The 226,816-nt window shown below is 66.9% G+C and carries 218 protein-coding genes, 1 tRNA gene and 4 pseudogenes (3 of these 223 cut by a window edge); 121 read left to right on the top strand and 102 right to left on the bottom strand.

Annotated elements, in window-relative coordinates; translation table 11 throughout:
• Positions 1-2, bottom strand: a 2-nt sliver of a protein-coding gene (pgl, locus tag ACIBH2_RS05235) for a 6-phosphogluconolactonase (protein ID WP_397113665.1). The gene continues 733 nt to the left of window position 1, outside the view; only 2 of the gene's 735 nt are visible here; its start codon straddles the left edge of the window (only 2 of its three bases are visible, at positions 1-2); the stop codon falls past the left edge of the window.
• Positions 1-903: the 5' portion of a glucose-6-phosphate dehydrogenase assembly protein OpcA gene (gene opcA / locus ACIBH2_RS05230; protein ID WP_397116820.1), read on the bottom strand. It extends 6 nt beyond the left edge of the window; the window shows 903 of its 909 coding nt (coding positions 1-903); it begins with the start codon at positions 901-903; its stop codon lies off the left edge, out of view. The genes pgl and opcA overlap by 8 nt, the downstream gene beginning before the upstream one ends.
• Complete coding sequence (gene zwf, locus ACIBH2_RS05225; RefSeq protein ID WP_397113663.1) at positions 900-2,459, bottom strand: glucose-6-phosphate dehydrogenase; 1,560 nt, start codon at positions 2,457-2,459, stop codon at positions 900-902. Before zwf ends, opcA begins: the two co-directional genes overlap by 4 nt.
• Positions 2,460-2,461: 2 nt before the next feature.
• Positions 2,462-3,592: a transaldolase gene (gene tal, locus ACIBH2_RS05220; protein WP_397113661.1), complete on the bottom strand. Its 1,131-nt coding sequence runs from the start codon at positions 3,590-3,592 to the stop codon at positions 2,462-2,464.
• Positions 3,593-3,597: 5 nt separating this feature from the next.
• Positions 3,598-5,742, bottom strand: a complete 2,145-nt coding sequence (gene tkt / locus ACIBH2_RS05215) for a transketolase (protein ID WP_397113659.1) — start codon at positions 5,740-5,742, stop codon at positions 3,598-3,600.
• A gap of 357 nt (positions 5,743-6,099) precedes the next feature.
• Between tkt and ACIBH2_RS05210 the strand changes: the two genes are divergently transcribed.
• Positions 6,100-7,107: a heme o synthase gene (locus ACIBH2_RS05210; RefSeq protein WP_397113657.1), complete on the top strand. Its 1,008-nt coding sequence runs from the start codon at positions 6,100-6,102 to the stop codon at positions 7,105-7,107.
• Positions 7,108-7,291: 184 nt separating this feature from the next.
• Positions 7,292-7,552: a DUF2798 domain-containing protein gene (locus ACIBH2_RS05205; RefSeq protein WP_397113655.1), complete on the top strand. Its 261-nt coding sequence runs from the start codon at positions 7,292-7,294 to the stop codon at positions 7,550-7,552.
• A gap of 1 nt (position 7,553) precedes the next feature.
• Here ACIBH2_RS05205 and ACIBH2_RS05200 read toward each other — a convergent pair whose 3' ends face one another.
• Positions 7,554-7,934 (bottom strand): hypothetical protein, encoded by a 381-nt coding sequence (locus ACIBH2_RS05200; protein ID WP_397113653.1) that lies wholly within the window; start codon positions 7,932-7,934, stop codon positions 7,554-7,556.
• A 2,675-nt stretch (positions 7,935-10,609) separates the two neighbouring features.
• A complete protein-coding gene (locus tag ACIBH2_RS05195; RefSeq protein ID WP_397113651.1) occupies positions 10,610-12,061 on the bottom strand; it encodes an FAD-dependent monooxygenase in 1,452 nt (483 codons plus the stop codon).
• Between the two features lie 84 nt (positions 12,062-12,145).
• Here ACIBH2_RS05195 and ACIBH2_RS05190 point away from each other — a divergent pair, with 84 nt between their 5' ends.
• Both ACIBH2_RS05190 and ACIBH2_RS05185 read left to right on the top strand, forming a co-directional pair.
• Positions 12,146-12,751 (top strand): TetR/AcrR family transcriptional regulator, encoded by a 606-nt coding sequence (locus ACIBH2_RS05190; RefSeq protein ID WP_397113649.1) that lies wholly within the window; start codon positions 12,146-12,148, stop codon positions 12,749-12,751.
• Positions 12,752-12,773: 22 nt separating this feature from the next.
• A complete protein-coding gene (locus ACIBH2_RS05185) occupies positions 12,774-13,154 on the top strand; it encodes a nuclear transport factor 2 family protein (RefSeq protein WP_397113647.1) in 381 nt (126 codons plus the stop codon).
• Here ACIBH2_RS05185 and ACIBH2_RS05180 read toward each other — a convergent pair.
• On the bottom strand, positions 13,151-14,119 hold the full coding sequence (locus tag ACIBH2_RS05180) for a quinone oxidoreductase family protein (protein WP_397113645.1): 969 nt from the start codon (positions 14,117-14,119) through the stop codon (positions 13,151-13,153). The two genes, ACIBH2_RS05185 and ACIBH2_RS05180, sit on opposite strands and share 4 nt — an antisense overlap.
• Before the next feature lie 80 nt (positions 14,120-14,199).
• On the opposite strand from ACIBH2_RS05180, the gene ACIBH2_RS05175 reads away from it, so the two are divergent.
• Complete coding sequence (locus ACIBH2_RS05175) at positions 14,200-14,550, top strand: hypothetical protein (protein WP_397113643.1); 351 nt, start codon at positions 14,200-14,202, stop codon at positions 14,548-14,550.
• A gap of 40 nt (positions 14,551-14,590) precedes the next feature.
• Positions 14,591-15,313 carry a GntR family transcriptional regulator gene (locus ACIBH2_RS05170; RefSeq protein WP_397113641.1) on the top strand — a complete coding sequence of 241 codons (723 nt, stop codon included), beginning with the start codon at positions 14,591-14,593 and terminating at the stop codon, positions 15,311-15,313.
• Positions 15,314-15,361: 48 nt separating this feature from the next.
• On the opposite strand, the gene ACIBH2_RS05165 is transcribed toward ACIBH2_RS05170, so the two are convergent.
• Together ACIBH2_RS05165 and ACIBH2_RS05160 are read right to left on the bottom strand one after the other, a co-directional pair.
• Complete coding sequence (locus ACIBH2_RS05165) at positions 15,362-15,811, bottom strand: PTS glucose transporter subunit IIA (RefSeq protein WP_397113639.1); 450 nt, start codon at positions 15,809-15,811, stop codon at positions 15,362-15,364.
• A gap of 9 nt (positions 15,812-15,820) precedes the next feature.
• On the bottom strand, positions 15,821-16,102 hold the full coding sequence (locus ACIBH2_RS05160; protein WP_397113637.1) for a glucose PTS transporter subunit EIIB: 282 nt from the start codon (positions 16,100-16,102) through the stop codon (positions 15,821-15,823).
• Positions 16,103-16,191: 89 nt separating this feature from the next.
• On the opposite strand from ACIBH2_RS05160, the gene ACIBH2_RS05155 reads away from it, so the two are divergent.
• From ACIBH2_RS05155 to nagB, 5 genes are read left to right on the top strand one after another with little or no spacing between them, the layout of a single operon-like run.
• Positions 16,192-17,415, top strand: a complete 1,224-nt coding sequence (locus ACIBH2_RS05155; protein WP_397113635.1) for a PTS transporter subunit EIIC — start codon at positions 16,192-16,194, stop codon at positions 17,413-17,415.
• Positions 17,412-17,675 carry an HPr family phosphocarrier protein gene (locus ACIBH2_RS05150; RefSeq protein ID WP_397113633.1) on the top strand — a complete coding sequence of 88 codons (264 nt, stop codon included), beginning with the start codon at positions 17,412-17,414 and terminating at the stop codon, positions 17,673-17,675. The genes ACIBH2_RS05155 and ACIBH2_RS05150 overlap by 4 nt, the downstream gene beginning before the upstream one ends.
• Entirely contained in the window at positions 17,665-19,323 is a 1,659-nt protein-coding gene (gene ptsP / locus ACIBH2_RS05145) for a phosphoenolpyruvate--protein phosphotransferase (RefSeq protein WP_397113631.1), read from the top strand. The genes ACIBH2_RS05150 and ptsP overlap by 11 nt, the downstream gene beginning before the upstream one ends.
• 16 nt (positions 19,324-19,339) lie before the next feature.
• Complete coding sequence (locus ACIBH2_RS05140; protein ID WP_397113629.1) at positions 19,340-20,506, top strand: N-acetylglucosamine-6-phosphate deacetylase; 1,167 nt, start codon at positions 19,340-19,342, stop codon at positions 20,504-20,506.
• A complete protein-coding gene (nagB, locus tag ACIBH2_RS05135; protein WP_397113627.1) occupies positions 20,494-21,276 on the top strand; it encodes a glucosamine-6-phosphate deaminase in 783 nt (260 codons plus the stop codon). The genes ACIBH2_RS05140 and nagB overlap by 13 nt, the downstream gene beginning before the upstream one ends.
• A 1-nt stretch (position 21,277) precedes the next feature.
• Here the strand turns inward: nagB and mraY are convergent, their stop codons facing one another.
• Both mraY and ACIBH2_RS05125 read right to left on the bottom strand, forming a co-directional pair.
• The gene (mraY, locus tag ACIBH2_RS05130) at positions 21,278-22,354 is read right to left on the bottom strand and encodes a phospho-N-acetylmuramoyl-pentapeptide-transferase (protein ID WP_397113625.1); all 1,077 of its coding nucleotides are present in this window, start codon (positions 22,352-22,354) and stop codon (positions 21,278-21,280) included.
• 101 nt (positions 22,355-22,455) lie between these two features.
• The gene (locus tag ACIBH2_RS05125) at positions 22,456-23,235 is read right to left on the bottom strand and encodes a helix-turn-helix domain-containing protein (RefSeq protein ID WP_397113623.1); all 780 of its coding nucleotides are present in this window, start codon (positions 23,233-23,235) and stop codon (positions 22,456-22,458) included.
• 157 nt (positions 23,236-23,392) lie between these two features.
• Here ACIBH2_RS05125 and ACIBH2_RS05120 point away from each other — a divergent pair, with 157 nt between their 5' ends.
• Together ACIBH2_RS05120 and ACIBH2_RS05115 are read left to right on the top strand one after the other, a co-directional pair.
• Entirely contained in the window at positions 23,393-25,228 is a 1,836-nt protein-coding gene (locus tag ACIBH2_RS05120) for an ABC transporter ATP-binding protein (protein ID WP_397113620.1), read from the top strand.
• Positions 25,225-26,934 carry an ABC transporter ATP-binding protein gene (locus tag ACIBH2_RS05115; RefSeq protein ID WP_397113618.1) on the top strand — a complete coding sequence of 570 codons (1,710 nt, stop codon included), beginning with the start codon at positions 25,225-25,227 and terminating at the stop codon, positions 26,932-26,934. Before ACIBH2_RS05120 ends, ACIBH2_RS05115 begins: the two co-directional genes overlap by 4 nt.
• Here ACIBH2_RS05115 and ACIBH2_RS05110 read toward each other — a convergent pair whose 3' ends face one another.
• From ACIBH2_RS05110 to ACIBH2_RS05095, 4 genes are all read right to left on the bottom strand, one after another.
• Positions 26,935-27,666 (bottom strand): HD domain-containing protein, encoded by a 732-nt coding sequence (locus ACIBH2_RS05110; RefSeq protein ID WP_397113615.1) that lies wholly within the window; start codon positions 27,664-27,666, stop codon positions 26,935-26,937.
• A gap of 93 nt (positions 27,667-27,759) precedes the next feature.
• Positions 27,760-28,917, bottom strand: a complete 1,158-nt coding sequence (locus tag ACIBH2_RS05105; RefSeq protein WP_397113613.1) for a nitrate/nitrite transporter — start codon at positions 28,915-28,917, stop codon at positions 27,760-27,762.
• 96 nt (positions 28,918-29,013) lie between these two features.
• Complete coding sequence (locus ACIBH2_RS05100) at positions 29,014-29,988, bottom strand: heme A synthase (RefSeq protein ID WP_397113611.1); 975 nt, start codon at positions 29,986-29,988, stop codon at positions 29,014-29,016.
• Between the two features lie 45 nt (positions 29,989-30,033).
• Positions 30,034-30,999: a helix-turn-helix transcriptional regulator gene (locus ACIBH2_RS05095; RefSeq protein ID WP_397113609.1), complete on the bottom strand. Its 966-nt coding sequence runs from the start codon at positions 30,997-30,999 to the stop codon at positions 30,034-30,036.
• 89 nt (positions 31,000-31,088) lie between these two features.
• Between ACIBH2_RS05095 and ACIBH2_RS05090 the strand changes: the two genes are divergently transcribed.
• Positions 31,089-31,502, top strand: a complete 414-nt coding sequence (locus tag ACIBH2_RS05090; RefSeq protein ID WP_397113607.1) for a VOC family protein — start codon at positions 31,089-31,091, stop codon at positions 31,500-31,502.
• 52 nt (positions 31,503-31,554) lie between these two features.
• Here the strand turns inward: ACIBH2_RS05090 and ACIBH2_RS05085 are convergent, their stop codons facing one another.
• Positions 31,555-32,337 (bottom strand): ABC transporter permease, encoded by a 783-nt coding sequence (locus ACIBH2_RS05085; protein WP_397113605.1) that lies wholly within the window; start codon positions 32,335-32,337, stop codon positions 31,555-31,557.
• 98 nt (positions 32,338-32,435) lie between these two features.
• Here ACIBH2_RS05085 and ACIBH2_RS05080 point away from each other — a divergent pair, with 98 nt between their 5' ends.
• A complete protein-coding gene (locus ACIBH2_RS05080) occupies positions 32,436-33,635 on the top strand; it encodes an RNA-guided endonuclease InsQ/TnpB family protein (protein WP_397113603.1) in 1,200 nt (399 codons plus the stop codon).
• A 29-nt stretch (positions 33,636-33,664) separates the two neighbouring features.
• Here the strand turns inward: ACIBH2_RS05080 and ACIBH2_RS05075 are convergent, their stop codons facing one another.
• Both ACIBH2_RS05075 and mptB read right to left on the bottom strand, forming a co-directional pair.
• Positions 33,665-34,597, bottom strand: coding sequence for an ABC transporter ATP-binding protein (locus ACIBH2_RS05075; protein ID WP_397116818.1), 933 nt, complete (start codon positions 34,595-34,597; stop codon positions 33,665-33,667).
• Positions 34,591-36,273: a polyprenol phosphomannose-dependent alpha 1,6 mannosyltransferase MptB gene (gene mptB, locus ACIBH2_RS05070; RefSeq protein ID WP_397113601.1), complete on the bottom strand. Its 1,683-nt coding sequence runs from the start codon at positions 36,271-36,273 to the stop codon at positions 34,591-34,593. The genes ACIBH2_RS05075 and mptB overlap by 7 nt, the downstream gene beginning before the upstream one ends.
• A gap of 211 nt (positions 36,274-36,484) precedes the next feature.
• On the opposite strand from mptB, the gene ACIBH2_RS05065 reads away from it, so the two are divergent.
• A complete protein-coding gene (locus ACIBH2_RS05065) occupies positions 36,485-37,315 on the top strand; it encodes an SDR family NAD(P)-dependent oxidoreductase (protein ID WP_397113599.1) in 831 nt (276 codons plus the stop codon).
• Here the strand turns inward: ACIBH2_RS05065 and ACIBH2_RS05060 are convergent.
• The gene (locus ACIBH2_RS05060) at positions 37,312-38,691 is read right to left on the bottom strand and encodes an MFS transporter (protein WP_397113597.1); all 1,380 of its coding nucleotides are present in this window, start codon (positions 38,689-38,691) and stop codon (positions 37,312-37,314) included. The two genes, ACIBH2_RS05065 and ACIBH2_RS05060, sit on opposite strands and share 4 nt — an antisense overlap.
• Positions 38,692-39,143: 452 nt before the next feature.
• Between ACIBH2_RS05060 and ACIBH2_RS05055 the strand changes: the two genes are divergently transcribed.
• The 5 genes from ACIBH2_RS05055 (at position 39,144) to ACIBH2_RS05035 (ending at position 43,220) form a co-directional block, all read left to right on the top strand.
• Complete coding sequence (locus ACIBH2_RS05055; protein ID WP_397113595.1) at positions 39,144-39,548, top strand: hypothetical protein; 405 nt, start codon at positions 39,144-39,146, stop codon at positions 39,546-39,548.
• 192 nt (positions 39,549-39,740) lie between these two features.
• Positions 39,741-39,947, top strand: coding sequence for a hypothetical protein (locus ACIBH2_RS05050; protein WP_397113593.1), 207 nt, complete (start codon positions 39,741-39,743; stop codon positions 39,945-39,947).
• Positions 39,948-40,043: 96 nt separating this feature from the next.
• Positions 40,044-40,949 (top strand): ADP-ribosylglycohydrolase family protein, encoded by a 906-nt coding sequence (locus tag ACIBH2_RS05045; protein ID WP_397113591.1) that lies wholly within the window; start codon positions 40,044-40,046, stop codon positions 40,947-40,949.
• A 305-nt stretch (positions 40,950-41,254) separates the two neighbouring features.
• Positions 41,255-42,247, top strand: coding sequence for a TRM11 family SAM-dependent methyltransferase (locus ACIBH2_RS05040; RefSeq protein ID WP_397113589.1), 993 nt, complete (start codon positions 41,255-41,257; stop codon positions 42,245-42,247).
• Between the two features lie 61 nt (positions 42,248-42,308).
• Positions 42,309-43,220, top strand: coding sequence for an LLM class flavin-dependent oxidoreductase (locus ACIBH2_RS05035; protein WP_397113587.1), 912 nt, complete (start codon positions 42,309-42,311; stop codon positions 43,218-43,220).
• A 66-nt stretch (positions 43,221-43,286) separates the two neighbouring features.
• Here the strand turns inward: ACIBH2_RS05035 and ACIBH2_RS05030 are convergent, their stop codons facing one another.
• Positions 43,287-44,039, bottom strand: coding sequence for a pentapeptide repeat-containing protein (locus tag ACIBH2_RS05030; protein WP_397113585.1), 753 nt, complete (start codon positions 44,037-44,039; stop codon positions 43,287-43,289).
• Positions 44,040-44,277: 238 nt separating this feature from the next.
• Here ACIBH2_RS05030 and ACIBH2_RS05025 point away from each other — a divergent pair, with 238 nt between their 5' ends.
• From ACIBH2_RS05025 to ACIBH2_RS05015, 3 genes are all read left to right on the top strand, one after another.
• Positions 44,278-44,862, top strand: a complete 585-nt coding sequence (locus tag ACIBH2_RS05025) for a short chain dehydrogenase (protein ID WP_397113583.1) — start codon at positions 44,278-44,280, stop codon at positions 44,860-44,862.
• A gap of 256 nt (positions 44,863-45,118) precedes the next feature.
• Positions 45,119-46,150, top strand: coding sequence for a hypothetical protein (locus ACIBH2_RS05020; RefSeq protein ID WP_397113581.1), 1,032 nt, complete (start codon positions 45,119-45,121; stop codon positions 46,148-46,150).
• A gap of 200 nt (positions 46,151-46,350) precedes the next feature.
• Positions 46,351-46,746, top strand: a complete 396-nt coding sequence (locus tag ACIBH2_RS05015) for a hypothetical protein (protein WP_397113579.1) — start codon at positions 46,351-46,353, stop codon at positions 46,744-46,746.
• A 100-nt stretch (positions 46,747-46,846) separates the two neighbouring features.
• Here the strand turns inward: ACIBH2_RS05015 and ACIBH2_RS05010 are convergent, their stop codons facing one another.
• The gene (locus ACIBH2_RS05010) at positions 46,847-47,476 is read right to left on the bottom strand and encodes an SMI1/KNR4 family protein (protein ID WP_397113577.1); all 630 of its coding nucleotides are present in this window, start codon (positions 47,474-47,476) and stop codon (positions 46,847-46,849) included.
• A gap of 185 nt (positions 47,477-47,661) precedes the next feature.
• Between ACIBH2_RS05010 and ACIBH2_RS05005 the strand changes: the two genes are divergently transcribed.
• On the top strand, positions 47,662-48,300 hold the full coding sequence (locus ACIBH2_RS05005; RefSeq protein WP_397113575.1) for a hypothetical protein: 639 nt from the start codon (positions 47,662-47,664) through the stop codon (positions 48,298-48,300).
• Positions 48,301-48,564: 264 nt separating this feature from the next.
• Here the strand turns inward: ACIBH2_RS05005 and ACIBH2_RS05000 are convergent, their stop codons facing one another.
• From ACIBH2_RS05000 to ACIBH2_RS04990, 3 genes are all read right to left on the bottom strand, one after another.
• Positions 48,565-49,005, bottom strand: a complete 441-nt coding sequence (locus tag ACIBH2_RS05000) for a VOC family protein (protein ID WP_397113573.1) — start codon at positions 49,003-49,005, stop codon at positions 48,565-48,567.
• Between the two features lie 145 nt (positions 49,006-49,150).
• Complete coding sequence (locus ACIBH2_RS04995) at positions 49,151-49,822, bottom strand: hypothetical protein (RefSeq protein ID WP_397113571.1); 672 nt, start codon at positions 49,820-49,822, stop codon at positions 49,151-49,153.
• Positions 49,823-49,843: 21 nt separating this feature from the next.
• Positions 49,844-50,623, bottom strand: coding sequence for an alpha/beta fold hydrolase (locus ACIBH2_RS04990; RefSeq protein ID WP_397113569.1), 780 nt, complete (start codon positions 50,621-50,623; stop codon positions 49,844-49,846).
• A gap of 78 nt (positions 50,624-50,701) precedes the next feature.
• Here ACIBH2_RS04990 and ACIBH2_RS04985 point away from each other — a divergent pair, with 78 nt between their 5' ends.
• The 3 genes from ACIBH2_RS04985 (at position 50,702) to ACIBH2_RS04975 (ending at position 52,363) form a co-directional block, all read left to right on the top strand.
• Positions 50,702-51,124 carry a winged helix-turn-helix transcriptional regulator gene (locus ACIBH2_RS04985; RefSeq protein WP_397113567.1) on the top strand — a complete coding sequence of 141 codons (423 nt, stop codon included), beginning with the start codon at positions 50,702-50,704 and terminating at the stop codon, positions 51,122-51,124.
• Positions 51,125-51,212: 88 nt separating this feature from the next.
• Positions 51,213-51,728, top strand: coding sequence for a DUF6301 family protein (locus ACIBH2_RS04980; protein WP_397113565.1), 516 nt, complete (start codon positions 51,213-51,215; stop codon positions 51,726-51,728).
• Positions 51,729-51,883: 155 nt separating this feature from the next.
• Positions 51,884-52,363, top strand: a complete 480-nt coding sequence (locus ACIBH2_RS04975) for a hypothetical protein (RefSeq protein ID WP_397113563.1) — start codon at positions 51,884-51,886, stop codon at positions 52,361-52,363.
• A gap of 46 nt (positions 52,364-52,409) precedes the next feature.
• Here ACIBH2_RS04975 and ACIBH2_RS04970 read toward each other — a convergent pair whose 3' ends face one another.
• Positions 52,410-52,724, bottom strand: coding sequence for a hypothetical protein (locus tag ACIBH2_RS04970; RefSeq protein WP_397113561.1), 315 nt, complete (start codon positions 52,722-52,724; stop codon positions 52,410-52,412).
• A 442-nt stretch (positions 52,725-53,166) separates the two neighbouring features.
• Here ACIBH2_RS04970 and ACIBH2_RS04965 point away from each other — a divergent pair, with 442 nt between their 5' ends.
• Positions 53,167-53,763: a hypothetical protein gene (locus ACIBH2_RS04965; protein ID WP_397113559.1), complete on the top strand. Its 597-nt coding sequence runs from the start codon at positions 53,167-53,169 to the stop codon at positions 53,761-53,763.
• A 140-nt stretch (positions 53,764-53,903) separates the two neighbouring features.
• On the opposite strand, the gene ACIBH2_RS04960 is transcribed toward ACIBH2_RS04965, so the two are convergent.
• The 3 genes from ACIBH2_RS04960 to ACIBH2_RS04950 form a co-directional block, all read right to left on the bottom strand.
• Positions 53,904-54,101 (bottom strand): hypothetical protein, encoded by a 198-nt coding sequence (locus tag ACIBH2_RS04960; RefSeq protein WP_397113557.1) that lies wholly within the window; start codon positions 54,099-54,101, stop codon positions 53,904-53,906.
• A 286-nt stretch (positions 54,102-54,387) separates the two neighbouring features.
• Positions 54,388-54,765, bottom strand: a complete 378-nt coding sequence (locus ACIBH2_RS04955; RefSeq protein WP_397113555.1) for a hypothetical protein — start codon at positions 54,763-54,765, stop codon at positions 54,388-54,390.
• 88 nt (positions 54,766-54,853) lie between these two features.
• On the bottom strand, positions 54,854-55,264 hold the full coding sequence (locus ACIBH2_RS04950; RefSeq protein ID WP_397113553.1) for a hypothetical protein: 411 nt from the start codon (positions 55,262-55,264) through the stop codon (positions 54,854-54,856).
• A gap of 656 nt (positions 55,265-55,920) precedes the next feature.
• On the opposite strand from ACIBH2_RS04950, the gene ACIBH2_RS04945 reads away from it, so the two are divergent.
• Complete coding sequence (locus ACIBH2_RS04945) at positions 55,921-56,364, top strand: hypothetical protein (RefSeq protein WP_397113551.1); 444 nt, start codon at positions 55,921-55,923, stop codon at positions 56,362-56,364.
• Between the two features lie 125 nt (positions 56,365-56,489).
• A complete protein-coding gene (locus ACIBH2_RS04940) occupies positions 56,490-57,137 on the top strand; it encodes a hypothetical protein (protein WP_397113549.1) in 648 nt (215 codons plus the stop codon).
• Between the two features lie 191 nt (positions 57,138-57,328).
• Here ACIBH2_RS04940 and ACIBH2_RS04935 read toward each other — a convergent pair whose 3' ends face one another.
• Positions 57,329-57,688, bottom strand: a complete 360-nt coding sequence (locus tag ACIBH2_RS04935) for a hypothetical protein (protein WP_397113546.1) — start codon at positions 57,686-57,688, stop codon at positions 57,329-57,331.
• A 293-nt stretch (positions 57,689-57,981) separates the two neighbouring features.
• Here ACIBH2_RS04935 and ACIBH2_RS04930 point away from each other — a divergent pair, with 293 nt between their 5' ends.
• Positions 57,982-58,752 carry an oxidoreductase gene (locus ACIBH2_RS04930; RefSeq protein ID WP_397113544.1) on the top strand — a complete coding sequence of 257 codons (771 nt, stop codon included), beginning with the start codon at positions 57,982-57,984 and terminating at the stop codon, positions 58,750-58,752.
• A 33-nt stretch (positions 58,753-58,785) separates the two neighbouring features.
• Entirely contained in the window at positions 58,786-59,529 is a 744-nt protein-coding gene (locus ACIBH2_RS04925) for an SDR family oxidoreductase (RefSeq protein ID WP_397113542.1), read from the top strand.
• Here the strand turns inward: ACIBH2_RS04925 and ACIBH2_RS04920 are convergent.
• The gene (locus ACIBH2_RS04920; RefSeq protein WP_397113540.1) at positions 59,478-60,404 is read right to left on the bottom strand and encodes a LysR family transcriptional regulator; all 927 of its coding nucleotides are present in this window, start codon (positions 60,402-60,404) and stop codon (positions 59,478-59,480) included. The two genes, ACIBH2_RS04925 and ACIBH2_RS04920, sit on opposite strands and share 52 nt — an antisense overlap.
• 168 nt (positions 60,405-60,572) lie before the next feature.
• Between ACIBH2_RS04920 and ACIBH2_RS04915 the strand changes: the two are divergent.
• A pseudogene (locus ACIBH2_RS04915) lies at positions 60,573-61,385 on the top strand (alpha/beta fold hydrolase); the annotation flags it as partial.
• 66 nt (positions 61,386-61,451) lie between these two features.
• On the opposite strand, the gene yidC reads toward ACIBH2_RS04915, so the two are convergent.
• Together yidC and ACIBH2_RS04905 are read right to left on the bottom strand one after the other, a co-directional pair.
• Positions 61,452-62,207: a membrane protein insertase YidC gene (gene yidC / locus ACIBH2_RS04910; protein WP_397113538.1), complete on the bottom strand. Its 756-nt coding sequence runs from the start codon at positions 62,205-62,207 to the stop codon at positions 61,452-61,454.
• Between the two features lie 86 nt (positions 62,208-62,293).
• Entirely contained in the window at positions 62,294-62,587 is a 294-nt protein-coding gene (locus tag ACIBH2_RS04905) for a DUF6412 domain-containing protein (protein ID WP_397113536.1), read from the bottom strand.
• 75 nt (positions 62,588-62,662) lie between these two features.
• Between ACIBH2_RS04905 and prcB the strand changes: the two genes are divergently transcribed.
• Complete coding sequence (prcB, locus tag ACIBH2_RS04900; RefSeq protein ID WP_397113534.1) at positions 62,663-63,496, top strand: proteasome subunit beta; 834 nt, start codon at positions 62,663-62,665, stop codon at positions 63,494-63,496.
• Between the two features lie 3 nt (positions 63,497-63,499).
• On the opposite strand, the gene ACIBH2_RS04895 is transcribed toward prcB, so the two are convergent.
• Both ACIBH2_RS04895 and ACIBH2_RS04890 read right to left on the bottom strand, forming a co-directional pair.
• A complete protein-coding gene (locus ACIBH2_RS04895; protein WP_397113532.1) occupies positions 63,500-64,711 on the bottom strand; it encodes a cytochrome P450 in 1,212 nt (403 codons plus the stop codon).
• Positions 64,712-64,732: 21 nt separating this feature from the next.
• A complete protein-coding gene (locus ACIBH2_RS04890; protein WP_397113530.1) occupies positions 64,733-64,927 on the bottom strand; it encodes a ferredoxin in 195 nt (64 codons plus the stop codon).
• Positions 64,928-65,145: 218 nt separating this feature from the next.
• Between ACIBH2_RS04890 and ACIBH2_RS04885 the strand changes: the two genes are divergently transcribed.
• Complete coding sequence (locus ACIBH2_RS04885; protein WP_397113528.1) at positions 65,146-68,319, top strand: BTAD domain-containing putative transcriptional regulator; 3,174 nt, start codon at positions 65,146-65,148, stop codon at positions 68,317-68,319.
• A gap of 13 nt (positions 68,320-68,332) precedes the next feature.
• On the opposite strand, the gene ACIBH2_RS04880 is transcribed toward ACIBH2_RS04885, so the two are convergent.
• The 5 genes from ACIBH2_RS04880 to ACIBH2_RS04860 form a co-directional block, all read right to left on the bottom strand.
• Positions 68,333-69,106, bottom strand: coding sequence for an ABC transporter permease (locus tag ACIBH2_RS04880; protein WP_397113526.1), 774 nt, complete (start codon positions 69,104-69,106; stop codon positions 68,333-68,335).
• Positions 69,103-70,053 carry an ATP-binding cassette domain-containing protein gene (locus ACIBH2_RS04875; RefSeq protein WP_397113524.1) on the bottom strand — a complete coding sequence of 317 codons (951 nt, stop codon included), beginning with the start codon at positions 70,051-70,053 and terminating at the stop codon, positions 69,103-69,105. Before ACIBH2_RS04875 ends, ACIBH2_RS04880 begins: the two co-directional genes overlap by 4 nt.
• Before the next feature lie 15 nt (positions 70,054-70,068).
• The gene (locus ACIBH2_RS04870; protein WP_397113522.1) at positions 70,069-70,707 is read right to left on the bottom strand and encodes a DUF4097 family beta strand repeat-containing protein; all 639 of its coding nucleotides are present in this window, start codon (positions 70,705-70,707) and stop codon (positions 70,069-70,071) included.
• 101 nt (positions 70,708-70,808) lie between these two features.
• Positions 70,809-71,171 (bottom strand): hypothetical protein, encoded by a 363-nt coding sequence (locus ACIBH2_RS04865; RefSeq protein ID WP_397113520.1) that lies wholly within the window; start codon positions 71,169-71,171, stop codon positions 70,809-70,811.
• 77 nt (positions 71,172-71,248) lie between these two features.
• Positions 71,249-71,614, bottom strand: coding sequence for a hypothetical protein (locus ACIBH2_RS04860; protein ID WP_397113518.1), 366 nt, complete (start codon positions 71,612-71,614; stop codon positions 71,249-71,251).
• Between the two features lie 118 nt (positions 71,615-71,732).
• Between ACIBH2_RS04860 and ACIBH2_RS04855 the strand changes: the two genes are divergently transcribed.
• Positions 71,733-72,419, top strand: coding sequence for a response regulator transcription factor (locus ACIBH2_RS04855; RefSeq protein WP_397113516.1), 687 nt, complete (start codon positions 71,733-71,735; stop codon positions 72,417-72,419).
• A complete protein-coding gene (locus ACIBH2_RS04850; RefSeq protein WP_397116816.1) occupies positions 72,412-73,776 on the top strand; it encodes a sensor histidine kinase in 1,365 nt (454 codons plus the stop codon). The genes ACIBH2_RS04855 and ACIBH2_RS04850 overlap by 8 nt, the downstream gene beginning before the upstream one ends.
• Here the strand turns inward: ACIBH2_RS04850 and ACIBH2_RS04845 are convergent.
• A tRNA-Val gene (locus ACIBH2_RS04845) sits at positions 73,736-73,808 on the bottom strand. The two genes, ACIBH2_RS04850 and ACIBH2_RS04845, sit on opposite strands and share 41 nt — an antisense overlap.
• A gap of 142 nt (positions 73,809-73,950) precedes the next feature.
• Here ACIBH2_RS04845 and ACIBH2_RS04840 point away from each other — a divergent pair.
• The 12 genes from ACIBH2_RS04840 to ACIBH2_RS04785 all read left to right on the top strand — a co-directional run bounded on the left by ACIBH2_RS04840 (position 73,951) and on the right by ACIBH2_RS04785 (position 83,942).
• Positions 73,951-74,823 (top strand): alpha/beta fold hydrolase, encoded by an 873-nt coding sequence (locus ACIBH2_RS04840; RefSeq protein WP_397113514.1) that lies wholly within the window; start codon positions 73,951-73,953, stop codon positions 74,821-74,823.
• 147 nt (positions 74,824-74,970) lie between these two features.
• Complete coding sequence (locus tag ACIBH2_RS04835) at positions 74,971-75,726, top strand: PRC and DUF2382 domain-containing protein (RefSeq protein WP_397113512.1); 756 nt, start codon at positions 74,971-74,973, stop codon at positions 75,724-75,726.
• A 43-nt stretch (positions 75,727-75,769) separates the two neighbouring features.
• Entirely contained in the window at positions 75,770-76,030 is a 261-nt protein-coding gene (locus ACIBH2_RS04830) for a hypothetical protein (protein ID WP_397113510.1), read from the top strand.
• A gap of 28 nt (positions 76,031-76,058) precedes the next feature.
• Positions 76,059-77,033, top strand: coding sequence for an LGFP repeat-containing protein (locus ACIBH2_RS04825; protein WP_397113508.1), 975 nt, complete (start codon positions 76,059-76,061; stop codon positions 77,031-77,033).
• A 218-nt stretch (positions 77,034-77,251) separates the two neighbouring features.
• On the top strand, positions 77,252-78,007 hold the full coding sequence (locus tag ACIBH2_RS04820) for a helix-turn-helix transcriptional regulator (protein WP_397113506.1): 756 nt from the start codon (positions 77,252-77,254) through the stop codon (positions 78,005-78,007).
• Positions 78,004-79,440 carry a Fe-S cluster assembly protein SufB gene (gene sufB / locus ACIBH2_RS04815; RefSeq protein WP_397113504.1) on the top strand — a complete coding sequence of 479 codons (1,437 nt, stop codon included), beginning with the start codon at positions 78,004-78,006 and terminating at the stop codon, positions 79,438-79,440. Before ACIBH2_RS04820 ends, sufB begins: the two co-directional genes overlap by 4 nt.
• Positions 79,440-80,618, top strand: coding sequence for a Fe-S cluster assembly protein SufD (gene sufD / locus ACIBH2_RS04810; protein WP_397113502.1), 1,179 nt, complete (start codon positions 79,440-79,442; stop codon positions 80,616-80,618). The genes sufB and sufD overlap by 1 nt, the downstream gene beginning before the upstream one ends.
• 35 nt (positions 80,619-80,653) lie before the next feature.
• Positions 80,654-81,427 (top strand): Fe-S cluster assembly ATPase SufC, encoded by a 774-nt coding sequence (gene sufC, locus ACIBH2_RS04805; protein WP_397113500.1) that lies wholly within the window; start codon positions 80,654-80,656, stop codon positions 81,425-81,427.
• A 2-nt stretch (positions 81,428-81,429) separates the two neighbouring features.
• The gene (locus tag ACIBH2_RS04800; RefSeq protein WP_397113498.1) at positions 81,430-82,683 is read left to right on the top strand and encodes a cysteine desulfurase; all 1,254 of its coding nucleotides are present in this window, start codon (positions 81,430-81,432) and stop codon (positions 82,681-82,683) included.
• Between the two features lie 3 nt (positions 82,684-82,686).
• A complete protein-coding gene (sufU, locus tag ACIBH2_RS04795) occupies positions 82,687-83,160 on the top strand; it encodes a Fe-S cluster assembly sulfur transfer protein SufU (protein WP_397113496.1) in 474 nt (157 codons plus the stop codon).
• Between the two features lie 2 nt (positions 83,161-83,162).
• Positions 83,163-83,552, top strand: a complete 390-nt coding sequence (locus ACIBH2_RS04790) for a metal-sulfur cluster assembly factor (protein ID WP_397113494.1) — start codon at positions 83,163-83,165, stop codon at positions 83,550-83,552.
• A 63-nt stretch (positions 83,553-83,615) separates the two neighbouring features.
• A complete protein-coding gene (locus ACIBH2_RS04785; protein ID WP_397113492.1) occupies positions 83,616-83,942 on the top strand; it encodes a hypothetical protein in 327 nt (108 codons plus the stop codon).
• A 167-nt stretch (positions 83,943-84,109) separates the two neighbouring features.
• Here the strand turns inward: ACIBH2_RS04785 and ACIBH2_RS04780 are convergent, their stop codons facing one another.
• Positions 84,110-86,971, bottom strand: a complete 2,862-nt coding sequence (locus ACIBH2_RS04780; protein ID WP_397113490.1) for a BTAD domain-containing putative transcriptional regulator — start codon at positions 86,969-86,971, stop codon at positions 84,110-84,112.
• A gap of 161 nt (positions 86,972-87,132) precedes the next feature.
• On the opposite strand from ACIBH2_RS04780, the gene lexA reads away from it, so the two are divergent.
• Together lexA and ACIBH2_RS04770 are read left to right on the top strand one after the other, a co-directional pair.
• Positions 87,133-87,798 carry a transcriptional repressor LexA gene (gene lexA, locus ACIBH2_RS04775; protein ID WP_397113488.1) on the top strand — a complete coding sequence of 222 codons (666 nt, stop codon included), beginning with the start codon at positions 87,133-87,135 and terminating at the stop codon, positions 87,796-87,798.
• Between the two features lie 93 nt (positions 87,799-87,891).
• A complete protein-coding gene (locus ACIBH2_RS04770; RefSeq protein WP_397113486.1) occupies positions 87,892-88,341 on the top strand; it encodes a DUF4189 domain-containing protein in 450 nt (149 codons plus the stop codon).
• Positions 88,342-88,401: 60 nt separating this feature from the next.
• Here the strand turns inward: ACIBH2_RS04770 and ACIBH2_RS04765 are convergent, their stop codons facing one another.
• From ACIBH2_RS04765 to ACIBH2_RS04750, 4 genes are read right to left on the bottom strand one after another with little or no spacing between them, the layout of a single operon-like run.
• Complete coding sequence (locus tag ACIBH2_RS04765; protein WP_397113484.1) at positions 88,402-88,884, bottom strand: hypothetical protein; 483 nt, start codon at positions 88,882-88,884, stop codon at positions 88,402-88,404.
• A gap of 44 nt (positions 88,885-88,928) precedes the next feature.
• Positions 88,929-89,489 (bottom strand): GNAT family N-acetyltransferase, encoded by a 561-nt coding sequence (locus tag ACIBH2_RS04760; RefSeq protein ID WP_397113482.1) that lies wholly within the window; start codon positions 89,487-89,489, stop codon positions 88,929-88,931.
• Positions 89,490-89,525: 36 nt separating this feature from the next.
• Positions 89,526-90,431, bottom strand: a complete 906-nt coding sequence (locus ACIBH2_RS04755) for a Ku protein (protein WP_397113480.1) — start codon at positions 90,429-90,431, stop codon at positions 89,526-89,528.
• Positions 90,432-90,481: 50 nt separating this feature from the next.
• Positions 90,482-91,561, bottom strand: a complete 1,080-nt coding sequence (locus tag ACIBH2_RS04750) for a lycopene cyclase family protein (RefSeq protein ID WP_397113478.1) — start codon at positions 91,559-91,561, stop codon at positions 90,482-90,484.
• Positions 91,562-91,659: 98 nt separating this feature from the next.
• Here ACIBH2_RS04750 and ACIBH2_RS04745 point away from each other — a divergent pair, with 98 nt between their 5' ends.
• The 3 genes from ACIBH2_RS04745 to ACIBH2_RS04735 all read left to right on the top strand — a co-directional run bounded on the left by ACIBH2_RS04745 (position 91,660) and on the right by ACIBH2_RS04735 (position 94,396).
• Entirely contained in the window at positions 91,660-92,586 is a 927-nt protein-coding gene (locus ACIBH2_RS04745; protein WP_397113476.1) for a hypothetical protein, read from the top strand.
• Positions 92,587-92,648: 62 nt separating this feature from the next.
• Complete coding sequence (locus ACIBH2_RS04740) at positions 92,649-93,203, top strand: TetR/AcrR family transcriptional regulator (protein ID WP_397113474.1); 555 nt, start codon at positions 92,649-92,651, stop codon at positions 93,201-93,203.
• Positions 93,204-93,205: 2 nt separating this feature from the next.
• On the top strand, positions 93,206-94,396 hold the full coding sequence (locus tag ACIBH2_RS04735) for an NADH:flavin oxidoreductase (RefSeq protein WP_397113472.1): 1,191 nt from the start codon (positions 93,206-93,208) through the stop codon (positions 94,394-94,396).
• Between the two features lie 48 nt (positions 94,397-94,444).
• Here ACIBH2_RS04735 and ACIBH2_RS04730 read toward each other — a convergent pair whose 3' ends face one another.
• Positions 94,445-95,209, bottom strand: a complete 765-nt coding sequence (locus ACIBH2_RS04730; protein ID WP_397113470.1) for an SDR family oxidoreductase — start codon at positions 95,207-95,209, stop codon at positions 94,445-94,447.
• A gap of 921 nt (positions 95,210-96,130) precedes the next feature.
• Here ACIBH2_RS04730 and ACIBH2_RS04725 point away from each other — a divergent pair.
• From ACIBH2_RS04725 to ACIBH2_RS04715, 3 genes are all read left to right on the top strand, one after another.
• Positions 96,131-96,550 (top strand): Hsp20/alpha crystallin family protein, encoded by a 420-nt coding sequence (locus ACIBH2_RS04725; protein ID WP_397113468.1) that lies wholly within the window; start codon positions 96,131-96,133, stop codon positions 96,548-96,550.
• 377 nt (positions 96,551-96,927) lie between these two features.
• Positions 96,928-97,155 (top strand): hypothetical protein, encoded by a 228-nt coding sequence (locus tag ACIBH2_RS04720; protein WP_397113466.1) that lies wholly within the window; start codon positions 96,928-96,930, stop codon positions 97,153-97,155.
• Positions 97,130-97,483 carry a cold-shock protein gene (locus tag ACIBH2_RS04715; protein ID WP_397113464.1) on the top strand — a complete coding sequence of 118 codons (354 nt, stop codon included), beginning with the start codon at positions 97,130-97,132 and terminating at the stop codon, positions 97,481-97,483. Before ACIBH2_RS04720 ends, ACIBH2_RS04715 begins: the two co-directional genes overlap by 26 nt.
• 99 nt (positions 97,484-97,582) lie before the next feature.
• On the opposite strand, the gene ACIBH2_RS04710 is transcribed toward ACIBH2_RS04715, so the two are convergent.
• The 3 genes and pseudogenes from ACIBH2_RS04710 to ACIBH2_RS04700 all read right to left on the bottom strand — a co-directional run.
• Positions 97,583-98,020 carry a nitroreductase family deazaflavin-dependent oxidoreductase gene (locus ACIBH2_RS04710; protein ID WP_397113462.1) on the bottom strand — a complete coding sequence of 146 codons (438 nt, stop codon included), beginning with the start codon at positions 98,018-98,020 and terminating at the stop codon, positions 97,583-97,585.
• 539 nt (positions 98,021-98,559) lie between these two features.
• The gene (locus ACIBH2_RS04705; protein ID WP_397116814.1) at positions 98,560-99,132 is read right to left on the bottom strand and encodes an IclR family transcriptional regulator; all 573 of its coding nucleotides are present in this window, start codon (positions 99,130-99,132) and stop codon (positions 98,560-98,562) included.
• A gap of 42 nt (positions 99,133-99,174) precedes the next feature.
• Positions 99,175-99,342, bottom strand: a pseudogene (locus ACIBH2_RS04700) (helix-turn-helix domain-containing protein); the annotation flags it as partial.
• A 230-nt stretch (positions 99,343-99,572) separates the two neighbouring features.
• Between ACIBH2_RS04700 and bphC the strand changes: the two are divergent.
• From bphC to ACIBH2_RS04665, 7 genes are all read left to right on the top strand, one after another.
• Positions 99,573-100,478, top strand: coding sequence for a biphenyl-2,3-diol 1,2-dioxygenase (bphC, locus tag ACIBH2_RS04695; protein ID WP_397113460.1), 906 nt, complete (start codon positions 99,573-99,575; stop codon positions 100,476-100,478).
• Between the two features lie 53 nt (positions 100,479-100,531).
• Positions 100,532-101,713: an acyl-CoA dehydrogenase family protein gene (locus ACIBH2_RS04690; RefSeq protein WP_397113458.1), complete on the top strand. Its 1,182-nt coding sequence runs from the start codon at positions 100,532-100,534 to the stop codon at positions 101,711-101,713.
• A gap of 277 nt (positions 101,714-101,990) precedes the next feature.
• A complete protein-coding gene (locus ACIBH2_RS04685; protein ID WP_397113456.1) occupies positions 101,991-102,962 on the top strand; it encodes a ParB/RepB/Spo0J family partition protein in 972 nt (323 codons plus the stop codon).
• 42 nt (positions 102,963-103,004) lie between these two features.
• Positions 103,005-103,997, top strand: a complete 993-nt coding sequence (locus tag ACIBH2_RS04680) for a methyltransferase (protein ID WP_397113454.1) — start codon at positions 103,005-103,007, stop codon at positions 103,995-103,997.
• A gap of 13 nt (positions 103,998-104,010) precedes the next feature.
• Positions 104,011-105,351: a cytochrome P450 gene (locus ACIBH2_RS04675; RefSeq protein ID WP_397113452.1), complete on the top strand. Its 1,341-nt coding sequence runs from the start codon at positions 104,011-104,013 to the stop codon at positions 105,349-105,351.
• Between the two features lie 290 nt (positions 105,352-105,641).
• Complete coding sequence (locus ACIBH2_RS04670; protein WP_397113450.1) at positions 105,642-106,451, top strand: cytochrome P450; 810 nt, start codon at positions 105,642-105,644, stop codon at positions 106,449-106,451.
• Positions 106,452-106,511: 60 nt separating this feature from the next.
• Positions 106,512-107,624 (top strand): hypothetical protein, encoded by a 1,113-nt coding sequence (locus tag ACIBH2_RS04665; protein ID WP_397113448.1) that lies wholly within the window; start codon positions 106,512-106,514, stop codon positions 107,622-107,624.
• Here ACIBH2_RS04665 and ACIBH2_RS04660 read toward each other — a convergent pair.
• Positions 107,621-109,201, bottom strand: coding sequence for a B12-binding domain-containing radical SAM protein (locus ACIBH2_RS04660; RefSeq protein ID WP_397113446.1), 1,581 nt, complete (start codon positions 109,199-109,201; stop codon positions 107,621-107,623). The two genes, ACIBH2_RS04665 and ACIBH2_RS04660, sit on opposite strands and share 4 nt — an antisense overlap.
• A gap of 123 nt (positions 109,202-109,324) precedes the next feature.
• On the opposite strand from ACIBH2_RS04660, the gene ACIBH2_RS04655 reads away from it, so the two are divergent.
• From ACIBH2_RS04655 to ACIBH2_RS04645, 3 genes are read left to right on the top strand one after another with little or no spacing between them, the layout of a single operon-like run.
• Positions 109,325-110,515: a cytochrome P450 gene (locus ACIBH2_RS04655; protein ID WP_397113444.1), complete on the top strand. Its 1,191-nt coding sequence runs from the start codon at positions 109,325-109,327 to the stop codon at positions 110,513-110,515.
• A 2-nt stretch (positions 110,516-110,517) separates the two neighbouring features.
• Positions 110,518-111,573, top strand: a complete 1,056-nt coding sequence (locus ACIBH2_RS04650) for a ketoacyl-ACP synthase III family protein (protein ID WP_397113442.1) — start codon at positions 110,518-110,520, stop codon at positions 111,571-111,573.
• The gene (locus tag ACIBH2_RS04645) at positions 111,570-112,607 is read left to right on the top strand and encodes a 3-oxoacyl-ACP synthase III family protein (protein ID WP_397113440.1); all 1,038 of its coding nucleotides are present in this window, start codon (positions 111,570-111,572) and stop codon (positions 112,605-112,607) included. Before ACIBH2_RS04650 ends, ACIBH2_RS04645 begins: the two co-directional genes overlap by 4 nt.
• Here ACIBH2_RS04645 and ACIBH2_RS04640 read toward each other — a convergent pair.
• Entirely contained in the window at positions 112,589-113,458 is an 870-nt protein-coding gene (locus ACIBH2_RS04640; protein ID WP_397113438.1) for an SDR family NAD(P)-dependent oxidoreductase, read from the bottom strand. The two genes, ACIBH2_RS04645 and ACIBH2_RS04640, sit on opposite strands and share 19 nt — an antisense overlap.
• A 196-nt stretch (positions 113,459-113,654) precedes the next feature.
• On the opposite strand from ACIBH2_RS04640, the gene ACIBH2_RS04635 reads away from it, so the two are divergent.
• From ACIBH2_RS04635 to ACIBH2_RS04585, 11 genes are all read left to right on the top strand, one after another.
• Positions 113,655-114,515: an SDR family oxidoreductase gene (locus ACIBH2_RS04635; protein WP_397113436.1), complete on the top strand. Its 861-nt coding sequence runs from the start codon at positions 113,655-113,657 to the stop codon at positions 114,513-114,515.
• Between the two features lie 5 nt (positions 114,516-114,520).
• Positions 114,521-115,786 carry a glycosyltransferase gene (locus tag ACIBH2_RS04630; RefSeq protein ID WP_397113434.1) on the top strand — a complete coding sequence of 422 codons (1,266 nt, stop codon included), beginning with the start codon at positions 114,521-114,523 and terminating at the stop codon, positions 115,784-115,786.
• Positions 115,787-115,794: 8 nt separating this feature from the next.
• The gene (locus ACIBH2_RS04625) at positions 115,795-116,913 is read left to right on the top strand and encodes a cytochrome P450 (RefSeq protein ID WP_397113432.1); all 1,119 of its coding nucleotides are present in this window, start codon (positions 115,795-115,797) and stop codon (positions 116,911-116,913) included.
• A gap of 103 nt (positions 116,914-117,016) precedes the next feature.
• Positions 117,017-118,186, top strand: coding sequence for a 3-hydroxy-9,10-secoandrosta-1,3,5(10)-triene-9,17-dione monooxygenase oxygenase subunit (hsaA, locus tag ACIBH2_RS04620; RefSeq protein WP_397113429.1), 1,170 nt, complete (start codon positions 117,017-117,019; stop codon positions 118,184-118,186).
• Positions 118,187-118,432: 246 nt separating this feature from the next.
• Positions 118,433-118,825, top strand: coding sequence for a hypothetical protein (locus ACIBH2_RS04615; RefSeq protein WP_397113427.1), 393 nt, complete (start codon positions 118,433-118,435; stop codon positions 118,823-118,825).
• A 44-nt stretch (positions 118,826-118,869) separates the two neighbouring features.
• Positions 118,870-119,256 carry a DUF5655 domain-containing protein gene (locus tag ACIBH2_RS04610; RefSeq protein ID WP_397113425.1) on the top strand — a complete coding sequence of 129 codons (387 nt, stop codon included), beginning with the start codon at positions 118,870-118,872 and terminating at the stop codon, positions 119,254-119,256.
• Between the two features lie 147 nt (positions 119,257-119,403).
• Entirely contained in the window at positions 119,404-120,357 is a 954-nt protein-coding gene (locus tag ACIBH2_RS04605) for a tetratricopeptide repeat protein (RefSeq protein ID WP_397113423.1), read from the top strand.
• Positions 120,358-120,458: 101 nt separating this feature from the next.
• Positions 120,459-120,878 (top strand): hypothetical protein, encoded by a 420-nt coding sequence (locus tag ACIBH2_RS04600; RefSeq protein WP_397113421.1) that lies wholly within the window; start codon positions 120,459-120,461, stop codon positions 120,876-120,878.
• A gap of 71 nt (positions 120,879-120,949) precedes the next feature.
• Positions 120,950-121,609 carry a GAP family protein gene (locus tag ACIBH2_RS04595; protein WP_397113419.1) on the top strand — a complete coding sequence of 220 codons (660 nt, stop codon included), beginning with the start codon at positions 120,950-120,952 and terminating at the stop codon, positions 121,607-121,609.
• 29 nt (positions 121,610-121,638) lie between these two features.
• Positions 121,639-123,324: a SulP family inorganic anion transporter gene (locus tag ACIBH2_RS04590; RefSeq protein ID WP_397113417.1), complete on the top strand. Its 1,686-nt coding sequence runs from the start codon at positions 121,639-121,641 to the stop codon at positions 123,322-123,324.
• 35 nt (positions 123,325-123,359) lie between these two features.
• Positions 123,360-124,016 (top strand): GAP family protein, encoded by a 657-nt coding sequence (locus ACIBH2_RS04585; protein ID WP_397113415.1) that lies wholly within the window; start codon positions 123,360-123,362, stop codon positions 124,014-124,016.
• Positions 124,017-124,022: 6 nt separating this feature from the next.
• On the opposite strand, the gene ACIBH2_RS04580 is transcribed toward ACIBH2_RS04585, so the two are convergent.
• The gene (locus ACIBH2_RS04580; RefSeq protein ID WP_397113414.1) at positions 124,023-125,918 is read right to left on the bottom strand and encodes an alkyl/aryl-sulfatase; all 1,896 of its coding nucleotides are present in this window, start codon (positions 125,916-125,918) and stop codon (positions 124,023-124,025) included.
• A 134-nt stretch (positions 125,919-126,052) separates the two neighbouring features.
• On the bottom strand, positions 126,053-126,427 hold the full coding sequence (locus ACIBH2_RS04575; protein WP_397113413.1) for an SHOCT domain-containing protein: 375 nt from the start codon (positions 126,425-126,427) through the stop codon (positions 126,053-126,055).
• A gap of 387 nt (positions 126,428-126,814) precedes the next feature.
• On the opposite strand from ACIBH2_RS04575, the gene ACIBH2_RS04570 reads away from it, so the two are divergent.
• The 3 genes from ACIBH2_RS04570 (at position 126,815) to ACIBH2_RS04560 (ending at position 130,760) form a co-directional block, all read left to right on the top strand.
• The gene (locus ACIBH2_RS04570; protein ID WP_397113412.1) at positions 126,815-129,451 is read left to right on the top strand and encodes a LuxR C-terminal-related transcriptional regulator; all 2,637 of its coding nucleotides are present in this window, start codon (positions 126,815-126,817) and stop codon (positions 129,449-129,451) included.
• Between the two features lie 129 nt (positions 129,452-129,580).
• Positions 129,581-129,787, top strand: coding sequence for a hypothetical protein (locus ACIBH2_RS04565; RefSeq protein ID WP_397113411.1), 207 nt, complete (start codon positions 129,581-129,583; stop codon positions 129,785-129,787).
• A gap of 10 nt (positions 129,788-129,797) precedes the next feature.
• Positions 129,798-130,760, top strand: a complete 963-nt coding sequence (locus tag ACIBH2_RS04560; RefSeq protein WP_397113410.1) for a TIGR00341 family protein — start codon at positions 129,798-129,800, stop codon at positions 130,758-130,760.
• Between the two features lie 115 nt (positions 130,761-130,875).
• Here the strand turns inward: ACIBH2_RS04560 and ACIBH2_RS04555 are convergent, their stop codons facing one another.
• Positions 130,876-131,274 carry a hypothetical protein gene (locus ACIBH2_RS04555; protein ID WP_397113409.1) on the bottom strand — a complete coding sequence of 133 codons (399 nt, stop codon included), beginning with the start codon at positions 131,272-131,274 and terminating at the stop codon, positions 130,876-130,878.
• A 212-nt stretch (positions 131,275-131,486) separates the two neighbouring features.
• Here ACIBH2_RS04555 and ACIBH2_RS04550 point away from each other — a divergent pair, with 212 nt between their 5' ends.
• Positions 131,487-131,687, top strand: coding sequence for a hypothetical protein (locus ACIBH2_RS04550; protein ID WP_397113408.1), 201 nt, complete (start codon positions 131,487-131,489; stop codon positions 131,685-131,687).
• Between the two features lie 33 nt (positions 131,688-131,720).
• Here ACIBH2_RS04550 and ACIBH2_RS04545 read toward each other — a convergent pair whose 3' ends face one another.
• Both ACIBH2_RS04545 and ACIBH2_RS04540 read right to left on the bottom strand, forming a co-directional pair.
• Entirely contained in the window at positions 131,721-132,209 is a 489-nt protein-coding gene (locus ACIBH2_RS04545; protein ID WP_397113406.1) for a hypothetical protein, read from the bottom strand.
• A gap of 324 nt (positions 132,210-132,533) precedes the next feature.
• Positions 132,534-133,754 (bottom strand): cytochrome P450, encoded by a 1,221-nt coding sequence (locus tag ACIBH2_RS04540; protein WP_397113403.1) that lies wholly within the window; start codon positions 133,752-133,754, stop codon positions 132,534-132,536.
• Between the two features lie 182 nt (positions 133,755-133,936).
• On the opposite strand from ACIBH2_RS04540, the gene ACIBH2_RS04535 reads away from it, so the two are divergent.
• A complete protein-coding gene (locus ACIBH2_RS04535; protein ID WP_397113400.1) occupies positions 133,937-134,779 on the top strand; it encodes a class I SAM-dependent methyltransferase in 843 nt (280 codons plus the stop codon).
• A gap of 16 nt (positions 134,780-134,795) precedes the next feature.
• Here ACIBH2_RS04535 and ACIBH2_RS04530 read toward each other — a convergent pair whose 3' ends face one another.
• Positions 134,796-135,350 carry a TetR/AcrR family transcriptional regulator gene (locus tag ACIBH2_RS04530; protein WP_397113398.1) on the bottom strand — a complete coding sequence of 185 codons (555 nt, stop codon included), beginning with the start codon at positions 135,348-135,350 and terminating at the stop codon, positions 134,796-134,798.
• Positions 135,351-135,355: 5 nt separating this feature from the next.
• The gene (locus ACIBH2_RS04525; RefSeq protein WP_397113395.1) at positions 135,356-136,048 is read right to left on the bottom strand and encodes a type 1 glutamine amidotransferase domain-containing protein; all 693 of its coding nucleotides are present in this window, start codon (positions 136,046-136,048) and stop codon (positions 135,356-135,358) included.
• Positions 136,049-136,172: 124 nt separating this feature from the next.
• On the opposite strand from ACIBH2_RS04525, the gene ACIBH2_RS04520 reads away from it, so the two are divergent.
• A complete protein-coding gene (locus ACIBH2_RS04520; protein ID WP_397113392.1) occupies positions 136,173-137,099 on the top strand; it encodes a LysR family transcriptional regulator in 927 nt (308 codons plus the stop codon).
• 32 nt (positions 137,100-137,131) lie between these two features.
• Here the strand turns inward: ACIBH2_RS04520 and ACIBH2_RS04515 are convergent, their stop codons facing one another.
• The 3 genes and pseudogenes from ACIBH2_RS04515 to ACIBH2_RS04505 all read right to left on the bottom strand — a co-directional run.
• A complete protein-coding gene (locus tag ACIBH2_RS04515) occupies positions 137,132-138,352 on the bottom strand; it encodes an FAD-dependent oxidoreductase (protein WP_397113390.1) in 1,221 nt (406 codons plus the stop codon).
• 161 nt (positions 138,353-138,513) lie between these two features.
• The gene (locus tag ACIBH2_RS04510) at positions 138,514-139,104 is read right to left on the bottom strand and encodes a hypothetical protein (RefSeq protein ID WP_397113388.1); all 591 of its coding nucleotides are present in this window, start codon (positions 139,102-139,104) and stop codon (positions 138,514-138,516) included.
• A gap of 82 nt (positions 139,105-139,186) precedes the next feature.
• Positions 139,187-140,695, bottom strand: a pseudogene (locus ACIBH2_RS04505) (SulP family inorganic anion transporter); the annotation flags it as partial.
• A 463-nt stretch (positions 140,696-141,158) separates the two neighbouring features.
• Between ACIBH2_RS04505 and ACIBH2_RS04500 the strand changes: the two are divergent.
• Positions 141,159-143,621, top strand: a complete 2,463-nt coding sequence (locus ACIBH2_RS04500; protein ID WP_397113386.1) for a WD40 repeat domain-containing protein — start codon at positions 141,159-141,161, stop codon at positions 143,619-143,621.
• Positions 143,622-143,652: 31 nt separating this feature from the next.
• Here the strand turns inward: ACIBH2_RS04500 and ACIBH2_RS04495 are convergent, their stop codons facing one another.
• The 4 genes from ACIBH2_RS04495 to ACIBH2_RS04480 form a co-directional block, all read right to left on the bottom strand.
• The gene (locus ACIBH2_RS04495; RefSeq protein WP_397113383.1) at positions 143,653-145,080 is read right to left on the bottom strand and encodes a serine/threonine-protein kinase; all 1,428 of its coding nucleotides are present in this window, start codon (positions 145,078-145,080) and stop codon (positions 143,653-143,655) included.
• Positions 145,080-146,126: a hypothetical protein gene (locus tag ACIBH2_RS04490; protein ID WP_397113381.1), complete on the bottom strand. Its 1,047-nt coding sequence runs from the start codon at positions 146,124-146,126 to the stop codon at positions 145,080-145,082. Before ACIBH2_RS04490 ends, ACIBH2_RS04495 begins: the two co-directional genes overlap by 1 nt.
• A 205-nt stretch (positions 146,127-146,331) precedes the next feature.
• Positions 146,332-147,801: a serine/threonine-protein kinase gene (locus ACIBH2_RS04485; RefSeq protein WP_397113379.1), complete on the bottom strand. Its 1,470-nt coding sequence runs from the start codon at positions 147,799-147,801 to the stop codon at positions 146,332-146,334.
• An 89-nt stretch (positions 147,802-147,890) separates the two neighbouring features.
• Positions 147,891-148,691, bottom strand: a complete 801-nt coding sequence (locus ACIBH2_RS04480) for an NAD(P)H-binding protein (RefSeq protein ID WP_397113377.1) — start codon at positions 148,689-148,691, stop codon at positions 147,891-147,893.
• Between the two features lie 270 nt (positions 148,692-148,961).
• Between ACIBH2_RS04480 and ACIBH2_RS04475 the strand changes: the two genes are divergently transcribed.
• The 3 genes from ACIBH2_RS04475 to ACIBH2_RS04465 all read left to right on the top strand — a co-directional run bounded on the left by ACIBH2_RS04475 (position 148,962) and on the right by ACIBH2_RS04465 (position 152,247).
• Positions 148,962-149,972 carry a diiron oxygenase gene (locus tag ACIBH2_RS04475; protein WP_397113374.1) on the top strand — a complete coding sequence of 337 codons (1,011 nt, stop codon included), beginning with the start codon at positions 148,962-148,964 and terminating at the stop codon, positions 149,970-149,972.
• A gap of 173 nt (positions 149,973-150,145) precedes the next feature.
• Complete coding sequence (locus ACIBH2_RS04470) at positions 150,146-150,784, top strand: TetR/AcrR family transcriptional regulator (RefSeq protein ID WP_397113372.1); 639 nt, start codon at positions 150,146-150,148, stop codon at positions 150,782-150,784.
• 119 nt (positions 150,785-150,903) lie between these two features.
• Complete coding sequence (locus ACIBH2_RS04465) at positions 150,904-152,247, top strand: flavin monoamine oxidase family protein (protein ID WP_397113370.1); 1,344 nt, start codon at positions 150,904-150,906, stop codon at positions 152,245-152,247.
• Here ACIBH2_RS04465 and ACIBH2_RS04460 read toward each other — a convergent pair.
• The 4 genes from ACIBH2_RS04460 to ACIBH2_RS04445 are packed head-to-tail and all read right to left on the bottom strand — an operon-like array spanning position 152,227 to position 155,728.
• A complete protein-coding gene (locus ACIBH2_RS04460) occupies positions 152,227-152,703 on the bottom strand; it encodes a nitroreductase family deazaflavin-dependent oxidoreductase (RefSeq protein WP_397113368.1) in 477 nt (158 codons plus the stop codon). The two genes, ACIBH2_RS04465 and ACIBH2_RS04460, sit on opposite strands and share 21 nt — an antisense overlap.
• Complete coding sequence (locus tag ACIBH2_RS04455; RefSeq protein ID WP_397113366.1) at positions 152,700-154,628, bottom strand: M3 family metallopeptidase; 1,929 nt, start codon at positions 154,626-154,628, stop codon at positions 152,700-152,702. The genes ACIBH2_RS04460 and ACIBH2_RS04455 overlap by 4 nt, the downstream gene beginning before the upstream one ends.
• A gap of 9 nt (positions 154,629-154,637) precedes the next feature.
• The gene (locus tag ACIBH2_RS04450; protein WP_397113364.1) at positions 154,638-154,856 is read right to left on the bottom strand and encodes a DUF397 domain-containing protein; all 219 of its coding nucleotides are present in this window, start codon (positions 154,854-154,856) and stop codon (positions 154,638-154,640) included.
• A complete protein-coding gene (locus tag ACIBH2_RS04445; RefSeq protein ID WP_397113362.1) occupies positions 154,853-155,728 on the bottom strand; it encodes a helix-turn-helix domain-containing protein in 876 nt (291 codons plus the stop codon). The genes ACIBH2_RS04450 and ACIBH2_RS04445 overlap by 4 nt, the downstream gene beginning before the upstream one ends.
• Positions 155,729-156,067: 339 nt before the next feature.
• Between ACIBH2_RS04445 and ACIBH2_RS04440 the strand changes: the two genes are divergently transcribed.
• From ACIBH2_RS04440 to zomB, 4 genes are all read left to right on the top strand, one after another.
• Positions 156,068-156,481: a hypothetical protein gene (locus ACIBH2_RS04440; RefSeq protein WP_397113360.1), complete on the top strand. Its 414-nt coding sequence runs from the start codon at positions 156,068-156,070 to the stop codon at positions 156,479-156,481.
• 478 nt (positions 156,482-156,959) lie between these two features.
• Positions 156,960-158,171: an FAD-dependent monooxygenase gene (locus tag ACIBH2_RS04435; protein WP_397113358.1), complete on the top strand. Its 1,212-nt coding sequence runs from the start codon at positions 156,960-156,962 to the stop codon at positions 158,169-158,171.
• 112 nt (positions 158,172-158,283) lie between these two features.
• Positions 158,284-158,847, top strand: a complete 564-nt coding sequence (gene mug, locus ACIBH2_RS04430; protein WP_397113356.1) for a G/U mismatch-specific DNA glycosylase — start codon at positions 158,284-158,286, stop codon at positions 158,845-158,847.
• Positions 158,848-158,993: 146 nt separating this feature from the next.
• On the top strand, positions 158,994-160,820 hold the full coding sequence (gene zomB / locus ACIBH2_RS04425; RefSeq protein WP_397113354.1) for a flagellar motor control protein ZomB: 1,827 nt from the start codon (positions 158,994-158,996) through the stop codon (positions 160,818-160,820).
• A gap of 67 nt (positions 160,821-160,887) precedes the next feature.
• On the opposite strand, the gene ACIBH2_RS04420 is transcribed toward zomB, so the two are convergent.
• Together ACIBH2_RS04420 and ACIBH2_RS04415 are read right to left on the bottom strand one after the other, a co-directional pair.
• Complete coding sequence (locus ACIBH2_RS04420) at positions 160,888-161,037, bottom strand: excalibur calcium-binding domain-containing protein (RefSeq protein WP_397116812.1); 150 nt, start codon at positions 161,035-161,037, stop codon at positions 160,888-160,890.
• A 398-nt stretch (positions 161,038-161,435) separates the two neighbouring features.
• A complete protein-coding gene (locus tag ACIBH2_RS04415; RefSeq protein ID WP_397113352.1) occupies positions 161,436-161,777 on the bottom strand; it encodes a putative quinol monooxygenase in 342 nt (113 codons plus the stop codon).
• 58 nt (positions 161,778-161,835) lie between these two features.
• Between ACIBH2_RS04415 and ACIBH2_RS04410 the strand changes: the two genes are divergently transcribed.
• Entirely contained in the window at positions 161,836-162,159 is a 324-nt protein-coding gene (locus tag ACIBH2_RS04410; RefSeq protein ID WP_397113350.1) for an ArsR/SmtB family transcription factor, read from the top strand.
• A 12-nt stretch (positions 162,160-162,171) separates the two neighbouring features.
• Here ACIBH2_RS04410 and ACIBH2_RS04405 read toward each other — a convergent pair whose 3' ends face one another.
• The 3 genes from ACIBH2_RS04405 to ACIBH2_RS04395 all read right to left on the bottom strand — a co-directional run bounded on the left by ACIBH2_RS04405 (position 162,172) and on the right by ACIBH2_RS04395 (position 164,717).
• Positions 162,172-162,723 carry a dihydrofolate reductase family protein gene (locus ACIBH2_RS04405; protein WP_397113348.1) on the bottom strand — a complete coding sequence of 184 codons (552 nt, stop codon included), beginning with the start codon at positions 162,721-162,723 and terminating at the stop codon, positions 162,172-162,174.
• A gap of 39 nt (positions 162,724-162,762) precedes the next feature.
• Entirely contained in the window at positions 162,763-163,794 is a 1,032-nt protein-coding gene (locus ACIBH2_RS04400; RefSeq protein ID WP_397113346.1) for a helix-turn-helix domain-containing protein, read from the bottom strand.
• A 62-nt stretch (positions 163,795-163,856) separates the two neighbouring features.
• Positions 163,857-164,717, bottom strand: coding sequence for an oxygenase MpaB family protein (locus tag ACIBH2_RS04395; RefSeq protein WP_397113344.1), 861 nt, complete (start codon positions 164,715-164,717; stop codon positions 163,857-163,859).
• A 213-nt stretch (positions 164,718-164,930) separates the two neighbouring features.
• On the opposite strand from ACIBH2_RS04395, the gene ACIBH2_RS04390 reads away from it, so the two are divergent.
• Positions 164,931-165,347, top strand: a complete 417-nt coding sequence (locus ACIBH2_RS04390) for a low affinity iron permease family protein (protein ID WP_397113342.1) — start codon at positions 164,931-164,933, stop codon at positions 165,345-165,347.
• A gap of 73 nt (positions 165,348-165,420) precedes the next feature.
• Here ACIBH2_RS04390 and ACIBH2_RS04385 read toward each other — a convergent pair whose 3' ends face one another.
• Together ACIBH2_RS04385 and ACIBH2_RS04380 are read right to left on the bottom strand one after the other, a co-directional pair.
• Complete coding sequence (locus ACIBH2_RS04385; protein WP_397113340.1) at positions 165,421-165,810, bottom strand: peptidase inhibitor family I36 protein; 390 nt, start codon at positions 165,808-165,810, stop codon at positions 165,421-165,423.
• 116 nt (positions 165,811-165,926) lie between these two features.
• Positions 165,927-166,808 carry an NAD(P)-dependent oxidoreductase gene (locus ACIBH2_RS04380; protein WP_397113338.1) on the bottom strand — a complete coding sequence of 294 codons (882 nt, stop codon included), beginning with the start codon at positions 166,806-166,808 and terminating at the stop codon, positions 165,927-165,929.
• A gap of 258 nt (positions 166,809-167,066) precedes the next feature.
• Here ACIBH2_RS04380 and ACIBH2_RS04375 point away from each other — a divergent pair, with 258 nt between their 5' ends.
• The 3 genes from ACIBH2_RS04375 to ACIBH2_RS04365 are packed head-to-tail and all read left to right on the top strand — an operon-like array spanning position 167,067 to position 170,321.
• Positions 167,067-167,576, top strand: coding sequence for a DinB family protein (locus tag ACIBH2_RS04375; RefSeq protein ID WP_397113336.1), 510 nt, complete (start codon positions 167,067-167,069; stop codon positions 167,574-167,576).
• A gap of 10 nt (positions 167,577-167,586) precedes the next feature.
• Positions 167,587-169,578, top strand: a complete 1,992-nt coding sequence (gene ligA / locus ACIBH2_RS04370; protein WP_397113334.1) for an NAD-dependent DNA ligase LigA — start codon at positions 167,587-167,589, stop codon at positions 169,576-169,578.
• 23 nt (positions 169,579-169,601) lie between these two features.
• Positions 169,602-170,321 (top strand): ATP-binding cassette domain-containing protein, encoded by a 720-nt coding sequence (locus ACIBH2_RS04365; protein ID WP_397113332.1) that lies wholly within the window; start codon positions 169,602-169,604, stop codon positions 170,319-170,321.
• A gap of 6 nt (positions 170,322-170,327) precedes the next feature.
• Here ACIBH2_RS04365 and ACIBH2_RS04360 read toward each other — a convergent pair whose 3' ends face one another.
• Both ACIBH2_RS04360 and ACIBH2_RS04355 read right to left on the bottom strand, forming a co-directional pair.
• Positions 170,328-171,791 carry a DUF222 domain-containing protein gene (locus tag ACIBH2_RS04360; protein ID WP_397113330.1) on the bottom strand — a complete coding sequence of 488 codons (1,464 nt, stop codon included), beginning with the start codon at positions 171,789-171,791 and terminating at the stop codon, positions 170,328-170,330.
• A 217-nt stretch (positions 171,792-172,008) separates the two neighbouring features.
• Complete coding sequence (locus ACIBH2_RS04355; RefSeq protein WP_397113328.1) at positions 172,009-172,551, bottom strand: MarR family winged helix-turn-helix transcriptional regulator; 543 nt, start codon at positions 172,549-172,551, stop codon at positions 172,009-172,011.
• A 54-nt stretch (positions 172,552-172,605) separates the two neighbouring features.
• Here ACIBH2_RS04355 and ACIBH2_RS04350 point away from each other — a divergent pair, with 54 nt between their 5' ends.
• Positions 172,606-173,331, top strand: a complete 726-nt coding sequence (locus ACIBH2_RS04350; RefSeq protein ID WP_397113326.1) for an SDR family NAD(P)-dependent oxidoreductase — start codon at positions 172,606-172,608, stop codon at positions 173,329-173,331.
• Between the two features lie 12 nt (positions 173,332-173,343).
• Here the strand turns inward: ACIBH2_RS04350 and ACIBH2_RS04345 are convergent, their stop codons facing one another.
• The 5 genes from ACIBH2_RS04345 to ACIBH2_RS04325 form a co-directional block, all read right to left on the bottom strand.
• Positions 173,344-174,981, bottom strand: coding sequence for a 2-oxo acid dehydrogenase subunit E2 (locus ACIBH2_RS04345; protein WP_397113324.1), 1,638 nt, complete (start codon positions 174,979-174,981; stop codon positions 173,344-173,346).
• Positions 174,982-175,006: 25 nt separating this feature from the next.
• Entirely contained in the window at positions 175,007-175,990 is a 984-nt protein-coding gene (locus ACIBH2_RS04340) for an alpha-ketoacid dehydrogenase subunit beta (RefSeq protein WP_397113322.1), read from the bottom strand.
• An 18-nt stretch (positions 175,991-176,008) separates the two neighbouring features.
• Positions 176,009-177,085 (bottom strand): pyruvate dehydrogenase (acetyl-transferring) E1 component subunit alpha, encoded by a 1,077-nt coding sequence (gene pdhA, locus ACIBH2_RS04335; protein WP_397113320.1) that lies wholly within the window; start codon positions 177,083-177,085, stop codon positions 176,009-176,011.
• Positions 177,086-177,096: 11 nt separating this feature from the next.
• A complete protein-coding gene (gene lpdA, locus ACIBH2_RS04330) occupies positions 177,097-178,545 on the bottom strand; it encodes a dihydrolipoyl dehydrogenase (RefSeq protein WP_397113318.1) in 1,449 nt (482 codons plus the stop codon).
• A gap of 171 nt (positions 178,546-178,716) precedes the next feature.
• Positions 178,717-179,913, bottom strand: coding sequence for a PucR family transcriptional regulator (locus ACIBH2_RS04325; RefSeq protein ID WP_397113316.1), 1,197 nt, complete (start codon positions 179,911-179,913; stop codon positions 178,717-178,719).
• Positions 179,914-180,036: 123 nt separating this feature from the next.
• Between ACIBH2_RS04325 and ACIBH2_RS04320 the strand changes: the two genes are divergently transcribed.
• On the top strand, positions 180,037-181,347 hold the full coding sequence (locus tag ACIBH2_RS04320; RefSeq protein WP_397113314.1) for an MFS transporter: 1,311 nt from the start codon (positions 180,037-180,039) through the stop codon (positions 181,345-181,347).
• 41 nt (positions 181,348-181,388) lie between these two features.
• On the opposite strand, the gene ACIBH2_RS04315 is transcribed toward ACIBH2_RS04320, so the two are convergent.
• On the bottom strand, positions 181,389-181,676 hold the full coding sequence (locus ACIBH2_RS04315) for a hypothetical protein (RefSeq protein ID WP_397113312.1): 288 nt from the start codon (positions 181,674-181,676) through the stop codon (positions 181,389-181,391).
• Between the two features lie 60 nt (positions 181,677-181,736).
• Positions 181,737-182,633 (bottom strand): LysR family transcriptional regulator, encoded by an 897-nt coding sequence (locus ACIBH2_RS04310; protein WP_397113310.1) that lies wholly within the window; start codon positions 182,631-182,633, stop codon positions 181,737-181,739.
• Between the two features lie 93 nt (positions 182,634-182,726).
• Between ACIBH2_RS04310 and ACIBH2_RS04305 the strand changes: the two genes are divergently transcribed.
• From ACIBH2_RS04305 to ACIBH2_RS04295, 3 genes are read left to right on the top strand one after another with little or no spacing between them, the layout of a single operon-like run.
• Positions 182,727-183,788 (top strand): alcohol dehydrogenase catalytic domain-containing protein, encoded by a 1,062-nt coding sequence (locus tag ACIBH2_RS04305; RefSeq protein WP_397113308.1) that lies wholly within the window; start codon positions 182,727-182,729, stop codon positions 183,786-183,788.
• 58 nt (positions 183,789-183,846) lie between these two features.
• Positions 183,847-184,503 carry a HemK2/MTQ2 family protein methyltransferase gene (locus ACIBH2_RS04300; RefSeq protein WP_397113306.1) on the top strand — a complete coding sequence of 219 codons (657 nt, stop codon included), beginning with the start codon at positions 183,847-183,849 and terminating at the stop codon, positions 184,501-184,503.
• A gap of 43 nt (positions 184,504-184,546) precedes the next feature.
• Positions 184,547-185,533 carry an iron-containing redox enzyme family protein gene (locus ACIBH2_RS04295; RefSeq protein WP_397116810.1) on the top strand — a complete coding sequence of 329 codons (987 nt, stop codon included), beginning with the start codon at positions 184,547-184,549 and terminating at the stop codon, positions 185,531-185,533.
• A gap of 7 nt (positions 185,534-185,540) precedes the next feature.
• On the opposite strand, the gene ACIBH2_RS04290 is transcribed toward ACIBH2_RS04295, so the two are convergent.
• From ACIBH2_RS04290 to ACIBH2_RS04280, 3 genes are all read right to left on the bottom strand, one after another.
• Complete coding sequence (locus ACIBH2_RS04290; protein ID WP_397113304.1) at positions 185,541-186,284, bottom strand: DUF899 domain-containing protein; 744 nt, start codon at positions 186,282-186,284, stop codon at positions 185,541-185,543.
• A 93-nt stretch (positions 186,285-186,377) separates the two neighbouring features.
• Entirely contained in the window at positions 186,378-187,259 is an 882-nt protein-coding gene (locus ACIBH2_RS04285) for an MHYT domain-containing protein (RefSeq protein ID WP_397113302.1), read from the bottom strand.
• A gap of 68 nt (positions 187,260-187,327) precedes the next feature.
• Positions 187,328-189,022, bottom strand: coding sequence for a hydrogenase maturation protein (locus ACIBH2_RS04280; RefSeq protein WP_397113300.1), 1,695 nt, complete (start codon positions 189,020-189,022; stop codon positions 187,328-187,330).
• 345 nt (positions 189,023-189,367) lie between these two features.
• Here ACIBH2_RS04280 and ACIBH2_RS04275 point away from each other — a divergent pair, with 345 nt between their 5' ends.
• The gene (locus tag ACIBH2_RS04275) at positions 189,368-190,360 is read left to right on the top strand and encodes a helix-turn-helix domain-containing protein (RefSeq protein WP_397113297.1); all 993 of its coding nucleotides are present in this window, start codon (positions 189,368-189,370) and stop codon (positions 190,358-190,360) included.
• Complete coding sequence (locus tag ACIBH2_RS04270; protein WP_397113295.1) at positions 190,350-191,147, top strand: aldose 1-epimerase; 798 nt, start codon at positions 190,350-190,352, stop codon at positions 191,145-191,147. The genes ACIBH2_RS04275 and ACIBH2_RS04270 overlap by 11 nt, the downstream gene beginning before the upstream one ends.
• Before the next feature lie 6 nt (positions 191,148-191,153).
• Here ACIBH2_RS04270 and galK read toward each other — a convergent pair whose 3' ends face one another.
• From galK to ACIBH2_RS04250, 4 genes are all read right to left on the bottom strand, one after another.
• The gene (galK, locus tag ACIBH2_RS04265; RefSeq protein ID WP_397113292.1) at positions 191,154-192,251 is read right to left on the bottom strand and encodes a galactokinase; all 1,098 of its coding nucleotides are present in this window, start codon (positions 192,249-192,251) and stop codon (positions 191,154-191,156) included.
• Positions 192,248-193,315, bottom strand: a complete 1,068-nt coding sequence (gene galT, locus ACIBH2_RS04260; RefSeq protein WP_397116808.1) for a galactose-1-phosphate uridylyltransferase — start codon at positions 193,313-193,315, stop codon at positions 192,248-192,250. The genes galK and galT overlap by 4 nt, the downstream gene beginning before the upstream one ends.
• A gap of 223 nt (positions 193,316-193,538) precedes the next feature.
• A complete protein-coding gene (locus ACIBH2_RS04255; RefSeq protein WP_397113290.1) occupies positions 193,539-194,339 on the bottom strand; it encodes an SDR family oxidoreductase in 801 nt (266 codons plus the stop codon).
• 172 nt (positions 194,340-194,511) lie between these two features.
• On the bottom strand, positions 194,512-195,222 hold the full coding sequence (locus ACIBH2_RS04250) for a hypothetical protein (protein WP_397113288.1): 711 nt from the start codon (positions 195,220-195,222) through the stop codon (positions 194,512-194,514).
• Between the two features lie 236 nt (positions 195,223-195,458).
• On the opposite strand from ACIBH2_RS04250, the gene ACIBH2_RS04245 reads away from it, so the two are divergent.
• The 8 genes from ACIBH2_RS04245 (at position 195,459) to ACIBH2_RS04210 (ending at position 208,892) form a co-directional block, all read left to right on the top strand.
• The gene (locus ACIBH2_RS04245; protein ID WP_397113286.1) at positions 195,459-196,469 is read left to right on the top strand and encodes an iron chelate uptake ABC transporter family permease subunit; all 1,011 of its coding nucleotides are present in this window, start codon (positions 195,459-195,461) and stop codon (positions 196,467-196,469) included.
• Positions 196,466-197,515, top strand: coding sequence for a FecCD family ABC transporter permease (locus tag ACIBH2_RS04240; RefSeq protein WP_397113284.1), 1,050 nt, complete (start codon positions 196,466-196,468; stop codon positions 197,513-197,515). Before ACIBH2_RS04245 ends, ACIBH2_RS04240 begins: the two co-directional genes overlap by 4 nt.
• 12 nt (positions 197,516-197,527) lie before the next feature.
• Positions 197,528-198,433 carry an ABC transporter ATP-binding protein gene (locus ACIBH2_RS04235; protein ID WP_397113281.1) on the top strand — a complete coding sequence of 302 codons (906 nt, stop codon included), beginning with the start codon at positions 197,528-197,530 and terminating at the stop codon, positions 198,431-198,433.
• Between the two features lie 74 nt (positions 198,434-198,507).
• Positions 198,508-205,548 (top strand): amino acid adenylation domain-containing protein, encoded by a 7,041-nt coding sequence (locus ACIBH2_RS04230; RefSeq protein WP_397113279.1) that lies wholly within the window; start codon positions 198,508-198,510, stop codon positions 205,546-205,548.
• A gap of 38 nt (positions 205,549-205,586) precedes the next feature.
• A complete protein-coding gene (locus ACIBH2_RS04225; RefSeq protein WP_397113276.1) occupies positions 205,587-206,582 on the top strand; it encodes an ABC transporter substrate-binding protein in 996 nt (331 codons plus the stop codon).
• Positions 206,579-207,808, top strand: coding sequence for an enterobactin transporter EntS (entS, locus tag ACIBH2_RS04220; protein WP_397113274.1), 1,230 nt, complete (start codon positions 206,579-206,581; stop codon positions 207,806-207,808). The genes ACIBH2_RS04225 and entS overlap by 4 nt, the downstream gene beginning before the upstream one ends.
• Positions 207,808-208,644, top strand: a complete 837-nt coding sequence (locus tag ACIBH2_RS04215) for a siderophore-interacting protein (protein ID WP_397113272.1) — start codon at positions 207,808-207,810, stop codon at positions 208,642-208,644. The genes entS and ACIBH2_RS04215 overlap by 1 nt, the downstream gene beginning before the upstream one ends.
• 8 nt (positions 208,645-208,652) lie before the next feature.
• Positions 208,653-208,892, top strand: coding sequence for a phosphopantetheine-binding protein (locus ACIBH2_RS04210; protein ID WP_397113270.1), 240 nt, complete (start codon positions 208,653-208,655; stop codon positions 208,890-208,892).
• Between the two features lie 38 nt (positions 208,893-208,930).
• Here the strand turns inward: ACIBH2_RS04210 and ACIBH2_RS04205 are convergent, their stop codons facing one another.
• On the bottom strand, positions 208,931-210,577 hold the full coding sequence (locus ACIBH2_RS04205; protein ID WP_397113268.1) for a (2,3-dihydroxybenzoyl)adenylate synthase: 1,647 nt from the start codon (positions 210,575-210,577) through the stop codon (positions 208,931-208,933).
• A gap of 100 nt (positions 210,578-210,677) precedes the next feature.
• On the opposite strand from ACIBH2_RS04205, the gene ACIBH2_RS04200 reads away from it, so the two are divergent.
• From ACIBH2_RS04200 to ACIBH2_RS04190, 3 genes are all read left to right on the top strand, one after another.
• Entirely contained in the window at positions 210,678-211,475 is a 798-nt protein-coding gene (locus ACIBH2_RS04200; RefSeq protein ID WP_397113266.1) for an SDR family oxidoreductase, read from the top strand.
• Between the two features lie 17 nt (positions 211,476-211,492).
• Entirely contained in the window at positions 211,493-212,641 is a 1,149-nt protein-coding gene (locus tag ACIBH2_RS04195) for an isochorismate synthase MenF (RefSeq protein WP_397116806.1), read from the top strand.
• Between the two features lie 74 nt (positions 212,642-212,715).
• Entirely contained in the window at positions 212,716-213,390 is a 675-nt protein-coding gene (locus tag ACIBH2_RS04190) for an isochorismatase family protein (RefSeq protein ID WP_397113264.1), read from the top strand.
• Between the two features lie 5 nt (positions 213,391-213,395).
• On the opposite strand, the gene ACIBH2_RS04185 is transcribed toward ACIBH2_RS04190, so the two are convergent.
• From ACIBH2_RS04185 to ACIBH2_RS04170, 4 genes and pseudogenes are all read right to left on the bottom strand, one after another.
• The gene (locus ACIBH2_RS04185; protein WP_397113262.1) at positions 213,396-213,641 is read right to left on the bottom strand and encodes a hypothetical protein; all 246 of its coding nucleotides are present in this window, start codon (positions 213,639-213,641) and stop codon (positions 213,396-213,398) included.
• An 880-nt stretch (positions 213,642-214,521) separates the two neighbouring features.
• Positions 214,522-214,593: pseudogene (locus ACIBH2_RS04180) on the bottom strand (hypothetical protein); the annotation flags it as partial.
• Between the two features lie 321 nt (positions 214,594-214,914).
• The gene (locus tag ACIBH2_RS04175) at positions 214,915-216,261 is read right to left on the bottom strand and encodes a DUF222 domain-containing protein (RefSeq protein ID WP_397113260.1); all 1,347 of its coding nucleotides are present in this window, start codon (positions 216,259-216,261) and stop codon (positions 214,915-214,917) included.
• Between the two features lie 311 nt (positions 216,262-216,572).
• Positions 216,573-218,417: a hypothetical protein gene (locus ACIBH2_RS04170; protein WP_397113258.1), complete on the bottom strand. Its 1,845-nt coding sequence runs from the start codon at positions 218,415-218,417 to the stop codon at positions 216,573-216,575.
• A 133-nt stretch (positions 218,418-218,550) separates the two neighbouring features.
• On the opposite strand from ACIBH2_RS04170, the gene ACIBH2_RS04165 reads away from it, so the two are divergent.
• On the top strand, positions 218,551-219,195 hold the full coding sequence (locus tag ACIBH2_RS04165) for a response regulator (RefSeq protein ID WP_397113256.1): 645 nt from the start codon (positions 218,551-218,553) through the stop codon (positions 219,193-219,195).
• Here ACIBH2_RS04165 and ACIBH2_RS04160 read toward each other — a convergent pair.
• Together ACIBH2_RS04160 and ACIBH2_RS04155 are read right to left on the bottom strand one after the other, a co-directional pair.
• Positions 219,192-220,160, bottom strand: coding sequence for an Acg family FMN-binding oxidoreductase (locus ACIBH2_RS04160; protein WP_397113254.1), 969 nt, complete (start codon positions 220,158-220,160; stop codon positions 219,192-219,194). The two genes, ACIBH2_RS04165 and ACIBH2_RS04160, sit on opposite strands and share 4 nt — an antisense overlap.
• 172 nt (positions 220,161-220,332) lie before the next feature.
• Positions 220,333-221,496, bottom strand: a complete 1,164-nt coding sequence (locus ACIBH2_RS04155) for a lactate 2-monooxygenase (RefSeq protein WP_397113252.1) — start codon at positions 221,494-221,496, stop codon at positions 220,333-220,335.
• 101 nt (positions 221,497-221,597) lie between these two features.
• On the opposite strand from ACIBH2_RS04155, the gene ACIBH2_RS04150 reads away from it, so the two are divergent.
• Together ACIBH2_RS04150 and ACIBH2_RS04145 are read left to right on the top strand one after the other, a co-directional pair.
• The gene (locus ACIBH2_RS04150; protein WP_397113250.1) at positions 221,598-222,635 is read left to right on the top strand and encodes an Lrp/AsnC family transcriptional regulator; all 1,038 of its coding nucleotides are present in this window, start codon (positions 221,598-221,600) and stop codon (positions 222,633-222,635) included.
• A gap of 98 nt (positions 222,636-222,733) precedes the next feature.
• Positions 222,734-223,660 carry a bile acid:sodium symporter family protein gene (locus ACIBH2_RS04145; RefSeq protein ID WP_397113248.1) on the top strand — a complete coding sequence of 309 codons (927 nt, stop codon included), beginning with the start codon at positions 222,734-222,736 and terminating at the stop codon, positions 223,658-223,660.
• On the opposite strand, the gene ACIBH2_RS04140 is transcribed toward ACIBH2_RS04145, so the two are convergent.
• A complete protein-coding gene (locus tag ACIBH2_RS04140) occupies positions 223,608-224,519 on the bottom strand; it encodes a MerR family transcriptional regulator (protein ID WP_397113246.1) in 912 nt (303 codons plus the stop codon). The two genes, ACIBH2_RS04145 and ACIBH2_RS04140, sit on opposite strands and share 53 nt — an antisense overlap.
• A 66-nt stretch (positions 224,520-224,585) precedes the next feature.
• On the opposite strand from ACIBH2_RS04140, the gene ACIBH2_RS04135 reads away from it, so the two are divergent.
• Positions 224,586-225,221 carry a maleylpyruvate isomerase family mycothiol-dependent enzyme gene (locus tag ACIBH2_RS04135; protein WP_397113244.1) on the top strand — a complete coding sequence of 212 codons (636 nt, stop codon included), beginning with the start codon at positions 224,586-224,588 and terminating at the stop codon, positions 225,219-225,221.
• Position 225,222: 1 nt separating this feature from the next.
• Here ACIBH2_RS04135 and ACIBH2_RS04130 read toward each other — a convergent pair whose 3' ends face one another.
• Positions 225,223-226,185 (bottom strand): alpha/beta hydrolase, encoded by a 963-nt coding sequence (locus ACIBH2_RS04130; protein ID WP_397113242.1) that lies wholly within the window; start codon positions 226,183-226,185, stop codon positions 225,223-225,225.
• 189 nt (positions 226,186-226,374) lie between these two features.
• Here ACIBH2_RS04130 and ACIBH2_RS04125 point away from each other — a divergent pair, with 189 nt between their 5' ends.
• Positions 226,375-226,816, top strand: the 5' portion of a protein-coding gene (locus ACIBH2_RS04125) for an HpcH/HpaI aldolase/citrate lyase family protein (protein ID WP_397113240.1). Its footprint extends 374 nt past the window's final position; the window shows 442 of its 816 coding nt (coding positions 1-442); the start codon lies at positions 226,375-226,377; its stop codon lies beyond the right edge, outside the window.

Below are 226,816 nucleotides of genomic sequence, written 5' to 3'. Positions count from 1 at the left end.
ATAGCTGACCCTTTCGATTCCGGTGAGCGCCTCGGCGTAGATATCGTCGGCGTCGAGGTGGCGCAGCTCTTCGGCGAGGCAGTCGCGAGTTTCGCGGCGGGCCAGGGCGAAACGCTGCGCGGGCTCGCCCGTGCGGGTCAGCGTCGCCGTCCGGCCCTCCTGGGGGCGGGAGATGGCGATGGAGACCGTGGGGCGGTGGATCTCCACCTTGAGGTCACCAGCTAGGCGCACCACCGGGCACGACAGCCGGGCGGCCAGCCATCCGGCGAGCATATCCAGGGCCGGTTCGTCGCGCAGACCCGAAACCGTCACGGACTCAACGGCTTCGAACGGCTGCTCATCCAGCGCCGCTGCGAGCAGCGCACGCCAATAGGTCACCCGGCTCCAAGCCAGATCCGTATCACCGGGAGCGTACGAATTGCGCCGCTTCTTGATGGTCGCCTGCGGATCGGGCGCGAAGGTGGCATCGGTGATGCGCCGAGTCGCCAAGCGCCCCACCGAATCCTTGGACGGGAACTCCGGGGCCCCGCGCGGCCACCACGCCACCACGGGGGTGTCGGGCAGCAGGAAGGGGATCACCACACTGCTCTCGTGGCTCACCAGCTCGCCCTGCAACCGAAGCACTATCACCTCGGCCGCGCCCGCGTCACCGCCCACTCGGATCTGGGCGTCGAGCCGCGTCGCGCTGTTGCGGTCGCCGCGGGCGAGAACTATTACCCGACAAGGATGTTCGCGGCTGGCGTCATTGGCCGCGTCGATGGCGTCCTCGGCCTCGGAGCTGTCCAGGGTGCACACCACGAGCGTCAGCACGCGGCCCACGGTCACCACGCCATTGGCCTCGCGCAGCTGCACCAGGCGCTTGGACACCTCGCGGGTATCCGTATCCGGCATATCGATGATCACGGTCGCCGCCATTCCCGCCCGCTGCGTGCGAGCATCTCGTCGGCGGACTGCGGACCCCAGGTGCCCGCCTCGTACGGCTCCGGGCGGCCGTTGGCGGCCCAGTGGTCGAGTGCGGGATCGAGGATGCGCCAGGACAATTCGACCTCCTCGTTGACCGGGAACAGCGACGGCACACCGAGCAGCACATCGAGGATGAGCCGCTCGTATGCCTCGGGGGAGTCCTCGGTGAAGGCCTCGCCGTAGCTGAAATCCATATTGACGTCGCGCACTTCCATGCTGGACCCGGGCACCTTGGAGCCGAATCGCATGGTGATGCCCTCGTCCGGCTGTACCCGAATGACCAGGGCGTTCTGGCCGAGCTCCTCGGTCATGGTCTGGTCGAAGGGCAGATGCGGGGCGCGTTTGAACACCACCGCGATCTCGGTCACCCTGCGGCCCAACCGCTTTCCGGTGCGCAGATAGAACGGCACCCCGGCCCAGCGCCGCGTCTCCACGGCGAGGGTGATTGCGGCGTAGGTCTCGGTCTTGGAGTTGGGGTCGAAACCCTCCTCCTCGAGCAGACCGACGACGGGCTCACTGCCCTGCCATCCCGCGGTGTACTGCCCGCGTGCGGTCGTTTCATCAAGGGGCTCCACGATTTTCGTCGCCGAGAGCACCTTGATCTTCTCGATCTGCAGCTGCTTGGGCTGGAAGCTCACGGGCTCTTCCATGGCCGTCAGCGCCAGCAGCTGGAGCAGATGGTTCTGGATCACGTCCCGGGCCGCGCCGATGCCGTCGTAGTACCCCGCGCGACCGCCGAGGCCGATGTCCTCGGCCATGGTGATCTGCACGTGGTCGACGTAATTCGCGTTCCAGATCGGATCGAACAACTGGTTCGCGAAACGCAGCGCCAGAATGTTCTGCACCGTCTCCTTGCCGAGATAGTGGTCGATGCGGAACACCGTCTGCTCCGGGAACACCCGGTTCACCAGGGCATTGAGCTCCTGGGCGCTGCGCAGATCGTGTCCGAACGGCTTCTCGATGACCACCCGCCGCCACGAGGTGCCGTCGGGGCTGTCCTCGGAGCGCGCCAAACCGTTCTTGGAGAGCTGGTCCAGCACCACCGGGAACTCGGTGGGCGGAATCGCGAGATAGAAGGCGTGATTGCCGCCCGTCCCGCGATCGCGGTCCAGACCCTTCAAGGTGGTGGCCAGCCGATGGAAGGCCGCGTCGTCCTCGAAAGTGCCTTGGACGAACCGCAATCCCTCGCGCAGCTGCTGCCACACCTCCTCGCGGAAGGGTGTGCGCGCGGAGCTCGTCACCGATTCGTGGACGAGATCGGCGAACTCGTCGTCGCTCATATCCCGTCGGGCGAACCCGACCAGGGCGAAACCGGGCGGCAGCAGCCCCCGGTTCGCGAGGTCGTAGATGGCCGGAAGCAACTTGCGCCGCGACAGGTCACCGGTCACCCCGAAGATCACCATGCTGCACGGTCCAGCGATACGGGGAACCCGGCTGTCGCGCCCATCGCGCAGCGGATTCCCCGTCGTGACCGTCGTCGCCGCGCCGGTCGCCACCGTCAGTTGCCTCCGGCCGCCGCGAGCTGTTCGGTTGTGGCCGTGAGCAATTCGCCCCACGACCCCACGAACTTGTCCACACCCTCGGTCTCCAGGACCCGGAAGACGTCGTCGAGGTCGATGCCGACCGCGGTCAGCTGCTCGAAGACCTTCGCGGCCTCGTCGGCGGTGCCCGAGACGGTGTCGCCCCGGATCTCGGCGTGATCGGCCACGGCCTCGAGGGTCTTCTCCGGCAGCGTGTTCACCGTGTTCGGGGCCACCAGTTCGGTGACGTACATGGTGTCGGAGTACTCCGGGTTCTTCACACCGGTCGACGCCCACAGCGGACGCTGCTTGGTCGCGCCGGAGGAGGCCAAGTGGTTGTAGGTGGAGCCGTGCCTGCCACCCTCGAACACATCCTGGTACGCGGCATAGGCCAAGCGCGCGTTGGCGATTCCGGCCTTGCCGCGCAGCGCGAGGGCCTCCTCGGAGCCGATGGCCTCGAGCCGCTTGTCGATCTCGGTGTCCACGCGGGAGACGAAGAACGAGGCGACGGACTCGATGCGCGCCGGATCGTGGCCGTTGATCTTGGCGTTGCGCGCGCCGTCCAGGTACGCGCCCATGACGGACTTGTACCGCGCGACCGAGAAGATCAGGGTCACGTTCACGCTGATGCCCTCGGCGATCACCCGGGTGATGGCGGGCAGACCCTCCTCGGTGGCCGGAATCTTGATGAACAGGTTGGGCCGGTCCACGATCTTCCACAGCTCGATGGCCTGGGCCACGGTGCCGTCGGTGTCGAAGGCCAGCCGCGGGTCGACCTCGATGGAGACGCGGCCGTCGACGCCGTTGGACTGCTCGAAGACGTCGGCGAGCACGTCGCAGGCGGCGCGCACATCGTCGGTGGTGATGGTGCGCACGGCCTGATCGGCGTCGGCGCCCTGGGCGGCGAGCTCGCGGACCTGCGCGTCGTAGGAGTGGCCCTTGCTGAGCGCGCCCTGGAAGATGGTCGGGTTGGTGGTGACGCCGACGACGTTCCACGTGGCGATCAAGTCGGCGAGATTGCCGGACTGGATGCGGTCACGGGAGAGATCGTCGAGCCATACCGAAACCCCGGCGGCGGACAGTGCCGCGGTATTCGGGTTCTGGGTCATGATGGCTATCCCTTCACCTTGTCGAGAGAACGCTGCGCGGCCGCGACGACGGCGTCGGTGGTGATGCCGAACTCGCGGAACAATGTCTTGTAGTCGGCCGACGCGCCGAAATGCTCGATGGACACGATCTCACCGGCCTCGCCGACGAAGCGGTACCACGGCATCGCGATCCCGGCCTCCACGGTCACCCGCGCGCGCACCGACGGTGGCAGCACGGAGTCGCGGTAGTCCTGATCCTGCGCGTCGAACCACTCCACACACGGCATGGACACCACGCGGGTGCCGATGCCCTGCGCCTCCAGCGTAGTGCGCGCCTCGGTCGCGAGGTGGAGTTCCGAACCGGTGGCGATCAGGATCACCTGCGGTGTGGCGGTGGAGGATTCGGCCAGAACGTAGCCGCCCTTGCGCACGCCCTCGTAGGAGGTGCCCTCCAGAATCGGCAGGTCCTGACGGGTCAGGGCCAGCGCGGACGGGCCGTCCTGGTGCGCGGGCTCGGAGACCAGGAAGTGCGAATGCCGTTCGGAGGAATCGCGTTCCAGGATGGTGCGCCACGCGTAGGTGGTCTCGTTCGCGTCACCCGGGCGCACCACGTTCAGGCCCGGAATGGCGCGCAGCGCGGCCAGGTGCTCGATCGGCTGGTGGGTCGGGCCGTCCTCGCCGAGGCCGATGGAGTCGTGGGTCCACACGTAGGTGACCGGGGTGCGCATGAGCGCGCCCAGGCGCACGGCGGGGCGCATGTAGTCGGAGAACACCAGGAAGGTGCCACCGTACGGACGGGTCGGTCCGTGCAGCGCGATGCCGTTGAGGATGGAGCCCATGGCGTGCTCGCGCACACCGAAGTGCAAGGTGCGGCCGTACGGGTTGGCCTTCCACATACCGGTGGAGATGTCCTCCGGGCCGAAGGACGGCACGTTCGGCATGGTGGTGTTGTTGGATTCCGCGAGGTCGGCCGAGCCGCCCCACAGCTCCGGCAGCACCGGCGCGAGCGCGGCGAGGACCTTGCCCGACGCCTTGCGGGTGGCCATGCCCTTCGGGTCCGGCTCGTGCACGGGCAGCGCGTCGGCCCAACCCTCGGGGAGGCGGCGCTCCTGGAGGCGGTCGAACAGCGCCTTGTTCTCCGGGTTGGCGGCGGCCCACGCGTCGAACTGGGTCTGCCAGGCGTCCTTGGCGGCCTTGGCGCGCGCGGCGGCATTGCCCCGGGTGTGCGCGATGACGGCGGCGTCCACGTCGAAGCTCTTCTCGGGGTCGAAACCGAGGGCCTTCTTGGTGGCGGCGACCTCGTCGGCGCCCAGAGCGGCACCGTGCGAGGCTCCGGTGTTCATCTTGTTGGGGGCCGGGTAGCCGATGATGGTGCGCAGCAGGATGATCGACGGCTTGTCGGTCACCGCCTGGGCGTGCGCGATGGCCTCCTCGATGGCGACCACGTTCTCGCCGCCCTCGACCACCTGGACGTCCCAGCCGTAGGCGCGGTAGCGCGCGGCGGTGTCCTCGGTGAAGGCGATGCGGGTGTCGTCCTCGATGGAGATCTTGTTGTCGTCGTAGAACAGGATCAGGTTGCCCAGCTGCTGGGTGCCCGCCAGCGAGGACGCCTCGGAGGTGACGCCCTCCTCCATGTCACCGTCGGAGGCGATGACGTAGACGAAGTGGTCGAACGCGCTTTTGCCCTGTGCCGCTTCGGGATCGAACAGACCGCGCTCGCGGCGCGCCGCCATGGCCATGCCGACCGCGGAGGCCAGGCCCTGGCCCAGCGGGCCGGTGGTGATCTCGACGCCGTCGGTGTGGCGGTACTCCGGGTGGCCCGGGGTGAGCGAACCCCACTTGCGCAGGTTCACCAGATCGTCCAGCTCCAGGCCGAAACCGGCCAGGTAGAGCTGCACGTACAGGGTCAGGCTGGAGTGGCCGCAGGACAGCACGAATCGGTCGCGGCCCACCCACTCCGGATCGCTCGGATCGTGCCGCATCACACGCTGGAACAGCGTGTACGCCAGCGGCGCGAGGCTCATCGCGGTGCCGGGATGACCGTTGCCCGCGTTCTGCACGGCGTCGGCGGCGAGGACGCGGGCCGTGTCGACGGCCCTGGTGTCGACGTCGGTCCAGTCGGCGGGGTGGTGGGGCTGGGTGAGGGCGCGGATGTCGTCTGTGACTGACACGACCGAGGTTCTCCTGACCTTTTCGTCAACGATGCGATTGTCGGCGGGCTTGTTCGCTGCGGGGTGTGCCGGTGCGCTCACCGCACCGATATACCCACCACCCTAAAGGTGACCGTTTCGCGGCCATACGGGAACCCGCGTTCACCGGCCGTCGTGTCGTGCGTTCGTGTCCGCGCGCGGACCAGTTCGTGACCACGCACCGCGCGCACCGCGCGGCGGTATCGCACGACCCACGGCCGGACCGTGGCGAGAGCGCCATTCGGCACGGTCTACCATGCTCTGTAGTAGTGGCCGCGCCGCACTGAACTGTTTTCTCTGGACGTGAGAGCGCGCTGCTGGTTCCACGACCGGATCAACATGCACGTTGTGCGAGGAGAAACAGTGCGGATTGGGCAACAACCCGGCGGGGGTCACGGCTCCTCCGGAACGGTGCTGGCCGACCGCGTGACGGGCTCCGGCCCGCTGTCGGCGGCCACGCGGCGCGTGCTCGCCTACATCGCGCTCACCAAACCCCGCGTGATCGAGCTGCTGCTCGTCGCCACGATTCCCACCATGCTGCTGGCCGACCGCGGCCACGCCGACCTGGGCCTGATTCTGGCCACGCTGTTCGGCGGCTGGATGGGCGCGGCCTCGGCGAACACCCTCAACTGTGTCGCCGACGCCGATATCGACAAGGTGATGAAGCGGACCTCCAAGCGGCCGTTGGCGCGCGAGGCGGTGCCCACCCGCAATGCCGCGATCTTCGGTATCGCGTTGGGGTTGGCGTCGTTCGCGTGGCTGTGGTGGCAGGCGAATCTGCTCGCCGGTGCGCTGGTGGTGGCGACGATTCTGTTCTACGTGTTCGTCTACACGCTGGGGTTGAAGCGGCGGACCTCGCAGAACGTGGTGTGGGGCGGTGCGGCCGGATGTATGCCCGCACTGGTCGGTTGGTCCGCGGTGACCGGCACCATCGGGTGGCCCGCCATCGTGTTGTTCCTGGTGATCTTCTTCTGGACGCCGCCGCACACCTGGGCGCTGGCCATGCGCTACAAGGAGGACTACCGCGCGGCGGGCGTCCCCATGCTGCCCGTGGTTGCGACCGAACAGGCCGTCACCAAGCAGATCGTCATCTACACCTGGTTGACCGTGCTGGCGACGCTGGCGCTCGTCCCGGCCGCCGGAGTGATCTACGCCGCAACGGCTTTGGCGGCGGGAGCCTGGTTCCTGCTCATGGCGCACCAGCTGTACTCCGGTGTGCGCCGCGGGGAATCGGTGAAGCCGCTGCGACTGTTCCTGCAGTCCAACAACTATCTGGCCGTGGTGTTCTGCGGTCTGGCGGTGGACTCGGTGCTGGGGTGGAACACCATCGGCGGGTTCCTGTCCTGAGGTTTGCGGACAGCGCGGTGCACGGATCGTTCGTGCACCGCGTTTTTCGTCGGTGGACAGTCCGGCGGTAGTCGTCCTACGATGGCTGCGCGATCTTGTCGCCGTAAGCGTTAACGCCAATCAACGCATGCCCCGCCGGTGCGGGGTGATTGTTGTTGGCCTGTCCACGCTTTCGGAGGAATCGATGAACAATTCCGTCTCGCGCACGAGTTTTCGCAAACTTCCCACCCGGTACGCGGCCTTCGTGCTGCCGCTGTTGCTGTCGGTGCTGATGACCTTCGTGGTGTCGTTCATCAGCACCGTGAACAGCCAAGGGTTCGACAGCGGGTTTCTCGGCGTCTGGTTGCGGGCCTGGGGTGTGTCCTGGGTGATCGCCTTTCCCACCCTGCTGCTCGTACTGCCGCTGGTGCGGCGGGTGACGGCAGCAGTGGTGGATATGCGGTAGGTCAGCAGTCCGGCTGGAACGGGAAACAGGCCGGGGCGAAGGTGGTCGACGGCAGTGTCGGATCCGTGGACACGCTCGTGGTCGTCGGGCGCACCGTCGTGGTGATCCCGGGGGAGCGCTCGCTGTCGCCGCCGCCACGGCCCGTGCACATGGCCGCTATCGCGAGAATCACGAACACCAGCAGCAAGGCGGCCACCACGGGAAGGTCGCGGCGGCGACGCCGCGGCACCGCCTGCTGCGAGTTGTCCCACAGCGGGAATCCGGGCCCAGCCGTCGGGGGAGCACCGGCATCGCCACCCGGCCCGGAACCGGCACCCCGGTCCCGACCGCCCGCGCCCCCGCTCGGCCGCCCCGGGTCGTACTGCCCAGGACGCTGCAACACCGACCCGGCCCCCGCTCCCGCGGCAGCCCCCGCCGCGGCATAGGGCGCGCCGGACGCCGAACCCTGTTGCCCCGCAGCCGGACCACCCGGCCCCTGTTGGCCACGACCGAACCCAGCCGCACCACCGATGGCACTCTGCCCCGAACCACCGCGGCCAGGCCCACTTTGGCCGAAGCCGCCAGGCCCGGGACGCCCCTGTCCAGGATCAGCCTGGCCAACACCGCCTTGTCCAGGACCGCCGTGCCCGGGAGCGCCTTGCCCGAAACCGGCTTGGCCAGCACGCCCTTGGCCAGGATCAGCCTGTCCAGACACACCTTGCCCGGCGCTGCCCTGCCCGGAACCGACCGGCCAAAGGCCGCCGCCCCCGCTGCCCTGACCAGGGCCGCTTTGCGCAGGGCCACTTTGCACAGGACCGCTTTGCCCCCGGCCGCCCTGCTCGGCGCTCCCTTGCTGTGATCGTCCTAGCCAAAGGCCGCCGCTCTGCGCGGAGTCCCCTTGGCCGCGCCCGGATTGTCCGGAACCGCTGTGCCCGGCATCATCTGGCCGCGGGCGACCTTGTCCGAGTCCGCCCGGCCAAAGACCGCCGCCCCCACCGCTCTCCGAACCCGCACGGCCCCTCTCGTCCCCCTGCGCGCCCTTCCCTTCGTCCCCCGCCTCGGTCCGCTTCGACTTGCGCCGGAAAAGCGCACCTACCGCCGCAGCGGCAGCAGCCCCCGCCGCTGCGGCCCCAGCGATCTTGCCCTTCCCGGAAGATTCCCCCTCGCCCCGCCCCGGAACCTGTTCTCCAGCACCACGACCGGACTCGACCCCCGCACCGCTCCGCGCAGCCCCGTCGCCCTGGCCGCCAGCCGTTCCGGATGCGCCGCCCTGGGAACCGGCTACTCCGCCCGCCCCATAGGCAGCACCCTGCCGCGCCGTGCCACTTTGCTCGCCTCGCGGTCCAGCCGAACCGCCTTGCCCCATCGGGGCATTCGGCCCGGAACCACCTGGGTAGCCGCCCTGGCCTGTCCCAGAGCCTTGACCGGGGCCGCCAGACGGATAGGCGGCACCTTGTCCAGACTGCCCGGCTGCCGCTCTCTGTTCGCCCGGCCCTCCTCGGAGGTCGCCCGGCCCCGTATCGCCGGTCGAACCACCGTGCCCGGCCGCGCCGCTCTGTTCGTGCGGGCCGCCTCGACTGCTGCCCGGTCCCGCCGAACCACCTTGGACCATCGGAGGATTCGTCTCGGCCGAACCGCTCGGGTGGCCGCCCTGGCTTTGCGGGGCTGCCTGAGTGCCTGACCCGCTTTGGCCCATCGGCGCGTTCGCCTGGGCCGTACCACCCGGGTAGCCGCCCTGGGCTGCCGCCGCACCTTGCCTCGGGTCACCTGGCCCGTAGGCCGGACCTTGCCCTGGGTCACCTTGTCCGCCGCCTGTTCCCGGCGCGTCAGCTTGGCCTGGCGAAACCGGTTGTCCGCCACCGGGACCGTGTTCCTCGCCGGACGGCTGGCGTCCACGGAAGGCCGCTCCGGCCGCGGCTCCTGCTGCGGCCGCACCGGCCGCTGCGCCTGCTGTGCTCGATCGGCCGCGTTCGCCGTGTGGCGGAAGCGGTTGTGCCGCACCGCTCGGTCCGGGCGTGGGGTTGGGCACTGGGACAGCGGCTGGGCCGGGGACGACTCCGCCGGGCGTGCCGGAGGGTTCCGGTGCGGGGGGAGGGGCTACGGGGACGGAGGGGACTTTGCGGGTGGGGGGTGTCGAGGGGGGTGGCGGTGTGCGGTTGGGGGCGGGGGGTTCGAAGCCTTCGAGGACGAGATCGGAATGGGTTGCGGCGGCGGCGAATCCGAGGGCGCCGAGGGCTTGGCCGACCTGGGCGGCGTCCCAAGCGGGGGCCGCGCCTTCGGCGAGTTTGGTGAAGTAGGCGCGCAGGGAGGAGGGGCCGTCGCCGAGGAGGACGTCGATCCCGGGCGGCATCGCGCCCTTGGCGAGTTTCAGGCGACTGCCCAGTTGGGGGACAACGAGGACGAGACCGCTGACCGGGACGTGTTCGCGTCCCGGCGCGGCCCGCAATTGCCGCGCCATCTCGGTGGTCTGCCGCCGCACCCTTTCCAGGGGATTCGCGTCGCCGTCGATGGGCGCGGGCGCGTCATCCACCGTCCAGGGTTCGTCTTCGGCGCAGTGCAGTGTCCCGTTCACCCGCTCGGTGAATCCGTGCACCGCGATCACCACGCAGGTCTGCGGCGTCCACACCACCACATCGGCGTCCTGACACTGCACGATCGCGATTCCGGGCACCGCGTGCGGCCCGCTCCACGATTTGAGCCAGTTCACGACGGTCCGTTCGGTGCTCGACAGCCGCGACGGGTCGTCGTTCCGGACCTTCACCAGCATGTAGACCCACCTCTGACCGAATGCCTCATCCACTGTCGGCCGCCCGAACGGTCGCCGCGACCCACCTTACGGGTTATCCCGAACGGGTCGCGGCGAATCGTCTTGTGCGGCAGCAAGATCATCCAGCATGGTCATGGGCTCGCGACGCCCGGGCGGCACGTCATGGGCGAAGCGGGACAATTGCCCGATTCCATGCTGACCAGTCGGGCCAGCGACAAGCACTCGAACCGGATTCTTCGGGCGCGGGATGCAGGACGGTCACCACGGTGGCGGCATGGGAGTGGTCACCGCACGGCCGTCGCCGTGCACGGTCAGCCGACGCGTTCGGCGATGTAACCGTCGGGGCGAATCAGCACTCGCGTGCCCTCGACAGCGTCATACGCACGGAAGGCGTCGCCGGTCGAGTCGACCAACGCCTGATCGGATTGCCCCTCGCGCGCGATCGTGACGACGCGTGGGCCTGGCGACACGGGTGCGTCGGAGCCGAAGACGACGAGCGTCTCGTGCGGCCCCCGCAGCAGATCGAAGAGCCGCACCGTCCGATCGACGCCATCCCGCAGCGTTGCGTCCGGCGCGCGGTCGCCGGATCGCAACGCCGGTTCGGATTCCCCGGACATCTTCTGCGGCATCAGATTTCGATACGTGATATCGAGCTGATGGGTGTTCTCGCCGCGCTCCATGGCATCCGGCGCGCCCGCGACGGTCTTCGCCAAGATCTCGGTGCTCAATCCGAGCACCGAGGCGGCGACCGCACGTCGCTCGGTCTCGTAGGTGTCGAGCAGCGCATCGCTCTCGACGCCCGGATCACGCAGCGCCGCACCGAGTTTCCAGCCGAGGTTGTACGCGTCCTGGATCCCGGTGTTCATGCCCTGGCCGCCGGTGGGCGGGTGGACGTGTGCGGCATCGCCCGCGAGGAACACGCGGCCTTCGCGAAAGCGTTGCGCCAGGCGAATGTTCGGCCGCCACACGGTGGACCACGTCAGATCGGTGAGTACGACCTCGGGGCGGTGGGCGAGGCGATCGATGTAGCCCTGCAAGAGTTCCAGGGAGGGTTCGACGTCCGCGTCCAGGGGCGCGGCGAATTGGAATGCACGCCCACCAGGCAAGGGGGACAGCGCGATTCCGTTCATCGGGGCGTCCGCCTCGGCGAACCAGTAGCCGTACTCGTGGTCCAGCGCGTCGGCGCGCACATCGCCGAGCAGCATGCGGATGGCGTCGTCGGTGCTGCCCTCGAAGGCGATGCCGAGGCGTTTGCGCACGGTACTGCGGCCGCCGTCGGCCCCGACCAGATAGTCCACGCGCACGGTCTCGTCCCCGGCGGGACCGGACAGTCGCACGCTCACTCCGTCGTCGGATTGGGCGAAATCCACCAGCGCCGTGGACAATTCGACCCGCACCCCGAATTCCGCCAATCGCTCCCGCAGGATCTCCTCTGTCCGTGACTGCCCCAGCACCCACGGATTCGGGTACGGCACCGCCGAGCTCGGCTCCCGCCATTCGCTCATCCGCCGCTCGCCGACCAGTGTCCCGCCGATACAGGCGCGCATGAGCGGCTGCGGCGACCCGGCCGCCAGGACCGCGTCGAGGACGCCGAGGTCGTCGAAGACCTCGAGGGTGCGCGGCTGAATCCCGTCACCGCGCGAGCCGACGAAGAACTCCGCGGCCTGTTCCACCACCCGCACGGCGACGCCGCGCCGCGCCAGATCGATGGCGAGAGTGAGGCCGGTGGGACCGGCTCCGGCGACGAGGACCTGCGCAGACATACTGCCTCCATATACTGAATACTGATTCACTGAATACAAATTCAGTATCGAGACTGGTACGTTCCGCTGTCAAGGAGGTGGTGTGTGGTGGCAGGTAAACGCCAGGAACAAGCGGCCGAGACCGAGCAGGCGCTCAAGTCCGCGGCGCGGCGGCTCTTCGCCGAGCGCGGCTACCTGAATACGAAGATCACCGATATCACCGCGGCCGCCGGACGCGCGGCGGGCTCGTTCTACAACCACTTCGCCAGCAAAGAGGAGCTGCTCCAGGCGCTGCTGCAGGACCTCTCCGACGCCGGGGACGCGCGCGCCGAGGACCCGGAGCACAATCCGGACTTCACCGATCCCGAGGCGGTGCGCTACCACCTCGCCGCGTACTGGCAGGCCGCCCGCGAGCACTGGCCGGTCTTCCGTGCCATGGGTCAAGCCGCCCTGGTGAACGACGAATTCGCCCGCATCATGGGCGATTTCACCGCCGCGCAGCGCGCCGACGTCGCCGACCACCTCGACGGATTCGAGGCCGCGGGCCTCACCCTGCCCAGCACCCCCGACGCCAGCCTCGCCATGATGTTCCTGATGGCCAGCGCACTGCTCCAAGCCGTCGAGGAGGGCTCGGTCGAGCTCACCGACGAACAGGCCGTCGACGGCCTCACCCGTTTCGTCTATCGGGGTCTAACCGGCCGCGATCTGTGACGCTCGGTCCTACACTCGGCGCATGACCGCCGATTCGGCGCACACCGAACTCACCGCGACAGCCCGCGATTGGGCACGCGCCATCGTGTCCAACGATCCCGCCCGCATCGCGCACTTCATGGCCGAGGACTGGGTGATCGTCTCCGACTCCGGCATCGGCACGCGCGCGGACTTCCTCGCCCACATCGCCGCGGGGCGACTCACCCACTCGGCGATGGACATGGTGAGCGAACCCCGTATCCGCGTCTACGGCGACGCGGCCGTGATCACGGTGCGCGCCACCAATACCGCCCACTTCGAAGACGAACGCTTCGACGCCGACGAGTGGACCACGGATGTGTTCCACCGCCGCGACGGCGAGTGGCGATGCGTCCTCAGCCACATCACCACCGCCACCCGCTAATGCGGCAACAGCACGATGGAGCCGGTTGTCTTGCGCCCCTCCAGATCTCGGTGCGCCTGCTCCGCCTCGGCGAGCGGATAGGTCGCGCCGACGCGCAGACGCAGACTGCCGTCGGCGATCGCGTTCATGACATCGCGTGAGCGCCACAGCAATTCGGCCCGGTCGCGGGTGTAGTGCGCGAGCGTCGGCCGGGTGACGAACAGCGAGCCCAGACCATTGAGCCGCTGTAGGTCGAACGGCGGCACCGGCCCGCTGGCGGCGCCGAAGAGCGCGCAGGTGCCGCGAATCCGCAGGGCCGCGAGACTGGACTCGAAGGTCGCCGCGCCGACCCCGTCGTATACGGCCGCCACACCGACCCCGCCGGTGAGGTCCCGGACCTGCGTGGCGAGTTCGTCGCCGTAGCGCAGCACCTCGGCCGCCCCGGCCTCGCGCGAGAGCTTCTCCTTCTCGTCGGAGGAGACCGTGGTGAACACCCGAACCCCGCGCGCCGCGAGCAACTGGGTGAGAATCAGCCCCACGCCGCCCGCGCCCGCGTGCACCAGCACCGCTTCGCCCGGTTCGGGCCGGTAGACGGACTCGATGAGATAGTGCGCGGTCATTCCCTGCAACAGCGCCGACGCCGCCACGGGCGAATCGATACCCGTCGGCACCGGCACGGCCACGGCCTCGTCCACCGCGACCCGCTCGGCGTAACTGCCCGGCGCGGCGGCCCACGCCACCCGGTCGCCGACCTGGAACTCGGTCACCTCGACACCCACCGCGGCTATGCGCCCGGTCCCTTCCGCGCCCGGAACATACGGCACGGTCTGCGGATAGCGCCCGGTGCGGATATAGGTGTCGATGAAATTCACGCCGATGGCATCGGTATCGACCAATACCTGCTTCGGCCCGATCGTCGGGTCGGGCACCTCCGTGTACCGCAGGACCTCGGGACCACCGTGTTCGGAAACCTGGATCGCACGCATCTACAAGTTGTACACCCGTCCCGGTGTCTTGTGGGCGGCGGCACATGGACTCGGTTCTACCCGTGGGTAAACTCCTCCGCATGAGCGCTACCACCGCCCCGGCTCCCGTCGAACTGTCGCCGTCCATCGTCGATTCGGTGAAGGGTTTCGTCGCCGATCACGGTGGGTCCGCCACCGCGGTACCGCAGCCCGTGGGCCGTCTCGGCGTGCGCGTCACCCTGGTGGCCGCGGACGGCACCCTCGGTGACCGCATGGTGCCCGATATGGAGTCCGCCAAGGCGTTGGTCGCCGCGGTGAACGGCCTCTCGGAGAGCGAGGAGTGGGACCGCGAGCTGGTCTCGAAGGTGAACCCGGCCAAGGGCCACTGGGCGAAGATGGCCGGGTGGGTGGCCAAGCAGAAGCGATTCCCCAAGGCCCGCAACGAGAACTGAGTGAGCGAGCGATGAGCCCGCTGGGCTGCCCGAGGTCCGTGTGGCCGGGCGCGTAACCAAACAGGCGCAACTGCGGTCGGCGCTGACCACCCTGTGCGCCACGCTGCGCCCGGGTGAGATGCTGCCCAGCGAGCGCCAGCTGTGCGACGACTACCGCGTGAGCCGTATGACGGTGCGCGAGGTCTTGAGCCAGCTCGAATCCGAGGGCGTCATCACCCGGGTGCCGGGTAAGGGCACCTTCGTCGCGGAACGGGTGGCGCGGTCGCGACTGCACATGGCGTCGTTCAGTGACGATATGCGCCGCCTCGGGCGCACCCCGAGCACCGTTGTGCTGCACAGTGATTACGCGGTGCCGCCGCCCGCCTCCCAGGCGGCGCTGGGGGTCGGCCCGACGGTGAAGGCGTTCCATCTGGTGCGGCTGCGCTTGGCCGACGGGCTGCCGATGTCCATCGATGACGGGTGGTACCGGGCGGATCTCCTGCCGGGGCTGCTCGAGCACGATCTCACCCAATCGCTGTACGCGTTGTTCGCGGGGGAGTACGACTGCCCGATCGACCGGGCCGAGCAGAGCGTGCGCGCGGTGGCGGCCGATGAGCGCCACGCGGGCTGGCTCGGCACCGAAACCGGTTCTCCGCTACTGGCTTTCGATCGCATGTCCTTCTCGCGCGATCGCTGTATCGAACACGCCGAATCCTGGTACCGCGCCGACCGATACCAGGTCTACATGACGGTCTCCGCCGACGACGGCAACCAGAACTCTTGACGCCGAGGGGCTTTCGGCGATCTCCACCGAAAACCCCTCGGCGAGTGCTCAGATCGAGAAGAGAACCGCGCCCGCGGTGACCGACCCGGAGGCTACATCGTGCGCCGCTCCCGGCGCGGTGTCCATCACGACGACCGGCACCGCGGCGCTCAGGCCGAGTGCTCGAATGGCGTTGGGGGAGAAGGTGATCAGCGGATCGCCCGCCCGCACCTCGTCACCCTCTTCGACCTTCACCGTGAACAGGTCGGGTTTGCCGACGGTGTCGATGCCGACGTGCAGCAGCACGCCCACACCGGTGTCGGAGACGATCACCGCGGCGTGCGGGTGCAGCTTCACCAGCGTGCCGGAGATCGGCGCGATCACGGTGGTCGGCTCAGCGGTGTCGAGGGGCTCCACCGCGGCACCGGCGCCCACCATCTCGGCGGAGAAGACCGGATCGGGGACCTCGGAGATGGGCAGGGCGCGGCCGTCGAGCGGCGCGAGAATCTGGGTGCTCATCGCCGCCGCTCAGAGCAGATCGTTGATGTCTTCGGCCAGGGCGTCGGCGGTCGGTCCGACCACGACCTGCACCGCGTCACCCATCTTCACCACACCGTGCGCACCGGCGGACTTGAGGGCCTTCTCGTCGACCTTGCCGGAATCCTTGACCTCGACGCGCAGTCGAGTGATGCAGCCTTCGACCTCGACGATATTGTCGGTGCCGCCTAGTCCGGCGACGATCTGGTCGACCTTGGACATTCTTTCCTCCGTGCGTGTCGTGTGGACGAATCCTGCGTGTCGAGTAGACAAAGCTGGTTATAACCAGTATATGTCTGGTTATAACCAGTCGCTGTCACCCTACACCGGTGTGACCCGATTCACGGACTGAGGACCTCGCTATGGCCGATGCCACGCAGAGCGTGCGCAAGAAGCTGGATCTATCCGGCCTGCAAAAGCTCGGACGCAGCCTGATGCTGCCGATCGCCACCCTTCCCGCCGCTGGCCTGCTGCTACGACTAGGTCAGGACGATATGCTCGGCCGCTGGTCGGCGACGAGTGGCGTGGCCGACGTCCTCGCCGGTGCGGGCGGCGCACTGCTCGACAATCTGCCGCTGCTGTTCGCGGTCGGCGTGGCCATCGGCTGGGCCAAGAAGTCCGACGGGTCCACCGCGCTCGCGGCGGTGGTCGGCTACCTGACCTTCAACGGCGTCGCCAAGGCCATGTCACCGGTGGTCCTCGAGGGCAAGGTCGACACCAAGGGCGCACAGGAGTTGGTGAACTTCGGTGTGCTCGGCGGTCTCGTCATGGGTCTGACCGCGGCCATTCTCTGGCAGCGCTACCACCGCACCACGCTGCCGGACTATCTCGGCTTCTTCTCCGGTCGCCGCCTGGTGCCGATTCTCGCCGCCATCGCGGCCGTGGTCATCGGTGTCATCGCCTCGTTCGTCTACCCGGTCTTCGATGCCGGACTGACCTGGCTCGGAAACGCGGTGGCGGACAACGCCGTCGCCGGTGGCGGCATCTTCGGTTTCGTGAACCGGCTGCTGCTGCCGCTGGGCCTGCACCACATTCTCAACTCGGTGGTGTGGTTCGTGATCGGCGACTACAACGGCGCGCACGGCGACATTCCGCGCTTCCTGGCCGGTGACCCTTCCGCCGGAACCTTCATGACCGGCTTCTTCCCGATCATGATGTTCGGTCTGCCCGCCGCGGCGCTGGCCATCTGGCGCACCGCCAAGCCGGAGAACAAGAAGATGGTGGGCGGCATCATGCTGTCGGCCGGTCTGACCGCCTTCGTCACCGGTATCACCGAGCCCCTCGAATTCGCCTTCATCTTCGTGGCATGGCCGCTGCTGCTCATCCACGCGCTGTTCACCGGTTCGGCGCTGGCACTGACCAATCTGCTCGGCATCCACGACGGCTTCATGTTCTCCGCGGGCGCCATCGACTTCCTGCTGAACTTCGGCAAGGCGCAGCATCCGCTCTTGTTGATCCCCATCGGGCTCGGTTACGCCGCCCTGTACTACTTCACTTTCAGCTTCGTGATCCGACGCTGGAACCTCCCCACCCCAGGCCGCGAACCCGAAGCGGACGAGCTCGAGAAGGAGAACACCGCCCAATGATCACTCGCACCGCCGTCGTCGCGTCCAAGACCGGCCTGCATGCCCGGCCCGCCGCGCTTTTCGCCAAGGCCGCCGCGGAATCGCCGGTGCCGGTGATGATCTCGGTGGACGACAAGGCTCCGGTCGCCGCGGGCAGCCTCCTGCAGGTGATGACCCTCGGCGTGAAACAGGGCGATACCGTCACGCTGAGCGCCGAGGACGGGGCCGAGGCGGCCCTGGACAAGCTGGTCGGACTGCTGGAGACCGATCTTGACGCGTGAGGTGCGCGGTATCGCGGCCGCGCCGGGCATTGCCGTCGGGGTGGTGAAGTGGCTGGCGTCCGCGCCGGTCACCAGCCCCACCGACGCGCCCGGCGCGAACGTCGATGCCGAAATCGCGCGCGTCGAAACGGCTTTCGAGGTCGTCTCCGGGCGCTATCTGGCTCAGGCGCAGACCGCCGCGGGTCCGGCGGCCGACATCCTCACCATGACGGCCGCGCTCGCGGGTGATCCCGCCCTGCTGGATCAGGTGCGGGCCGGTATTCGCGGCGGCGGCCCGACCGCGCATTCGGTGACCGAGGCGGTGAACCACTTCGCGGAGCAGTTGGCCGCGCTCGGCGGCATGATGGCCGAGCGGGCCTCGGATCTGCGCGATGTGGGGCAGCGCGTCGTCGCCGAGCTGCTGGGTGTCGATCCGCCCGGAATCCCGGACAGCGCGGAGCCTTTCGTGCTCGCGGCCCAGGATCTCGCACCCGCCGATACGGCGACGCTGGACCCGGCGAAGGTGGTCGGACTCCTCACCGTCGCGGGCGGGCCGACCTCGCATACCGCGATTCTGGCCAAGGCCCTGGGCATTCCGGCCGTGGTCGCCTGCCCCGACGCGGTGGAGATCGCCGAGGGCAGCGCGGTCGTCCTCGACGGCACCGCCGGTGTGGTCGAGATCGAACCGGACGCCCAGCGGCGTGCGGCGGTGGCCATCGAGAACTCGCGCCACCAGGCGGTTCCAATGGGACCCGGGCGCACCGCCGACGGCCACGCGGTGCCGCTCCTGGCGAATGTGGGCAGCGCGGCCGACGCCACCCTGGCCGTGCAGCTCGGGGCCGAGGGCGTCGGGTTGCTGCGGACCGAATTCCTGTTCCTCGGACGGCAATCCGCGCCGACCATCGACGAGCAGACGGCGCACTACACCGAGATCTTCCAGATCATGGGGGAGCGGCCGGTCACGGTGCGCACCCTGGACGCGGGCTCGGACAAGCCGCTGCCGTTCCTGAACCTGCCCGTGGAGGAGAATCCGGCGCTCGGTGTGCGCGGTATTCGATTGGCCAATGTCGATGAGGGGACATTGGACGATCAGCTCACCGCCATCGAGGCGGCGCGGGCGGCCACGGGGACACCGGTCAAGGTGATGGCCCCCATGGTCGCGACCGTCGAGGAGGCGCGCTCCTTTGCGACGCGGGCGCGCGGTCTGGGCGTGACCACCTCCGGCATCATGATCGAGGTGCCCTCGGCCGCCCTGCGCGCCGAATACCTCGGCGCGGAGGTGGATTTCTTCTCCATCGGTACCAATGACCTGTCGCAGTATCTGTTCGGTGCGGACCGCATGTCGTCGTCGCTGGCGGCACTGCACGATCCGTGGCAGCCCGCGCTGGCCTCGACCATCGCGGCCGTCGTCGCGGGTGCGTCCCAGCGCGAGGTGGCCGTCGGCGTATGCGGCGAATCCGCCTCCAACCCCGAATTCGCCTGTGTGCTGGTGGGTTTGGGTGTGTCGACCTTGTCCATGGCGCCGCGCTCGCTTGCCGGAGTGCGCGCGGCGCTGGCCGAGGTTACCCTCGCGCAGTGTCAGGCGGCCGCCACCGCGGTGCTGGCCGCCGCGACCGCCGAGGAGGCCGCGCGCGCCGCGCGTATCGAACTCGGCCGAGGACGCGCATGACGCCGGAGCGCGCCTGGTGAGAACCACGCTACGCGGGCGAGTCGTCACCCTCACGGAGGCGGGCGAACTCGCCGACGGTGTGCTGTCGTTCGACGGCCCGCTGCTCGACTTCGTCGGTCCGGCAGCGGAATTCGACGGTGACCTGCCCGAGCTGGCGGCGAACCCGCCGATCCTGCTGCCCGGTCTGATCGACGTGCACTGCCACGGCGGCGGCGGATTCGGTTTCCCGGAAACCGATTACGACGGTGTGGTGGCGGCCGCGGGCTTCCACCGGGCGCGCGGCACCACCACCCTGGTGGCCTCGCTCGTCTCCGGCACCGAGGCCGAGTTGACGGAGAAGATCGCGCTGCTCGGCAAGGCCGTCGACGCCGGACTCGTGGCGGGCATCCACCTCGAGGGCCCGTTCATCAGCGAACACCGGCCCGGTGCGCACGATCCCGCGCGGATCGTCCCCGGCGATCCGGCCATGCTGGCGCGGCTGCTGCAACACGGTGGCGGACGAATCGTCTCGGTGACCATCGCGCCGGAGACCGCGCACTTCGCCGAACTCGCCGACCTGGTGAACCGGGCCGATGTGCTGCTCTCGCTCGGGCACACAGTGGCCGACTACGAGCGCACCGTCGAGGCGATTCGATCGGGCCGCCGCGTCTCCATCACCCACCTGTTCAACGCCATGCCCGGCCTGGCGCATCGTGACGCGAATTTCCTCACCGCGGCCATGGCGGCGGCCGGGCGCGGCGATGTGGTGGCCGAAGTCATCGCCGACGGCGTGCATTTGGCCGACGGCACCGTGCGCATGGTGTTCGACACCCTCGGCGCGCACAACCTGGCGCTCATCACCGACGCCATGGCGGCGGCCGGAATGCCGGACGGGCGCTACCACCTCGGCATCATGGATGTCGTGGTGGCCGACGGTGTTTCGCGCCTGTACGACCCCTGCGGGCAGGGCGCGATCGCCGGTGGCACCGCCACCGCCGCGGATGTGCTGCGCCGCACCGTATTCCAGGCCGGAGTCGATCTGACGACGGCGGCCACCGCGGCGTGCGCCACCCCCGCGCGCCTGCTCGGCCTCGACGATCGGGTCGGCGCGCTGCGTACCGGTATGCGCGCCGATGTGCTCGTCACCGATGCCCGATTGAACCCACTGACCGTGTACAAGGACGGACTCGAATGGAACTCGTGATCACCGACAACGCGGCCGAAGCCGGAGTACTGGCTGGCCGCATCATGGCCGACCATGTGCGCCGCGGGGCGCGCGCCATCGGCTTGGCCACCGGCTCCTCGCCGCTCGGCGCGTACCGCGAACTGATTCGCCAGTACCGCGAGGAAGACCTGAGTTTCCAAGGCGTGCAGGCGTTTCTGCTCGACGAGTACATCGGGCTCCCCGAGGGGCATCCGCAGTCCTACGCGCGGTTCATTCGCGACGAGTTCACCTCGCACGTCGACTTCACCGACACCGACGTGCACAGCCCCGACGGCCGCGCCGACGACATTCCCGCCGCCGCGGCCGATTACGAGCGCAAGATCGCGGGCACCGGGCGCATCTCGGTGCAGATTCTCGGCATCGGCGCGAACGGGCACCTCGGGTTCAACGAGCCCGGCTCCTCGCTGCGCTCGCGCACCCGAGTCAAGACCCTCACACCCAAGACCCGGGAGGACAATGCCCGGTTCTTCGACGGTGACCTGAGCCAGGTGCCCACCCACGTGCTGACCCAGGGCCTCGGAACCATCGGCGACGCCGACCATCTCGTCATGATCGCCACCGGCGAGGGCAAGGCCGACGCGGTGGCCGCCGCCGTGGAGGGGCCGGTCTCGGCCTTCTGCCCCGCGTCGATCCTGCAAATGCATCCGCACGTGACCGTCATCGTCGACCCGGCAGCCGCGGCGAATCTGAAGGCCATCGACTACTACCGGTTCGCGGTGCGGAACAAGCCCGCGTGGCAGAGCTTCTGAGTCAGCCGTGCGCGGCGAGGTACTCGGCGTAGAACAGCATCAGGCCAACGGCCGCCGCGATACCGCTCAAGAGCCAGAATCGGATGGTCACCGTGGTCTCCGCCCAGCCCGCGAGCTCGAAATGGTGATGGAACGGCGCCATTTTGAACAGGCGCTGGCGGGTGGTCTTGAACACCGCGATCTGGAGCAGCACCGACAGGATCTCGGCGAAGAACAGCGCGCCCACGACCACCATGAGCAGTTCGGTGCGGGTGGTGATGGACAGTCCGGCGAGCATGCCGCCCAAGGCCATCGACCCGGTATCGCCCATGATGATCTTCGCGGGTGCGGCATTCCACCACAGGAATCCGATACACGCCGCCGCACCCGAGGCGCACACCAGCGCCAGATCCAAGGGGTCGCGCACGTGATAGCAGCCCATACTGGGCCTGCTGGCGCACGAATTCGAGTACTGCCAGAAGGTGATGAGCACATACGCGCCCAGCGCCCAACTCATCGACCCCGCCGCCAGGCCGTCGAGGCCGTCGGTGAAATTCACCGCGTTCGACCAGGACACCACCAGGAAACACACCCAGAGCAGGAAGAACACGGTGCCCAGCGAAATTATCGAGGAATCGCGGACGTAGGACAGATCGCGGCTGCCGGGCGTCAGGCCCGAATCATTCCGAAAGCCCAGCGCCAGGACGCCGAAAATCACCGCGGCGGACAGTTGCCCGATGTATTTGCCGGTCGCGGTCAGCCCGAGGTTGCGTCGTTGTCGCAGCTTGATGGAATCGTCGAGAAAGCCGACGAAGCCGAGGGCGGTGGCCAATCCGAGCACCAGCAGCGCGGAGGCGGAGATTCCGTCCGCGCCGTAGCGCAGCCCGATCAGATGTGAGCCGAGATATCCGGCCCACATGGCGACGATGATCGCGATTCCGCCCATGGTGGGCGTACCGCGTTTGGAGTGGTGCGTCGGCGGGCCGTCGACGCGAATCTCCTGCCCGAGTTCGCGCTTCGCGAATATCTTGATCAGCAACGGCGTCAGGCAAATCGATACCGCGAGTCCGATCATCGCCGCGAACAGAATCTGTCTCACGCGCCCCCTTTCATCGACAAACACTGTCAGCGCGGCGTATCAGCCGCCGGTCAGATGCTAGCCAACCTCTCCGCGCGGCGCTGCGTTCGCTGCGCGGATCGTCAACTCGCGGGTGCGGTTCCGAAATCGAAGTGGATACCGGCGCGCAGTACCGCGCTGGCGGACAATCCGAATATCTGATGGAAGGTTTCGCTGAAATGTGACGGGGTGGCGAACCCGGCGTCGACCGCGCTGCTGGTGAGATCGCGGCCCGCGGTGGCGGAGCGCACGGCGTGGATGACGCGCGCCCAGCGCTGGTAGCCGCGGAAGGTGGTGCCGCACTGCTGGCTGAACAGGCGCAGGAAGTGCGGGGTGGACAGGCCCATGGCCGCCGCGACCGTCTCGGCGCGGAAGGTGCGGGTCGGGTCACGGGCGATATCGGCGGTCAGGGCGGCGATGCGCGGGTCGGCGGCTCGGGGTCGAACGGCATTGGCCTGGGCGAAGATTCGGTCCGGGTCCACGGGGTGGGCGCGGCAGTGCTCGATGATGTCGCGTTCGCGCCGGTGGTGCAGGCCGTAGGGCCCGGCGGTGGCGGTCATCTCCGCCGCGATGGCGGTCGCCGAGGAACTCGTGCGGTCCACGAACAGCAGCAGGATCCAGCCCTCGGCGCTGACCCGGTGCACCGCGCGGGCCGGGGCGAAGGAGCTGCCGGTGCGGATCTGCCCGTGGGTGGCGGTGTCGAGGACGAGCGGGCCGTCCAGGCCGACGCTGAGCACCGCGACCGAGGGGGAGTGCGGGTCGACGCCGAGATCGGGGCCGATGTAGCCGACATGTCCCGGGCGCACCCAGACGACCGGCGAGTTCGCCGGACCGCATATTTCCGAAAGTGCGCCCACGGTCACAGCTGTCAGGGTAGCGCTACGCCGCTGGTGGAGACAGCGGCCCGGCCGCTGGTCGCAGTCAGCGGCCGGACCATCACGACGAGCTCGGAGGGCACATCATGCGAGGCAAAGCCGCACGCGGAGTTCGGATTCCGACCGTGGTCTCGAGGGCGACGCGATGAGCGCCGTCGACCTCGCCGATGCGAGGGATCAGTCGCCGCCGGTCGTCGCGGAACCCGCTGGGGAAGAACGTCTTTCGACGCTGTTGCGGCCGTTCGTCGGCGGTTTCGCCGCGGTGGTGATCACGCAGGTCATCGGTGCTCTGGCGGGCCTGGCACCACTGTTGGCGGTGGTCGAGCTGGGACGAACCCTGTTGTCGCCCGGTCCGATCGACCACGGGCACGTCTGGCTCGTGGTGGTCGCGGGCGCGCTCGGGCTGCTGGTCCGGCTGGTGTTCACGGCCGCCTCGTCGGGTATCGGCCACCTGCTCGACGATCGGGTGCAGCTGTCGTTGCGGCGGCAGCTGGCCGCGCGCTTGGGACGTGTGCCGATCGGGTGGTTGTCGCGGCGGCGCACCGGTGAGCTGTCGCAGCTGGTGGGCGATGACGTGGGCGCGGTGCATCCGTTCATCGCGCACACCCCGGGGGAGCTCGTCTCCGCGTTCGTGGTGCCCCTGGTGTCGCTGATCTATCTGTTCACCATCGACTGGCGGCTCACGCTCATCACCCTGATTCCGGTGGTGCTGGCCATTGCCCTGGTCCCGCTCATGATGACGCCGACGCGGCTGCGCGAGCAGGAGGAGTTCGATGCGGGCATGGGACGGGTGGCCAATTCCGTGGTCGAATTCGTGCAGGGCATCGCGGTGGTCAAGGCGTTCGGCGGCTCCGGGCGCGCGCATCGTGAATTCCGCACGGCCGTGGACGATTTCGTCGGCACCTTCTTCCGATGGGTGCGCGGGCTCGCACCCATCGCGGCGGGTATGCAGCTCGCGCTGTCACCGCCGTTCGTACTGCTGGTCGTGCTCGTCGGCGGGGCGGTGTTGATCACCGACGGGTCACTGGCTCCGGCCGATCTGCTGCCGTTCCTGCTGCTGGGTCTGGGGCTGACCGCGCCGGTGGCGGCGCTCGGGCACGGTTTCGACGATATGCAGGCCGCCCGGCGTGCCGTCGGTCGCATTCGGGATGTGCTCGCGGTGCCACCGCTTCCCGAACCCGCGCGGCCGACCGCGCCGCGCGGACACCGGGTGGAGTTGCGGGACATCCGATTCGGCTACGACGCCGACCGTGAGGTGCTGCGCGGCATCGACCTCGTGCTCGAACCGGGGACGGTCACCGCGCTGGTCGGACCGTCGGGCAGCGGGAAATCCACACTGGTGCAGCTGCTTCCGCGCTTCTTCGATCCCACGCACGGCGCGATCACCCTCGGCGGCGTCGATCTGCGCGAGATCGGCAGTCGTGAGCTCTACCGGAAGGTGTCGTTCGTCTTCCAGGACGTACGGCTGCTGCGCGCGTCCATCGCGGACAATATCGCGCTCGCGGTACCGCACGCCGACCTCGAGGATGTGGTACGCGCCGCCCGGCTGGCGAATATCCACGATCGGATTCTGCGCTTGCCGCGCGGCTACGAATCGGTGGTCGGGGAGGACGCCGGACTGTCCGGCGGTGAGGCGCAACGCATCTCACTCGCGCGCGCCCTGCTCGCCGACACACCCGTGCTGGTGCTCGACGAGGCGACCGCCTTCGCCGACCCGCAGACCGAACAGGCGGTGCGGCGGTCGCTGGCGACGCTGGCGGGGGAGCGGACCATCCTCGTCATCGCGCACCGCCTCGAGACGGTCACCGATGCCGACACCGTCGTGGTGCTCGACGACGGTGTCATCGCCGAGAGCGGCCCGCCCGCCGAACTGCTGGCGCGCGACGGCAAGTTCGCCGCGTTCTGGCGCTCCCACCGCTCGGCGCTCGCCGACGAGATCGAAACAGCCACTGGCGCGATGCGAGGAGACGATCACCGATGATTCGAATGCTGCTGCGGGTACTGGGACCCGAGTACGCGCCGCCGGTGCGGCGCACCGTGGCCCTCATGGTGGCGACGGCCGTGGTGGAGGGATTGTCCTACGCGCTGCTGGTCCCGGTGCTGCGGGCGTTGTTCGGCGACACTCCCGGCGACGCCCGGCCCTGGCTGCTGGCGTTCGGGGCCGCGATCGCGGTCTACGCGGTGCTGCGCTACCTCAGCGATCTCTCCGGATTCCGCGCCGGGACAACGCTTTTGCGGGGCATGTACCACCGGCTCGGTGATCACTTGGCCCGGTTGCCCCTCGGCTGGTACAGCACCGACCGGGTCGGGGAGGTGTCGGTGCTCGCGAGTCGCGGTGTGCTGGAGGCGATGAGCGTGATCGCGCATCTGCTGTCGCCGTTCATCTCCGCCGCCGTGACGCCGCTGACGATCGTGGTCGTCATGCTCGGCTTCCACTGGCAGTTGGGGTTGGCCGCGCTGCTCGCCGCGCCCGTCGTCGCCGTCGTCCAGGTGTGGACGGCCCGGTCGACGGCGGCCAGCGACGCGGAGACCACCGAACGCGGACATGTGGCGACCAGTCGTGTCATCGAATACCTTCAGGCGCAACCGGTTCTGCGCGCGGGCGGGCGCACCGTCGAACGCTTCGGACTGCTCGACGATTCGCTGCGGGAACTCCAGCGCGCGTCACGCCGGTCGACGCTGGCCGCGCTGCCCGGAGTCGTCGGGCTGACCCTCACGGTGCAGGCCATGTTCACCGTGCTGCTGACCCTCGGTGCCTACCTCGCGCTCGGCGGAAGTATCGGCGCGGCAGAGGTTCTGGCCATTCTGGTTCTGGCCGCCCGCTGCGCGGATCCGCTGCTGTCGCTCACCGATATCGGCGGCCAACTGCGGGGCGCGCGTGGCGTATTGGCCCGGCTCGACGCGGTCCTGAACACCGAACCACTACCGGAGGCTCCCAATACGATTCGGCCCGACCGATACGACCTGGAATTCGACTCCGTCACCTTCCGCCGCGACGACCACACCGTCATCGACGATGTGTCGTTGACCGTGCCCGAGGGGCAGCGCCTGGCCATAGTCGGGCCGTCCGGGGCGGGCAAAACCACGGTACTGCAACTGCTTTCACGCTTCTACGACGTCGACTCGGGCGCGATCCGCATCGGCGGCGTCGATGTCCGGGCGATCGGCGTGGACGCGCTGACCGAGCACTTCGCCATCGTCTTCCAAGACGTCTACCTCTTCGACGGCACCATCGAGGACAATATTCGCCTCGGCCGCGCCGACGCCACGGATGCCGACGTGCGAGCGGCCGCCACCGCCGCCCGCCTCGACGAGGTGATCGAACGCCTCCCCGGCGGCTGGTCGGCCAAGGTCGGCGAGGGCGGGGCGCTGCTGTCCGGCGGTGAGCGCCAACGCGTTTCGATCGCGCGAGCCCTGTTGAAGGACGCCCCCATCGTGCTGCTCGACGAGGTGACCTCCGCACTCGATCCCGTCAACGAAGCCGCCGTGCACGAAGGTATCGCCCGCCTCATGGCGGGCCGCACGGTCGTCATGATCGCCCACCGCCTGCGCACCGTCCGCACCGCCGACCACGTCGTCTTCCTCGACAACGGCCGCATCGCGGAGCAGGGCACCCACGACGACCTGCTCCGCGCGGGCGGACGCTACGCCGAATTCTGGAATGTGACCGCGGCGCCGGTGCGCTGATCAGTCGTTCCAGCCGTTGGCGGCCAGGATCTGCTCCCACGACGGCACCAGATGCGGATGCCGTTGGCGCACAACCTCGGCCGCCAACGAACCCGGCACGGCCTTCTGCGGTTTGGCGACGGTCTGCGCCTCGAGGGCATCGCTCAGCGCCCGGCTGCCACCCAGTCGCGGGTACGCGGCGAGCACCAGATCGGCGTAGCCCGCCGGGAGGGCGTCCGGGCCCGCGCCGATGTCGATGCCGATGCCGTCCACCGAGAGCCAGATCTCGGCCGGACGCCGTCGCCGGTACACGGGGGAACCGCTGAGGCTGGTCGTATGCGCGGCAATGGCATCCCAGACGATATCGACTCGAGCATCGCGCACGCCGTTGTTCTCCAGGAACTGCGCCGCGTAGTCCGCGCCGTCCACCTCGAATCGCTGGTCGCCATTGGCGCTCTCGGTCAACCCCATATCGTGCAGCGCGCAGATGAGGAACATGGTCTCGTCGTCGAAATCGTCGCCGGGGCGCAGGCCCTGCGCGCGGGCGATCGCCGAGGCGAACAGATACGAGCGGATGCTGTGATTGCGCAGATACGGCTCCTGTTCGGCGGTGATCAGCCGAAGTGCCTCGGCGGCAAGGGATGTCGCGGGCAGCGCGAGCGGGTCGGCCTCGGCCCCGGCCGGGAATCCGGTCAGCGCCACCGCGCCCACGGCCAGTCCGGCGCCGACGAATATGCGGCGGGATACAGACATTCGAGTCTCCTAGCGAGCGTGGAACTCCTCTGACTTTCAGGATGACTGAAGCTTAATCCCGACCTTCAATGAAGTTGAAGGTTGTGCGAAAGGTCACCCGGCCTTGATTTCTCGGCCGACCTTCAGTGTGTAGGCGAGAGTTCCCGCGGCGGTGAGCGCCAGGAGCAGATACCCGATGGTGTAGTCGTGCTGGGAGCTGTAGACCAGACCCATGACCAGCGGGGGGAAATAGCCGCCGAGACCACCGGCCGCGCCGACCAGACCCGTCACCGTGCCGACCCGCGAGGGGTCCACGAGTTTGGCGATGAGCGCGAAGACGCCGCCCGTGCCGAGGCCGAGGAAGAACGCCATGAGCACCAGGCTGAGTCCGGCGGGGAATTCGGCGGGCGGCTCGAAGGACAGGACCACCGCCATGACCGCCGTGCCCGCGAACGAGATCGCCAAGACCTTGACCGGGCCGAGCTTGTCGGACAGGGTGCCGCCGATCGGGCGGGCCAGCACACCCGCGATGGAGAATCCGGCGGTGCGCAGACCGGCATCGGATTGGGCGAATTCGTAGACATTGCGCAGGACCGTCGGCAGGTAGGTGGAGAAGGCGACGAAACCGCCGAAGGCGACCGCGTAGAGCAGCGAACCCTGCCAGGTCGCTTTGAGTTTCAGGGCTTCCTTGATGCGGGGCAGGGCGGGGTCGGTGGCCGGTGTCCAGCCGGGAGCATTGCGGCTGAACAGGTACATGATCGCGCCCATCGCGGCCAGTGCGACGGCCATGAACACGTGGGTCTCCGCGCGGCCGAAGTGGTCGACCAGGCGCGGGGTGAGCAGGGCCGACAGGGCGGTGCCGCCCATGCCCGCGCCGAAGACGCCGGTGGCGAAGCCGCGGCGCGACGGTTCGAACCAGCCGTTCACGAACGGGATGCCGACCGCGAATGAGGTACCGGCGATACCCAGGAAGAAACCCCAGAAGATCAGCGCGCCATAGGAATTCGACCAGCCCACGAACAGCGTCGGAATGATCGAGACGAAGCAGATGATGGCGAACATGAGCCGCCCGCCGTACTTGTCGGCGAGTACACCGGCGGGAATGCGGCCGAGCGAGCCGACCAGTACCGGAGTCGCGACGAGCAGGGAGGTCTGGCCGGGGGAGAGGTTCAGATCATCGGTGTAGCTGCCCGATAGCGGGCCGATCAGATTCCACGCCCAGAAGGTGAGCGCGAAGGCCAGGGTAGCGAGCGTCAGATTTCTCGCATTCATCCCTTGTGTCTAACAGACACGCAGGTGGAAGCCTTCGATTGCGGATACGGCGCGCCGCGCTGGGCGCGGCTCCGCCGATTCCGAAACCAGGGTTTGCTAGGCGGACTTCCCGATCGGTTCGCGCGTCTCGGCGGGCACCGGTTCGCGCGTGCGCATGGCCGCCCACAGTGCCGCGGTCGCCGCCACACAGGCCGCCGCGCCGCCGACGTGAATCGCCACCAGAGCGGCCGGTACATCGGTGAAGTACTGCACGACACCGACGAGAGCCTGACTGCACACCAGCGCGATCAACACGATGTACCGCGTCCGAATCGCGCGGTTCATGCCGATGGTCACCAGGCCGAAACCCAACCCGACGAGCAGCGCCAGATACGCGACGAGCAGTTCGGAGTGCAGGTGCACGAGCGGGGTGATCTCGACTTCGAGCCGCTGCACCGGCCGTTCCAGGCTCTTGTCGCCCGCGTGCGGCCCAGCGCCCGTGACGAGCGTGCCCGCCACCAAGGTCGCCGACAGCGCCACGGCGCTCACGGCCGTCAGCCAGCGCAGCGGCCGTGGCACCTGCGCGGCCTCCACCCCGTCATCGGGTTCGCCGATCTTGGCGTAGAGCAGCACCGCCAGCCAGACCATGACCATCGAGGCGAGCAGATGCACCGCGACCGTCCACCACAGCAGACCGGTGCGCACGGTGATACCGCCGATGATCGCCTGCACCACGGTGCCGCCGGGCATGAGCCACGCGTAGACGAGCACCTCGCGCCGCCGCCGCGCCCGCGTCACCGCGAGCACCACGGCACCGGCGAACAGGCACACCACGAAGGTGAGCATGCGATTGCCGAATTCGACGGCTTGATGCACCACCGGTACTTCGGCCACCGTCACGGGGACGAAGCTGCCGGGGAAGCACTGCGGCCAGGTAGGGCAGCCGAGCCCGGAGGCGGTGACGCGGACGATGGCCCCCGTCACCGAAATGCCCGCCTGCGTGAGGATCACCGCGAAGGCGAGAATGCGCTGCACCCGCAGGGAGGGCAGCGGGAACAGGTCGGCGAGTCGCTGGAATGCGCGTGACAGCACGCAACGATGGTAGCGGGGACCGATATCGGCGAATCACCCGGTCTACTACATGTTGTCGTTAAGATCGTCTCGCCCGTAGCCCGCGCGGAGTTCGGCCCCGATGCGCGCCAGCTCCGCGCGCACCGAGGGCGGTTCGAGCACCTGCACCAGCGCACCCCATCCGGCCAGGTGACGGGCGATATCCAGGGCGGTGGGCGCGCCGACCCGCACGCGGCTGCGGCCGTCGTCGAGATCGGCCTCGGTCTCGCAATGCCGACCGTACTGATCGCGCAGCACGCGCACGTACCGGGTTTCGATGAGCAGGGTGGCCCAGGTGCGCGAGCGCTTGCGCTCCATCTCGCCGACGACCTCCTCCCAGGCGGCGGCAAGGGTGAAATCGTCGGGTCGGTGCGCGGGTTCCTCGGTCGGCTCGGCCTCGACTATGCGGTCCACGCGAAAAGTGCGCTGCCCCTTGTCCGTTCCGGCGATGAGATACCAGTCGTCGTCCTTGTCGACCAAGCCCCACGGATCGATGAGGCGCTCGGAGCGCTGATGCCGCACGTTCTCGTAGGTGAGGCGCACTTTGCGACGCCGGACCACGGCGGCCTGGAGCAGTTCGACCATGGCGGGACGCCGCTTCTCGGGCTCGCCCCATCGCGTCGGATCGATATGGGTGGCGTGCGCCGCCGCCTCGGCTTCCTCCCGAAAGGTCTGCGGCAGGGCCCGAACCAGTTTGCGCAGTGCGGTTTTCGCCTCGCCGGAGACCGCCGCGGCCGGTCCGACGAGCAGGAACAGGGCTTGTGCCTCGGTGGCGGAGAGTCCGCTGAGATCGGTGCGCGCACCGCCGATCAGCGACCAGCCGCCCCCGCGTCCCATCTGCGGATATACGGGAATGCCTGCGGCGGAGAGCGCTTCGAGGTCGCGGCGCGCCGTGGCCACCGAGATCTCGAGCTCCTCGGCGAGCTGGGCGGCGGTCACCCGCCCCCGCGATTGCAGCAGGAGCAGAGCGGCTACGAGTCGGTCGGCGCGCATGAATTCAGATTCCCAGAAAAAGTGCTCAGTTGGTGAGCACTTTACGGCGGATCATTGAAGACATCACCAACCGAGAGAGGGACATCCCGATGTTGCGAGGACTCACCACCGTCAATCACTTCGCCACCGACGTGCAGGCCGCCGTGCGCTGGTACGCCGAAGTGTTCGGCGTCGAGCCGTATTTCGAGAAGGAGTTCGGCGGCCAGGTCGCCTACGTCGAGTTCCGGATCGGGGATTTCCAGCACGAATTCGGCATTCTGGATGCGCGGTACGCGCCGCACCCGGTGGGCGAGAAGCCGTCGGGCACCATGACCTACTGGGCGGTCGACGATGTGAACGCGGCCTTCGAGCGGCTGCTGGCCTTGGGCGCGACCGAGCACGCCAAGCCCACCGAACACGGCCCCGGATTCGTCACCGCCTCGGTGATCGACCCGTTCGGCAATGTGCTCGGCGTCATGTTCAACCAGCACTACCTCGACATCGTCGAATCCGTGAAGCCCTGATCGACTCTCACCGTGCCCCGGTCGTTCGGCCGGGGCACACGCGCGAAAGCGCTCAGTCGAACCGGAAGAACTTGCTGGCCAACCATCCGCTGGCCCCGCCCCAGACCGCCAGCATGGCGACCCCGTACCAGTCGATGGAGCCGCGCAGCGCGCGTTCCAGGGCCTCGGCCAGCGCGCCCGACGGCACCGCCCGCGCGATCAGCCCCACCGCCGACGGCAGATCCTCCGACAGGAACACCAGGCTCGCGATCCCGAGCATGACGAACCAGAGGATATTCGCCAGCGCCAGCACGATCTCGGCCTTGAGGGTGCCGCCCAGCAGCAGCCCGAGCGCCGCGAAGGTGGCGGTGCCCAGGGCGATGACCACCGCGCCGAGCAGCAGCCCCAGCGGCGACGGCCGCCAGCCCAACGCGAATCCGATGGCCCCCAACAGAATCGACTGCAACACCACCACGATCAGAACCGCCGCGCACTTGCCCGCGACTATGCCCCACCGCGGAAGCGGTGTCGCCCCAAGACGTTTCAACGCCCCGTACCGCCGATCGAACCCGACCGCGATGGCCTGCCCCGTGAACGCCGTCGACATGACCGCCACCATCATGACGGTGGGCACCACCCGATCCACCCGGTGATCGCCGAGCCCGCTCAGCGGCAGCAACGTCAACCCGATCAACAGCGTGATCGGAATGAACATGGTCAGCAGCAACTGTTCCCCGTTGCGCAGCAACAGAACCAGCTCGAGCCGCGTCTGCGCCGCCAACATGGCCCCACGCGTCGTCGGCTTCGGGGCGGGCGTGAAGGTTCCGGGTGCGAACCGATTGGCCGTGTCGATCATCCGTGCCTCCTTCCGGAGCGGTCCGCACTCAGGCGGGACAGTCGTGATAATCCGCGAATCAAAGATGCGACTCGAACGGATGTGCTAATTTGCTCGGCATGTGTTCCGCTGTGGCGAGGCGGGCTTTCAAATACCGCTTCTATCCGACCGATTCGCAAGCAGCTCAGCTGTCGCGAACCTTCGGGGCTGTGCGAAAGGTCTACAACCTGGCTTTGGAAGTTCGAGCGGACTCGTGGCGGCATCGTCGGCAGCGAATCACCTACGGGGAGACGTCGGCGCTGCTGACGCTCTGGAAGCAGGCCGACGAGCTGTCCTACCTCAACGAGGTTTCGTCGGTCCCGCTGCAACAGGCGCTGCGGCACTTGCACAACGGATTTGTTGCGTTCTGGGAGAAACGTGCCGGACATCCAAGATTCAAGTCTCGCAAGCGATCTCGCGCGAGTGCGGAGTACACGAGGAGTGGTTTTCGTTATCGCAACGGTCAACTGACCATTGCGAAAATGACAGGACCGCTGAATATCGTGTGGTCTCGGCCCCTTCCAGACGGGGCGGAGCCGTCCACGGTGACCGTGTCGTGCGACAGTGCAGGGCGCTGGTTCGTGTCGCTGCTCTGTGAGGACCGAAACGTGCAGCATCTTCCGCCGGTGCAGGGTGCGGTCGGCATCGACGCCGGTGTGGCGAACCTCGTTACGCTCTCGACCGGAGAGAAGGTTGCTAACCCCAGGCATGAATTGGTCGACCGCGCTCGGCTCGCGAAAGCGCAGCGTGCGGTAGCCCGGAAGGCTCCCGGCTCGCGTAATCGGGACAAGGCACGGCGAAAGGCGGCGCGTGTTCATGCGCGCATTACCGATCGACGGCGAGACTATCTGCATCAGTTGACGACTCGGCTCGTGCGTGAGAACCAAACGCTCGTGCTCGAAGACATCACGGTTCGAAACATGGTCAAGAACCACGTTCTGGCCCGCGCCATTTCGGATGCGGCGTGGCGAGAGTTCAGGACGATGCTCGTGTACAAAGCCGCGTGGTACGGGAGGGAGGTGGTCGTCATCGACCGGTGGTTTCCCTCGACGAAGCTGTGTTCGGTGTGCGGCGACCTGGCCGACCGAATGCCGCTGGATGTCCGAGCATGGACGTGCGCTTCCTGTGGCGTGCTCCATGATCGAGATATCAATGCCGCGAAGAACATTTTGGCCGCCGGGCTGGCGGTGACAGTCTGTGGAGACGATGTAAGACCTCAACGGATGCGTCCGAGCGGGCTGTCGTCGACGAAGCAGAAATTCCGAGCCCGTGAGGGTTAGGAGTCTCTTTCGTTCCGAGAGAGGCGAAGTCAACCGCGCAGGTCCCGTCCGGTGAGTTCGAGGAAGACGTCTTCGAGGCGGCGCTGGTCGATGCGAATGTCGGTGGGCAGCACGTCGATTCGCGCGCACCAGGCGGTGAGGGTGGCCAGGACCTGGGGGGTGATGTCGCCCTGGAGCAGGTAGGAGCCGGGGCCGGTTTCTCGGGGTGTGAAGCCTTCGGGCAGGGCCGATTCCAGCAGGGTGAGGTCGAGATTCGGTGGGGCGGTGAAGCAGAGGCGACCCTCCGCGCCGTGCGAGGTCACCTCCGACGGCGTGCCCTGGGCGACGATGCGGCCGTGGTCGATGATGACGAGTTGGTCGGCGAGCTGTTCGGCCTCGTCCATGAGGTGGGTGGTGAGCAGGACGCTGACGCCGTCGCGGCGCAGGGCGTCGATGAGCTCCCACACCAGGTGCCGGGCTTGGGCGTCGAGTCCGGCGGTCGGCTCGTCGAGGAAGACGATCTCGGGTCGTCCGACCAGCGCGCAGGCTAGGGCGAGGCGCTGCTGCTGTCCGCCCGAGAGCCGCCGGTACGGGGTGCGGCGCGCGTCCTGTAAGCCGAGGGTGCTCAGCAGCCATTCGGGGTCGAGGGGGTCGGCGGAGTACGAGGCGACCAGGTCGAGCATCTCTCCGGCGCGCGATCCGGGGTACGCGCCGCCGCCCTGCAACATGACGCCGATGCGCGGGCGCAGGCGGTCGGAGTCGGCGATGGGATCCAGGCCGAGGACGCGCACGTTTCCGGCGTCGGGGGTGACGAAGCCCTCGCACATCTCGGTGGTGGTCGTCTTGCCCGCGCCATTGGGTCCGAGCAGCGCCAGCACCTGTGCGCGTTCGAGTTCGAAGCTGATGTCGTCGACCGCGGTGGTGTCGCCGTAGCGTTTCACGACGCCGTCGACGCGAACGGCTGGTCCAGAGGCGGTCACGATCTGACACCGTAGGCCGTGGGCTCCTGTGACGGAGCCGACACCCCCGGCTGATTGCGCCACGGCAGCACGTTTCGGGTCAGGAAGATGAACGCCAGGCCCACCACCACGGTGGCGATGGCCGACTGCACGATCTGGAAGACGTAGAAGTCGGCTCCGCGCGGCATGACGAGCAGACTCACCACCACCGAGAGCACGATGGCCGGGACCCGGAAGATCGGCCGGTTGGCCCACGCCGCCAAGGGCACGATGGCCCACAGCAGATACCAGGGTTGCACCACGGGGAACAGCAGCACCGTCGCGCCGAGGGAGACGCCGAGCGCACCGGCCGCGTGCAGTCGCCCGGTCCAGGTGGCGACCAGCATGCGCACGATGACGGAGGCGATGATGGCGTAGCCGATGGGCCGGGTGATGCTGAGCAGTGACGTGGTGTGGTCGCCGAGCCCGAGCAGAACGCCGCCGAATCCGGTGGCGATACCGATGGCGGTGGGCAGCGACAGATAGCTGCGGACCGCGCTGGCGGTATTGAGGGTGTAGATCCACCCGAATCCGAGACCGCTGGCCGAGGTGATGAACAGCGTGGTCACGAGCGCCACCGCGCCGAGCAGCGCGCCGATTACGAGAATCGTCTTGATGCCGCCGCCGAGTCTTCGCGCCAGCGCCATGGTCACGAAGCCCAGCGCCACAATCGACACGATCTTGATGGATGACGACAGCGTGATCACCACCGTGCCGAACAGCAGTATCGCCCAGGCGCGTCTGCCGAACGGTTGGGTGTCCTCGATGGCGCGCAGGCAGATCTCCAGACCGGCCAGCATGAGCCCGAGCATGAGCGCGTCGTTGTGCACGCCGCCGACCAGGTGCAGCAGGACCAGGGGATTGGCCGCGCCCAGCCACAGCGCGCTCACCGGCGCGACACCGCAGCGGCGCGAGAGCCTCGGCAGCGCCCACACGATGAGCGCCACACCGCCCAGCGCCAGCAGTCGGTGTAGCCATACCCCGGCAATGATGTTGTCGCCGGTGATGATCGCTATGCCTTTGCCCATCCACACGAACAGCGGCCCATAGGGCGCGGGTGTCTCACGCCAGATGTTCGGCACATTGTTGGTGAGCACATTGTTGAGCCCGAGCCCGTCGGCCGGGCCCACCACATACGGGTCGAGTCCTCTCGCCGCGATCTCGCTCTGCGCCAGATACGAGTACACGTCATTGCTGAACATGGGCGGCGCGACGCTGAGCGGAATGATCCACAGCAGCAGCGTGCGGTCCATCTGCGAACGAGACAGCCGATGCCTGGGGTTGCCGCCCCAGCCGCCGACGGCGAAGCGGCCCAGCAGCAGCCACGCCATGACCACCAGCACCGTGCCGATCATGCACATGGCCAGGGTGGAAGTGTGTGCCCGCGCGAAGAATCCGAAGATCCGCATACCGGAGGTCGGGTTCTGGCGCACCGGTTGGGCGCCGACGCCGAGCGCGGAGATGGCCATGATGACCACACCGGTCGCGCCGAGCAGCCGGATCCGGGCCAGTTGCAGGGTTTCGCGCCGGTCCAGACCAGGCACTTCGGATTCGACGGAGTGCAGCGCGGCGGCGGTGTGATCGGAGGGCGGGACGTCCAGGCCCAGTGCCCGGCGTCCCCACTCGATGATTCTGCGCCGCGCGCTCTCCGATACCGCCACGGCGGCTAGCCTAATTCGCCGCGCTGCCGAGTACCGCCACGGGCACAGTCGCGGCGCGGGTTCGGGCGGTCACGGCCGGGTCCCGCCCTGCGGGAAAGGCGGATCGAACCCTTCCGGAGGCCGGGGACGCCATGCCACTCTCGAGGGGACCGTCGAATGCAGACGGCACCGCCGTGGGCGGGCCGTCGGGTGCTGGAAAGGACCGCGACATATGGGAACTCTCGATGGCAAAGTCGCCATTGTCTCCGGCTCCGGCCGTGGGATCGGCCGGGAGATCGCGTTGAAGCTCGCGTCGGAGGGGGCGAAGGTCGTGGTCAACGACCTGGACGCCGATCCGGCCAAGGAGACCGTCGCCGCCGTGGAAGCGGCCGGGGGACAGGCGCTTTCGTGTATCGGCAGCGTCACCGACGAGGATTTCGCGGAACGGTTCGTTCAGACGGCCGTGGAAGGCTTCGGCGGGCTCGACATCATCATCAACAACGCTGGCTACACCTGGGATTCGGTGATCCAGAAGATGACCGATGAGCAGTGGGACGCCATTCTCGACGTACATCTCAAGGCTCCCTTTCGAATTCTGCGCGCCGCCCAGCCGGTGATCGCCGCCGCGGTGAAGCAGGCCAAGGCCGCCGGTGAGCCGATTCCCTGCCGCAAGGTCGTGAACATCTCCTCGCTCGCGGGCACGGGAGGCAATGCGGGACAAGCGAACTACTCCTCGGGCAAGGCGGGCGTCATCGGCCTGACCAAGGCCATCTCCAAGGAGTGGGGCCGCTACAACGTCACCGTCAATGCCGTCGCCTTCGGCATGATCAAGACCCGCCTCACCGCGGCCCCCGCCGACAGCGGCGGCACCATCGACGTCCAGGGCAAGGAGATCAAGGTGGGCGTCAACCCCCAACTCCTCGCCGCCATGGAACAAATGGTCCCCCTCGGCCGCGCCGGAACCCCCAGTGAAGCCGCCGGTGCGGTCTACCTGTTCTGCATCCCTGAAAGTGACTACATCAGCGGCCAAACCCTGGTCTGCGGCGGAGGATTCAATATTTAGCCCTCCGCCGCGACCGTGGAACTCTTCCGGGGCAGGAGGAACATCAAGGCCCACATCGCAATCAGTGTGCCGCCGACCCACCACAGCACGCCGGTGAACGCCTCGCGATTGAGCGCCCCATCGGCGGAGCCGTCGGTGACGGCGAAGAACACGAGGCCGTTCAGGGCGACACCGAGCGCGTAGCCCAGCTGGAGGGCGGTGTTGAACAGGCCGGAGGCCGAACCGGCGCTGTCGTGTGGAACCTTCGCCAGCGTCAGGTCGGCGATCGGTCCGCTGATCATGCCGAGCCCGAATCCGAGCAGCACGACCGGGACGGTCATCGCGAGCAAGGTCGGATCCTCGTGCCCGCTGCCGATCTGGACCCCGTATGCCGTCATCGACGCGAGGGCGATGAGGGCTCCGGTCTGGGGGAGTCGACGCGCGAACCGTCCGGCGGTCCTCGTCGCGAGCATCGCACCGGCCACTTCGCCGACGGCGAGCAGCACGAACGCCAGTCCCGCCAGCAGCGGGGTCATGCCCAGACCGCGCTGCAAGTACAGCGTCCAGGTCATGAAGAACAGCCCGACCAGCAGTCCCATCATCAGCTGCGCGGACAGACCGCCGCGGAACTGTTCGATTCTGAACAGCGACAGCTCCACCAGCGCGGCGTTATCGGCGCGGCGTTGCTGGTGGCGCACGAAGATACCGAGCACGAGCAGACCACCGGCGAGCATGGCGAAACACCACAGCGCCCAGTCATGGGCATTGCCCTCGGTGAGCGGGAAAACGATCAACACCATCGCGGTCGCGGACAGACCCACGCCGACGAGGTCGAGCCGGTCCGCCTTCGCCGCGGTCGACTCGGTGATGAACTCGCGTCCGAGGATGATCACGGCGAGCCCGATGGGAACGTTGATCAAAAAGATCGGCCGCCAAGACAATCCGAACAGATCGGCCTCGGTGAGTACGCCGCCCAGCACCGGACCCACGACGCTGCCCATCGCCAGAACCGCTCCGAAGAGACCGAAAGCCCTGCTGCGGTTCTCGCCCGCGAAAGTGACATGGAGGGTCGCCAGAACCTGCGGCATCATCACCGCGGCGGCACCTCCCTGGAGCACTCTGGCGGCGATCAGCATGCCCGGACCGGCCGCGAGCCCACACATCAGCGAAGCAAGGGTGAATCCGACGGTGCCCAGCAGGAACACCTTGCGTCGGCCGTAGAGATCGCCGAGCCTGCCGCCGGTGATCAACGCGAGAGCGAACGCCAGCGCGTAGCCCGCGGTCACCCATTGCACGGCGGCGGCTCCGGCGCCGAGGGACTGTTGCAGCGTTGGGATGGCGGTGAGAACGACCGCATCATCGACGATGTTCATGAGTTCGCCGGTCAGCAGGACCACGAGAGCGATCCTGGCGGCCGTCGTCATCGTCGAGGACGCACGTGACGAGGTACGGGCAAAGGACTCTGGGGTGTGCTCGGGTTCGTTGTCGAGCGCGGGGGATTTCACGGTGGGACTCCCATGTCAGGAATCGGGGAGCTCGCCGTCAACCACACCGGGGCCGAACAACACGAAGCCCGGGGCAGTCGGCAGAGCTGCACCCGGGCAATGATTTGCGGATAGGTGACACAACTCAGACCAGCGCGACGTCCGCCCCGGACACGTCCCAACAATCAGGACATGCGGGTACACGGACGGCTACCTGGCCTGGGATATAGGTCACCACCTCGATTCCACCGCGGAAAGTCTGTGCCGCGCCGCGGGACGGCGGTGCGGGATCTCGTCCAGGGTACGCGGTCCGCAAATCCACCGGGCAGCGGCCTTGGCGGCCCGCACCGTGGTTGGGTAGCAGAGTGAGTCTGCTCGTCCACACTTTCCTGCCCAGCACCGACGGCCGTAGCGATGTCGTCGGCGAGGTGCTCGACACCCCGGACGGAGTCAGCGACTCCGCAGGCCCGGAACGGTGGCGCACCGACGTGTGGGGCTCACCAGGCATGCGTTCGCTCGATGCGCAGTTCTTCCCAACCCTGGCCGATCGGTCCAGACCCCGCGCCGATCTCATCGTCATGCCCGACGACATTCCCGGACTACTCAGGGAATGCCGCCTCGTGCGCGAACACCTCTCCACGCTCATCCCAGCGGAGCTGGACCCAGCCGCCGCCGAACGCCTGAAATGGGGAATCCTGGAGCGCCTGGCCAACATCGAGATCGCAGCCGGACGAGCCCTGGGCGTAGGCGGCGGCGTGCTGATCTGGTAGCCGCCAGAACGCATTACATCGCCGCGACGCGACAGCCCATCACGGAAGACGAACGGCCCCAAGGTGAATCGTCCCGCACCAGCGCGCGCTCATGTAACGACCCGCCCGCGTCCGCAACCGCTCCCGCCGCCGACCCCTCGCCGCATGCGACGCGCTCAACGGGCTACTCCCTGAATGACTCAGGAGGTCATCATGCAAGCTTTGAACAAACTACTGGGTGCGGTTTTAGGCATCCTCGGAGCCGTACTCGGCGCAGTACTAGGCATCGTGGCAGGACTGGTCTGGCTGATCGGAATCATCCTGTCCGCCACCGTTATCCTCGCCCCCGTAGGCATCCCCGTCGTAAGGCTCGGCAAGAGCCTAATGTCCACCTCCCGCAACCTGATGCACCTGTCGTAAGCGCATCTTGCACGCCGAATGGTGGACGACGCGGGTAGACGCGATGGTTGATCGTCCATTGCAGAAGTCGATCGTGGTTGGCAGTATTTGCCCGGTATGCCGCATATACCCGACATTGCTCGTGACAGCCTCGACGGCCTGTCGGTGGGCGACGCACTCGGCGCCCAATTCTTCGTACCCGGAAGCTCGGTTCCCGACCTGCTCGCGGGACACCCGCCCGCCCCGCCCTGGCCATGGACCGATGACACCGAAATGGCCTGCTCGGTGCATACCGAGATCCGCACCCGAGGCGACATCGACCGCGACGCGCTCGCGACCGCTTTCGCCGATCGCTGCGAGCCCTACCGTGGCTATGGTCCCGGCACAGTCGTTGTGCTGCACCAGATCCGCGACGGCCGCCCGTGGGCCGAAGCGGCCGCGGAGGTATTCGACGGACATGGCTCTTGGGGCAACGGCGCGGCCATGCGCGTCGCCCCTCTCGGAGCTCATTTCGCCGGAGATCCGGACCGGGCCGCCGCGCAGGCCGCTCTTTCGGCCGAAATCACCCACCGCCATCCCGAGGCGATCGTTGGTGCCATGGCCGTGGCGGTCGCGGCCAGCCGCGCTGCGGCTGCCCGCGAAACAGGTTGCACACCAGCAGAACTACTTGCCTCAGTCGATCCCTATCTGATCGACGGACACACCGCGGCGGGTATTCGCCGAGCCCGGGAACTGCTGGGGCACACGGTCGCCGAGGCCGCGTACGAACTCGGAAACGGTGCCCGAGTCAGCGCCCAGGACACCGTTCCCTTCACCCTCTGGGCTGCGGCCACCTACCTGCACGACTACCCGGCCGCTATCACCGCCTGCATCGAAGCGGGCGGGGACGTGGACACCACTGCCGCCATCGTCGGTGGCATCGTGGCCGCGCACACCGGTATCGGGAACCGCGCCGACGTCAAAGGGATACCGCGAGAATGGCTGTGCGCCAGGGAGCCTCTCCCATCATGGATGATCCGCTGACGAGATTACGGTTGTGCCTCCGGATGCCGAATTGTGCTTCCGGCCGCCGCTGGGATGGATCCGGTACTGGCGAATCGCGCTGATACGATGTCGACATGATGTTCTTCCACCTGCGTTGAGGATCCGCTGGCGAGGCGAGGATTTCCCGTTGCCAGCGAGGCGGAGCGACCAGGGGTTGTTCCGAACCTCGATGTGGGAGAAGAACGTTCATCATGTCTGTCCGCCTTGTGGCGCGGTGTTTGCGTGGGTTGGAGTCTGCCGTTGCGGCGGAAATACTCGGTCTCGGACTTGGCACCATTACCGAAATGGGCCATCGCGAAGTGCACTTTCAGACGTCGCGGCCGCACCCGATGATCACTCGGTTGCGGACTGCCGACGATGTGTTCCTGTTGGCTTTCCGCGGGCCCGATATCGGGTCTGCCAAGACGTCGGTTGCTGCTCTGGGTGAGCGTGTGTCCGATATCGATACACCGGCATTGCTGGAATCCAGACGGCTGTGTGGAGGGCCGGGGGGACTCGGCGGCGGTGTCGAGGTATCGGCGTCGTTCTTGGGGAGGCGCAATTTCAACCGCTATGACATCGAAGATGTCGTCGGGGGTGCGCTGGGTGCGCGTCTCGGACTCGACTATCACTCGCGGCGAAACGGCAACCGTCCGAAGCTCTCGTGCAGCGGATGGCGGTTGAGCCTCAACGGGAAACAGGCGCTTCTCATGCTGCGAATCACCGAGCGGCCGCTTCATCGACGAATGTACAAACAGCAGACGATCCCCGGCAGCGTGCATCCACCGCTCGCATCGGTCATGGCGGAGATTGCCGCCATCCGAGCTAGCGACCGGGTGCTCGACCCTTGTTGTGGTGCCGGAACATTGCTCATCGAAGCGGCGGATCGGCAACCAGACGCCTCCTACATTGGCTACGACCTGAATCCGACCGCACTTCGGGCCGCCCGCTCGAACTCCGTGCCTGACATGACGATCGAGCGGGCGGATGCGGGCGATCTGCCGCTGGCGTCGAACAGTGTGGACCGAGTCCTGTGTAATCCCCCCTGGGACGGTCAAGTTCCGGCGCGCGGACTCCTCGCTGGTGGTCTCAACCGGTTGTGGGTTGAGCTGCGACGGGTGCTCGAACCGGATGGTTCGGCAGTCGTATTGCTCTCCGACACCAGCGAACTCGCCATCGCGACCAGTGCCGGATTCACTCCGACACACCTACAACAGGTGCGACTGTCGGGCAGACACACGTTCATCGTTCACCTCCGACCACGGCATGGAAGTTCACGTGGTAAACAGGGGCAATGACGAGTCACGGAATCGCAGAGACGCGGCACCGCACACTTCGCGGGCGGCGCGAGGACCGATCGTGAATTCCGGGGAAGTCTTGTTCGGCCTCGGCCTCGAAAGCGATGCCACCCAGGTCGATGAGATCCTCGCGCACGCCCGCACCGCCGACAACGCGGGCCTCGACCTGGTCACACTCTCCGATCACCCCTACTTCGCGCAACGTCTCGACGCCTACTCCGTGCTGGCGTTCGTGCTGGGCGCGACCCGCAACATCACCGCCGCGACGGTCATGACCCACCTCCCCAATCGGCCCGCACCCCAGCTGGCCCGCACCGTCACCGGCCTGTCCACGATCTCGGGTGGCCGATTCGCGCTCGGCATCGGCGCGGGCGGCGGACTACCCGAGGAAAGCCGCGCCTTCGGTTCCCCGCAGCTCGCACCGGCGGCCCGGGTCCGCGCACTGGAAGAGGCGGTCATCCTCATCAGGGCACTGTCCGGCGGCGGCGAGCCGGTCACCTTCGACGGCGAGTTCTACCAAGTCACCGACCTGGCCCCGGCCGCAGCGCAGACACCGCCGATCTGGATCGGCGCGCTGGGCCCGAAGATGCTCGCGCTCACCGGCCGACACGCGGACGGATGGATCCCCGGGCACCTCGCCGACTGGCGCAGCCCCGAAGTCGCCCAGGGCCGACCGATCATCGACGAGGCCGCCACGGCCGCGGGCCGCAACCCCGCCGACATCACCACCATCTACAACGTCGCGGGAACCATCTCCCGAGACCCGTTGGCCCGCACACGCACCGAGGAAGGCCGCTGGATAGGAGGTTCCGTCGCCCAGTGGGTGGAGGAACTAACCTACGCCGTAGTCGAACACCGCGCCGGTGCGTTCATCTACCTGGCCCGCCCCGGCGACATCATCAGCGACGACACGGTCGACCGGTGGGCCCACGAAGTGGTGCCCGCCGTCCGCGAGGCAATAGCCCAGCACTGACCGGCGATCGAAAGCTCGCACCGAACACGTGGATATGCGGCGCATAGCACGCTCAGATCAGCTGGATCACTTGGCAATATCGTCGGGCGGGAAGCCGATGGGGTTGGCGAATTCGCTGCCCCGGAGATCAACTGGGCTTCGGAACTGTGCGCCGGAAAAGTTCGCGACATCGGTCATGGACGCGCACTGGAAATTGACCGTGCCGGAAAACCTCGCGCGTCCGAAATCGACCGGTCCGCTGAACTGTGCCTCGCTGAAGTCGGTGATGACACCGAACTTCGCTGCCGTGAAGTCGGCCGCGCCGGAGAAGCGGGCGTGCTGGAAGCTGACCCAATCGAAGGTCGCGCCACTGAAGTCGACGTTTCCATCGAACTGTGCGAGCACGAAACTGGGTGTCTGGTAGAAGGATGTGCAGGCGAAATCGGTTGTGCCGCAGAACTTCACACCCTCGAAGTCGGCACTACCGAAGACCGCACCGCGGAAGTCGGCGTCCTCGAGAGTTGCTCCACGGAACTCGAGGACGTGCGCAGACCAGTCGACTGCGCTGTCCGCCTGCAGATGGGTAGAGATCACCCGGGTGATGGTGCGGCGGACTGTCTGATCGTCCTGACGGTCGACGCGTAGGTACCCACACAAGCTGTCGATGCAGTCCTGGCGGCCTCGCCAATCCCATTCAGCTGCTAGGTCGGCCAGCACATGGACGGCCGCGACGCGGTCGCCAATGTCGTCAGCGCCGAGGTGAGCGGTAGCGGTGTCGAAGCGGTCGAGACGATGACGCTCGGCACGACCACGTCGACGGCGAAGATCGAAGCCGAACATTTCGGCCACGATACCGGTGAGGACCTACTGCGGCTTCGACTGCGAGTTCCTCGGCTCAGCTGGTGGAATATCAACCGGCCGTGGTGATCTGGGCCAGCCGAACGTCCGCGACTGCCGAAGAAGGGACGTGTCCGATGGTCGTCTGAGGACCGGTAATTCGGAATAAGCGCGAGAAGTGCGCGTTCAGATGTCTGGTGGGCGCGAATGAACCCGCGAAGTCAGCTATCGAGGAGTACTTATGAGGATTGTTGTGATCGGCGCGACCGGAACCATCGGTGCCCCACTCGCCGATGCTCTGGCGGCGGACCACGACATCGTGCGCGCATCCAGGCGCGGCGCGGTCCGTGTCGATCTGGCCGATCCAGGATCGATCGAGGCCATGTTCACGACAGTCGGCAACATCGATGGGGTGATCGCGGTCGCGGGCAGCGGTCGACTCGCCGGAATCTCCGACTCCTCCGACGAGGAGTACTTCACCGGCCTCGACAGCAAGTATCTCGGTCAGATGCGCCTGGTTCGCCAGGCCGCGCGGCGTGTCAACGATGGCGGATTCGTCACGATCACAAGCGGTGTCGTGCCGTCCACCGAAGCGGGGTTGTCCTTCGCCGCTGCGGTCAACGCCGGGCTCGACGGGTTCGTACCCGCAGCGGCAGCCGAGATGCCGCGCGGAATTCGGGTGAATTCGGTGAGCCCGGGTTGGATTTCGGAGACGCTCGAGTCCATCGGCCGCGACGGCACCGCGGGCACCCCGGTGGCCGAGGTGGTCGCCGCCTATCTCCAACTGATCGACGGGACGACCAATGGCCAGGTGCTACACCCTTGAGTGGGCGAAGGCTGTTAGTGCGAGTCGACCGGTTGCACGAGTATCCGCCCACGTCCCATCGCGCGCGGACCGCGGCGATTGGGGAAGGCTCCCGAAGATCAACGGGCTCAGTGCGTCTCGACCATCCGAACGCACACAAATGCCGATATGCGCGCATTCGGCTAGCGCCAAAGGCCCTCGGCTCGTTGATCTTTCACAAGCCCGCGCTGCCCGGTTCGACGCGGCATTGTCAGAGTCGATTGGCAAGATCGCGGCCATGACCAGCACCCCGACCACCCCGCCGCGGCCGTTCGACGTCACCACCGTCTTCCCTCAACTGGCTCCGCTGGCACGCACGGCGACACGGTTGCACCCTCGTCCCGGGTCGCCGTCACCGCAGGACAGTTCCATCGGCGGACCGCTGCTCTGGCCCGCCGACGAGCCCTGGCCGCACTGCGACGAGCCTCATGAAGTGGACGGAATCAATCCGGCCTTGTCCCCAGCGGAGGTGAGGCTGGAGCGACGGATCCGTGTCGCCTCGCGCGGCAGGACCCTGACCTCGCAGGAACGAGAGACCCTCGAGCGAATCCGCCCCCCGCAGGAGTATCCGGTCACGCTGGCGATCGCCCGCTATGAGGGTTCCATAGCGATGCTTCCGGTCGCGCAGCTGTATGCGCGCGACGTGCCCGATCTGCACACACCTGAAGGCGCGGACTTGCTCCAAGTCTTGTGGTGCCCCTTCGACCACTCGGCGGGTATGGCCAAGACCGCGCTGTTCTGGCGGGAGGCCGCCACAGTCACCGACATCCTCGCCGCGCCCCCCGAACCGCCCGCGGTGCAGTTCGACGGCTACCTGCCCGAGCCGTGCCTTCTCAACCCAGAGCAGGTCACCGAATACCCCGACTTCAGGGATCTGAGCAAGGAACTCCGGGAGCAGATCGGAGACTGGAGCGTGTGGCAGGCAGCCGACACGGGTGTGGACAGTGCCTACGAGATCGCCCCCGAGGAGTTCTATGCCAATGAGTTGGCCATCGCTCCCGGCTGGAAAGTCGGCGGCTGGCCTGGCTGGGGAGCCGCCGACCCCAGCCCTCTGCTCTGCCCCACCTGCGACAGCGACATGGATGCCCTGCTGACAATCGCTACGTTCGAGGCCGCCACCAGCAGCAGCTGGCTCCCACACGAAGAACCGGCACATGAACCACTCATCGGCTTCAACCACACTGCGGTCCAGATAGGTAGCGGCTACGACCAGCATCTCTACGTCTGCCGGGCGGCGCCGGAGCATGCCCATATCGAGCTGATGGCCTAGCCAACCGCAGCGGGGAAACGACTTGGACTGGTGCCGCGCCCGGATGCGCCCCCGAAGATCGACGGGCTCGAGCGATCTCGATCATCTACAACGCACGGAAATGCCGATGAGCGTGTTGCGCCCACCACAACCGATCCTGGCGAAACCGCTTGCCTGCGACGGATATAGGGTCGTCTACAGGTGCCGGATACGCTGCGACCGTGGCAATTGTTGCGATAGAGGCCCTGAGTGCCGGTGACACGATCAGCTTCGAGAGCAGCCCGGCACTGGTCCAGAGCTTGCTCCGCAATAACACGCAGAAGGACGAGCGGATCTACGATCTCAAGCTCAAGGTCTTGAGTTCAGGAGTAACCGTGGGACGTTCTTACCGTGCAGGTACAGAGGTCGAGCTGGTTCCCGTGGAGATCAGACCGGTGACGCTGGCATCGGCCATCGAAAGAACCTGCACGTTCGTGGATTCCGGTGGGTCGCTGTACGAATTGGATGTCGCGGACTTCCAGCCAGCTCTCCAGTGCATGTACGAAGGCACCACCGAGGTCTTCGCTTTGAACCTGCTGAACGGTGAAGCCGTCACCATCCGGCTAGTGCGGCGGTAGCGGTCGAAGACACCGCCATCTCCACCGCAAGGCACCACCTCGAATATCCGCTCCTGCCGCATACCGTGCGGGCTTTGAATCCTGCCGGTTCGGGGAGGGTTCACTCGTCCCAGTCCCAGTCCCACTGCAGATAGGTCTTCTCGGTGAGGTCCGACTTCCACACGCCGGGGGTCTGGTCACGAAAGGGGGTGCGGGTGTCGAGGGAGTGGGCGAGGGTTGCGAAGAATTCGAGCAGCGTGTTGGCCCAGAGGGTGCCTTCGAAAGCGCCTGAGCCGATACCCAATTCGATGACGTGACCGTAGGTTGGTCCGGGGCGGTGCTCGACGAACAGGATACCGGCGCTGATGGAGTGAGCGATCGGAACCCATTGGTGGGCATGGCCGTAGAGGGTCTCCTCGTCGAAGCCCAATGCGCGATTCTCGGCGCTGAAGGTGGTTCGCCACTCGTGGTCGGCGACGATCCGGTCGATCGGGTCGAGCATGTACCCCAACGGGAGGAATTCGCTGCCTTCGACGGCATTCCCGTTGACATGCACGGTGCCGTTGTGATTTTCGAGCAGTGCCCGGACGTCGGGGTGCAGCGCGAAACCGTGGACCGCTTCCAGGTGTGCGATCTGTTCGGCGATAGCGCCAGGTTGCAGGGTCGCGGCCGAGGCGGGCGAGTACCTGCAGAGGTGGCGGTGGAAACGGGCCCATACCTGGTCGAAGGTGTCTGGAGCGGGGTCAGGCATGGGGGTGACCATAGCGACCGGTACTGACACCGCCCCCGTGGGCAATATCCCCAACTGGCGATGAGCGTGTCGTTTACCCGAGGTGTGCTGCCAGGATTATGGTTCTCGACCTCGAGGCAGTGAGGGCACCGCGCAGTCCAGCCGCCTCATTGTTATACGTATACGTGACCACATTGGGAGGCGGCATGGGGCTGGATCTGTACCACTTCAAAGCGGTGCTTGATCCCGCGCTCAGCTTGGGTAGCCAGCATCCCTGGTTCTTCGTCGAGGAGCTTGCGCCCGAAGCCTTCACGGAGTTCGGGTTCGATCGCTACGTCCAAGACGTCCCCGATTCCGAGACGCTCCACACCGTGCAGTTCTTCGCGAACGAGGATGCGCGCCGATATGCGCAAGCCCGTGCGGAGAAAGAGGGCACCGATCCTGGAAGTGTCACCTACCTTATTGGGACGCCGGAGTCTCGCGCCGCCGACCTGAGCGACCTCGAACGCAGACTCGACCTCGATCGGGACCAGTCGTGCCGCTTCGATACACAGACACGCGCCCAAGGTTTCGCATACAGCGCAACCCTGGTGACCTACAGCAAACCCATTCTCCGGGACGGAATCTACACCGCGGAGGTCGGCTACCAGCGCAAGGGAATGACGCACGGCTTCTATGAGTACTTCAGCGCACGGCCCGCCTATGTGTACGTCCGCCCTGAGGATTTTCAGGTGGTCGAGCAAAACATGGCTCCTGATCTGTCGGAGCCGGTGCAACTGGCCATACGCGAAAAATTCACTCGAAGCTACGAGCCAGGCCGCAGCCTTTTGTACTACTCGTGGTGATAACGCCAAGCCGCGACCTCCATGGACGCGAGGGAGCGATTTCCCTGCTCGCACAAATCTTCCGCCTCGGAAGAGATCCGCTCATGCCGCGTGCCGCGCTGACCGAAACGGCCAACGCGGCACGCCGAAAGATCAATCAGCCGATCAGGTTCGAGGCCATCGGAGCGTCCGCAACTGCCGCTTTGTGCGCAATAGCGCACGCGGAGCGTCGGGCTGCCGTGCGGGGCCCGACCAGATGGACATCTCGCCGGGCCGACGCCGCGTTCAGTCCTGGGTGGTGTAGGCGTTGGATTCCCAGACGACGCCGTACTTGTCGCGCACGATGCCGTAGACCGCTCCCCAGAACTTCGCCTCCAAGGCCTCGAGCACCTCACCGTCCTCGGCGAGCTTGTCGAACGCCGTCTTCTGGGCTGTGGTGTCGGTGTACATCAGTCCGATATGAATGTTGTTGCCGACCGTGGTGGTGCCCTCGGACTTCGACTCCGCCACATTCAGGGCGCTGCCGTCGTTGAATTGGAGTTTGGAGTAGACGGCCTGCTGGTCGGCACCGGGAGTGTTCTCCATGCCGGGCACCTGGCTCAGGAGCATGGTGCGCTCTTTGATTTCCTCCACGCCGAATACGTCGCTGTAGAACGCGATCGCTTCGACGGAATTCTTCACGTACAGCATGGGGGTGAAAAGTTGCAGGGTTTCCTTGACGGCCATTTGTTCCTCCTCGTCCTGATTGCGGGTACGAAAACCACGGTAGGAATTCAATAGGTCAGTCAAAGTCCTATTGGGAGGCGTCACGCCAGTTGCGGTGTGAGACCACAGTTACGGTCGACGCGTGCTCAGCTCCCGACGGTGTCGGTTATGAATCGGTTGCGACGCTGCCGTGCAGCCCCCATCTGTCGAGGCCTGAGTAAACCAGCGCGACACGGGCTTTGGGGAAGGCGAGCGCCTTGGCTTCTCCGGTGTACAGCGCCACCAGCGAGTCCGAACCTCGCCACCAAGTGTCCGCGAGGCCCATTACCTCGCGTACTGGTTCGTAGTCGCTCACGTCGATGCCGTCGACCTCGTCACCGACGAGTCTGGTGATTCGGCGTGCCCACGTCGATGCGTGGTCGGCCAGAGCGAGTGATTCCACCCAGCCCTCGATGGTCGAGTGCAAGGGCACCCACCCTGCCTGGTCGCCGTGGATTCCGAACTCGTTGGACGGGCCGATCATGAACATGAAGGGCACGGCGGCCCGCTGCGCCCCGGCTTCGAACCACCATCCCGCAGCATCGGATTCGGGGGAGTCTGGATAGAAGTAGCGCGGGCCGCCCTCGTACTGCGGTGCGGGTGGCAAATGCAGGCCGCCCCATGTCTTCTCGTAGGCCGTCATGCGGTCGATCAATCCTGCGGGAATGCCGCGCTCGAGCCACCACTGCCGGTGGTCCTCCACGGGCCGAACCTCGACTTTGACGCCGTGTCTGCTGACAAACGATTGCGCTCGCGAGGTCAGGCCCTCGGGTATGCCTTCGACGGGACGGAGGATCACCCGGATGAGGTTATCCGGTTACTACGTCAGGAATTCGACGACGGTGGGGAGTACATCGCCGCAGCGGTCCCAGCCGCCTTGGTGGTCGGCGTCGATGATGGAGAAGAACGTCGCCGACGGTGTGTGGTCGGCGAATTCGCGCATCGGCTCATGCCACGGGTCGGCCGTGCCCGCGTACATCAGGACCGGTATTCCGGATGCGGCCACACCGGCGGACAAGCCGGGTTCGCGGGCGAAAGCGGAGTAGTTCGCTCGGAACGCGGCGCGGTTTCCGGCCGCGATCACCGCCGCTTGGTAGGGCGCGGCGGCTGCCGCCTGTTCCATCACGGGGTAGGCATCGGTGTCGGCCGGGAGTCCGAGCGCGGCAAGCGTGGGTTCCACCGCCGAGCGGAATCCTCGAATCGGGTCGAACCCTCCGGCTACCAGGCAGGAAAGTCGTTGCGGCGCAAGGGCTCCCACCGCGTACCCGGTCATGGCACCCAACGAGTATCCCCAGAACGCGGCTTGCGCGACGCCCACGTCGTCGAGCACCGCGGTCACCGACGCCACTCTGCGCTCTAGCGAGTAGTCCGCCTCTGCGGTCGGCGCATCGCTGGCACCCAGCCCCAGCGGATCCATCGCGATCACGGTGAAATCACCGACGAGTGCCTCGGTGTATCCGCTGTGAGCCCAGTGCCGACCATCCTGGAACATCCCGGGATGCAGGAGCAGTGCGGGCCCCGTGCCCGCGATTTCGTAGGCGATCTTGACACCATTGGTCCGGGCGAAGGGCACCGCTAACCTCTTTCCGCTACTTCCCACGCATACGCAGGAACGTTACGACTTGTAACGGAGGTAATCGTCACGCATGATCAAACCCGTTGGGAAGGAGGCACTTTCTTGTCGCCACGGAACCCCGGGGTAACGAACCAGGTCAACGATCAGGACTCGATCATCGACGTCTGTCCGCTCCCGGAAGTGCTGGCCTTGATCGGCGGCAAATGGAGCGCTCAAGTACTGGTGGAACTCGGCGACGGCCCGCGCCGCTTCAGCCAACTCGAACGCGCCATCACCGGAATCAGTCGCCGGATGCTGACCGTGACGCTGCGCGACCTGGAACGCAACGGACTCATCACCCGCACCGTCTATCCGGACTCCCCGCCCCGCGTCGAATACGCCACCACCGATCTGGTCGAAGAGATTCGAGCGCCCTTGGAAGCGCTCACCGCATGGGCGAAGGTCGCCGCACCGGCGATCACCGCGGCACGTGACCACTTCGACAACCGAGAACTCTCCAGCACAACACCCCTGCCGAATATCTAGGTCAGCGCTGCCAGCCGATTCAGCGCGGGCACGCACGATTGATGCAGGGTGGCGTAGGCCGACTCCTCTCCGGATGTAGCCTTCGCGCATGCAAGCCGATATCGATGGAGCTCTCCGAATCGTCAGGGCCGCTGGCGCATTCGATTGGACGTGGACCGAGGGCGACCTGACCAGGTTCTGCGACCGGGTGGGTTGGAGAGTCACTGCCTCAGGGGCAGACCACGCCTCCATTCAAACCGATCTCCAGGTATCGGCTCCCCGCGCACACGCATTTCTCGACCGCGGAACTATCCAGCGCATGGCCCTCGCGGGGAAAGCGATCAAGTGGATAGACGTCTGGGTGTCCGACCTGGCCGACGATGAGGAAGAGGACGGATCGGACGAGCACAGAGCCGATTTGGCTCGAACCTTCGCACAGCTCCACGACCGTCTGGGCATCGAGATGGGCTCCGCCGACGAGAAAGAGTTCGACGAAGACCTCGGCTACGAAGTCCGTTGGACCGAGAGACCGGCCGTGATCACACTCGCTCTCAATGCCCAGGCAGTCAGCCTTAGCATCACAAATCCGCTCTACCGTGAATGGGCAAACGAGGGAGACGAGTAGTCATGGCCTCCGCTACCGCCACACCGTTGTAGGGGCGGTCAGGCTTTGAACTCGCTGCGCCGCAACAACGGCCGGAAATCGAGCTGCGCCTGCTGATTTCGAGAGCTAGCCTGAGCGCTCGATAGTGGAGGGGGAGGGGATTAGCGCATATCTGGGTGACCGTGTGCTTGCCGCCGGATGCGATCGATGATGTGCAAACCGCGCTTGCTCACGCCCTCGCTCCGTTCGAGATGTACGAACAGCCCGCCGACCGATCCATGTGGGACACATGGCGGATTCGCGGCGGTGGCGAAGGCGCTGGGTTCTATGTACGACCCGGCTTCGAGGACGACCCCCGGTTGATCCACGACACCCCCAACTACTGGGGTGAGGTATCCGCCACCAACCGAGGCGAGTGCGCGGGCGGCCCAAAGGCCTTGCTGGACCTCGCAAGGAACACCAACCAATACTGCGATTTGCTCACCCTCGATGGTTGGTGGGTCGAGGACAGTGGTGTCTGGGCACATAAGAGCTGGGACGAAAACACTTGCTACGCAGACGAGCCCGACTGCCCAGTACCACCAGGAGGCAACGAGGACTACCTGGCGGCACTGCCCGAAGACACAGTGCTCGTCCGGGTCTATTGCCACGGCTGACGCGGCGCGCGTGCCAGACAAATCGTGACGCTTCAAACAATGATCGTCATGGCAGTGACTCTACAAATTGCCAAGTGATCGGAGACGGCACCCTCGATTCTGCCGTGGTCCGCGCTTCGTCGACCGAACGGTGCGGCCCGGAATCAGGCCAGAATGCCGCGTCGTCGCGGAGGACTTTGAACGACACGTAGTAGGCATGCCCGGCCGAATCGAGGAACGGCTCCTCGCCCGCCGCGAGTGTGCCCTCTTCTCGGGCCATCTCGTACCAGAAGTCGTAGTCGAGACGGACCAGGAGCACCGGCATGAGGACGCCGTCTGCATAAACCCACGAACCCATAGCTACGATCTCCCGGCCGTTCATGATGACCAGATGCTACGCAGGGGTGAGGGAGACTCGCGTCGGGGTCCGGCCAGCGACCTACATTGCGCGACCCGGGCGATGGTCGGCCGTACAAACCTGCTGGCCGACAGTAGATCCGAATCGTGAAGAGCCGCAGAAGGGTTCGTATGCTGCGGATTCACGGGCTGTGGCGGCTGACGACACACCATCTGCCGCATGGCGCGCTGACCGAAACGGCCAACGCGGCACGCTGAAAGATCAACCAGGCGAGCAGATCTGAGGCCTCGGAACGTCCGCTCATGCCGAATTCAGTGCGATTCGAAATGGCATCTGCACACGGTGCGGTCTACTCCGAAGGCGCAGATCAGTTGTCGCACCATCGCTTCCGGTGTTCAGCATGCCTTGTCGTCGACGGGTGTTACGTTGCAGCGAGGATCTCGTTTCAACCGCTGGAGAGGGGCGCATGTTCGACGCACGGCTCGCTGAGTTTTCCCGCGAGCGATTGGATGGCCGACCGGTACCCGACGATCTTCGAGTGCTGCTGGTGGCTCAGTGGGAAGGCCGTACCGATTTCGCGCACCTTCTCGACCTGAACTTCTTCGAGGCGGGTGAGGTCAACCCGCTTCTGGATACCAGCTATCAACGCGAAGAGGATCTCGCGCACCCGGAGACGCAGGCTGACAATGCCGGAGCCGCGGAGTTGGCCCGGTATCTCAAGCTCGTGGCGAAGGGCGGAAAGGGGTGGGTCGGTTACTGGCTGCACCCCGACGAGCCCGTAAGCCGTGGCTGGCGCGTCATCATGCTGGACACCGAATTCACTTTCTGGGGATTGGCCGGATCCAGCCTGGCCGAGGGGGTCGCTGCCGTGCAGGCGCGTTACCAGGACGAGCCCGACGAACGAATCGCGTTCACGCGGCTGGCCGCTGAACTCGCCGAGCTCGGACTGCCGCTGAGCACCTGTGACTACGACGCCCTGGCCGACAGCTTGTTCACGGTGGATCCGGAGGAAGTCCTAGAGGCACTGGTCGAAGCTGAACGCGAGAAGCGCGGTCTGCTCTAACCAGATGCCTCGATGCTGTGGCTGCGGGCATGAGCGTGATCGGGCACCTCTATCCGCAGACGTACTGACATTCCGCTGGGCGCGTGGCCGGCGTTTGAGATCCGTTGCGGCTCAAGACATCCGCACATGCCGATGAGCTGCTACAGATCCGGTGGAAGGAATCGGTCCGCGGCATCGAACGTGCCGAGATGCCTGTTGGCATCGAGCGTCACCGGAATGAGGTCGGCGGCCGAAGTCACTAGCCACGCCAAGACCAGTTCGACGTCGGAGTCCTGGTCGTCTGGTCCATGCCCGTATTCATAGGCGCGCCAGCCGCCGCCCGGGAGTACGCTGGCCACTTGTCTTGCCTTCTCCAAATGCGAGAAATCCGAGTAGTCCGTGACCGGCCGACGCGTCCCCTTCTCCGGATCGACGATCAGCGCGGTTCCTGTGGGATCCCAACCGTCGACTTCTCGTGTCCGTCCGATCTGGGAGTCGGTGCCGGTGGGTCGGCCGAACGCACCATCATGCCGAGTTCGGTGTGGTGGCCCGCCCTGTGAGGTGGGTGTCGGTCGACGGGACTTCAGGACGGCTGTGTCGAGAACTGTTCTCATGTCCCGCCGGTTTCTTCGCGCCTCGATCCGATCAGGTTTGCGAATCATCGATGGGCGGGTTCGACTCGTGCCTGGTGCGTTCGGGCCGTTCGACCTCTTGTCCGGTCCCCGAGCCGCGCCAGCTCTCGATGATTCGCTCGGCTGCCTCGGCGGAGATCTCCTCGTGAGGCTCGTCCACTCCGGGGTCGTAGCGTCGCAGATATTCGGTGGGACCCCACTGGAAGTCCCTGCCGAGTGCTTCGTCGGTAGGCAGTGGCCGGGTGTCGGTCCGGCGTACAAGCCCGGTGATCCGCCGCGCACGCGTGCCGTCGGGGTAACCTCTCTCGTCGTCGATCAGAACGAAGTAGCGCACTGCGGGTTCATTACTGTCAGGCATGGTGTTGTCTTTCAATGGGATCGGGCCGCGCATCCCTTTCCCAGCTCTGATACCCGTGTCCGCGCCCGGGATTGTTCCTGCCGGGGAGATTCGGTCCGGCACAACCACCCGAATCGCTTCCTCATGGGCGGTCTGAGGTGGGCCGGGCCATGCGGCACAGCACGATTCCGGCAATAGCGAGGGCGACCACGGTGCCGAATCCGCCGATCAGGATCGGGGAACTGATTTCGGAGTTGAGGATTACGTTGATCAGCCCGCCGCCGAAGACGACCAGGATGAGGATGTAGCGCCCAGCCAGGCTATCGGCGGCACCGGGTTCGCCGCGCAACAGCCGGAGCGCGGACCGCGCCATCGCCACCCCGTAGAGCAAGGCGAACAAGCAGAACGCGCACGCGAGAATGCCACCGAAGATTCGATTCTCACCGGGCACCGAGTCGACCATCCACAGGATGGACGCGATGACACCGACAAGCCCGACACCGAGCACGATCACGCCCATGAGCAGACCGAAGCCTCCGGCCGCCGTGGCCACACCCGACCGCGACCGAGCAGGCGCACCAGGTCGCTGACCGTAGGGGTCACCTGGGAACTGGTGCGGTGGGTGCGTAGGCATGTGGGACACAAGCAACTCCAATCGGTAGCACAAAAGCCCGCCGAGGCTACCGCAGCCCATGTGTTCCATCAATCGGGATGCGCCATGCTCCGGCCGCAGGCAGGATGCGACCGTATCGGCAAGTTCGGCGAACTCAGCCAGGCGGAAAATTATTACCGTAGAACCTTGAAAGCCCCTCACTCACAGGCGTTTTCGCGCGACGGGTTTTGGCCGCCGACGCCACCTTCCAGATCCCGACATTCGTCGACCCGACCGAAAGGATCGGATCCCGATCGGCTCCGATGAGGCAGAACGGAACGCACCGGAACCCCTTTGGCGGCCCGGCGCAGTAGCTCCGAAGATGAACGGCCCGAGGTGAACTCGGCCCGTTGCAGTGCGCGCTTATGCCGATGAGCGTGGCAGCCGACCGACGATCAGCTGTCGCCGATGTCTCACGCGGATGAACGTGCGGGCAACGAGCGCGATGTGATTCGCGCACCCCTGCACCAGGATGCTCGCAGCGAATATATTGTCTGCCAGCACTTTTCGTTCACCCGGTGGTTGACGCGCACTGGCGTGGATGGTTGAGTCGGTTCGTGTGTCGTAGCGACCTTGTCGGTCAGTGGAGCGTCGAGGTCGGCTACTACTCGTCCATGGAGGACGAGGCAGTCGTGTTCTGGCCCGATGGCACCGGGGCAGCGGAGTACGCGCGACCTGGCTTCTCCGACTGGGTGTTGTTCCATTGGTCGCGAACTTGCCCGAATCGGGTGCGGTTCCAGCCGTATTGGGCTTTTCTGGAAGAAGACGGCGAGGTCGTGGAGGTCAATGAGATCCCGCAAGCCGTCGAGGTGCCATACCGAATCGAACGGGAACCGCGTCCATTGTTGGAAGCACCGGTGCCTGTCCTCTATCTGGAGGATGTGGGACTGTTCGCGACCGATTCCGGCTTCGGGCTTGTAACCGCGGAACCACCCGACGATCTGCGGTGGCACGAACCCTCGCCGCGACAGGGGTCGGGAAGCGGACCAATGCCCGACTGAGGTCGTTGCAGTCAACCGTCCCCTGCATCTTTTCGGGCTCGTGAACGGTAGAGGGACACGGATAGGCTGGCGGCGTGTCCGGGCGGGAGAAGCCCGGGGCGCACATCGCATGAATGGATAGATCGTTGGCCGAGAAGACATTCGAGGGCAAGGTGCCTACATCCCCTGTGCGCGTGAGTGAGGTGGATCGGGTGCGGAGGGGAGTACGGCTCGGCGGGTTGCTCGCCGTCCCGGCGCTATTTGCCGCAGCGATCGCAGGGTGGTTCATTGCCGCGCCCGGAGACGGTTTGGCGGTCCGCTTCTACCGGTTCGACGTCATTCCCTTCGTCGCTGCCCCGATGCTCTGGACGGCTGCCGTGGTGCTCTGTTTCGTGTGCGCGCCTAGGCTGAGTGGGTACCGAAAGTGGGTGTGGAGAACGTTTGTTGCCGTCGTGACGCTGGCGGTGATACCGCTATGGATTTTGACGTCGTTCATAACAGCGTTGTTCTCGGAGGACGGCGATGTCGAGGACGTTGTGGTCAGCCCGGACGGTCGTCATGAAGTGGTCTCGGTGCCCTACTACAACTTCGACCACGGCTGCCGCGTGTGGCTGCGGGAGCGCGATGGGCTGTTCAGCAGACAAGCGATGGTATGGGTCGAGTACGAAGGACCTTGCCCTGCACAGATGTCCTTCCTGACTGACAACACGATCCGCGTCACCGAATTGCATAGCGGAAAGACCCTGACGGCGACCTTCGACCCCGATCGAATGTCCGTGGCTCCTGTCTCGTAACCGCAGCAAGCTGCTCCCTCTCGATCCGCAATCGCAGCTCCTCCGCCCCGCCGCAGGACCCGGCCGGACTCGACTCCGGTCGGTGGGCTGATCCAGCACTGAGCCGCGGCGAATCGAACTCGAGCGTGATGACGAAATGCCCCCGTCCCGAGAGTGGGACGAGGGCAGATTCCGGTCAGTGCCTGCGCGGTTCAGTTCACCGTGTAGTTCCAGGTGCCGTTGCAGGCACCTTGGAGCATTTTGTCGTCGAACCACCAGTGGCCGCCCGGGCCGCTGATGTCCCAGTTTCCGTCAGGAGACAGGAGGTTGTTTCCTCCCGCGTCTATGAGGGTCTGACGGGCGCGGCCCGGGATGGTGTAGGACCAGCCGGGCTCGTTGCCGATCGGGGTGGTGTTCATCGTGATGCGAATCGCGTGGGGAGTGTTGTTCACAACGGTCAGGCAAGCGCCTCGCCGCGCGGTGTCGGCCTCGGCTACGGGAGCGACCACGGCCAGTGTGGCGGCGAAGGTCGCGAATGCGAGCCCGGCACGGGCGACGGTTGTCTTCCTCACGATGTTCCTCTCGTAGGCCCCCAGAGGAGCGTTATCTGTTGGACCGCAATCACTTTCGGTCCATATGCAGGAAGGCTATCCGGCCGTACTTTCAAGATTCTTAACGATGTCTGGGGATCGTCCGTAGCGCCGAAAGGTTCGGGGCTGCATAGGAAATTCCTATGGCATCTACTGAATTTTCGTCTTTGCCTGGCGTTCTTTCGCCGACATACCGTGAAACAGCTCGGCCAGGTGCCCAATATCGCGCTCTATTCCGTCGAGCCTTCAAACACGCAATCGAGAGGACAGTCGGCATGAGTACGGTCGAGAACGGTTCGGGCGCAGGGGAACTCGCGGGCAAGCGGGCCCTGGTGACCGGGGGTACTCGCGGGATCGGTGCCGCCGTTGTGCGCCAACTCCTGGACGCGGGCGCCGAGGTGCTCGCGACCGCCCGATCGGAAACGAGCACGGTACCGGAGGGAGCCGCCTTCGTGGCGGCCGACGTGCGAACTCGGGCCGGTGCGCAGACGCTCGCCGCGGCCGCGCAGGAGATGTTCGGCGGTGTGGACATCCTGGTTCACAACGCGGGCGGGGCAGGTCCCTACCAAGGCGCACTGGCGATCCCGGATCAGGCGTGGCAGGACGCGCTGGACTTGAACTTCCTGGCATCGGTGCGGCTGGACTCGCTGCTGGCACCAGGCATGCGGGACCGGCGTTCGGGGATGATCGTGCACATCTCCTCGGCCGCGGTGCCCACGGTGGCACCGCCATTCCTGCACTACACGACAGCGAAGGCGGCACTGGAGAATTACAGCCGCGGATTGGCCGCGGAGTTGGCTCCGTTCGGAATTCGGGTCAACACCGTATCTCCCGGCAGAACCGCCACCCCTGGCGGCGAGGCGACACGCGAGCAGTGGGCACGCCTGAATGCGGGGCCGGGGCAGGACAACACCACCCCGCCGCTGGGGCGCGATGGTCGGCCCGCCGACATCGCCGACGCGGTGCTTTTCCTCGTCTCGCCGCGGGCAAGCTGGCTGACCGGCAGCAGCATCGTCGTCGACGGCGGCGAATTCCCCAGGGGCTGAACGAATTCGGAAACAACAACGGAGGAATCACGCATGGGTGCATACAACGACAAGAATGTGGTGATCACGGGTGGCGGCAGCGGCTTGGGATTCGCGCTGGCGAAGCTGCTGGTGGAAGGTGGAGCCCGCGTGGTGATCACCGGCCGCTCGCAGGCAGGCCTCGACAGCGCGCGAGAACGTCTGGGCGAGAACGCGATTGCCGTTCGAGGCGATGTAGCCGAACTATCCGACCTCGATGCGCTGGCGGAGCGGGTAACGGCCGAACTCGGTACGATCGATGCCCTGTTCGTCAACGCCGGTATCGCCGCCCTCACGCCCTTCGAGTCGACAACGGAGCAGATGTACGACGAGCTGTTCGCGATCAATGTCAAAGGCGCGTTCTTCACAGTGCAGAAGCTCGCACCGCTGCTCAGCCCGGGCGCGGGCGTTGTCCTCACGACCTCGAATGCGAACGTGCTGGGTTTGCCGGACACCAGCGTCTACGCGGCGGGCAAAGCGGCGTTGCGTTCGATGGCGCGCACCCTGTCCCGCGAGCTGCTTCCGCGCGGCATTCGGGTCAACGCGCTCAGCCCCGGGCTCATCGACACCGGAATTCTGGAAAATACGATGACCGCGGCGGCCGCCGCGCAATTCAAAGCCGAACGGGCCGCGGACAATCCCATGCGGCGCTTCGGCACACCGGACGAGATCGCTAGGGCGGCAGCATTTCTCGCCTTCGACGCCACCTACGCGGTAGGCACGGAGTTCGTCGCCGACGGAGGTGTCACCCAGCTCTGAGGCGCTGGGGCCCAGCTCTGCGCACGCAGGAGTTCGAGCAGCGCCGCCTCCGCCGGTCCCGCCTCGTGGCGGACCACGGCCACGACGGGCTGGACCACGGCCGGGAACACCGGCCGTGCGAGGTGCTCGTCGCCGCGGGGCACCGCCGAGGCGGGGACGAGGGTCGCTCCCAATCCATGGGCGGCCCAACGCACGGCCGTCGCCGTCTGGGAGGCGCGGGCGGCCGTGGTCGGGGTCAGCTGGTTATCGCGCAGCACGCCGGTCAGTACACCGTCGAGCGCGCTGTCGCGGTCGAACCGCACCCACGATTCCCCCTCCAGCTCGCACAGCTCGACCCGCTCCGAGGCGAGCAGCCGATGCCCGGCGCTCAGCACCACGACGAACTCTTCGTAGCCGAGGTGCTGGGCGTCGGCGGGGCCACGCTCGCAGGCCGCCATCAACGCGAGGTCCAGCACGCCCTGGCGACACAGCCGCTCGAGCTCGGCGGAACTCGGCTCCTCGAAGACGGTGACCTCCAGCCTCGGAAAGCGGCGGCGCAGCGCGCTCAGCACGACCGGCAGCTGCCGAGTCCCGAAGCCCATCTGCGCCGCGACCACCAGTTCTCCCACCAGTTCGTCGGCACCGTCTCGCGCCGTCGCCCGCGCCCGCCGCGCCGCACTCACCGCCACCTGCGCCTCCCGCAGAAACGCACGACCCACCACGGTGGGCACCAGTCCGGCTGGCGTCCGCGCGAACAGCGTCACCCCCAATTCCCGCTCCAGGTTGCGGATCTGCTGCGACATCGACGGTTGAGCGACATGCAGCAACTCCGCCGCGGCCGTCACCGACCCCGCTTCGGCCACGGCCAGCGCGTACTCGAACTGACGAAGGCTCACCGGCTCAATCCCTTCCCGGGCGGACCAGCCCGCCGTGATCGCTGCGACAACAGGTGCTACAACACCGGCGGCAGCACGTTTACTCCACGCCCGCGTACCGCCTCGTAGCAACCACTAGGGTGGACACGTGTCTGTACAGCGTTCCGATACCCGTCTAGCCTTGCCTTCATGACGAGGAAAACGCAGGCGCTCGCTGTCGAGGTAGGTGAGTATCGCTTCGACGTGTTCGCCGAAAGCGTGCCCCGCGGCACTGCCGACCGGACCGCTGCCATACTGCTGCACGGGTTTCCGCAGAGCGCGGCATCATGGGCCGGGGTCGCGCACCGGCTGAGCGCCGTCGGGATAGCCAGTTACGCGCCGAACCAGCGCGGCTATTCGCCGGGTGCGCGCCCTGTTGCGACCGAGGCCTACCGGTTGGCCGAGTTGACCGGCGACATCCTCGGATTGTGCGACGCGCTTCAGCTCGAACGCGTGCACCTGGTCGGCCATGATTGGGGCGCCATCGTCGCGTGGAACGTCGCCGCCACGTCTCCCACCCGGGTAGCCTCCCTGACCGCGGTGTCGGTGCCGCACCCCGCGGCGTTCGCGCAGGCGATTCGCACCGATCCCGAGCAGATCGAGAAGTCGCAGTACATGGCGCTGCTGGAAACGGCGGAGGCCGGGCCGCTACTACTCGCCGACGACGCCGCGGCCCTGCGCCTCGGCTTCGGTGACGCGGTGCCCGCCGAGGTCGCGCAAACCCACATCGACGTGCTCTCCCACCCGGGCGCGATGGCCGCGGCGCTGGCGTGGTATCGCGCCAAAGGTCAAGATTGGCACAATGTTTCGACCGTGCGAGTGCCCACGACCCTGGTCTGGGGCACCGAGGACATCGCAGTGGCGCGCGTGGCGGTCGAACGCTGTGCGCGGCACGTGGAGGCACCCTACGAATTTCTCGTGCTGCCCGGCGTGGGGCATTGGATACCCGAGCAGGCCCCCGAGTGGTTGAGCGCAGCGATCGCGCGCCGAATCGTCGGCACGCACGACTTGCCCGCTGGTTGCGAAGGCTCACGAATCGGTCGTGACGGGGATGTGTCGGCTGACGAAGTGTTGTTGTCCGAGGGTCCACAGGGCATTGGTGGCGAAGTACACGAGGATTGCGACCGGCATGATCGCGGCCGCGGCGATCGCGCCTAGGGGAAATACCCACAGGGACAACGTGTTCAGCAGTTTGGTCTGTTGTGATGTCGAGGCGGGCTGGCGGCGGATCGCGGCGCGTGCGGTCAGATGGGTTACTGCGGCGGTGCACAGCACCAGCGGGATGACGACCAAGGCTACGGAGCCGAACGTGTCGCCAGCGGTGGACAGGCTTTCCGACAGCGGTGCGGTGAACAGGTTCGCGGCCAGGAACGAGCCGACCTGCTCGGCGGTGAAGACGTAGTTGCCGATGGCGGCGTTCGCGTCGGTGAAGCAGCGCAGGACGTGGAACAGGCCGAGAAAGACCAAGCCCTGCATGACGATTGGCAGGAACGCGGACATCCAGTTCACGCCGTGGTCGCGTTGCAGTCGGCGCCATTCCTCGGCTTGGCGCACCTGGTCACCGGCGTGTTCGTCGCGAATGCGCTGGAGCTCCGGGGCCATTCGGCCCAATGCGCGTTGAAAACGGGCCTGTGCCAGGAAGGGTCGCAAGAGCAGTGCGCGCAGGGTGACGACCAGGAAGATCACCGCCAGCGTCCAGGCGACGCCGCCGCCGAGGACGGACGCGAAGGCGGTGTGCCACAACCACAGCACTCCGGACACGGGGTAGTACACGAAATCGAGCATGGGAGAAGACCTCACAAAGAGACGCGCCGATTGGGCGCGGGGGGTTCAAGACAGCCGTAGCCGACCGTGCCGTGCGCACGGTCGAATCAGAACGGCAGTCCCGGAGCCCTCGGACGCGGCCGTCCGGGTGTGTGAGGATTGCTCTGACGTTGGAAAGCGCCGCGACGTCGGCGCGCGGCCTCGGGTGGGCCGCCGCTCACCGTGACCAGGGCCACCGGCCGCGAGGCGGGCAGCACCGCCAGTACGGCCAGCGCCACCACGGTGGCCGCGCCCATGGCGACAAGAGATTTCGGATCGACCTGCGCGAGCAGCAGCACCGACCACGTGGCGAGGACGAGCGCGACCGCTGTCAGCGCCGTCGACCGCATCCACGTGAACACGAGACGAGACTACCGTGCCCGGGGCAGGTAGCGTCGGCAGGCAGTAGTGTTCACCAGTTCCGAGGGGGTCGCGCAATGACCAGCTATGACGGTTTACCGCTCGACATGGGCTACACGCAGTCCTCGTTCTCCGAGTATCTGCGACGGCATGCGCCGGAACTGTTGCCCGGCAACACCTTCGGCGGTGCGCGGCGAACCTCGAAGGAGGACATCGCGCCGCACGGCACCACCATCGTGGCGGTCTCCTATCGGGGCGGGGTGCTGTTGGCCGGTGATCGGCGCGGCACCATGGGCAATCTGCTGGCCAGCCGGGATATGGAGAAGGTCTTCATCACCGATTTCTACTCGGCGGCCGGATTCGCGGGCACCGTCGGCGTCGCGGTCGAGATGATTCGCCTGTTCGCGGTGGAACTTCAGCACTACGAGAAGCTGGAGGGTATTTCGCTCACCTTCGACGGCAAGGCCAACAAACTGTCGAAGATGGTGCGCGACAATCTCCCCGCCGCCCTGCAGGATCTGGCGGTGGTGCCGGTCCTCGTCGGCTACGACCCCGACGTCACCGATCCCGACAAGGTCGGCCGCATCGTCTCCTACGACGTGGTCGGCGGCCGCAGTGAGGAGCGCTTCGGCTACGCCGCCGTCGGCTCCGGATCGCTGTTCGCGAAATCCTCGCTGAAGAAGACCTACACCACCGGCATCGACGAGGACCGCGCGCTGCGCATCGCCGTGGAGGCGCTGTTCGACGCCGCCGACGACGACACCGCGACCGGCGGCCCGGACGCCATGCGCGGTATCTATCCGACTGCGATCATCGTCGATGCCGACGGGGCCGCGGAGGTTCCCGAGGCCCGCCTGTCCAATATCACCCGCCAGCTCATCGCCGATCGCCTCGCCGAGAATGGCGGGTAGCGCCTACCAGGTGACCGGCAGCGCGTGCACGCCGTAGATGTTCATATCCGTCCGCAACTTCACCTCCTCGGCGGGAACGGCCAGCGCGAGGGTCGGGAACCGCCGCAGCAGCCCGTCGAAACCCGCGCGCATCTCGATGCGCGCCAGCTGCTGGCCGAGGCATTGGTGCACGCCGTGTCCGAAGGACGTGTGCCCGCGCGCCTTGCGGTAGACGTCCAGGGTGTCCGGATCGTCGAAACGCTGCGGATCGCGGTTGGCGGCCAATAGCGACACCACCACCGTCGACCCCGCGGTGATCGTCTCGCCGCCCAGCTCGATGTCCTCGGTGGCATAGCGGTAGAAGATGTCGGCGACCGAGAGATAGCGCATGAGCTCCTCGACGGCATCGGGCATCAGATCCGGGTTGGCGCGCAGCTCCGCCAGCTGATCAGGGTGCTCCAGGAGCGCGAAAGTGCCCAGCCCCAACATGTTCGCGGTGGTCTCGTGCCCCGCGAGCAGCAGAAGGAACGCGATCCCGATCAGCTCCTCGATGGTCAGATCCTCGTCGCGGGCGAGATCGGACAGGATGTCCTCCCCGGGAGCGGCGCGCTTGTCGGTGACCAGTTGCGCCAGATACATGTTCAGCGCGCCGAGCGCGGCCATCTTCTCGTCGAGGGTCTGGTCCTTGACCAGGAACTGCGCGGAATTGACCTGGAAGGTCGCCCGATCCTCGTACGGCACGCCGAGCAACTCGCAGATCACCAGTGAGGGCACCGGCAGCGCGAACTCCTTGACCAGATCCACCGGCGGCGTCAACCGCGACATCTCGTCCAGTTGCCGTTCGGTGATATCGATGATGTGCGCCTCCAACTGCTTCATGCGCTTGACGGTGAACGCGCCGATCAGCTTGCGCCGCAACCGCGTGTGATCCGGCGGATCCATGGCGATGAAGACGCCCGGCATCGGCGGGGACGGTTCGGTGGCGGCGGGCATACCGGGTGTCTCGTACGGCACGTGCACGATGCCGATGTCCTGGCGTGAGCTGAACCGGGTGTCGGCCATGAGCTGGCGAACCTCTTCATAGCCGGTGACCAGCCAGCCCTCGTGGCCGTCCGGAAACAGCAGCGGGCTGACCGGGCGCGCCTCGCGCAAGGCCGTGATCTCGCGGGGCGGGTCGAAGGGGCTCACATTGCGCTCCATGGGCAGCCCCTGCGGGACGGGAACGGTGCGGGTCATCGGTCTTTCCTTTCGTCGCGATTACTGGACGACGCTGATCGCGCCGGAGGGGCACATCTGAGCGGCTTCGCGGGCCGCGGACTCCCGGTCCGGGCCGGGGGAGAGGCGCAGGGCGAGCACGCGGCCGTCCGCGTCGTCCTGGTCGAACAGTTCGGGGGCGGTCAGTACGCACATGCCCGCGCCGATACAGCGCTCGCGGTCCACCCTGAGTTCCATCGGTCATCCCTTCCTGCGGGGGAATCGTGTGTCCCCGTGCGCTTTCCGCGTCCTGCGGGTTCGCGCTTAACTGTTCGTGGGATTACTGTCGCCAGCCCCGCTGATACGGACCTGACATCGACCTGATACGCCCGCCGACGCACGCGAATCGCCTGTCCGGCACCGTGTTCGGCGCATCCCCCGATGCGGTCCGTCGACCGTCGACGCCCTGCGGCACAATGGGCCGGGTGCAGATCGGGATGCTTGGGCCGCTCGACATCCGAGCAGACGACGGTGAACCCATCGCGATACCGGGTGTTCGATTGCGGGCGCTGTTGATCGCCCTCGCGCTCGAACCCGGCCGCGCGGTTCCCAAAACGACGCTGGTCGACTGGATTTGGGGTGAACAGCCGCCCGCCGACGCCGCGAACGCGCTCCAGGCCCTGGTATCCCGGCTGCGGCGCGTGCTGCCGGACGGCTCACTCGACGTGCAGGCGGGCGGATACCGACTGACGGTGCCCGCCGACGCGGTCGATGCCGTGCGCTTCGAACAGCTCCTCGACCAGGCACGCGGCGCTGACGACCTGCGCCGGGCCGAACTGCTGCGCGAGGCCGCCGACCTCTGGCGCGGTGCGCTCATGCAGGACGTCGGCGTACAGGACAGTGAAGCCGTCGACGCGGTGATCACCCGCCTCGAGGGGCTGCGGCTGTCGGCCCTGGAAGATCTGTACGAGGTCGAGATCCGACTGGGCCGCGGACCGGATCTGATCACCGAGCTGACCGAACTGGTGGCCCAGCATCCGGTGCGGGAACGGCTTGTAGGCTCCCTCATGCGCGCACTCGCAGCGGCGGGACGCGGCACAGAAGCCCTGGGCGTCTATCAGCGGGCCCGCGAGGCACTCGCCGACGAACTCGGCGTGGACCCCGCCCCCGAACTCTCCGCCCTGCACGTCGCGCTGCTGCGCGGTGAAGTGGGCGGGCGCGAGGACGACCGCCGCACCAACCTGCGGGCCGAACTCACCACCTTCGTCGGCAAATACGCCGATGTCGCCGTCGTGCGCGAACTCATTGCGGCACACCGGCTCACGACCCTCACTGGCCCCGGCGGCTCCGGTAAGACCAGGCTCGCCCTGGAAACCGCGCGAACCATGCTCGAGGACCTGCCCGACGGGGCCTGGCTGGTGGAACTCTCACCGCTCGGCCCGAACCCCGATGTGGCGCAGTCCGCGCTCGCCGCACTCGGCCTGCGCGACGCACTGCTCGGCGGCGCACCGAACGCCGGACCCATGGACCGGCTCGTCGCCGCCCTGCGCGACCGCGAAACGCTGCTCATCCTGGACAATTGCGAACACGTGATCGACGCCGCGGCGAGCTTCGCGCACCAATTGCTCGGCGAATGCCCGCGCTTGCGCATCCTGGCCACCAGTCGCGAACCCCTCGGCATCACCGGGGAAGCGCTCTGGCAGGTCGTGCCGCTGGCCGTGCCGATCGAGAACGCCGACCCCGGCGAGATCGAATCCGCCCCGGCGGTACAGCTGCTGCTCGACCGAGCCCGGGCGGTCCGCAAAGACCTCACCGCCGACGCCGACACCCTGGCCACCATGGCACGCGTGTGTCGCGCGCTCGACGGCATACCGCTCGCCATCGAACTGGCGGCCGCGCGGCTGCGCACCATGACCCTCGACCAGCTCGCCTACCGGCTCGACGACCGGTTCCGCCTGCTCACCGGCGGCAGCCGCACCGCCATCCCGCAGCATCGGACGCTGCGCGCGGTGGTCGACTGGAGTTGGGAGCTGCTCACCGACGCCGAACGCATCGTGCTGCGCAGGGTCGCGGTGTTCTCCGGCGGCGCGAATCTGGAAGCGGCCGAACAGGTCTGCGCGGGGATCGAGGAGCCCGGTGACGGCAAGGACGCGACGGTCGAGCAGTGGGAAGTGCTCGAACTGCTCACCGCCCTGACCGAGAAGTCGCTGCTGGTCACCGTGGGTAGCAGCGTGCCGCGCTACCGCATGCTCGAGACCATCAAGCAGTACGCCCTGGACCGGCTCGTCGAATCCGGGGAAGCGGAATCCATACGCCGCGAACATCTTTCGTACTTCACCCGGCTCGCCGACACCGCGGAGCCGCACCTGCGCCGCGCCGAACAGCTGGAATGGCTCGCGACCCTCGAGGCCGAGCACGACAATATCGCGGCCGCCATGCGCGGCGCGCTCGCCGCGGGCGACGCCCCCGGGGCCATGGGCCTCGCGGCGGCCGCGGGCTGGTACTGGTGGCTGAGCGGGCACAAGGCCGAGGGCCTCGAGTTGATCACCGCGGCCGCCGATCTGCCCGGCGAGGTCGACGACGGCACCCGGGCCATGGTCTACGGGCTCATCGCGCACTTCCTGAGCTCCGGCCCGAACGACGAACGCCAAGTGGAGGAATGGATCCACAAGGCGCACGAATTCAATCAGCGCGGCCGATCCCGCTCCCCGCTGCTGGGATTCATCGCCGCCCTCGAGCGCCTACTGCGCGGACCCGACGAATATCTCTACGCGTTCGAACCGCTGATCACCGACGACGACCCCTGGGTGCGCGCGCTGGCCCGACTACAGCTGGGCAAAATGCGCATCGGACTCGGCCAGGGCGGCCGCGAGGCCGACGAGTACCTCGAGACCGCCCTCGCCGAATTCCAGGCCATCGGCGAACGCTGGGGAATCTCCTTCGCGCTCACCGAACTCGCCGATCGCCTCGCGGTGCGCGGCGAATTCGCCTCCGCCTGCGCGTATCTCGACCAGGCGATCGCGGTGGTCACCGAGGTCGGCGCGATCGAGGACGCGGTCCGCATGCGGTCGCGCCAAGCGCAGCTGTACTGGCTGCTCGGCGATACCGAGGCGAGCGCGGCCGCCATGGCCGAAGCACAGCGGTGCGCCGACCAATCCGCCTGGCCGAACGCGGTCGCGGTACTGGCCCTGGACCAGGCCACCCTCGCGCGGTGGAGCGGTGACAGCGAGCACGCCTACCGGCAGATCGAGCTCGCCACAACGGTTTTGGGCGCCGACGCCGACCAGATCCACTTCGCCGCGGCGGTGCACGACCTGCTCGGCTACCTCGCCGAGGATCTCGACAAGGCCCGTGAACACCGCCGCGCGGCCTGGGCGGCGGCATCCACCACCGGCCACGCGTCGGTGATCGCCCAAATACTCGTCGGCACAGCGGATCTGGCGCTGCGCGCGGGCGACGACGCGCGGGCCGCCCAGCTGCTCGCCGCCAGTGCCGCGGTGCGCGGCCTGCCCGACCGCTCCCACCCCGACGAGGCTCGGATCGAGCTGAGCGCACGACAGCGCCTCGGCGAAGCGGACTTCACCGAGGCGCTGCGGGCGGGTGCGGAGGCGAACTGGCAGGAACTGGTCGAGGCCACGCTCGCGGGCTGAAAGAGGGTGTGGCTCACTGCGCCTGGCGGCGCAAAAGCCACTTCGACCAGCCGTAGCCGATCCCGGCCAGCACCGCGCACCACACCAGCGCGCCGACGGCATTGCCGCCGATGGGCTCGTTCATGAGCAGTCCGCGCAGCGTCTCGGTCATCGGCGTGAACGGCTGGTACTCGGCGAACTGGCGCACCCCGGCGGGCATGGTGTCGGTCGGCACCAGCCCGCTGCCGAAGAACGGCAGCAACAGGATCGGCATGGGCATATTGCCCGCGCTCTCCGGATTCTGCGCGGCCAGCCCGAAGGCCACACCCAGCCAGGCCAGCGCCACGACCACCAGCGCGACCAGGCCGAAAGCGGCCAGCCACTCCAGCGCGTTCGCCTGCGGACGGAAACCGATCAGCAGCGCCGCACCGGTCATGGCGAACACCCCGAGCATCGACTGCACCAGCGTGCCGAACACCTGCCCGGTCAGCATGGCGGTCTGCCCGATCGACATCGACCGGAACCGCTTCACGATGCCCTTGGTCATATCGGTGCAGACCGACACCGCCACTCCGGCGATGGAGTACGCGGGAATCATGAGCATCATGCCCGGCGCGAGGTAGTTGATGTAGGTGGTGCCGTCGGTCGATGCGCCCAGCGCGCCGCCGAAGATATAGCGGAACATCAGCAGCAGCACGATCGGCATCACGATCAGGCTGACGGTCATGGCGGGATAGCGCTTGGCGCGCAACAGGTTTCGGCGCACCATGGTCACCGAGTCGGTGACGGTGTAGGTGAGGGTGCTCATCGCGTGGTCTCCAGGTCGGCGGGCTGTCCGGTGAGGGTGAGGAATACGTCGTCGAGGTCGGGGGTCTGTACGGCGAGGGCATCGGGTTCGATACCGGCCGTGTCGAGGCGGTCCAGGACCGTGCGCAGCGAGGCGACGGCTCCGTCGCTGGGCACCGCGAGGGTCAGATCCTCGACCTGTGCGACGCCGCCGAGCACCCGGGTGGCGGTGTCGAGATCGGCGCGGTCGGTGAACGTCAATCGGATATGTCCGCCCGGCACAAGGCGTTTCAGCTCGTCCGGGGTGCCCTCGGCGACAATGCGGCCGTGGTCGAGCACCGCGATGCGATTCGCCAGCTGATCGGCCTCCTCCAGATATTGGGTGGTGAGGAAGATGGTGACGCCCTCGGCGACCAGTCCGCGGATGGTGTCCCACACCGCGCGGCGGCTACGCGGATCGAGTCCGGTGGTCGGCTCGTCGAGGAAGATGATGCGCGGGTCACCGACCAGCGTCATGGCGATATCCAGCCGACGGGTCATACCGCCGGAGTAGCTGCTGGCCACCTTGTCGGCGGCCTCGACGAGATCGAAGCGCGTCAGCAGCTCCTCGGCCAGCCGCCGCGACTCGCGGCGCGGCAGATGCCGCAGATCACCCATGAGCAACAGGTTTTCGCGCCCGGTGAGCAGTTCGTCGACGGCGGCGAACTGTCCGGTGAGCCCGATCGCGTCCCGGACGGCCCCGGGTTCGCTGACCAGATCGTGGCCGTTCACCCGGACCTCGCCGCCATCGGGACGCAGCAGGGTCGACAGGATTTCGACGGTGGTGGTCTTGCCCGCGCCATTGGGGCCGAGCAGGGAGAAGATGGTGCCCTGGGCGACCGTGAGGTCGATACCGTCGAGCACGGTGTGCTCGCCGAAGGATTTCCGCAGGCCGCTGACCGAAATGGCCGCGGTGCTTCCGTAATTCATGATGGTCCTTTCCGGTCAGACGGCGGCGGCGTGGCGGATGACGATGTCGCCGAACGAATTACGTGCCCGGACCCGCACGGTCTCCTGCTGTGCGCGGTCGACCGGGCCCATGAGGTGGCGCACCGAGCCGTACTGGGTATTGGTGTCGAGCTGCGCGGCGCTGCCCGGGTTGATGCCGACCTCGATCTCGCCCATGGCGACCTCGAGGCGCAGCTCGCCGCGCGCCGCCTCGCCGATACGGATATCGCCCTTGGAGGTCTTCGCGGTCACCGAACCGCCCGCACGCTCGACGACGATGTCGCCCGCGGCGATCTCCAACTCGCACTCGCCGAGTTCGCCGGTGCCGAGCAGGCGGCCGACGGCGGCGGTGCCGTGCACGCGGGAGCCGGTGGGCACCTCGATGGTGACCTCGATCGACGGGTTCCCGCCGAACGCGGTGTAGGTGCGCCAGTTCTTCGACGACCGCACGGTCAGAGTGCCGCCGCTGAAATCGACCCGGGTCTGCTCGGCGGCGCGCACATCGGCCTTCTTGGCCGCGTCGGCGGGCCGGACATCGACCACGGTGTCGGCGCGGTCGGCGGCGATCACGGTGACGGTCGCGGAGAGTACGTCGACGGTGACGGAGATCGGTTCGGGTGTCGGAAAGGTAGGCATGGCGGTATTCCTTCAGCGGGGGAACTGGGTTGCTGGGAATACTGTCGCCAGCCCCGCTGATACCGACCTGACGCCGACCTGACACGGCCGCCGTCACCACATCAGGACCGCCGCGCCTCCGTAGCTTGCGCGGTCAGGCCGTCGAGAACGTCGCTGCGTTCGGGCGGCACGACGACGTCCATATGGAGCCCGTCGGGGGCTGGGGTGAAGGTGAACGAGAAGAACGAACAGCAGCTGGACTCGCGGGCGGCCAGATCCCGGGCGGTGGTTTCGGCGGCGGGATCCACGGTCAGCCGCAGATGGGTCGCGGAGCGTCGATCGATATCGCGCAGCGCGGTCGCGAAGAGGTCGTGGAACTCCGCGAGGCGCAGCGGCTGTTGCGCGGTGGGCAGGGTGCAGGCGTCGACGGAGACCCAGGGGGAGAGGTCGAGCTGGCTTGGTACGGGCGCGTTTTCGGCGGTCATGAGGTACCTCCACTAGGTCCCTCGATGCTAGACCGCCCCCGCCGCGAACGGCGGGGGCGGAGAGTGGCGGCCGCTGATCAGCGCGGCAGCGCGGGGTGCACCTGGATCTGCGCACCCGGCAAGCCCGGCAGGGGCAGCGCGGGGACGCCGACCACATCCGGAGCGCCCTCGCGGTGGATGATCACGCGCTCGCCATCACGCTCGATGGTCACCCGACCGTCCTCGACCACCTGACCGTCCCGATAGGTGACAATCGCCCGGTCCGGCCCCTCGGGATGAATGATCGTCCGATCCGGCCCGTCGGTTCCGACGACGATCCCGCCCGGCCCGGGCGGCAGCGCGGGGGCCGCCGAGGCCACCGCCATACTCCCCAATCCGGCGGCGAGCACGGCGGCCGCGCCCACCGCCACGGCGGCGGTGCGGGTGGAAAGCTTGGAACGCATATCGTCTCCCTTCGACGCTCCGGACCATCCGGAACGTTCCCGACTCTGACCGGGGGCGGCTGAAGGGTTCCTGAACGAAGCTGAAGATGTCTTCAGGTTGACCTGCCAGGATCGCGGCGTGCGAGTACTGGTGGTGGAGGACGAAACCCGACTGGCCGGAGCGCTGCGCTCGGGTCTGGAGGCCGAGGGCTGGGCGGTGGATGTCGCGGGCGACGGTCGGCTCGGCCTGGAGCTGGCCCAGACCACCCGCTACGACGTGATCGTGCTCGACATCATGCTGCCCGGGCTCAACGGCTACCGCGTGTGTTCACTGCTGCGCGCGGCGGGGGACTGGACCCCGATTCTCATGCTCACGGCCAAGGACGGCGAACACGACGAAGCCGAAGCCCTCGACTCCGGCGCGGACGACTACGTGACGAAACCGTTCTCCTTCGTCGTTCTGCTGGCTCGGCTGCGAAACCTGGTGCGGCGCAGACCGTCTCCCCGCCCGACGCTGCTGCGGGTCGGTGATCTGTCGCTCGACCCGGCCACCCGGCTCTGTACGCGCGGCGAGACCCCCATCGCGCTCACCAGCAAGGAGTTCTCGGTGCTGGAAATCCTGGCTCGCCGCCCCGGGCAGTTGGTGTCCAAACGCGAACTGCTCAGCAGCGGCTGGGATTTCGCCTTCGACGGCGACGTGAACGTCGTCGAGGTCCATATCAGCGCGCTGCGCCGCAAGATCGACGCGCCGTTCGGACGCAACAGTATTCGCACCGTGCGCGGCCACGGCTACCGATTGATGCCGGAAGGCGGCGACCATGAGTGAACGACGGCACTGGCGTCCGGCCTCGGTGCGCGCGCGGACCACCGCCGCCGCGACCCTGGTGGTGGCATTGGCCCTGATCGCCGCGGGCTGGGCCATGATCCACTACGTCGAAAGCAGTCTGTCTCGCGAAGTCGACAATGTGCTGCACCGCCAACTCGGCGTCGCCGCCATGGCCCTGCGCGACGGTGAACCGCTGCCGCTGGTGGACCGCACGGTCACCATTCGCATTGCTGCCCCCGATGGGGAAACCGTTGAGCCACCGACCATTCCGGCCATACCGGATCCCGCCGCGCCGTCGGGGCTGCGCAAGGTGATCGCCATCGCCCCGGCGCAACTGACCACCCGTGAAGCCTCGACCACCGTCCCCGTTCCCGGCGAGGGCACCGTCCTGGTCACCGCCGACGCCTCCACCCAGTCCATTCGCGATGCCACCGGCGCGACCACCCGCATCCTGCTGCTGGCGGGCCCGCCGCTGGTGCTGCTGGTGGCCGCCCTCACCTGGTTCGCCACCGGTCGCGCGCTGCGCCCGGTGGAATCCATCCGAGGCGAATTCGCCCGGCTCACCGCCCAGAACCTCGGCCGCCGCGTCCCCGTCCCCAGTACCCGCGACGAAATCGCCAGTCTCGCGACCACACTCAACGACACCCTGGCTCGTCTCGAACAGTCCACGCGCCGCGAACGCCAATTCATCGCCGACGCCTCCCACGAACTACGCAGCCCCCTGGCCAATGTGCGCACCCCCTTGGAGGTCGCCGCCCGCTACCCCGACCGCGCCGACTGGCCCGCCGTGGCCTCCGGCGCCCTCGAGGACCTCGACCGCCTGGAAGCACTGATCACCGACCTGCTCACCCTCGCCCGTCTCGACACGCGACCCGAATTACCGCTCAACGCACTGGATTTGGGCGACCTGGTACGCGAAGTCCTCGACCGCCGACCCGCCAACGCCATCACCTGGACGACCGACATTGCCGACGGCATCACCGTGGCCGGTCACCGCACACACCTGTCCCGCCTCATCACCAACCTCCTGGACAATGCCGACGCCTACGCGGAATCCCAAGCCACCGTGCGCCTTTCGACAGCGGACGACAGCGCCGTCCTGGGGATAACCGACGACGGCCCCGGCATCCCCGCCGCCGACCGCGACCGCGTCTTCGAACGCTTCGCCCGCCTCGACACCGCCCGCACCCGCGCCGCGGGCGGCACCGGCCTCGGCCTGGCCCTCGCCCGCGACATCGCCGTCCTACACCACGGCACTCTGACCGTCACGGACTCCACCACCGGCGCACACCTGACCGCGCGCTTTCCACTACAGGTACCCGTTGAGAGAATCGAACTCCCGACATCCTCTTTGTAAGAGAGGCACTCTTTCCACTGAGTTAAACGGGCTTGGCGTTTTGTGAACGGTAACACCGACTTTCGGGGAGCGGTACCGATTATCTCGCGGCTGCGGGCTGCCGATTCCGGCGCACATTTCCGGGTATCCCTCGACCAGATGGTTCGCGTTCCTCTCCGGCCAGCGAGGTGCGGCATGTTCGACGGATTCTCGAATTTCGACATCGTGGTCTCCGGCACCACGATTCACGGCCGCTGTGGGGGAGAGGGGCCGCCGGTGTTGCTGCTGCACGGCATACCGCAGACCCACATCATGTGGCGCGAGGTGGCACCGGCGCTGGCACGCACCCACACCGTGGTCGTCACCGATCTGCGCGGCTTCGGCGACAGCGGCAAACCCGCCAGCACCGACGACCACGCGCCCTACGCCATGCGCACCCTCGCCCGCGATCAGCTGGAAGTGATGGCGGCGCTCGGGTATTCACGCTTCGCCGTGGTGGGCCACGACCGCGGCGCACGCTGCGCCTACCGCCTCGCCCTCGACCATCCCGCGGCCGTCACGGCGCTCGCCGTCCTCGACATCGTGCCGACCAGCGAGATCTACGACCGCGCCGGACGCGATCTGACCCTCGCCTACTGGGTGTGGTCGTTCCTGTCCGCACCGCACCCGATTCCGGAAATCCTCATCGGCGGCTCCCCGGCGGTTCTCGTCAACCACATGCTCGACACCTGGTCGGCCGATCCGAAGAATTTCACCGATGAGATTCGCGCCGAATACATCGTGAAGTTCTCCGACCCCAAAACCATTCACGCCATCTGCGAGGAATACCGCGCGGCCGCCACCCTCGACTACGAGCACGACCGCCGCGACAAAGGCCGTCGCCGCATCGAATGCCCGGTCCTCGCGCTGTGGGATGAATCCGGCGGCGTGGCCGAATGGTTCGATCCATTGCGAACCTGGCGGGAATGGGCTTCGGATGTGCGCGGCAAAGCCATATCCGGCGGACATTTCCTCGCCGAGGAAAATCCGGAAACCGTCATTGCCGAACTCCGAGAATTCCTGTCCTGACGGCGCGTTGTTTGATCACCGTCGGTGCGGGTATCCGCGATGTCGCATGCAGTTCTGAGCAAGATCTTTTCTCCAAAAATGCCCGATCTCCGCGCTACCGTCGATCCGCGGTAGCGGCTGAGTTCCACCGAATGCGAGGAGAGGATCATGTCGAAGACCACGCTCGAATCCCTGATCGGCTGCACCGCCTACGACAAGTCCGGCAGCGCGATCGGCCAAGTCGAACAGTTCTATGTCGACAATGCCACCGGCCAACCGACCTGGGCCGTGGTGTCCACCGGATCCGCTGGTGACCACTCCCTGGTGCCGCTCACCGGAGCCCAGTACCAACCCGCCGACCGCACCCTCCAGATTCCGGTCGACAGCGAACGCGTGCGCTCCGCACCGCATATGGAGCACTACGGCCGCATCGACCCCGACGACGAACAGGCGCTGCTCGACTACTACCGCCTCGACCGTCGCCCCACCGGCGGCCGTACCGGCCTGGCCCAGCAGATCCAGCCCGGACCCGACGAGCCGATGACCGCCGGATACACCGACGACACCATGCTGCGCTCGGAAGAACGGCTGGTCGTGGGCACCGACCGCGAGGAAGTCGGCACCGCGCGCATGCACAAGTACGTCGAGACCGAACAGCAGGACATCACCGTGCCGATCACGCACGAGGAAGCCCGACTCGTGCGCGAACCCATCACCGACCGCACCGAAGCGGCCGGGGATATCGGCGAACAGGACCGCGAGGTCATCCTGCACGCCGACCACGTCCGCGTGGACAAGGAAACCGTTCCGGTCGAACGCGTCCGGCTGGTGGTCGACGAAGTCGAGGAACAGCAGACCGTCTCCGGCACCGTGCGCAAGGAACGCATCGAAACCGAGGGAATCGACCCCGAGGAACGCGCCTAGCGTTTCGCCGCGGGCACTGTCCAGCACTGCTCCAGGAGGAATCATGGAATGGTTATTGGGTTTGCTCGGCGGAGTGATCGGCGGCGGGGTCGGCGGCGCGCGAAGTCCGCTCGGCCCGGTCGCGTCCGGTGGTGTCGGCGCGATCGGCGGCGGCATTACCGGCGGCGTGATTCAGGCGGCCACCGCCAGCGGCCTGGATTTCGGTCAAATACTCGCGCAGGTCGCCGGTGGCGGCGTGGTGGGCGCGATTCTCTCCGCGCTCATGGGTTTCGCGACCAAACCGCGAACAGGCGATATCCGTTGACTCCGGCCGACTGTGTGAGGAGCCCACGATGACAAGCTGGAAGAAAGCTCTGACGGCGTTGTTCGGTGTATTCGCGGCGGCGTCCGCGAGTGTGCTGCTGGTATCCCCGGTCGCCGCACAGCCACCGGGCGCCGACGCCGCGATCGACGCGCACTACAACGAGAAGGGCGGCATTTCGTCGCCACTGGGCGAAAAGGTCGGCGCGGTATACGTATTCGGCCCCAATGGCGCGGCGCAGGATTACGCCGGAGGCCGGATCGTCTACTCGCCCGATACCGGCGCGAAAATCATGTACGGCGCGATTCTCGACAAATATCTCGCGCTCGGCGGAGCCGACTCCGATATCGGCTATCCCGTCAACGACGAGTCGGACGCGCCCGTAGCGGGCACCGCCCGGTTCAGCGAGTTCTCCGCCGGTGACGGCGCGACCATCCACTGGAACCCGCCCAATGGCGCGTGGCTGGTACGCGGTCCGATCCGCACGGCCTGGACGCACCTGAACGCCACCGACGGTGTCCTCGGCACGCCCGCGAGCGACACCACGGTCGCCGATGGCACCTACAGCCAGACCTTCCGAGGTCAGGACGGCAACCCGATCGACATCCGCTGGAGCAGCGCGGAGGGCTTCGTGACGAACCCGCCGGAGATCGCGTCCCAGCTGAGCGGTCTGGACGTCTCGGTGCCGGGCGCCCCGCCGGAATCGGCGCTCGGACCCGGTGGCCCGCCGCCGGAGGCGAATGCCGGTGCCGCGCCCGGTACGACGACGACCGACGACTCCGGCACCAAGTGGTGGGCGCTGCCGCTGGGCATCGTCATCGCCGCCGCCGCGGGTGGCTTGGCCGCGCTCGTCACGGGACGTCGGTCGAGCGGCACCACCCCTCGGGACACCACCGGAACGACGGCCGCGGGCGGTCGGACCGGTACCCGAGCAACCGCCGGGTCGCACCTGGCCACGGCGGCCGAACGCGCACGCCATCTCGGTCTGCGCGGCAGCGGAGCCTGAGGTCCAGTGTCACGGTGGGGCCACCCTCGCGGGTGCGCCCCACCGAGGCGTGCTCCTACGCCTGCGACCGGCACCGATGCAAGTGTGCAAAGGTTCACACGCCGCACCCCCGCGAAGTCAGGTGACCCTTACTAGAACCGGGGAAGGAATTCCGTCACACTGGTGTTGTGAAAACCGTGGGTTTGCGGAATGCGGAAGCAGATACCGGGCGCGCCAGGATGGCCGCCCGGACTGCTGCTGTGCCCGAACTCGCGGGCGAGGGCCACACCCGCGAGGCCGTCATCAAACTGCTGCTCGAAGAAGGCCCGATCACCGCGACCGCCATCGGCAAGCGGCTCGGGCTCACCCCGGCGGGGGTGCGCAGACATCTCGACGCGCTCATCGAATCGGGGGAGGCGCGCGCCGCGCGGTCGGCTCCGTGGCAGCAGAAGGGTCGGGGACGTCCGGCCAAACAGTTCCAGCTGACGGCCCAGGGCCGCGGCAAATTGGGACACGCCTACGATGACCTCGCCGGTGCCGCCATGCGACAGCTGCGCGAGATCGGCGGCGACAAGGCGATCGTCGACTTCGCCCGCAAGCGGGTCGGCACCATTGTCGCCGGAATCGACCGCCTCGCTCGGCACACGCCGGAGGAGACGGCCGCCAAGGCCGAGGAGATCGCGGACGCCTTCTCCGAAGCCGGGTTCGCGGCATCCACGCGGAAAGTCGGTGCGGGCGTACAGATCTGCCAACACCACTGCCCGGTGTCGCATGTGGCCGAGGAGTTTCCGGAGCTGTGTGCCGCCGAGCTGGAGGCCTTCAAGGAAATACTCGGCACGCATGTGCAGCGCCTGGCGACCATCGCCAACGGTGACTGCGCCTGCACCACCCACGTGCCACTGCTGATGCCAGCGGTGAAACCGAATAAAACTGAAAACCCCGTTGCACAGCCCGCAACGACAGCGACGAACGACTCCGGAAGGAGTGCCGAATGACGACGACCACCGACCAGGTGCAGCCGCTGACCCAGGAAGAGACCATCGCTTCCCTGGGCAACTACGGCTACGGCTGGGCTGACAAGGATGTCGCCGGTGCCAGCGCCAAGCGCGGCTTGTCCGAGGAGGTCGTGCGCGACATCTCGGCGAAGAAGAACGAGCCCGAGTGGATGCTCGACTTCCGCCTCAAGGCCCTGCGCATCTTCGACAAGAAGCCCATGCCGAACTGGGGTTCCAACCTCGAGGGCATCGACTTCGACAACATCAAGTACTTCGTGCGCTCCAGCGAGAAGCAGGCTGCGAGCTGGGAAGACCTGCCCGAGGACATCAAGAACACCTACGACAAGCTCGGCATCCCGGAGGCGGAGAAGCAGCGCCTCGTCGCCGGTGTCGCCGCGCAGTACGAGTCCGAGGTCGTCTACCACTCCATCCGCGAGGATCTGGAGAAGCAGGGCGTCATCTTCCTCGACACCGACACCGGTCTCAAGGAGCACCCCGAGCTGTTCCAGAAGTACTTCGGCTCGGTCATCCCGTCGGGTGACAACAAGTTCTCCGCGCTGAACTCGGCCGTGTGGTCGGGCGGTTCGTTCATCTACGTGCCGCCGGGCGTGCACGTCGACATTCCGCTGCAGGCCTACTTCCGGATCAACACCGAGAACATGGGCCAGTTCGAGCGCACGCTCATCATCGTCGACGAGGATGCCTACGTGCACTACGTCGAGGGCTGCACCGCGCCGATCTACAGCTCGGACTCGCTGCACTCCGCGGTCGTGGAGATCATCGTGAAGAAGGGTGGCCGCTGCCGGTACACCACCATTCAGAACTGGTCGAACAACGTCTACAACCTGGTCACCAAGCGGGCCAAGGCCGAGGCGGGCGCGACCATGGAATGGGTCGACGGCAATATCGGCTCCAAGGTCACCATGAAGTACCCGGCCGTGTGGATGACCGGTGAGCACGCCAAGGGCGAGGTGCTCTCCATCGCGTTCGCCGGTGCGGGCCAGCACCAGGACACCGGCGCGAAGATGCTGCACCTGGCGCCGCACACCTCCTCGACCATCATCTCCAAGTCGGTGGCTCGTGGCGGCGGCCGCGCCTCCTACCGAGGTCTGGTGCAGGTCAACAAGGGCGCCAACGGCTCCAAGTCGACGGTGAAGTGTGACGCGCTGCTGGTGGACAACATCAGCCGCTCCGACACCTACCCCTACGTCGACATCCGCGAGGACGACGTGACCATGGGCCACGAGGCGACCGTCTCGAAGGTCTCCGAGGACCAGCTGTTCTACCTCATGAGCCGCGGTCTGACCGAGGACGAGGCCATGGCGATGGTGGTGCGCGGATTCGTGGAGCCGATCGCGAAGGAGCTCCCCATGGAGTACGCGCTCGAGCTGAACCGCCTGATCGAACTGCAGATGGAAGGAGCCGTCGGCTGATGGCCGTCGAGAACGTTGCCGAAGCCGCTGAGGCTCGTACCCCGGCGATCAACAAGGGCGAGGTGTTCGCCTCGTTCGACGTGGACGCTTTCGAGGTGCCGTCGGCGCACGACGAGGCGTGGCGGTTCACCCCGCTGCGCCGCCTGCGTGGGCTGCACGACGGCTCCGCCGTTCGCGACGGTCAGGCCGTCGTCGAGGTGAGCGCAGGTGAGGGCGTCACGGTGGAAACCGTGGACCGCACCGACGCCCGCCTCGGCCAGGGCGGTGTGCCCACCGATCGTGTCGCCGCACAGGCGTACTCGGGTTTCGAACAGGCCACTGTCATCTCGGTTGGCGCGGAAACCGAAGTGGCCGAACCGGTTACGGTCGTCGTCACCGGTCCCGGTGAGGGCAAGACCGCCTACGGTCACCTCCAGATCCGGCTCGCCAATTTCGCCGTCGCCACCGTGGTCGTCGACTACCGGGGCAGCGGAACCTACGCCGACAACGTGGAATTCGTCCTCGGCGACAGCGCCAAGCTGAGCGTCATCGTGGTCCACGACTGGGCCGACGACGCCGTGCACGCCACCGCGCACCACCCGCGCCTGGGCCGCGACGCCACCCTGCGCCACACCGATGTCACCCTCGGCGGCGATCTGGTGCGCCTCACCGCGAACGTGCGCTACGAGGGTCCCGGCGGTGACGCCGAACTGCTCGGCCTGTACTTCGCTGACGACGGCCAGCACTTCGAACAGCGCCTGCTGGTCGATCACTCGCAGCCCAACTGCAAGTCGAACGTGCAGTACAAGGGTGCGCTGCAAGGCGATCCGAAGTCGGCCAAGCCGGACGCGCGGACCGTGTGGGTGGGCGATGTGCTCATTCGCGCCGCCGCCGAGGGCACCGACACCTACGAGGTGAACCGCAACCTGGTGCTCACCGATGGCGCGCGCGCCGACTCGGTGCCGAACCTGGAGATCGAGACCGGCGAGATCGTCGGCGCCGGACATGCCTCGGCCACCGGGCGTTTCGACGACGAGCAGCTGTTCTACCTGCGCGCTCGCGGAATTCCGGAAGAGGTGGCGCGACGGCTGGTCGTGCGCGGCTTCTTCCACGAGATCATTCAGAAGATCGCGGTCCCCGAGGTCCGGGAGCGGCTCGAGGCGGCCATCGAGGCCGAACTCGCCGCTGTCGGAGTCTGAGCAAACTTCCACCCCCACAAAGGAATTCGAATTCGATGACCACCCTGGAAATCAAGGACCTGCACGTCGAGGTCGCCAACCCGGACGAGTCCGGTGAGCCCATCAAGATCCTCAAGGGCGTCAACCTGACCGTGCGCTCGGGTGAGACCCACGCGATCATGGGCCCCAACGGCTCCGGCAAGTCGACCCTGTCCTACGCCATCGCCGGGCATCCCAAGTACACCGTCACCCAGGGCACCATCACCCTCGACGGTGAGGATGTGCTGGAGATGTCGGTGGACGAGCGCGCCCGCGCGGGCCTGTTCCTGGCCATGCAGTACCCGGTCGAGGTGCCGGGCGTCTCGGTCTCGAACTTCCTGCGCACCGCCGCCACCGCCGTCCGCGGCGAGGCCCCCAAGCTGCGCACCTGGGTGAAGGAAGTCAAGGAGAACATGGCGGAGCTGGAGATCGATCCGGCCTTCGTCGAGCGCTCGGTGAACGAGGGCTTCTCCGGCGGTGAGAAGAAGCGCCAGGAGATCCTGCAGCTGGGTCTGCTCAAGCCGAAGATCGCCATCCTCGACGAGACCGACTCCGGTCTGGACGTCGACGCGCTGCGCATCGTCTCGCAGGGCGTCAACAACTACAAGGAGCGCGAGCAGGGCGGCGTGCTGCTGATCACGCACTACACCCGCATCCTGCGCTACATCCAGCCCGATTTCGTGCACGTGTTCGTCGGCGGCCGCATCGTCGCCGAGGGCGGCCCGGAGCTCGCCGAGGAACTCGACGCGAATGGATACGTGCGCTTCACCTCTGCCGCTGTAGGAGCCTGAGAATGACTGTCACGGTGCCCGCCTTGGACGTCGCCCGCATCCGGGCCGACTTCCCGATCCTGAGCCGCACGGTGCGCGACGGCAAACCCCTGGTCTATCTGGACTCGGGCGCCACCGCGCAGCGGCCCACGGAGGTGCTCGACGCTGAACGCGATTTCCTGGTTCAGCGCAATGCGGCGGTGCATCGTGGCGCTCATCAGCTCGCCGAAGAGGCCACCGACGCCTACGAGGACGCGCGCGCCGATATCGCCCGGTTCGTGGGTGTCGCCGCCAACGAGATCGTCTTCACCAAGAACGCGACCGAATCGCTGAACCTGGTGACCTACTCGTTCGCCGACAACCGCTTCCCGTACCACGTGGGCCCGGGCGACGAGATCGTCGTCACCGAACTCGAGCATCACGCGAATCTCGTTCCGTGGCAGGAGCTCGCGCGCCGCACCGGCGCCACGCTCAAGTGGTACGGCATCACCGACGACGGTCGCATCGATCTCGATTCGCTCGAATTGTCGCCCGCGACAAAGGTTGTGGCGTTCACCCACCAGTCCAATGTGACCGGCGCGATCTCCGATGTGCCCGAAATGGTGCGTCGCGCGAAGGAAGTCGGCGCGCTGACGGTGCTCGACGCCTGCCAGTCGGTGCCGCACATGCCGGTGAACTTCCGCGAGCTCGGCGTCGACTTCGCCGCCTTCTCCGGCCACAAGATGCTCGGCCCCTCCGGTGTCGGCGTGCTCTACGGCCGCTACGCGCTGCTCGAGGAGACCCCGCCGTTCATCACCGGCGGCTCCATGATCGAGACCGTCACCATGGAGGCCACCACCTTCGCCGCGCCGCCGCAGCGCTTCGAGGCCGGTGTGCCGATGACCTCGCAGGTCGTCGGATTGGGCGCGGCCGTGCGGTATCTGGAAGCCGTCGGCATGGAAGCCGTTGCGGCACACGAACATCAGCTCGTCGATCGGGCCCTCGCGGGTCTCGGCGCGATCGAGGGCGTGCGCATTGTCGGCCCCACCGAGAATGTGGACCGCGGTGGCGCGATCTCGTTCGTGGTCGAGGGCATCCACGCTCACGATGTCGGCCAGATCCTCGACGACGAGGGCGTCGCCATTCGCGTCGGCCACCACTGCGCGTGGCCGCTCATGCGGCGCTTGGGAATTCCCGCCACCGCCCGCGCCTCCTTCGCCGTCTACAACACCCTCGACGAGGTGGACGCGCTGGTCGCCGCGGTGCGGAAGGCTCAGAGCTTCTTCGGAGTTGCATAAACCATGCGCATGGAGCAGATGTACCAGGAAGTCATCCTGGACCACTACAAGCACCCGCACCACCGCGGCCTTCGCGAGCCGTACGGTGCGGAGGTGCACCACGTCAACCCCACCTGTGGCGACGAGGTGACGCTGCGCGTGCACATCGACGACAACGGTGATGTGGTGGACGTGTCCTACGACGGCCAGGGCTGCTCGATCAGCCAGGCCTCCACCTCCGTCCTCACCGACCAGGTCATCGGCCTGCCGGTGCAGCAGGCGCTCAAGGTGGTGGAATCCTTCGACGAGATGATCACCAGCCGCGGCACCGTCGAGGGCGACGAGGACATGATCGGCGACGGCATCGCCTTCGCGGGTGTGGCCAAGTACCCGGCGCGCGTGAAGTGCGCATTGCTGGGCTGGATGGCGTTCAAAGACGCGGTCGTGCGGATATCCTCCGCACAAGAGGCCAAGAAGACGATGGGCAACGGGGAGTAGACATGAGCGAGACCGAACAGCAGGCTCCGGCGGCGGACGCACCGCTCTCCGAGGCCGAGGCGCAGTTGTCGCCCGAGGACGCGGCGTTCCTCGAGGATCTCGAGGAGGCGATGCGTGACGTCGTCGACCCCGAACTCGGCATCAATGTGGTCGATCTGGGCCTGGTCTACGGCCTGAAGGTCGAGGAGTCCGTCGCCAAGATCGATATGACCCTCACCTCGCCCGCCTGCCCGTTGACCGATGTCATCGAGGACCAGGCGCGCAACGCGCTGGTGCGCAGCGGGCTCGTGGAGGATCTCCAGATCAACTGGGTCTGGATGCCGCCGTGGGGCCCGGACAAGATCACCGAGGACGGCCGGGAACAGCTGCGCGCCTTGGGCTTCACCGTCTGACCTCGGTCGCTCGCACGCGAAATTCGTGCTGCGCCTGCGGTAGTCGGGTGCTACGGTGCCCCGGTGAACCGAAAGATCCTGCAAGGGATCGGATCTCTGCTGACCTATGCGGGTGTTGTCGGGGTAATCGTCGGTGGGGCCATTTTCCTCATCGCCCTGTTCTCCAACCCGGACGGCGATCCGAAGTGCGACGGCACGGTCATGAAGCCCGGTGATATCTGTGAATCCGGCGCCGAAGGGGTCGTCCTCGGCCGCACCTACGACGAGGTCAGGGCTGAGAACGCCGAGAAGAAGGACGGGCTGTACCTCGGACCGTCGGTGCTGATCGCGAGTATCGGCCTGGCCGTCGTGGGATCGCGCATCGACGAAAACCAGACGGCTACCGTCTGAGCATCCGTACCGGCCCGGGCCGTGCGGACCCGGGCGTGCGCCGACCACCTGTGCACCCCGCGAACACAAGTGGCCCGCCACTCGCACCGTGAGTCTCCCGTCCCAGCGGTGCTGTCGTGCCGGGAAGTCACTCTGCCAGTCGCCGATAAAAAGCGAATAGTTGTTCGCTATTGGGTGGGGCCGAAGAGGTTGCCCAGGGTGGGCGGGGTGAGTCCGGCGCGACGGAAGATCTCGGCCGCTTCGTGCGCCTCGCGTCGCGCGGCCGAGGTATCGCCGAGGGCCGCCTGAGCGGTGGCGTGCAGGGCCATGGCCCGGGCGCGGTCGATGGGATCGGCGGCCTTGGCGAGCAGCCGCAGCGCCTCGGCGGACTGCTCCTGTGCGGCGGCGAGATGTCCGGCGCGCAAGTGGATCTGGGCCAGTCGGGTGCGCGCCCAGCCCTCCCACAGTCGCACCCCGTTGCGCCGCGCCACCTGGACGGCCTGTTCGGCGAGTTCGATGGCGCGCGGATGATCGCCGAGCATGGAGCGCGTGGCCGCCAATTCGTGAGTGGCCCAGCCCAGCGCGACCGGATTCGAGGATTCCCGGGCCAGGGCGATGGCGCGCTCGGCCACCTCGACAGCCGAATCGTAGTGTCCCGCTTCGCAATAGGTGCGGGTGACCAGCGCCAGGCACCACGCCTCCATGGATCGGTCGCCGAGTGCGCGCGCCAAATCGGTGGCGGCGTCGAAATGCCGCGACGAGATGTCGGGATGGTCGAGGCGGCGTTCGGCCACCCCGAGCAGCACTTCGGTGAGCACCTGGAGGCGGCGGTCGGCGTCGGTGACCGGGTCGGCGACGGCGCGCAGATAGCGCAGGCTGGCGTTCACCTCGCCGAGACCGACCTGGAGCAGTGCGCCGAGCGCGACCCGGATACGGCGCGCGCTGTCGGCATCCTGTTGCTCGATCGCGGTGCGCAGCAAGGCCTTCAGGGCCTCGGCGAGTTCCCGGGCGCGGGTTCCGGCATCCATGAGCTCGGCCATCACCCAGGCGAGATCCGCGGCGACGGCGACGGCCGGACCGCCCAGGCGCGCGGCCTGGCGGTGCAGAGCGATGACGACCGGGCGTTCGGTGTCGTTCCACGTCTGGCCGTCCGCGCCGCCGGTGAAGGCGCGACCGGGAACCTTGGTGGGCACCAGCAGCCGGGCGGTATTGCTGTAGTCGATGGCGCTCAGCAGGTTCTTCGCGCTGGCCAGGTAGTGGTCGAGCAGACGCACGAGCACGGCCGATTCGTCCTCGTCGGACATGCGGCACGCGAAAAGTCGCAGCAGATCGTGGAATCGGTAGCGGCCGGGCGCGGTGGTCTCCATCAGGCTCACGTCGACCAGCGATTCGCAGACCGATTCCGCATGCGGCACAGGCAGTTCCAGTACGGCAGCGGCGCCGTCGAGCGACAGGTCCGGGACATCGGCGCGGGCCAGGGTGCGAAATGCCCTGGCCTGCTCCGCCGTCAGCTGCGCGTAGCCGATCTGGAAGGCCGCGGCCACCGCGAGATCACCGGTGCGCAGCTGCTCCAGCCGCTGGGTCTCGTCGGCCAGCCGCGCGGCCAGCGAGGCGATGGTCCACTGCGGCCGCACCGCCAACCGCGCGCCCACGATGCGCACCGCCAGGGGCAGGTGGGCGCAGTGCTCGACGACCTCGCGCGCGGCCGCCGGTTCCGCTGCGACACGGTCGGTTCCGAGTATGCGGGTGAGCAGGTCCATGGCCTCCTCGGCCTCGAGCACATCGAGCCGGGTGCGGCGCACGGCGGGCAGTTCGGTGAGCGCCGAGCGGCTGGTGATGAGTACCGCCGTGCCGGGCGCGCCCGCCAACAGCGGGCGCACGTGCGCGGTATCGCGGGCATTGTCGAGAACCATGAGAACGCGTTTGTCGCACAGCAGGGTTCGCAGCTGGGCGGCGCGGTCGTCGACGGTGGAGGGGATATCGCCCTCGGCCACTCCGAGGGCGCGCAGGAAGCCGCCGAGCGCGTCGCCGGGCGGCACCGGATCGGTGTCCACGCCGCGCAGATTCACATACAGCTGTCCATCCGGGAACCGGTCGCGCACGGTGTGCGCGACATGCAGTGCGAGCGTGGTCTTTCCGACGCCGCCCATTCCGCCCACCGCGGAGATGGCGACGGTGTTCTCTCCATCGCACACCTGCTCGGCCAATGCGCGCACCAGCCGGTCGCGGCCGGTGAAATCGGCTATGTCGGGCGGCAATTGGGCCGGGGGAGTGTGGCGGTGCGGTCGCGCGACGGGTGCGATATCGGCGCGCAGGATGCGGTCGTGCACCGCCCGCAATTCGGGGCCGGGCTCCACGCCGATACCCTCCACCAGCGCCCGGCGGGCCCGGCCGTATTCGTCGAGGGCCTCGGCCTGGCGGCCGCAGTGATACAGCGCGGTCATCAGCAGCGCCCGAAAGCGTTCCCGCAGTGGATGTTCCGCGATGAGCGGTCCCAATTCCGCGATAGCGTCGGCGCTGCGGCCGGTATGGATGTCCAGGTCCAAGCGGTCCTCGACGAGACCGAGCCGCCACTGCTCGAGCCGAACGCGTTGACGCTGCGCGAACGGGCCGGGCAGACCGCTCAGTGCCGCACCCCGCCACTGCGCCAGTGCCGCGACCAGCGCGTCGCGCGCGGCCACCGGGTCGCCGTCGCGTCGATCGGCGGCGGTGGCGACGAGGCGCTCGACCTCGGCGAGATCGGTGGCGTCCGGTCCCAGGCGCAGCGCGTAGCCGTCACCGATGGACACCAAGACCCTGGATGGCGTGCGCGGCGTGCGTTCCGGCTCGAGGGTGCGACGCAGGTGGGCCACATGGGTGCGCAATGCCGCGACAGCGCGCGGCACCGGCTCTTCGCCCCAGATGTCCTCCACCAGATCGGCGGCCGTCACCGCCTGCCCGTCGCGCAACAGCAACGCCGCCAGCACCGCGCGGCGCTGCGGCGGACCCAGCTCGAGCCGCTCCGGCCCGCGCCACCCGCACAGCTCACCCAGAACCGTGAACCTCAACACCCCGACCTCCCCCCGGAACCACTGGGGAACCCATGAGCCATCGCATTCGGGAGCGTATACCGCGAGCTGGAAGGAGAGCAGGGCGGTATCGATTCCGCGAAGAGTCCGGACGCGCCCGCGCAACAACCGGACTCGCCGCCCTCGGCCATTACGATGCCTCGGTGACCGGATACGACTACTCCGATGCGTTCGAGCATCTCGACACCTCGACGCTCCCGCCGCGCCAGCACCATATTCTCGCCGTGATTCGCGATCACGTGGTGCGGTACGGGTATCCGCCCAACACGCGGCAGATCGGCGAAGAGGTCGGACTGAAATCCTCCTCGACGGTGTCCAAGCATTTGAACGCCCTGGAGGAGAAGGGTTTTCTGCGGCGCAGCGACACCATGTCACGCCCCATCGACGTGCGGATGTTCCTGCAGACCGCCGCGCCCGCGCGGACCGAGTCCGAGGAGCAGGTCCCGGTGCCGGTGGTCGGCGATATCGCGGCGGGCACGCCGATCCTGGCCGAGGAACACACCGACGACGTGCTGTCGCTGCCCCGGGAACTGGTCGGTCGCGGGACGGTCTTCGGCCTGCGGGTGCGCGGCGACTCCATGGTGGACGCGGCCATCTGCGACGGTGACATCGTGGTGGTGCGCAAGGAGCACGAGGCGCACACCGGGGAGATCGTGGCCGCCATGATCGACGGGGAGGCGACTGTCAAGGTGTATCGACGCAGTGGCGGGCACGTATACCTGGAGCCGCGCAACCCGGCTTACCAGGTGATCGACGGCGACGAAGCGGTGATCTTGGGCAAGGTCGTGTCGGTGATGCGGCGGGTCTGACCTGCGGCAGCGCCACCGGCCAACTGGACATAATGGTTGGTCTCGACAAAGATTCGACCCGTTATTGCTTGCCTTTCTTCACGGGAGAAACGAATGTCGTTGCTGCGCAAGGCCTGTCTCGGCCTCGCTGTCTCGTCGATGGCGGCCGTCGGTGTCGTCGCCGCGGGTCCCGCGTCGGCGGCCGATGGCGGATTCACCGCCACGGCCGGTGACCTGTACGGCGCCCTGGCGCTGTCCAAGAGCACCGGGAACGTCGCCTACGCGGTGAACTATGGAAGTTACGGTGCCGCCGACAACGCCGCCATCGCCGAGTGCGGTGGCGGCGACTGCGCCGTCGTCGTGCACTTCGCCAACGCCTGTGGTGCGGTGGCGCAGGGTGCGGACACCCGCTTCGGGTGGGCGTGGGCGGCCACCAAGGTGGAGGCCGAGAAGGCCGCCACCGACGTGCTCGGAAACAGTGCGCCGTCGTTCCCCGACGTGGGTTCGGCGTCGCCCCGGCAGGCGAAGGTGATTCTCTCCGCCTGCACCGACAACGCCAGCTGAGACAGCGATAACGGCGAACGCCGCGGTCTCCGGGTCACCGGAGGGCGCGGCGTTTCGCTGTCAATGGGTCGCCAGCCGCTCCATCGACCCCTCGGCGAGCGCGGTCTCGACATGCGAGATCCCATCCCGCACACCCTGCCCGTAGGCGTCGTCCGCCAGCGCGTCGAGCCGCCGCCGCGCGGCGTCGAGATGCGCCCGCGCACTGTCGAACGCCCCTAGTCGGCGGAAGTTGTCCGCCAGGTTCAAATGCAGCGACGGATAGAATCCGCGCACACTCAGCGCCGAATCCTGCTGCCGCGCACGTTCGTCGGTGAGCGACTCGGCGGCGTCGAGCGCCCGCAGGTCCCACGTCAACGAATCCGCCGCATGGTCGTACAAGTCGGCCAGATAGTGCGCAATCGTGCAGCGGTGCAGCGCATCCCCGGTGACGCCCACCGAATCCCACAGCGCCACCAGCGCTTCCCGAGCGGCGGGAATATCACCCTGACGCCCGAGCACGACGGCGTCATTGATCGCGAGCATGGTCTGGTCGGCATCGGTCATGCGCGACACCATAGACAAGGGGGCCGACACGTTTCCCCGTCGATTCAGCCCTTCGGTCGACCGTGCCTGCCGTCGCCGGTGATTCGCCCGCGGCGGATCAGATCCCGCTTGGTGCCCGGACCGAGGGCGATCTGATCGTCGGCTGCGCTGCCCGCCTCATCGGGATTCGGCCGCACGAACAGGGTGACCGTGGTGCCCTCGCTGAATCCGTTCTTGCGCATCATCGACGCCGAGGCGGCGTTGTGCACCTCCACATCGGTGACGATGCGGCGCGCGCCGTGCTCGAAAAGCGTGTCGCAGCACGCGGTCATCAGACGGCCCGCGACGCCGCGGCCCTGCATATCGGGCGCGACCGCGATCCACTCCAGATAGGCCCAGTCGTCGCGCAATTCGAATTCCATGGAGGCCAGCACGAATCCGACGACCCGATCGGAATCCACCGCCACCCAGCACGACCGGCCGGGGCTGTCCAGGTGCTCGGCCACCGAGGTGAGCGACCAGGAGGTGTACGGCTTGGTGCGGGTGTCGAACACCTGATAACCCAGGTCGATGACCTGGCGCAGATGTCCGAGCCCCATCGGGACGACGGCAACCTCGGATTCCATGCCGTCAGTTTGCCAGGTGGATGCCAGTTGCCCGGCTCACGCACCCTTGCGTGCCTGCTTGGTCGGAGCCTTCTTCGCCGCCTTCTTGGCGGGCTTCTTCGCCGCGGCCTTGGTCGTCGATTTCGCGGTCTTCTTCGCGGCCGGTTCGGCGGGAGCCTTGCGGCCCGACGCCTCCAGGCTGCGTTGCAGCGCCGCCACCAGATCCACGACCTCGGCATCCATCTCCGGTGCGGCCGGTTCCGGGGCGCGCGTCACCTTGCCGCTGCCGCTGGCAATGGCCTCGTCGAGCAGGCGCTTGAGTTCGATCTGGTACTCGTCGGTGTAGAGGTCCGGATCGAAATCGTCGGACATGGTGTCCACCAGCGTCTCCGCCATGGACATCTCCTGCTTCTTGGGCGCGGCGACCCCGTCGAGGGATTCGAATTCCACCGCCCGCACCTCGTCGGGCCACAGCAGGGTTTGCAGCAGCAGGACGCCGTCACGCACTCGCAGGGCCGCCAGCCGGGTCTTCTGGCGCAGCGTGAAGTGCACCAGCGCGACCCGATTCACCTCTTCGAGGGTCTTGGCGAGCAGGACGTACGCCTTCGGCGTGCTCGAATCCGGTTCGAGGTAGTAGCTCTTCTCGTAGAGAATCGGGTCGATCTGCTCGGCCGGGACGAATTGCAGCACGGGTATTTCGTGCTTCTCGGCGGCGGGCAGCTTCGCGAAATCCTCGTCGGTGAGAATCACCCGGTCGCCGTCGGGCGATTCGTAGGCCTTGTCGATATCCGCGAACTGCACCGATTTCCCGCAGATGGTGCAGACCCGGTCGTACCGAATGCGGCCGCCATCGGCCGCGTGCACCTGATGGAACCGGATGTCGTGGTCCTCGGTCGCGGTGTAGACCTTCACTGGAACATTGACCAGTCCGAACGCGATCGAGCCCTTCCAGATAGACCGCATATCCTCCACTGTACGTTTCGCCGCATTCCCCGTCGGGATGAATCGCCGGGTTATCCGAGGCCGAGGGTGGCCGCGGCGAGGTCGCGGCGCAGCCGCCACGGCAGGGCCGCGAAGAGGGCGGACATGGCGGCGGCGGTGCCCCGCAGATCGTCGCGGCCGGACAGGTACGCGCGCTGGCTGGCCACCGGCAGGGCGAAGAAGGCGTCGAAGAAGCCGGGCAGATCCGCGGGCGGCAACCCGAGCAGCGCCCGCAGCCCGGCGCGGCGCAGGGCGTGCACGGCCCGGGCGGTCGGCGGCCACAGTGAGTGTCCGGCGACGAAGGCATCGGCGGTGCGCAGCGCGGTCGCGACGCTGTAGCCGGTGGCGGGATGGGTGAAAGCGCCTGCCGCGCCGAAGGTTCGGCGTCCCGGGGTGCCGCCTTCGACGGGGAAGCGGACGCGTTCGACCGGATCGGAATCGGTGAATTCGATTCCACGGGAACGCAATCGGTGGTGCAGGCGGGTGCGCAGTTCGGTCAAGTCGAGGGCTGGGCGGCCCGCCAGGCAGGTTTCCTCGAAGAGTGTCGTGCCATCGGGCAGCGGTACCACGTACAGGAAGGAACGGGGCGCGTCGGGAGCCGCGCCATTGTCGAGACGCCAGTCCATGAACAGTGTTTCGGTGTCCGGGCGGCGAACCATGACGCCGTAGGCGGTTTGTTCGGCCCGGTCGGGGGAGCGGGGGATACCGCGCGCGTCGACGACGCGGGTCGCGGTGAGCACCTGGCCGGTTAACAGCCGCGCCGATTCGGGGCGATTACGGGATGGGCGCGGGATATCGGCTACCCGGGCCGAGATGATGCGGGCGCCGGGGAGATCGAGGGAGTCTTGCAGGGCCGGGGTATCGAGCACGACGTAGCGGCGGCGCAGGTCGATACGGCGTCGTGTCCACGCCACGGGATTGTCGACGGACGACGCGATGACGGTGGGCGGCAACCAGTTCGGCAGCTCGTCGGCCCACGCCGCGTAGGTCGCCGACCAGCGGCGGTCCGGGTTCGGGTCCACCACGGTGACCGACAGGCCGTGGGCGAGGGCGCGGTGGGCCAGCGCTCGTCCGGCCGGGCCGAGGCCGCAGACGAGGAGATCGGAGCTCACCGGGTGATTGGATCACGAGGTGTGCCGACCGTTCGGTTGGGGCGCGTTTCGCCCGGTTCGGTAGGGTCAGGCGCACAGGTGCGAGAGGGGAGTAAGCAATGAGTTATCCACCCGGGCCGGGGTTCGGTGGGGATCCCCACGGGCAAGGGCAGCAGCAGCCGGGCGGATGGGGGCAACAGCCCGACTCCTCGGGATGGCAGCAGCCTGGTCCGGGAGGGTGGCAGCCGCAGGATCAGGGATGGGGTCAGCAGCCGCAGGACTCGGGCGGCTGGGGGCAACAGGATCCGTCGTGGGGTCAGCCGCCGCCCGCGCCCGCTCCCGCCTACGGCGCGCAGCCGGGCTGGGATCAGCAGGGCTACCAGCCGCCGCCCAACAAGCCGAACACCGGGCTGATCATCGGCCTGGTGGTCGCCGTGGTCGCGGCGTTGGTGCTGGTGGTCGGCGCGGTGGTGGTCGTGAACCGCGATGACGAATCCGTCGTCGCCACCTCCTCCTCGACGACCACGACCACCACGACCTCGACGACGACCACCTCGACCTCCGCGCGCCCCACGACGACCACCGGGTCCACCGGCGCGAAACTCGGCTACAACGAGTACAGCGGCGACTGGAACTTCCGGCTCGGCGATGTCGCGCTGCAGGCGCAGTGGGTGCAGGGCAAGGACCACAGCAGCTGCGCGCCCATCGAGGAGGCGGGCAAGCTCACCGATCTGGGCTGCAAGTACGCCGCCGAACTGACCTGGAGCGCCGAGGGCGGCGCGCTCATCCTCACCCAGTTCATCGTGGGTATGGGCGGTGCGTCGACCGCGTCGGCGGCCGTGGACGGATTCGACGACGGCGACGTGAAACTCGCCCCCGGCACCTATGTCGACCATTGGGAAACGGGTAAGTGGCGCAATGGAAGTGAGAAGGAGTTCCTGGTGATCACCTTCGCCACCGCGACCGCCGCCGTGCCCGCCGAGACGGTCGAGAAGTACCTCAAGTACCGGCACAACGACACCACGGGAGCGCTGCTCTTCCGCTAGTTCTCCAAACGTCGTTTCAATCAATGATTGAAACGACGCCAGGAACGTGTTTCACTTCTCGCATGGCCGAGAAGACCTCCGCGCGTGCGGGCACCCGGGAGCGGTTGCTCGCCGCCGCCGAACGACTGCTGCTCACCGAGCGCTACGACGATGTCTCGGTGCGCGGCATCTGCACCGCCGCGGGCACGAATCCCGCTGCGGTGCATTACCATTTCGGCTCCAAGGAAGCCTTGGTGGCCGCGCTCATCGAGGATCGGCTCGGACCGGTCTGGGCGGATCGGTTGGCGGCGGTCGACACCTCGGTGCCCGCAGTGGTGGATGCCGTGATCGCGCCGTTCGTCGAACTGTCCGCCGATCCGATCGGGCGGCTGCATCTGCGGCTGCTCGCACAATTGGTGCTCGGGCGCTACCCGATGACCTGGAATCGCCATTGGTTCCATATCGATTCGTGGGTGGGGCTGCTGCCCGATCTCAGCGAGGCCGACAGTCGTCGCCGTTGGCGGCTGGCGTTCCATCTCATCATCGGCAGCTTCGGTGCGGGCGAGGACCTGTCACCGGCATCGGTTGCCGCCCTCCGCGATTTCGTGATCGCCGGACTCACCGCGCCGAAAGTGTAGCCATGCCAGACGTTTTCGCACCCGCCCAACTCGGCCCGCTCACCTTGCGCAATCGGGTGATCAAGGCCGCGACGTTCGAGGGGCGCACCCCCGACGCCCTGGTCACCGAGGAGCTCATCGACTTCCATCGCGAAATCGCCGCCGGGGGAGTGGGACTCACGACGGTCGCCTACTGTGCCGTCGCGCCTGGCGGCCGCACCGACCGCCATCAGATCTGGATGCGGCCCGAGGCGGTGCCCGGGCTGCGGCGGCTGACCGAGGCCGTGCACGCGGCCGGGGCTGCGGTGAGCGCTCAGATCGGGCATGCGGGTCCGGTCGCCAACGCGGCGTCGAATCGTGCTCCGGCGTTGGCCCCGAGCCCACTGTTCAGCCCATTGAGTATGCGCCGCATGCATGTTCCGGACGAGGCCGCCTTGCGCGATATCGTCGCCGACTACGCCACCGCGGCGCGATTGGCCGAGGACGCCGGGTTCGATGCGCTCGAAATCCATTTCGGCCACAACTATCTGGTGAGCGCGTTCCTGAGTCCGCTACTCAATCGCCGCTCCGACGGCTACGGCGGATCGCCCGCCAACCGTGCTCGTTTGGCTCGCGAAATCGCTTGTGCGGTAAGGGAAGCGGTCGGTAATCGGCTCGCCGTGACCGCCAAACTGAATATGGAGGACGGTATCCGCGGCGGGCTCGGCCTCACCGAGTCCCTGCGGGTCGCCGCCTGGCTGGAGGAGGACGGGGCCCTCGACGCTCTCGAATTGACCGCGGGCAGTTCGCTGCTCAACCCCATGCTGCTCTTCCACGGCGCCGCGCCTCGTCGCGAATTCGCCAGAGTGCTTCCCGGCCCGGCTCGTTGGGGTTTCCGCCTGGTCGGCCGCTCGTTCCTGAAGGAGTACCCCTACACCGAGGCGTATCTGCTCGACCGCGCCCGCCAGTTCCGTCGCGAGCTGTCCATGCCGCTGATCCTGTTGGGCGGCATCACCAATCACGACACCATGCGGCGCGCCATGGCCGAGGGCTTCGACTTCGTCGCCATGGGCCGCGCCCTCCTGCGTGAACCGGACCTGTTGCGCCGCATCCAATCCGACCACGGCACCCGCTCGGCCTGCATCCACTGCAACGAGTGCATGCCCACCATCTACACCGGCACGCGGTGCGTCCTGCGTCTCGACAGCCCAGGGCACGCCACCGCGTCGACCTAGCGCCCACGAGCCGACCGGGCCCGCCGCTCCGGCGGGCCCGCACGTCGCTCAGATACCTCCGGTGGACAGCAACCCGCCGTCCACGCGCACGGTCTCACCGGTGATCCACGCGGCGGCATCCGACACCAGGAAGGCGACCAGCCCCGCCACATCCTCCGGCTTCCCCAACCGCTTCATCGGATACACATTCGCCGCGGCCTCCTCATCGGCCGAGTACAGCGCATCCGCGAACTTGGTCTTCACCACCCCCGGAGCGACCGCGTTGACGCGAATCTTCGGCCCGAGCTGCCACGCCAACTCCTCGGTCAACCGAATCAGCGCCGCCTTGGACGCCCCGTAAGCCGCGATCACGCCCGTGGACCGAATCCCGGCGACGCTGGCCAAATTCACCACCGCGCCCCCGTTCTCGCCCATCCACGCCTTGTACGCCTCCTGCACATACCCCAGCGCCGCAACGACATTCACATCGAAGATCTTCCGCACAGCATCCAGATCCGCCTCCATCAGCGACCCGTACACCGGATTGATCCCCGTGTTGTTGATCAAGATATCCAACGACCCGAACTCGCCCACCGCGGTAGCCACCTGCTCCGCCCGAGCCCCCGCATCCCCCGAGTTCCCCGCCACCGCGACAACCTTCCCCGCATACCCCAGCCCCCGCAGCTGCTCCGCGGCCTCCTCGAGCGGCCCCTGCTTCCGCGCCGTAATCAGCACATCAGCCCCCCGCCCCAACAACTCGGCCGCCACCGCGAACCCAATACCCCGGCTAGCCCCACTGACCAGCGCACCCTTGCCCTTCAGATCATCACTCATGTGACGGCACGTTACTTCAGTCGCCTGAGCTGGGCGAATCCGCCCCGGTTGCGGCGGTCCGGGAATGCCTGATCGTGGTGTGGCGGCAGCGTCATGGGTGGCCTGATGGAATGCTCCCACCATCTGGCCGCTGTCGTGACGCCCCGCCTGTGAGAGATCCCGGCGTCATGCCGTGGTTCGCGCCCGCAGCTCTTTGCGCAGGATCTTGCCGGACGATGAATCGCGGGTCGGGTCGGTCAGTGTCGCGGGAGGCGCACCAGAGGACGATGAGCATCGTTGGCGGGCTGCGGCAGTCGTTGCTGCGCAACCGAATTACGGCGAATCTCGCTTTCATCGACCAGATCGCGCCGTCGCCGCTCGGTGCCGATATTTCGGCACCCCGCTCCTTCGCGACATCTCCCAGTCGGAGACCAAGGGTTCGTGCGCGCAATGCCGTCGATTGCCAGGAGGGCACCTAGACGTCCGACCGGCGAGTTCCCAAGTTGCCTGTGCAGGTCAAAGGGCTGATTCACGCAGCCCAGCGACTCACACCGCCGAATGTCAAGCGAAACAGTGTGGGCTGCAGTCGATTTCAGCGGTCTGGCACGTGTGGGTCGGTGTTCATCGCGCGTTCGGGCCAGATGACTTGGGCGCACACCCGTGCGTGCAGGGTAGTGCCCGCACGAACCTGGCGCAGGAGTGCCGCCGCCCTGCGCACCGGACTGATCAGTATGTGCTGAAGCTCGTACAGACACGAAGTCCCGCGCGCCGAACCGACCAACTCGGTGGCCACCGAGATCGCATACGCCCCCCGCCGTAGCAGGTGGCCGGGGTGGGACTTACTTGCACTCTCGGGGGTCGAGTGCTAAATATATCTGTGCCAGATGGCATAGATTATCTGATTCCTTCGATCGAGAATGGAGTGAGTTGGAGGTGGTGACCATGCTGATGCGTACCGATCCCTTCCGTGATCTGGATCGTCTGACCCAGCAGGTCTACGGCACCCCGGCGCGCCCGGCGGCCGTACCGATGGACGCCTGGCGCGAAGGCGATGAGTTCGTCGTCGAGTTCGATCTGCCCGGCGTCGACCCGGACTCTCTCGGCCTCGATGTCGAACGCAATGTGGTAACCGTGAAAGCCGCACGCCCGCAACTGGATCAGAGTCGGTCGATGATCGCGGCCGAACGCACTCGCGGTGTGTTCTCCCGGCGGCTGTTCCTGGGGGAGAACCTCGACATCGACGCCATCCGCGCCGACTACCACGACGGTGTGCTGCGCTTGACCGTGCCGATCGCGGAGAAGGCCAAACCCCGCAGGATCGAGGTCACCCGCGAACGCGAGCGCCAGGCCATCAACGCCTGACTCGGCCTCGGCTCGCACGCCGGTGCCGCCCCTGCGGTTCCGCGCCCCTCGGCTCGTGACAGGCGGTGACGCCCGTCGACCGTTGCGTGCCAACGAGATTCGGGATGGGGTCGAGAGCTATTGGCCTCGGACCTGCACGCGCGCGCCCTGCGCCGAGGCCGCAGTGTCCGGCACGGTGGCCAGTCACCGCGTATGGCAGCAGCAGGTATCGCGATCCCCTCGCCCCCGTGACCGGAACGACATGCGTCACCGTCGAATTCTCGTCCCTGCGACGGGTGGGCCCGTTCAGCATCAGGCTTGCGGGCCCACTCGACCATTGCGCGCTCCACCGGAAACCGAACCCGGCACCCAGTGCCCTTGTGCGAGAAAGGAGTTCAATGACCACTCTCGTTCCATCCGGCAGTGACCTCGACCGCGCCGAGCAACATACCCCTGTCGACGAGGGCGACCGTGAGCTCGGCCTGGACACCGCGGCATTGCATCCCGTCGCCGAACGTTCCCGGCCCGTCTTCGACACCGCGGAGTTGGCCGACCGCATCGACCAGAACTGGATCACCCCTGTCCCCTGCGATGACGACGATGACTACTCCTGCCTCGCCTATTGACCCCGTCCACACCGGCCACGAGCACGGTCAGCTGCCGTGCTGGCATCGTGGCCGGGTGGCCTGGTTCGACACCGCGAAAGGTTTCGGGTTCCTCACCCCCACCGGCGGGCCCGCGGTATTCGTCGACTTCAAGGTGATCGACATGCCCGGCTACAAATGCCTCACCGCCGGGCAATCGGTCATCTACACCGCCACCGACACCCCACGCGGCCCCGAAGCCACTCGTGTCATCCCATATCCGCACTCCGCACACGGCCACAGCGAGCACCACGAGGTCGGCCGACGCATCGGCCGACGACAACAGCGAGGCCTAGCCCCCGCCGCCTGATCTCGCCAAGCAGAAATCACTTCCGACAACACCCGAGCATCACGGCCTCCCTGCCGCAGCAGCGTAACGATATCGGGCCTGTCGAGCGGTCAACGCCCATCACCGTGCGCGCCTGGCAAGCTCACCCCTCGGACGCACGCGTACGAGCGCGGGTGGGGCGTGGTTGAGTCCGAACATCGTCGGCCCCAGGCGCGCGTAGCCGTTGAACCGTCGACGGTCGGCCGCGGTGAGCTCGTGCACGGTCGCGCTCGCGCGCATCCAGCGAAACCGCTGGCGCACACGAACATTCGGATCGGCTTCGATATTGCGCACCCAGGCCGCGCGTCGGCCGTGCACGGCGAGGAACAGCATCGCTCCGTCCTCGACAGGCCCGGCCGCCAGGGGTGTACGTCGGGGCAGGCCGGTTCGTCGGCCTGTCGTCTCCAGCAACGCCCAGTACGGGTTGAGCCAGGTCAGCTTCCGCACGACCCAGTTGTTGACACGCCAAAAGCGCAGCAAGACAAGAGGTCTGGGCGGCGGGGCGGTGCGGTCGGACATGAGAAACCTCCAACGGGCAGACGCCCGCGCGGGAGCGGGGTCGGCTACGTTCGCCACGCTACCAATCAACGACGCCGTGTAGTAGTAGCAAGGCCCGTGGTCGCACACGGATCCGGCACGGATGGTCACGCCATGGCACCCATGGTCAGACCAATCAACCTTGCTGTTCGGGACGATCAATCTGGTGAGCACCCGAATCCGGCGCGCGGACAGCAGGTTCCGGCAGGGCGACGTGTTCGACAACCCGAAAGTGTGACTAGGGAGTCGGTGTCGGTGTGGAGCCGTTCGTCGCGTGGATTGTGATCCCGGGGGCAGGTGCTCCAGCCACCGGAGGCGTGTGGATGCCGTCGACGCACTATGAACTGGGACAGGCTTGGTTTCGTGGACCTGGCAGTCACCTGATCTGTGCGAATGCGCCCCAGATAGGGGTCCGCGACGGCGTATCACAGCAATGCCGCGGTCACATGGACGCCCGAGCGCGACGTGCCGCCGCTCGGAACCGTCAGGGCAGCGGTTCGAAGCAACGCTGGCAGTCGGACCTACGAATCGACCATGGGGTTGACGGCCGCGGCTCGGGTGATTCTGTTGGCCGTCTCGCGGATCGGGCCTATCAAGCCGCGACCTATCCAGCGGAGCGGCCCACAGATGGAGATCGCCGCAGTCGTGGTGTAGCCAGCACTCGTGCTGGCGTGGCCCGCGCTGACCGTCGTCGCGATACATCCGATGTCGAACAGTGCTTCACCGCGGTCGTAGGCGATTCCGTCACTACGGACGCGGGCTACTTCCCGGGCGAGCTCGTCCCGGTTCGTGATCGTCGCGGCGGTGCTGGGTTTCATCGCGTCGAATGCGGGATGGTCGAGGCATTTGTCGGACTCGGCGGCCAGCAGGGCCTTTCCCAAGGCGGTGCGGTGGGCCGGTTGGTGCGCACCGATCCGCGTCGGGACACGAACACCGAACGTGCCGGGCAACTTTTCCCAGTACACGACATCACCGCCGTCCAGGTACGCGAGGTGAACCACGAAACGCGTGCGCTCCTGCAACTCCACAAGGTGCGGATAGGCGATGCGATGGAACCAATGGTTGCGGATCGCCTCCGAGCCCAGATCGAACATCCGGGTACCCAGCTCGTAGCAGTCGCCGACCCGGAGTAGCCACCGGAGTTTGACCATGCGGTCGAGCAGACGCAGTGCCGAGGAGCGCGGAATTCCCGTCGCGACCGATATTTGAGTGAGGGTCAGGAACCCTTCGCGCTGCAGTGCTTCCAGTATCAGATCGACACGCTCGAGCTGAGTGACAGGTGGTTCGGGGCGATTCGGAATCACGTCGAACCTCCGATCAACCCGGATCCCATTGCCTTGATCCTCCCCAGCATCGTACGACTATCGCGTTGGTCATGGTCGGCTCTTGATCGTTGTCGCCCTTCGGTTTCCGCTGAGCGGGAGCCTCCCTCTGAGCGGGAGCGTCCGTAGGCAGCAGCACCGCGCACCACCACTATGACCTCACGGCCGGTGCGACGGGTGTTCGCTCCCCGTCCCGGGGAAAGGGAAAACACATGCCGGAGATAAAAAGTCTCGGATACGTCAGCATTCAGACCACCGATATGGACCGGTGGCGTGCCCTCGCGTTCGACGTGTTGGGCCTCGCCGAAGGCACCGGGTCGGACCGGGAGGCGATGTACTTGCGTATGGACGAGCGCTCCGCTCGACTCATCGTCGCACCGGGCGACTCCGATCGGGTCACTACCATCGGCTGGGAGGTCCGTGACCACAAAGCGCTCGAGTCGGTGCGCGCCGCCGTGCGGGGTGTGGGTGTCGAAGGTCAGCTCCTTTCGGTCGCCGAAGCCGATCGGCGACGAGTGGAGGAGGTTTTCGCCTTCACCGATCCGGTCGGAAACACGGTGGAGATCTTTCACGGACCGTCGCTGGATCACAGCCCGGTCGTGACCCCGTTCGGCAACCGCTTCGTCACCGGCGCGATGGGGCTCGGACACGTGGTGGTTCCCGCTGCCGATGTGAACGCGGCCTTCGATTTCTACGTCGACACCTTGGGGTTCTATTCGCGTGGCGCGTACCGCATCCCGACGCCACCCGAGTCGCCACCGGTACGGTTGCGGTTCCTCGGCGTCAACGAACGTCATCACAGCCTCGCGCTGATTCCCGCACCCAAGACCGGACCGGGCCTGATTCACATCATGGTGGAGGTCGAGACCCTCGACGATGTCGGCAGAGCGCTGGATCGCTCGATGAAGGACAAGTTCTCGATCTCCTCGACCCTCGGCCGCCATACCAACGACAAGATGGTCTCGTTCTACGTGCGCGCCCCGGGCGGCTGGGATATCGAATACGGCTGCGCCGGAACACGAGTCGACGAAACGTATTACACCGCCGAGGAAATCACCGCCGACAGCTATTGGGGGCACGACTGGTCGGGCTCCGAACCGCTTGCCGCGATGTCGTAACGCCACAAGCAAATTCGATAGTCAGTGCCATACCTCGAACATCGGAGTAAACGATGACCGAAACGGTCCTCGACCGGATCATGGAACGTCGAGACGACCTGAGCAAAGGCGGGCCCGAGGCGGATCGCCTGGGTCGCCTGACGGATTCGACCGTCGCGGCGATGAAGTCCGCGGGATCGATCAAGATGCTGCAGCCGAGAACATACGGCGGCTTGGAGGTCGGCGTGCGGGAGTTCGCCGAGACCGTCATGGCGACAGCGGCATTGTGCCCGCCCGCGGGGTGGGTGCACGGTGTGGTCGGTGTGCACCCGTGGCAGCTGGCGATGGCGGATCCGCTTGTCCAGCAGGAGGTGTGGGGTGCGGACGACGACACCTGGGTCGCGTCGCCCTATATGCCGATGGGTAGGGCGATTCCGGTGAACGGCGGCTACCGGATGAGCGGCCACTGGAGCTTCTCCTCCGGAACCGACCACTGCCAGTGGGCCTTCCTGGGCGCGATGAAGTGCGACGAAGACGGAAATATCGTCATGCCACCGACCATGTTGCACGTCGTGATTCCGCGGTCCGAGTACACCATCATCGATGATTCGTGGGACGTGGTGGGCCTCAAAGGCACCGGATCCAAGGATCTGGTCATCGAGGACACCTTCGTTCCGGGACATCGGGTGATGGAGTACGACCGGCTGCTCGACGGCAGCCAGGTGCGCGAGGCCGGGCTCTCCCAGACCCTGTACCGCATGCCGTGGTCGTGCATGTTCCCGCTCGGTATCACCGCCGCGACCATCGGAATCTGCGAGGGGATGCTGGCCGAGGCCATGAACTATCAGCGCGAGCGCATCAATGCGCAGGGAACGGCCATCAGGGACGACCCGTATGTGATGTACGCGATGGGAGATGCCGCAGCACAACTGCGTTCGGCCCGGGAAGCGCTGATCACCAATGCGGAGGAGATCTGGGACTTGGTCGACAAGGGCAGGGAGGTGACATTCGAACGTCGCGCCGCTGGGCGGCGGAATCAAGTGGAGGCCGCGTGGCGGGCGGTGAACGCGATCGATGCCGTCTACCCGAGATGTGGCGGTGCGGCCCTGCGCATGGACAAACCGCTACAGCGCTACTGGCGCGACGCACACGCGGGGCTGCACCACGCCATTCACGTCCCGGGCACGGTGTACCACGCCGCATCGCTCAGCGCGATCGGCGTCGATCCGCAGGGACCGCTGCGCGCCATGATCTGACCGACTCGCACGCACCTCGATTCGTCGACTTGTCGATGCCGCATGCGGAAATTCCGCTGGTGCGGCATCGACGTATTCACCGGAGCTGGCGATCGCCCAATACGCCGAATTTTCGACAGCCACACGTCGATTTCCCGCTGTGCCCTACGCGCTTTGCATTCCGCTCCCTCCCACCGGAAACCATGGTGGCACAGCAGATCTCGAAGCATTAGCGTGGTCCTCGCGCCGAATGGGTTGATCACTACATTCGGGACCTTGGTTTGGGGAGTGAATACCAATGAGCGAACGAAACACGGCACGGCTGGGCGATAGAGCCGAAACGAAGTGGGGCGCATCCGATACTGTAGTATCGGAAGTGATTTCGATCCCGCTGCATCGTCTGCGAACATCAGAATCGGTGCGCATCGCTGGTGCGAATACACCGCATATTCGGACGCTTTCCGAATCGACGGCGGCGCTACCGCCGATCGTCGTGCACCGTCAGACCATGACCGTGATCGACGGGGTTCATCGCTTGCACGTGGCGCGAGAGCGGGGTGCGACCGCCATCGACGCCGTGTACTTCGAAGGCGATCATCGCGCGGCCTTCGTTTTCGCCGTGCGTGCGAACAGCACCCACGGCCTACCGCTGACCCTCGCCGATCGCAAGGCGGCCGCGCGGCGGGTCATGGCGTACTACCCGGAATGGTCGAACCGACGGCTCGCCGAGGTTACGGGCTTGTCCGACAAGACGATTGCGGTGATCCGACAACGGTCGGGTGCGGAAAATCCGCACTCGCCCGATCATCGGGTCGGGCGCAACGGTGTCGCGTACCCCATCGACCCGGCCGTCGGTCGGACGTGCGCCGAACGCTTCCTGCGAGACAACCCGGACGCATCTGCGAAAGAGACCGCACTAGCCGCGGGAATTTCCATTACGACCGCGAAGGAGATCCGGCGCGCGATACGAGACCGGAGCTCGGAGACTTCAGAAGCCCCCGTACCGCCCGCGGAACCGCCCGAGGACAACACGCCGGTCCCGGACCGGCTGCGGGCGATCCGCACCTTGCAATCCGATCCTTCGGTTCGATTCACCGATCACGGCCGGAAACTGTTGCGAATGTTGGAGTTGTCGCCCTGGACAGCCGACGACTGGCAGGCAATGGCAGCCGCATTGCCCGCGCATTGTGGCCCCCTTCTCGCGCGACTGGCGGAGCACTATTCGAAGAATTGGGCCGATTTCGCCGCATCGATGGAGCGGACAATATGAAGCGCCTTGTGACACAAAAGAATTCGGAATACCGTCACGAATATGAGCACCGAATTTCTGACCGACCTGATGACGCCGATGGCAGTGCGTGTGGCGGCGACTTTGCGAATCGCCGATCATATCGACGCTGGAATAGACGACCCTGAACGACTGGCCACGGCGACAGGAGCCGATGCGCGGGCACTCGTTCGTCTCATGCGATTCCTCGTCGTCCGCAACGTATTCGAAGAGCCCAAACCGGGACATTATGCGCTGACACCGGTATCGCGGCGGCTCCGCACCGGGACGCCGCTACAGGCCTGGCTCGATCTCGAAGGGGCCGGTGCGCGAATGGAGCTGTCCTACACGGATCTGCTGTACAGCATCCGGACCGGGACCGCGGCGTGGGAACACTTCTACGGCAAACCGATGTGGGAAGACCTCGCCGGTCAGCCCGAACTGGATGCCTCGTTCAACCAGTTGATGGCTCAGCACTGCGCTTGGTTGGCACCCTCGCTGATCGACGGATACGACTGGAGCGACGTCGACCATCTGGTCGACGTCGGTGGCGGCGACGGTACCTTGCTGACCGAAATTCTGTGCTCGCGAACAGGATTGCGCGGAACTCTGGTCGAGCAACCGCACCTCGAAAGTCAAGCCAAGGAGCGCATCCGCCAAGCCGGGGTCGAAGACCGCTGTACCTATGTGGGCGGCTCCTTCTTCGACCCGTTGCCGACCGCCGATGTCTATCTGCTGGCCAATGTCATCCACAACTGGCCCGACCAGCAGGCCGCGCAGATTCTGACCCGGTGCGCCGAGGCGGCGCCCGCGCCGAAGGTCCTGATCGTCGAATGGGCGATCAGCGGTACCAACGCACTGCGGGAAACCGAGATGGATTTGCGAAATCTGGTACTGCTGAACGGTGAGGAACGAACCCTGCCCGAGCTCGAGAACCTCGGTGCCCGAGCGGGTTTGACGGTCCTGGACTTCGTCACGCTGAAGAGCGGATTGTCGCTGATCGTGATGGGTCGCGACGCGACGCGACCGGCGAGCTGAACCGGGGCGCACGATGGACAGCGGTAACGCACTGGCGAGTTCGATGAAATGGGCCATCCGCCACGGTATGGCCCTGCTCTACCTACGGCCGCTCGCAGGCCGCGGCGACGCGCACGCGCAACTCTGGTTCGGCGAGCCGACGACGCAGCGATTGCCTGATTTACAGGACGAGATCCGATCCCGCGGTGAGGTCGTCCGTGGCAAGGGCGGAACCGTTGTCACATCGCATCGGATTGCTCGGGGCATCCTCGCTCGACCCCGTGAGTTCCGCAATCTCGAGGCCGCGCTGGCGATGCCGCGCTGGCTGGGACGCATGTACTCCGCCGTTGGCAAGCGCGCCTTCTCCGACCCGTTCGAGTCCCCTTCGCTGGTCGGGCTCGAGGGCCGGGAACTGGCGCGAGCGCGGGCGCTGTTCAAACACCGGCTGTCGCGAGCGGCGGTCGACCGATTGCGACCCGACATCACGGACCGGGCGAAGATGCTGAGCCTCGATCTGCCCACTCGATCCGAGGACGGTCGGGTCGACGTGGTCGGTGACTACGCGCGACGGCTGTCCCAGGAGATCCTGGCGTTGCTGTTCGACATAGACGTCGCCGAAGTGGCCGACATCAGCGCGGATGTCGACCGGGTGTCACGCCTGATCGACCTGGGTGTGCCCTTCCGGGAATTTCTGCGGTCGGGCCGGTCGGCAGCCCGACTCGATCGTTGGACCGACGCGCAGATCGCGAGAACCACAGCGGGTTCCACTTCGATCATCGGGCCGTCGGTCGCCGCGATGCGTGCGGGTGAACTCGATCCCGAACAGCTGCGTCGGTCGGTCAACCTCCTGGTGGTCGCCGGGTACACCACTACGATCTCCGCTGTCGCCTCGGGGATCAAACTGCTCATCGAGAACCCGGACGCTCTGTATGTGCTGCGCGCGAACCCGCATCTGTGGCCGCTCGCGGTCGATGAGGTGCTGCGGATCGCGGGACCGGTCATGATGATGCCGCGCTACTCGGTGCGCAGCGCGACACTGGGCGGATTTCGAACCAAGCCCGAACGACCCGTATACGTCACCGGAGTCAATACCGACCCGGCGCAATACGAATGCCCCCACCGCTTCGACGTTTCACGCCCCAACGCCGGTACCCATCTGGCGTTCGGCGGCGGCGCACACCGCTGCCTGGGAGCCGTGCTGGCTGAGGCGGAAATCGAAATCGGCCTGCGCGAATTCTTCGCGGTGTGGAGCGATGTCGACCTGATCGAGGCCGAACGCAGTTCCGCGATCCTGGTCCGCAGCTGGGAGCGAATGGTCGTGCAGTTGCCCACCCCGCAGCAACGCCCGGTGCATTCGACAGGAGTTGTGCGATGAACCAGCCGTCCGAAACCGCATGCCGGATCTATCGGTCGAATACCGCCACCGGCGACTGCGCGTGGATTGTGTCCGAGTACGGACTGGTCCGCGCCCTCTTCTCCGATCCCAGGCTCGGTCGGTCGCATCCCCGGCCGACATCCGCTGCGCGTACGTCCCATTCGATTGTGGGCGGGCCCTCCGGCTCCTTCGACAACGAACCGCAAGAGCACGACCGAATGCGGGCACTCCTCCGAAAATACTTCTCGCCGAGACACATCAAGCAGACCACTCCGCACGTGGAGATGCTCGTGACCCGGCTACTGGACGATTTCGAGCGATCCGCGCCACCGGCCGACCTGTACCGTCTGGTCGCATATCCGTTGCCCACCATGGTCATCGGTGACCTACTCGGGGTGCCCGCCCGGGACCGTGCGCAGTTGCTGGCATCCATGAACGCGCTGGCCGATGGCGCGGATGCCGAGCGGTCGATGCGCGGTGCGACCGAGCTGTTCTCCTACTTCCTCACGTCGGCCACGCGCTGCGAATCCGGAGAGAACATGCTGTCGGATTTGCGGGCACAGGACGGTGTCGATGACCTGTATGTCGCCAAACTGGCGTCCTACCTGCTGTTCGCCGGTCAGTGGGCGACGGCGATGGAGATCGCCGCGGGCGTATCGACGCTGCTGGCGAATCCACGGCTGTGGCAGGCGCTGGTCGATGATCCGGCCGTCGCGCCTCGGGTCGTCGAGGAGACACTGCGCGCGCCGGAGGGCATTACGAACGTGCTCACGCTGCCGCGCTACGCCCGTGCGGATATGGCCGTCGACGGCACCGATATCGCCACTGGAGATCTGGTGTTGTTCGACCTGGGCGCGGCCAACCGTGACCCCGCGGTATTCCCAGCCGACCACGTCGACCTCACTCGCGCGAGCATTCCGCCGCATCTACGATTCGGTGCTGGGAAGTATTACTGCGTCGGCGCGCCGATAGCGCGAGTGGTATTGCAGTCCTTATACATTCAGCTGGCGACTCGGTTTCCCCGCCTACGCCTGGTCGAGGCCGTCGATCACGCGACATTGGCACGCGGCGACGCGGTCACCCTGTCGGTGGCCTGGTGACCCGGCGTGAGCCTGCTGGATTCACAACTGGCACAAGTGCAGTGGAGCCAGGTGCGAAGAGTGTTCACGCGAGAATATCCGGCGCGGTTTCCCACGATCGCCGAGGCCAACTCGCTGCCGTGGCCGGAATTCGTCGACCGGTTGACCGTCCTGTCCACGGTGCCATTACCCGGTGATCTGACGGCTGTTCTTTCGGCGAAATCACTGACCTGGAGCGATCGTGACGTCAATGTCTACCTCGGCGCGTTCGGGCGGCGCGTGAGATATTTTCTGGACCTGTCGGCGGAGGAGTTCGAGTGCACCTTCGGCTGGCATCTGCGGCTGGCGCGCATGATCTCCGACCAGCTGGGCGAGCCGGTGTACATCACTCATGGCTTCAACCCCGACGATTCCATGCCCGGACTGCATTCCGTTCGCGAGAAGTTTCACACCCACATTCACATACCGCAGCGGTGGCCGTGCGCGCCCATCGTGCCCGGCGAGCTGTCACGGTATGAGCTGCTGGAGTTGGTCGAGCCGTTCAGTCGGGCATTCTTCGACCGCGCGGTGTTCTACCGCGCACGAAATCCCGGCGACTGGCGGCTCGAGCATCACTCGGGGTTCATCCGCCTCATCGGACCGGCGACCGAAATCGGCTGGCTCTATGGGCTGCTCGATGATCTGTACCGGACGTGCGCGGATGCCGAGTCGGCACTCGCGGACATCCGGACCGAATCCTGTACCGGGCATCGACGGTATGTGCCACGGCCGCGGCCCGAGCGGCTGGCCTCGATCGCGGCATTCATGGATCGGCACTCGCCGTGGCTGTCCGCCGAATCCCGCTGTCTGCTGGAGTATTTGGCGCACCGACTGCTGGAAGCGACGCCGCGGGCGGCCCCGGAATCAGCGGACTGTCGTGCTCGCGGGCAAACCTGGCTGGCGAAAGGGCCGTGCGGTGCGTTCAACTTCGTCGTGGACGGCGCGTCGCCGTGGGTGCGGTTCGACTTCGCACCGAGGGTGCTCACCACCTCGGGTGCGATAAAGATTCTCGCGGACCGCCCGACGCTGGTATCGAAAGGCCGCGGCGCGGCGACGGCGGCCGAGCGGGCGCGGATGTGTGAATTCCAGCGTTTGGTTGTCACTGCCGCTCGTCGAGCACACCAGGTCACCGGTGACTCCGCCCTGCGGCCCTAACCCCCGATGGTCAAGCCAAGGCTCGCCCCGTAGGTTCGTACCTCGTTGCGTGCCCGCGCGAGGTCATCGAGGGTGAGACCGGGCATCACCGAGGCCACGTAGTCGGCCATCGCTTCCTCTCGATCGATAACGTCGCTGCCGCGCCACTTTTCGGCCCGCATCGCGTGCTCGGTGGCCGAAGGCAGAGCGAGGCCGAGTTCGGCGGCTCTGGCCCGCGCCTTGTCCGGATCGAGCAGGAGCGTGAAGTCGAGCGACCCGGGCTCGGGTGACAACACTTCGACGTCCAGAGACGCGATGCTTCCCGCACCGGAGTTCAGCAGCGCCTTCATCGACTCCACGTTCTCGTACAGCAAGTCCGCGTTCATCCCCACGTGGCCGATCACGAAACCGACCTTCAAGAGCAGCCCGGTGTTTCTCGCCGATTTCAGGGCTCGCAGGTTGTGGTCGAACATCTTCTCGGCACGAAACGACGATCGCGTATCCCGAGCCGGTGCCAGCGGTTTGTTCATCGCGCGCAGTGACACCGGGGTCCCGGCATCGAGGCCTACCATCACCTGTCGGACGCCGAGGGCCCGGAGCATGCTGGCATGGCGTTCGTCCGAAAGGCCGTCGGCGCGTGCGTATCCCACCATTACGGGCCGTTCATCCTCCGGCAGTGCACGCCACCAGCGCGGGGGATCGTCCAGCATCTCGCGCAACAGTCGCCCGAATGTCAGCGGCAGCTCGTCGGCGGTGAGATACAGAAAGTCGTAGTCGGCGGAGTGCGCGGCGTGCAGGACATGCCATGCGGCCGCGGCATCCGGTACCGAGTTCCGCCACATGCCGCCGAATTGGATCGAGCAGAACGAACATGCGTCGTTGCGGGCGAACTTGATACATCCTCGAGCGATTTCGACCGGCACGCCCGCCCGCACGAGTCGGCCTGTGAGCCTTTCGAAGGTGGGAACGATACGTTGCCGAAAGTTGTGCTCGTAGAGTGCGGAATGATCGAACACCTTATCGATCAATGAATAGTCGAGTGTGGTGAAGATCGGCTCGGAGCACTGCGGTTGAATCACGACGCTGTGTCCGTCGAAGGCTGCGAGGCCCGGGTACTTCGACAGCGTAATGCTCCGCTCGGCGTGAAGATCGCCGATCAATCGCACGAAGCTGCCGACCACTTCGTTGCCGACGAAACCGTAGTCGATCGTCCCCACGCGGCGTGACAAGCACTCTCGGGTCAGCGCGGTCAGGTGATCGTTGCCCACTATCGTGACGATCCTGCGGTTGATACTCTTCGCTGCGGCGCACAGTTGTATACCCGCTTCATAGGTGGCGGTGAGCGCACTGATGCACAGTGCGAGAATGTCGCCCGCATTGTTCTCGACGTATTCGTGCACCTGCGGCCACGGCATGACCGTTCCGTCGATGTAGACGGGTTCGATGCCGGGAACCGCCCGCAACGCCGAAACGAGGGTCAAGAGCCCGAGATTGGGAAAATCCGACCAATCCGTATTCTCCTCTGGTCTGGTGATCGTGCAGGAAGCGCCATCGATGACGGTATTGGAATTCGGCGGACTAACCAGGAGAACCTGCATCGGTGTTCCATCCTCTAGGAAATCAAGACGCCGCTATGCGAATATACTCGGCACCAGGACGCCTGCGGAATTTCCGCACCCGGCCACATGTACTGTGCGGCACGCATACGAGTAGGATTCACAATGAAGACTATTTCACTACCCAGCGCAGGTGAACGATCGCTGGATATAGACCCAGCGTTCGTTCACCTGATCCGAGGCCCAGGGATCGCGAAAGCATCCTTCCCGTTCGGCGATGAATGCTGGATTGTCACCGATTATCGCGCGGTCCGGCAAATTTATTCGGATGACGCCTTCACGCGCGTGATCGAACCACCCGCGGCAGCGCCCAGAACGACGAGGTTGGTTATCGCCGGTCCGGAAACCATCGGAGGTACGGACCGCGGTGGCGACAATGCGGCGCGCCGTGTCATGCGAAAACTGCTGTGCAAGGAGTCAGTCGACGCCCTGTATCCCATGGTCCTGCGGCGAACAGAAGAACTCCTCGACAGCATCGAGAGCTCGGCCGATCCCACATTCGATATGGTCGCTGATTTCACCGACCGACTCCCCATGGACGTCCTCTGCCACATGCTCGGCGTACCAGCTACCGACGGTGACTACTTGCGTGCCACGATTGCGGCTGTCTTCGCGGATGACAATGCGGTCGACGAGACGGCGGCCGAGGGATCACTGATCGAGCTGGTGGGATATGTCGCGGAGCTGATCCGGAGGCCACCCGTGGTGCCAGCAACCGACTCGATGTCACAACTAGCGCTCATCGCGGACGCGGAAAGACTGTCGAAGGCAGAACAACTTCACGTAGGTATGGGACTCATTCTCGCGGGGTACGAGACCACGGCGGTAGCACTCCCGAAACTCGTCTATTACCTACTCAGCAGATATGGTCGACTGAACGAGGCTCCACTGGAGGACGGAAGCCGATACGTCGATGAGCTGCTGCGGGTGGTGGCCCTGGGCGGCGGCGAGACCTTGCCTTGGATGGTGCGTAAACCCGTTGACATCTGTGGTCAACGGTTGGGTCCTGGCGAATTCGTCGTTCCTATTATCGGTGCAGCGAATCTTGATCCCTCTGTATTCGCGGAACCGAATACATTCGACCCTTGTAGGAAACGTTTTCCACATATGTCCTTCGGGTCCGGGGATCGCTACTGTCTGGGTTCGGCAATCGCTCGAAGCGAGATATCCGCCGCTGTTTCCGGTCTGTTGAACAGATTTCCGAATTTGCACCTGGAACATTCCGATGCATCCGCGACGTGGCGCTTCGGGCACGCCCTGTGGGCGCTGGAATCCTTGATCGTTGTGAAGGGCTGAACATGCGATTCGACAAGTGCGTCTGGATAGCCGGGGCGGCCGTGTGGATTCCGCCCGGTCGCGATACGGCGGCCGCCGCGGTGGCCCGTGGTCGAATCGACGCCGAAACAGCAGCCGCGAAGGCAGCCGACACCATCGCGGTCGCCGCCGATGTCTCGGCCCCTGAGATGGCCGTTCGAGCGGCGAACCTGGCCGTGGACATCGCGGGCCGTGAGACGGCCGAAATCGACCTCTTGATTCATTCGTGGATCTACTACCAAGGTCACGACCTGTGGTCGCCCGCGCACTACATCGCCAACGAGATCGGTGCGGTCAATTGTCTGCCGATGACGATCCATCAAGGATGCGATGGCGGCGTGCTCGCAGTACAAGATGCGGCGATGCGCCTGAGCTCGGATCCGGGAGTCCACGTCGCGCTGGTGACAGCGGCCGACCGGTTCGTAATGCCGGGTGTGGACCGATGGAACAATCAGCCCGCATATGTGTTGGGTGACGGTGGTTCGGCCATCGTCTTGTCGGAAGAACATCCGGGCGGGTACGGGCTGCGAATTGCCAGCGTTTGCACGCGGACGCACTCCAACTTCGACGCGCTCTGCCGAGGCGGTAGAGAATTCGCCACCGTGCCGATGGAGCACGGAATCCCAACTCAGTTGTCGGAAGCGGAATGGACTGCGGCCTTCGATGCCGTCGGTGGCCGCCGCGTAATGAACAAGATCAGCCGAGAAATGGTGTACGAAGTACTCCACGAGGCGATGGTCGAGGCGAACGTCGATGACGATGATTTGCGACTGATAGTGCTACCTCGTTCGAGCGAGAGAGCGAACGAGAAGATGTATCGGCCCGTGCTGGAGGCCTTTCGAAACGTCGATACAAGGAGTTTCTACCGCGATACAGGTCATCTCGGGCCAGCGGATTGCGGTGCGGACATTGCCCGGATCGCTGATGATCGGCTCCTGGAGCCGGGCCGCTTCGCAGCTCTGTTGTGTGTCGGTGGTGGGTTCACCTGGACATGCGTGATCGTGCAGGCCGTCGCCGAATCAGGAGACAGAAGAGCATGAACAGGTCACCGAATCCTGCCGTGGCCGTACTCGCGACAGGCTCCTACCTGCCCGAGCGGGTCGTCACCAACGAGGAGATCGCGCAGCGCGTCCCGGGGGCGTCGGCCGAATGGATCGAGCGAAAGACCGGCATCCGCTCTCGGCGTTACGCGGCCCCCGGCGAAGCCGCGTCGGACTTGGCCGTCCACGCGGCGCTGGCCGCACTGGACCAGGCGAACGTCCCAGCGGACCGGCTCGACTACATCATCGTCGCGACGACTACCGGCGATCAGCCGGTACCGGCGACCGCCGTGCTGGTTCAGCGTGCCCTGAGTGCCTACCGGGCCGCGTGCCTCGACATCAACAGCGCCTGTTCGGGTTTCGTGACGGCGCTATCGGTCGCGCAGGCCTACGCGGTCCTTCGGCCAGGGGCTACGAGTTTGGTGATCGGGGCCGACGTCTGGTCCCGTTTCGTCGACTTCGGTGACCGCGCGACCAGTGTGCTCTTCGGAGATGGTGCCGGGGCGGTGGTGATCGGCGCGGCCAGCGATGGCACGGACGAGGGAAGCCTGATCGACATCGACATCACCTGCCGCGGTGACGTTCACGAGCTGATCAGTCTGCCCGCTGGCGGCAGTCGACAGCCGCCCTCGGCGCGGACGCTCGCCGAGGGCGGCCATTCGCTGCACATGCAGGGCCGGGCGGTTCGTGAATTCGTGCTGGGAAATGTTCCGGCGCACCTGGTTTCACTGCTGAAGCGGTGCGGCTACGAGCCTTCCGACGTGCACCATTTCGTGCCGCACCAAGCAAATGCCCGACTCGTGACCGAACTCGCCGAGGTCACCGGATTGGCAGCGGCGACGACCCATCTGCCGGTGCGCTACTGCGGCAATATCGGCGCTGCTTCGGTGCCGGTAGCCCTCGACATTGCCCATCGAGCCGAAGCGCTCCGCGACGGTGATCTGGTGCTGCTGGCTGGTTTCGGTGCCGGGATGGCTTCTGCTGCCGCGCTGTTGCGATGGGCGGCTCCGGTCCTTCAGGACCGGCCCTCCTGAAATCGGATACTGCGGACCTCGTCGAAACGCTCGGTGAGGGTGATGTCCAGCAGTGCGGCGAAGCGCCCGAGGACGGGCCCGATGCGACGGGGGCGATCGATGATGGCGTCACAGATCGCCCCGGCGCCCTCCTCCGGGCTGAGCGCGGCGGAATTCCGATGGCGCGGATTCGGGGCTGCCATGGCGGTGCGCACCAGTGGCATGTAGATCGAGGTGAACCGCACGTTCTCGGAGCGGGTTTCGATGTGCAGGCTCGACGTCAACGAGTCGAGCGCGGCCTTGGAGGCGACATACGCACTGTAGTTCGCACCGCCGAACAGATTGGCCAGCGACAAGACGGATACGACGTGACCGTCACGGCGCTCACGCATGCCTGGTAGCACCGCGAGAATGAGGCGGGTCGACGCGAAGTAGTTGAGCCGCATGGTGCGCTCGTAATCGTGGAATCGGTCATAGGATTCGGCTACCGGGCGGCGAATCGAGCGGCCAGCGTTGTTGACGAGGACGTCTACTCCACCGTGCTTGGCGAGCACCTGCGCGACCATCGAATCGAGTGCGTCGAAGTCGGTGAGATCGCAGGGGTAGGCCACTGCCGTACCGCCCTGCGCGGCAATCTCTTCCGACACCTGACGCAGCTCCTCCTCCCGCCGTGCGACCAAGGCAACCGTTGCTCCGGCCGCGGCTATCCGCAACGCGGCGGCGCGCCCGATCCCCGACGACGCACCCGTGATCAGCACGGTCCGTCGCGCCACCCGGTCTTCCAGGGTGTGCCGCCGCCGCAGTCGCGCGAGGCTGACCTGCGTATCCAAACTGTGCTTGACCAGATGCGTCAATTCCCCGATTCCAAACATGCTTATGGATGCTAGGCGGAACGCAGGGATTCGTCGCTCGGTCCGGTGACAACCCACAGCTCGGGTCGGCCGCCAGGATGGCGGTGTGCTTGTGCGCCGCTATTCGAATGAGCATTATTGGGGTGCAACACTTTTCGTAACGGCGTCGGGGACCGGATCGGTCGGCTCGAGCTATTCGTAATTGAACGGAGAGACGATGCGATACCGTTCCGTATTCGCCCCGAACCTGTTCGAGGATCGGACCATTATCGTCACGGGTGCCGGATCGGGCATAGGGCGCTGCATTGCGCACGAGCTGGCTTCGCTTGGCGCGCATGTGGTTCTGACGGGCCGTAAGCCGGAGAAACTGTCAAAGGTGGCGGCCGAGATCCGCGAGGATGGCGGTGAGTGCTCCTCTCAGGCCTTCGACATTCGTGACGAATCCGCGGTCCAGCAAGCGGTGAAAACCGTTGTCGCGGAACGCGGCGTCATTCATGGTCTGGTCAACAACGCGGGCGGCCAATACCTGGCACCGTTGACGGCGATCAGCCGAGTCGGCTGGGAGGCGGTCGTCAACAACAATCTCACCGGGGGGTTCCTGATGGCGCGTGAGGTGTTCAACCAATCTATGTGCACCGGTGGCGGATCCATCGTCAATATGCTCGCCGACATGTGGGGTGGAATGCCTGGCATGGGTCACTCGGGTGCGGCGCGAGCGGGCATGCTGAACTTCAGCGAAACCGCTGCGGTCGAGTGGGCCCACGCCGGTGTACGAGTGAACGCGGTCGCACCCGGCTGGGTGGCCTCCAGCGGATTGGACAATTACCTGCAGAGCGAAGTTGTGCGCACACTCCGCGGGCACGTGCCATTGCAGCGGCTGGCGAGTGAGGCGGAAATCTCCGCGCCCATTGTGTTCCTGCTCAGCCCGGCCGCCGCATTCATTACAGGCCAGTGCATCGCCGTCGATGGTGGCGCCTCGCGCAACACGAAAATGTACCCGTTGCAAGGCGCAGAGAACTCCGCGCCCTACGAGGGCTTCCATCGCGCGATCGCGCCCCAAGTCCTGCGAAACGCCTGAACGCAATGCGAATTCTGATCACCGTCTCGGACTACAACTCCCATCTCTACCCCATGGTGCCGCTGGCCCGGGCCGTGCGCGATCGCGGACATGATGTCGTGGTCGCCTGTGCCACAGGACTTGTCACGTCGATCCAGCGGGCAGGTCTGCGGTCCCTTGTGCTGTTCGAGGGCAATAGCATTGTCGAGCGGGCCCGCCTGTTCAATGTTCTGCAGGCCCTCGAGTCGAGGACGATGCCGGACCACGGGCTCACCGATCCCGAAACCGGTGCCCCGCTCGAGTCTCCGACGGACTTCGACCGCGGCGGCTACCTCCGCGATCGGCTACCGACTCTCATCGCGCAACAGCGCGGCAACTTCGATCGAGCTATGCGGTTCGCAACCGAGTGGAAACCCGACCTCGTGCTGAGCGATCCGCTCAGCGAGGAAGGTCTCTGGGTCGCCGCGAATTCGGGGCTTCCATCGGTATGCCATCTCTGGGGTCCGATCGGAAATCGAGAGAACGAGACGGGGGTGGTATTCAAGCCGGTCGACCTGACCGGCTACTTCGCCACGCTCGGTTCCCCGCCTGCCGACGGAATTCCGTCACACGACCTGGTTGTCGACCCGACCCCAACGGCCGTCACAACCATGAACGACGCTCGCGCGGTAAAGGTTCGCTACATTCCATACAACGGCGGCCAAGCCGATCTGCCGCTCCCACCTTGCACTGTGCCAACTGTTTGCATCCTGTGGTCACGCTTCGTGGACATCATGTTCGGTTCTCGCTCTTTCCTTGTCGATGACCTGATGGCTGTGGTGGCGAAGCTTCCGGTCCGCGCGTTCCTGCTGCTGCCCGCGGAGCAGGTGTCTCGGCTGCGTTCGGTGCCAGCGAATATCACCGTCCTCGCGGATGCTCCGTTCGATCACGTTCTGCGGCATTCGGATTGCGTCGTCAGTACGGGCGCGGCCGGTGCGGTGATGACTCCGGCATCCATGGGAGTGCCGCAGTTGGCCATACCGTTCACCGCGGAGCATCGCATGATCTGCGACCGTGTCATCACAGGATTCGGCTGCGGGATGGTTCTGCCTCAGGCCGAGTTCACTCGCGAGCTGTTTCGTGACTACCTGATTCGAATACTCGGCGATGCCGTCTTTTCTTCGAGTGCCCAACAACTGTCGGCGGAGATCGCCGGACAGACCACCCCAGACCAGTTCCTGGATCGGCATCTGTCGGTACTGGTCGAGCGCGGAAACTTCGCGTCCAGCCGCGCACTGCGCGGCGATGTGTGAGGAGTGCCATGGAGTCCGAGAGCAACCGAGGCGTATGCCCGATACGGCATGTGGTCACCGAGGTAGGCGACGATGCGTGGCTGGTGACGGGTCACACCGCGGTGCGACAAATGTTCGCCGACTTGCGGCTGGGTCGTTCACATCCGACGCCCGACACTGCACCCCGCAGGTCCTCGTCGGTCCTTTTCGGAGGTCCGCTCGGGAATTTCGAGACCGAGCTGGAAGACATGGCGTGGCGGCGCTCGTTGCTGACACCGTTGTTCTCGCCGACGAGAATTCGCGCGCTCCGTCCTCGTCTGGAGGCGCTCGCGAGTCGATTGGTGGACGACATGGTGGAACATGGAGCGCCCGTGGACTTCCAGACCGTCTTCGCGAATCAGTTTCCGGTACTGGCAATCTGCGAGCTGATGGGTGTACCGGGCGATGAACGCGAACGCTTCTGCGAGTGGAGCGACGCCGTGCTCGACGAACGCGACGGAACTCGCTCACGGCAGGCGCGCTCCGACCTTTTCACGTACAGCCAGGGGTTGATCCAGCGCAAGCGTCGAAATCCCGGCGACGACGTGTTCTCGCGGTTGAGCGAGGTGGAAGGCATCGACGACGCCACAGTTGCCGGGCTGGGCATGGTTCTACTCGTGGCCGGTCAGGAGACAACGATCAAGGCGATCGGAAGTGGACTGCTGACGCTCCTCCAGCACCCTGCGCAATGGCAGAAGCTGGTCGACGGTCCCGAGTTGATCCCCGGTGCGGTCGAAGAACTTCTGCGCGTGCTGAACGACATCGAGTTCGTTCGCTATCCACGGTCGGATCTGGATATCGGTGGCATCACCGTGCGGGCGGGTGACCTCGTCTTGCTCGACATGGGCTCGGCGAACCGCGATCCGGAGGTATTTCCGGAAGCGGATCGGTTCGACGTGTCCCGGGCGAACGGCGCCCACCTGTCCTTCGGTTTCGGCCATCGCTACTGCACCGGCGCGCCCCTCGCGCGCCTCGAATTGCAGGTTGCCCTGCGTCAGCTGGTGACTCGTCTGCCAACGCTGCGGCTGGCGGTCGACCCCGATTCGCTGACTACGCGCGGCGAGCTCGTGACGAAGCGGCTGACCTCGCTTCCCGTCGCGTGGTCATGAAACAGTCGACGCCAAACGAGAACGTGTTCTAGTCTCAATGGCACCGAATAGATGCCGAATGGCCTAGACGTCGGCCCATCGGCGGGCAGGAGCAACGGGCGAGATGACGCAAGAAGTAGTCGAACGGGTTGAGGCGCTGCTGCCGACCTTTCGCGAGCGAGCACAGGACACTGAAGACCTACGTCGACTTCCCGAACAGACGGTGAAGGACCTCCAGGCGACCGGATTCTTCAAGCTCGTCCAACCGCGACAGTGGGGCGGCTACGCCTGCGATCCGGTGATCTTCTACGACACCGTTCGAAAGATCGCCGCCGCCTGCGGCTCCACCGGCTGGTGCGCGGGCATCCTCGGCATCCACAACTGGCATCTGGCGCTGTTCGACCAGCGCGCCCAGGAGGAGGTCTGGGGCCGGGATCCTGAGGTCCGGATCTCGTCCTCGTACGCCCCGATGGGTGCTGGTGTGGTGACCGACGACGGTTCCGGCTACATCGTGAACGGCTCCTGGGCCTGGTCCTCCGGCAGCGACCACGCCGACTGGGTTTTCGTCGGTGGCCCGGTGATCAAGAACGGGAAGCCGGTCGACTTCGGCTCGTTCCTGATCCCTCGTTCCGAGTACCGAATCGACGATGTGTGGCACGTGGTCGGCCTGCGCGGCACCGGCTCCAATACCGTTGTGGTCGAGAACGTCTTCGTGCCACGGCACCGATTTCTGAGCATGCCAGCGATGACCGCGCTGAAGGCACCCGGCCTGCAGCAGAACACCGAACCGCTCTACCGGATGCCGTGGGGCACCATCCATCCCGCGACCATCACCGCGCCGATCATCGGAATGGGCTTCGGCGCCTACGAGGCACATGTCGAGCAGCAGGGGGAGCGGGTGCGTGCCGCATACGTCGGTGAGCAGGCCAAGGACGACCCGTTCGCCAAGGTGCGGATCGCCGAGGCGGCCAGTGATATCGACGCCGCATGGCGGCAGCTGTCCGGCCACGTGGCCGAGGAATACGCGCACCTGGAAGCTGGTCGCGAGGTGCCGTTCGAGTTGCGTGCCGCCGCCCGCCGAGACCAAGTTCGCGCCACCGGCCGGGTCATCGCCTCGATCAATCGGTTGTTCGAAGCGTCCGGTGCGGGCGCGCTGGGCGACAACACTCCGCTACAGCGGTTTTGGCGTGATGCCCACGCAGGTCGCGTGCACGCGTCACAGGACCCGGAGCGCGCCTACGCCATGTTCGGCACCCATGCCTTCGGCCTGCCGATCACCGACACGATGGTGTAGTCCACTTGCCGCCGAAAGCCGCTGCAATGCAGCGGCTTTCGGCGCTTTCCGATGGAGGATGACGGAGGCGCTAGCGCGGGCGCGCCGGGCCGTCAAGGAGATTCGGTGTGGAGCTCCGGCGAATGCCCCACGTTTCGACGGGTTTCTCGAACCCGTCAGCCGACGTACGGTCTGGGCATACGCGGCAGCCGAGGCCTGGGGACGCGGCCGCAGCGAGTTGATGGAACCACCTTCCAAAGGAAAGCCATGAGTACCTTCAGAGTGTCCGCCACTGTCGCCGCCATCGCCCTCGTCGGCGGAGTTGCACTGGCGGGCTGCTCATCCGACGCCGATGTGGTGTCGGAGAACATCAGCAAGGCCGCCGACCAGTTCGAGATCGCGCGCCGCGTCGTCTTCGTCAACGGCATCACCGACAAGTACCTCCTCTCCATCGAGGGGCGATGCAATATCAGTGACGACGGCAACCAGCTCGAGGTCGTCTGTAAGACCGCGGGCGGCGAGTACAAGAAGCACTTTCTCGGCCTGAGTGACAACGTGACCTATTTCGTGGAACAGCTCGAGCCCGCCAATGTGAGCGCGGATCACTACCGGGTCATCTTCAAGCCCGAAGTGATCGTGCCGGACGTCGACCGACCGTGACCGCACGGGTTCGCGGCGAATAGGGGACCGATTACGCTGAACTCATGCCGGACTTCGATCAGCGAACCGAGCAGCGGGTCCGCGAGTACTTCGAGGGAAAACCGCACTCCTTCGAAATCTTCACCGTGCTCCGGGAATTGATCGACCAGCGGGGCGCATGCGAGATGAGCGTCGGTTCGCAGATCACCTTCGGGGTGCGACGGAAATTCGCGTGGATCTGGCTCTACAACGTTACGAAGACCCACCCCGAGGGCACAGTGCAGATCATGCTCGCGATGGCCGAGAGGCTCGACGGGCCACCGGTGTATCGAGTCACCCAGATCGGCGCGTCGCGCTGGAACCATCTGGTCGTTGTGCACTCCTTGGATGAAGCGCGCGATCCAGCACTGGCCGAATTGGTCGCGGCCGCTTACCGATTCGGCAGCGTATGACGCGACGGCCCCGACCAGCACGAGATCGCTTGCGCGAGTTCACTGCTGCCCACCGCACGAATCGCGCTCTGAGGATCAGGCATCCGTGCTGAATGTCGTCGCGTAACGTACGAATCGGATTCGATGTCGATGCGTGGGGGGTCCGTGGTGAGCGAGTTCGAGCCTTACGAACCGGGCTCGATGAACGATCTCGGGGCGCGACTCCAGAAGCGGGGAGACGACGCAGGTGCCGAAACCTGGTACCGCAGAGCTGCCGTGATGGGCCACGTGGCCGCGATGTTCAATCTGGGATCGCTTCTCGCAGAAGACGATCGGGTCGATGAAGCCGAGCTGTGGTACCGCAAGGCAGCCGTCGCCGGACATGCCGACGCGATGCGTGGGCTGTCGGCATTGCTGCGAGAGCGTGTGGGTGATTCAGCCGAAGCGGACTACTGGTCACACGAAGCCACCCAGCAGTCGCCGACCGAACCTTCGGATATACGGGACGAGGTATCGACCGCGCGACGCGTGGCTACGCGAGCCGGTTTGGTGGCGCTCACACTGCTGATGCTGGCGGCGTTCGGCGCGATCCTTTGTGGCGTCATCGCGGTCGTCATCGGCACCGCCAACTGGGCGCGAGAGGACACCGAAGCCCCCGCGGCGACCACCGCCACCTGTGATGGCAAACCCATGAAGCCCGACGAGTCGTGCATAACGTTTCAGAACGGCAAGGCATTCAGGGAGACCTACCAGGACAGGGTCGAGGCTCTCGAACGCGAGAACGAGGACGGTGGCGGGCTCGGCTTGGTGTTCGGGGGCGGCGCGATGATCGTCGGCGGCCTCGCCGCAATAGTGGTCTGTAGATCCCTCGGCCCGAGGATCGATGCGGATACGCCCTCACCCGCCACCGAGGCACCCCGGCCCGCACCAACAGCCCCGCCGAGACCGGCACCGCCCGCGCCACACGACTACCGCGCGCTGCTCGCTTTGGTGGCGGGCAACAGCAGTACGGCAGAACGACTCATCGACTACGAGCGCCGCGCCCATCCGAACGCCGATCGTGCGACATTGATCGCGAGAGCAATCGACCGGTTGGCCTGGGAACGCCAGCGTCATAGCTGACGCGGCCACCACGGCATCCCGAGTACCAGGCTGAGTGTGTCGCTCCGCTTTCCGGCCAACTTCTTCACAGATCTTCCACACCGCCGTGCTGAAGTCATCTCATGAGATCGGCACCGATATGGGCAAGGGTTCATGCGGGACTCGGCGGTTCGACCGGCGCGGGGCTCGTCTTCGTCTACGGTTTCGCATGGTTGGTGGACGGGGCACCCGACGAAGGGCTCGTGCCCGGCGTGAACGAGCTTCTGATCGTCAAGGCGATCATCGTCGGTATCGGGGCCATCGCGCTGGCGGTTGGCGCGATGATCGGGCGTCCGGCGGTGATCGTCGGTGGATGTTGGCTGTTCATAGCGGATTTCGCTTTGTTTCTCGTCTTGTGCGGCATTACCGCCGATCGACCACACGAGCCTCTCGCTGACACCGGGTCACCGTCGATTCCAGCCGAGATCATCTTGACCGCCCTGGTGATCGGGGTTGTGTTTCCTTCCCTGACCATGTGGCTGGCAAACAGGACGCCGCGCTAGCACGATTGAACCGGCCGAGTTCACCCGAATCAGGTGAGCATCGGACGCGGCCCGGCCCGTACGGTGACGCGATGGGCAGTGTCCTCGGAGATCTACTTCCACTCGCGGTGGGTGTGGCGCTCTCGCCGATCCCCATTGTCGCCGCCATTCTGATGATCCTCTCCCGCAATACCTCCGGAGCGGGCACCGGTTTCGCCATCGGCTGGGTGGCCGGTATCGCCGTCGCGACCACGGTGGTGGTACTGCTGTCCGGAATCGTCGGCGGCAGCGACGATCGCGCGGCATCGACGGCGGGTTCCTGGGTGAAGATCGCGCTGGGCGTGGTGCTCGTGGTCCTGGCGGCAGCCCAATGGCGACAGCGCGCCGACAGCGCACCACCGGGCTGGATGCGGGCCATCGACGACTTCACCGTCGCCAAGGCCGTGGGGCTGGGTGCCGCGCTGGCGGCGGTGAATCCCAAGAACCTGCTGCTGTGCGCCTCGGCGGGCGTGACGATCGGCGGCGGCGATCTGAACTCGGGTGAAAAGGCGCTCGCCACAGCGGTGTTCACCGTACTCGCCGCAGCGAGCGTCGTCGCGGTGGTAGGCGGCCACGCACTCGCGGCAGATCGGCTGCGCGGCACCCTCGATACGACGCGGCAGTGGCTGCAAGCCAACAATCACGCGGTCATGGCGGTCGTGCTGCTGGTGATGGGTGCGACCGTGGTCGGCAAAGGCATCGGCGGACTGTAGGTCCCCGCGCACGGGAACGGAGGGCAGCCATGGCATGGCCGGTGTTTCAATCCTTGCAGGGGTATCGACCGCAGTGGTTGCGCGCCGATGTGATCGCGGGCCTGACCGTGTGGGCGGTCTTGGTGCCCGAGGCCCTGGCCTACGCGTCGATCGCGGGTATCCCCCCGGTAGTGGGGCTGTACGCGGCGCTACCCGCACTCGTGCTCTACGCCTTGGCGGGCAGTTCCCGACATCTGGTGGTCGGGCCGATGTCGGCGACGGCGGCACTCTCCGCGGCGATCATCACGCCGCTGGCAGGGGCCGACAGCGACCGCTATGTGGCGCTGTCGGCCGCCCTGGCGGTAGCCACCGGTATAGCCGGGCTGCTCGCGGGACTCGTCCGTCTCGGTTTCGTGGCCAACTTCATCTCCGAACCTGTCCTCAAAGGATTCATCGTCGGTCTGGCGCTGACCATCATCATCGGGCAGGTGCCGAAACTGCTCGGCCTCGACAAGCATGAGGGCAACTTCTTCGAACAAGCGTGGGGCGTCCTCACTCATCTCGGTGAAACGAATTGGCGCACAGCGCTTGTCGGCACGCTGAGCCTCGCCGTGGTACTCGGATCACGGCGCTGGCTCCCTGTGGTGCCCGGATCACTGCTGGCAGTGGTGCTCGGCATTCTCGCCGTGGCCACACTGCGTCTGGACGAGCGCGGCGTCGACATCGTCGGGCACATCGACGCGGGTCTGCCCAGTATCGGACTGCCCGAGAACGTGAGCTTCCATGACTACCTGGACCTGCTCGGCCCCGCCGTCGGCGTGGTGCTGATCGGATTCGCCGAGGGTCTGGGCGCGGCGAAAACCTATGCGGCCAAAGCGGGTTACACCGTGGAGCCCAATCGGGAACTCCTCGGACTCGGCGCGGCCAATCTGGGGTCGGGTCTGACTTCGGGCATGGTGGTCAACGGCAGTCTGTCCAAAACCGCCGTCAACGGCTCCGCCGGTGCCAAGACGCAGATGAGCGGCTTGATCGTCGCCGCATTGACCGCGCTGACGCTGCTGTTCCTGACCGGCATGTTCGAGAAGTTGCCCGAGGCCACCCTCGCCGGTGTGGTGATCGCCGCGGTGATCGAACTGGTCGATATCGCGGCGCTGCGCAGGCTCTACCGCGTCTGGACCGAGCGCCTGGGCAGCATCTACGGCCGCGCCGCCCGCGCCGACTTCACCGCGGCCATGGCGGCCATGGCCGGAGTTCTGCTGTTCGACACCCTGCCCGGCTTGCTGATCGGGATCGGCATCTCCATGGTGCTGCTGATCTATCGGGCCTCACAACCGCATGTGGCGGCGCTGGCCCAGCAGGGTTCCCTGTGGCTGGACGCCGACCGTCACCCGGACCTGCCACGGCGGCCGGATCTATTGGTGGTGCGGGTGGAATCCGGGCTGTTCTTCGCCAACGCCGACTACGTCCGCGAACGGATCGAGCACCTGTGTACCGACCGCACCCGGCTGGTCGTGCTCGACGCCGAAACCTCGCCGACCATCGATGTCAGCGCCGCCGCCATGCTCACCGAACTGCGCGAGAGCCTGGCCCGCCGTCGCATCGACTTCCGTATCGCGCGATCCATCGGTCAGTTCGGCGACGAACTGGGCTCCGCCGCACCGGGAAACGCGTCTGTGCCGGTGTATCCGACTGTCCGCGCCGCTGTGGCCGATCTTCCCGAGAACGCCGAATCCTGAGGCTGCTGTAGGGATTTCGAGACGAGGAGCCGAGTATGGGTGAGCTGCTGGTGCGACTTCTACCCGAACTGGTAGGGCTGCTGATCACGCCCGGCGCGGTGATCGGATGCGTCCTGCTACTGCATTCACGGCGACCGATACCCAATGCCGCCGCACTCGGCGGCGGATTCCTCGCGGTGTACGCCATGGTCGCGATATCGGCTTTGCTGGGCGGCGCGTCCGAACCGGAATCGACTCCCTCGGAGGTCACGCACGGTACCGGTCTCGTGGTCGGGCTGCTGTTCCTGGCGATCGGATGCTGGATGGCCGTGCGCAGGCCCGGGCCGGTCGCCGAACGGCCACGTCTGCTGCGCGAGCTCGAAACAGCCGGTCCGCGTAAGGCTTTCGTCATCGGCATCGCACTCGGTGTGATCAACCCGAATCTGTTCATCATGATGGCGGGAATGAGCGCGATCTCGAGTTCCGACGTCGGTGTCGCCGCCGCACTGTTCGCGACGTTGCTGCTGCTGATCGCCGCGTCGCTGGACTTCCTCATCCCCATGGGGATCTACGCCGCGCTCGGTGAACGCGCCCGCACCGGCCTCGACACCGCCCAGGACTGGATGCTGCGCCACAGCCGAGCGCTGTCACTGGGTGTGTTGTTCGGATTCGGGGCCCTGTTCACCGTGCGCGGCCTCGTGGACCTGAGCTGAAAGCGGTCACTCGGGGGTGACGATGGCGAAGTCCTTGTCGCCGGGGTCGAGGACCGCGACGAGTCGGCGCAGCACCGAACTGTCACCAACCAGTTCGCTGCCCGAATCCGCTATCCGCTCCGCGGACAGACCGCCGAGTACGAGCAGCGGAAGGGCTCGGCTGGTGGTGGTCAATGTGGCGTCGGCGGCGTCCTGTTGTGGGCGACCGCTATAGGTCAACACACCGTTGGCGAGGGTGAGCCGGTAGCGCTGGTCGGTGTCGGTGAGCACGACATCGATCGCGATGCGCTCGTCCCAGGCCTTCGGCCCGTTCACCTGGATGGCGATGGCGTCGAACAGCATGGTCGGCGAGAGCTGGTTGATGACATCGGGCGCGGTCGTCTCGGTCGGGGTGCCGAACTGGCCCTCGCGCAGTTCGGTCGTACCGGAGAGGTAGAAGCTGCGCCACGGGCCGTTCTCCGCCCCGTAGCCCAGCTGCTCGTAGGTGTCGGCGAGCAACTCCCGTGCGTTTGCATGGTCGGGTTGGGCGAAGACGACATGGTTGAGAACCTGTGCGACCCAACGGAAATCACCCGCCTCGAAGGAGTCGCGAGCCTTGGCGACCACCGCGTCCGCCCCGCCCATGAACTCCACATAGCGCTTGGACTGCTCGACCGGGGTATGTTCCCACAGGCTAGCCGGATTGCCGTCGAACCAGCCGAGGTAGCGCTGGTAGATCGCCTTGACATTGTGGCTGACCGAACCGTAGTACCCGTGTGCGCTCCAGGCGTTTTCGAGCGACGGCGGCAATTGGATCTCTTCGGCGATCTCCGGCCCGGTAAGTCCCTTGTTCATCAATCGCAGCGTCTGGTCGTGCACGTAGGCGTACAGATCACGCTGAGTGGACAGGAAGCCCCGCACGCGCGCGTTGTCCCAGGTCGGCCAGTGATGGGACGCGAACACGACCTCGGCGTCGGCGCCGAACAGATCGATGGTCTCGGTGATGTAGTTGGCCCAGCCGTGCGGGTCACGCACCACCGCGCCGCGCAGAGTCAGCAGATTGTGGAACGTATGGGTCGCGTCCTCCGCGGCGCAGAGCGCCTTGAAATCCGGGAAGTACACCAGCATTTCCGAGGGTGCCTCCGTATCGGGGGCCATCTGGAACACCATCCGCACACCATCGATGGTCTCTTCGTGGCCGGTCGTGGTGATGATGTCGGTGGGTGCGATGAGCGAGACGGTGCCGGTCGAGATCGTCTGCCCCAATCCCGCTCCGACATGGCCGCGTGGGCCGCGTGCGAGCGCCGCGCCGTACATGTACGCGGCACGACGGTTCATCGCGGTTCCCGCGTAGACGTTCTCCGACACGGCGTGCTCGACGAATCCCTCCGGCGCGAATATCTTCACCCGCCCGTCGTCGACTTCCTCTTGGGTGACAAAGCCTTTCACGCCACCGAAGTGGTCGGCGTGCGAGTGGGTGTAGATGATCGCCTTGATCGGGCGGTCGCCGCGATGCTGCCGATACAGCTCCAGCGCCGCCCGGCCGGTCTCGACCGACAGCAGCGTGTCGACCACGACGACGCCCTCGTCGCCCTCGATGAAGGAAGTGTTCGACAAGTCCAGTCCGCGCACCTGGTAGATCCCCGGCACCACCTCGAACAGTCCGTCGATCGACGCGAGCCGGGACTGCCGCCACAGGCTGGGGTTGACGGTGTCGGGCGCGTCGCCGTCGAGAAAGGCGTAGGTGTCGTTGTCCCACACCACTGTTCCGTCCGCCGCGGTGACCGCGTTCGGTGTCCGTCGCGCGATCAGACCTCGCGTGGCGTCCTCGAAATCCTGGGTGTCGGAGAAGGGCAGCCGCTCGAGCAGCGCCTGATGCTGGCGGACAACGGATTCGGATGCCGGTTTCGGTGTCGCAGTCATGCCGGAAGTCTGCGATCTCCCGCTCCCGTTCGGCCTCACCCGAACGGGGTGAAGTGGACAATTGCGTACGGTCGTTCCTTCCGGCCCGGCCGAGGCCCGTCATCGAAAGTCATGACGGGCCTCGGCCGTCTCGGTCACGCCAGTGCCTTGGCCTTCAGTTGGTCGAATTCCTGTTGGGTGATCGTGCCGTCGGCGAGCAGCCGCTTGGCATCGGCGATCTGCGCGGCCGGATTGGTCCCAGCGGTCTCGCGGATGTAGTCGGCCTGCGCCGCCTGCATCTGCTTCACCTCGGCGGCCGAGCGCTGCTGCATTCCGCTGCCCCGCACGATCAGGTACACGAGCGAGGTGATGAGCGGCAGGAAGATGAGAAACACGATCCAGATCGCCTTCACCCAGCCCGAGGTTTCCCGATCTCGGAACAGGTCGCCGATGATGTAGAACAGCAGCAGCAAGTAGGCGATGAACGCGAAGCTCACCAGGATGAGCCACAACACTTCCCAGAACGACATGGTGCACCTCGATTGCCTCGGACGGACTGCCGCCGCGGGACGTGGCGACTGCCGCGACGGTAGTTCGGTGCGTTACCGCGCGGGATCACCTGATTCGGGTGAAGGAGACCGTGGGCCCCTGACCCGAGGGATTGCGTTGCGTTAGCGGTAAAAGGCAAGCAAGAACCTGAACCATCCGAAGCGTCGGTTGTGCGAACACTTTCGTATCGAATTGGAAAGAAGTCGAGTCGTGCCGCGAGCGCACCCTAGGGTTGGGATTCGAAACGTCGTTCACCTGTTTCGGGTGAAGTCCGAAAACAGCGACGTTCACTGCACGAAGCAAGCAGTCGGTTCCGGTAACGTCCGCAGTCAGAGCAGTTGGCACGCTATCGCATAGCCGCAGGAGCCATGATGACTGTTTCGCCCCGCCTCGATCCGCCAGGGCATCAGGGCGATGCATCGTGGACCCTGAACGAAATTCCACGCTTGGCGTTCACCCCGCTTCCGCGTAACCGCCTCGTCGTGGCGTTGGACGACGCTGTAGGCGGTAATCACGGTGGTGTGCTGCTGATTTGCTCTCCTGTGGGTACCGGTAAGACGGTGCTTGTGGCGGAATGGGCCGCACAGCAGGGTGCGGACGCTTTTCCTGGTGGACTGGTGTGGCAGACGATGGAGGACGATCCGCAGCGTCTCACGGATTTCTGGCAGCGCTTGCGCATCTCGCTAGGGCTGCCGCCCGCCCGTCGCGGTCCGCTCGCCGTAGCGCAGACCGAGGCCGCCGAGATCGCGCGGGAACTGGCCGAACGCGCGCAGCGCACACTGGTGGTGATCGACGACGCTCATCTGGCCACGGACCCGGCATTGCTGACCAGCCTGGAACACTTCCTCCTGCACGCGCCCGCCTGCCTGACCACCATCATTGCCGCGAGGTTCGAACCACCACTGCGCTGGCATCTGCTCGACATGAGCTCACAACTGCGGCGGTGGAACGCGGACGACCTGGCGTTCTCCGCCACCGAAATCGACCAGGTCTGTCGCGAACAAGGCTGTTCCCTCGCAGAATCCGAGGTAATCCAGCTGATGAACCTCACGCAGGGCTGGGCGGCACTGGTGCGCATGGCCGCCATCTATCTCTCCGCCAGCAGGGAGGAACCGGCCGCGGCGCTGACGGCGCTCGCGCGACCGCCGAGTTCGATATCGGATCTGTTGGCCGGGGAGCTCATCGAGACCCTCCCGCCAGGAATCCGACTGTTCCTGACCTACACCAGCGTTCCCGCGGAGTTCACCGACAAGCTCGCCGACGGCCTGATCGGGGGCGGTGCGACGCACTGGCTGCACGAGCTCACCCGGATGAACTATCCGCTCACCAGTATGGTGCGTGACGGGGAGATCTGGTTCACCTATCACCCGATGCTGCGTGCCTACTTCCTCGCCGAACTCAACCGCGTCGGCCCCGACGCCACCGAAGAACTGCACCTGCGTACCTCGCTGTACCTGCAATCGATCGGCCGACCAGCCGCAGCGCTGCCCCATGTCCTGACGGTGCGGCACCGACCGGCCTTGGTGGACTTCCTCGCCGAACACGCACTGGGCATGACGCTCGACGGCCACCTCACGGTGTTGCTCGAGGGCCTGGCAACGCTGGAGGACAGCGTGCCGACCGACCCGTTCTCGCGATTGCTCCATATCGTGGACGCGCTGAGCCGCATCGATCTGGACGCCGCTCGGGCCGCCTACGACACCATGAACACGGGCGGAGAGCCATCCAGCGAATTGGTACCCGCCCACGTGCTCACCGCACTGACGATGGCCGTGGACAGCGAAATGCACACCGCCACCGGCATTGTCACCGGTGCCGACCCCATCGAGCTTCCCCCGACGACCGGGCAGCCCGACCTCGATTGCTACGTGGCAGTCGAATCCGCCACGGCGCTGCTCGCCCGCGGTGACCTGTCCGAGGGCGAACGACGTTTGCACACGGGCTTGGCCGTCGCCGGAACGCGGGCCCACCCGCGTCTGCGTCTGCGGGCGCTGGCCAGGCTGGCCATGGCGGCGGGTATCAGCGGAGCCCTCACCGTTATGCGTCAACGTGCCCGCGCCGCAATGGAATTCGCGTACGACCACGATCTGAGCGTTACGGCCGAAGCCTTGCACGCGACCGCGATGGCGGCACTCGGCGCGTACATTCAAGGTGATCGCTACGAAATCGACTCCGGCACAGAGATTCTCGGGGAGAGCCAGCTACTCGACGGTTCGCTCGCGCCGAAGGGTGGCTTGCCGACGCACATCATCGCGATCATGACCGCATTCGACACCACCGCGGACAAGAGCACGGCCGCGGGCATGCTGAAACAGGGGTTCTCCCGACTTCTCGACACTCATCCGGCGGTCCTCAACGGTGGACTGCTGCCACTCGTCGTCTGGGACCTGCTGTGGGTACGCGACAGTTACGAGGCGCAGTTGCTCGTCGAGCAGGCCCGATCGGTATTGGGTGAGCCCCCCGAAATCGTTATCGCCCAGGCCGCACTCGCGGCCGACGTCGGCAGATGGCGGACGGTGCTCGATCTCGTCGACCCGCTGCTCGCCGCTACACCCGCACCGCATCCCACCCATGTGGTCACCGCCTGGCTGCTGCACGCGCATGCCCACCATGAACTGGGCAGCGACGCCAGGGCCCGCCAAGGCATGGAGTCCGCGCTGCGATACGCCGCCACCGAGCGGATCGTCCGGCCTTTTCTCGACGTGCCCGGTGCGTTGACGCTGCTGGACGCTTTCACCGGCAGTTTCGGCCGACACGACGCGTTCGCCTCGACCTTGCGCCGACATCCATTGGTGCGCAGGCATTCTCGACATCCCACTCTCACCGGAACCGAACTGAAGGTGCTGCGGAACCTGCCGTCCGGGCGGACCACCCAGCAGATCGCCGATGACCTCGGAGTGTCGGTCAACACGATCAAGACTCACCTTCGAGGAATCTATTCGAAGCTCGGAACGAACTCGCGTATGGACGTGGTGGCCGAGGCTCGTCGCTGCGGGTTGCTCTGACCTTCGCCGGATCTGTTTCACCCGTACTGGATGAAGCCGATCACCGCGACCTGGCAAACAATCGATCTGCGGCGTAACCCGTGCACAGCCCACACCCCCGAGGCGAGCACAGAAGGAGGCCGGTGGCCGATGTCGACGAGATACCAATTCGTTGTCGACGGTGAGCTGTCCGAGCGCGCCCTGGCCGCGTTTCCCGAACTCTCCGCTGCACCTCGACGCCACGGCATGACGGTGTTGTTCGGCGCGGTGGCCAGTCCCACCGCCATGCGCGGAATCCTCGCCCGCCTCGACAATCTCGGGCTCACTCTCCTGGAAATGCGCCAACTACCGGATTGAGGTGGGAACGATGCACCTATTGGCACCTCCGAACCAACGCCGAACTCTGGATGAACTGGCTGACCGGCTCGATTTTCGCGTGGGCGACACCGGTTCGAAACAGTCGGCGTTCTGGATCATGCTCACCCTGTCCGGTGTCATCGCCATCTCCGGAATCATCGCCGACTCCACCGCGACGGTGATCGGCGCCATGATCGTCGCGCCGCTGTCGGTCCCGATTCTGGGGGTCGGTCTCGGCATCGTCACCGGCAAAGCGGCTCTTGTCGGACGCAGTCTGCTGCTGGTGGCGACAGGGGTCGTTCTGGTCATCACCGTCGGCTACCTGTTCGCGCAGTTCCTTCCCAACCCGACCAATGTGCTGTCCAACTCCCAAGTGCTCGGCCGTACTTCGCCGAAGCTCATGGATCTCACCGCCGCTCTGGCCACCGGGCTCGTCGGTGTCATCGCGATGATTCGCCGTGACGTCGGCGACGTGCTGCCGGGCGTCGCCATCGCCATCTCGCTGGTACCACCGCTCGCCGTCGTCGGCGTCTGCCTCGGTTCGAACGCACCGGAACTGGCGTTGGGCGCGTTCGTTCTCTTCGCCTCCAACATGGTCGCCATGATCATCACCGCCACGGTCGTACTCGTCGCGACCGGATACGGCCACGAAGCGGGCACCGGGGCTCGGCGTGTTCGCGCCTACTCCGTGCTCGTGTTCGCGCTGATCCTGGTCGCCGTGCCCATGGTGGTCAACTCGCTGTCCTCGCTCTGGGCTGGCCGCATCACCGACGCCGCCCGTGCGTGGCTGACCGACATGCCCGGTGCCCAGGTCACCGAAGTGACAGTGCAGAGCGACACCGCGACCGTCCGCGTACTGGCTCCCGATCAGCTACCCCCGGTGGAGGATTTGCAACGACAGGTCGACGCGGTGGTGCCCTGGCACCCGCGCGTCGTCATCGTGCACACCGTCGGCGGCCGCGTGGACCACTGACCGGGGCCGCGCGGCCTTCGAGCGGAACACAGTCGCCCTTCCGGTGTTTCGAGCCGTGCGCAGGCTCCTACGTAATGCAGGGGAGCTACAGCGCACGGCTACCGGTGTGAGGGCATCAGGCAGCGCTCAGGGCCTCGGTGATCTTGTGGGCCATGGCGGTGACGGCCGGGCTGGGCTTGCCGGAGTGGGCAGTGGCTTCGGCCGCGACCAGGACGGTGGAGCGGAAGTTGTCGGCTTCGGCGGGATTCTGCTCGTTGAGGACGGCCATGGCGGTGGTCAGGGCGGGCAGCACCTGTTCGGCGAGTTCGGCGGCGTTCTTGCCCTTCAGCTTGATGTCCTTGGCCTTGGCGGAAAGGACGTGGCCGACCAGTCCGGTGGCGGAGGTCAGGGCGATGGAGCCCTGGGTGATGCCCTTGTGCGGGGCACCGGCGGCGGCGAGCAGGGAGACGGCGCCGTAGGCGGCGACGCGGATGGTGGACTTGTCCTGGTCGGTGAGGGTGATGGTGGCGGACATGTTGTGCTCCTTCGGTTTTCGCTGTTTCGCCCGGAACCGGGTCGGTCCCGGTTGCTTCGTTCGATGTACACACATTCGCCGGTCGCGCTGACACCGCACTGACTGCGCGCTGACACGACCACTGACACTGCATGTGGCCTAATCCGGGCACCGGGCATTCCACCGGACTCGGCGGCTCGTCCTCGCTCCCGAAGCGGTTAGTGTGAGGACTCATGGAGTCGGACAGCAAGCTCGAGGACTTACGGTCAGCGCTCTCATGTGTTTTCGAGAAGCTCGGTGCCGAGAGCCTCACCGAGCCCGATCGGGTCGAACTGATCGCGCGCGCCGAGGTGCTCGAGGACGAGATCGACACGCTCCAGGTCGTCGTCGGCGACGAGGACGACGTAGACATGCGGTCGCCGGGGACCGTGTAGACGTGTGGCACCGTGGGCTCCCGGCCACCGAGCTCAGTCCTGGCAGATCGAGGTGATGATTTGCGGCTTGTAGCCGGGGCCTGCGTTGATCGCGTTGAAGTCCGCCTCATAGCGGGTAGCGCCGACACCGGTCGTGTATTGGGTTATTCCTACGGTGCCGTCCTTCGGGTCATAGGTGGATGAGCTCACCAGCGACGCGCAGTGGCCGCTGGATATCCAGGCGCGCCAGGAGCAGTCTCCGCCCTTGCTGTATCCGCTTTGCGCGCCGGAGGAACCGGTGGCGGGAACATGAATGAGCGGAGCCTGCTCGCTACAACCAGCGACCGCTTGGTTCTGGGCGTCCTCAGGTGATGCGGCATCGACGACGGTGGTGCCGACGGCATAAGAGTCCGACCAGGCGATGGCTCCGTACCGGATGGGCGCGGCCGCGGCGGACGTCTGGGGGACTGTCAGAGCGACGCCGATAGTGGCGGTAAGAATGCCCGACCGGACCAGGGACTTACGGGATGCGAAGATCATCATGGGCAAGAGTTTCGATGGCGACGTTGCAGATGTCTTAAGGCATGCTTGGCAATTCTATTGCGCCGCAAGGGCGTCGATCGAGTATCCCCGGACATATGTCCTGGCGTCCCGACGGAAACCCCTGTCGGTCATGGCCTTCACCGTCGCCGAGGGCAGAATCACCACCATCCGCATCGTCGTCGACCCGGCCAAACTCGCCACGATCCACCTGCCCGACCCGGCCTGAGGTGCTCTCGCCACCGGCCGCTCGGACCAGAAGCGACCGTGGCGAGTTCGACGTCGGTCAGCGCGGGGCCGGGCGATCAGACGCCATTCACGGCCCGCTCACCACTGCACGGGCAGCGCGCTGACCCCGTACACGATCGCGTCGAACTTGAACGACTCGACGGGGGCCGCCAGACGCAGACCGGGTACGCGCCGGAACAGGGTTTGCAGCGTGATGCCCAGCTCGATACGGGTCAGCTGCAAACCGATGCACTGGTGGCGGCCCGCGCCGAAAGCCACATGGCTGCTGGCGTTTTCGCGGCCGATATCGAGTCGGTCCGGGTCGGCGAACACGCGCGGATCGCGGTTGGCGTGAGCCAGGTCGAACACGATGCCGTCGCCCGCGCGGATCACGGTGTCGCCGATCTCGATGTCCTCGAGTGCGATGCGCCGCAATCCGGTGTCCACGACGGACATGTAGCGGATCAGCTCGTCGACGGCGCGCTCGAGCACCGCCGGATCGTCGGTGTCACGGATGACCGCGAGATCCTCGGGGCGCTCCAACAGCGCGATGACGCTGAGGCCGATCATGTTCGCGGTCGTCTCGTGCCCGGCGGCGAGGAATCCGACAGCTTGGAACGCCGCCTCCCACACCTGGAGCTCGCCCGCGTTGACGTACCCGGCCAGGTCCGACAGCAGCCCCTCACCCGGCTCGACAGCGAATGCCTCGATGAGCTTGGTCAGGAACATGAGCACCTCCAGGGTGCTCTGCTGCTGCTCCTCGGCGGTGGCGTGGCCGCCGAATCCCACCTCGGTGTGGTGCTGGAAGAATTCGTGGTCGCCGTACGGGACGCCGAGCAGCTCGCAGATCAGCAGCGACGGTACCGGCAGCGCCAGCGCGGTCACCAGGTCGGCCGAATTGCCTTGTGCCAGCATCGCGTCCAGGGTCGCATCGACGTGCTTCTGGATCAGCGGCCGGATCGCGTCGAGGCGTTTGGGCGTGAACGGTTTGGCCCACATCCGCCGGAACCGGGCATGCTCGGTGCCGTCGGTGTTGAACATCGTGTACGGCGATGCTTCCATCACCGCCTTCATGCCCTCGGTGATCTGCGGGTATTCGGGCCGGTGATTGTCGCAGCTGACGCGCTCGTCGGCCAGCAGCGCGCGGACCTCGGCGTGCCCGGTGACCAGCCACGGCGTCTTGTCGTCCCAGATCCGCACGGTGGAAATCGGTGCGGCCGCGGCGAGTTCGCCGATCTCGGCGGCAGGCGCGAACGGGCAGCCCGCCGACCTGCGGCCCGGGTACAGGGGCAGATCAGCGGCGGTCGTGGTGTCGGGCATGTGTAGTCCTTGCTCGAAATCGCGTCGAACACAGGACGTGAAATCGCCTGTCGGCCAACGCAATGGGTAGGGCTCGGTCATTCTGACCTATGGCGGGGCCGGGGGCTAGACGAGAACCCTCGTGGGGCCCTGCGATTTTGGGTGGGAACCAGAAAACCGCTTCCGTCAGGTTGTGGTAGATCATGAGCACTACTTCTGTGCAACTAGGGGACCAGGTGCCGCATCAGCCCACTCCAACCGATATCGACTCCATGCCTCGGGGAGGGCCGGACGCACCGTGGCTGGACCGCCAGTTGCGGACCGATCAACTCGAATACACCGACCGCGACGACGTGCCGGACTCGATCAAAGAGCACGTCATCGGCGCGCTCGTACAGATCGGCACCCACTACGGCACCCACGAAGCCAACGCGGTGCTCGTGGCGAGCATGGTCGAGCACCTCCCGCAGCCTCGTGTTCTGGAGCTCGGCGCGGGGCACGGCCTGCTGTCCCAACGCCTGCTGGAACTGCATCCGGGTGCGCGGGTCACCGTCTCCGATATCGACCCCGCCCTCGTGGCCGGGATCGCGGCCGGACCGCTCGGACGCCATCCGCGTGCCAGCGTGCGCCGGATCGACGCGACCGATATCGCGGATCTCGACAACAGCTACGACCTGGTCGTCTTCGCGGCGGCGTTCCACCATCTGCCGCCGGGACCAGCGGCGCGCGCTATCGCCGAAGCGACCCGGGTGGGCGCGAAATTCCTTGTCGTGGACGGTGTCCGGCCGCCGACAGCGGCCGGGGTGTTGATGCGCTACCTCACCCTCCCCACCGTCGTGGGCGTGGTGATGGCGCTCAAAATGCGTTCACCGCTGGTCGCGATCCTGCCGACCGTGCACGACTTGTTCATCACCTGCCTGCGGCACTACGGCCCGAGCGCATTCGCAGCGCTCGCCGCCGCCGCGGACCCGAGTATCACCGTGGAGTTCCCCGTGACCGAGAGAATCGAGGCCGACGACAAACCCATCATCTTCGCCAGATCCTGAACCTGCCGTGGTCATTTCATATGTGCTCGTGCGAGTTCGGGTGACGTCGGAAGCCGTCGAGTAGCGCATCGGTGGCGTGCGACAGCAGGTCCGGTCGGCCGGATGACAGCAGGCCGACGGTGGTGGCCAATAGAATTCGTGCCGTGTCTTCGGGGCGGTCGAAGTGTTGGGCGGCAAGGGCTTCGGTGAGCAGGGTGTGTAGTTCGTCGGTGAATACTCGGCAGATGTCACCGCAGAGCCGGGCCTGCTCGTCGAAAAGCTCGGTGGCGTGCGGTGATTCGGCGAAGGGGCCGGTGGCCAGCGCCACCTTCGCCGACAGGATGCCCTCGACGCGCGTCGCGAGCGGGGCGTCCGCGGTGGCGGCCGCGCGGGCATCCGCGAGCGCCTCGGCATGGAGCCGGTCGGCGACCCGGCGGACCGCGTCGTCCTTGCCGCGGACGTACTGGTAGACCGCCGACCTGGAGACGCCCACCTCGGTGGCGATATCGTCCACCGTCGTCCGGCGAACGCCATAGCGCAGCAGGCAGCGCAGGGTGGCATCCAGGACGTCGGCGTTCCGGTCGGCGGCCATGGCGATCAGAGCGCCTTCAGCATCTCCGCGGCCAGCGGTGCGGAGGAGGCCGGATTCTGGCCGGTGTACAGATTGCGGTCGACCTCCACCTTCGGGGCCCACGGTTCGCCCTCGCGGTAGTCGACGCCGAGCGTGACCAGGCGGTCTTGCAGCAGCCACTTGGCCTTGTCGGCGAGACCGGCCTGGGTCTCCTCGGCATTGGAGAACGCCGCGACACGGTAGCCCGCGAAGGGGGACTTGCCGTCCGCGTCGGCGGTGGCCAGCAAGGCGGCGGGGGCGTGGCACACCACGCCGAGCGGCTTGCCGGAGGCGAGCGTGTCGGTGAGTAGTTTGCCGGAGACCGCGTCGACGGCGAGATCCTCCATCGGACCGTGACCGCCGGGGTAGTACACCGCGTCGTAGTCGGCGGGATCGGCGTCCTCCAACGTGATCGGCTGGGTCAATTCGGTTGCCGCGCGCAAGGTTTCGGTGATCTTCTCGGCTCCCTCGGGGCCGCCGTTCACCTCGGCCGCGAGGCTGCCGCGGTCCACCGACGGGACGACGCCGCCCGGCGTGGCGACCGTGATGGTGTGCCCGGCGGCTTTGAATGCCTCGTAGGGCGCGGCGAATTCCTCGGCCCAGTAGCCGGTGGGGTGCTTGGTGCCGTCGGCCAGTGTCCAGTAGTCGACGCCGGTCATGACGAACAGGACTTTTGCCATGTCTAGGGCTCCTCGCTCAGTGGGTTCAGGAGCGACGAGCTGACACTCCGCATGTATTTCGTCAGATCGTCGCGAAGACCACGCTAGGACGAAATACCATCGGCTGACCAATAGGATCCGCAATATGGGGCATCAGAAATCCAATAGCTCGACGGAGTTGGCGCAGCTGCGCACGTTTCTGGCCGTCTACCGGGCCGGATCGTTGACCGCGGGTGCGGGCCAGGTCGGTCTGTCCCAGCCGACGGTGACGACACAATTGCAGGCGCTGGAACGGCATGTCGGGCGACCGCTGTTCGAACGTCTCCCTCGGGGCGTGGCGCCCACGGCCGCAGCCCATGATTTGGCCGCACGCGTAGCCGATGCGTTGGACACCCTCGAAACCGTCATAAGCGGTTCGTCGAGCCCGAACGCATTCTTGCCGGAGCCGCCGGTGCTGTTGGGCGGCCCGGCCGAATTCCTCGCGACGCTGGCTCTGCCCGCCCTGGCACCGTCGGTCGCCGAGGGAGTCCGCCTGACCGTGGTCACCGGACTCACCGACGACCTACTGGCCGACCTGCGCGCGGGCAAACTCGACCTGGTCATCGCCACCACTCGCCCCCGCGGCCGCTCGGTGCTCGCCGAACCTCTCGTGGACGAAGAGTTCGTCCTCGTCGCCGCACCCACGGTCGCCGACGGCATCGACCTCGCACGCCTGGCCGCCAACGACCTCACAGCGCTTGCCGACACCCCGCTCATCAGCTACGCCCCGGATCTCCCCATCCTCCGTCGCTACTGGCGTCATGTGTTCGGCACCCGCTTGGAGGCCGAACCCGCCCTCACCGTCGCCGACCTCCGCGCGGTCCTGGCCGCGGTCGCGGCCGGTGCGGGAATCAGCGTCCTCCCGCGCTACCTCTGCGCACGGGACCTCGCCGCCGGAACCATTGTGGCGCTGCTGGATCCCGCCGACGCACCGATCAACACCGGATTCCTGGCACGCCGCGTCGGCGGCCCGATCCGCCCCCACGTCGACCGTGTCCGCGCCGAGCTGTTGAACGCGGCAGTGAACTGGTGATGAAAGGTACGGATCGGCGATGGCGTGGGCCGTCAGATCGGCAGCGGATCGGCCCCCAGCGTTTGCGTCGCATTCGCCGCCGACATGCGCACCATGCGGAAGCCTTCGTCGATCATCGCCTGCTCGTAGTCGCGCAGCGCGTCATGGAGCGGGCGGCCGGTGGTCACCTCGGTCAGCGCCGTGGTGAGGGCCGCGGCGTCACGTAACGCGATATTCGCGCCCGCGCCCGCGGCCGGGCTCATGGTGTGGATCGCGTCGCCGAGCAAGGTCACGTTCGATGTCGGCCAGGGTGGGAGGGGAACGCTGGAGTGCACAGCGATCGGGTGGATGCTGGCGGGCGTCCATCCCTCGACGATCCGGGTCACCAGTGGATGCCAACCCGAGAGGTTGTCGAGCACCATCTCGCGAAGTCGTTGCCCGGGTGCGGCGCGCAGTTCCGCGTCGGAGAGTTCGAGTTGGTCGAGGCGGCGGCCGAACATGACGGCAAGGGTGTCCTCGGCGGGCTCGAAGGCGACCTCGGGTGCCAGCTGGGACGCGGCCGCTACAGGTGGTTGGCGGTACTGGACCGGGGCGACGCCGACGAACCGATTGTCCGGCCCCACAACCGAATTGAAGACCGCGACCATCGCGTCCGGCAATGCGCGTCGCAGGTCTGGTGTCAGTGGCACTCGACTGTAGATCAGGCGGACCCGGGTGTCCACGACACGCGCGTGCGGCAGGTACTGGGTGCGAATCACCGAACCGACACCGTCGGCGGCGACCAGGACCGAACCCCGTGCGGAACCGCCATCGGCGAATTGTGCTGTGACAGTGTCCGTGTCGCTGTCGTACCCGATGCATCGGCGGCCGAAATGAACGATGTCGTCGAGTCCGGTGAGCAGGATCCGACGCAGCACCGGACGATCGACGACGGTGTGCGTGGGCATCAGGTCACCGGCGCACTCACGGTCGTCCAAGAAGAAGGCCCCGGCCGGACGGAGCTGGTGGTCGAACCCGTTGACTTTCGCCGCGGGCCGCCCGGCGATAGCCGCGATCAGCCCGAAGAGGCGTGGCGGCAGGGTCGCCGCGAGCGCCTGCCGACCCTGCCCGTCGATATGCAGCCGGTGCCCCTGGGCCCGTGTGTTCGCGGACGAATCTTGCTCGTAGACAGCAACACTGATCCCGGCACGCCGCAGACCCTGCGCGAGGCAGAGCCCACCGAGCCCCGCGCCGATGACGATCACGTGTGGACGCCGCGTCGAATTCCTGATCAAGACACACCTCACCGGAGTCGGAAACGACTCCCACCTTCTCGATGCCACCAGGCACCGAGAAACCAGTCGGTGAGGCCGAAGCCTGCGAAAGTCCAAGGCTTTCCGGTGAGAAGACGCACTCAGCATACCCGAGAACAACGCCGCGTTCTTGCGGTGGTCGGCTACTGCCAGCGATCGAGGCCCGCGGTTGCCTCGTCCTTCTCGTGGAGGAAATGCTGCCGCACGATGCCGGTCGTGTCGTGCCACGAGGCCTCGCTCACCGGCCAACGCTGCCATTCGTTGCGCAGCAGCTTGACCAGGAACTCGACCATGCCGCACGGGTACACCGCCCACTCGGAGTCCATGCGTGTGTGCACCGCGACCGGCCATCGGTTCGGGTCCGGGTCCGTCGTCACCCAGCACAGGGTGTCGGCCGCGGTGGTTTCTCCCCAGATGAGCAGGTCCTCCATCCGATACCGGCCCCGGCTGGCCTGAACCCACTCGTCCTCCACGTGGGTCCCGCGCACAGCCTCCGAGATCCGTGACACCGTGTGTATCGGTCGCGGCAATGACACAGCGGGGATATGCACGACAACGAGATCCGCGATCGTGCCACTGCCGAAGGCCGCGACGAACGCCCGGTAGTCGGCCGGGAACGCGGCCCCGTAGATCCCTTGCGCCGCAGGCCAATCGATGGTGTCTCCACACGTTGGCCCGGTGCACGACAGCACTTCTCGAAGGCCCGCCAGCAGGGCGGGCTGATCTTCACTCACATACGCACTGTATTTCCGCCCCTCGCGCGTTGGTCGAATCGATAGATCAGAACTATTTCCGTCGCGACGTCGCAGCCGCCAGGGGCGGCTCGGTCGCGAAATCGGTGACACGCTTGGCCCCGACTTCCACGAACGTGACTGTGCCGCCGGTGCTTTCGTGGTAGCGAGCCCAGTCGTGGAGGTTGTCGGAGGCGGCGTGGTCGGCGAAATCGACCGCTATCCCGACGATGACGGTGGCACCGGGCGGCACCTTGGCCAGGGTCGCGGTCAGCCGGGGTAGCGCGAGGAACGTCAGGGGGCCGTCGATGGTGACCACCCAGCGGGGGCCGATCGGCTGTGCCGCGATGGACACCTTCGCCACCCTCCACAGCAGCAGCGCGAGCGCCAGCGCCAGACCGGCGACCATGCCCAGGAGCAGATTCGCGAAGACCACCACCAGCACCGTCGTCACGTACACGGTCAGGTCGCCGGTACGGCGAGCCAGCCGGATGTGTGCGAGCTTCACCAATCCGATGCCGATCACGATGAGTAGTCCGGCCAGTGCCGCCTTCGGGATCTGCCGCACCACGCCCACCAGCGCTACCGAGAACAGCAACACCCACAGCCCGGTGAGCATTGTCGACGCCTTGGTGCGCGCACCGGCTTTGACGTTGGTGATGCTGCGGACGATCACCGCGGCGATCGGTAGGCCACCCAGCGCCCCCGAGGTCATATTCGCCACGCCCTGGCCGACCAGCTCACGGTCGAGATCGGTACGGCGGCCCGGGCGCAACCGGTCCACGGCCAGCGCCGACAACAGCGTCTCCACACTGGCGATCAGTGCGACCGTGAACATCGTCAGGCCGATCGCACCCCATCCACCGTCTGGTATCCGAGGCAGCCCGATGCCCTCGAACAGCGAGCCGGACAGGGTGATTCGCTCAACCGACGTCGGCACCATCATGGCCAGCAGCGTCGCCACCACCACGGCAGCCAGCGGCGCCGGGACCGACCTCACCGGCTTCGGGAGATACCGCCAGCCCAGCAGAATCGCGATGACGACAACGCCGACCAGGGCGTCCCCACCGCGAATCGACGCCAGTTGCTGCGGCAACTCGACGATGCTCTGCCACGACGAGCTCAGTGACTGTCCGCCGAGCAGCACATGCAATTGCTGCAACGCGATGACAATGCCGATCCCCGCGAGCATGCCGTGCACGACGACCGGCGCTATGGCCAAGGCCCCGCGCGCGAGCCGGGTGAATCCGAACACGACCTGCAACACACCCGCTCCGACAGTGATGAAGCAGGTAGCGGCCCAACCGAATTGCTGAATGCTCTGCGCGATCACCACGGTCAGACTCGCCGTCGGCCCGCTGACTTGCAGCGAGGAAGAACCCCCCAAAGCCCCGGCGACGAGCCCGCCCACCACGGCGGCCAGCAGTCCAGCCGAGACGGGCGCGCCGGTGGCGACGGCAACTCCGATGGACAAGGGCAAAGCGACGAGAAAAACGACCACGGAGGCGGGTAAATCGTGGCGAAGCATATCGGGCAGCACGCCGGAAAACCCGGCAAGCGTCGTCCGTCGAGCTGGATCGGTGTCGGTAGACATATCTCTCCTTCGCCGAGCCGGGCTACCGGATCGGTTCATCGGTCAACATGCACTGGCATCGAAAGAACAGGCGGGCGAATTTATATGCGCCGCTATTCAACTGGGAAGATTCCGAGCTGACGATCCCGTTACGCAGGATCGTGCCAATAGTAAAGACTGGGCAAAGCCAAGGAAAGGCACTAGCAAGGAATTTGCGCATACGCTACCGAATTGTGATCAACAGCAACTCGGTCATGAGTCCGCCGGTGAGGACGGCGGGGGATGCGTATGGTCGAGGCCGTCATCCGTGCCGCCCCGCAGAACGCCACTCCACCAGCCGAGCAGGCACCGACGCCTGGGACATACGGCCTAGAGAGGTAGCGTGGCACCGGGAGGGTGTAAATGAATTCCGCGCCAACACAATTGCCGCCCGATGGCTGTGCGGTGTTCACCCGCGCGACCGGCGGATGGATCAGGGTGATCCATGCAAGTTGATCCCGCGTTCCTCCGAGCGGACGACCTGTCCAACCAGGCGCTGTCGCTGCTCGACCTCGGTAGAGCCGACGAGGCCGAGGACCTGTGGCGACGCGCGCTCGAGATCGACCCGCGTCACCCGCACGCCTTCTACAACTACGGATTGCACCGCTGGCGCACCGGGCAGCACACCGATATGGACTTCGTCCACCAATTGGCCGAGTTGGCAGGGGAATTCCCGACCGACGCGCGGTTGGCGCGGCTGACAGGTCTGGTGTACCTGGAATCCGGCGATGTCGGCACGGCGCGACGGTGGCTGACGCACGGCGCGCGGCTTGACGGGGAGAGGTCGGGCAGCGACGACCCCGACGATATCGACCTCACGGCCGCGGCGGCGGTGTTGGAGCGCCGACACGATCACGAGCCCCGCACGCTGGAAGGCCAATCCGGCGTGTGTCGCGTGGCGGTCAGCGCCGACGGTCGAAGCGGGGCGTCCGGTAGCTACCGCCGCACCGTGTACCTGTGGGATCTCACGACCGGACGCCGCATGCACGTCCTGACCTCGCACGCCAACCATCTGGCAGAGGGGTCCAGCGCGGACCCGCTCGTGCTCAGTGCCGACGGGTCACGCGTCCTCACGATATTGGATGGCGCGCTACACGTTTGGGATGTGGCGACCGGACGATTGCTGCATTGCCTCGAAGGCGAGTTCGGGGCGGTCGGCGCGGCGCTGGCCGTCAGCGCGGACGGCACGATCGCCGTATCCGCGGCATTCGGAACGGTGGCGGTGTGGGACATCGTCGAGGGTCGGCCCGTGCGCACCCTCCAGACCGGAACCGACCGCTCGGTGCGGATGTACAGCACCGTATCGCTCAGTGCCGACGGCCGCATCGCGATGAGCCATGACAGCCGCGGCAACCGTGCCCGAGTGTGGGAAGTCGACACCGGACGCCTGCTCCATGAGCGCCACGACTGCTACGCCACGGCAGTCGATTCCACGGGCACATGGGCGCTGACCCAGACCACCAGGTACCCGCTCGGTAATCCGAGGACCTACGTGCTCTGGCGGATCGATTCGGGCCGAATCGTGCGCCGGTTGAAGTTCCACGGCGATGTTCGAGTCCAGGGCTGCCTCAGCGACGATGCCTCGGTACTGGTCTGCGGCGGACAATTCCAGGGGCGCTATGTCATTCGCGTATGGGAACTGGATTCGGGCCGCTGTCTTCGCACCGTTTTCGCCGACGCCCGCGACATGCTCGGGGCATTGGCGGCCAACGCGGACTGTTCGGTCATCCTGGGGTACGAGACAGCCGCGCCGCTGTTGCGGGTATGGCGGACCGAGCGCGGTGGACCGGCAGCGCCCTGGAGCTATAGTCCACCGCGCGACGCGACCGAGCTGGCCGCGCAGGCGGATTCCGTATCCGAGGCGCGCGCCGAGGTCGATCGGTTGCTCGCCCGCCGCGAGTGGGCGCAGGCGGCGCGAGCGTTGCGCGTCGCACGCAGTACCCCTGGCTTCGAACGCGATTCACAGCTCTTGGATCGCTGGTGGCAGGCTGCGTCCGCCGGGGAGCGCGACAGCCTGATCGGCGCGTGGGAAGACAGGCGCATCAGATACGGCGAAGCGATCGCGGTGAGCGTGAACGGGATCGTATTCCTCGGTGATGGGCGAACATTGCGGGTTCTCGATGCGACGACCGGGCGGGAGCTGCAGACTCTGGAGGCCCACGCCGGTCACATCAGGCATATCTCCTGCACGCCCGACGCTCGCTTCGCGGCCACAGCCGACAAACGCACGCTGCGGATCTGGGAAATCGAAACCGGCCGATGCCTACGCACACTCGACGATCACCGCAGCATGGTGCGATCGAGCATCATCACCCACGATGGCCGCACCGTGCTATCCGTAGGCCGAGGCATCGGTTGCGTACTGGACGTGGAAACCGGTCAGTGCACCCACACCGCCGCCCCGGACACCACAGGCGGGGGCTCCACTGAAATAGCCGTCGGGGCTGCCGGTCAGTGGGCCTTCACCGCATACGACGATCATTCGATCAACTTGTGGGACATGGCATCCGGACGTCATATTCGTCGATTCGATGGCCATACCGACCGAGTGACCGCGCTCGCGGCCAATGTCGATGGCAGCGTGCTGGTTTCGGCCAGTTGGGACCGCACAGTACGCGTCTGGCACCGGGACAACCCCGCCCCGCAGCTGACCTTGACGGGCCACACGCACTGGGTCAGCGCGGTCACCCTCACCGACGACGGTCATTTCGCGGCCTCCGGCAGCCGCGACCACATCATCAAGATCTGGGATCTGCGCCGCGGGCGGTGCGTGCGGACCGTCACCGGCCACCCGGACGGCATCACTTTTCTCCATTTCACCAACAACGGCCGGTACCTGCTGGTCGGCGACTTCACCCGCAATCTGCGAGTGTGGGAATTGGACTGGGACTTCACTTTTGGCCGCTAGACAGCGGAACTTCGAGAAACCGCCGACGCCGTCAGAGTGGTGCCGACGGCAGCCACCGATCGAATAGCTCTCGGCCGGTCATCGTCGCGAAAACCTGGACGGCGCAGAACTTTCGCCCGTCGTCGTCGAAACGCAGATCCAGTTGGCCGGGGGCGTGGGTGAGGGGAGAGGGGCCCCACCAGGCTTGACCGCTTCCGGACGGTCGCGTCCAGGACTCCGTGCCCTCCGCTGTCTGCGGGTTGGCACCGCGCGTGCGATCGGCATTGCACAGGATCAGCATCTGCGTCACCGGGTTGTTGTCGCCGTTGCACACCAGCATGTATCTGTCCGCCACGGTGTCGAGCGGTGCGGTGCTCGTCTGCGGGTTGCCCGGCGCGCAGTTCAGGTTCTGATGGCCGACGCCGCCTGGCGTGGCGGGAAGCAGCGCGGGGAATGCGTCGATGATGAATTGATAGGTGCCCCAGGGCGATACCGGTGTCGTCGAAGTGAGTGGAGTCGACGTTTCCTCGACGATCGGGGGTGGCATTTCCCGGTCGGGCATGAGGAACAACGCCGACCCGATCGCGGCCAGCACCCCGCCGACCGCGATCGACACCCGTGCCCGGCGTCGGCGGACCGCCGCGGCGGGTCGCGCCAGTGCGGGATGGGCGGCCGCCGCCAGTTCCCCGCAGGTGGGGAAGCGGCGCGCCGGGTCCTTGTCCATCGCCCGCGCGATCACCGCGTCCATCTGTTTCGACAGTGTCGTGGCGATCCGGCTGGGTCGCGGCGGCCGATCCATCAGGTGCGCGCGCATCACCGCGGCCGCGGTCTCGCGAGGGAATGGCACAGTGCCGGTGAGCAACTGGTAAAGGGTGGCGCCCAGCGCGTACACATCGACCCGGTGGTCCAGCGCCGCGCCGCTGAGTTGTTCGGGCGCCGCGTAGGCCAGTGTCGCCAAGACCGACCCGGCCGCGGTCAGCCCGGTGTCCGCGCCCGATACGCGGGCGATGCCGAAATCGGTGACCATCACGTGTCCGTCGGCGGCGATGAGAATGTTCGCTGGCTTCACATCCCGATGCAGCAGCCCGGCCTCGTGGACCGCGTCCAAACCCTGTGCGGCGGCGGCGATTATGGCGACCGCTTGCTCGGGGGCCAGCCTGCCGGACCGCCGGATCAGATCGGCCGCACTGTATCCGTCCACGAAGCGCATGGCCATCCACAACAGGCCGTTATCGGTGCCGTAGTCGTAGACAGGGACGAGATTCGGGTGGTCCAGCCGCCCGGCCACCTCGGCCTCACGAACGAATCGTGTCCGGTACTCCTGGTCCCGGCTCTGTTGTGCGCCGAGAACTTTGAGTGCGTCTCGGCGCGGCAGGCGCGGATGGTGGGCCAGAAACACCTGGCCCATACCGCCGGACCCCAACCGCCGTTCGATGCGGTATCCACCCACGAACGCGCCGGGTGCGAGTACCTCGGCCACTACCGGTTCCGTACCAGGAGCGCGTACTGGGCGGCTGCCATCTGCCGCACCGTCGCTTCGTCGGGGTCCACGACCGCGGCCACGTAGCGGCCGTCGAGTACATGGCACTGAAAATAGCTGATCGCTCCGCTGGGGTGGTCCAGACGAAAACACTGCGCGTCCGGAACACCCGTGGGCGCTGTGATGGATCGACCGACTTCGGTGCGGTCCTGGGGCTCGGTCTCGAAGTATCGCCGGGCCGAGGGAGCATCTGCTGCGCGAAGGACCGAGTTGTAGCCATTCGTCGCGATGCGGTCGATACCGGCGGGGTCGGGCTTGCTCCTGTCCCGCGCATTCATCCTGAGCAGATGATCGGCGCCGCCCGGCCCCCACACCACCCCGTTGGCTTCGTGCATGCCACCGAAACCGGCTGTCTCGCCGCGCTCGACACGGGTGGTGGTCGGATACATCCACTGGCCGGGCGGGTCGGGTAGCAGTCGGCGCAACATGCCATCGGTGTCGAGGGGAAGCTCGGTCAAAGCGTCGACCGGAGTGGGGGTGAAGCTGTCCAATCGGGGGAGTTGCCGGTCCAGAACCTGTGTGGCCAGGGTGGTCATGGCTGCCAGATCGGTGCTCGGATGAATGATGAACAGCGCCACGAGATAGTCCCCGTGCGCCACGATTACCCCGAGTGTCGGAACCGTCGGCCGCCAATGGCTATGTGCTTCAGGGTATTTCGGAATCTCCACGCGTGCGTTGTCTGGGTTGACCGCGAAATCGGCAGCCTCCGCCTCGGCTGCGGCGCGTTCGGCAGCCGCGGCATCGCGCATGCGCAACACCGTGATTCGCAGAGCCTTGGACCTCCCGATCTCGGGGCAGCCCCTCACATCGGTCCGGCAGTCGATACCGCCCGCGCTGAACCCGGCGACCATGCCGTGTTTGTCGACGACCGGCCGGACGACCTCGGCGAGAATTCCGGTGGTGCCACCGGGGGAGGCGACGACGGCGGGAAAGCTTTCGTGGAACGCCGTATCGAGATCGAGGGGGTTGACGACGGCCTCGGCCATGCGCACCGATTCCATGATCCGCCCGTACTTCTCGGTGCTCTCGGCGGGCTGCTCGAGTGGTCGTCCGTCGAATACGCCTACATCGAGGGCTGCGAGATCCGGCGTCTCCGGACGCGGGATCCCCTCTGGCGCAGCACATCCCACGAGCGCGCCGCAGATCATCACGAAGGCGGCTATGGCTTTCGCCGCGGCGGGCGTTGCTCTCTCACAAAGGAACACCCGGCCACCAACTTTCGTAGAACTCCCGGGGCTCGACGGTGTAGCTGTAGGCCAACAGCAGGCAGAAATTTCGATCAGGGTGACTGAACTGTATTTGCAACACCGATCGTGTCCCGGTCGGTGAGTCGGCTCCGGCACCCCACTTGGCTTGTCCGGTTTCGCTACCGCGCGTCCAGCGCTCCTGCCCGGTCTCGGTCGCATCCAACAGTAGTGGGGCATTCACCATGAGACTTCGGTCGGTATTGCACATGACCGCGAATTCGACGACGGGGTCGCTGTCGCCGCTGCAATAGATGAATTGGACGGACTGCCTACTGGTGTCGGACTCCGGTATACACAGCGTCCCGCCGTAGCCGCGGGCGAGTGGAGTGCGCGGCAGCAGCCGCGGAAAGGCCGCCACGATGTAGGCCATTGAACCCCAGGTTTCGTACACGTCGGGCGTCGGTGTGGTGGTCGGCGCCGCGGAGGTCGTGACCTCTGGCGGATCGTTGGGTCCGTCCACCGGCCGCGCCGCCAGCACGACGGCGGTGAGCGCCATCGCCAACGCCAGCAGCGCCGCGCCGACGATCACAACTCGTCTACGCCTTGTGTCGGGTCGCATCGGCCCGCTCGGCAACGGTTCTCCCCGCAAGGCGGCGTACGCGTCCTCGGCCAGCGCCCCACAACTCTGGTAGCGCTGCTGGGGATCCTTTGCCATGGCCCGCGCCACGACCTGGTCGAACAGCGGCGACAGCGCGGGGTCGACCGAGGTGGGTCGCGGCGGCGGGTCGTGCATATGCGCGAAGATCACGGCGGCCGGTACCGGCCGCGGGAACGGCTGAGAGCCGGTGAGCAGGTGGTACAGGGTCGCACCGAGCGCGTACACGTCCACGCGGTGGTCGATCTTTCCGCCCTCGAGCTGTTCGGGCGCGGCATAGGCCACCGTGGCGAGAACATCCCCCGCCGCGGTGAGGACCGTCGATTCCGTAGCGGCCCTGGCGATTCCGAAGTCCGCGATGAGCACCCGGTCCGGTCTGCCGGGGTGCGGTGCCAGCAGGATATTGGCTGGCTTCACATCCCGGTGCAGCAGTCCGGCGGCATGCGCGGCATCCAGCCCCCGCGCCGCCTCGCCCACGATGTACACGGCTCGCTCCGCCGGAAGCTCGCGCGGACCCCGTCGAACCAGTTGCGCCGCATCGAATCCCGGCACGTACTGCATGGCGATCCAGAGGCTGCCGTCGAAGACCCCACGGTCGTACACGGCCACGATATTGGGATGCACCACCCGCGACGCGAATTCGGCTTCACGCAGAAACCGCGCCCGAAACTCCTCGTCGCCGCACAATTCCGCGGGCAACACCTTCAGCGCGTCCTGCCTGGGCAGCCGCGGATGCTGTGCCAGATACACAGCACCCATACCGCCCACCCCGAGCACGCGAATCACCCGGTAGTCGGCGAATATCTCACCCGGCCGCATGGGAATTCACAGTCATGATCCACCCCGCACTTTCGCAGCGCCATTCTCGCAGAAACCGCCGCCGCCCCACCCCGAAACCGACCGATCGCTCAGCGGAACAGGTGGACGTTCGCCGCGGCCCAGTCGGAGAACTTGGTGGTATGACCTGTCAGATCCGCAACTGTGGTGGTCGCGGCCTGTGGGCGGGGCACTCTGGCCTCGAGGGCTGTGATGTACCACTGCACGAAATCGCCCATCGTCGGCTCGAGCATCGCGGTGTACTCCTCGGGTGACACCGTCACGAACGACAGCTTGCGGCCAAGGGCGTCGCCCAGGAGTTGGAGATACTCTGCCCTGGTGAGGGTTTCGGGGCCTGTGAGGTTGTAGGTCCGGCCGAGATGCCCGTCGCCGAACAGGACTGTCGCTGCGACACGCGCGATATCGTCCATGGCGATGCGGGCGTCCGCGGAATCCGGATAGGGTTCACGCACTTCGCCTGTCGCGCGGATCTGGTCCGCCCAGCCGGTGGTGTTCTCCATGAACTCGCCCGTATACAGGTGAGTCCAAGCGACACCTGACTTCTCGACCGCCTGCGCGATGGGCTGCCAGGATGTGGTGTCGTCGCCGGACAGATCGACAATCTGCTCAACCCCCGCTCGATGTGCCAGATCGACTACCTCAGTGACGGTTTCGAGCACCGGCGCGAGATACATCCGCTCGACGCCCTCGAACGCGGCGGGCAACGATGACGGCCGCTTCAGGTAACCCCGCACCACCTCGACCTCAGGCGGGAACGCCGTGCGCTCGGGGTGGTTCGAGAGCGCGCGAATATCGTCGGCCCCCAGCCGCACAAGGTGCTCGACGACCATGCGTCCGATATTTCCGGTGGCTCCGGTGACGAGAATCTTCAAAATTCCTACTTCTGCATGGGGTTCGACTGACAGTCGGCCCGGTGATCGACGGCCGAGCGTGCGAAATTCCGCGGCGCTCGCTACCCGAGCGAAGGTATTGCGGATCGAAGCACCCGCGCACATGACTGTCAGACTTCCCACAGACATTTGCGCGCGACGATTTTTCGCTGTCTCGAACCGCCGTGACGGCCTCGGGCATTGACTGATACGGCAAGTAACACTTACCTTGGGGTGGGCTGGGGTATCGGCCCGCGCGAAAGGAGGACAACGGTGTCCACAATCACCGATGCAGACCGGGATCCGGTGACGGCACAGGCCGCGGAGTATGCCCGCAGGCTGTTGTTGCTGTCCGAGGGGTCGGTGGACAAGCATTTCGATCCGTTCGATGACATCGATTGGGACAACCCGGATTTCGATGCCGAGGCTGGACCGGAGCGCTGGATTCTTCCGGAGTCGGGGGATACGGTCGCTCGCCACCCGTGGTACAAGGCGCTGCCGGTCGAGCGGCGCATCGCCATCGGCAAGTACCGGCAGGCCAACATCGCCAAGGTCGGTCTGCAGTTCGAGTCGTTGCTGATCAGTGGGATGGTGCAGCACACCTTCGGGTTGCCCAATGGGTCGCCGGAGTTCCGGTACTGCTCGCACGAGATGATCGAGGAACACAACCACACGTTGATGTTCCAGGAGATGGTGAACCGGATCGGCATCGACGTGCCCGGTATGGGGCCACTGGTGCGCCAGGTCCGCCATATCGTGGTGCCGATGGCGGTGTTCTTCCCGAACCTGTTCTTCATGGCGGTGCTGGCGGGCGAGGAGCCCATCGACCACATTCAGAAGGCGGTGCTGCGATCGGGTGAGCAGGTGCATCCGATCATGCGCGGCGTCATGGCCATTCATGTGGCCGAGGAGGCCAGGCATATCTCGTTCGCGCACAACTTCCTGGAACAGCATGTGCCGGAAGCGAATCCGGTGAACCGCATGGTGCTGTCGGTGGCCATGCCGATCGTCATGTGGATCGGCGGACGCGCGATCGTGACGCCGCCGCGATCGTTCTTCCGCGAGTTCGACATCCCGGATCAGGTGCGCAAGGACCTGTTCTACCGCTCGGAGGAGGCCAAGCAGGTCTTCGCGGACTACTTCGTGGACGTGCGGGCGCTGGCCGAGCGCATCGGCCTGATGAATCCGATCTCCAAGCGGGTGTGGAAGCTGCTGCGCATCGACGGTCCGACGAGCCGGTATCGCTCGGAGCCGATCCGCACGGGCGTCAGCAAGGTCGCCTGAGACCGGGCTACCACAGCCGAATCCGCCGCGCGGCCGACGCCGCGCGGCGGATCCTCGTCTGCGATCCACCAGGCCGAGTAAAGTCAGTCACCTGTATGACTCTCTGTCGCGCGGTGGCGTGCCATGCGACAGTTGTGGCGAAGTTGGGCTGGCTGGCGGAGTGAGGAGAGGTCGTGGTCTACGTCAAAGCGCCTGCGCGCGAGGATCAGGTCATCGCGGCCGCGGTTTCCGTGCTCAGTGACGTGGGTGTGCCGGGGATGACGATTCGGGCGGTCGCGGCTGCGGCTGGGGTTCCGCTGGGGACGCTGCAATACGTGTTTCCGACGAAGGATCAGCTGCTTCGGGCGGTGATCACCAAGGTCATCCATGACGTTTCCGAGGTGCTGCGGACGGAAGTGGAGATCGACAAGGGGGTTGAGCACGCCTTGCGTCAAGGGGTCACCAGTTTTTGGGAGAAGCTGGTCGACAATCACGTTGGGCTGCAGATCATGCAGTACGAATTGCTGACATACTCCCTGCGCAACGAGGCCGGGGGCTTGGCGCGGGCGCAGTACGAGAGCTACAGCGCGGTGGTCACCGAGTTCTGTGAGCAGGCCGCCCGGGTCGCCGGTGAGCGATGTGCTGTCGGCTTCGACACGCTGGGCCGCCTCGCGCTCGCGCAGATCGACGGACTGATTCTGCAGTACATCGCCAAGCCCGACGCCGCGCGTGCCCGCCGTGACCTGCGGCAGGCGTTGGACATGTTGGTCATCTTCGCTGACCCCAAGCCGGTCGCGCGCAGACCGAGAAGGCGGACGGCAAGCGCCGAGTAGCCCTTTTCGCGACTGCTCGTGCCGTTGTCTCTTGCGCTTCGGACGATCTCGCTCGTATCGTGATTCATACACGCGACCGACTTTTGCGGTCCTGCGGTTCACGTTCGGAGTGTGACGAGATGCCCCAGCAGCAACCCGGTGACGGTGCCGATTGCCGCGACGTGCCGGTCGTTGTGATCGGTGCTGGAATGGCAGGGCTCATCGCGGCCCGGGAACTGCGTCGACGGGGCGTCGAGGTGGTGGTGCTCGAGTCCGCCGCGCGGCCGGGCGGGCGGATGCTGGCGGAAACGACGGCGCTCGGGTCGCGGGTGGATCTCGGCGGCCAATGGATCGGCCACGGGCATCACCGATTCGAAGCGTTGGCCGCTGAATTCGACGCCACCGCCTTTCCCATGCGCACCCCGAAATGGCCAGCGATTGTCGAAGGTACCCGCACCGTCAGGAATTTCGGCCTGACGTCCGCGGTCGCCATCGCATCGCTGCTGTGCTGGGAGGTCGTATCCCGGGTCGGGGTGCCTCGATCCTGGAAGAACCACAGCGTCCACTCGTGGCTTCGGCGCGTGCCGAACCGCCGCGCCCGGCGACTGCTGGAAGTCCTTGTCTCCGTGTCGACTACGGCCGATCTCGACCGCTGTTCGATGCATGCCTTCCTGACGATGGTCCGCTATCAGGGCGGACTGTCGACCATGCTCGCCAGCACGGGCGGCGCACAGGAACGCCTCCTCGCCGAGGCCGCGGGGACCCTCACCGAACGGCTCGCCGCCGACCTGCGCGGGCGGGTCGTCTTCGACAGCGCGGTCACCGCCCTGCACCGCGACGAGGCCGGTGTCACGATTCACTCCGCCTCCGGCGAGTATCGCGCCGCCAAGGTGATCGTGACGGTACCGCCGCCCATGGCCGCCGCCATCGAACATCACCCGCCGCTCCCGGACCAGCGAATCCGATTGCAGCGCAACACCTATATGGGATCGGTGTACAAGGCGATCGCGGTCTACACCCACCCGTTCTGGCGCGAGCACCGTGATGCCGAACTGACGACCCTCACCGAGCCCGGCATGGCGATTTTCGATACTTCACCACCGGCTGGCCCAGGTCACCTGTGCATTCTCATCGCCGGACCGGAAGCACGAAACCTCGAAACCCTCAGTACCGACGCCCGCCGCACGAAAATCTTGAGCGCGCTGGTCGATCACCTCGGCGCGGGCATCCTCGAGACTCGCGGCTGGCACGAGAAGGCATGGCATCAAGACCGCCATGTCGGCGGCGGCTACTCGGCGCTGCCCAGCCTGGGACACGAGGACGGCTACTACCCGGCTCCCGCCGAACCGACGGGCCATATCCATTGGGCGGGAACCGAAACCGCGCACGAGCACGCAGGGTACATCGAAGGCGCGATCGAATCCGGCGAACGCGCGGCCCGCGAAGTCCTCGACGCCCTCAGCTCAGCGGCCACGCTCCAGTAGTACGACCGGGATCTGCCGACCGGCGATGGATTCGAACTCGGCGAACTTCGGCATCACGGCAATCTGTTTCGCCCAAATCTGTTCCCGCTCAGCGCCAATGGCGATCCGCGCGTTCACAGGGATGACCTCGCGGCCGAACTCGACGGTGGCGTCGGGGTGGGCGAGCAGATTGTGGAACCAGGCGGGGGAGCGGGGGCTACCTCCGAAGGTGGCGAAGACCGCGAAATCCGAGCCGACGGGCTGATACATCAGCGGGCTGACGCGCTCGCGACCGGTTTTGGCACCGATGGTGTGCAGCAAGATGATCGGCGGTTCGGCGAGCCCTTCGAACTCCGGCAGCTTCGGCGGAATCGGGCGTCCCGCGGCGAGATCCTCGGCGTCGCTCCAGCGGATATGGCCGCTGTTGCTGCGGAATTCGGCCGCGATCCGCTCGTTCCATTCGTTCAGATCGATCACGCCTCGATGCTAGCCACCGGCCGGTTGAGCCAGGCCGCGATGGCGTCGAAGGTGAAGGGGCGGCCGAGGAAGTCGGTGACCAGGTCGGCGGCGTCCCGGGAGCCGCCGGGGGCGAGAACGGTGTCGCGATAGCGTTGGGCGACAGCGGGATCGAACAGGTCGGCCGTGTCGAAGGCGGAGAAGAGGTCTTTCGCGATGACCAGGCTCCACAGGTAGGTGTAGTAGGCGGAGCTGTAGCCCGCGAGGTGGCCGAAGGACGCCTGGAAGTGGGTGTCGGGTAGCGGAGCGATCAGGCCGTAGCGGTGGATGGCCGAGGAGACCGCGGCGGTGTGGTCGGCGGGGCGGTCGCGGTGCAGGAGGTAGGACACCGCGGCGTAGCCGACCTGGGTGCGCAGCGAGATTCCCTGGCCGAAGCCGCGGGCGGCGCGCATGCGCTCGACCAGTTCGGTGGGGATGGGAGTGCCGTTCTCGTCGCGGGCGAAGGTGCGCAGAATCGTTGCGTCCCAAGCCCATTCCTCGAGCATCTGGGAGGGGGCCTCGACGAAGTCCCATTCGGTGGCGACGCCGGAGAAGCGGGCCCAGGTGTGACGTCCGCCGAGTACGTGGTGCAGGAGGTGCCCGAACTCGTGGAACAGCGTGACGACGTCGCGGTGCTCCATCAGTCCTCGGGAGAAGTTGCACACCAGGACGCCTTCGGGGAGCAGACGGTCGGTGATGCCGCCGACCAGTTCGAACTGTGCGGCGTGTTTGTATTTGCCGTCGCGCGGATGCAGATCGAGGTAGATCCGGCCGAGGTGGTCGTCCGCGTCGTACACGTCGTAGACGGCGACGTCGTCATGCCAGCGTGCGACCTCGACCGGGCGGTACTCCAGGCCGAACAGTTTGCCGGTGACCTCCAGCAGTCCGGCGCGCACCCGCGTGAAATCGAAGTAGCGGCGGACTTCTCGGGCGTCCACGTCGTACTGTTCGGCGCGCACCAGCTCGGTGTAGTAGCCGACCTCGGAGCGGTCGATGGTGGTGGCGGCGGGCTCGTCTTCGCGTCGGCGTGCGAGCAGCGTTTCGAGGTCTCGCCGCGCCGCCGATTCGGCGGCGGTCGCGATCTGCTCGATGAATCGCGCGATGGCGCTACCGCTTCCGATCATCTTGACGGCGGCGTCATAGTCGGGCCAGCTGTCGTAGCCCAGCAGCCGGGCCTTCTCTTCCCGCAGCGTGAACATCTCGTGCAGCACGGCGTCATTGGTCGGCCAGCCGCGGCTCTCGAACGCTGCGGTGAGGTCCCGTCGCGCCGAGGCGTCGCGCGCGTAGGTCCGGAACGGGAGATAGTCCGGGTAGTCGGTGGTGATCGTGACCGACCCATCCGCCTCGGGTGGGTGCGCGGCGACGAAATCCGCTGGCATCCCCTCGAGCCCTTCGGGCGGAATCCGCACCGCCCGAACATCATCGCGAATAGCCCGCCCGAATTCCTGACCCAAGACGACGAGCCGCTCGGAGATCTCCCGCAGCCTCGCCCGCGTCGCCTCATCGCGGTCCACGCCGCTACGCCGAAAATCGCGCAGCACATGTTCCCGCATCCGCAGAGCCGCCGCGTCCAACCCGGTCGTCGAGCTGGCCGCGAGAATGTCGTACAGCCCACGATCGAGATCACGATCGTTCCTTGCCTCCGCAACCCGTTGCCGCAGGTCGTCGGCGAGCTTGCGCACCTCGGGATCCGGGTGAACCACGGCGAACAACTCAGCCGCCGCATCCGCGCCACGCAACGCGATATCAGCGTCGTTCCACAGCCCGAGCAGACCGAGCGAATCGCCCCCACCCCGAGCCTTCAGCCGCTCCAATATCTCACCCGCACAACGCAACCCATCGAGCACATGGCTCGACAGCCATTCGGACCAATCATCGGACGGCAGAACAAGCGGCTGAATGCTCATCCCTCGACCCTAGCGGGGATCGGGGCTACCGAACGCGCCGTTCGCAACGCCGACAATGAAGGCATCCCACGCTGTCCCGTCGAAGACCAGCACAGGCCCGCGGCCACCTCTCTTCGAATCGCGCACGCCGACTCTGCCCTCGCTCAGATGCGCGGCTTCGACGCACTCGCCACTGGCATGGCTTCGACTCGACTTGAACCATTCGGCTCCGGATAGCTCGCTCGTCACGGGCCGCACTCCTTGGCTATCGACAGGATCAGCTGTCGTGTGGTGTCCGGATTCAACGCTACCCGGCTGATCTCGACGAACGCACGGCGATAACGCTCGACCTCCGCCTCCTGCTCCAGGTACAGATCACCGGCGTACTCCTCCACATACACCACGGGCGGCTCGACCATTCCCGTCGCCTTCAGCTTCGGAAACTCCAGTAGCACAAACGATCCCGTCAGCGAGCCCAGATGGCCGGGTGCGCGGAACGGCACCGCGCGAATCGAGATGTTCGGCAGCTGTCCCATGTCCGCGAGTCGGTACAGCTGATCGGCCATGACCGTGCCGCCGCCGATCTGGTCACGTAGCACCGCCTCCCACAAGACCACATCGAGTTCGAATGCCGTGTCCCGCAGTCGTCCTTGCCGATGGACCGCGACCTCGACCTGCTTTTCGACCTGCTCCGTCGGCGAGCCGGGTGATTCGATCCATGCGATCGCCCGCCGATACTCCGGCGTTTGGAGCAGCCCCGGCACGATGGCCGCCTTCCACGTGGTCATCTTCCGTGCCGCCTCCTCCAGGCCCATGTAGTGGTCGAACCCGGACCGCAACCCGTCGGAGTAGGGCCGCCACCAACTCTTCTGCGCCGCCGCCAGTTCCTGTGCGAGCCCGATGAGCACCCGACGCTCGTCGTCGGTGAGGTGGTACGCATCTGCCAGGGCGTTGATCCACAGTTGAGGCACTTTGGATTTCAAGCCGTCCTCCATACGCCCGATCGTCTGCTGCGAGGTCTCCAACAGCCGGGCAACGGCGTAGGCGGTCATGCCCGCACGACGCCGATGCTGGGCCAGCAGTCGTCCCAGTGCCCTATTGGCAAGGGTGGATCCAGCCATTTACTTCGCCTCGCTAGTCGTAGGGCTGAATTCTGGAAGTACCCCGTTCGGAAGTTTGGAACTCACGGCCTGGTTCTCACGAAATGGAACTTCCAACAGTGCTGCGACCAGGGTAGATCTGAAGACATCGCGACGTCCGGAGATTCATGGCCGTCGGAGGAAACATTTCCGGCAATTCGTTCGGCTGACTAGGAGATGTCGAAATGTCTTGGGATGTATGGCTGCTCGTCGCGCTGATTGCCGTTTTCACCGGCATTACGGTTTGGGGTTTCGCGGGCGACTATCTGAACTTGCGGGCGGGTGGTGGGATTCGGTCGCTTCGGCTCACGCTCGTCGGCGGTGGGCACCTCGATGTTCGCGCGGGTGGGGGAGAGGGGCGGTGGCATCGGGGGCGGCATCGAATTGCGGGGGCCGCCGTTTCGCGGGGCGGTGCGCTGGGTTTCGGTGGTCGTCATGGGCGGTGACGAACGGGAGCAGCTCGAGCTGCAGGTCATCGTGGATGTGCTGAACGTCGTCGAGGCCCGGCTGTGTGAGCACGAGCGGCGCGGATGGCGGCTGACCGTGCCGCGCACCCGCATTTACGCGGCCGTGTTGCACGCCGTCATCCTCAGCGCCCGCGCGACCCGGGTCTTCCCCGCCACGCTGGATCGTGCCGACATTCTCGACGCGATTCTCGACGGCGCTGAACCTCCGGAGGACAGCGGTCAACCGGTCGAGGACGCGATCTGCGCTCACCTTGTGAATCTGAATTGAACCGGGGGCGTAGGCGGGCGTTTCGCGGGTCAGCTCGGTTGATTGACGTCGGCCGACCCGGGTGGCGGCGGGATCGGGTCGGCCGTCACACCGGCGATTGCAGGTCGCCGGAGATGTGGGGATGTTCGGCTGAATGGTGGTTCAGGCGGGTAGGTGGCAGGTGTAGCCGTCGGGTGTTCGTTCGATGCGGGAGAAGAAGTCCCAGGCGGCGGCCGAGGCGTTGGGGCCGCAGCGGCGGACCCGGTAGCGGTGGCGGCTCCAGCGGCAGCTGACATTTCAGCGCCCTGCGCGATCGTCGTGGTCGCGCGGGGTTCGTCAGCGACCGACTGGAGACTTCCCGGCCTTCGCGGACCCGATCTCGGTCCCGCCGATGAATTTCCGGCGGATTCGCCGTCGATACCTCTGGGTCCACCGATAGCGGTGGGTCAGCACGGACAATCGATCCCGACGGTGATTCGGCGGGTTGGTGGGAGGCGCAGTGAGCAGTACCAGAGTGTTGGTGACAGGGGCGAGTATCGCGGGGCCCGCGCTGGCCCACTGGTTGCGTCGGCGGGGAGCCGAGGTGACCGTGGTGGAGCGCGCCGCGGAACTGCGGCCCGGCGGCCAGGCTGTGGACGCGCGCGGGATCACCAAGGAAGTCATTCGGCGGATGGGCCTGGACCCAGCGGTGCGCGCGGCCTGCACCCAAACCATCGGCGCGCACACCGTGGATGCGGACGGCAATGTGTTGGAGACCTTCCGTGTGGACGATGATGGCGGCGACGGATTCATCGCGGAAATCGAGATCCTGCGCGGGGACCTGTCGCGGGTGCTCTACGACGACACTCGAGACGGGGTCGAGTACATCTTCGGCGACCGAATCGCCGAACTCGCCCAGGACGCGGACGGTGTCGACGTGGTCTTCGACAGCGGAACGCGGCGGCGTTTCGAGCTCGTGATCGGCGCGGACGGCCTGCATTCCGCCTTGCGCGCAATGGTTTTCGGTCCTCACGAGCAGTTCGTCCGCCACCTCGGGCACGTGCTGGCCTTCTTCAGCGTGCCCAATGAGTTCGGGCTCGACAAATGGCTGATCGAGTACCAGGAATCCGGCCGCTCCGCCGGGTTGCGCCCGATCCAGGACGCCACCCGCGCGATGGCCATGTTCTCCTTCCCGGCGGCCGCGGTCGACATCGACTACCGCGATATCGAGGCTCAGAAGCGGTTGCTGCGTGAGCGGATGGACGGCCACGGTTGGCTGACTCCCCGCATCCTCGCGCACCTCGACGACACCCCGGACTTCTACCTCGATCAGGTCGCCCAGGTCGTGATGGATCGCTGGTGGAGTGGGCGCGTGGGTCTGCTCGGCGACGCGGGGTTCAGTTCCTCCCCCATGTCGGGGCAGGGCACCGGGCTGGCTCTGGTAGGCGCTTACGTGCTGGCCAGCGAACTGGCTGCCGCCGACTGGAACCCAGAAGCGGGGTTCGCCCGATATGAGGCGCTCATGCGTCCGTTTGTCGAGGCCAATCAGGAAATTGCTCAACTGAACGCTCGCAGTCGCGACATCCCCGGTCCCGACAGCGAACCGGGCCCCGATTTCACGGGGGAATGGTTCGCCGACCTGGTCGAGCGCGCGATCAACGGCGTCGAACTGCCCGACTACGCGGACCTGCCGGACCTGTTGGCCGACAACACTTCCCAACGAGGTTCGTAGCTCGGCCAGCATTCTCGAAGGGTCTGTCGGCGCGTCGGCTGTTTCGGACAGGGGGCTCGAACGTTGGTGGGGTGTACGCGTCGGGGGTGCTGGACTGTGCCAGGGTGAGGGTATGGGTGCTGGTTCGTCAAGTCGGCCGACGGCCGAGGATCTTGCCGCGGCGCAGGACAAGACTGTTCCCGACGTGATCGGGCCGGGGTTGCGGGTGCTGTTCTGTGGGATCAATCCTGGGCTGTGGTCCGGAGCCACGGGGTATCACTTCGCTCGGCCGGGCAATCGGTTCTGGCCCGCGTTGCATCGGTCCGGGTTCACGCCGCGGGTGCTGCGGCCGGACGAGCAGCGGGAGATGCTCGCGCTGGGGTTGGGGATCACGAATGTGGCCGCGCGGACGACCGCGAAAGCGGAGCAGTTGAGCGCCGAGGAGTTGCGTGTCGGCGGACGCGCTCTGGTGGAGCGGGTCGAGAAGTACCGGCCCCGGGTGCTGGCCGTACTCGGAATCGGCGCTTACCGCACGGCCTTCGGTCGCCCGCGCACCACCGTCGGTCCGCAATCGGAGCGGATCGGCGATACCGCGATATGGGTGCTGCCCAACCCCAGCGGGCTCAACGCGCACTACACGCTCGACGCGCTCGCCTCGGAGTTTCGCGCGCTTCGGGAGGCAGTCGAGAACGGTTGATCTGCTGGGGGCGCGCTCGCTGTGCGAGTGAGGTTGGGCCGCTGGCGGATTCGCCGTCGCTCGATGTACCAGCCCCCGCTTCTGGTGGGTGTGGTTGTGGCGTGGTGCGGCGTATGGTTCTGCCGTACCACTCCTAGGGGGATGAATTGGCGGTTGAGGGGCGCTCGTCGCGTCTGGTTCTGATGGTCGGAATCGCTTTCACCGCTGTGCTTTTCGGTCTGGGCGGGTGGGATCGCCGGTGGATCGCCGACGACGGGTTGACGGTGTTGCGGACGGTGCGGAACCTGTTGGCGGGCAATGGGCCGGTCTTCAACGTGGGGGAGCGGGTCGAGGTCAACACCAGTACGGGGTGGACCTATCTGATCTGGTTCTTCAGCTGGCTGACCGGGGTGCGGCTGGAGTATGTGGTGTTGAGTCTCGCGCTGGCGCTGTCGATTACGGCTGTCGTGTTCGCCATGCTCGGCGCGGCTCGGTTGTGGGGGCGGGAGAGTTTGATGGTTCCGGCCGGTGTGCTGGTCTATATCGCTCTGCCGCCCGCGCGCGACTACGCGACATCGGGGCTCGAGTCCGGGCTTGTGATCTGTTGGTTGGCGGTGTTGTGGTGGTTGATGGTCGGGTGGGGTTCGGTCGAAAAGCCGCGAACCGCAGGTGTTTACGGTGTGGCATTCGTCGCCGGTCTGGCCCCGTTGATCCGCCCCGAGCTGACCGTGCTCGGAGCGCTCGCGCTGCTGATGATCTTCTGTGCGCCGGTTTCCGGGAACGACGTGCGTCCGTGGCTGTTTCGTGCGCGGCTGCTGCTGGCGGCGGGGTTGATCCCGGTCGGCTATCAGGTGTGGCGGATGGGCTATTACGGTCTGCCGTACCCGAATACGGCCGTCGCCAAGGACGCGGGTGAGGCGAAGTGGCGGCAGGGGCTGGTCTACTTCTGGAATCTGGTCGGGCCGTACTGGCTGTGGGTGCCGCTGGTCGCGCTCGCGGTGGCGGCGCTGGTGACGGTGCGGGCCCGCTGGGGTGTCGGCAGCGATACGAATCTCTTTGCAGGCCAGCGGGTTCGCCGTTGGCGGTCGGCGCTGCGGTCTCCGGCCGCTGTGGTGGCGCTGATGCTCGTCAGCGCCGCTCTGCTCACCGGCTATGAAATCCGGGTCGGCGGCGATTTCATGCACGGTCGCATGCTGCTGCCCCCGCTGTTCTGCGCCCTACTGCCCGTCATGGTGATTCCGCTGAAACCCATTGGGGTCCAGTCGAATAATCGCCGCAATCCGGGTCGTATCGTTGTGGCCGCAGCGCTGGCCGTCACCGCGGTCTGGGCGTTGTGTGCCGCGCAGACGACCGCGATCACGACGGGCAACCGGATCACCGCCTCCGGCATCGCCGACGAACGGGGCTACTACATCCAGACCACCGGCCGCCAGCACCCGATTCGGGCCGAGGACTACCTGGACTACCCGCGCCTGCGCCCCATGCTGCGATTGGTGACCCGAAATCCCTCCGGCGGCTTGGTCATCAACACCCCCTCCTTCACCGACTGGTACCTCGTCCCACCCCCCGACGGCGGCGCGGGCCACACCGTCTACTACGTGAACCTCGGCATGATGGGCATGAACACCCCACTCGACGTCCGCGTCCTGGACCCCATGGGCCTGGCCTACCCTCTAGCCGCCCACACCCTCCGTTTCCCCAACGCCCGCATCGGCCACGACAAAAACCTCGACTCCGACTGGGTAGTAGTCGACTCCGGCATGCTCGACCAATTCCCCTGGCTGCCGTGGTTCCTAGGCCAAGACTGGGGCAACCGAATCCACACCGCCCTAACCTGCCCCCAAACTCAAGACCTCCTGGCCTCCACCCGAGCCCCCCTCACAACCGCCCGCTTCCTCCGCAACCTCCAACACTCCCCGAACTACGCCCGCTACCGCATAGACCGAGTCCCAGAAAACGAGATCGCCCGCTGCCAACTAACCGAACCAGCCTGACGCCCCCCGCCACCGCTGGCCCGAAAGCCACCGGCCGTCAACACATCTGGTCGACGGAACCTCGTGCCTACTTCTTGTCGCAGGCCGTCCCATCACCGTCGGCGTCCAACTCGGAGCGATAACCAGGCTCCCCGCGATGCAGCGGTGCGGCCCCTGCCGCGCGAGCCGCCGCACAGTTCTTGTAGTAAACCGACGCTGGCTTCTCGACCGTCGGCACAACAACCGGCGGAGCGGGCGGTTGCACGGCCACGGTCGATGTGGGAACCGAGGTCGTAGCAGGTGCCGCCTGAGTCGTCGTAGGAGCCGCGGCTATGGTCGTCGGCGGCGCAGCGACCGACGTAGTAGCCCGAGCAGTCGTGGTAGCGGTCCGGGAACTGGTGCTCGAACCGCAACCGGTGAGCAGCGTGCTCCCAACGGCCAAGACCGCGAAGAAGAGCACGACATATCGGGATTTACGCAACGGTTTCCTTCAACAAGTAGTGACATCACCGCCCACCCGAGGATTGCGAGTGATTTCCCAGGCGGCCGAGGCACACGACCCTGTCACGGACCCGTTGCGGCTGTACAGATCTCGACCGCAACATGGCACTCGAGGTCATAGTCGAGCCGGTTATGTCATGCGGCGATCGGGCGGGGGTAGGGGCTTTGCATCGATAGGTAGCGGATTTCGAGGTCGCGGGTGAGGTAGTCCATGCGGTGGTTCCAGAAGTCCTGCATGTGGGGTTGTTCGAGGTGGCGGTCGAGGTCGGCTTTGGAGCGCCAGACTTCGTAGAAGACGAAGGTGGTGGGGTTGGTGGCGTCTTCGTGGAAGTGGTATTCGAGGGCGCCGGGCTCTTCGCGGGTTGGCGCTACGAAGGACAGGAGGAGGTGTTTGAGTTCGGCGGCGCGTTCGGGTTTGGGGTGGGCTAGGCCCATCAGGGCGAAGGGGGCGGTGTCGGCAGGTACGAAATCTGTCATACCTAGGGACCGTAGTGGGGGGTGAGGTACGATGCAAGTCGTACCTAAGGAGGGTGGCGTGAGCGACGACGGGCAGCCGGATTTGGAGGAGATCGAACTCGGGGCTGTTTTGGCGGCGTTGGCCGACCGGAATCGGCTGGAGGTGGTGCTCGCCTTGCTGGCCGATGTCGATGGCGCTGAACGGCATTGCAGTTCGTTCGGGCTTCCGGTGTCGAAAGCTACTCGTACGCACCATTTTCGGGTGTTGCGGCAGGCGGGACTGATACGGCAGGTCGACCGCGGGAACAGCAATATGGCGCAGCTTCGCAAAGCGGAGCTCGCGCAACGGTTTCCGGGATTGATCGAGATGCTCGACGCTGAGAACGAGCGTCGAGCAGTCTGATGTGAGTGGGGGTCAGTCGGCCAGGTAGCGGAGCAGGACTGCGGTGTTGAAGTGTTTGGTTTCGACGAGGCGGAGGCGGAGGCGCTTGTCGAGCAGGGGGAACATGGGGGTGCCGCCGCCGAGGATTGTGGGGGAGATGAAGAGTTGGTATTCGTCGATGAGGTTGTGGGGAATCAGGGAGGCGGCTAGGTTCGCGCCGCCTACTTCCATGGTGCCGTCGCCTTCGGCTTTCAGTTTGCGGACTTCCTCGACCACGTTGTCGCTCACCAGTCGGCTGTTCCAGGCGACTTCGGTGAGGGTGCGGGAGAAGACGACCTTCGGCTTTTCGGTCCAGAGGGCGCCGAACTCGCGCTCGATGGGGGAGGCGTCGTCGGGGACGTATGGCCAGTAGGCGGCCATCAGTTCGTAGAGGTGGCGGCCGTTGAGGGAGACTTCGAGTTGGCGGAAGCGGTCGTTGTGGAATTGGTGCAGCTCTTCGTCGGGGTCGGCCCAGTCGATGGTGCCGTCGGAGTCCTTGATGTAGCCGTCCACGGACACGGTGAAGTCGTAGATCAGTTTTCTCATGATGGGTAGACCTCCTGGGCGGTCGAAATTCATCGGTCTTCAATAGGCCATGGCCGATTGGGTGCGGGTCCAGTCGCGGGGGGATTGGCCGGTCCAGTTCTTGAAGGCGGCGGCGAAGGCGGAAGGGGTGGAGTAGCCGAGGCGGCGGGCCACCTCGTTGACCGGCATGCCGGTGCTGAGGAGGTCTTCGGCGAGCATGCCGTAGGTTTCGTCCTTCAGCTCGCGGAAGGTGACGCCCTCGTCGGCCAAGCGGCGGCGCAGAGTGCGTTGGCTGATGTGGAGGCGTCGGGCCATATCGCCGAGGGTGAGGGCGACGCCGTGGCGGAGCAGTTGTTCGCGGACATCACCGGAGACGGCGCGGCGGCGGCGTCGGGCCTGGATGGTGTCGAGACACTGCTGGGTGTAGCGCGCCGAGCATTCCGGATCGGCTTGGGGCATAGGCTTTTTCAAGGTGGGGTTGTCCACGAACCAGCGGGTTTCGGGGCACCCGAAGTGGACGGGGCCCGCGCCGCTGCCATGCAGATCGAGGAACAGGTCGTAGGTCGGATCCGGTGGGAGTGCGACCTCGACCCGGGTCCGGGGGCCCAGCTCGGGCAGGTGGGAGCCGATGAACTTCAGGCTGCACGTGATATCGCGCTCGATCATGAATCTGCGCACGTCCTCGGGCATATCCCGGTAGTCGAGGACGGTGTCCATGCCGTCACTGACGCGCTCCTGGCGGATGCGAGCGTAGGCGAAACCATTGGCGAAAGCGGCGAACAAGCGCACGAAGTCGTGGACATCCGGGCAGGTGAGCAGGGCCAGCCCCCACACGCCGACCGCCACCCGGTCGATGAACAGTCCCGCGCGCGCACCCGTGCCGGGCGTATCGCCGGTGGCGCGCAAGAGGTTTCGAACGAGGGTGATCTCCTGCCGCAGGGTCACCTCGCCGTCGATGCGCCGAATATCGACAGGCTCGAGCCCGGTATCGCGCAGCAGGTCGGGCAACTCCACCCCGGCCTTCTCCACCGCGAAGGCTGCCAGCAGTTTGCTCGAGTCGTTCGGACGGACTCGCCCCCACTCAGTCGCCATCGCATCAGCTTTTCATGTCGAGCCATTCGCGTGGAGCGGATCGCTGCGATACACAGCCCTTCTCAGACGAGCGGACGACCGGTTCGCAAGCGGCGGCGCAGATCCCACAGGTAGATATTGACCGGGAACCTCCGGACCGCACCGGGCATGCACTCGAGAACGCGTCCGACGGCGCGCAGGAGCCGATCGAAACGGCGCTGCTGCCGATCACTCCAGGTCATCCCCAGCTGCTCGCGAATGGGCGGCGGCAGCATTCCGGTCACGATGAACCGGTGGACGCGAGCGAAGAGCAAGCGCACGGAAATCGGCAGCATCGTCAGATCGATGAGCCCGTCGAGGAATTGCTGAATAGTCGCGTCGACCTTCACAGTGGCCAGTTCCGTCTGCCAGTACACCTCGAACGCCGCACGGTCGACGGGCCACATCTCCGGCCGCACCTGCAACGAGGTGGCCAGGCGCGCCGCATGCCGGTACACGGCGTCGGCGGTCGCCGCGTCGAGTGGACCGTGCATGCGCTGCCAGGTATCGGTCCACCCGATGTAAAGGCATGCGGCCACCCACAATTGGAGTCGCGGGTTCATGGCGTGATAGCTGACCGGGCTCTCCTGGGTGGACCGCACTTGACGGTGCACCTGATCGACCGCCACCCGATAGGCGTCCCGCTCGGCCTCGGTGCCCAGAGTCGCCACACCGAGGTAGGTCAGGGTGGTGCGCAACCGCTTCAGTGGGTGCCGGTCGATGCGGCCCGTGTCGACCGGGCTCTCGTACACGCCGTAGGCGACCTCCGGGCGGCTCAACTGCATGACGACATTCGCCATCCCGCCGAGGAAGGCGGCGGGGCCCTCGATGTAGTCCTTCAGGTCGAAGGCCGCGGGGTCGCCGGTGACCTCTCGCCGTGGGGGCGTGGGGTCTGGGTGGGGCATCGGGACCTCGTTCGGGGTGGGAGAGGGGGTGATTGGCCTGAGCGGTCATTATTCGCTCTGAGGTAGCAGATTTCGGCGCTTCGGCTCGAATTTCGACCGCTGAGGCCAATGGGTTTGCCCCATGAGTGCCGGGTACTTCGAACCAAGACCCCATCGCTCGAAGAAACCCCTGCCCCCTCGACCAAAACCCCGCTCGAAGAAAGGTGGTCACCAATGCACACACAGCGACACACCCCGGTGACGATGCCCTCCCAGGTCGGCTCTCATCTCTCCGTCTTCGACCGCTTCGCCAGCAGGGTCGCCCGGGTCACGTCGAAGGCGTGGTTCTTCGCCTTCTGTGTGCTGCTCGTCCTCGTCTGGGTGCCGAGCATTCTGGTGCTGCCGAGCATCGACACCTGGCAACTGGTGATCAACACCGCGACCACGATCATCACCTTCCTGCTGGTGGCGCTGCTGCAGAACACCCAGGACCGCTCCGACGAAGCCACTCAGCACAAGTTGAACGCGGTCGCCGACGGACTGGCGGACCTGATGCGTGAACTGGGCCGCGACTACCCGGAATTGCAGGGACACCGGCGCGAGCTGATCGACGCGGTGGGGTTGGAAGAGCGGGAAAGCAGCGACGAGTAGGAAACGGCGCAGGCCAGGTCTCGCGCAGCAAGTCGGGCCGCTCGGGCCGTAGCCCGAGCGGCCCGAGTTCTGTTCAGGCGCACACCTCTACCGCGTCGGTCTGGTTGTCCACGCTCGCGGAGAGATTTCCCCGGGTGTCGTTCGGAATGGAGGCGAGCAGCTGCCAGGACCGCCCATTCCAGTTGTAGACGCTCACCGGCTTGCCGGTGCGGTTCCAGTACGAGCTCAGACGGTCGCCGACACCGCCGGAGCCGATGTCGTGCAGTGTGCAGGTGGCGTCGGCGCGCACGATCATGGCGCCGACACCGTCGCGGCCGTCCCAACCACAGAAGGCGCCGCCCGAACAGCTGTAGGGCGGTACCGCCGAGGCCGAGGTGGGGGAGGCGAGGGCGGCGGCTCCGGCCGCGCTGAAGGCCAGGACCGCCGCGGCGGCGCGGGCGAGGTTGCGCTGGGTGATGTTCATCGGTGGGTCCTCATCTGTGTGATTGCTCGAGCCAACTGCTGGCTTGCCACCAACGTTCGACGCGCTCACCAATCGTCGACCAATGATCGACCAATCACCTCGATGCGATGCCGGACCTATTGCGTTGTGCGAGTAGCGGATTCATTGCCGAAGTGCTGCACCAGGCGCGTGTAGCTGTCCTTCGCGTGGCCGTTGTCGATCGCCTCGGCGACGAGTTTCCGTGTGTAGCTGGGCAAGTCGACGTCGATGCCGCGCGCACGGCTTTCGGCGACCAGATCGTCGAGGGACGGTAGGTGATGCTGGAGGGCACCGAAGAGGATGGCGAATTCGGCGCGGTCGATCTCGCTGGCGAGCATGGGGAGCATCGACGGCAGCGCAGATAGGGACGGCTCGGCGTGGTCGGTGAACTCGCCGACCGGGATACCGGCGTTGCCGAGAAGTGCTGCGGCATGGAGGAATCCATTGAGCAGGCCCCACATGATGTCGTGGATGGCCATGCCGTACAGCACGGACGCGCTGGGTGTCGGTGCGACGTAGGTGGGGCGGCCGCCGAGGGTTCGCAGGGTCGCTTCGTGCCGGTCGAACACCTCGCGCGGACCGCTGTAGAACACCACGGCATCGGGCGAGCCGATAGCGGGAGCGATCGTCATGATCTGACCGTGTAGATACTCCGCACCGTGCCCCGCCACCAGTTGAGCGGTGGCCTCGACCTGCTCCGACAATCCGTCACTGACGTCGATTACGGTGCGGCCCCGCAACTTCGGCCCCGCCGCGTCCAGTATCTCGGCCGCCACGTCCCCACCTTTGACATTGACGATCACCACCTCACCCGAGGCCACCGCCGCCGCGGGGCTCTCGGCCAACCGCGCGCCCTTCTCCACGATCGGTTGCGCCTTCGCGGCCGACCGATTCCACACGGTCACCTCGTGCCCCGCGCCCAACAGCGCGGAAGCCAGCGCCGATCCCATTTCGCCCAAACCCAGCACCGTGATCGCCACAGTCTCTCCATTCGCAGGTGGAACAACGAAATGGACTGTAAAAGCTCAACTTGTGTTCAGGTCAAGACATTGATCGGCGGCACGGATCGATGAACTGTGACAGACTGTCTGCGGGACCGCGAGCCGATCGCTCGCCCTTCGATCCCACTCGCTGGACATATCGTCCGCTCCCCGCAATACCTCTCGGTCGCGCTGTATGCCGCCGACCATGCGGATGACCCACGCCCTGAACCAACGCAGAGAATCGAGTGAAAACCCATGAGTACCAACAGGATTACCAACGGAACAGAACGAACCGTCATCGAGAACACCCTCGACCGCAACCGCGAAGCACTGATCGCCACCCTGCGTGGCCTGTCCGAGGCGGATGCCCGTCGGCGACTCGTCGCCTCCCTGACAACGCCGATCTCGCTCGTCAAACACGCCGCCGCCGCGGAAAGGATCTGGTTCCAACGGTTTTGGGCAGGATTGGACGAGTCGGACTGTGACGGCTACTCGAAGCGCGACGAAGGCACATTCGATGTCTCCGATGACGAGACGGTGGAGCAGGTGATCGCCGAGTATGAACGCGCCAGCCAACGGTCGCGCGAGATCGCCGCCCGCTTCGAACTCGACGACACCCTCGACATCCCCGGCGAAGGCACGGTCAGCATGCGGTGGACCCTGCTCGCCATGATCGAGGAATTCGCCCGCCACGCAGGTCACGGCGACATCCTCCGCGAACAGATCGACAAGCCCGTACCGCACGATGTCGGTCGGTATCGGTAGCGTCTGGTCCGTGGACACTGGGGAACATATCCAACAGCTCGCCGACCGCATCACGACGCTGCGCGACGCCTACTACCAGGGCGCGCCGCTGGTCGCGGACGCCGAGTACGACGCGATCGAGGACGAGCTGCGCGGACTGATCGAGGCGCATCCCGACCTCGCGCCGGACCCGAACCCGCTGGAGCAGGTCGGCGCGCCCGCGGTGTTGCACGCACCGGTGCGGCACTCACGCCCGATGCTGTCGCTGGAGAAGGCGACCACGCCCGAGCAGGTCACGGCCTTCTTCAACCGGTTCCCCAGCCAGTCGGTGGTCGTGATGCCGAAGCTCGACGGCCTGTCGCTGGCCGTGATCTACGAGGACGGGCGGCTGGTGCGGGCGGTGACGCGAGGCGACGGCACCACCGGCGACGACGTCACCATGCTGGTCCGCGCCCTCGTGGATGGCATTCCCGAGCGCATCGACGCCCCGGGACGAGTGGAGGTGCGTGGCGAGGCGGTCATGCTGCGATCCACCTTCAGCGCCTACAACGCGGCACACCCCGACAAGCCGCTGATCAACCCCCGCAACGCCGCCGCGGGCACGCTGCGCGCCAAGGATCCGGCCACGGTCGCCGAACGCCGCCTGCGATTCTTCGGCTTCGACCTCGACACCCCCGACGACGGCGCCGCCGCCGACCTCGAGGAGGGCCTGAAGGCGCTCGGAATCACGGGCGCGCGAATGCGCCACTGCGACGACGCCGAGCAGGCCCAAGCGGCGATCACCGAGATCGAACAGGGCCGCAACGACCTGGACTACGACCTCGACGGCGCGGTGCTACGCCTCGCCGACCGTGACGCCTACGCGGCAGCGGGCACCAGGTCCAATTCCCCGCGCGGCGCGCTGGCATTCAAATTCGCCGCCGAGGAGAAAACCACCCTGCTCCGCGAAGTGGTCTGGGATGTCGGCAAGACGGGCAAGATCGTCCCCGTCGCGTGGCTCGAGCCGGTATTCGTCGGCGGCACCACGGTCACCAAGGCCACGTTGGCCAATCAAGAGGTGATCCGAGCCCGGGACATCAAGATCGGTGACACCGTACTGGTGCGCCGCGCGGGCGACGTGATCCCGTTCGTAGCAGGCGTTCTCGACGCCGCCAAACGCACCGGCGAGGAACGCGAGATCATCCCGCCGACCGCCTGCCCATCCTGCGGCCAGCCGGTGACGGAACAGGGAAACAGCCGAGAACTGTTCTGCACCAACGTTTCCTGCCCCGCCCAGACCGTACGCAGGCTCATCCACTGGGCATCGCGCGCGGCCGCGGACATCGACGCGATCGGACAGGTGTGGATCGAACGATTGGCCGAAGCGGGCATCCTCGAGCGCCCCTCGGACTTCTACACCCTGACGAAGGAACGCCTACTCGAATTCGACCGCATAGGTGAGGTTTCCGCCGCCCGCATGATCGAGTCGATCGACGCCAGCCGCCAAGTCGGCCTGCGCCGCGCACTGATCGGATTGGCGATCCCCATGGCCTCCGACGGCACCGCCGCGCGCCTGGCCCGAGCCGGATTCGGCTCCCTGGAGGAAGTCGCCGACGCGGGCGAGGAACGCCTTGTGGCAGTGGAGGATATCGGCCCGAAGGTCGCCGCCTCGCTCGCCGCACACCTCACCCGCCTCCGCCCCGAACTAGAGCGACTGCGAGAGGTCGGCGTCTCCTTGGACGTGAGCGAAGAAGACCTCCCCCCGGTCGTCGCCGCCGGAGCGCCCCTAGAGGGCAAAACAGTCGTCATCACCGGCGCGATCAGCGACCCACGCTCCGGCGAGAAGGTCGCCCGTCCAACATTCCAACGCCTCTGCGAACGAGCAGGCGCGACTGCTGCCTCCTCGGTATCGGCGAACACCGACATGCTCATCGCCGGTGCCGGAGTCGGCGAGAGCAAACTGGCCAAGGCGGAGAAACTAGGCGTCGAAGTGGTCGACCAGGGCGAGATCTGGAACCTCCTGATCGCCGCCAAGGTCGTCTAGCCCGGCGGCCGTAGGGTGGCCTCGTGACCGCCGAACTACGCAACCTCGCCGTCCATATCGACACCGGACGCTGGCGCGAAACCGTGCTCACGGCAGTGGATTTGGTTGTGCCCCCAGGACAGATCACCGCTGTCCTGGGCGCGCCCGGCGCTGGAAAAACGATGCTCGCTGCGGCTCTCACCGGCCGATTGCCCGCGACAGCGCGGTATGAGGGGCAGGTGCTGATCAATGGCGAGGTCGTGCACGGTCAGGGGTGGCGGCAACTGCAAGGAGCCGTTGTCGGATACATGCCTCAGGAAGGCGTGACCGCGTTCGTGCCCGATAAATCGGTAGGGGAGCAGTTGCGAGCGCTGGAGGCGAGTCACGGCAAGTGGAGTGTCGAGCGGGCTTGTGTCGCAGCGCAATACCCGAGCAGCGGATTGGATCTGCTGCCGCATCAGAACTCCGGAGGGCAGATACAACGCGCCGCGCTAGCGGCGGCGTTGTTGCCCGAGCCGTCCGTTCTGGTCGCGGACGGGCCTGCCAATTCCCTCGACATGTGGACAGCGTGGGAAGTGTGGAAATCTTTGCGTGAGTACGCAAATTACGGTGCGGCTGTGCTCGTGGTCAGCAATGACGTGCAGACTTTGATCGGCGACGGGGTGGCCGATCGGATTGTAATTCTGCGTGAAGGCCGTGTTGTCGCCGCCGGTTCAGCTGATCTGAGCGATTCCGATCTGAGGGCTGCGCTAACGCTGTTCTAGAGGCAATCAATCGCGGGATTCGCGTTGATGGCGTGCTTCTATGCGGACGTCGGCCTGGTACAGGACCTCGTCGGGATGATGCACGTGGTTGACTTCGAGTAGACCGGTCGGGTCCACATGGGCGGGGGCTCGCCACCCGACTCTGCCCGGATGGTCCGAATTGCCGTCGAGGACTTCGGTTTCCCACCCCGACTGTGTGCCGGTGATTCTTGCGTGGCATTGATCGCAGGCGAGCGTCAGGTTCTCGATGTGGGTCAACCCGCCTTGGGCGAAGCCGAGGACATGATGCATCTGGCACATCGTCGCCGGGGCCGAACATCCCGGACGTGTGCAGCCACGATCGGTCGCGATCCGGGCGAGGCGCTGCCACTTGTTGGCCAACCGAACGCCGGGGGCGAGATGGAGAGGCTTGTTCTGGGTGTGGTCGAACACCATCAGCGTCGGAATCGCGCCTTCGGCCATTTCGAGCGCGGTCTGCATCGGCACCGTGCCACCGGTGGCGGTGGTCGCGCAACCCGACGCCTTCTCCACATCCTCGACAGTCATGGTCAACACGACACTGACCGGGATGCCGCGGTGATCGCCGAGTTTCTGTGGGCCACCGTGCTTGAGGTAGGCGAGCAGCGCGTCGTGATTGCGCTGCGCCTGGCTGCGCGTGTCGCGCGCGGCGGCGGCTTCGACGAGGCTGCGATCGTCCCCGTCGGGGTCAGCGACCATCGGGCTCTCGGGGTCCTCGGGATTGCACATCCCTGGACGCGCCCACTTGGCGAGCATGGTGTCGAGGAACGCCGTCGCTTCGGGGTTGAACAGGCCCTTGAATTCGATCATCCCGTCGATGCGTTGGGTGCTGCGCACCAGCGACCGCATCCGCGCGCGGTCGCGGTCGGAGGTCAGTTTCCCGTCCGGGTCGAGGAAGGCGAGGATGCGCGCGCCGACCTTCTTGAGCCCGTCGGGTGTGCACACGCGCGCGGACTCGACCAGCCGCTCCTCGGCCTCGGTCCGCGACTGCTGTTCGACACTGCTGGGGATGCGGTCCATGACCGAGATGATCACGCGCACATGGTCGGCGGAGACCTCGCCCGCGGCTTGCGCGGCCGCGGTGAGCGCCAGCGCGGGCGGCAGGTAGCCGTTGGGGCTGAACCGGCGATCATCGAGATGCTCGGCCGCGTTGGCGCGCGCGGCCGCGTCCCCCTTGGACAGGTTGAGGGTTTCGACGAGGAAGCTGCGCACCCCGGCGGCCGGGCTGAATCCGTATCGCTGGGCGAGGCCGCGGTCGGCGACGGATTGTGCGAAGCGGTGTTGTACGACGGCGACTTTGCGGGCGAAGGCTTCGAATTCGCGCATGTGGTCGATGAACTCGTCATCGGACAAAGAGGTGCATGAATTGTCGAGCAGGGAATCGAGGAGGGCGTCGAGGTTCGCCAGTGTGGCGACCACGCCGTTCTCGTTGATTTCCCCGCCCGATGTCATGCATCGATTCTATCGCGAAATGCGTTGTGCCAGTGCAGGAATTATTTCTGATATCGGTATCTTCAAATTCTTCTAATCTCTAAAACGGCATTAGTGCAGTCCGCAGGCCGGAATCGCAGCCCAACGGCACCCAATGTCGCGTCAGCTAAAGTCAGGAAAGGCAGGCGAAGCAACCACACTTCATGCTTTTAATCTCGTCCCCCTTAAAACGCGAACCTCAATCCTCCGACGAAACAAGCTTCCCCTCCAACCCAGCAAGAATCCCAGCCAACACCCTCCGCTCCTCACCCCCCAACACCCCCACAACCTCCGCCTCATGCTCCAACAACTCCCGCACCACCCCCTCAATCAACTCATGCCCCCGATCAGTAAGCCGCACCCCCACCGCCCGCCGAGAAACCCCCGACGCCACCCGCTCGACAAGCCCCTCCCGCTCAGCCCGAGCCACCCGCTGCGAAACCGCCCCCGCCGTAACCAACGTCCGACGACTGATCTCCCGAGTCGTCAACTCGTAAGGAGCCCCCGCCCGCCTGATCACACTGAGCAGATCCAACGTCGACGGATCGATCCCCAGCTTGGCCAACGTCCGCCGCCGATCATCCGCCAACACCTTCGCGATCCGCCAGATCGGCGTGATTATCTCGATGGATTCGGTCCGCACACCCGGCAGCTCGCGCTCCCATGACCTGGCGATATCCGCCGCAGGCCAGCTGGCCGCCTGGTCGATCGGATAGTTGTCCGCCTCGAAGTCGTTCGACAAGATCCACCTTCCTCACTACGTTTAGAGCTAAACATATCAAGGAAGGGAGTCGTAATGAAGCGCATCGTGCTGGTCACCGGTGGTGGAAGCGGGTTGGGCAAGGCTGTGGCCGCCCGGTTCCGCGCGGACGGTGACAGTGTGGTGATCACCGGAAGGAATGCCGAGCGGCTCGCCAAGGCGGCCGCGGAGATCGACGCGCGGGCGATCACCTGTGATGCCACTGATCCGGAGCAAGTTGCGAGGATGTCGGAGGAACTCGGGCCAGACCTCGATGTCGTGGTCAATATGGCTGGCGGCAATACCGATTTCGACCGAACCGACACGGAGACAAAGGATCTCGGCGAGGTGATGGCCGCGTGGCGGGCGAACCTGGATGCCAATCTGCTCAGTGCCGTGCTCACCACCACGGCCGTTCTCGAGAAGCTGCGGCCCGGTGGCTCGATCATCAATGTCGGTTCGATCGGTGCCGAGTACGCCGGAAACTCCTACGGTGCGGCGAAGGCGGCTGTTGCCGCGTGGACCGCCGGGCTGTCGGCGCAAGTGGGTGCGGCGGGTGTAACCGCGAACCTCATAGCGCCGGGGTACATCGCCGAAACCGATTTCTTCCATGGGAATCTCAGCGATGAGCGGCGCAAGGAGCTCGTCGGGGCGACCCACAACGGTAGGGCGGGTCACCCCGACGACATCGCTGAAACCAGCTACTTCCTGGCCTCCCCGGGCGCGCGGCACATCACCGGGCAGACCCTGCACGTGAATGGCGGTGCGTACACCACCCGGTGAGGCTCCGGCGCATCAGGTGATGATGCGCAAGGGATGTTCGAGGAGTTCGGTCAGCTGCTGGAGGAAGCGCGCCGCGACCGCTCCGTCGATCGAACGGTGATCGGCGGAGAGGGTGACGCGCAGGATCTTGCGGCTGACCACCTCCGAATTGTTCAGGCGCAGTTCGTCTTTGGCCGCTCCGATAGCGAGGATGGCCGATTCGGGCGGGTTGATGACCGCCGTGAACTGCTCGATGCCGAACATGCCGAGGTTGGAGAGAGTGAAAGTTCCACCGGACATTTCGTCGACGCGGAGTTTCCGGTCGCGGGCCCGTTCGGCCTTGTCCCGGGTCTCGGCGGCGATTTCGGAGACGCTCTTGCGGTCGGCGTCGCGGATGACCGGCACGAGGAGCCCGGCCGGAGTGGCGACGGCGACGCCGAGGTGGATTCCGTGGTGGCGCAGGAGCTTTCCGTCGGCAAAGGAGACGTTGACGGACGGATCGGCACGCAGAGCGGTGGCCACCGCCTTGACAAGAAGGTCGTTGACGCTGACTTTGGTCTTGCCCGCCTCCTCCAGCGTGCGGTTGATGTCCGCACGGAACGCCAGTAGATCGGTGACATCGATCGCGCTGGTCAAATAGATATGCGGCGCTTGCTGTTTGCTCTCGGTGAGGCGTTTGGCCGACACCCGCTGGATATTGCTGAGCGGGACCTCGTCGTAGTCGACCGCTGCGGGTGCAGATGGCGCAGACATGGGCACAACAGGTGCGGAGTCGGGCGTAGTGGGCGTAGATGCGGACATAACGGGCGCGGATTCCGCTGTCCGATGGGCAGCTTCGACGTCCTGACGGGTAACCCGCCCGCCCGGCCCGGTCCCGACAACGGTCGCGATATCGACCCCGAGCTCACGCGCGATCTTGCGCGCCAACGGCGACGACTTCATCCGCTCTCCGGATTCCGTTGCACCGTTACGGGATTCGACCGCCCCGCGTGTGTCGCCAGCGTGGGCGGGGTGGGCTGTGGGCTCACTGGATACCGCATGCGCCGGTTCCGCCACGTCCCCGCGTGCAGGTGTTGCCGCCCCGGTCGCTCCACTCGCGTCCCCGAAGCCCGGTGTTGCTGCCGTGGTCGCTCCGCTGGTGTCCCCGAAGCCTGGTGCCACCGCCGAGGCTGCTCCGCTCCCGACCCCGCGCGTCACTCCCGCCGAGGTCGCTCCGCTGGCGTCCCCACCCGCCAGTGCCGCCGTGGTCGCCCCGCTCGCGCCCCCGCGGGCCGATGCCCCCGAGGTTGCTCCGCTGGCATCCCCACCCGCCGGTGCCGCCGTCGTCGCCCCGGGCACGCCCCCGCTCGCCGAAGTCACCCCACTGGCGTCCCCGCCCGCGGCGTTCGCCGAGCTCCCCCCACCCGTGTCCCCACGCCCCGACGCAGCCGCTCCACTCCCGTCCCCCACAATCGCGATCGGCTCCCCGATAGGCACCCGCGCCCCCGGTTCCACCAGAATCCGCTCGAGCACCCCATCCTCATAAGCCTCGAGCTCCATCAGCGCCTTGTCGGTTTCGATCTCGGCGAGGATCTCGCCGCGGGTGATCTTGTCGCCGACCTGTTTCAGCCAGGCGGAGACGACGCCGTCCTCCATGGTGTCGGAGAGCCGGGGCATGGTGATTTCAGGCAATTCGCTTTTCTCCTGTTTCCCGGGCTCAGCGACGACGGCCCACGGCCGCGAGGGTTTCCACGGCGGCGGTGTATAGCGATTCGGCGGAGGGCAGGGCGAGTTTCTCGAGTGGTTTGGCGTAGGGGAGTGGTACCTCGGCCATGGCGACGCGGCGGACCGGGGCGTCGAGGTAGTCGAAGGCGCCGTCGGAGATGGAGGCGGCGACCTCCGCGCCGATGCCGTAGGTGAGCCAGTCGTCCTCGCCGATGACGGCGCAGCCGGTCTTGCGGACCGAGGCGATCAGGGTGTCGCGGTCGAGCGGGCGCAGGCTGCGCAGGTCGATCACCTCGGCCGAGATGCCTTCGGTCGCAAGGCGTTCGGCGACCTGGGTGGCTACCGTGGCCATACGCGAGTAGCCGATCAGCGTGATATCGGCGCCCTCGCGGGTGACCGCCGCCTTGCCGATCTGTGCCACCGGAAGGTCCTCGGGCACTTCGCCTTTGGTGTTGTACAGCGACAGGTTCTCCAGGAACAGCACCGGATCGTCGTCCTCGATGGCGGCCTTGAGCAGCGCCCGCGCATCGGCGGGGGTACTGGGAGCCACCACCTTCAACCCGGGCACGAACGCGTAGTACAGCTCGATGTTCTGCGAATGCGTCGCGCCCAGCTGCTGTCCGCCGCCGCCCGGCGTGCGAATCACCATGGGCACGCTGGTCTGTCCGCCGAACATGCCGTAGATCTTCGCGGCGTGGTTGACGATCTGGTCCAGCGCCAGCAGCGAGAAGTTGATCGTCATGATCTCGACGACCGGGCGCAGGCCGAGCATGGCCGCGCCGATGGCGGCACCGACGAATCCCTCTTCGGCGATCGGTGTGTCGCGCACCCGCTTCTCGCCGAATTCGGCCAGCAGTCCGGCGGTGATCTTGTAGGAGCCTTCGAAGACGCCGATCTCTTCCCCGATGAGGAAGACGTCGTCGTCGCGCCGCATCTCCTCGCGCAGTGTTTCGCGCAGCGCTTCGCGATAGGTCATGACAGGCACGGTGATTCCTCAGACGGTGAAGAGCGGATCGGCGGGCAGGCGGCGGGAGTCGCTGGGCACCGGGGTGGCGTAGTTGTAGTCGAACAGGCTCGACGGCTCCGGATGCGGACTCGAATCCGCGAATTCGACAGCCGCGGCGACCTTTTCGGTGACCTCGCGCTCGATGTCGGCGGCCGATTCCTCGGTCAGCACCCCCGCGTCGAGAAGTCGCCTGTGCCACAGCGCGATCGGATCCTGTTCGCGGGCGATCGCGACCGCGTCGGTGGTGCGGTACTTGGCCGGATCGACCACCGAATGCCCCTTGAGCCGGTGGCTGGTGGCCTCCAGCAGCGCCGGTTTCCCTTCCCGCCGAGCGGTTTCGATGAGCTCGCTCGCCATATCACGCACGGCCAGCACATCGGTGCCGTCGACGCGCTCACCGCGCATACGGTACGACGCCGCCCGCTTCCACAGATCCGGTTCGGCGGAGGACTTCTCGACGGTGGTGCCCATGCCGGTCTGGTTGTTGATCACCAGGAACACCACCGGCAGCCGCCACAGCGCCGCGATGTTCAGCGATTCGTGGAACGCCCCGATATTCGTGGTGCCCTCGCCCATCTGGCACACCACCACGTCGTCACCGCCGCGATAGTCGATGGCGAGCGCCGCCCCGATGGCCAGCGGAACTTGCCCACCCACAATGGCGTACCCGCCCAGCAGCCGAGTCGCGGTGTCGTACATGTGCATCGACCCGCCCCAGCCCTTGGAGGTGCCGGTGGAGCGGCCGTACAGCTCGGCCATGACCCGGCCGGGTTCGATGCCCTTGGCCAGGGCGTACCCGTGCTCGCGGTAGTTGGTGAACAGATAGTCGGTGGGGCGCATGGCCGCGCCCAACCCCACGACGGTCGCCTCCTCGCCGAGATTGAGGTGGCAGTAGCCGCCGATCTTGGCCTGCTGATAGCTCTGCGCGGTGCGCTCCTCGAAGCGTCGCACGAACAGCATGTCGCGGTACAGTCCGCGCAGGGTCTCGGAATCCTCTGCCGCGTAAGGGTTTTTGGCGGGCTTGGCCGAGCGGGTGGATTTGCGCGGTGCGGTGGTGGTGGTCATGGATGGACTCCTCAACGCTTGCGCGGCGCGATGTGTACCGGCAACCCGAGTCCGGCCAGCGCCGTCTCCATGCCGATCTCGCCGAGGGTGGGGTGGGCGTGAATGGTGTCGGCGAGCTCGTCGAGGGTCGCCTCGAGCGAGATCGCCAGTGCGCCTTCGGTGATCAGGTCGCTGGCCGACGGGCCGATGATGTGCACGCCGAGCACTTCGCCGTGGCGCGCACCGGCGACGATCTTCACGAAACCCTCGGTCTCACCGAAGGTTTTGGCCCGCCCCAACGCGGCGAAGGGGAATTTGGCGGCGATGACCTCGTATCCGGCCGCGCGCGCGGTGTCCTCGGTGAGGCCGACGCTGGCGATCTCGGGATGGGTGAAGGTCGCGGCCGGGATGACCGTGTAATCGATATGTGCCTCGTGCCCGGCGATCACGTCGGCGGCGGTCAAGCCTTGGTGTGAGGCGACATGGGCGAGCAGCGCGCGACCGGTCACGTCGCCGATGGCGTACACGTGCTCGACATCGGTGCGCAGCTGCTCGTCGACCGCGATGAAACCCCGTGCGTCCGTCGAGATTCCGGCCGCGTCGAGCCCGAGGTCGGCGGTGTTGGGGCGACGGCCGACGCCGACCAGCACCACATCCGCCTCGAGTTCCCGTGCCTGCGCCCCGCCGACCGTCACGCGCAAACCGTCGCCCTCGGCGATGCCGGTGACCGTCGCGCCGGTGAGCACGGTGATGCCGCGCTTGCGGAACGAACGCCCCAGCGCGTCACCGATCTCCTTGTCCTCCAACGGAACCAGGCGATCCTGCATCTCCACCACGGTGACCTGGCTGCCGAAGGTGGCGAACAGGCTCGCCCATTCGGCCCCGACCGCACTGCCGCCGATCACGACCAGTCGCTTGGGCACCTCGGTCAGGCCGAACGCGCCGTCGGAGGTGACCACACCCGGTAAGTCCGCGCCCGGGATCGGCAGCCGCGCGGGCACCGACCCGGTCGCGACGATGACGTCGCGCGCACTGATCTCGCGCACGGCGGCGGCGGGCGCCGCGGCGTAGCGCGGGCCGCCGGGGAAGATCGGCGACGGTCCGGTCTCGTACACCCGCACCGTGGTCGCCCCGGTGAACCGCGCGTGCCCCTCGATGACCGTCACGCCATTGGCCTTCAACAGCCCCGCGACGCCGTCGGTGAGTTCCTTGACGATGCCGTCCTTGCGCTGGCGCACCGCGGCGAAGTCGAACCGCACATTGTCGGCGTGCACGCCGAATTCCGCTGCGGCGCTGACCGTCTGGAATACCTCTGCGGAGCGCAGCATGGCCTTGGTCGGAATACAGCCCCAGTTCAGGCAGACCCCGCCCGGCCGCTCCTTCTCCACCAAACCGACCGACAAACCGCGCTGGGCCGCGCGGATGGCGGCCACGTAGCCGCCGGGCCCGCCGCCCACCACCAATAGATCGAAGTCCGGCACTCGTGGTGCTCCTCGTCTCGAGAATTACGACCGCGCCTCCCGGTACGGAGGTGGTCATTGGAGACGAGTCTTGTCAGCGCGCCAGGTGTGAACAATCGCTTCCCAGCCCAGGAAACGAGGCCCGCGACTGGGCGCTGCGCCCAATTCCCGGACAGCGGGACACGGTGTTGTCTAGGATGCCGCGTCGCCGAGGCGCAGGGCCGCGAGCGCCAGGGAGAGCTCCACATAGGAGCGCTGTCCTTCGAGGGGCCGACCCAGCAGCGTCGAAATCCGTTGCAGCCGATTGATCACCGTATTGCGATGGCAGTGCAGCCTCGGCGCGGCATTGGCCGCCGAGCAGTTCTCCATGAGCCATACGGCCAGGGTGTGCAGCAGCGAATCGCGTTCTTTGGCGGGCAGTTCCAGCACCGGTCCGAGCGTCCGTGTGACCAGCAGTTCGGCCAGGTCGGGGGAGCGGACCAGCAGCGCTTCGGGATAGCGCTGATCCAGCGTCACGAGTTCGGTCGCGTCCCAGGGAACTGTGCGCATGGCCGTGAGCGCGAGGGCGTGCGCGGCGTCGACCTCCGCCAATCCAGCGACCGCCGGAGAGACTCCGCCCGGCCCGCGCACCTGGGGCCGCAGCTTGGCCAGCACCGTGGCACTGTCGTGGCGCGCCAGCGACACCAGCCCGATGGTGGCGTCCACCCGGTCGTGCCAGACGGACCGAATTCCCAACGCCCCCAACGCGGCTTCGGTACCGGCGTGCAGCGGTCGCCCGTCGCCGCCGCGCACCGCCACCACCAAGTACTCGCCCTCGATGGGAAGATTCAGCTCCCGCGCCGCCCGCGCGGCGAAGCTGGCGTCGTGGGCCCGTCCCGCGAGCAGATCCTCGATGAGCGCGTGCCTGCGACGCTCGACGCGGCGCACCTGTTCGAGCTCGGCATTGCGGTACGAGGTGACCAGCGCCGAGGACAACCCGTCGATCACCGTCCAGACCGCGGTCCCGGCCGCGCGCAGCTCGCGCGCCTGGATGCCCTCCGCCTTGTCGAGCAGCGCCTCCCACACGATCGCGCCGCCGAGTCGGAAGGTCCGTGACATCGCCTCCAGGGGGACGCCCTGCGCCGCGCGCTGTCTGCCGATGGTGGCGGCCACATCGTCGCGTTCGGGATCGGTCGCGGCGCCCTCGAGCAGGTCCAGAATCCGGGTCAGATACTGCCGACAGCCCTCCCGCAGCTCTTCGCGCGGGACCGAGGTGTAGTCGGTCCACTCCGGGTTGTCGGTGAAGATGGCCGACAGCAACTGCCGCGTCAGCGCGGGGATCTCCGCGCGGCAGGCGGCCGCCAGCGCGCGTGTGCTCGCGGTGGAGACCGGTTGATGGGGTGTTGCCATAAGGCTCGACGCTATGGCATGGCGTCGCCGCGCTCGCGGGAGAGTCCTGTTCGAGAACCCCCGAGCGCGAAGACCGGTCACGTACCATGACCGCGTTTTTTCTCTCCGCGTGACAGGAAATCCATGACCGAACAAGCGACACCCCCGACAGTGGCGGCCGAGCCCGCGGTCGATGGCCGCAGGATCGCTACCGCGAGCTTCATCGGCACCGCGATCGAGTTCTACGACTACTACATCTACGGCACGGCCGCCGCGCTGGTGTTGAACGCGCAATTCTTCCCGGACCTCTCACCGGTCGCGGGCACGCTGGCCTCGCTGTCGACCTTCGCCATCGGCTTCGTCGCCCGACCGCTGGGCGCGGTCATCTTCGGCCACTTCGGCGACCGCATCGGCCGCAAGACCACGCTGGTGATATCGCTGCTGCTCATGGGCCTGTCCACAGCCTTCGTCGGACTGCTGCCCGGCTACGCCACCCTGGGCGTACTCGCGCCGATTCTGCTGGTGGCGCTGCGCGTGCTCCAAGGCATCGGCCTCGGCGGCGAATGGGGCGGCGCCGCACTGCTTTCCACCGAACACGCGCCCAAGAACAAGCGCGGGCTGTTCGCGGCCGCGGCGCAAATGGGTTCGCCCGTGGGGTATTTCATCGCCACCGCCATTTTCTGGGCGCTGTCGGTGTGGCTGCCCAAGGACGCGTTCGATTCGTGGGGCTGGCGTATCCCGTTCCTGCTGTCGTTCGTGCTCGTCGCCGTCGGGCTGCGAATCCGCTTGAAGGTAGCCGAAACCCCCGCCTTCGCCGAATTGGTCGCCAAGAAGGAGGCCAACCGGGTGCCGCTGGCGAGCGTGGTGCGTCGCTACCCGAGAGAGCTGCTGCTCGGCGCGGGGTCGATCGTCGTGGTGTACGTGATGTTCTACACCGCCGCCACCTACTGTCTGACCTACACCACCAAGACGCTCGGCATTCCACGCAACACCATGCTGGCGCTGACCCTCATCGCTGTGGTGGTGCTGGGCGTGACCACCTTCGTGGTGGCGCGGCAATCCGATCTGACCGGGCGGCGCACGCTCATGCTCGGCGGCGCGGCCTTCGGCGTGGTGTGGGGAATGGTGCTGTTCCCGCTGCTCAATACCGAGAACCTGGTATTGGTCGTGGTCGGCCTGTCGGGCGCGCTGCTGTGCATGGGCATCGTCTACGGCCCGCTCGGCGCGTTCCTGCCGGAGCTCTTCGGCACCGACGTGCGGTATTCCGGCGCGGGTATCGCCTACAACCTCGGCGGTGTGCTCGGCGGCGGTATCGCTCCGCTGATAGTCGCCCAGCTCGCCGAGACCGCCGGGACCACCGCGGTCGGGTGGTTCCTCAGCGCCATGGCCCTGCTCTCGCTGCTGTGCATTCTCGCGCTACCGGAGACTAGGCACCGCGACCTCGAAAAGGTCTGAGACAGCACCTGATTCAGGGCAGCATCGGTGATCCGGGGCGGTCAGTCGTTGCGGAACTGCTCGGTGCGGTGCGAGAGCCGCTCGGTGAAGGTCTCCGCCCACGCCACCGCCTCCGGCTCGTCCACTTCCCGGGCCCCGCGCCGTGCCCTCGGCAGTTCCAACCCCTCGGGCCGCAGCGCCCGTCCCGGCCGAGACCGCAGCGCGACCAGTCGCACACTCCAGCGGAGATACGCCTCCACACTCATCCCCGCGCACTCGGCCGCATCCCGCAGAATGTCCCACTCGTCGCCGTCCACGGACACGGTCACCGTGATTTCCCTGGTCGCCATACCTACCCACGGTAGTCCTACGAGCGCGTGGCCAACACTTTTCGGTCGATTGAACGAATTTCACGTCGTCGCGGTCGCCCCCCGACAGCTTTCCACGAAGGCGCGAATCGCCGGTTCGCCACGTCGCCGCGTCGGATACGCGACACCCACTTCGCTGGGGCCGAGCCCGTCCACCGGCCGATACACGACACCCGGCCGCTGATAGAACCGTTCGGCGGCGGCCTGCATGATGGCGAGGCCCTGACCACTGGCGATGGCGCTGAGGCACTCCTCCGGATTGTGCGCGATCGCCCCGATGCGCACCGGATGTCCGCCCCGCTCGTCGACGCCGAGCCAATAGTCGCGCCACGCACCGGCTTCGACGGGTATGGCCACGAACGGCTCGTCCAGCAGCTCGCCGAAATCGAGGCGCTCGCGCTCGGCCAGGTGGTGCGTGCACGGCAGCGCGATGACGCGGGGTTCGCTGAAGAGCACCTCGGTATCGAACCCGTCGAGGCCGGGCGCGGGCAGGCGCAGCAGCGCCACATCGGAGTCGCCGGTGGCCAAACCCGCTGTGGGATCGGACCATTCGAACTGGCGCAGCACGATCCGCCAGTCCGGAATCCGCCCGGTGAAATCGGTCAGGATCCGTCGGGTGAGCTCATTGGCGGCCATCGGCACGAACCCCAGCCGCAGCGTGCGCACGCCGTGCCGGTCGGCCGTGTGCGCCGCCGCCAGCGCGAGATCCCAACTGCCGAGCACGGTTTCGGCGTGCTGGGCCAGCGCCGCACCCGCCTCCGTCAACGCCATTCCCGAGCGCGAGCGCGTGAACAGCGTCAGCCCCAATTGGTTCTCCAGGTGCTGGATCTGTTTGGTGAGCGAGGGCTGCGCGATGAACAGCCGCCGCGCCGCGCGCGTCAGATTGCCCTCCTCGGCGACCACGGCGAAGTACCGCAGCAGCCGAGTGTTGATATCCATTCCGATCAGGCTATGGAACCAGGTATTGGACGGTATCGGCGGGGTCCGGCGAGGGTTGGGGAGTAAGCCCGATTCGAGCAGTAGGAGGGCGCTGTGCGCGCAGCCGTCATCGAAGAACTCAACAAGCCGCTCGTGGTGCGCGAGGTGCCGGATCCGCAGTGCCCGCCGGATAGCGCGATCATCCGGGTCGGCGCGAACGGTATCTGCCGCACCGACTGGGCCCTGTGGTCCGGAAACTTCTGGACCGGCGGCCCGACGGTGGCCGCGCCGTTCGTGCTGGGCCACGAATTCGCTGGCACCGTCATGGAAGTCGGCAGCGAGGTGCGTGGCTGGCGGCCCGGCGCGCGCGTCACCTTCCCCATGAACCCCGGTGAGGGGTCGTGCGAACAGTGCCGCGGCGGGAACCAGCATGTGTGCGACCACGTCGCCGAACTCGTTCCCGGGGTCTCGTACTGGGGCGCGTTCGCCGAGTACGTGCTGGTGCGCTACGCCGATGTGAACCTCGTGGCCGTGCCGGACTCGATTGATTTCGTCGCCGCCGCCGGGCTGGCCTGCCGATACATGACCGCCTTCCACGGCGTCGTCGACCAGGCGCGAGTGCGCGGCGGCGAGTGGGTGGCGGTACACGGCGCGGGCGGCGGCATGGGGTTGTCGGCGGTACAGATCGCCGCCGCCACCGGCGCGAATGTCATCGCGGTCGATATCGGCGAACACAAGCTCGCCGCGGCACGCGAACTCGGGGCCGTGCACACCGTCGATGCCGCGAAAACCGATCCCGCGGAGGCGATTCGAACGCTCACCCGCGGCGGGGCACACGTCTCCGTCGACGCCGTCGGCACCGCCGACGCCTGCCGCGCCTCGGTGCTGTCGCTGCGCACCCGCGGCAGGCATCTGCAACTCGGGCACACCACCGCGGCCGAACGCGGCGAGATCGCGCTCCCCATCGACGTCATGATGATCAAGGAATTGGAGTTTCTCAGCGCCTTCGGCATGCAGGGGCAGCGCTTCGGCACCATGCTCGCCATGATCGAGGCCGGTCGCCTGGATCCCGGCCGGATCGTCTCCCGCACCGTCGCCCTCGACGAGGCCAGCGGCGTGCTCGAGGCCATGGAGTCGTTCGACACCATGGGCCTGGTGGTTATCGACGAATTCTGAAGCACATCGATTTCGATCGACCCCGATTAGCCATGCGGTTCCGGGATAATCCGTGATCATGTTGCTGTTTCGCGCCCCCGGCGTCTACCGGCCGCAGGAGGACACCTGGCTGCTGGCCCGTGCGATGGCCGAGGTCGCGGTGCCCGCAGATGCGCGCGTGCTCGACATCTGTACGGGCACAGGAGCCTTGGCCATCCAGGCGGCGCGACTGGGCACGGCCACGGTGACCGCCGTGGACATCTCCCGGGCCGCACTGGCCTCGGCCTGGCTGAATTCCCGCTGGCACCGCGTGAATGTCGAACTGCTGCACGGAGATTTCGCGCGCACGGTCGCCGGTCGCCAGTTCGACCTGGTTCTGGCCAACCCGCCGTATGTGCCGTGCGCGGACGCGCGGCCACCGCACGGCCGGGCCCGCAGCTGGGACGCCGGTCGTGACGGCCGCGCGGTATTGGACTCCCTGTGCCGTCTCGCGCCCGAAATGCTCAGTGCGAGAGGAACATTGCTGATAGTCCACTCGGCGCTGTGCGGCCCGGACTCGACCCTGAACCAGCTGCGGGACAACGGCCTGAAGGCCGCCGTGGTCGCCCGCGAGACCATCCCGTTCGGGGAGGTGCTGCGCGCTCGTCGCCAGTGGCTGGCCACCGTCGGACTCATCGAACCCGACCAATCCGGCGAGGAGCTGGTGGTGATCCGTGCCGACCAGCCCCGGCGATGAGAATGTGCCGTTTGGTAGCGGGAAAGGGAGGTATCCGGTGCGCGTGACCCTCTCGACCGATGTGCGTCCCGGGGCGCTGCCGCGACCCCGAGGCGAGCTGTCCGCGCGGGTCCTCGACGTACTGCGCGGCGCGCCCGGCAGCGCCCTGCCGTCGCCACCGGACCTCGACCCCTACGGCGAGGATCTGCACCTGACCCTGCACACCTGCTACGAACTGCACTATCACGGCTACGACGCCGTCGATCCCGGCTGGGAATGGGACCCCGGCCTGCTGACCCTGCGCGCCAGCCTGGAACGCACCTTCCTCGACGCCCTGCGCCGCGATACCGAGGGCGGCGCCGATCTGACCGCCGAACTCGACCAGCTCCTGGTGACGCCGACCGAACCGACCGGGCTCAGCGCCTACCTGCGCGACAAGGGCGAATGGTGGCAGGTGCTGGAGTACTTCATCCACCGGTCGATCTACCACCACAAGGAGGCCGACCCCTACGCCTGGGTCATCCCACGCCTGCGCGGTCAGGCCAAAGCCTCGTTGGTGGCGGTGGAGTTCGACGAGTACGGCGGCGGCCGCGGCGAGCGCGTGCACGCCCGCCTCTACGCCGACCTGATGGCGGCCGCCGGACTCGACGCCACCTACCTGCACTACCTCGACGCCGTACCCGCGCCCATGCTGGCGCTCATGGACATGATGTCGCTGTTCGGTCTGCACCGGCGGTGGCGCGGCGCGCTGGTCGGACACTTCGCGACGGTGGAGATCACCTCCCCGCCGGGCGCCGCGCGCATGGTGGAGACCCTCGAGCGCTTCGACGCCGACCCGGCGTGTGTGCTGTTCTACCGCGAGCACGTCGAGGCCGACGCGGTGCACGAACAGGTCATGCGCCGCGACGTGATCGGCGATCTACTCGCCCGCGAGCCCGAACTCACCGAATCGGTGGTGTTCGGTATCCAGGTGACGAATCTGCTCGAGGATCGCTTCGCCGATCACGTCCTGTCCCGCTGGCACCACGATCAGAGTTCGCTGCGCACCTGAGCGCCGCTCACTGGGCGAAGTCGGGCATATTGGGGCGCACCGCCGTGCTGCGGCCCTTGGGCTCCTCCCATTCCTCCTGACGGCCCAGAGCGGTCAGATCGAGGAAATAGTAAGAGCCACCGGTGGATTCGAGGCCGCGCTCGTACTGCGAATAGGTGTGGAACACCCGACCGTCGACCTGGAGGAAGCAGCTGCGGCCGGGCATCTCGAAGGGCTGGTCGTAGTCGAAGAAGTCCGAGCCGCGCGCCTCGTGCTCGGCCTTGGTGCGGTAGTTGTGCTCGCCCGGCCGCACCGACTCGTCGATGGTCACGCCGAAGTCGTAGTTGAAGTCGCTGCCGTAGGACGAGTACCACGGCACCGTCCAGCCCTTCTTCTCCTTCCAGCGCTGGAGTTTCGCCAATGGCGCGCGCGACACCATGGCGTAGCTGGTGTCGCGAATGTGCAGATGCTCGAAGAAGCCGGGGGAGAGCTCGTCGGTGCCCGCCGTACAGCTCGGGCAGCCGTCCTCCCACGCCGGATCGAACATGAAATGCTGAATGATGAGCTGGGCGCGACCGTCGAACATGTCGAGCAGCCGCACCCGGCCGTCGGGCCCGTCGAAGACGTAGTCCTTCTCGACCTCGACCATCGGCAGGTTCCGGCGCTCGGTATTGATCGAATCCCGCAGTCTGGTGAGCTGTTTCTCCTTCTCCAGCAGCTCTTTTCGGGCAGCGAGCCATTCGTCTCGGGTGGTGATCCTGGGTAGCGTCATCGTCGCCTCCATGACAGAGCGATCGGCGATGCCGCCGCATACGGCATCGCCGCTTGCGTATCACTCCAGGGTGCCACCTGGTGGCCGTGCGCGTCAGGAATCGACTGCGGCGCGATTGCTGGACTCGTCGAACGCCCGCAGGCTCACCACCGACTCCCGCTGCGCGGCACCGGCATTGGGGTCGCGGCGCGGCCATTCGCGGCCGCTGTTGACCGGTTCGGCCTCCAGATCCGGCAGCGAGGTCGCGCGCTGGGAGGAGCTGTCGATCTCGGCGAGTCCGACCACCACGATCAGCGTCATGGTCACCACCGTCACCACCAGCATGAGCGGGGTGATCAGCTCGATCGGATCGGCCCCGGAGGTGCTCATCTCATGGTCGACGGCGTGCGCCCGCATGGCGGCCATACCGGTGTAGTGCATGCCGCACACCGCGATTCCCATGACCAGCGCGGAACCGAGGGTGTTGAGGAAGCCGCGCACGTGCAGCATGAACCACAGGGCGGCGGTCGCCGCGACCACCGCGATCACCACCGACAGCACCACCAGCGCGGTGTTGTACTGGATATGCGCGCCCGGATGCATGGCGTACATGCCGAGGTAGTGCATGGCGGCCACGCCGAGACCGGTGATCGCGCCGCCGATCGGCAGACCCACCGCCTCGCGCGGCACGCGCACCACGATCGAGAGCCCGATCCACACCACCACGATCGCGATGGCCGCGCTGAGCAGGGTCATCGGCATGTCGTATTGAATGCGCGCGCCCTCGATGGAGAAGCCGAGCATGGCGATGAAGTGCATGACCCAGATGCCGCAGCCGCCCAAGGCGACGGCGGCGGTGAACAGCCAGCCGCCGGGGTGGCGCGAACCGCGCGCGTGTACCGCGGCGCGCAGGCCCAGGGCCGATCCGATGACGGACATGGCGTAGGCCAGGACGGGATTCACCCAGCCGGAGCTGAAGTGGTCGAGTTCCAACATGTCTACCTCATTGCTGAAGGCCCGGGTTGCGGGCGAATGGCGTTCTCGTGCCGCGGGTTACGCGTTCGTCAGGCCAGCAGATGCGCCGGGGTCGCCTGCGGGCATACCTTGTGCACGAAATTGCGCCGAAGCTGGTGGTACGGCTCGTCGGCCCCGAAGAAATTCTGGCGCATCTGTGCCAATTCCTCGGCGCGGTAGGCGGATAGCGGCTTGTTCGCCTCGTCCTCCGCACGCCGCTGCTTCTTCTGCACCAGGCGCTCGGTGAGTTCGGGTGCGGCGGCCAGCTCCTCGGCCGCGCCGCGCACCGAGGCCCAGAACTCGGCGGGGCTACCGGATACCACCCGGTCGACCAGGCCGATCGCACCGGCGGCGCGCGCACCGACCGGCAGTGTTTCGCGGGTCAGGCGGTCGGCCGTGTCCTGTCCGACGCGTTTGGGCAGCGTGTAGGTCCAGTACTCCGAGCCGTAGAGGCCCATCAGCCGGTAGTGCGGGTTCAGGATGGCCGACTCGCGGCACCACACCTCGTCGGCGGCGAGGGCCAGCATGACACCGCCCGCGGCGGCGTTCCCGGCCAGCGCGGAGATGACCACCTTGTCGGTGGTGGTCAGAATCGCCTCCACCAGGTCGTCCATGGCGGTGATATTGCGCCACGACTCCTCGGCCGCGTCGTCGGCCGCCTCGATCACATTGAGATGGATGCCATTGGAGAAGAAGTCGCGCGCCGGGCCGAGGACCAACACGTCGACCGGCCGCTCACAGGCCTGCCGGTACGCGGCGAGCAGGCGGCGGCACTGGTCGGTGCTCATCGCGCCGCTGGCGAAGGCGAATTCGAGGTAGCCGACCCCGTTCTCCTCGCGGTAGCGCAGTTCGGACCAGGTGTCGCGGGTGGCGGCAGCGGTCGGGCTGACGGGAACCTCCGGCACACCGGCCAGCAGGTCGGGGCCGAGCACGTCGGTCGCGGGCCGCTTGAAGACCACCGGGCCGCCCGGGGTGCGGGCGGGACGCAGCTGCGGCAGCCAGACCGCGCCGTCGGTGGTGGCTCGGCAGACCGCGCCGTCGCGGGTGGCGATGAGGGTGCCGGGCGCGCCGCGCAATTCGTCCTCGCGGTGGCCGCCGTGCAGGAAGTACCGCTTCCCGAACAGCTCGTCGAGGACACCCGGCTGGGAGTCGGCGGCGCGGAGTTTGCGCAGCACGGTCTCGGTGCTGTCGGCGGCCCAGTCGATGCGACGGAACTCCTGCGCGTGATACGGCCGCAGCTGTCCGCGCACGTCCTCGCGGTCGTAGTCGAGCGGTTCCGGGGTGAAATCACCGGATTCGAACCGTTCCACGGCCAGCAGCACCGCGCGCACGGCCGCGTCCGCGACCTCGTTGCGGTACAGCTCGCTCTTGCCGCACGTCCGCACCGGGAACGGTTCCGACGCCCAGATCGGTCCGGCGTCCATCTCGGCGACCGCCTGGAGCACGGTCACGCCCCACTCGGGCGCGTCCTCGTGGATCGCCCAGTCCAGCGACGACGGTCCGCGGTCACCCTTGGGGCCGGGGTGCACGATCAGCACGGTGTGCGCGGTCCAGATGTCCTCGGGAATCGCGGTGGTGAGCATCGGCGCGAGAATCAGGTCCGGCTCGAACTGCGCGACCCGCGCCCGGAGCAGGTCGTTGCCGAGGGCCAACTCCACGCCGAGGCGGTGCCCGCGCTCGCGTAGTTCGGCGTGGACTCGTTGCGTCAGGCTGTTGAACGCACTGGCAACCAGCAGGATTCGCACGTGCTTCTCTCCATCAGTTGTACCGCTTCGCGGATTTCATTCCGGGGCTTCGAAAATGAAATCTCGGAACAAAGCTAGCGATACGAAGCATGCATCGCATCTTTGGAGAGGCTGAAATGTGTTCTGCGCCACTGTTTTTCGCGACGCGCGGCATCGATGTGCGGGCATGACAAAGAGACCTGTCGCCCGACAGGTCAGTAGTCGCAGGGTTAGATACCCGCCGCCGTGAGCGGGAAACCTTTGGTTCTCATTTGCGCCACGGTCGCTGCCGCACGGGTCTTGGTCCGGCGCCGCGCCGGGATACGGGAAGATCGAAGGTGCGGACCGAAGGGAGGTGGGTTGCCGATGCCGACGGATCATCCGGCGACGGTGGATCGAATCGAGATGCGCTCCGGAGCCGACCATCCGGCCTCGGAGGTCTTCGACCGGTGGGAAGCCAGCCTGAGCGACTTCTATGTACCGCTCGCGGTGACACCGGGCGGATCCGGCAGCTTCCGCGGCTGGATCAGTCGCGGCCGCTACGCCGACGTGGAGTTGTCCACGCTGGGTGCGGCGCCCCAGCATGTGCGGCGCACTCGCTCGTTGATAGCGCGCACCGACGACGAGTTCCTCACCGCGACCATTCAGACGCGCGGTCGCGGCCGGATGTACCAGGACGACCGCGTCGCCGATGTCGGGCCGGGCACGATGGTGTTCTACGACAGCACCCGGCCCTACCGCTTCGATCTGGAGACGGAATGGTCGATGGCCGTGGTGCAGGTGCCATTGCGTCGACTGCGCGAGCACGGCATCGGCACCGACGATCTGCCCACGGCCATCGCGCTGCCCGGCACCAGCCCGGCCGGACTGGTCTCGCGCTACTTCCGCCAGGTCGCCGACCTGCAGGACGCGGGATCCGAGGAGGCCGCGCGATTGGCCGGTCCCGCACTCGATCTGCTCGCCGCCGCCGTCTCGTTCGCCAGCGGTATCGCGGTCTCGCAGCGTTCGGCCGCCGCACTGGGCCGCGAACAGGTGCTGGCCTTCATGCGGGCGCACTGCGCCGATCCGGCGCTGACCGTCGACCGCATCGCCGACGGCTGCGTCATGTCGCGGCGAACGCTGTACCGGATCTTCGACGATCTCGAGGAGGGACCGGCCGCCGCGCTGCGCCGCATGCGCGTCGAACGCGCCTGCCAACTCCTGCTGCGCGAGCCGCCGCTGTCGATCGCCGCGGTGGCCAACTACTCCGGGTTCCTGACCGAGCGCCACTTCTATCGCGCCTTCCGGCACGAGAAGGGCATGACGCCAGCGGTATTCAGAATGTCCGAGCCGACCGAAACGAGCCGACGTGACCGGTGATCTGTGTTTGACGCTCGCCGATGTGACCGTGCGGATCGCGCCCGAGGCGGGTGGGCGGATCAGCGGGCTGGCCGTCGACGGCACCGAATTGTTGCGCCAGGGCGAGCATTACGGGTGCTTCCCGATGGCTCCGTGGTGCGGGCGCATGCGGGAGGGCCGGTTCAGCGTCGAGGGGGTGGAGTATCAGCTGCCGCTCAACGCGCCCCCGCACGCCATCCACGGTACGGCGCGAGATGGCGTGTGGGACATCGTGGAGGCCTCCGAGACCCAGGCGGTGCTGACTCGACCACTGTCCGCGCCTTGGCCTTTCGTGGGGCGAGTGACGCAGGAAGTCCGATTGTCCGAGCACGCCTTGGCACTCGAGATGGAGATCGTCTCGGACGCGGAGCGGTTCCCGGCGCAGGCGGGCTGGCATCCGTGGTTCCTGCGTCGGCCACGGCCCGATACCCCCTCGGCCACCATCGATTTCGCGCCGACCTGGCAGGAGGTGCGCGGCGCGGACTACCTGCCGACGGGGGAGCGCATCGCACCTGTGCCGGGGCCGTGGGACGACTGCTTCGGCATGCCGGACGGCGTGGACGTCACCCTGGAATGGCCGGAGCTGCTGCGTCTTCGGGTGCGCAGCCCGCAGCGGTGGGTCGTCGTCTACGACCTGGAGGATGCCGCTATCTGCGTGGAGCCGCAGTCCGGGCCGCCGAACGGGCTGAACACCATGCCCACCTTCGTGGAGCCGGGGCGGCCACTGCGGGTCCAGACCGAGTGGAGTTGGGAACGCCTGACGCGGTGAACGCGGTCAGGATATGCGGCGGGCACCGGGGGAGGGGACGGCGACGAACCAGCGCGGTGCGGCGAAACCCGATGCGTGGAAGCGCTTCTCGACCGCGTCGGCGATGCGTTCGGTGCTGTCGCGCTCGGTGAGGGCGACAATGCTGCCGCCGAAGCCGCCGCCGACCATGCGCGCACCGTGCGCGCCCTCCTCCAGCGCGGTCGTCACGGCCGTGTCGAGTTGCGCCGTCGACACCTCGAAGTCGTCACGCAGCGAGGCGTGCGCCACGGTGAGCACGGGTCCGATGGTGCGCGGATCCGCGCCGGTGCGCAGGGCGTCGGCGATGGCGAGCACCCGCGCGTTCTCGCTCACCACGTGGCGGGCGCGGCGGCGCAGCACCGGATCGACGAGGGTGTCGACGGCGCGGATATCGGTGATCTCGCGCAGACTCCGCACACCCAGGGCGGTCGCGGCACTCTCGCACTGCTCGCGGCGCTGCGCGTATTCACCGTCCACCAGGGCATGCGGGGTGTTGGTGTCGATGATCAGCAGTTCCAATCCGGCGGCGGCGAGGTCGAAAGCGACTTGGTCGTGGCCGTTTTCGCCGAAGTCCAGCAGCAGCGCGTGGTCGGCGGTGCAGAGGATGGACGCGGACTGGTCGAGGCTGCCGGTGGGCGCGCCCACGTAGTCGTTCTCGGCGGCGCGGGAGATATCGATGAGTTCGGCGTCGGAGACCGGGAATTCGAACAGATCGCGCAGCGCGACCGCCACCGAGCACTCGATCGCCGCCGAGGACGACAGGCCCGCGCCGATCGGCACATTGCCGTCGAGATCCAGTGTGGCGCCGGTGATCCGATGGCCGCGCCGATGGAATTCGTGCACCACGCCGAGCGGATAGCGCACCCACCCGGAGACCGGGGCGTCGGCCAGTTCGTCGACCGCCACCTCGAACCGCTCGCCCTCGTGCTGGCGCGAGGTCACCCGCACCCGCCCGTCGGTGGTCGTACTGCCCGCGCACCGCACCACGTGCGGCAGCGCGATCGGCAGGGCATAGCCGCCGTTGTAATCGGTGTGCTCGCCGATGATGTTCACGCGGCCGGGTGCGGCCCATACGCCGTCGCTCACGACACCTCCCGTAGCTCGGCCGCCACCGCTTCGGGGGTGGTGTCGGTAATGAACACATTCATCCCCGACTCCGAACCGGCCAGGTACTTCAGCTTGTCGGCGGTGCGCCGAATGGAGAACAGTTGCAGATGCAGCCACCAATCCTCCCGGGGCACAGTCGAACCCGGGGTCGGGGCCTGATTCCAGGCGGCCACGTACGGCATCGGGGCGTCGAAGCGGTGGGCGAAGCGGCGCAGTACATCCGGGTAGATCCGGGCGAAGGCGTCGCGCTGGGCGTCGTCGAGTTCGGGAATGTCGGCGACGCGGCGATGTGGGTAGAGCTGTACCTCGTAGGGCCAGCGGGCGAAGGGCGGTACGAAGGCCGTCCATTCGTCATTGGCCACCACCACCCGCAGCCCGGAGGCCCGCTCCGCGTCGAGAATATCGCCGAAGAGATTGCCGCCGTGGTCTTTTCGATAGGCCGCCACATTCCCGGCGATCTTGGCGACCCGAGGCGCGACGAAGGGGTAGGCGTAGATCTGTCCGTGTGGATGCGACAGCGTCACGCCGATCTCCGCGCCGGAGTTCTCGAAACAGAACACCTGCTCGACGCCGTCGAGCGCGGCGAGTTCCTCGGTGCGCGCGGCCCACACGTCGACGACCATACGCACACGATCGGTGTCCAGTCGCGCGAACGAGGAATTGTGGTCGCTGGTGAAGCACACCACCTCACACCGCCCGAAGCCATTGCGCAACAGGGTTTGTGGGGCGTCGCGGACGGTCTCGGGTAGATCCTCGCGGTTGGTCGACAGCGAGGGAAAGCGGTTCTCGAAAACCGCCACCTGGTAGTCGGATTCGGGTATCTCGGTGGCCCGGTCGGGCGTCGAGGGGCACAGCGGGCACAGATCGGCGGGCGGCAGGAAGGTGCGCGTCTGACGATGTGAGGCCACCACCACCCACTCGCCGAGCAGCGGATCGAACCGAGCCTGCGAGGAGGTGTGCGCCGGTGGCAGATCGCGGGTGTCGACGGCGGTGCGCGGTACCGGCGCGGCATCGAAGTAGATGATCTCGCGCCCGTCCGCCAATACCCGTCGTGTCTCGATCACCGCGGCCATCCCTCCGGTAGGTCCGTCGCCGGACATTCGCTTACGGGTGGTACCGCACCATTCCTATCATTCGACACAGGTGCGGCGGGTGACGCCCTCGGCGGGTGTCTTCACGCGGGCCGATTCGCGGCCGGAAAGGGAGCCCGCGCCGAGGCGGGCCCGTGTGCGTCCTGCGCGATTCACACCCCGCCGCGCGATGGGTTCAAGCGGCCGAGCCGGAGCTGACCGTGGCCTCGGCCCACTCGGCGAAGCCGGGGCCGCCCAGCACCGCGTGGGAGTTGGGCAGCAGGCCGCCGTTCTCGTTGAGCGGGGTGTCCAGATTGGCCGGATCGCTGACCTCCTCGACGCGGATATCGAGGCCGAGGCGCTCGGCGAGCAGCGCGGCGGCCTCGGCGAGGCGTTCCTCGCGCGGTCCCGCCACCTCCGGGAACGGTTCGGTCGCAGTGGCATTCGGGTCCAAGGCCAGGCGGACCAGTTCCTCGGCCACGGTGCGCGCGGCCACCAACTGCGTGCGCATCTTCGGGAGGTAGGCGACCTCGCCGCGAATGCCCCACCGCAGCAACAGTTCGACGAACTCGTGGAACTGCGCGGCGCGCAGGATGACCGTGGGCACCGGGCCTGCGAGCAGCTGCTCCTCGTGGACCTTCTTCGCGAGGTTGTATCCGGCCCTGGCGGACTGGATTCCGATGATCGACGCCGCCACCAGCCGTCGCACGCCCGCGGCGTGGGCCGCCGCTTGCAGGTTGCGCGCGGAGGCGGTGAAGAATTCGATGGCCTCCCGCTCGTCCGGGGACGGGGTGCTGGCCGCGTCGATGACGATATCCACTCCCGTGAGAGCCTGCTCCAGGCCCGCGCCGGTCACGATGTCGACGCCCTGCGAGCGGGACATCTCGACCACCTCGTGCCCTTGCTCGCGCAGCACCTCGACCACATGGCGGCCGAGACGTCCGGTGGCACCGGCGACGGCGATTGTCTTGTGCGAGGCGGTATTCGTGGCGTTCATGGTTCCTGCTTTCTCGGTGGGCTTGTACCGGGACGACGACACAGGCCGCCCGGGTGTGACACGTGCCGGTGCGGGAACGCGAATCAGCCCCGGCGCGAAGCCGGGGCTGATCGCTGTCGGTGCGGATGTGCCCTCTATCCATGCCTGTCAGAGGGTGTGGCCCGCGCCGAAGTCACTTGGCGGGCGCGGGAGCGTTGAACGGCTGGTTCACCGTGGTGAAGTACTGTGCCGCGGCCAGAATGGCGACCGGGGCGGTGATGAAGATCTGGCCCGCCAGGGTGCCGATGAAACCGAAGGCGGCAGCGCCCGCGAGGCAGCCCGCGATCGGGCCGGTACCGAAGATGGTCAGCAGCGGAGCGGTCAGCGCCGCGCCCGCGATGGCACCGGCGATGCAGCCGACGCCCGCGCCGCCGATACCGCCGACCAGGGTGGCGATGGACGCGCCCAGGCTGATGGTGCCGGTCATGCGGCTCCACGCGGCGACCTCACGGTCGTACTCGGACTTCCAGGGGGCCTTGTCCTCGAACGGCAGCGCGACGGGCTTGTACTGGGCGTGCGCGATATCGAACAGCGGGGTCAGCGTGGCGGTGCGGCCGGAAATCTCGGCGGCGATGGGGAATTCGAATTCGTCGACGCGGAACTTCAGTTCGGTGCCCGCGACGGTGGTGCCATTGGCGGCCTTGACCTTGAACACGCCGTCCTCGACCACCATGGAACCGGCGTCGGTCGAGATGATGGTTTCGGTCTCGCTGGCGGTAGCTGTGTAGTTGATAGCCCCCTGGTCCGGGGCGTCGGCCTGCGGCTGCGCGTGGCTCGTGCCGGTGGCAACGGTCAAGGCGGTGCCTACCGTGGCGGCGAGCAGTGCGGCCCTGGTGAATCTCACGTGGGGTGAACCTTTCTCTGTTCCCTCATCTGAATACGCGCCGTCGGCCCCGGCCGATGGCATAGCTGAATTGCCATGGGGGACACGTGGTTACGGCTTCATCCGGTCGCGGTCGGGGACGATCCCGCGGCCTCCGCGCAGTGCGGCGAGGGCGACGAACCGGACACGCGACACAGTAGGGTAGGTAAGCCTAAGCTTTCAAGACCTTCGATTTTCCGACTGGAGTGAACGACACGATGGATGGACCGCATGCGCCGCCCCGGCGCTGGTCAGGGTGGGTGCTGACGGCCGTCGTGCTGTTGGCCGCCTGTTTGCTCAGTCTTCTCGTCGGAACGAAAACCGTTCCGATCGGTGAGGTCTGGGCGGCGCTGTGGCACGACGACGGCTCGCCGGATCACCTCATCGTGACCGGATACCGCGTGCCCCGCACCCTGCTCGGGCTGCTCGCCGGACTCGCCCTCGGCGTGGCGGGCTGCCTCATGCAGGGGCTGACCCGCAACCCGCTCGCCGATCCGGGGCTGCTCGGCATCAATGCCGGAGCCGCCTTCGCGATCACACTCTCGGTCGCGTTCCTCGGGGTCACCGACATCACCTCGTACGTGTGGTTCGGATTCGCCGGTGCGGCGGTGGTATCGCTGGTGGTCTACCGGGTGGGCACGGCGGGCAGACAGGGCTCCGACCCGGTGCGCCTGACCCTGGCCGGGGTGGCGGTCACCGCGGTGCTCACGGGTTTGACCAAGGGCTTGATCCTGCTGAACGCCAAGGCCTTCGACGAATGGCGGCAATGGGATTCGGGCTCGCTGACCGGGCGCGGTTACGACGTCATCGCCGGAGCCACCCCGTTCATCGCCGTCGGACTGGTCGCCGCCGTGATCGCGTCGCGCTCGCTCAATGCCGTGGCGCTGGGCGAGGATCTGGCCCGCGCATTGGGCGTCCACGTCACGCGCACCCGGGTGCTGAGTGTCGTCGCGCTGACCCTGTTGTGTGGCACCGCGACGGCCGCGGTGGGGCCGATCACCTTCGTCGGGCTGGCGGTGCCGCATGTGGCGCGCTGGCTGGTCGGCCCGGATCAGCGCTGGATCATCGCGTACTCGATGCTGCTCGCGCCGATTCTGGTGATCGGCTCGGATGTCATCGGCCGCATACTCATTCCGGGAGACGAGGTACCCGCCGGGCTGGTGACGGCGTTCCTGGGCGCGCCGGTGCTGATCTGGCTGGCCCGTCGCGCGCGAGTGGGTGCCGCATGACGACGCGGATCGATTTCGGCCGCTCGGTGCTGGTGGTCCGGTCGCGTGGCCTGACCGCCCGAGTGGGTGTGCGCAGTGTCGTGGTGTGCGTGATCCTGCTGGTCGCCGCGCTGGCGGTGGCGGTACTGGCGCTCGGGACAGGCGATTACGCGATTCCGCCCGACCGGGTGCTGCGGGCGCTGGTGATCGGCGATCACCGGTTCGATCGACTCGTGGTGTGGGAGTGGCGTTTTCCGCGTGTGGTGCTGGCCTTGGCGTTGGGCGCGGCGCTCGGGGTGGGCGGCGCGATACTGCAATCGGTCACCCGAAACCCCTTGGGTAGCCCGGATATCGTCGGTTTCAACACCGGCGCGTACACCGGTGCGCTCATTGTGATGCTGGTCCTCGGCGGCGGCAGCTTCCAGACCTCGGCCGGTGCGCTGATCGGCGGTTTGGGCGCGGCACTCGCCATCCAGCTCTTGGCCTTCCGCCACAATGTGACCGGCTTCCGGCTGATCATCGTGGGAATCGGTGTGAGCGCCATGCTGGCCTCGGTCAATACCTGGCTGGTGCTGCGCGCGGACCTCAATGCCGCCATGTCGGCCGCCGCCTGGGGCGCGGGCTCGCTCAATGGCGTGAGCTGGTCTCAGGTCGCCCCGGCCCTGGTGCTGCTGGCCGGATTGGTCGCCGTGCTGATACCGGTCGCGAAGTGGCTGCCGATCCTGGAATTGGGCGACGACCAGGCGCGGGCCTTCGGCATTCAGGTGGGGCGCGCGCGGCTGCTGCTGATCGTGCTGAGCGTCGCGCTCACCGCCACGGCCACGGCGGTCGCCGGACCCATCGCCTTCATCGCCTTGGCCGCACCGCAATTGGGCCGCCGCCTGGCCCGCACCCCCTCCATCGCCCTGGCCCCGGCCGCCGCCATGGGCGCGCTGCTGCTGGTGGCATGCGACTGGATCGCCCAGCGCGCCTTCGCGCCCACCACCCTGCCGGTCGGCGTGGTCACGGTATCGATCGGCGGGCTGTATCTGGCATATCTGCTGGTGGCCGAGGCTCGACGGAACTAGAGGAAGCGACAAATGCGCGAAAACCACAACGGCCCGGTCGAATCGAAAGCCGACGAGCCGAAATCCGCACGGCTGCGGGCGGATCGGGTGCGTCTGGGCTATCACGGCCGCACCATCAGCGACCAGCTGTCGGTGGACATCCCCGATGGGGAGTTCACCGTCATCATCGGCCCCAATGCCTGCGGCAAATCCACCCTGCTGCGCGCCCTGGCCCGTCTGCTCGCACCCGAGTCGGGCGCGGTGTTGTTGGACGGCAAGGCCATTGCCGACTACCCGGCCAAGGAGGTGGCGCGCCGGGTCGGCCTGCTGCCACAGACCTCCACGGCGCCCGACGGTATCCGCGTCGCCGACCTGGTGGCGCGCGGCCGGTATCCGCATCAATCGCTGCTGCGGCAGTGGTCGCAGGCCGATGCCGACGCGGTCGCCGCCGCCATGGCCGCCACCGGTGTCACCGAACTCTCGGCGCGACCGGTGGACGAGCTCTCCGGCGGCCAGCGCCAACGGGTCTGGATCGCCATGGTGCTGGCCCAGGACACCCCGATCGTGCTGCTCGACGAGCCCACCACCTACCTGGATATCGCCCATCAGATCCAGCTGCTGGATCTGTGCCGGTCGCTGAACCGGGACTCCGGGCGCACGGTGGTCGCCGTCCTGCACGACCTCAACCACGCTTTTCGCTACGCCGATCACCTCATCGCCATGCGCGATGGCCGGGTGGTCGCCGCCGGAGCGCCGCGCGAGATCGTGACGGCCGAACTGGTCCGCGAGGTCTTCACGCTCGGCTGCCGGATCATCGACGATCCCGAAACCGGTGCGCCGCTGGTCATTCCACTGGCCGAGAACGCGGCCCCGGTGACCGACGAGGGGCTCTCACCAGCGCGAAACGTAGCTTCCCCACTCGAGGTAAAGTTAGGCTAACCTTTCCATCTGGCACCTTTCTGGCGAACTGTCGCCGGAGGGGTGCGAGTCGGCCGCGCGGTCGAATGTCGTTGATGGTGAAGGGAGTTGCGGTGATGCCGGAGGTACGGGACGAGTCGGCGGCCGACCGGAACGGTTTGCTGTTGACCGGACCGCAGCTGGGAATTTGGAACGCGCAGCGCTTCGATCCCGAATCCGGCCGCTATCTGGTCGGCGAGGTGCTGGAGATCACCGGTCCGACGCCCATCGACGTCGACCTGCTCGCGGAGGCGATCACCCGCACCGTGGCCGAGGCCGAGAACATGCGGCTGCGCTTCCGCGACACACCGGAGGGGCCACGGCAATTCGTCACCGACGCGGCGGCGCGGCTGCGGCCGACCATCGACTTGCGGGCCGCCGCCGAGCCCCTGGCCTTGGCCTACGAGGCGGTGGCGCTGGAACGCCATCGGGCCGCCGAGTATTGCCGAGGCATGGTGGATCGGCAGCTGTACAACTACACGCTGATTCGCGTCTCCGACACGCAGGTGTGGTGTGTGCAGCTCTACCACCACCTGATCGTGGACGGTTACAGCGCGGCGCTGCTGTCGCGCCGGGTCGCGGCCCACTACACGGCGCTGCGGCGCGGAAAGCCCGCTCCCAAGCCGACTTTCGGCACGATCGCCGCGCTGATCGCCGAGGAGCAGGAGTATCGCGCCGGGGAGCAGTTCGAAGCCGATCGGCTGTTCTGGCGCGAACAGTTGACGCCCTGGCCCGATCTGGACGGTCGTGGCCGCCACGTCGGCGGTGCGGTGGAACGCACGATTCGCGCCGAGGCGGTCCTGTCGGCCGAGGCGCTCGCGACCCTGAAGGAGTGCGCCGAGCGCTACGGCGTCACCTGGGCCGATGTGCTCGTGGCCTGCTATGCCGCCTTCCTGAACCGGCAGTTGGGCACCTCCGATGTGGTGATGTCCATGCTGCTCATGGGCCGGGTCGGCCGGGCGGCGCTGAGCACTCCCGCCATGGCGGTGAATGTGCTGCCGCTGCGCGTGACCGTGCGCGCCGACGACCGGCTCGGTGAACTGGCCCCGAGGGTGGCGGCGACACTGCGCGAGGTGCGGGCGCATCAGCGCTACAGCGGTGACGATCTGGCGCGGGAATTCCACGGGTACGGCGCGGGTGAACTGCTGCACGGCGTGGGCATCAATCTCAAGGTCTTCGACTTCTCCCTGGATTTCGACGGTGCGCGCGGTGTGCTGCGCAATGTGGCCGGTGGACCGCCCGAGGATCTCGGGCTGACCGTCACGCCGCTGCCCGACGGCACGGTGCTGCTGGGCTTCGAATCCGATGCGCGCAGCAATGATTCGGCGACGGTGCATCGGCGCATCGCGGGGTTGGCGCGGGTGATCGACGCGTTCACCGGAGCGGACAAGCCGCCGGTGGGTGCGTTGGAATTGCTGGAGCGGGCCGAGCGGGAGCGGTTGTCGGCTGCCCGATCCGGTGCTGCGGCGAGCGTTTCGGTGGAGTTGGTCCCGGATGCCCTGGCTCGATTGGTGGCCCAGCGGCCCGATGCCGTCGTGCTGGCGGCGGAGGACGAGCGCTGCACGGCAGCGGAATTCGGCCGACGAGTCGACCGGCTGGCCCACTGGCTGCGAGCCAGGGGAGTGCGGCGGGGCTCGATTGTCGGTGTCGCACTGCCGCGTTCGATCGAGTTCGTCGTATCGGTGTTCGCCGTGTGGCGGGCCGGTGGCGTGTATGTACCACTGGATCCCGAACATCCGGCGGCGCGGCTGCGGGACGTGATCGCCGATGCCGCACCGACGGTGGTGCTGAGCGCCGGTGCGCTGGCGGGCGAGCTCGGACCCGGCGTCGTCGCGGTCGACCGTCCGGAGCATCAGGCCGAGCGGACCGAGTTCGCCTCGACCGCACACGGATTCGGTCAGCTCCACCCACGCGATAGCGCGTACCTGATCTACACCTCGGGTTCGACAGGCCGCCCCAAGGGCGTACTCGTCGAACACGGGGCGCTGGCGCACCTGCTGGCCGCGCACCGCGCCGGAATGTACGCCGAGGCGGCGGCGCGGGTCGGTGACCGGCCGTTGCGTATCGCACATACGACCTCGTTCGCCTTCGACGCCGCCGTGGACCCGCTGCTGTGGCTGCTCGATGGCCATCGGATCCACCTCTACGACAGCGCGATTCGCCGCGATCCCGCCGCGCTGGTGGCGGCCTTCGCGCGCGACCGGATCGATGTCGTGGACGGCACACCCGGTTTCGCCGCCGCACTGCTCGACCATGGTTTGACGGATATCGCCCTGCTCGCGCTCGGTGGTGATGCCTGCCCGCCCGATCTGTGGCAGCGCGTCGAGCGCGCCGGAATCCCGGCGGTCAACCTGTACGGCCCGACCGAATCGACGGTCGACGCCATCACCGCACCGGTGCGGGGAGAGCTGCCGTGTATCGGCCGCCCGGTCACCGGAACTCGGGTCCACCTGCTCGACAATGGTTTACAGGTGGTTCCCGACGGCCAGGTCGGTGAACTCTATCTGGCGGGGCCGCAACTCGCGCGCGGCTATCTGGGCCGCCCCGACGCGACCGCGGACCGGTTCGTCGCCGACCCCTTCGGCCCGCCCGGTGACCGCATGTACCGCACCGGTGACCGTGCCCGCTGGATTCCCGAGCACGGCTACGAGTACGTCGGCCGGGTCGACAATCAGGTGAAGATTCGCGGACACCGCGTGGAACTGGGCGAAGTCGAGGCCGCGCTCGGTGGGCTCGCCCAAGTGCGGGCAGCCGCTGCCGATATTCGCGAGATCGCCGGGCGAGCCACCTTGATCGGGTACGTGGTGCCCGGCGACGATGCGGTGAATTCGCTCGAATTGCGTTCGCGGCTGGCGGATCTGGTGCCCGATCACATGGTTCCGTCGCGCATAGTCGTGCTGGAACGGCTGCCACAGACGGTGAATGGCAAATTGGATCGTGCCGCGCTGCCGCAGCCGCCGTCGGATGCCGGTGGGCGGGAACCCTCCACACCCGCCGAGCGCGCCGTCTGCGAGGTGGTGGCGACCGCTCTCGGCCATGACGCCGTGAGCGTGGACGACGACTTCTTCGGCGTCGGCGGCGACAGCATCACCGCCATCAGCGTGAGCAGTCGGCTGCGGGAGCAGGGGCTGATCGTCTCGCCGCAGGAGCTGCTGACGCGTCGCGGTCTGGGTGAGCTCGCCGCGAGCGCCGCATCGGTCGCCGAGACCGCGCCGCCGCAGCGAAATACGTTGCGCCGAAACTTGATCGAGCTGCCTCGCCAAGCCATGGACGAGCTCGCGGTGCGCTATGGCGAGATCCTCGACGTGCTCCCGCTGTCGCCGCTGCAAGAGGGCCTGCTGTTCCACGCGCTGCGTGACGGCGACAACGACATCTACACGATGACGGCCCGCTTCGAACTGGACGGCGCGGTGGAGCCGCGGCGGCTGGCGGCCGCCTTCGAACGCATGCTCACTCGGCACCCGAACCTGAGCGCGGCCTTCAGCTACGAAGACTTCGATCAGCCGGTGCAGGTCGTGCCTCGTGCTCCCCAATTGTCGTGGCGCACCGAGGATCTGCGGGCCTTGGCCGACCCCGAAGCGGCTGCGGCGGAACTCGAAGCGCGGGCGAGCGCCGAACCTTTCGATATCGCGAACCCTCCGCTGGTGCGGGTCCTGTTGATTCGCCTGACCGATACGTCGCAGCGCCTCGTCCTCACCGCACACCATCTGCTCGCCGACGGCTGGTCGGTGCCGATCATGCTGCGGGAAACGCTCGGGCTCTATCACGGCGATGACGACAAGCTCTCGGCACCGGGCTATTACGGCGACTACCTGGCTTGGCTGAGTAGCCGTGATACCGACGCGGCCCTGGGCCGGTGGCGCGAGTATCTCGACGGTCTGGCCGCGACCACCTTGGTCGGAGCGGCCGGTCAGCGCGCACCCGCCCGCGCGATGCGGGTCCCGCTGCCGGACACGGCAGCCGCCGCGTTGGAGACGGTCAGCCGTCGGCACGGGCTCACCATGAACACCCTGCTGCAAGGCGCGTGGTCGATGGTGCTCGCCGAGCATCTCGGCCGCACCGATGTGGTGTTCGGCGCGGTGGTCTCGGGGCGTCCGGCGGATCTGCCGGATGTCGAGACGACGGTGGGGTTGTTCAGCAATACGGTTCCGGTGCGATTGACCCTCGATCCGGGGCGTCCGTTGCTCGACCAGCTCGACGATTTCCAGCGCGCCACTTTCGAGATGCAGTCCTGTGGATATCTGGGGTTGGCGACCGTGGAACGCGCGGTCGGGCTCGGTCGGCTCTTCGACACGCTGGTGGTCTACGAGAACTTCCCGAAAACTGGTCTGCGCCAGCCGGATTCGCATGAACTGCGGGTGGCGGACGTGGCGGTGCACAGCCTCACCCACTATCCGGTGACCGTGACCGCGCGGCCCGGCGACAGGTTCGAACTGATACTGCACCACGACTCGGCGGCGGTACCGGAAAGCTCCGCCACCCGTCTGGCGGGACATCTCGGCGCGGTGCTCACGGCTCTCACGGCCGACGCCGAGACCACGGTCTCATCGGTCATCGACACGACCCGTGTGTCGCGGACCCGGGGCGACACCCTCGCCAGCTGGCAGGCCGTCGACGCGGTCGATCCGTCCGCCCCCGCGATCACCCTCGACGACACCACCATCACCTACGGCGAATTCCACGCCCGTGCGCACCGCCTCGCCCGATGGCTCATCGCGCAGGGCATCGCACCGGAATCGGTGGTCGTGGTGGCCATGTGGCGCGGCATCGACTCGGTCATCGCGGCGCACGCGATCGCTCGGGCCGGTGGCGTTTACCTGCCGATCGACCTCGAACAGCCGGTGCAGCGGCTCGACCGCATACTCGAAACCGCCGCTCCCGCATTGATTCTCACCACGACGACCGACAGCTTCGAATCGGCGCACGCACGCGTCGTCGCCGTCGACGAGCTGGACACCACCGCATTCGCCGACGCACCCATCGCCGACGCCGAACGCAATGCGCCACTGCGGCCGGGTAATTCGGCGTATCTGCTGTTCACCTCCGGCTCCACGGGCGTGCCCAAGGGCGTGACGGTGCCGCACGCGGCGATCGTGAACACCTTCGAATGGTTGCAGCGCCAGCACGAATTCGGCCTCGGCGACACCGTGCTCTACCGCACGCCGCCGACCTTCGACGCCTCCATTCTCGAACTGTTCCATCCGCTGCTGGTCGGCGCGCGCATCGTCCTGACTCGGCCGAACGGTCACCGGGACCCGTACTACCAAGCACAACTCATGCGCGCCGAGGGCGTGACCGCGCTGCAGATGACCACCTCCATGCTGACCGTGCTCGGGGAGGAAGCGGATCTGTCTGGCTGCACCAGCCTGCGCTGCGTCTACACCGGCGGGGAGGCGCTGCCACCGGCCACCGCGCACCGCATTCGGGCGCTCACCGGTGCGCGGGTGAACAACCTGTACGGGCCCACCGAGGCCGCGGTGTGCATCACCCACCACGAGACCACCGAGGCGGACACCGGATCGGTGCCCATCGGCAGACCGGCACGACGGGCCGGAGTGCGGGTGCTCGACGAGCGCTTGCGGCCCGTGGCGATCGGCACCATCGGCGAGTTGTACCTCACCGGAGTGCAATTGGCGCGCGGCTACGTCGCGCGACCCGACCTGACCGCCGCGGCGTTCGTGGCCGATCCCAGTGCCTCCGGCGAACGCATGTACCGCACCGGTGACCTCGTGAAGTGGGGGCCGGAGGGCGAACTCGACTATGTGGGTCGCGTCGACAGCCAGGTGAAACTGCGCGGGCAGCGCATCGAACTCGGCGATATCGAGGCGGCGCTGCTGGGCTGCGACGGCATCGCGCAGGCGGTGGTGCTGCTGCGCGAGGACACTCCGGGCGATCAGCGTCTCGTCGCGTATCTGATCGCGCGATCCGGGATCGAACTCGACACCGCGACGGTGGCGGCGGCGCTGCGCACCATGGTGCCCGCGTACATGGTGCCCTCCGCTTTCGTGGTGCTGGAGGAGATTCCGAGAACGACCAGCGAGAAGATCGACCGGAAAGCGCTGCCGGTACCGGGCGGCACGTCGTCTCCCCGTGCCGAGGAGACCGTTGCGCCGATCTCGGCGGGCGAGGGCCTCGACAGTGTCCGCGCCGCCATGGCCGCGGTCCTGGCGATCGCCGATATCGGCGCGGACGAGGACTTCTTCGCGGCGGGCGGACACTCGCTCACCGCGGTGCGGCTGGTCGGCAGATTGCGGCGCGCGGGCCTGGCGGTCGTTCTCGACGATATCTTCGCCGCGCCCACCGCGCGTACGCTCGCTGCCCGGCTCACGGCCAATCCTGTTCCGGTGGAAGACAATTCCGACGGTCTCGCCATGCTCGGCCGTCGCCTCGATCATGTGCTCGAGCTACGCGCCGCCGGAGCGGGCGCGCCGCTGTTCTGCATCCACCCGGTCGGCGGAACCGCTTGGCAGTTCGGGCCGCTCGCGCAGCTGTTGCGCGCCGACCGCCCGCTCATCGGAGTGCAGCTGCCGTCCTTGAGCGGCAGCGAGTTTCGAGCCGCGACCATCGACGAGGTCGCCCGTCACTACGTGGCCACCATCCGCCGCATCCAACCGCACGGGCCCTACCGTCTGCTGGGCTACTCCCTCGGCGGCACGATCGCGCATGCGATGGCCGCGCTGCTGGAGTCGAATGGCGAACAGCTCGCCTACGTCGGCCTCGTCGATTCGCATCCGCTGGCGAACCTCACCGAGCAGGCCAGCCGGGCACTGGCCGATCCGGGCGAACTCGATCGACTGCTGCCCGAACTCCCCGAGGACGCACCGGAACTCGCGGCCGCCGTCCGTGCCGCCGCCACCGAACTCCTCGGCATGGTCACCGCGTCGACGAGCCCGCGCTACAGCGGACCCATGGCCCTCTACGCCGCCGATACCGGCACCGACACCGGGCGCACCGAGGCCCAACTCTCGGGCTGGTTGGCGGCCGGTGCGCGGCTGGTGGTGCGCCGACTGCCCTACTCGCACTTCGACATCGTGTCCCCGGCCGGATGGGCCGAGGTCGCCGCGCTGCTCGACGCCGACCCGGCGATTCGCGAATGAGCTTCCCCCACAACAAGAGAAGAAAGAACAACCCCTCCATGACGCTGTACCGAATGACGGCCCGCGTGCGCGCCGCCGTCGCCCTGCTGATTCTCGCGCTGGTCGCGGTCGCGGGCTGTAGCAGTTCCACCACCGACGAGGCGAACAAGTCCGGCACCCGCGAGGTGCAGACCGAGCGCGGCGCTATCGCGGTGCCCGCCGACCCGCAGCGCATTGTCGTCGTCAACGGCTCACTCGCCGGATACCTCTACGACCTCGGGGCCAAGGTGCAGGCCGCCGACCCGCGCGTACTCGGCGTCACCCTGAAGCCCGGCGAATTCCCCACCGCCTGGGCCGAGGACGCGAAAAAGCAAGGCACCCAGGTGCTTCCCTCCGGTGACGACATCAACCTGGAGTTCATCGCCGCCCAGCAGCCCGACCTCATCATCGGCGGCGGACAAGGCTACCCGGGACAGCAGTCCATCGACGCCTACGACAAACTCGCCGCGATCGCCCCGACCGTGCTGGTGCCGTCGAACCTGACCGACTGGCAGGAACAGCTGAAGGTCGTCGCGAACGTGGTCGATCGGTCCGACAAGGTGGACGGCCTGATCAGCGCGTACAACGACAAGGTCGCGCAGGTCAAGGCCGGGATCAAGCCGCCGCAGGGCGCGGTGTCGGTGTTCCAGTCGCGCAAGGATCTCAAGCCGTCGGTGATCGCGCCCGGCACCCCGCTGGCCTCGCTGCTGACCGCTGTCGGCTTCACCATCGACGACAAGGTGGAGGCCAAGGCCGGTAACCCGACTCGCGCCGCTGCCGCCGACTGGGTGTCGTTCAGCCCGGAGCTGACCACCACCGTCGTCGACGCCCCGGCGCTGTTCGTCGTCCAGCTCGACGGCGGCCGCTCCATCGCCCAGCTGAAGGAAGACCCGATGCTGGCCAAGCTCCCGGCCTTCCAGGCCAACAAGGTCTACGAGCTGCCCGCCACCAGCCAGCGCCCCGACTACCGCAATGCCATGATCACCCTCGACCTGCTGGCGGAGCGCTTCCGGTGACAGCCGTCGGCGGCCTGCTCATCGACACCTCGCCGCTGCGCGCGAGCCGGGAGTTCCGGTGCGCCTTCGCGGCCCGGCTGGTATCGGTGCTCGGGATCGGACTGCTCATGGTGGCCCTGCCCGTGCAGGTCTACCAGCTCACCGGATCCTCCCTGCACGTCGCTGGCGTCACCACGGTCACCGCGGTCGCCCTGTTCGCCGGAAGTCTGGCGGGCGGGGTGATCGCGGACCGGTACGACCGCCGCGACGTCATCCAATTCTCGCGCAGCGCGGCGGGTCTCGGCTTTCTGGCGCTCGGCGTCAACGCGCTGCTACCGGACCCGTTCCTGGCCGTCATCTACGGCGCGGGCGTCGTGGACGGTCTGGCGGGCGGGGTCAGCGGATCGGCGCTCATGGCGCTGGTGCCCATGCTCGTGGGGCGCGAGAAGGTGGCCGCCGCCGGTGCGCTGACGGCCCTCACCTCGGATCTGGGCACCATGATCACACCGGCGGTGGCCGGTCTGCTCATCGCGAAAACCGGTGTGGGCCTGGCATTCTTCCTGGCGGCGGGTGCGACCGTCGCCACCGTCGGCTTCATTCGCGCCATCGGGCCACAACCGCCACCGGCGCGCGATGTCCAGCATCCTGTGCGGGAGCTGACCATCGGCATTCGTTTCGCCATGCAGCACAAGGCTATTCGCGCCGCGCTGCTGACGGGTTTGATCGCCATGCTGGTGAGCGGGCCACTCGTGCTGCTGCCCGCTCTCGTCGAACGCGAACTGGCCGCTGGCACAACGACACTCGGCGTGCTCTACGCCGCACCCGGTGCGGGTGCGGTGATCGGCTCGCTGACCAGCGGGTGGATCGGTCGCAGCCGCCGACCCGGGCGTGCGCTGCTCGTGTCGCTGGCGCTCATGCCGCTCGGCGTGATCGTCGCCGGACTCGCGCCGCACGCCGCGTGGGTGTCCCTGGGTCTGGCCGGATTCGGCATGGCCCGCGCCGTGAACATGGTGCTGCGCTACACGGTGCTCCAGCAGCAGGCCCCCGAGGAACTGCGTGGACGCATCTCGGGGCTGCTCATGGTGCAGGCCGTCACCGGGACCGCCGTCGGCTCGATGGTGGCCGGACTGGTGGGCCAATTCTTCGACCCCGCGACCGCACTCGTGGTCTACGGGCTGTCCGTACTGGTACTCGGCGCGGTGACGGCGCTCGCCGCCGCGCCGCTGTTGGGAAAGGAGACGCACTGATGGATCGAGCCGCCTATGCCGAACGCATCACCGAGGTGCTGTCGGGTTCGCATGGAGCCAAGGTCGGCTATCCGATCGGACTGTGCGCGGTGGAGGTCGTCCGCACGGTCACGGTTGGCGCGGGACTGGTGCGCATCACCTTTGGTGGGGAAGACTTGGCCGGTTTCCACAGCTATGTGCCGGATGAGCATGTGCGCCTGGTCTTTCCGGACGACGACGGCGTGCTGCGGCTGCCGCGCAAGGACGGGCTGTCGCTGGAATGGGGCAAGCCGCGACCGGTGTCGCGGGAATACACCGTGCGGCGGTTCAGCGCCGAAGATCGGGAACTGGATATCGACTTCGCCATCCATCCCGGTGGCCTGGCCTCGGACTGGGCGCTCGCCGCGACGCCGGGTACCAAGATGCACATCGCGGGACCGCCTGGGGGAGTGGTGGTTCCGACGACCTATGACAAGTATCTGTTCGCGGGGGATATCACCGCGCTGCCCGCCATCGCCCGGTGGCTGGAATGGTTGCCGAGAGCGTCGTCGGGGTGGGCGTTCATCGAGGTGGTCGGGCCCGATGAGGAGATCGTTATCGACGCGCCGCCCGGGTTCACGGTGCAGTGGGTGCATCGCGGCGACGCCGAACCGGGGACCGGTGACGCACTGGAGAAGGCCATGCGCGCGGTGGAAGTACCTGCCGGGGAACGGGTTTACGTGTGGCTGGCCGGTGAGTCGGGGGTGTTGAAGCCGCTCCGCCGGTGGGTGCGCCAGGACCTGGGCGTCAGCCCCAAGGACTATCTGATCGCCGGGTACTGGAAGCGCGGTGTGGCCGACTACGACCGAGACGAGTGAGGAAGACCATGAGCAACGAGAACACCGCCGTATCGGAGCGGCAGCGCGTAATCGACGACGTGGCAGCGGCTTTGGGCGTCAGCGCGGACGAGTTGACCGACGAGACCAATCTGCTCGACGCCGGACTGGATTCGGTGCGCATCATGTCGCTGGTGGAGAAGTGGCGGGCGGCCGGGTACGAGCACGTCGACTTCCCCAGCCTGGCAGCCGATCCGGTGCTCGGATCGTGGATCGACGTGTTGTCTTGACGGGTGGCGCGGCGCTCTCCGCGCCACCCCTCGGGGCGTCAGTTGCGGTAGGACCCGTCGGCGAGCACCTGTCGCAGATCCTTGCGGCTGATCTTGCCGACGCCGGTCTCCGGGAACTTCTCGACGATCACCACCGCATCGGGCATCTTCCACGCCGCGACGCCGCGTTCGCGGACGAAGGTGCGCACCGTGGTCAGGGTGAGCTTCGCCGTCGCGTCGACCGGTTGCACGAAAGCGCAGATGCGTTGCCCCAGTATCGGATCCGGCGTTCCCACGATCACCGCGTCGCGGATGTCGGGGTGCGCCAGCAGATGTCCTTCGAGCTCCTCCGCCGACACCTTCTCGCCACCGCGATTGACCCAGTCGCCCGCGCGGCCGCGCACCTCGAGATTGCCGTCCGGGCGCAGGCACACGATGTCACCGGTGCGGTACCAGCCGTCGGCGGTGAAGCTGCGGGCATTGGCGTCGGGATTGTCGTAGTAGCCGCGAATCGTGTACGGGCCCTGGGTGATCAGGTTACCGTCGGTGCCCGGCGGCACCTCGACACCATTGTCGTCGACCACCTTGACCTGGTCGTACTCGGACATCGGACGGCCCTGGGTGCCGATCACCACATCGGTGGGGTCGTCGAGTCGCGTGTAGCAGACGAGGCCCTCGGCCATACCGAACACCTGCTGCAATGTCACGCCCAGCGCCGGTCCGACGCGTTCGGCGAGCTCCTCCGGGCAGCGTGCGCCACCCACGAGAACCACTCGCAGGCTGGACAGATCCGGGGTGTTGCCTGCCTCGGCGCGCTCGACCCACAATCGTGCCAGCGGCGGCACCAGGCCGGTAATGGTCACGCCGAACCTCTCGATGAGCGCGAACGCGGTCGCCGGGGTGGGATCCGGCGTCATGGCCACGGTCCCGCCCGCCCACAGCGCGCCCAGAATGCCCGGCGAACTCATCGGAAAGTTGTGCGCCACCGGCAGTGTCGCCAAATACACGGTGTCGCTGTCGAGTTCACAGATCTCGGCGCTGCGCCGGACGCTGTAGAGGTAGTCGTCGTGCGTGCGGGGGATGAGCTTCGGAATGCCGGTGCTGCCGCCGGACAGTTGCAGGAACGCCACCTCACCGGCGTCCACGGCGGGCAGCTCGGCGGGTTCGTCGCGGAACTCGGCGATATCGCGGGCACCCTCGGGCAGCGCGGCCCCACCGTCGGCGACCACCAGAATGTGCCGCAGCGTATCCACCTGTCCGCGAATCGAATCCGCCAATGCCGCGTAGTCGAAACGCTGATGGACACCGCAGGTGATCATGGCCTTCGCGCCGCTGGCCGTGGCGATGGGCACCAGCTCGGCCTGTCGGTGCGCGGGCAGGCAGAACACCGGCAGCGCGCCCAGGCGGAACAGCGCGAAGATCACCTCCACGAATTCGGCGCGATTGGGCAGCTGCACCAGGACCCGGTCCTGGCGGCCGATACCGAGCCGGGCCAGACCCGTGGCCAGGGAGCGGGAACGGTGGTCGAGTTCGGCGTAGGTCCAGGTATTCGCCTCGTCCAGTACCGCGGTGGCGTCGGGCGTGGCCGCCGCGCGGGCGGTGAGCACATCTCCGAAGGTCTCTCCGGTCCAGCATTTCAGGTCTCGGTACCGCTGGGCATCGGCCGACGGCCACGGCGTGAAGCCGGGGAGAACGGTCGAAGGCATTGTGGGCCACCTCATTTCGGAGATTCGACGATTGACGCGTCCGGTGTCGGTCGGGCCGACGAACGAACGTCACACATTCTTATCAGGTTAGGCTAACCTTATGTTCATGATCGATTCGGAGGCGCGGGTGGTCGTGGTCACCGGGGCCGCCTCGGGGATCGGGGCGGCGGTCGCCGCCGCGCTCGCGCCGGGTGCGAAGGCCGTATCGCTGTGGGACCGTGATGTGCGGGTGCACGGGACGGCGGGTGAAATCAAAAGTGGCACACAGGGAGTCGTGGCGGCGGTCGAGATCGATGTGACCGATCGGGAGGCCGTCGCGGCGGCGTTCGATCGAGTTGTCGTCGAGCACGGGACGCCGGATGTCGTGGTGCACGCGGCCGGTGTGATGCACGCCGGGACCGCGTTGGACACCTCGGTCGAGGACTGGGAGCGCTCCATGGCGGTCAATGCCACCGGCACCATGCATGTCACCCAGTGCGCGGCGCGTGCGATGGTCGCCGCCGGGCGTGGGTCCATCGTGGTCGTATCGTCCAATGCCGCAAGCACTCCGCGCGTCGGAATGGCCGCCTACTGCGCCTCCAAAGCCGCGGCCACCGCGTACACCCGCGCCCTCGCCCTACAGGTCGCCCCGCACGGTGTGCGCGTGAATCTGGTGTCGCCCGGCTCCACCGATACCGCCATGCTGCGCGGCCTCTATGGCGACGACACCCTCGACGATGCCGCGCGAGCGAGTCTGCTCGACGGCGAACCCGAGGCCTACCGCCTCGGAATTCCCTTGCGGCGCATTGCCGCTCCCGCCGATATCGCCGCGGCGGTCCGCTTTCTGGTATCCGACGACGCACGCCATATCACCCTGCACGATCTGCGGGTGGACGGCGGCGCGACGCTCGATATGTGATTCGAGAGGACAATCCCATTCCTTCCCACAGCGCTGCCACCGCAGCAGACACTTCGGAGCCCGCTTTCGTCCTGGCCCGGCCACACCGGACCGTGGTCGGCAGGGGCGTCGGCCGGATATTCCACTCGGCCCGGGAGGCGGTCGACGCACTGCACTCGGGGCAGGTGAGCCACATTGTCGGTGCGCTGCCGTTCGCGCCGGACGCACCGGCCGCGCTCTTCGCGCCCGAGTCGGTGTCGGTGACGGCCGGTGCGTATCGGCCCGAGGCGCCGAAGAACCTGCCGCGCTTCGATATCGACGCCGCGTTGCCGTCGCCGGACACGCATATGCAGCGGGTGGCCGCCGCGGTGCGACTACTGGGCGATGAGAGTCATCCGCTGCGAAAGGTGGTGCTCGCGAGGGGGATTCGCGCCCGCGCCTCTCGGCCGCTGAAGCCCGTCGAGTTCTTGGATCTGTTGGTGTCGACCGATCCGGTGGGGAACGGCTTCCTCGTCGATCTCTCCGCCGCCGGAAACGACTATCGCGGTAGGCATTTCGTCGGCTCCAGCCCGGAGGTCCTGGTGCGGCGCGATGGCGGCGACGTGCTCAGCCACCCGTTGGCCGGATCGGCCCGCCGCGCGCCCGATGCCGACGCCGACCGCGCGGCCGCCGACAATCTGCTCGCGTCCTCGAAGGACCAGCACGAGCACCGGTACGTGGTCGATCAGGTCAGCGGTGTACTGCGTGACCGCTGCGCCACCGTCCACGCACCGGGCGGCCCGGAGCTCACGGGGACGCCGGAGATGTGGCATCTCGGAACGCCGATCACGGCGACCGTTCCGGCCGACGGGCCGTCGGCCTTGGAACTGGCCGCCGCACTGCATCCGACGCCCGCCATCTGCGGCACCCCGACCGCGGACGCCGCCCGGCTGATCGCGGAACTCGAGGGTGATCGCGGCTTCTACGCGGGCGCGGTTGGCTGGTGCGACGCCGACGGCAATGGTGAGTGGATGGTGAGCATCCGGTGCGCGGAGCTGGCCGCCGACGGCCTGAGTCTGCTCGCCCACGCGGGCGGCGGCATTGTCGCCGAATCCGATCCGGCCGCCGAATTGGCCGAAACCATCGGCAAATTCCAGCGCGTCCTCGGTCCGCTCGGTATCGCGGACCTGCCGGTCACGGTCGCCTGATCGGCGCACGAGACCACTGCCTTTCCGGCCATCGGCCGACGTCACCCACGCATACGACGAACCGGAGACCAGCTATGCCCATTCCCCCTATCGCGCCCTATGCCATGCCGACCGACGACGAGGTCATCGCGAACCAAGTGTCCTGGACGCTCGAACCGGGACGCACCGCGCTGCTGATCCACGACATGCAGCGGTACTTCCTCTCCGCGTACGACACCGCGCAGGAACCGGCGAGCACGCTGATTCGGAACATCGCGGCACTCCGAAATCGCTGCCACGAGTTGGGAATTCCCGTCATCTACACGATGCAGCCGGGCAACCAGCATCCGTCGCGACGCGGCATCCTCGCGGATTTCTGGGGTACCGGGATGTCGCAGGGGGCCGATACCGAGGTGGTCGCCGAACTGCGGCCGGACGCGCGGGACATCCAGGTCACCAAATGGCGCTACTCCGCCTTCCAGCGCACGGATCTCCGTGAACTGCTCGGCTACTACAACCGCGACCACCTCATGATCACCGGCGTCTACACCCATATGGGCTGCATGCTCAGTGCCGCAGAGGCTTTCATGAGCGATGTGCGGCCGTTCCTGGCCTCGGACGCCACTGCCGACTTCTCGCGCGACGAGCATGTCATGGCGCTCAACTATGTCGCCCGGCGTTGCGGCTCGGTGCTGTCGACCGCCGCGCTACTGGATCAATTGACCGATCCCCGATCGGTCCACGGAGGCATTTCGGGGATCGTGGCATAGCGAGGTCAGGAGTTCTTGCGAGTGCGGGAGCGGTGGCGTTCCCGTGCTACGCCAACCAAGCCGGTGAGTAGGGCCAAGGCTGTGATGATCATTCCCGCGAGCATCCAGCCTCGGTCTTCCACGCCGGTGGCGTTGAGCGTCCAGGTAGATCCGAGGACGCCGAAGAGTAAGAGGGTCAGGCCGGTCCCGTTGACGTTGTCGATCAGCGCGAGATTGTCTGTGTGCGAGCGGGTTTTGGTCATCGGGGACATCCGGACTGCTCCTCTAGGCGTACTGCTGGGGAAGGAACTATATGGTCAGCGATTCCCCGTTCGGTGAACCTCAAACGCATCATCTGTCCCATGGTCGTCACGGGGCACAGGGGTGGAGGCTCTCGAGGGTGGATTAATTGTGGGAGTGTGTGCGTCCGTCAGCCAGGAACGGGCGGATGTCTTGGGCGACATCTGTTTGAACGACATTAAGCGCGGTTGCGTCGTGTGCCTTTCCTGACTTTGGCTGACGCGACATTGGGTGCCGTTGGCCTGCGATTCCAGCCTGCGGACTGCACTAATGCTGTTTTAGAGATTTTTCACTGACAGATGCACCCGGGGGTTGTGGCGCGGCGGGGCCTTCGCCCGGGGTTGTCACCACGGGGGTTCGGGTGCGGCGGGTCTTGCTGTGTCGGGCCGTGATTGGCGTCGGCGGCGTGCCTCTATGCGGACGTCGGCCTGATACAGGACCTCGTCAAGATGATGCACATGATTGACCTCGAGTAGACCGGTCGGGTCCACGTGGGCGGGGGCTCGCCACCCGACGCTCACCACGGGGGTTGGGGGGCGGCGGGTTCGCTGCTCGGCGTTGTGCCCGATGGTGGTTCTGGTGAGGTGGGCGCGCTCGTCTGGGCGGTGCCTGGAGGGGCGGGCGCGGTGGAACCATGTGCGTTGGCGCGGGTTTCGCGGAGGTGGCGCGCCTCTATCCGGACGTCGGCCTGGTACAGGACCTCGCCGGGATGATGTACGTGGTTGACCTCGAGTAGACCGGTCGGGTCCACTTGCGCGGGGCTCGCCACCCGACTCTGCCCGGATGGTCCGAATTCGCGTCAAGGACTTCGGTTTCCCACCCCGACTGCGTGCCGGTGATTCTGGCATGGCACTGATCGCACGCCAACGTGAGGTTCTCGGTGTGGGTCAACCCGTCTTGGGCGAAGCCGAGGACATGATGCATCTGGCACATCGTGGCGGGCCGAACACCTGGGACGGGTGCAGCCGCGGTCGGTCGCGATGCGGGCGAGGCGCTGCCACTTGTTGGCCAACCGGACGCCGGGCGCGAGATGCAAGGGCTTGTTCTGGGTGTGGTCGAACACCATGAGTGTCGGGATCGCGCCTTCGGCCATTTCGAGCGCGGTCTTCATCGGCACCGTGCCGCCGGTCACCGTGGTGGCACGCCGGACGCCTTCCGACACATCCCACGGGGGCCTGGGGCGATGGGATTACCCCAGGACGATTCCGGGGGGTCTGGCGCGGGGTTGTCCCTCTTTGGGGACGCTCACCACGGGGGTTGGGACGCGGCGGGTTCGCTGCTCGACGTTGTGCCCGGTGGCGGTTCTGGTGCGGTGGGTGCGCTCGTCTGGGCTATGCCTGGAGAGGCTGGTGCGGTGGAACCATGTGCGGTGGCGCGGGTTTCGCGCAGGTGGCGTGCTTCTATACGGACGTCGGCCTGATACAAGACCTCGTCGGGATGATGCACATGATTGACCTCGAGTAGACCGTCTGGGTCTACATGCGCGGGCGCTCGCCAGCCCACTCTGCCGGGATGGTCCGAATTCTGGTCGAGGACTTCGGTTTCCCACCCCGAGGCGGTGCCGGTGATCCGTCCATGGCATTGATCGCACGCCAAGGTCAGGTTCTCGATGTGGGTCAAGCCGCCCTGGGCGAAGCCAAGGACATGATGCATCTGGCACATCGTCGCCGGAGCCGAACATCCCGGGCGCGTGCAGCCACGATCGGTCGCGATGCGCGCGAGGCGCTGCCACTTATTGGCCAGGCGCACACCAGGAGCGAGATGCAGCGGCTTGTTCTGGGTGTGGTCGAACACCATCAGCGTCGGGATGCTGCTTTCGGCCATCTCCAAAGCGGTCTTCATCGGCACCGTGCCACCGGTCGCGGTGGTCGCACAGCCCGACGCCTTCTCCACATCCTCGACAGTCATGGTCAGCACAACACTGACGGGGATGCCGCGATGGTCGCCGAGGTTCTGGGGACCGCCGTGCTTGAGGTAGGCGAGCAGCGCGTCGTGATTGCGCTGCGCCTGACTGCGCGTGTCACGCGCGGCAGCCGCCTCGACGATGCTGCGATCGTCCCCATCGGGATCGGCCACCATGGGGCTCTCGGGATCGTCCGGGTTGCACATCCCTGGGCGTGCCCACTTCGCCAACATGGTGTCGAGAAACGCGGTGGCCTCGGGGTTGAACAGCCCCTTGAATTCGATCATGCCGTCGATGCGTTGCGTGCTGCGCACCAACGACCGCATCCGCGCCCGATCACGGTCGGAGGTCAACTTCCCATCGGGATCGAGGAAGGCGAGGATCCGCTCCCCGACCTTCTTGAGCCCGTCGGGCGTGCACACCCGCGCGGACTCGACCAGCCGTTCTTCCGCCTCGGTCCGCGACTGCTGTTCGACACTGGCGGGGATACGGTCCATCACCGAAATGATCACCCGCACATGGTCGGCGGAGACTTCGCCCGCGGCTTGCGCGGCCGCGGTCAACGGCAGTGCGGGCGGCAGGTAGCCGTTCGGGCTGAAGCGGCGATCGTCGAGGTGCTCGGCCGCGTTCGTCCGCGCGGCCGCGTCGCCCTTGGACAGATTGAGGGTTTCGACGAGGAAGCTGCGCACCCCGGCGGTCGGGCTGAATCCGTACCGCTGGGCGAGGCCGCGGTCGCGACCGCTTGCGCGAAGCGGTGTTGCACGACGGCGACTTTGCGGGCGAAGGCTTCGAATTCACGCATGTGGTCGATGAACTCGTCATCCGGCAAAGTGGTGCATGAATTGTCGAGCAGGGAATCGAGGAGGACGTCGAGGTTCGCCAGTGTGGCGACCACGCCTTTCTCGTTGATTTCCCCGCCCGAAGTCATGCATCGATTCTATCGCGAAATGCGTTGCCCCAGTGCAGGAATTATTTCTGATATAAGGATCTTCAAATTCTGCTATCTGTCGGATGATGCAAGGATTTTCGCGCTCCGAACGTCTGCCCGATAAGCGAGATTGAGCCGAGCGGCTCCCCAACTCAGTGCCCATATCAACGCCAGTGAACATACGAGCACGATCAAGCACGCCGCTGTGTACAACCACGCTGGATGATCGAATGATCGCTCTCGCTGCAGCACAGTGATCTCGGAGACGAACGGCCGTGTGAAGTCTCCGACCGCTGGAACGCCTTGCGCGCCGATCGCCGGGTCGTCCGGCAGATACACCGGGAGCGATGTGAGGACGGTTCCGTCGTGCAGGCGTAGCACCGTCTTCCATTCCCCGTGTGCGGGAACGGATCTGGTGCTCACGTAATGGCCGCGGCCGACTTCGCGCAGCTCGTCGACGACCAATCCTCGGCCCGGTGTCGCGGCCCCGGTGCCGCCTTGCCAGCTCAGGATCTGTACCCATTCGGCATCTGAGCTGACTACATCGCTGGGGGAGACGGTTACGTCGGCGGTCACCATTCGGCCGCCGTCCACGGCTGGGGCGTCGCTCAATCGTACTGTGGCAGTGGCGTTTTCCGGTACTTCGGTGCGCAAGCCGTTGGCTGTGGCAGCGGCGGCGATCAGGACCGCCGCGACGACTACGCCGCGCCTGATCGCGGGTCGGGGGAGCTGTTCACCGCGCAGCACGAATCCCAGCATGACTCCGAGTGCGCCGCCCGCGATTCCGACGGGCACCGCCATGGCGAGCGCCTCTGGCCACATCCCCATCGGCCACGAGTCGACGAACATTTCGCCCACCCACAGGGATTCGAGCCAGAGGCCCACGGTCGCGACCGCGAGACCGGTCGCCGCGCCCCACCACAGTGGTTTGCGTGCCAGGGGTAGCAGGCCCATCAGTTCGACCACTACCGCCATTCCGAGATACAGCGGGAACGCATTGTTCGGAGCGCCGAGTACCGGGCCGACGAAGACCGCGATCACGCCGCGCACGATCATCGCGAAGATGACCGCGACCAGCGCTGCCCCGCGCCCGAGCGTGTAGCGCGCCGCGATCAACGCGACCGCCGCGGCTGCCACCATCAACATCGGCTGGAACACCAGCCGGAACTGCGGGACGCCGAAGTCGAATTCCACTTGGTACACCGACAGTCCGATGAGTAGACCGCCGAAGGCGAAGGTGCGGACCAGCCACATCCACCGCCCATCGGCGCGCTCCGGGTCGGGCTTGTCCAGGCGTCCCTCGAACTCCAGCAGCAACACCGCGACGAGCGACAAACCGGCGCCGCCGATGAGCATGAGATGCGTTGGCCCCCAGAGTGTTACATCCTGGCCGAACAGGCGATGCCAAATGTCGTCGAGGGGAAAGCCGATGAGCGCGTACAGTCCTGCGGCCGCCATCAGCACCCCGCCGACCGGCGCGTACCAATTCCGGGTGATGCGAATGGCCGCGGGGCCGGGCTTCTCGTCCAGGGGCAGCAGGATGGCGAGCATCCCGGCTACCAGCAGGAAGAACAGTCCGACCATGATGAAGTAGTGCGCCGGGTTCGCCAGCGGGCCTTCGTCGCGGCCGCGGCCGATGTGCAGGCTCACGTCCCAGATGAATCCGAGCATGGCCGTGAGAATGGTGGTGATGAAGACCGCCAGGGGTAGCGCCACCCATCCGGGGCGGTTGGACCACGCGCCGAGTCGGTCGGCGGCGGCGCCCAGCCAGGTGATGCGCCGAGTGCGGTGTAGGTACCCGACGACTAGTAATGCCGCCGTTATGACAAACGCGCTTCCGGTCAGTATCGCGACCTGATCCAATGCGGCGCCGCCGCCCTCCGGACCTTCCGCCCTCACCGTGATATCCGTGCCCATGGGTCAAGCTCCGTGCTATTCGAGTTGTCTGTCACCGCGAGTTCCCATAAAACCGAGAGGTATGCCTGCTAACCGTTTCCTCGGGTAACCGATGGGTAACCGATCAGGAGTGGGGGACAGGGAGGCGTTCGCGATGGTGACGGTGGTGTTGGTCGACGATCACGAGGTCGTCCGGGTTGGGCTTCGAGACCTCATCGAGAGCACCGACGATCTGGTGGTGGTCGGTGAGGCGGGTACTTACGCCGAGGCCAAACGGCGGCTACCGCCGCTGCGACCGGACGTGGCGGTGCTCGATGTGCGCTTGCCCGACGGTAGCGGCGTCGAACTGTGCCGCGAGCTGTTGGCTGCCTCGCCTCGCACGCGGTGTTTGATGCTGACATCCTTCGTGGACGAATCCTCGATGATCGGCGCTGTCCTGGCGGGGGCGAGTGGATTCCTGGTGAAGGATGTGCGCGGGACCGAACTCATCGAAGCCATTCGTGCGGTGGCGGCGGGGCGGTCGCTGCTCGACGAGCGCGCTACGGCGGCGCTCATGGCGAAGCTGCGCGAGCAGCATGCCCCGGGGCCGCTGTCGAATCTGACCGATCGGGAGCGCACGGTGCTCGAATATCTCGGCCAGGGGCTCACCAATCGGCAGATCGCGCGGCGAATGTTCTTGTCCGAGAAGACGGTCAAGAACTACGTGTCGCAGCTGTTGAACAAGCTCGAGGTGGAGGGCCGCACTCAGGCGGCGGTGTTGGCGGCCAAACTCGGGCTGCCCGGATCGCCCGAGAACTAGCGCTCCACCACTTCCTCCAACGGTCGGCGCGGGGTGTGCGGCAGCGGTGCGGCGCTGGTCGGCACCCATCCGATGCGCACCATCGCCTGCGGGTGGGCGCAATTCTGCAAGACCTGCGCGCGGATATCGTCGCGCAGCTCCGGCACGCCGAGCGGTTCGGTTTGCAGGCAGGTCGACAGGCCCAGCTCCGTCGCGCTCAACAGCATGGCGCTGATGGCCTCACCGGCACGCAGTCGAGACAATCGGTCGTCGGCGGGCGTGCAGACCACCAGCCACTCGGCGGCATCCGGATGTTCGGTACGGTCGGCCAGTCCGGGTTCGTTGAACACCCGCACCGGAATCTCGTCGTCGGCACCGGGGCACGGAGTGTTGGCGGCGGGTACGCCGTCGGTGGTGCCGCGCCGACCGCTCCAGGCGGCGAGTTCGCGCTGATACGCCGGATCGGCGGCGTGTCGGCGGGCCGCTTCCCGGGCCGGACGCGCCAACCTCGATCGCAACCCGTCCGGCACATGTCGCGCTGTGGCACCGAATCGCGTTGCCTGGCTGGAGATTCGGCGTACATACGGGGAGGGCACCTGCCACCAGCTGTAGCGTCTGCGGTCGGAGCGGCGGTGCATGAGGGCGGCGGCGAGGGCGAAATCGGCCGGGCGCGGTTCCCGGGGGCGGAATTCGACGGTGGCGAGATGCTCGGTGTCCGCGGGGTTCGGCAAGTGTCGTACATCGGCGGACCACCCGAGGACCGCCATGGCCACCCGCAGATGATGCAGTGCCGCACCGCAACTCAACACCAGTCCCCGCCGTTGCGGGTCGGTGGCGACGAGGTGGCGACCGGGGTCGGCGTACAGGTCGACGGTGCGTCCGTCAATGCGCCAGCGCCACGGCTGGGAATTGTGCACGGACGGCGCGCGCACGGCCATATCGAGCGCGGCTTCCAGGGTGTCGAGGCTCGGCTGGGCGAGGCTCATGGGTGCGGTTCCATCCTTCCGATCAGCGTCGAGTGCCGCGGGTCAGAGGTGTCCGCGTGCTGCGCCGTAATCGAGTGTGGTTATAACCGCGACCGTTCACACCGGTCCGAAGGTCCCGAATCTCCGGTCCGAAAGTCCGGGCGGGCTCGTGCGAAACCCGCCCGGACGGCCGTCAGACGCGGACGCGTCGCAGCGATTCGGGGGTGAGGTCCTTCACGGTCGGATATCCGTCCACCGCCATGATCAGATCCGCCTCCGCGAGCAGCGCGCGCAGCACGTGTACGACTCCCTCGACGCCGCCGAGCGCGAGTCCGTACGCGTAGGGGCGGCCGACGCCGACCGCGCTCGCACCCAGCGCCAGCGCCTTGACGATATCCGCGCCGGTGCGCACCCCGGAGTCGAACAGCACCGGCACGCCCTGGGACGCGGCGACCACCTCGGGCAGTACATCCACCGCGGGCAGTCCGCCATTGGCTTGGCGGCCACCGTGATTGGAGCAGTAGATGCCATCGGCCCCGGCATCCACCGCGCGTCGCGCGTCATCGGGATGGCAGATGCCCTTCACGATCAGCGGCAGCGTGGTGAGCGAGCGAAGCCACGGCAGATCGTCCCAGGTGAGCGGATTGCCGAAGAGCTGCACCCAGCGCAGGATCGCCGACTGCGGATCCTCTTCCGGTGTGCGTGCCAGCCCGGCGCGGAAGACCGGATCGGTGAAGTAGTTGGCCAGGCAGTGGCCCCGCAGCTGCGGAAAGTTTCCGGTCGCCAGGTCGCGCGGTCGCCAGCCGGTCACCCAGGTGTCGAGGGTGACGACAATGCCCTGGTACCCGGCCCGTTCGGCGCGCTGGACCAGGCTCGCGGCCAGTTCGCGATCGGTCGGGGTGTAGAGCTGGAAGAACCCGGGGGTGTCCCCGAACTCGGCCGCGACCTCCTCCATCGGATCGACCATGAGGGTCGAGGCCACCATCGGCACACCCGTGCGCGCCGCCGCGCGAGCGGTCGCCACATCGCCGTGCCCGTCCTGCGCGCAGAGGCCGATCACCCCGATCGGCGCCAGGAAGACCGGTGCGGGCCAGGTCGTTCCGAACAGCTCGACCGACAGATCGCGCTCCTTCGCGCCGACGAACATGCGCGGGATCAGGCCCCAGCCGTCGAAGGCGGTCACATTGGCGTCCTGGGTGCGCTCGTTGCCCGCGCCGCCCGCGACGTACGACCACACCGAGGGCGGCATGGCGGCCCGGGCGCGATCGCGTAACTCGTCGAACGTCATGGGCAGGGTGGGCACCACCCCGCGTAGCCCATTGAAGTAGATCTCGTTCTGGTAGTCGCCGAACGCCATCTCACGCCCTCTCTGTTGCTCGCCGCATGTTCCCACTACTGTGCGATATCGAGTCGGTCACTCGACTCCAGTGCAGGAAACACACCAAACAAGGAATGCAGATGCAGGAAAACGATGAGCTGTTGAGCGAGGACGACCTCGCGCTCATCCATGCCCTGCAATTGCGACCCCGCGCCGCCTGGGTCGAGCTCGGCCGGGCGTTGGGCGTGGATCCCGTCACCGTCGCGCGGCGCTGGCAGCGGCTCGAGCGCCGCGGCGCGGCCTGGGTCGCCATGTCGCCCGGCCCGCGACTGCTCGAGCGAATCTGCGTCGCCTACCTCGATATCGCCTGTGCGGCAGGGGAATCCGCGAGCGTGGTGGCCGAGTTGGCGCGGCATCCGCATATGCTCACCCTCGAACGCGCGGGCAGCCACCAGATTCTGGCCACCGTCGCCACCGGTGATCTGGCCGCCATGTCGCGCTACACCCTCGATGTCCTGCCCGCCGTCCCGCATCTCGCGGGGGTCCGCGCGCACCTGGTGACGCACATGTTCACCGAGGGCGGCGACTGGCGCATCGACGCGCTCGCCCCCGATCAGCGTGTCCAGCTCACCACCCCGGCCGCCCGACCACCCTCGTCGCGCGATCGCGGTCGGGTCACCGACGGCGACCGCGCCCTGATCGCCGCGCTGGCCCGCGACGGTCGCGCCTCCTATGCCGCGCTCGCCACCGTGCTGGGCACGGGCACCGCCTCCGTCAAACGCCGCATCCACGAATTGACCGGTCTCGGCCTCCTGCGCTTCCGCTGCGATTTCGCGCGCCCGCTCGGCGGCTGGCCCGTCGCCGTCACCTTCTGGGCCAATGCTCCCGCCGCCGAGCTGCGCCGTATCGGCCACGCCCTCGTCGCGCTGCCGCAGACCCGCAATTGCGCCGCCATCAGCGGTCCACGCAATCTGGTAGTGCAGGCCAGTCTGCATTCGGTGCACGATGTGCTGCGCTTCGAATCCCAGCTCGCCGCCGACCATCCGGAGCTGCGCATCGCCGAGCGGGTCGTCACCCTGCGCCACGAGAAGCTGCTCGGCCGCCTGCTCGATCCGCTGGGCCGCTCGGTAGCCGTTGTGGCCCCGGATATCTGGCAAGACCCTGGCAATCCCGACTGAGTGCGAACCGTCGGAGGCCGCTGGGCGGTATTCGATCATGAGCAGCGCCGCCGCCGCTACGGTGGGATGCACCCGCGAGGGACGAGAAGAGGTAGATCGTGAATTCCCCGGTTGTTTCGGTGGCGCTGCCACTGGCCCTGGCTGTGATCATGTTCGGACTGGGTCTGGCGTTGACCGTGGACGATTTCACCCGGGTGGCGCGCAATCCCAAGGCGGTGGCGGTCGCGCTCGGCTGTCAGATGGTGGTGCTGCCGCTGGTGGCCTTCGGGCTGGTGCTGCTGTTCGGGCTGCCGCCGCTGCTCGCGGTCGGGATGATGCTGCTGGCGGCCTCACCGGGCGGGGCGACGGCGAATCTGTTCAGCCACCTGTTCGGTGGCGATGTGGCGCTGAATGTCTCACTGACGGCGGTGAATTCGCTCCTCGCCGTGGTGACGGTGCCGCTCATCACCAATCTCGCCATCGCGCACTTCGATCCGGTCGGCGAGGCGGGTACGGTGGGCCTGCAATTCGGCAAGGTCGTGCAGGTCTTCGCGCTCGTATTGGTGCCGGTGCTCGTCGGTATGGCGCTGCGGCGCACGGCGACCCGCTTCGCCGAGGCCATGGATCGCCCGGTCCGCATCGCCTCGGCGCTGCTGCTCATGGCGGTCGTGCTGTCGGCCATGGTGACCGAGCGCGGCAATGTCACCGACTACCTGCTCGATGTCGGCGCGATCACCACCATCTTCTGTCTGATCAGCCTGACGGTGGGCTATCAGGTGCCGCGCCTGTTCGGCGTGCGCGCCCGGCAGGCCATCGCCTGCTCCATGGAGGTCGGCGTGCACAACAGCGCCATCTCCATCACCATTGCCATCAGCGTGCTGGACAGCACCGAAATGGCCATCCCCGCGGCGGTGTACGGCGTGAGCATGGTTCCGTTGGCCGCACTGGTCGGCTGGTTGATCAGTCGCCGCGTCCGGTCCTCGGCCGACGCCGCTACCGGGCGAGGGCCTCGAACAGCCAGCGCTGCGCCGCACCCGCCGTCGTGAGCGTGCCCAGGAGTTCGCCGGTGCGCCGCCAATAGCGCTGGGCGCGAGCGTCGTCGGTGTGGCCGCAGCCGCGCAGGCGCTCGCGGAATCCCGCGGTGTCCCGGGTGCCGCGGGCACTGGCGTGGGCGTCGACGAAACGATCCAGGGCCGTGCCCGCGAACGGTTCGCGGCCCGCGTGGATATCGGACTCGGCCATGCCGCAGGCCGCACCCACTCCGGCGATCAGCCCGGTCCTGTCGCCGAGGCCGGGTACCTCCGGGCACCAGAGCTGTTGTGACACCACGGCAGCGAAGTGCCGGTCGGTCACGAGCGCGACGAGTTCGGCGTAGCCGACGACCGCTTCGGGGGTCGGATCACGCGGGGGCGCTGGCACGTTCATATCGAGGAAGCCGTCGAACACGGCCGAGGGAGGTCGAGCCAGCGTCCGTCGCCAGAACGCGACGAGCGTGTCGTGCGCGCGGTGGCCGTCGTGGACGGCGGACACCAACTCGAGCCGTGCTGCCCGCTCATTCGGATCGGCATTCTCGATGGCGCACAACGAGGCTCGTCGCCACGCCAATGCCCCCAACTCGACATCCACGGCGGCGCGCTCGGCGGCCACCGCCTCCGCCATCGACCGTTCCCCACGCAGTACCGCCCCGATCGACACCAGCCCGAGCCCCACCGCGCGCAGCCGACGAATCAGCAACAACCGCGCCACCGCCGACTCCCGCTCGAACATGCGGTGTCCGCCGCCGCTGCGTGTCGACTCCAGTACGCCGTTGTCGCAATAGAACCGAATCTTGCGCACCGAAACACCGGTGAGCTCCGACAGCACACCGATGCACACCAATTCCCGTCGCACTGTGTCGCTCGTCACAATCCCTTGTACCTCCACCCGGGTGGAGTTTCTACGGTACTTCCCTCCACACGGAAGGAAGCCACCATGACCACGACCCCCGACGACATCTGGACGGGGGTCGCCGCGGAACGCACCACCCTCGTCGAACTCCTCGACTCCCTCGCCGCGCCGGACTGGGACCATCCGTCGCTCTGCGCGGGCTGGCGCGTCCGCGATGTCGTCGCCCACGTGATCCTGTCGAGCAACCCGACAGTGGCGACGCTGCTGCCCGCTCTCGTTCGCGCCCGCGGCAATATCGATCGGCTCAACCGCGACACCGCCATCCGGCACGCCGACCGCACCTCCCCGCGTCAACTCTCGGACGAGCTACGCGCCGTCATACCCGCGCGCGTCGCCGCTATCGGGACCAACCCCACCGACCGGTTGATGGATGTCCTGGTCCACATCCAAGACATCACGCTGCCCCTGGGGCTGACTCGCGAAATGTCCACGGACTCAGCGCGTCTGGCCATCGACCGGGTATTGACCTCCCGCTGGTTCCGCCAGGTCCAGCGTCGATTCTCCGAATACCGGCTGGTGGCCACGGACATCGAGTGGGCGGTCGGTACCGGCCCGGTCATCGAGGGACGTATCGCCGATCTGCTGCTGCTCACCACCGGCCGCACCGCGCGGCTCTCCGCGCTCTCCGGGGCGGGCGCGGCGCTCCTGGACGCACGCTGAATCACGTGGTGGCGAGAATATTCGCCGCCGGTGCCGCCGGGACCACGAGGCGGTCGGCCGCCGGGTAGAGCTCGGGAGTGATTGTGCCCGTGAGGAAGTCGTGGGTCCAGCCGAGGGTGAGGGTGTGCAGCATGGCGGTGCTGGCCGGGTCGGGGCCGCCACACAGGGTGCCGCCGAGCAGATCGGTGCTCGCGCCCTCGGCGTCGGTGTGCGTGCCCTGCGGCAGGCGCACCCCGATGAACGGGCGATGCAGCAGGGCCTGGACCGCGAGGGTGCCGACGCCGAAGGTATTGCACGGCGCGGGCGGTGCGGCGATGGTCAGCACCGGCAGGCCGGTGGGGTCGATACCGCGCAGCGCTCGGTCGATATTGTCGCCCAGGAAGGAACGCACCGGATCGAGCAGCACCAGGCCGCGCAGCCGACTCCAGGTCTCGGGGTAGGCGGTGCGAATCCGGTCGGCGACGAAGGCCACCGCCTCGGCCCCTGCCGAGTGGCCGATGAAAACCGTCTCACGCGGTATCGCGGGAGCCGCGACCCCGGCCCGCGCGGCGGCGGCCTCCAAGCTGGCGGCGAGCGGTCCGCCCGGACTGTCCGCGGTACCGAAAAGCGTTGCGACGCTGTACAGGAACGCGCTGTTGTCGCCCAGATTCTGCAGCGTGCACCCTTCGAAGTTCATGAAGGGCAGACTCGGCGCGAACACCAGGTAGCCCGCCTCGGAGAAGAGGGTCGCCAGCGCCGAGACATTGGCATTGGCACGCGCGAACCCGTGCTGGATCCACACCAGCCCGAGCGGCTCCCCGGCGGGCAGGTACCAGTCCGCGCTCTGCTCCAGAACGCGGGTGGCGCAGGGTATTTCGATCGAACCCGGTAGCGCCGTCTGGGCACGAGCGGGAGTTTCCACCGCACTGACGGTGAGGGCGAGCAGTACCGCGGCGGCGGCGGAAAATGAACCACGAAGGATCATCGGGGACTCCCACGACGAGCGCCTGTTTCCTCTAGCGGAATGGCGTTTCAATGTTTGATTTGATCATTAGGCGGTATCCAATGCCGTCTGTCAAGCGGAAACAGCCCGTGCTGGACAGTTTTTCGGGTGCGCGATAAGTTTCCAACAGGGAAACTGCGTTTCGAAGAAATTAAGCGGGAGGTTCAGCCGGTGAGATCGGCGCTGTATGTACCCGGAAATCGGCCCGACTTGTTCGATAAGGCCCTCGCCGGTCCGGCCGATGTGATATTGCTCGATTTGGAGGACGCTGTTCCCGTGCGGGACAAGGATTCCGCGCGCGCCGAAGTGGTCGCCTGGTTGCGGTCGGTACCCGCCACGCGGCGAATCTGGGTTCGGGTGAATCCGGGCGAGACGGGCGCGGCGGATCTGCGCGCCGTGGCGGCCACGGCCGTGGAGGCGGTCTGCCTGGCGAAAACCGAATCCGCCCAACAGGTGCGGGCGGCGAGTGCCCTGCTCGCCGAGGGGGAGGCGCGCCCCGGCACGATTCGTATCTGCCCGCTCTTGGAGAGCGCCGCCGCCCTCTACGCGGCCCGGGAAATAGCCTCGGCGCCACGGGTGCTGCGCTTGCAGCTGGGTGAAGCGGATCTGCGGG

The organism is Nocardia sp. NPDC050406, assembly GCF_044459025.1.
Classification (GTDB): Bacteria; Actinomycetota; Actinomycetes; order Mycobacteriales; family Mycobacteriaceae; genus Nocardia.
The sequence above is the reverse complement of the archived record's forward strand: the minus strand, read 5'-3'. Positions and strand labels throughout refer to the sequence as shown.

Excerpts from the sequence above, each read along its gene's own strand:
- ACIBH2_RS04185 (WP_397113262.1), bottom strand. The coding sequence starts at position 213,641 with ATGTCCCCGATGACCAAAACCCGCTCGCACACAGACAATCTCGCGCTG.
- ACIBH2_RS04555 (WP_397113409.1), bottom strand. The coding sequence starts at position 131,274 with ATGTCCGCCACCATCACCCTCACCGACCAGGACAAGTCCACCATCCGC.
- ACIBH2_RS04155 (WP_397113252.1), bottom strand. The coding sequence starts at position 221,496 with ATGGCGTTCGGCGACTACCAGAACGAGATCTACTTCAATGGGCTACGC.
- ACIBH2_RS05065 (WP_397113599.1), top strand. The coding sequence starts at position 36,485 with ATGGGAACTCTCGATGGCAAAGTCGCCATTGTCTCCGGCTCCGGCCGT.
- ACIBH2_RS04610 (WP_397113425.1), top strand. The coding sequence starts at position 118,870 with ATGCCGGACTTCGATCAGCGAACCGAGCAGCGGGTCCGCGAGTACTTC.
- ACIBH2_RS04755 (WP_397113480.1), bottom strand. The coding sequence starts at position 90,431 with ATGCGGTCTATCTGGAAGGGCTCGATCGCGTTCGGACTGGTCAATGTT.
- ACIBH2_RS04215 (WP_397113272.1), top strand. The coding sequence starts at position 207,808 with ATGGATCGAGCCGCCTATGCCGAACGCATCACCGAGGTGCTGTCGGGT.
- ACIBH2_RS04870 (WP_397113522.1), bottom strand. The coding sequence starts at position 70,707 with ATGCCTACCTTTCCGACACCCGAACCGATCTCCGTCACCGTCGACGTA.
- ACIBH2_RS04485 (WP_397113379.1), bottom strand. The coding sequence starts at position 147,801 with ATGCGGCCGGGTGAGATATTCGCCGACTACCGGGTGATTCGCGTGCTC.
- ACIBH2_RS05085 (WP_397113605.1), bottom strand. The coding sequence starts at position 32,337 with ATGATCGACACGGCCAATCGGTTCGCACCCGGAACCTTCACGCCCGCC.
- ACIBH2_RS04490 (WP_397113381.1), bottom strand. The coding sequence starts at position 146,126 with ATGGCCGAGGCCGTCGTCAACCCCCTCGATCTCGATACGGCGTTCCAC.
- ACIBH2_RS05110 (WP_397113615.1), bottom strand. The coding sequence starts at position 27,666 with ATGTCTGTATCCCGCCGCATATTCGTCGGCGCCGGACTGGCCGTGGGC.
- ACIBH2_RS04560 (WP_397113410.1), top strand. The coding sequence starts at position 129,798 with ATGCACCTATTGGCACCTCCGAACCAACGCCGAACTCTGGATGAACTG.
- ACIBH2_RS04150 (WP_397113250.1), top strand. The coding sequence starts at position 221,598 with ATGCAGGAAAACGATGAGCTGTTGAGCGAGGACGACCTCGCGCTCATC.
- ACIBH2_RS05120 (WP_397113620.1), top strand. The coding sequence starts at position 23,393 with ATGAGCGCCGTCGACCTCGCCGATGCGAGGGATCAGTCGCCGCCGGTC.
- ACIBH2_RS04580 (WP_397113414.1), bottom strand. The coding sequence starts at position 125,918 with ATGACTGCGACACCGAAACCGGCATCCGAATCCGTTGTCCGCCAGCAT.
- ACIBH2_RS04710 (WP_397113462.1), bottom strand. The coding sequence starts at position 98,020 with ATGTCCGACCGCACCGCCCCGCCGCCCAGACCTCTTGTCTTGCTGCGC.
- ACIBH2_RS04500 (WP_397113386.1), top strand. The coding sequence starts at position 141,159 with ATGCAAGTTGATCCCGCGTTCCTCCGAGCGGACGACCTGTCCAACCAG.
- ACIBH2_RS04955 (WP_397113555.1), bottom strand. The coding sequence starts at position 54,765 with ATGCGCGGCCCGATCCCATTGAAAGACAACACCATGCCTGACAGTAAT.
- yidC (WP_397113538.1), bottom strand. The coding sequence starts at position 62,207 with ATGCTCGATTTCGTGTACTACCCCGTGTCCGGAGTGCTGTGGTTGTGG.
- bphC (WP_397113460.1), top strand. The coding sequence starts at position 99,573 with ATGCCGGAGATAAAAAGTCTCGGATACGTCAGCATTCAGACCACCGAT.
- ACIBH2_RS04685 (WP_397113456.1), top strand. The coding sequence starts at position 101,991 with ATGAGCGAACGAAACACGGCACGGCTGGGCGATAGAGCCGAAACGAAG.
- ACIBH2_RS04200 (WP_397113266.1), top strand. The coding sequence starts at position 210,678 with ATGTTCATGATCGATTCGGAGGCGCGGGTGGTCGTGGTCACCGGGGCC.
- ACIBH2_RS04885 (WP_397113528.1), top strand. The coding sequence starts at position 65,146 with ATGGGCCGGGTGCAGATCGGGATGCTTGGGCCGCTCGACATCCGAGCA.
- ACIBH2_RS04445 (WP_397113362.1), bottom strand. The coding sequence starts at position 155,728 with ATGGCTGGATCCACCCTTGCCAATAGGGCACTGGGACGACTGCTGGCC.
- ACIBH2_RS04980 (WP_397113565.1), top strand. The coding sequence starts at position 51,213 with ATGCAAGCCGATATCGATGGAGCTCTCCGAATCGTCAGGGCCGCTGGC.
- pdhA (WP_397113320.1), bottom strand. The coding sequence starts at position 177,085 with ATGACCACCACCACCGCACCGCGCAAATCCACCCGCTCGGCCAAGCCC.
- ACIBH2_RS05045 (WP_397113591.1), top strand. The coding sequence starts at position 40,044 with ATGCCGCATATACCCGACATTGCTCGTGACAGCCTCGACGGCCTGTCG.
- ACIBH2_RS04835 (WP_397113512.1), top strand. The coding sequence starts at position 74,971 with ATGTCGAAGACCACGCTCGAATCCCTGATCGGCTGCACCGCCTACGAC.
- ACIBH2_RS04340 (WP_397113322.1), bottom strand. The coding sequence starts at position 175,990 with ATGACCTATCGCGAAGCGCTGCGCGAAACACTGCGCGAGGAGATGCGG.
- ACIBH2_RS04385 (WP_397113340.1), bottom strand. The coding sequence starts at position 165,810 with ATGAACATCACCCAGCGCAACCTCGCCCGCGCCGCCGCGGCGGTCCTG.
- ACIBH2_RS04190 (WP_397113264.1), top strand. The coding sequence starts at position 212,716 with ATGCCCATTCCCCCTATCGCGCCCTATGCCATGCCGACCGACGACGAG.
- ACIBH2_RS04800 (WP_397113498.1), top strand. The coding sequence starts at position 81,430 with ATGACTGTCACGGTGCCCGCCTTGGACGTCGCCCGCATCCGGGCCGAC.
- ACIBH2_RS04690 (WP_397113458.1), top strand. The coding sequence starts at position 100,532 with ATGACCGAAACGGTCCTCGACCGGATCATGGAACGTCGAGACGACCTG.
- ACIBH2_RS05000 (WP_397113573.1), bottom strand. The coding sequence starts at position 49,005 with ATGGCCGTCAAGGAAACCCTGCAACTTTTCACCCCCATGCTGTACGTG.
- ACIBH2_RS04255 (WP_397113290.1), bottom strand. The coding sequence starts at position 194,339 with ATGAACGCCACGAATACCGCCTCGCACAAGACAATCGCCGTCGCCGGT.
- ACIBH2_RS04770 (WP_397113486.1), top strand. The coding sequence starts at position 87,892 with ATGTCGTTGCTGCGCAAGGCCTGTCTCGGCCTCGCTGTCTCGTCGATG.
- ACIBH2_RS04565 (WP_397113411.1), top strand. The coding sequence starts at position 129,581 with ATGTCGACGAGATACCAATTCGTTGTCGACGGTGAGCTGTCCGAGCGC.
- ACIBH2_RS04615 (WP_397113427.1), top strand. The coding sequence starts at position 118,433 with ATGAGTACCTTCAGAGTGTCCGCCACTGTCGCCGCCATCGCCCTCGTC.
- ACIBH2_RS05080 (WP_397113603.1), top strand. The coding sequence starts at position 32,436 with ATGTGTTCCGCTGTGGCGAGGCGGGCTTTCAAATACCGCTTCTATCCG.
- ACIBH2_RS04275 (WP_397113297.1), top strand. The coding sequence starts at position 189,368 with ATGCCGACGGATCATCCGGCGACGGTGGATCGAATCGAGATGCGCTCC.
- ACIBH2_RS04820 (WP_397113506.1), top strand. The coding sequence starts at position 77,252 with ATGGCCGCCCGGACTGCTGCTGTGCCCGAACTCGCGGGCGAGGGCCAC.
- ACIBH2_RS04570 (WP_397113412.1), top strand. The coding sequence starts at position 126,815 with ATGATGACTGTTTCGCCCCGCCTCGATCCGCCAGGGCATCAGGGCGAT.
- ACIBH2_RS05155 (WP_397113635.1), top strand. The coding sequence starts at position 16,192 with ATGGCCGATGCCACGCAGAGCGTGCGCAAGAAGCTGGATCTATCCGGC.
- ACIBH2_RS04585 (WP_397113415.1), top strand. The coding sequence starts at position 123,360 with ATGGGTGAGCTGCTGGTGCGACTTCTACCCGAACTGGTAGGGCTGCTG.
- ACIBH2_RS04595 (WP_397113419.1), top strand. The coding sequence starts at position 120,950 with ATGGGCAGTGTCCTCGGAGATCTACTTCCACTCGCGGTGGGTGTGGCG.
- ACIBH2_RS04395 (WP_397113344.1), bottom strand. The coding sequence starts at position 164,717 with ATGCCCCACCCAGACCCCACGCCCCCACGGCGAGAGGTCACCGGCGAC.
- ACIBH2_RS05150 (WP_397113633.1), top strand. The coding sequence starts at position 17,412 with ATGATCACTCGCACCGCCGTCGTCGCGTCCAAGACCGGCCTGCATGCC.
- ACIBH2_RS04895 (WP_397113532.1), bottom strand. The coding sequence starts at position 64,711 with ATGACCCGCACCGTTCCCGTCCCGCAGGGGCTGCCCATGGAGCGCAAT.
- ACIBH2_RS04865 (WP_397113520.1), bottom strand. The coding sequence starts at position 71,171 with ATGACCGCCGAAAACGCGCCCGTACCAAGCCAGCTCGACCTCTCCCCC.
- ACIBH2_RS04705 (WP_397116814.1), bottom strand. The coding sequence starts at position 99,132 with ATGTTCGATCTGGGCTCGGAGGCGATCCGCAACCATTGGTTCCATCGC.
- ACIBH2_RS05175 (WP_397113643.1), top strand. The coding sequence starts at position 14,200 with ATGAGCGCTACCACCGCCCCGGCTCCCGTCGAACTGTCGCCGTCCATC.
- ACIBH2_RS05210 (WP_397113657.1), top strand. The coding sequence starts at position 6,100 with ATGCACGTTGTGCGAGGAGAAACAGTGCGGATTGGGCAACAACCCGGC.
- prcB (WP_397113534.1), top strand. The coding sequence starts at position 62,663 with ATGACCAGCTATGACGGTTTACCGCTCGACATGGGCTACACGCAGTCC.
- ACIBH2_RS05040 (WP_397113589.1), top strand. The coding sequence starts at position 41,255 with ATGGGCCATCGCGAAGTGCACTTTCAGACGTCGCGGCCGCACCCGATG.
- ACIBH2_RS04285 (WP_397113302.1), bottom strand. The coding sequence starts at position 187,259 with ATGTTGGAACTCGACCACTTCAGCTCCGGCTGGGTGAATCCCGTCCTG.
- ACIBH2_RS05020 (WP_397113581.1), top strand. The coding sequence starts at position 45,119 with ATGACCAGCACCCCGACCACCCCGCCGCGGCCGTTCGACGTCACCACC.
- ACIBH2_RS04735 (WP_397113472.1), top strand. The coding sequence starts at position 93,206 with ATGCCAGACGTTTTCGCACCCGCCCAACTCGGCCCGCTCACCTTGCGC.
- ACIBH2_RS05105 (WP_397113613.1), bottom strand. The coding sequence starts at position 28,917 with ATGAATGCGAGAAATCTGACGCTCGCTACCCTGGCCTTCGCGCTCACC.
- ACIBH2_RS04540 (WP_397113403.1), bottom strand. The coding sequence starts at position 133,754 with ATGCCCGACACCACGACCGCCGCTGATCTGCCCCTGTACCCGGGCCGC.
- ACIBH2_RS05025 (WP_397113583.1), top strand. The coding sequence starts at position 44,278 with ATGAGGATTGTTGTGATCGGCGCGACCGGAACCATCGGTGCCCCACTC.
- ACIBH2_RS04630 (WP_397113434.1), top strand. The coding sequence starts at position 114,521 with ATGCGAATTCTGATCACCGTCTCGGACTACAACTCCCATCTCTACCCC.
- ACIBH2_RS04740 (WP_397113474.1), top strand. The coding sequence starts at position 92,649 with ATGGCCGAGAAGACCTCCGCGCGTGCGGGCACCCGGGAGCGGTTGCTC.
- ACIBH2_RS04970 (WP_397113561.1), bottom strand. The coding sequence starts at position 52,724 with ATGAACGGCCGGGAGATCGTAGCTATGGGTTCGTGGGTTTATGCAGAC.
- ACIBH2_RS04535 (WP_397113400.1), top strand. The coding sequence starts at position 133,937 with ATGAGCACTACTTCTGTGCAACTAGGGGACCAGGTGCCGCATCAGCCC.
- ACIBH2_RS04390 (WP_397113342.1), top strand. The coding sequence starts at position 164,931 with ATGCACACACAGCGACACACCCCGGTGACGATGCCCTCCCAGGTCGGC.
- ACIBH2_RS04170 (WP_397113258.1), bottom strand. The coding sequence starts at position 218,417 with ATGGGCACGGATATCACGGTGAGGGCGGAAGGTCCGGAGGGCGGCGGC.
- ACIBH2_RS04765 (WP_397113484.1), bottom strand. The coding sequence starts at position 88,884 with ATGACCGATGCCGACCAGACCATGCTCGCGATCAATGACGCCGTCGTG.
- tal (WP_397113661.1), bottom strand. The coding sequence starts at position 3,592 with ATGACCCAGAACCCGAATACCGCGGCACTGTCCGCCGCCGGGGTTTCG.
- ACIBH2_RS04240 (WP_397113284.1), top strand. The coding sequence starts at position 196,466 with ATGACGACGCGGATCGATTTCGGCCGCTCGGTGCTGGTGGTCCGGTCG.
- ACIBH2_RS04720 (WP_397113466.1), top strand. The coding sequence starts at position 96,928 with ATGACCACTCTCGTTCCATCCGGCAGTGACCTCGACCGCGCCGAGCAA.
- sufU (WP_397113496.1), top strand. The coding sequence starts at position 82,687 with ATGCGCATGGAGCAGATGTACCAGGAAGTCATCCTGGACCACTACAAG.
- ACIBH2_RS05185 (WP_397113647.1), top strand. The coding sequence starts at position 12,774 with ATGACCGCCGATTCGGCGCACACCGAACTCACCGCGACAGCCCGCGAT.
- ACIBH2_RS04350 (WP_397113326.1), top strand. The coding sequence starts at position 172,606 with ATGAAGCGCATCGTGCTGGTCACCGGTGGTGGAAGCGGGTTGGGCAAG.
- ACIBH2_RS04745 (WP_397113476.1), top strand. The coding sequence starts at position 91,660 with ATGAGTTATCCACCCGGGCCGGGGTTCGGTGGGGATCCCCACGGGCAA.
- ACIBH2_RS04645 (WP_397113440.1), top strand. The coding sequence starts at position 111,570 with ATGAACAGGTCACCGAATCCTGCCGTGGCCGTACTCGCGACAGGCTCC.
- ACIBH2_RS04575 (WP_397113413.1), bottom strand. The coding sequence starts at position 126,427 with ATGTCGTTCTGGGAAGTGTTGTGGCTCATCCTGGTGAGCTTCGCGTTC.
- ACIBH2_RS04530 (WP_397113398.1), bottom strand. The coding sequence starts at position 135,350 with ATGGCCGCCGACCGGAACGCCGACGTCCTGGATGCCACCCTGCGCTGC.
- ACIBH2_RS04310 (WP_397113310.1), bottom strand. The coding sequence starts at position 182,633 with ATGGATATCAACACTCGGCTGCTGCGGTACTTCGCCGTGGTCGCCGAG.
- ACIBH2_RS05010 (WP_397113577.1), bottom strand. The coding sequence starts at position 47,476 with ATGCCTGACCCCGCTCCAGACACCTTCGACCAGGTATGGGCCCGTTTC.
- ACIBH2_RS04635 (WP_397113436.1), top strand. The coding sequence starts at position 113,655 with ATGCGATACCGTTCCGTATTCGCCCCGAACCTGTTCGAGGATCGGACC.
- ACIBH2_RS04235 (WP_397113281.1), top strand. The coding sequence starts at position 197,528 with ATGCGCGAAAACCACAACGGCCCGGTCGAATCGAAAGCCGACGAGCCG.
- ACIBH2_RS04590 (WP_397113417.1), top strand. The coding sequence starts at position 121,639 with ATGGCATGGCCGGTGTTTCAATCCTTGCAGGGGTATCGACCGCAGTGG.
- ACIBH2_RS04650 (WP_397113442.1), top strand. The coding sequence starts at position 110,518 with ATGCGATTCGACAAGTGCGTCTGGATAGCCGGGGCGGCCGTGTGGATT.
- ACIBH2_RS04160 (WP_397113254.1), bottom strand. The coding sequence starts at position 220,160 with ATGAGCCTCGCCCAGCCGAGCCTCGACACCCTGGAAGCCGCGCTCGAT.
- ACIBH2_RS04625 (WP_397113432.1), top strand. The coding sequence starts at position 115,795 with ATGGAGTCCGAGAGCAACCGAGGCGTATGCCCGATACGGCATGTGGTC.
- mug (WP_397113356.1), top strand. The coding sequence starts at position 158,284 with ATGGGTGCTGGTTCGTCAAGTCGGCCGACGGCCGAGGATCTTGCCGCG.
- ACIBH2_RS04790 (WP_397113494.1), top strand. The coding sequence starts at position 83,163 with ATGAGCGAGACCGAACAGCAGGCTCCGGCGGCGGACGCACCGCTCTCC.
- ACIBH2_RS05090 (WP_397113607.1), top strand. The coding sequence starts at position 31,089 with ATGTTGCGAGGACTCACCACCGTCAATCACTTCGCCACCGACGTGCAG.
- ACIBH2_RS05030 (WP_397113585.1), bottom strand. The coding sequence starts at position 44,039 with ATGTTCGGCTTCGATCTTCGCCGTCGACGTGGTCGTGCCGAGCGTCAT.
- ACIBH2_RS04290 (WP_397113304.1), bottom strand. The coding sequence starts at position 186,284 with ATGACGCTACCCAGGATCACCACCCGAGACGAATGGCTCGCTGCCCGA.
- ACIBH2_RS04880 (WP_397113526.1), bottom strand. The coding sequence starts at position 69,106 with ATGAGCACCCTCACCTACACCGTCACCGACTCGGTGACCATGGTGCGC.
- ACIBH2_RS04325 (WP_397113316.1), bottom strand. The coding sequence starts at position 179,913 with ATGGCAACACCCCATCAACCGGTCTCCACCGCGAGCACACGCGCGCTG.
- sufC (WP_397113500.1), top strand. The coding sequence starts at position 80,654 with ATGACCACCCTGGAAATCAAGGACCTGCACGTCGAGGTCGCCAACCCG.
- ACIBH2_RS04165 (WP_397113256.1), top strand. The coding sequence starts at position 218,551 with ATGGTGACGGTGGTGTTGGTCGACGATCACGAGGTCGTCCGGGTTGGG.
- ACIBH2_RS05180 (WP_397113645.1), bottom strand. The coding sequence starts at position 14,119 with ATGCGTGCGATCCAGGTTTCCGAACACGGTGGTCCCGAGGTCCTGCGG.
- ACIBH2_RS05195 (WP_397113651.1), bottom strand. The coding sequence starts at position 12,061 with ATGTCTGCGCAGGTCCTCGTCGCCGGAGCCGGTCCCACCGGCCTCACT.
- ACIBH2_RS04400 (WP_397113346.1), bottom strand. The coding sequence starts at position 163,794 with ATGGCGACTGAGTGGGGGCGAGTCCGTCCGAACGACTCGAGCAAACTG.
- ACIBH2_RS05005 (WP_397113575.1), top strand. The coding sequence starts at position 47,662 with ATGGGGCTGGATCTGTACCACTTCAAAGCGGTGCTTGATCCCGCGCTC.
- ACIBH2_RS04725 (WP_397113468.1), top strand. The coding sequence starts at position 96,131 with ATGCTGATGCGTACCGATCCCTTCCGTGATCTGGATCGTCTGACCCAG.
- ACIBH2_RS04520 (WP_397113392.1), top strand. The coding sequence starts at position 136,173 with ATGGGGCATCAGAAATCCAATAGCTCGACGGAGTTGGCGCAGCTGCGC.
- ACIBH2_RS04860 (WP_397113518.1), bottom strand. The coding sequence starts at position 71,614 with ATGCGTTCCAAGCTTTCCACCCGCACCGCCGCCGTGGCGGTGGGCGCG.
- nagB (WP_397113627.1), top strand. The coding sequence starts at position 20,494 with ATGGAACTCGTGATCACCGACAACGCGGCCGAAGCCGGAGTACTGGCT.
- ACIBH2_RS04455 (WP_397113366.1), bottom strand. The coding sequence starts at position 154,628 with ATGAGCATTCAGCCGCTTGTTCTGCCGTCCGATGATTGGTCCGAATGG.
- ACIBH2_RS04545 (WP_397113406.1), bottom strand. The coding sequence starts at position 132,209 with ATGATGATCTTCGCATCCCGTAAGTCCCTGGTCCGGTCGGGCATTCTT.
- ACIBH2_RS04655 (WP_397113444.1), top strand. The coding sequence starts at position 109,325 with ATGAAGACTATTTCACTACCCAGCGCAGGTGAACGATCGCTGGATATA.
- ACIBH2_RS05095 (WP_397113609.1), bottom strand. The coding sequence starts at position 30,999 with ATGCGCGCCGACCGACTCGTAGCCGCTCTGCTCCTGCTGCAATCGCGG.
- ACIBH2_RS04680 (WP_397113454.1), top strand. The coding sequence starts at position 103,005 with ATGAGCACCGAATTTCTGACCGACCTGATGACGCCGATGGCAGTGCGT.
- ACIBH2_RS05165 (WP_397113639.1), bottom strand. The coding sequence starts at position 15,811 with ATGAGCACCCAGATTCTCGCGCCGCTCGACGGCCGCGCCCTGCCCATC.
- ACIBH2_RS04230 (WP_397113279.1), top strand. The coding sequence starts at position 198,508 with ATGGTGAAGGGAGTTGCGGTGATGCCGGAGGTACGGGACGAGTCGGCG.
- ACIBH2_RS04135 (WP_397113244.1), top strand. The coding sequence starts at position 224,586 with ATGACCACGACCCCCGACGACATCTGGACGGGGGTCGCCGCGGAACGC.
- hsaA (WP_397113429.1), top strand. The coding sequence starts at position 117,017 with ATGACGCAAGAAGTAGTCGAACGGGTTGAGGCGCTGCTGCCGACCTTT.
- ACIBH2_RS04715 (WP_397113464.1), top strand. The coding sequence starts at position 97,130 with ATGACTACTCCTGCCTCGCCTATTGACCCCGTCCACACCGGCCACGAG.
- ACIBH2_RS04210 (WP_397113270.1), top strand. The coding sequence starts at position 208,653 with ATGAGCAACGAGAACACCGCCGTATCGGAGCGGCAGCGCGTAATCGAC.
- ACIBH2_RS04930 (WP_397113544.1), top strand. The coding sequence starts at position 57,982 with ATGAGTACGGTCGAGAACGGTTCGGGCGCAGGGGAACTCGCGGGCAAG.
- ACIBH2_RS04205 (WP_397113268.1), bottom strand. The coding sequence starts at position 210,577 with ATGCCTTCGACCGTTCTCCCCGGCTTCACGCCGTGGCCGTCGGCCGAT.
- ACIBH2_RS04360 (WP_397113330.1), bottom strand. The coding sequence starts at position 171,791 with ATGACATCGGGCGGGGAAATCAACGAGAACGGCGTGGTCGCCACACTG.
- ACIBH2_RS04245 (WP_397113286.1), top strand. The coding sequence starts at position 195,459 with ATGGATGGACCGCATGCGCCGCCCCGGCGCTGGTCAGGGTGGGTGCTG.
- ACIBH2_RS04965 (WP_397113559.1), top strand. The coding sequence starts at position 53,167 with ATGTTCGACGCACGGCTCGCTGAGTTTTCCCGCGAGCGATTGGATGGC.
- ACIBH2_RS04825 (WP_397113508.1), top strand. The coding sequence starts at position 76,059 with ATGACAAGCTGGAAGAAAGCTCTGACGGCGTTGTTCGGTGTATTCGCG.
- ACIBH2_RS04840 (WP_397113514.1), top strand. The coding sequence starts at position 73,951 with ATGTTCGACGGATTCTCGAATTTCGACATCGTGGTCTCCGGCACCACG.
- ACIBH2_RS04405 (WP_397113348.1), bottom strand. The coding sequence starts at position 162,723 with ATGAGAAAACTGATCTACGACTTCACCGTGTCCGTGGACGGCTACATC.
- ACIBH2_RS04925 (WP_397113542.1), top strand. The coding sequence starts at position 58,786 with ATGGGTGCATACAACGACAAGAATGTGGTGATCACGGGTGGCGGCAGC.
- ACIBH2_RS05115 (WP_397113618.1), top strand. The coding sequence starts at position 25,225 with ATGATTCGAATGCTGCTGCGGGTACTGGGACCCGAGTACGCGCCGCCG.
- ACIBH2_RS04760 (WP_397113482.1), bottom strand. The coding sequence starts at position 89,489 with ATGGAATCCGAGGTTGCCGTCGTCCCGATGGGGCTCGGACATCTGCGC.
- ACIBH2_RS04730 (WP_397113470.1), bottom strand. The coding sequence starts at position 95,209 with ATGAGTGATGATCTGAAGGGCAAGGGTGCGCTGGTCAGTGGGGCTAGC.
- ACIBH2_RS04375 (WP_397113336.1), top strand. The coding sequence starts at position 167,067 with ATGAGTACCAACAGGATTACCAACGGAACAGAACGAACCGTCATCGAG.
- ACIBH2_RS04415 (WP_397113352.1), bottom strand. The coding sequence starts at position 161,777 with ATGACAGATTTCGTACCTGCCGACACCGCCCCCTTCGCCCTGATGGGC.
- ACIBH2_RS04660 (WP_397113446.1), bottom strand. The coding sequence starts at position 109,201 with ATGCAGGTTCTCCTGGTTAGTCCGCCGAATTCCAATACCGTCATCGAT.
- ACIBH2_RS04525 (WP_397113395.1), bottom strand. The coding sequence starts at position 136,048 with ATGGCAAAAGTCCTGTTCGTCATGACCGGCGTCGACTACTGGACACTG.
- ACIBH2_RS04300 (WP_397113306.1), top strand. The coding sequence starts at position 183,847 with ATGTTGCTGTTTCGCGCCCCCGGCGTCTACCGGCCGCAGGAGGACACC.
- ACIBH2_RS04130 (WP_397113242.1), bottom strand. The coding sequence starts at position 226,185 with ATGATCCTTCGTGGTTCATTTTCCGCCGCCGCCGCGGTACTGCTCGCC.
- ACIBH2_RS05205 (WP_397113655.1), top strand. The coding sequence starts at position 7,292 with ATGAACAATTCCGTCTCGCGCACGAGTTTTCGCAAACTTCCCACCCGG.
- ACIBH2_RS04640 (WP_397113438.1), bottom strand. The coding sequence starts at position 113,458 with ATGTTTGGAATCGGGGAATTGACGCATCTGGTCAAGCACAGTTTGGAT.
- sufD (WP_397113502.1), top strand. The coding sequence starts at position 79,440 with ATGGCCGTCGAGAACGTTGCCGAAGCCGCTGAGGCTCGTACCCCGGCG.
- ACIBH2_RS05050 (WP_397113593.1), top strand. The coding sequence starts at position 39,741 with ATGCAAGCTTTGAACAAACTACTGGGTGCGGTTTTAGGCATCCTCGGA.
- ACIBH2_RS04465 (WP_397113370.1), top strand. The coding sequence starts at position 150,904 with ATGCCCCAGCAGCAACCCGGTGACGGTGCCGATTGCCGCGACGTGCCG.
- ACIBH2_RS04550 (WP_397113408.1), top strand. The coding sequence starts at position 131,487 with ATGGAGTCGGACAGCAAGCTCGAGGACTTACGGTCAGCGCTCTCATGT.
- ACIBH2_RS04600 (WP_397113421.1), top strand. The coding sequence starts at position 120,459 with ATGAGATCGGCACCGATATGGGCAAGGGTTCATGCGGGACTCGGCGGT.
- ACIBH2_RS04675 (WP_397113452.1), top strand. The coding sequence starts at position 104,011 with ATGGACAGCGGTAACGCACTGGCGAGTTCGATGAAATGGGCCATCCGC.
- sufB (WP_397113504.1), top strand. The coding sequence starts at position 78,004 with ATGACGACGACCACCGACCAGGTGCAGCCGCTGACCCAGGAAGAGACC.
- ACIBH2_RS04320 (WP_397113314.1), top strand. The coding sequence starts at position 180,037 with ATGACCGAACAAGCGACACCCCCGACAGTGGCGGCCGAGCCCGCGGTC.
- ACIBH2_RS04315 (WP_397113312.1), bottom strand. The coding sequence starts at position 181,676 with ATGGCGACCAGGGAAATCACGGTGACCGTGTCCGTGGACGGCGACGAG.
- ACIBH2_RS04875 (WP_397113524.1), bottom strand. The coding sequence starts at position 70,053 with ATGAATTACGGAAGCACCGCGGCCATTTCGGTCAGCGGCCTGCGGAAA.
- ACIBH2_RS04850 (WP_397116816.1), top strand. The coding sequence starts at position 72,412 with ATGAGTGAACGACGGCACTGGCGTCCGGCCTCGGTGCGCGCGCGGACC.
- ACIBH2_RS04830 (WP_397113510.1), top strand. The coding sequence starts at position 75,770 with ATGGAATGGTTATTGGGTTTGCTCGGCGGAGTGATCGGCGGCGGGGTC.
- ACIBH2_RS04225 (WP_397113276.1), top strand. The coding sequence starts at position 205,587 with ATGACGCTGTACCGAATGACGGCCCGCGTGCGCGCCGCCGTCGCCCTG.
- ACIBH2_RS04890 (WP_397113530.1), bottom strand. The coding sequence starts at position 64,927 with ATGGAACTCAGGGTGGACCGCGAGCGCTGTATCGGCGCGGGCATGTGC.